General features: G+C 62.6%; 199 protein-coding genes, 2 tRNA genes and 2 pseudogenes (2 of these 203 running past the window's edge). 113 read left to right on the top strand and 90 right to left on the bottom strand.

Annotated elements, in window-relative coordinates; genetic code table 11:
- The 3 genes in view from ACIGJE_RS20295 to ACIGJE_RS20285 are tightly spaced (at most 39 nt apart) and all read left to right on the top strand, a layout consistent with a single transcriptional unit that may run on beyond the window.
- On the top strand, window positions 1–313 hold the 3' portion of the coding sequence (locus ACIGJE_RS20295; protein ID WP_367623430.1) for a TRAP transporter large permease. Its footprint begins 1,031 nt before the window's first position; the window shows 313 of its 1,344 coding nt (coding positions 1,032–1,344); its start codon lies beyond the left edge, outside the window; it ends in the stop codon at window positions 311–313.
- Between the two features lie 39 nt (window positions 314–352).
- The gene (locus ACIGJE_RS20290; protein ID WP_311935356.1) at window positions 353–1,777 is read left to right on the top strand and encodes a malonyl-CoA decarboxylase; all 1,425 of its coding nucleotides are present in this window, start codon (window positions 353–355) and stop codon (window positions 1,775–1,777) included.
- 10 nt (window positions 1,778–1,787) lie between these two features.
- Complete coding sequence (locus tag ACIGJE_RS20285) at window positions 1,788–3,305, top strand: malonate--CoA ligase (RefSeq protein WP_483678617.1); 1,518 nt, start codon at window positions 1,788–1,790, stop codon at window positions 3,303–3,305.
- A gap of 204 nt (window positions 3,306–3,509) precedes the next feature.
- Here ACIGJE_RS20285 and ACIGJE_RS20280 read toward each other — a convergent pair whose 3' ends face one another.
- On the bottom strand, window positions 3,510–5,090 hold the full coding sequence (locus ACIGJE_RS20280) for an alkaline phosphatase D family protein (RefSeq protein WP_483678616.1): 1,581 nt from the start codon (window positions 5,088–5,090) through the stop codon (window positions 3,510–3,512).
- 257 nt (window positions 5,091–5,347) lie between these two features.
- Here ACIGJE_RS20280 and ACIGJE_RS20275 point away from each other — a divergent pair, with 257 nt between their 5' ends.
- Both ACIGJE_RS20275 and ACIGJE_RS20270 read left to right on the top strand, forming a co-directional pair.
- On the top strand, window positions 5,348–6,790 hold the full coding sequence (locus ACIGJE_RS20275; protein ID WP_483678615.1) for a hypothetical protein: 1,443 nt from the start codon (window positions 5,348–5,350) through the stop codon (window positions 6,788–6,790).
- 211 nt (window positions 6,791–7,001) lie between these two features.
- Window positions 7,002–8,489, top strand: coding sequence for a hypothetical protein (locus tag ACIGJE_RS20270; protein WP_483678614.1), 1,488 nt, complete (start codon window positions 7,002–7,004; stop codon window positions 8,487–8,489).
- 78 nt (window positions 8,490–8,567) lie between these two features.
- On the opposite strand, the gene ACIGJE_RS20265 is transcribed toward ACIGJE_RS20270, so the two are convergent.
- A complete protein-coding gene (locus ACIGJE_RS20265; RefSeq protein ID WP_483678613.1) occupies window positions 8,568–9,425 on the bottom strand; it encodes a LysR family transcriptional regulator in 858 nt (285 codons plus the stop codon).
- A gap of 117 nt (window positions 9,426–9,542) precedes the next feature.
- Here ACIGJE_RS20265 and attM point away from each other — a divergent pair, with 117 nt between their 5' ends.
- Window positions 9,543–10,334 carry an AttM family quorum-quenching N-acyl homoserine lactonase gene (gene attM, locus ACIGJE_RS20260; protein WP_483678612.1) on the top strand — a complete coding sequence of 264 codons (792 nt, stop codon included), beginning with the start codon at window positions 9,543–9,545 and terminating at the stop codon, window positions 10,332–10,334.
- A 7-nt stretch (window positions 10,335–10,341) separates the two neighbouring features.
- On the opposite strand, the gene ACIGJE_RS20255 is transcribed toward attM, so the two are convergent.
- The 5 genes from ACIGJE_RS20255 to ACIGJE_RS20235 all read right to left on the bottom strand — a co-directional run bounded on the left by ACIGJE_RS20255 (window position 10,342) and on the right by ACIGJE_RS20235 (window position 15,669).
- Entirely contained in the window at window positions 10,342–11,622 is a 1,281-nt protein-coding gene (locus tag ACIGJE_RS20255; RefSeq protein WP_483678610.1) for a cystathionine gamma-synthase family protein, read from the bottom strand.
- Between the two features lie 243 nt (window positions 11,623–11,865).
- Complete coding sequence (gene fae, locus ACIGJE_RS20250) at window positions 11,866–12,405, bottom strand: formaldehyde-activating enzyme (protein ID WP_068289909.1); 540 nt, start codon at window positions 12,403–12,405, stop codon at window positions 11,866–11,868.
- 204 nt (window positions 12,406–12,609) lie between these two features.
- The gene (locus ACIGJE_RS20245) at window positions 12,610–12,969 is read right to left on the bottom strand and encodes an MmcQ/YjbR family DNA-binding protein (protein ID WP_367623140.1); all 360 of its coding nucleotides are present in this window, start codon (window positions 12,967–12,969) and stop codon (window positions 12,610–12,612) included.
- A gap of 4 nt (window positions 12,970–12,973) precedes the next feature.
- Complete coding sequence (locus tag ACIGJE_RS20240; RefSeq protein ID WP_367623139.1) at window positions 12,974–15,076, bottom strand: molybdopterin-containing oxidoreductase family protein; 2,103 nt, start codon at window positions 15,074–15,076, stop codon at window positions 12,974–12,976.
- 122 nt (window positions 15,077–15,198) lie between these two features.
- Window positions 15,199–15,669, bottom strand: coding sequence for a peroxiredoxin (locus ACIGJE_RS20235; protein ID WP_311935333.1), 471 nt, complete (start codon window positions 15,667–15,669; stop codon window positions 15,199–15,201).
- 319 nt (window positions 15,670–15,988) lie between these two features.
- Here ACIGJE_RS20235 and ACIGJE_RS20230 point away from each other — a divergent pair, with 319 nt between their 5' ends.
- Window positions 15,989–19,387: a YhdP family protein gene (locus tag ACIGJE_RS20230; RefSeq protein ID WP_311935330.1), complete on the top strand. Its 3,399-nt coding sequence runs from the start codon at window positions 15,989–15,991 to the stop codon at window positions 19,385–19,387.
- Window positions 19,388–19,419: 32 nt separating this feature from the next.
- Here ACIGJE_RS20230 and ACIGJE_RS20225 read toward each other — a convergent pair whose 3' ends face one another.
- Window positions 19,420–20,844: an MFS transporter gene (locus ACIGJE_RS20225; protein ID WP_483678606.1), complete on the bottom strand. Its 1,425-nt coding sequence runs from the start codon at window positions 20,842–20,844 to the stop codon at window positions 19,420–19,422.
- A gap of 157 nt (window positions 20,845–21,001) precedes the next feature.
- On the opposite strand from ACIGJE_RS20225, the gene ACIGJE_RS20220 reads away from it, so the two are divergent.
- The gene (locus tag ACIGJE_RS20220) at window positions 21,002–21,919 is read left to right on the top strand and encodes a LysR substrate-binding domain-containing protein (RefSeq protein ID WP_483678605.1); all 918 of its coding nucleotides are present in this window, start codon (window positions 21,002–21,004) and stop codon (window positions 21,917–21,919) included.
- 29 nt (window positions 21,920–21,948) lie between these two features.
- Here ACIGJE_RS20220 and ACIGJE_RS20215 read toward each other — a convergent pair whose 3' ends face one another.
- The 7 genes from ACIGJE_RS20215 to ACIGJE_RS20185 all read right to left on the bottom strand — a co-directional run bounded on the left by ACIGJE_RS20215 (window position 21,949) and on the right by ACIGJE_RS20185 (window position 27,529).
- On the bottom strand, window positions 21,949–22,776 hold the full coding sequence (locus ACIGJE_RS20215) for a class I SAM-dependent methyltransferase (protein ID WP_483678604.1): 828 nt from the start codon (window positions 22,774–22,776) through the stop codon (window positions 21,949–21,951).
- A gap of 67 nt (window positions 22,777–22,843) precedes the next feature.
- Window positions 22,844–23,194, bottom strand: a complete 351-nt coding sequence (locus ACIGJE_RS20210) for a hypothetical protein (protein WP_311935319.1) — start codon at window positions 23,192–23,194, stop codon at window positions 22,844–22,846.
- 112 nt (window positions 23,195–23,306) lie between these two features.
- Window positions 23,307–23,807 (bottom strand): DUF934 domain-containing protein, encoded by a 501-nt coding sequence (locus ACIGJE_RS20205; RefSeq protein ID WP_483678602.1) that lies wholly within the window; start codon window positions 23,805–23,807, stop codon window positions 23,307–23,309.
- A gap of 59 nt (window positions 23,808–23,866) precedes the next feature.
- Window positions 23,867–24,634: a phosphoadenylyl-sulfate reductase gene (locus tag ACIGJE_RS20200; RefSeq protein WP_415082425.1), complete on the bottom strand. Its 768-nt coding sequence runs from the start codon at window positions 24,632–24,634 to the stop codon at window positions 23,867–23,869.
- A complete protein-coding gene (locus ACIGJE_RS20195) occupies window positions 24,618–26,285 on the bottom strand; it encodes a nitrite/sulfite reductase (RefSeq protein WP_415082423.1) in 1,668 nt (555 codons plus the stop codon). The genes ACIGJE_RS20200 and ACIGJE_RS20195 overlap by 17 nt, the downstream gene beginning before the upstream one ends.
- Entirely contained in the window at window positions 26,285–26,587 is a 303-nt protein-coding gene (locus tag ACIGJE_RS20190) for a DUF2849 domain-containing protein (RefSeq protein WP_068289934.1), read from the bottom strand. The genes ACIGJE_RS20195 and ACIGJE_RS20190 overlap by 1 nt, the downstream gene beginning before the upstream one ends.
- 171 nt (window positions 26,588–26,758) lie before the next feature.
- The gene (locus ACIGJE_RS20185) at window positions 26,759–27,529 is read right to left on the bottom strand and encodes a GNAT family N-acetyltransferase (protein WP_394308219.1); all 771 of its coding nucleotides are present in this window, start codon (window positions 27,527–27,529) and stop codon (window positions 26,759–26,761) included.
- A 386-nt stretch (window positions 27,530–27,915) separates the two neighbouring features.
- On the opposite strand from ACIGJE_RS20185, the gene ACIGJE_RS20180 reads away from it, so the two are divergent.
- Window positions 27,916–28,506: a hydrolase gene (locus ACIGJE_RS20180; RefSeq protein ID WP_311935304.1), complete on the top strand. Its 591-nt coding sequence runs from the start codon at window positions 27,916–27,918 to the stop codon at window positions 28,504–28,506.
- Between the two features lie 40 nt (window positions 28,507–28,546).
- Here the strand turns inward: ACIGJE_RS20180 and ACIGJE_RS20175 are convergent, their stop codons facing one another.
- Window positions 28,547–29,146 (bottom strand): hypothetical protein, encoded by a 600-nt coding sequence (locus tag ACIGJE_RS20175; RefSeq protein ID WP_367623131.1) that lies wholly within the window; start codon window positions 29,144–29,146, stop codon window positions 28,547–28,549.
- Complete coding sequence (locus ACIGJE_RS20170) at window positions 29,143–30,114, bottom strand: LysR family transcriptional regulator (RefSeq protein ID WP_483678599.1); 972 nt, start codon at window positions 30,112–30,114, stop codon at window positions 29,143–29,145. The genes ACIGJE_RS20175 and ACIGJE_RS20170 overlap by 4 nt, the downstream gene beginning before the upstream one ends.
- Before the next feature lie 122 nt (window positions 30,115–30,236).
- Between ACIGJE_RS20170 and ACIGJE_RS20165 the strand changes: the two genes are divergently transcribed.
- Both ACIGJE_RS20165 and ACIGJE_RS20160 read left to right on the top strand, forming a co-directional pair.
- Entirely contained in the window at window positions 30,237–30,896 is a 660-nt protein-coding gene (locus ACIGJE_RS20165; RefSeq protein WP_483678597.1) for a nitroreductase family protein, read from the top strand.
- 32 nt (window positions 30,897–30,928) lie between these two features.
- Window positions 30,929–31,797, top strand: a pseudogene (locus ACIGJE_RS20160) (EamA family transporter).
- Window positions 31,798–31,893: 96 nt separating this feature from the next.
- On the opposite strand, the gene ACIGJE_RS20155 reads toward ACIGJE_RS20160, so the two are convergent.
- Both ACIGJE_RS20155 and ACIGJE_RS20150 read right to left on the bottom strand, forming a co-directional pair.
- A complete protein-coding gene (locus ACIGJE_RS20155) occupies window positions 31,894–32,946 on the bottom strand; it encodes an aldo/keto reductase (protein WP_483678596.1) in 1,053 nt (350 codons plus the stop codon).
- Window positions 32,947–32,957: 11 nt separating this feature from the next.
- Window positions 32,958–33,821: a GntR family transcriptional regulator gene (locus tag ACIGJE_RS20150; RefSeq protein WP_311935291.1), complete on the bottom strand. Its 864-nt coding sequence runs from the start codon at window positions 33,819–33,821 to the stop codon at window positions 32,958–32,960.
- Window positions 33,822–33,980: 159 nt separating this feature from the next.
- Here ACIGJE_RS20150 and ACIGJE_RS20145 point away from each other — a divergent pair, with 159 nt between their 5' ends.
- Complete coding sequence (locus tag ACIGJE_RS20145; RefSeq protein WP_483678595.1) at window positions 33,981–35,510, top strand: UxaA family hydrolase; 1,530 nt, start codon at window positions 33,981–33,983, stop codon at window positions 35,508–35,510.
- Between the two features lie 153 nt (window positions 35,511–35,663).
- A complete protein-coding gene (locus tag ACIGJE_RS20140) occupies window positions 35,664–36,464 on the top strand; it encodes an alpha/beta fold hydrolase (RefSeq protein ID WP_483678593.1) in 801 nt (266 codons plus the stop codon).
- A gap of 51 nt (window positions 36,465–36,515) precedes the next feature.
- Here the strand turns inward: ACIGJE_RS20140 and ACIGJE_RS20135 are convergent, their stop codons facing one another.
- Together ACIGJE_RS20135 and ACIGJE_RS20130 are read right to left on the bottom strand one after the other, a co-directional pair.
- Complete coding sequence (locus ACIGJE_RS20135; protein ID WP_483678592.1) at window positions 36,516–37,022, bottom strand: lysozyme inhibitor LprI family protein; 507 nt, start codon at window positions 37,020–37,022, stop codon at window positions 36,516–36,518.
- Window positions 37,023–37,099: 77 nt separating this feature from the next.
- Entirely contained in the window at window positions 37,100–38,335 is a 1,236-nt protein-coding gene (locus ACIGJE_RS20130; protein ID WP_483678591.1) for a TCR/Tet family MFS transporter, read from the bottom strand.
- A gap of 417 nt (window positions 38,336–38,752) precedes the next feature.
- Here ACIGJE_RS20130 and aroA point away from each other — a divergent pair, with 417 nt between their 5' ends.
- The 4 genes from aroA to ACIGJE_RS20110 all read left to right on the top strand — a co-directional run bounded on the left by aroA (window position 38,753) and on the right by ACIGJE_RS20110 (window position 44,256).
- Window positions 38,753–40,039, top strand: a complete 1,287-nt coding sequence (gene aroA / locus ACIGJE_RS20125) for a 3-phosphoshikimate 1-carboxyvinyltransferase (protein WP_483678589.1) — start codon at window positions 38,753–38,755, stop codon at window positions 40,037–40,039.
- 32 nt (window positions 40,040–40,071) lie between these two features.
- Window positions 40,072–41,535, top strand: a complete 1,464-nt coding sequence (locus ACIGJE_RS20120) for a cryptochrome/photolyase family protein (RefSeq protein WP_483678588.1) — start codon at window positions 40,072–40,074, stop codon at window positions 41,533–41,535.
- 107 nt (window positions 41,536–41,642) lie between these two features.
- On the top strand, window positions 41,643–43,037 hold the full coding sequence (locus ACIGJE_RS20115; RefSeq protein WP_415082403.1) for an amidase: 1,395 nt from the start codon (window positions 41,643–41,645) through the stop codon (window positions 43,035–43,037).
- Between the two features lie 43 nt (window positions 43,038–43,080).
- Complete coding sequence (locus ACIGJE_RS20110; protein WP_483678585.1) at window positions 43,081–44,256, top strand: CaiB/BaiF CoA transferase family protein; 1,176 nt, start codon at window positions 43,081–43,083, stop codon at window positions 44,254–44,256.
- Window positions 44,257–44,420: 164 nt separating this feature from the next.
- Here ACIGJE_RS20110 and ACIGJE_RS20105 read toward each other — a convergent pair whose 3' ends face one another.
- From ACIGJE_RS20105 to ACIGJE_RS20095, 3 genes are all read right to left on the bottom strand, one after another.
- The gene (locus tag ACIGJE_RS20105; RefSeq protein ID WP_367623118.1) at window positions 44,421–45,020 is read right to left on the bottom strand and encodes a nitroreductase family protein; all 600 of its coding nucleotides are present in this window, start codon (window positions 45,018–45,020) and stop codon (window positions 44,421–44,423) included.
- A 235-nt stretch (window positions 45,021–45,255) separates the two neighbouring features.
- Window positions 45,256–45,666, bottom strand: coding sequence for a DoxX family protein (locus tag ACIGJE_RS20100; protein ID WP_311935273.1), 411 nt, complete (start codon window positions 45,664–45,666; stop codon window positions 45,256–45,258).
- Between the two features lie 45 nt (window positions 45,667–45,711).
- Entirely contained in the window at window positions 45,712–45,900 is a 189-nt protein-coding gene (locus ACIGJE_RS20095; RefSeq protein ID WP_311935272.1) for a hypothetical protein, read from the bottom strand.
- Between the two features lie 95 nt (window positions 45,901–45,995).
- Between ACIGJE_RS20095 and ACIGJE_RS20090 the strand changes: the two genes are divergently transcribed.
- Window positions 45,996–46,931: a LysR family transcriptional regulator gene (locus tag ACIGJE_RS20090; protein WP_311935270.1), complete on the top strand. Its 936-nt coding sequence runs from the start codon at window positions 45,996–45,998 to the stop codon at window positions 46,929–46,931.
- 54 nt (window positions 46,932–46,985) lie between these two features.
- On the opposite strand, the gene ACIGJE_RS20085 is transcribed toward ACIGJE_RS20090, so the two are convergent.
- Both ACIGJE_RS20085 and ACIGJE_RS20080 read right to left on the bottom strand, forming a co-directional pair.
- Window positions 46,986–47,807 (bottom strand): DeoR/GlpR family DNA-binding transcription regulator, encoded by an 822-nt coding sequence (locus ACIGJE_RS20085; protein ID WP_311935268.1) that lies wholly within the window; start codon window positions 47,805–47,807, stop codon window positions 46,986–46,988.
- A 367-nt stretch (window positions 47,808–48,174) separates the two neighbouring features.
- Window positions 48,175–49,230, bottom strand: a complete 1,056-nt coding sequence (locus ACIGJE_RS20080; RefSeq protein WP_415082395.1) for a hypothetical protein — start codon at window positions 49,228–49,230, stop codon at window positions 48,175–48,177.
- Between the two features lie 267 nt (window positions 49,231–49,497).
- On the opposite strand from ACIGJE_RS20080, the gene ACIGJE_RS20075 reads away from it, so the two are divergent.
- Window positions 49,498–50,037: a GNAT family N-acetyltransferase gene (locus ACIGJE_RS20075; protein ID WP_415082393.1), complete on the top strand. Its 540-nt coding sequence runs from the start codon at window positions 49,498–49,500 to the stop codon at window positions 50,035–50,037.
- An 84-nt stretch (window positions 50,038–50,121) separates the two neighbouring features.
- Here the strand turns inward: ACIGJE_RS20075 and ACIGJE_RS20070 are convergent, their stop codons facing one another.
- On the bottom strand, window positions 50,122–50,649 hold the full coding sequence (locus ACIGJE_RS20070; protein ID WP_311935263.1) for a DUF1269 domain-containing protein: 528 nt from the start codon (window positions 50,647–50,649) through the stop codon (window positions 50,122–50,124).
- 153 nt (window positions 50,650–50,802) lie between these two features.
- Window positions 50,803–51,231 carry a VOC family protein gene (locus ACIGJE_RS20065; protein WP_415082472.1) on the bottom strand — a complete coding sequence of 143 codons (429 nt, stop codon included), beginning with the start codon at window positions 51,229–51,231 and terminating at the stop codon, window positions 50,803–50,805.
- Window positions 51,232–51,299: 68 nt separating this feature from the next.
- Here ACIGJE_RS20065 and ACIGJE_RS20060 point away from each other — a divergent pair, with 68 nt between their 5' ends.
- The 4 genes from ACIGJE_RS20060 to ACIGJE_RS20045 all read left to right on the top strand — a co-directional run bounded on the left by ACIGJE_RS20060 (window position 51,300) and on the right by ACIGJE_RS20045 (window position 55,362).
- Window positions 51,300–51,896 (top strand): TetR/AcrR family transcriptional regulator, encoded by a 597-nt coding sequence (locus tag ACIGJE_RS20060; RefSeq protein ID WP_415082390.1) that lies wholly within the window; start codon window positions 51,300–51,302, stop codon window positions 51,894–51,896.
- Window positions 51,897–51,907: 11 nt separating this feature from the next.
- On the top strand, window positions 51,908–52,921 hold the full coding sequence (locus tag ACIGJE_RS20055) for a phosphotransferase family protein (RefSeq protein ID WP_415082388.1): 1,014 nt from the start codon (window positions 51,908–51,910) through the stop codon (window positions 52,919–52,921).
- Window positions 52,918–54,219, top strand: a complete 1,302-nt coding sequence (gene eno / locus ACIGJE_RS20050) for a phosphopyruvate hydratase (protein WP_311935258.1) — start codon at window positions 52,918–52,920, stop codon at window positions 54,217–54,219. Before ACIGJE_RS20055 ends, eno begins: the two co-directional genes overlap by 4 nt.
- Before the next feature lie 642 nt (window positions 54,220–54,861).
- Entirely contained in the window at window positions 54,862–55,362 is a 501-nt protein-coding gene (locus ACIGJE_RS20045) for a 2-thiouracil desulfurase family protein (protein ID WP_311935256.1), read from the top strand.
- A gap of 16 nt (window positions 55,363–55,378) precedes the next feature.
- Here the strand turns inward: ACIGJE_RS20045 and ACIGJE_RS20040 are convergent, their stop codons facing one another.
- Both ACIGJE_RS20040 and ACIGJE_RS20035 read right to left on the bottom strand, forming a co-directional pair.
- Window positions 55,379–55,831: a GNAT family N-acetyltransferase gene (locus tag ACIGJE_RS20040; protein ID WP_415082385.1), complete on the bottom strand. Its 453-nt coding sequence runs from the start codon at window positions 55,829–55,831 to the stop codon at window positions 55,379–55,381.
- Window positions 55,832–55,897: 66 nt separating this feature from the next.
- The gene (locus tag ACIGJE_RS20035; RefSeq protein WP_415082383.1) at window positions 55,898–56,713 is read right to left on the bottom strand and encodes a phytanoyl-CoA dioxygenase family protein; all 816 of its coding nucleotides are present in this window, start codon (window positions 56,711–56,713) and stop codon (window positions 55,898–55,900) included.
- On the opposite strand from ACIGJE_RS20035, the gene ACIGJE_RS20030 reads away from it, so the two are divergent.
- The 4 genes from ACIGJE_RS20030 to ACIGJE_RS20015 all read left to right on the top strand — a co-directional run bounded on the left by ACIGJE_RS20030 (window position 56,712) and on the right by ACIGJE_RS20015 (window position 58,998).
- Window positions 56,712–56,969: a hypothetical protein gene (locus tag ACIGJE_RS20030; protein ID WP_483678579.1), complete on the top strand. Its 258-nt coding sequence runs from the start codon at window positions 56,712–56,714 to the stop codon at window positions 56,967–56,969. The genes ACIGJE_RS20035 and ACIGJE_RS20030 overlap by 2 nt on opposite strands.
- 51 nt (window positions 56,970–57,020) lie before the next feature.
- Window positions 57,021–58,286 (top strand): AGE family epimerase/isomerase, encoded by a 1,266-nt coding sequence (locus ACIGJE_RS20025; protein ID WP_483678577.1) that lies wholly within the window; start codon window positions 57,021–57,023, stop codon window positions 58,284–58,286.
- 113 nt (window positions 58,287–58,399) lie between these two features.
- Complete coding sequence (locus ACIGJE_RS20020; RefSeq protein ID WP_483678575.1) at window positions 58,400–58,681, top strand: type II toxin-antitoxin system RelE/ParE family toxin; 282 nt, start codon at window positions 58,400–58,402, stop codon at window positions 58,679–58,681.
- A 20-nt stretch (window positions 58,682–58,701) separates the two neighbouring features.
- Window positions 58,702–58,998, top strand: coding sequence for a HigA family addiction module antitoxin (locus ACIGJE_RS20015; protein WP_311935539.1), 297 nt, complete (start codon window positions 58,702–58,704; stop codon window positions 58,996–58,998).
- Between the two features lie 45 nt (window positions 58,999–59,043).
- Here ACIGJE_RS20015 and maiA read toward each other — a convergent pair whose 3' ends face one another.
- Genes maiA through ACIGJE_RS19995 form a run of 4 tightly spaced genes read right to left on the bottom strand, consistent with a single transcriptional unit; the run spans window position 59,044 to window position 63,783 of the window.
- A complete protein-coding gene (maiA, locus tag ACIGJE_RS20010; protein ID WP_483678573.1) occupies window positions 59,044–59,679 on the bottom strand; it encodes a maleylacetoacetate isomerase in 636 nt (211 codons plus the stop codon).
- A 42-nt stretch (window positions 59,680–59,721) separates the two neighbouring features.
- Complete coding sequence (fahA, locus tag ACIGJE_RS20005; RefSeq protein ID WP_483678571.1) at window positions 59,722–61,029, bottom strand: fumarylacetoacetase; 1,308 nt, start codon at window positions 61,027–61,029, stop codon at window positions 59,722–59,724.
- Window positions 61,029–62,387 (bottom strand): homogentisate 1,2-dioxygenase, encoded by a 1,359-nt coding sequence (gene hmgA / locus ACIGJE_RS20000; protein ID WP_483678570.1) that lies wholly within the window; start codon window positions 62,385–62,387, stop codon window positions 61,029–61,031. Before hmgA ends, fahA begins: the two co-directional genes overlap by 1 nt.
- A 52-nt stretch (window positions 62,388–62,439) precedes the next feature.
- Window positions 62,440–63,783, bottom strand: a complete 1,344-nt coding sequence (locus ACIGJE_RS19995) for an MFS transporter (protein ID WP_483678568.1) — start codon at window positions 63,781–63,783, stop codon at window positions 62,440–62,442.
- A 107-nt stretch (window positions 63,784–63,890) separates the two neighbouring features.
- Between ACIGJE_RS19995 and ACIGJE_RS19990 the strand changes: the two genes are divergently transcribed.
- Window positions 63,891–64,325 (top strand): MarR family winged helix-turn-helix transcriptional regulator, encoded by a 435-nt coding sequence (locus ACIGJE_RS19990; RefSeq protein WP_311935236.1) that lies wholly within the window; start codon window positions 63,891–63,893, stop codon window positions 64,323–64,325.
- A gap of 28 nt (window positions 64,326–64,353) precedes the next feature.
- On the opposite strand, the gene ACIGJE_RS19985 is transcribed toward ACIGJE_RS19990, so the two are convergent.
- From ACIGJE_RS19985 to ACIGJE_RS19955, 7 genes are all read right to left on the bottom strand, one after another.
- Window positions 64,354–67,527: an efflux RND transporter permease subunit gene (locus ACIGJE_RS19985; RefSeq protein WP_483678567.1), complete on the bottom strand. Its 3,174-nt coding sequence runs from the start codon at window positions 67,525–67,527 to the stop codon at window positions 64,354–64,356.
- Window positions 67,524–68,963, bottom strand: a complete 1,440-nt coding sequence (locus ACIGJE_RS19980; protein ID WP_483678565.1) for an efflux RND transporter periplasmic adaptor subunit — start codon at window positions 68,961–68,963, stop codon at window positions 67,524–67,526. Before ACIGJE_RS19980 ends, ACIGJE_RS19985 begins: the two co-directional genes overlap by 4 nt.
- On the bottom strand, window positions 68,960–69,364 hold the full coding sequence (locus ACIGJE_RS19975) for a FixH family protein (protein WP_483678564.1): 405 nt from the start codon (window positions 69,362–69,364) through the stop codon (window positions 68,960–68,962). The genes ACIGJE_RS19980 and ACIGJE_RS19975 overlap by 4 nt, the downstream gene beginning before the upstream one ends.
- A gap of 221 nt (window positions 69,365–69,585) precedes the next feature.
- A complete protein-coding gene (locus ACIGJE_RS19970; protein ID WP_483678562.1) occupies window positions 69,586–69,915 on the bottom strand; it encodes a hypothetical protein in 330 nt (109 codons plus the stop codon).
- 133 nt (window positions 69,916–70,048) lie between these two features.
- Entirely contained in the window at window positions 70,049–70,792 is a 744-nt protein-coding gene (locus ACIGJE_RS19965; protein ID WP_311935226.1) for an ATP-binding cassette domain-containing protein, read from the bottom strand.
- The gene (locus ACIGJE_RS19960; protein ID WP_311935224.1) at window positions 70,789–71,826 is read right to left on the bottom strand and encodes an ABC transporter permease subunit; all 1,038 of its coding nucleotides are present in this window, start codon (window positions 71,824–71,826) and stop codon (window positions 70,789–70,791) included. Before ACIGJE_RS19960 ends, ACIGJE_RS19965 begins: the two co-directional genes overlap by 4 nt.
- A gap of 88 nt (window positions 71,827–71,914) precedes the next feature.
- Window positions 71,915–72,892 (bottom strand): ABC transporter substrate-binding protein, encoded by a 978-nt coding sequence (locus tag ACIGJE_RS19955; protein WP_311935222.1) that lies wholly within the window; start codon window positions 72,890–72,892, stop codon window positions 71,915–71,917.
- Between the two features lie 458 nt (window positions 72,893–73,350).
- Between ACIGJE_RS19955 and ACIGJE_RS19950 the strand changes: the two genes are divergently transcribed.
- The 4 genes from ACIGJE_RS19950 to ACIGJE_RS19935 all read left to right on the top strand — a co-directional run bounded on the left by ACIGJE_RS19950 (window position 73,351) and on the right by ACIGJE_RS19935 (window position 76,899).
- Complete coding sequence (locus tag ACIGJE_RS19950; RefSeq protein ID WP_311935217.1) at window positions 73,351–74,355, top strand: LacI family DNA-binding transcriptional regulator; 1,005 nt, start codon at window positions 73,351–73,353, stop codon at window positions 74,353–74,355.
- A gap of 29 nt (window positions 74,356–74,384) precedes the next feature.
- A complete protein-coding gene (locus ACIGJE_RS19945; RefSeq protein WP_415082356.1) occupies window positions 74,385–75,650 on the top strand; it encodes a D-tagatose-bisphosphate aldolase, class II, non-catalytic subunit in 1,266 nt (421 codons plus the stop codon).
- Between the two features lie 71 nt (window positions 75,651–75,721).
- On the top strand, window positions 75,722–76,267 hold the full coding sequence (locus ACIGJE_RS19940) for a sigma-70 family RNA polymerase sigma factor (protein WP_415082468.1): 546 nt from the start codon (window positions 75,722–75,724) through the stop codon (window positions 76,265–76,267).
- A complete protein-coding gene (locus ACIGJE_RS19935; protein ID WP_415082354.1) occupies window positions 76,264–76,899 on the top strand; it encodes an NrsF family protein in 636 nt (211 codons plus the stop codon). The genes ACIGJE_RS19940 and ACIGJE_RS19935 overlap by 4 nt, the downstream gene beginning before the upstream one ends.
- A gap of 230 nt (window positions 76,900–77,129) precedes the next feature.
- On the opposite strand, the gene ACIGJE_RS19930 is transcribed toward ACIGJE_RS19935, so the two are convergent.
- The 10 genes from ACIGJE_RS19930 to ACIGJE_RS19885 form a co-directional block, all read right to left on the bottom strand.
- A complete protein-coding gene (locus ACIGJE_RS19930; RefSeq protein ID WP_415082352.1) occupies window positions 77,130–78,182 on the bottom strand; it encodes a helix-turn-helix transcriptional regulator in 1,053 nt (350 codons plus the stop codon).
- A gap of 237 nt (window positions 78,183–78,419) precedes the next feature.
- Window positions 78,420–79,244, bottom strand: coding sequence for an SDR family NAD(P)-dependent oxidoreductase (locus tag ACIGJE_RS19925; RefSeq protein WP_415082350.1), 825 nt, complete (start codon window positions 79,242–79,244; stop codon window positions 78,420–78,422).
- 9 nt (window positions 79,245–79,253) lie between these two features.
- Window positions 79,254–80,768, bottom strand: coding sequence for a choline-sulfatase (betC, locus tag ACIGJE_RS19920; protein ID WP_311935207.1), 1,515 nt, complete (start codon window positions 80,766–80,768; stop codon window positions 79,254–79,256).
- Window positions 80,765–81,271, bottom strand: a complete 507-nt coding sequence (locus tag ACIGJE_RS19915; protein ID WP_415082347.1) for an acetone carboxylase subunit gamma — start codon at window positions 81,269–81,271, stop codon at window positions 80,765–80,767. The genes betC and ACIGJE_RS19915 overlap by 4 nt, the downstream gene beginning before the upstream one ends.
- A gap of 7 nt (window positions 81,272–81,278) precedes the next feature.
- Complete coding sequence (locus ACIGJE_RS19910) at window positions 81,279–83,474, bottom strand: hydantoinase B/oxoprolinase family protein (protein WP_415082345.1); 2,196 nt, start codon at window positions 83,472–83,474, stop codon at window positions 81,279–81,281.
- Between the two features lie 179 nt (window positions 83,475–83,653).
- Window positions 83,654–85,807, bottom strand: coding sequence for a hydantoinase/oxoprolinase family protein (locus ACIGJE_RS19905; protein WP_415082343.1), 2,154 nt, complete (start codon window positions 85,805–85,807; stop codon window positions 83,654–83,656).
- 111 nt (window positions 85,808–85,918) lie between these two features.
- The gene (gene panE, locus ACIGJE_RS19900) at window positions 85,919–86,830 is read right to left on the bottom strand and encodes a 2-dehydropantoate 2-reductase (RefSeq protein ID WP_483678559.1); all 912 of its coding nucleotides are present in this window, start codon (window positions 86,828–86,830) and stop codon (window positions 85,919–85,921) included.
- 82 nt (window positions 86,831–86,912) lie between these two features.
- On the bottom strand, window positions 86,913–87,386 hold the full coding sequence (locus ACIGJE_RS19895) for a DUF2269 family protein (RefSeq protein WP_394308292.1): 474 nt from the start codon (window positions 87,384–87,386) through the stop codon (window positions 86,913–86,915).
- The gene (locus tag ACIGJE_RS19890; RefSeq protein ID WP_483678557.1) at window positions 87,383–88,675 is read right to left on the bottom strand and encodes an SDR family oxidoreductase; all 1,293 of its coding nucleotides are present in this window, start codon (window positions 88,673–88,675) and stop codon (window positions 87,383–87,385) included. Before ACIGJE_RS19890 ends, ACIGJE_RS19895 begins: the two co-directional genes overlap by 4 nt.
- Before the next feature lie 67 nt (window positions 88,676–88,742).
- Window positions 88,743–89,438, bottom strand: coding sequence for a helix-turn-helix transcriptional regulator (locus tag ACIGJE_RS19885; protein WP_483678556.1), 696 nt, complete (start codon window positions 89,436–89,438; stop codon window positions 88,743–88,745).
- A gap of 135 nt (window positions 89,439–89,573) precedes the next feature.
- On the opposite strand from ACIGJE_RS19885, the gene ACIGJE_RS19880 reads away from it, so the two are divergent.
- The 5 genes from ACIGJE_RS19880 to ACIGJE_RS19860 all read left to right on the top strand — a co-directional run bounded on the left by ACIGJE_RS19880 (window position 89,574) and on the right by ACIGJE_RS19860 (window position 93,975).
- Window positions 89,574–90,029 (top strand): MarR family winged helix-turn-helix transcriptional regulator, encoded by a 456-nt coding sequence (locus ACIGJE_RS19880; protein WP_311935193.1) that lies wholly within the window; start codon window positions 89,574–89,576, stop codon window positions 90,027–90,029.
- On the top strand, window positions 90,026–92,119 hold the full coding sequence (locus ACIGJE_RS19875) for an FUSC family protein (protein ID WP_483678554.1): 2,094 nt from the start codon (window positions 90,026–90,028) through the stop codon (window positions 92,117–92,119). The genes ACIGJE_RS19880 and ACIGJE_RS19875 overlap by 4 nt, the downstream gene beginning before the upstream one ends.
- Window positions 92,116–92,325, top strand: coding sequence for a DUF1656 domain-containing protein (locus ACIGJE_RS19870; protein ID WP_068295920.1), 210 nt, complete (start codon window positions 92,116–92,118; stop codon window positions 92,323–92,325). The genes ACIGJE_RS19875 and ACIGJE_RS19870 overlap by 4 nt, the downstream gene beginning before the upstream one ends.
- Window positions 92,322–93,236, top strand: coding sequence for an efflux RND transporter periplasmic adaptor subunit (locus ACIGJE_RS19865; RefSeq protein WP_483678552.1), 915 nt, complete (start codon window positions 92,322–92,324; stop codon window positions 93,234–93,236). Before ACIGJE_RS19870 ends, ACIGJE_RS19865 begins: the two co-directional genes overlap by 4 nt.
- Before the next feature lie 145 nt (window positions 93,237–93,381).
- Window positions 93,382–93,975 (top strand): hypothetical protein, encoded by a 594-nt coding sequence (locus ACIGJE_RS19860; RefSeq protein ID WP_483678550.1) that lies wholly within the window; start codon window positions 93,382–93,384, stop codon window positions 93,973–93,975.
- Between the two features lie 64 nt (window positions 93,976–94,039).
- On the opposite strand, the gene ACIGJE_RS19855 is transcribed toward ACIGJE_RS19860, so the two are convergent.
- From ACIGJE_RS19855 to ACIGJE_RS19845, 3 genes are all read right to left on the bottom strand, one after another.
- The gene (locus ACIGJE_RS19855; RefSeq protein WP_483678548.1) at window positions 94,040–94,948 is read right to left on the bottom strand and encodes a homocysteine S-methyltransferase family protein; all 909 of its coding nucleotides are present in this window, start codon (window positions 94,946–94,948) and stop codon (window positions 94,040–94,042) included.
- A gap of 170 nt (window positions 94,949–95,118) precedes the next feature.
- Window positions 95,119–95,793 (bottom strand): LuxR C-terminal-related transcriptional regulator, encoded by a 675-nt coding sequence (locus tag ACIGJE_RS19850; RefSeq protein ID WP_483678546.1) that lies wholly within the window; start codon window positions 95,791–95,793, stop codon window positions 95,119–95,121.
- A 786-nt stretch (window positions 95,794–96,579) separates the two neighbouring features.
- Window positions 96,580–96,747 carry a hypothetical protein gene (locus ACIGJE_RS19845; protein ID WP_156771738.1) on the bottom strand — a complete coding sequence of 56 codons (168 nt, stop codon included), beginning with the start codon at window positions 96,745–96,747 and terminating at the stop codon, window positions 96,580–96,582.
- Window positions 96,748–97,093: 346 nt separating this feature from the next.
- On the opposite strand from ACIGJE_RS19845, the gene ACIGJE_RS19840 reads away from it, so the two are divergent.
- Window positions 97,094–97,828, top strand: a complete 735-nt coding sequence (locus ACIGJE_RS19840; protein WP_082980089.1) for a LuxR family transcriptional regulator — start codon at window positions 97,094–97,096, stop codon at window positions 97,826–97,828.
- Window positions 97,829–97,904: 76 nt separating this feature from the next.
- A complete protein-coding gene (locus ACIGJE_RS19835) occupies window positions 97,905–98,543 on the top strand; it encodes an acyl-homoserine-lactone synthase (RefSeq protein ID WP_311935179.1) in 639 nt (212 codons plus the stop codon).
- A gap of 223 nt (window positions 98,544–98,766) precedes the next feature.
- Here ACIGJE_RS19835 and ACIGJE_RS19830 read toward each other — a convergent pair whose 3' ends face one another.
- Window positions 98,767–99,531 carry a 4'-phosphopantetheinyl transferase family protein gene (locus ACIGJE_RS19830; RefSeq protein ID WP_483678543.1) on the bottom strand — a complete coding sequence of 255 codons (765 nt, stop codon included), beginning with the start codon at window positions 99,529–99,531 and terminating at the stop codon, window positions 98,767–98,769.
- 758 nt (window positions 99,532–100,289) lie between these two features.
- Here ACIGJE_RS19830 and ACIGJE_RS19825 point away from each other — a divergent pair.
- From ACIGJE_RS19825 to ACIGJE_RS19805, 5 genes are all read left to right on the top strand, one after another.
- A complete protein-coding gene (locus ACIGJE_RS19825) occupies window positions 100,290–102,182 on the top strand; it encodes an amino acid adenylation domain-containing protein (RefSeq protein WP_483680288.1) in 1,893 nt (630 codons plus the stop codon).
- Complete coding sequence (locus tag ACIGJE_RS19820; RefSeq protein WP_483678541.1) at window positions 102,179–110,233, top strand: amino acid adenylation domain-containing protein; 8,055 nt, start codon at window positions 102,179–102,181, stop codon at window positions 110,231–110,233. The genes ACIGJE_RS19825 and ACIGJE_RS19820 overlap by 4 nt, the downstream gene beginning before the upstream one ends.
- A 5-nt stretch (window positions 110,234–110,238) precedes the next feature.
- Entirely contained in the window at window positions 110,239–112,695 is a 2,457-nt protein-coding gene (locus ACIGJE_RS19815; RefSeq protein WP_415082464.1) for a condensation domain-containing protein, read from the top strand.
- Between the two features lie 62 nt (window positions 112,696–112,757).
- Window positions 112,758–113,810, top strand: coding sequence for an alpha/beta hydrolase (locus ACIGJE_RS19810; protein WP_415082324.1), 1,053 nt, complete (start codon window positions 112,758–112,760; stop codon window positions 113,808–113,810).
- Between the two features lie 873 nt (window positions 113,811–114,683).
- Entirely contained in the window at window positions 114,684–115,388 is a 705-nt protein-coding gene (locus ACIGJE_RS19805; protein ID WP_311935170.1) for a LuxR C-terminal-related transcriptional regulator, read from the top strand.
- A 365-nt stretch (window positions 115,389–115,753) separates the two neighbouring features.
- Here ACIGJE_RS19805 and ACIGJE_RS19800 read toward each other — a convergent pair whose 3' ends face one another.
- Together ACIGJE_RS19800 and ACIGJE_RS19795 are read right to left on the bottom strand one after the other, a co-directional pair.
- Window positions 115,754–117,976: an EAL domain-containing protein gene (locus tag ACIGJE_RS19800; RefSeq protein ID WP_367623084.1), complete on the bottom strand. Its 2,223-nt coding sequence runs from the start codon at window positions 117,974–117,976 to the stop codon at window positions 115,754–115,756.
- Between the two features lie 223 nt (window positions 117,977–118,199).
- The gene (locus ACIGJE_RS19795) at window positions 118,200–118,988 is read right to left on the bottom strand and encodes a LuxR C-terminal-related transcriptional regulator (protein ID WP_311935165.1); all 789 of its coding nucleotides are present in this window, start codon (window positions 118,986–118,988) and stop codon (window positions 118,200–118,202) included.
- A 600-nt stretch (window positions 118,989–119,588) separates the two neighbouring features.
- Between ACIGJE_RS19795 and ACIGJE_RS19790 the strand changes: the two genes are divergently transcribed.
- The 3 genes from ACIGJE_RS19790 to ACIGJE_RS19780 all read left to right on the top strand — a co-directional run bounded on the left by ACIGJE_RS19790 (window position 119,589) and on the right by ACIGJE_RS19780 (window position 127,064).
- On the top strand, window positions 119,589–120,746 hold the full coding sequence (locus ACIGJE_RS19790; RefSeq protein ID WP_415082321.1) for a helix-turn-helix domain-containing protein: 1,158 nt from the start codon (window positions 119,589–119,591) through the stop codon (window positions 120,744–120,746).
- A gap of 193 nt (window positions 120,747–120,939) precedes the next feature.
- Window positions 120,940–126,093, top strand: a complete 5,154-nt coding sequence (locus ACIGJE_RS19785; protein ID WP_483678538.1) for a PAS domain S-box protein — start codon at window positions 120,940–120,942, stop codon at window positions 126,091–126,093.
- Window positions 126,090–127,064 (top strand): diguanylate cyclase domain-containing protein, encoded by a 975-nt coding sequence (locus ACIGJE_RS19780; RefSeq protein WP_311935161.1) that lies wholly within the window; start codon window positions 126,090–126,092, stop codon window positions 127,062–127,064. Before ACIGJE_RS19785 ends, ACIGJE_RS19780 begins: the two co-directional genes overlap by 4 nt.
- Before the next feature lie 158 nt (window positions 127,065–127,222).
- On the opposite strand, the gene ACIGJE_RS19775 is transcribed toward ACIGJE_RS19780, so the two are convergent.
- The 4 genes from ACIGJE_RS19775 to ACIGJE_RS19760 form a co-directional block, all read right to left on the bottom strand.
- Entirely contained in the window at window positions 127,223–127,945 is a 723-nt protein-coding gene (locus ACIGJE_RS19775; protein ID WP_311935158.1) for a LuxR C-terminal-related transcriptional regulator, read from the bottom strand.
- 674 nt (window positions 127,946–128,619) lie between these two features.
- The gene (locus ACIGJE_RS19770; protein WP_483678536.1) at window positions 128,620–130,314 is read right to left on the bottom strand and encodes a CpsD/CapB family tyrosine-protein kinase; all 1,695 of its coding nucleotides are present in this window, start codon (window positions 130,312–130,314) and stop codon (window positions 128,620–128,622) included.
- 341 nt (window positions 130,315–130,655) lie between these two features.
- Entirely contained in the window at window positions 130,656–131,813 is a 1,158-nt protein-coding gene (locus ACIGJE_RS19765) for a glycosyltransferase family 4 protein (protein WP_440727311.1), read from the bottom strand.
- A gap of 164 nt (window positions 131,814–131,977) precedes the next feature.
- Entirely contained in the window at window positions 131,978–132,589 is a 612-nt protein-coding gene (locus ACIGJE_RS19760) for a sugar transferase (RefSeq protein WP_376717656.1), read from the bottom strand.
- Between the two features lie 945 nt (window positions 132,590–133,534).
- Between ACIGJE_RS19760 and ACIGJE_RS19755 the strand changes: the two genes are divergently transcribed.
- A complete protein-coding gene (locus ACIGJE_RS19755) occupies window positions 133,535–134,638 on the top strand; it encodes a glycosyltransferase (RefSeq protein ID WP_311935145.1) in 1,104 nt (367 codons plus the stop codon).
- 192 nt (window positions 134,639–134,830) lie between these two features.
- Window positions 134,831–136,075 (top strand): polysaccharide biosynthesis/export family protein, encoded by a 1,245-nt coding sequence (locus tag ACIGJE_RS19750; protein WP_311935143.1) that lies wholly within the window; start codon window positions 134,831–134,833, stop codon window positions 136,073–136,075.
- Between the two features lie 47 nt (window positions 136,076–136,122).
- Here the strand turns inward: ACIGJE_RS19750 and ACIGJE_RS19745 are convergent, their stop codons facing one another.
- The gene (locus ACIGJE_RS19745) at window positions 136,123–136,878 is read right to left on the bottom strand and encodes a 2OG-Fe(II) oxygenase (protein ID WP_311935141.1); all 756 of its coding nucleotides are present in this window, start codon (window positions 136,876–136,878) and stop codon (window positions 136,123–136,125) included.
- A 173-nt stretch (window positions 136,879–137,051) separates the two neighbouring features.
- Complete coding sequence (locus tag ACIGJE_RS19740; RefSeq protein WP_068295966.1) at window positions 137,052–137,360, bottom strand: hypothetical protein; 309 nt, start codon at window positions 137,358–137,360, stop codon at window positions 137,052–137,054.
- A 498-nt stretch (window positions 137,361–137,858) separates the two neighbouring features.
- On the opposite strand from ACIGJE_RS19740, the gene ACIGJE_RS19735 reads away from it, so the two are divergent.
- Entirely contained in the window at window positions 137,859–138,692 is an 834-nt protein-coding gene (locus tag ACIGJE_RS19735) for an aldo/keto reductase (RefSeq protein WP_311935138.1), read from the top strand.
- A 5-nt stretch (window positions 138,693–138,697) separates the two neighbouring features.
- Here ACIGJE_RS19735 and ACIGJE_RS19730 read toward each other — a convergent pair whose 3' ends face one another.
- Both ACIGJE_RS19730 and ACIGJE_RS19725 read right to left on the bottom strand, forming a co-directional pair.
- Complete coding sequence (locus ACIGJE_RS19730) at window positions 138,698–139,615, bottom strand: carbon-nitrogen hydrolase family protein (protein WP_311935136.1); 918 nt, start codon at window positions 139,613–139,615, stop codon at window positions 138,698–138,700.
- Window positions 139,616–139,636: 21 nt separating this feature from the next.
- Window positions 139,637–140,194: an Lrp/AsnC family transcriptional regulator gene (locus ACIGJE_RS19725; RefSeq protein WP_311935134.1), complete on the bottom strand. Its 558-nt coding sequence runs from the start codon at window positions 140,192–140,194 to the stop codon at window positions 139,637–139,639.
- 257 nt (window positions 140,195–140,451) lie between these two features.
- On the opposite strand from ACIGJE_RS19725, the gene ACIGJE_RS19720 reads away from it, so the two are divergent.
- From ACIGJE_RS19720 to ACIGJE_RS19675, 10 genes are all read left to right on the top strand, one after another.
- Window positions 140,452–141,948: an APC family permease gene (locus ACIGJE_RS19720; protein WP_311935132.1), complete on the top strand. Its 1,497-nt coding sequence runs from the start codon at window positions 140,452–140,454 to the stop codon at window positions 141,946–141,948.
- Window positions 141,945–142,826 (top strand): universal stress protein, encoded by an 882-nt coding sequence (locus tag ACIGJE_RS19715; protein ID WP_483678531.1) that lies wholly within the window; start codon window positions 141,945–141,947, stop codon window positions 142,824–142,826. Before ACIGJE_RS19720 ends, ACIGJE_RS19715 begins: the two co-directional genes overlap by 4 nt.
- 104 nt (window positions 142,827–142,930) lie before the next feature.
- Complete coding sequence (gene speB, locus ACIGJE_RS19710; protein ID WP_367623077.1) at window positions 142,931–143,890, top strand: agmatinase; 960 nt, start codon at window positions 142,931–142,933, stop codon at window positions 143,888–143,890.
- Window positions 143,891–143,999: 109 nt separating this feature from the next.
- A complete protein-coding gene (locus ACIGJE_RS19705; protein WP_483678528.1) occupies window positions 144,000–145,622 on the top strand; it encodes a 5-guanidino-2-oxopentanoate decarboxylase in 1,623 nt (540 codons plus the stop codon).
- 8 nt (window positions 145,623–145,630) lie between these two features.
- Entirely contained in the window at window positions 145,631–147,076 is a 1,446-nt protein-coding gene (locus ACIGJE_RS19700; protein WP_483678526.1) for an aldehyde dehydrogenase family protein, read from the top strand.
- A gap of 90 nt (window positions 147,077–147,166) precedes the next feature.
- Window positions 147,167–148,621 (top strand): biotin carboxylase, encoded by a 1,455-nt coding sequence (locus ACIGJE_RS19695; protein WP_415082298.1) that lies wholly within the window; start codon window positions 147,167–147,169, stop codon window positions 148,619–148,621.
- An 8-nt stretch (window positions 148,622–148,629) separates the two neighbouring features.
- The gene (locus tag ACIGJE_RS19690) at window positions 148,630–149,646 is read left to right on the top strand and encodes a C45 family autoproteolytic acyltransferase/hydrolase (RefSeq protein WP_311935120.1); all 1,017 of its coding nucleotides are present in this window, start codon (window positions 148,630–148,632) and stop codon (window positions 149,644–149,646) included.
- Window positions 149,647–149,735: 89 nt separating this feature from the next.
- Window positions 149,736–150,983 carry a D-amino acid dehydrogenase gene (locus ACIGJE_RS19685; RefSeq protein WP_483678524.1) on the top strand — a complete coding sequence of 416 codons (1,248 nt, stop codon included), beginning with the start codon at window positions 149,736–149,738 and terminating at the stop codon, window positions 150,981–150,983.
- A 4-nt stretch (window positions 150,984–150,987) separates the two neighbouring features.
- A complete protein-coding gene (locus ACIGJE_RS19680; protein WP_483678522.1) occupies window positions 150,988–152,772 on the top strand; it encodes an alanine racemase in 1,785 nt (594 codons plus the stop codon).
- Between the two features lie 25 nt (window positions 152,773–152,797).
- Window positions 152,798–153,142 carry a RidA family protein gene (locus tag ACIGJE_RS19675; RefSeq protein WP_311935112.1) on the top strand — a complete coding sequence of 115 codons (345 nt, stop codon included), beginning with the start codon at window positions 152,798–152,800 and terminating at the stop codon, window positions 153,140–153,142.
- A gap of 66 nt (window positions 153,143–153,208) precedes the next feature.
- On the opposite strand, the gene ACIGJE_RS19670 is transcribed toward ACIGJE_RS19675, so the two are convergent.
- Window positions 153,209–153,691 (bottom strand): Lrp/AsnC family transcriptional regulator, encoded by a 483-nt coding sequence (locus ACIGJE_RS19670; protein WP_311935111.1) that lies wholly within the window; start codon window positions 153,689–153,691, stop codon window positions 153,209–153,211.
- Window positions 153,692–153,819: 128 nt separating this feature from the next.
- Here ACIGJE_RS19670 and ACIGJE_RS19665 point away from each other — a divergent pair, with 128 nt between their 5' ends.
- From ACIGJE_RS19665 to ACIGJE_RS19655, 3 genes are all read left to right on the top strand, one after another.
- Window positions 153,820–154,236 (top strand): DUF2000 domain-containing protein, encoded by a 417-nt coding sequence (locus tag ACIGJE_RS19665; RefSeq protein ID WP_311935109.1) that lies wholly within the window; start codon window positions 153,820–153,822, stop codon window positions 154,234–154,236.
- Window positions 154,237–154,624: 388 nt separating this feature from the next.
- The gene (locus ACIGJE_RS19660; RefSeq protein WP_415082291.1) at window positions 154,625–155,311 is read left to right on the top strand and encodes a class I SAM-dependent methyltransferase; all 687 of its coding nucleotides are present in this window, start codon (window positions 154,625–154,627) and stop codon (window positions 155,309–155,311) included.
- Between the two features lie 71 nt (window positions 155,312–155,382).
- On the top strand, window positions 155,383–156,201 hold the full coding sequence (locus tag ACIGJE_RS19655; protein WP_483678519.1) for an enoyl-CoA hydratase: 819 nt from the start codon (window positions 155,383–155,385) through the stop codon (window positions 156,199–156,201).
- 78 nt (window positions 156,202–156,279) lie between these two features.
- Here ACIGJE_RS19655 and ACIGJE_RS19650 read toward each other — a convergent pair whose 3' ends face one another.
- Window positions 156,280–156,624 (bottom strand): DMT family transporter, encoded by a 345-nt coding sequence (locus ACIGJE_RS19650; RefSeq protein ID WP_311935103.1) that lies wholly within the window; start codon window positions 156,622–156,624, stop codon window positions 156,280–156,282.
- Window positions 156,625–157,362: 738 nt separating this feature from the next.
- On the opposite strand from ACIGJE_RS19650, the gene ACIGJE_RS19645 reads away from it, so the two are divergent.
- Both ACIGJE_RS19645 and ACIGJE_RS19640 read left to right on the top strand, forming a co-directional pair.
- On the top strand, window positions 157,363–158,016 hold the full coding sequence (locus ACIGJE_RS19645; RefSeq protein ID WP_311935101.1) for a glutathione S-transferase family protein: 654 nt from the start codon (window positions 157,363–157,365) through the stop codon (window positions 158,014–158,016).
- 298 nt (window positions 158,017–158,314) lie between these two features.
- Window positions 158,315–159,337: an LLM class flavin-dependent oxidoreductase gene (locus ACIGJE_RS19640; protein WP_311935099.1), complete on the top strand. Its 1,023-nt coding sequence runs from the start codon at window positions 158,315–158,317 to the stop codon at window positions 159,335–159,337.
- Window positions 159,338–159,517: 180 nt separating this feature from the next.
- Here the strand turns inward: ACIGJE_RS19640 and ACIGJE_RS19635 are convergent, their stop codons facing one another.
- Together ACIGJE_RS19635 and ACIGJE_RS19630 are read right to left on the bottom strand one after the other, a co-directional pair.
- Window positions 159,518–163,273, bottom strand: a complete 3,756-nt coding sequence (locus tag ACIGJE_RS19635; protein WP_483678517.1) for a vitamin B12-dependent ribonucleotide reductase — start codon at window positions 163,271–163,273, stop codon at window positions 159,518–159,520.
- Window positions 163,274–163,770: 497 nt separating this feature from the next.
- Window positions 163,771–165,054 carry an NAD(P)/FAD-dependent oxidoreductase gene (locus ACIGJE_RS19630; RefSeq protein ID WP_483678515.1) on the bottom strand — a complete coding sequence of 428 codons (1,284 nt, stop codon included), beginning with the start codon at window positions 165,052–165,054 and terminating at the stop codon, window positions 163,771–163,773.
- A gap of 140 nt (window positions 165,055–165,194) precedes the next feature.
- On the opposite strand from ACIGJE_RS19630, the gene ACIGJE_RS19625 reads away from it, so the two are divergent.
- The 4 genes and pseudogenes from ACIGJE_RS19625 to ACIGJE_RS19610 all read left to right on the top strand — a co-directional run.
- Window positions 165,195–165,701, top strand: a complete 507-nt coding sequence (locus ACIGJE_RS19625) for a DUF1003 domain-containing protein (RefSeq protein ID WP_311935094.1) — start codon at window positions 165,195–165,197, stop codon at window positions 165,699–165,701.
- Between the two features lie 89 nt (window positions 165,702–165,790).
- Entirely contained in the window at window positions 165,791–166,726 is a 936-nt protein-coding gene (locus tag ACIGJE_RS19620) for a nucleoside hydrolase (protein WP_483678513.1), read from the top strand.
- Between the two features lie 115 nt (window positions 166,727–166,841).
- Entirely contained in the window at window positions 166,842–167,249 is a 408-nt protein-coding gene (locus ACIGJE_RS19615; protein WP_068296007.1) for an NADH:ubiquinone oxidoreductase subunit NDUFA12, read from the top strand.
- An 82-nt stretch (window positions 167,250–167,331) separates the two neighbouring features.
- Window positions 167,332–167,784 (top strand): annotated as a pseudogene (locus ACIGJE_RS19610) (DUF2155 domain-containing protein); the annotation flags it as partial.
- 266 nt (window positions 167,785–168,050) lie between these two features.
- Here ACIGJE_RS19610 and aat read toward each other — a convergent pair.
- The 7 genes from aat to ACIGJE_RS19575 form a co-directional block, all read right to left on the bottom strand.
- Window positions 168,051–168,719, bottom strand: a complete 669-nt coding sequence (gene aat / locus ACIGJE_RS19605; protein ID WP_311935087.1) for a leucyl/phenylalanyl-tRNA--protein transferase — start codon at window positions 168,717–168,719, stop codon at window positions 168,051–168,053.
- 11 nt (window positions 168,720–168,730) lie between these two features.
- A complete protein-coding gene (accC, locus tag ACIGJE_RS19600) occupies window positions 168,731–170,089 on the bottom strand; it encodes an acetyl-CoA carboxylase biotin carboxylase subunit (RefSeq protein WP_311935085.1) in 1,359 nt (452 codons plus the stop codon).
- 5 nt (window positions 170,090–170,094) lie between these two features.
- Window positions 170,095–170,565, bottom strand: coding sequence for an acetyl-CoA carboxylase biotin carboxyl carrier protein (accB, locus tag ACIGJE_RS19595; protein WP_311935533.1), 471 nt, complete (start codon window positions 170,563–170,565; stop codon window positions 170,095–170,097).
- 40 nt (window positions 170,566–170,605) lie between these two features.
- Window positions 170,606–171,049, bottom strand: a complete 444-nt coding sequence (gene aroQ / locus ACIGJE_RS19590) for a type II 3-dehydroquinate dehydratase (RefSeq protein ID WP_068296342.1) — start codon at window positions 171,047–171,049, stop codon at window positions 170,606–170,608.
- A 146-nt stretch (window positions 171,050–171,195) separates the two neighbouring features.
- The gene (locus ACIGJE_RS19585; protein ID WP_367623063.1) at window positions 171,196–171,960 is read right to left on the bottom strand and encodes a DsbA family protein; all 765 of its coding nucleotides are present in this window, start codon (window positions 171,958–171,960) and stop codon (window positions 171,196–171,198) included.
- Between the two features lie 259 nt (window positions 171,961–172,219).
- The gene (locus ACIGJE_RS19580; RefSeq protein ID WP_483678509.1) at window positions 172,220–172,750 is read right to left on the bottom strand and encodes a YceD family protein; all 531 of its coding nucleotides are present in this window, start codon (window positions 172,748–172,750) and stop codon (window positions 172,220–172,222) included.
- Window positions 172,747–173,292: a ubiquinol-cytochrome C chaperone family protein gene (locus ACIGJE_RS19575; RefSeq protein WP_311935077.1), complete on the bottom strand. Its 546-nt coding sequence runs from the start codon at window positions 173,290–173,292 to the stop codon at window positions 172,747–172,749. Before ACIGJE_RS19575 ends, ACIGJE_RS19580 begins: the two co-directional genes overlap by 4 nt.
- Window positions 173,293–173,510: 218 nt before the next feature.
- Between ACIGJE_RS19575 and ACIGJE_RS19570 the strand changes: the two genes are divergently transcribed.
- On the top strand, window positions 173,511–173,987 hold the full coding sequence (locus tag ACIGJE_RS19570) for an outer membrane protein assembly factor BamE (RefSeq protein ID WP_311935076.1): 477 nt from the start codon (window positions 173,511–173,513) through the stop codon (window positions 173,985–173,987).
- Between the two features lie 127 nt (window positions 173,988–174,114).
- Here the strand turns inward: ACIGJE_RS19570 and ACIGJE_RS19565 are convergent, their stop codons facing one another.
- Window positions 174,115–174,561: a GtrA family protein gene (locus ACIGJE_RS19565; protein ID WP_415084067.1), complete on the bottom strand. Its 447-nt coding sequence runs from the start codon at window positions 174,559–174,561 to the stop codon at window positions 174,115–174,117.
- Window positions 174,545–175,474: a glycosyltransferase family 2 protein gene (locus ACIGJE_RS19560; RefSeq protein ID WP_483678507.1), complete on the bottom strand. Its 930-nt coding sequence runs from the start codon at window positions 175,472–175,474 to the stop codon at window positions 174,545–174,547. The genes ACIGJE_RS19565 and ACIGJE_RS19560 overlap by 17 nt, the downstream gene beginning before the upstream one ends.
- 549 nt (window positions 175,475–176,023) lie before the next feature.
- Here ACIGJE_RS19560 and ACIGJE_RS19555 point away from each other — a divergent pair.
- Window positions 176,024–176,236, top strand: a complete 213-nt coding sequence (locus ACIGJE_RS19555; protein WP_068296022.1) for a cold-shock protein — start codon at window positions 176,024–176,026, stop codon at window positions 176,234–176,236.
- Window positions 176,237–176,477: 241 nt separating this feature from the next.
- Window positions 176,478–176,657: a hypothetical protein gene (locus ACIGJE_RS19550; RefSeq protein ID WP_311935068.1), complete on the top strand. Its 180-nt coding sequence runs from the start codon at window positions 176,478–176,480 to the stop codon at window positions 176,655–176,657.
- Between the two features lie 238 nt (window positions 176,658–176,895).
- Here the strand turns inward: ACIGJE_RS19550 and ACIGJE_RS19545 are convergent, their stop codons facing one another.
- From ACIGJE_RS19545 to ACIGJE_RS19530, 4 genes are all read right to left on the bottom strand, one after another.
- Window positions 176,896–177,174: a hypothetical protein gene (locus ACIGJE_RS19545; RefSeq protein ID WP_415084063.1), complete on the bottom strand. Its 279-nt coding sequence runs from the start codon at window positions 177,172–177,174 to the stop codon at window positions 176,896–176,898.
- Complete coding sequence (locus ACIGJE_RS19540) at window positions 177,171–177,587, bottom strand: hypothetical protein (RefSeq protein ID WP_415084061.1); 417 nt, start codon at window positions 177,585–177,587, stop codon at window positions 177,171–177,173. Before ACIGJE_RS19540 ends, ACIGJE_RS19545 begins: the two co-directional genes overlap by 4 nt.
- A 122-nt stretch (window positions 177,588–177,709) precedes the next feature.
- Complete coding sequence (locus ACIGJE_RS19535; RefSeq protein ID WP_415084059.1) at window positions 177,710–178,000, bottom strand: putative quinol monooxygenase; 291 nt, start codon at window positions 177,998–178,000, stop codon at window positions 177,710–177,712.
- Between the two features lie 108 nt (window positions 178,001–178,108).
- Window positions 178,109–178,186, bottom strand: a tRNA-Pro gene (locus ACIGJE_RS19530).
- 206 nt (window positions 178,187–178,392) lie between these two features.
- On the opposite strand from ACIGJE_RS19530, the gene ACIGJE_RS19525 reads away from it, so the two are divergent.
- The 7 genes from ACIGJE_RS19525 (at window position 178,393) to ACIGJE_RS19495 (ending at window position 183,454) form a co-directional block, all read left to right on the top strand.
- A complete protein-coding gene (locus tag ACIGJE_RS19525; RefSeq protein ID WP_483678504.1) occupies window positions 178,393–178,641 on the top strand; it encodes a hypothetical protein in 249 nt (82 codons plus the stop codon).
- A gap of 10 nt (window positions 178,642–178,651) precedes the next feature.
- Complete coding sequence (locus ACIGJE_RS19520) at window positions 178,652–178,903, top strand: hypothetical protein (protein WP_483678502.1); 252 nt, start codon at window positions 178,652–178,654, stop codon at window positions 178,901–178,903.
- Entirely contained in the window at window positions 178,884–180,617 is a 1,734-nt protein-coding gene (locus ACIGJE_RS19515; protein ID WP_483678500.1) for a hypothetical protein, read from the top strand. The genes ACIGJE_RS19520 and ACIGJE_RS19515 overlap by 20 nt, the downstream gene beginning before the upstream one ends.
- Window positions 180,618–180,949: 332 nt before the next feature.
- Complete coding sequence (locus ACIGJE_RS19510) at window positions 180,950–181,150, top strand: hypothetical protein (protein WP_483678498.1); 201 nt, start codon at window positions 180,950–180,952, stop codon at window positions 181,148–181,150.
- Window positions 181,143–181,742, top strand: coding sequence for a hypothetical protein (locus tag ACIGJE_RS19505; RefSeq protein WP_483678496.1), 600 nt, complete (start codon window positions 181,143–181,145; stop codon window positions 181,740–181,742). Before ACIGJE_RS19510 ends, ACIGJE_RS19505 begins: the two co-directional genes overlap by 8 nt.
- A 573-nt stretch (window positions 181,743–182,315) precedes the next feature.
- Window positions 182,316–182,840, top strand: a complete 525-nt coding sequence (locus tag ACIGJE_RS19500) for a hypothetical protein (protein ID WP_483678494.1) — start codon at window positions 182,316–182,318, stop codon at window positions 182,838–182,840.
- Between the two features lie 101 nt (window positions 182,841–182,941).
- A complete protein-coding gene (locus tag ACIGJE_RS19495) occupies window positions 182,942–183,454 on the top strand; it encodes a type II toxin-antitoxin system HicB family antitoxin (RefSeq protein WP_483678492.1) in 513 nt (170 codons plus the stop codon).
- A gap of 36 nt (window positions 183,455–183,490) precedes the next feature.
- On the opposite strand, the gene ACIGJE_RS19490 is transcribed toward ACIGJE_RS19495, so the two are convergent.
- Entirely contained in the window at window positions 183,491–183,637 is a 147-nt protein-coding gene (locus tag ACIGJE_RS19490) for a GCG_CRPN prefix-to-repeats domain-containing protein (protein WP_483678490.1), read from the bottom strand.
- Between the two features lie 246 nt (window positions 183,638–183,883).
- Entirely contained in the window at window positions 183,884–184,648 is a 765-nt protein-coding gene (locus tag ACIGJE_RS19485) for an outer membrane protein (protein WP_483678489.1), read from the bottom strand.
- A gap of 300 nt (window positions 184,649–184,948) precedes the next feature.
- On the opposite strand from ACIGJE_RS19485, the gene ACIGJE_RS19480 reads away from it, so the two are divergent.
- The 8 genes from ACIGJE_RS19480 (at window position 184,949) to ACIGJE_RS19445 (ending at window position 193,409) form a co-directional block, all read left to right on the top strand.
- Entirely contained in the window at window positions 184,949–185,782 is an 834-nt protein-coding gene (locus tag ACIGJE_RS19480; RefSeq protein WP_483678487.1) for a hypothetical protein, read from the top strand.
- Window positions 185,783–185,944: 162 nt separating this feature from the next.
- Complete coding sequence (locus tag ACIGJE_RS19475; protein WP_483678486.1) at window positions 185,945–186,460, top strand: hypothetical protein; 516 nt, start codon at window positions 185,945–185,947, stop codon at window positions 186,458–186,460.
- Window positions 186,457–186,690 (top strand): hypothetical protein, encoded by a 234-nt coding sequence (locus ACIGJE_RS19470; RefSeq protein WP_483678484.1) that lies wholly within the window; start codon window positions 186,457–186,459, stop codon window positions 186,688–186,690. The genes ACIGJE_RS19475 and ACIGJE_RS19470 overlap by 4 nt, the downstream gene beginning before the upstream one ends.
- Window positions 186,687–187,589, top strand: coding sequence for a hypothetical protein (locus ACIGJE_RS19465; RefSeq protein ID WP_483678483.1), 903 nt, complete (start codon window positions 186,687–186,689; stop codon window positions 187,587–187,589). The genes ACIGJE_RS19470 and ACIGJE_RS19465 overlap by 4 nt, the downstream gene beginning before the upstream one ends.
- Window positions 187,586–188,359, top strand: a complete 774-nt coding sequence (locus ACIGJE_RS19460; protein WP_483678481.1) for a head maturation protease, ClpP-related — start codon at window positions 187,586–187,588, stop codon at window positions 188,357–188,359. Before ACIGJE_RS19465 ends, ACIGJE_RS19460 begins: the two co-directional genes overlap by 4 nt.
- Window positions 188,359–189,516, top strand: coding sequence for a phage baseplate assembly protein (locus ACIGJE_RS19455; RefSeq protein WP_483678480.1), 1,158 nt, complete (start codon window positions 188,359–188,361; stop codon window positions 189,514–189,516). The genes ACIGJE_RS19460 and ACIGJE_RS19455 overlap by 1 nt, the downstream gene beginning before the upstream one ends.
- Window position 189,517: 1 nt before the next feature.
- Window positions 189,518–191,608 carry a hypothetical protein gene (locus ACIGJE_RS19450; RefSeq protein WP_483678478.1) on the top strand — a complete coding sequence of 697 codons (2,091 nt, stop codon included), beginning with the start codon at window positions 189,518–189,520 and terminating at the stop codon, window positions 191,606–191,608.
- 64 nt (window positions 191,609–191,672) lie between these two features.
- Complete coding sequence (locus ACIGJE_RS19445) at window positions 191,673–193,409, top strand: hypothetical protein (RefSeq protein WP_483678476.1); 1,737 nt, start codon at window positions 191,673–191,675, stop codon at window positions 193,407–193,409.
- A 57-nt stretch (window positions 193,410–193,466) separates the two neighbouring features.
- Here ACIGJE_RS19445 and ACIGJE_RS19440 read toward each other — a convergent pair whose 3' ends face one another.
- Window positions 193,467–193,793, bottom strand: a complete 327-nt coding sequence (locus tag ACIGJE_RS19440) for a DUF3892 domain-containing protein (protein WP_311945207.1) — start codon at window positions 193,791–193,793, stop codon at window positions 193,467–193,469.
- A 659-nt stretch (window positions 193,794–194,452) separates the two neighbouring features.
- On the opposite strand from ACIGJE_RS19440, the gene ACIGJE_RS19435 reads away from it, so the two are divergent.
- A complete protein-coding gene (locus ACIGJE_RS19435; protein WP_311945209.1) occupies window positions 194,453–195,541 on the top strand; it encodes a hypothetical protein in 1,089 nt (362 codons plus the stop codon).
- A 122-nt stretch (window positions 195,542–195,663) separates the two neighbouring features.
- Here ACIGJE_RS19435 and ACIGJE_RS19430 read toward each other — a convergent pair whose 3' ends face one another.
- Window positions 195,664–196,767: a tyrosine-type recombinase/integrase gene (locus ACIGJE_RS19430; protein ID WP_483678474.1), complete on the bottom strand. Its 1,104-nt coding sequence runs from the start codon at window positions 196,765–196,767 to the stop codon at window positions 195,664–195,666.
- Between the two features lie 295 nt (window positions 196,768–197,062).
- Between ACIGJE_RS19430 and ACIGJE_RS19425 the strand changes: the two genes are divergently transcribed.
- From ACIGJE_RS19425 to ACIGJE_RS19415, 3 genes are all read left to right on the top strand, one after another.
- Window positions 197,063–197,371, top strand: a complete 309-nt coding sequence (locus tag ACIGJE_RS19425) for a helix-turn-helix transcriptional regulator (RefSeq protein WP_483678473.1) — start codon at window positions 197,063–197,065, stop codon at window positions 197,369–197,371.
- Window positions 197,372–197,471: 100 nt separating this feature from the next.
- Window positions 197,472–197,747 (top strand): type II toxin-antitoxin system RelE/ParE family toxin, encoded by a 276-nt coding sequence (locus ACIGJE_RS19420; RefSeq protein WP_483678472.1) that lies wholly within the window; start codon window positions 197,472–197,474, stop codon window positions 197,745–197,747.
- A 30-nt stretch (window positions 197,748–197,777) separates the two neighbouring features.
- The gene (locus ACIGJE_RS19415; RefSeq protein WP_483678470.1) at window positions 197,778–198,086 is read left to right on the top strand and encodes a HigA family addiction module antitoxin; all 309 of its coding nucleotides are present in this window, start codon (window positions 197,778–197,780) and stop codon (window positions 198,084–198,086) included.
- 76 nt (window positions 198,087–198,162) lie between these two features.
- Here the strand turns inward: ACIGJE_RS19415 and ACIGJE_RS19410 are convergent, their stop codons facing one another.
- The gene (locus tag ACIGJE_RS19410) at window positions 198,163–198,450 is read right to left on the bottom strand and encodes a helix-turn-helix domain-containing protein (RefSeq protein WP_483678468.1); all 288 of its coding nucleotides are present in this window, start codon (window positions 198,448–198,450) and stop codon (window positions 198,163–198,165) included.
- Window positions 198,451–198,551: 101 nt separating this feature from the next.
- Here ACIGJE_RS19410 and ACIGJE_RS19405 point away from each other — a divergent pair, with 101 nt between their 5' ends.
- The 4 genes from ACIGJE_RS19405 (at window position 198,552) to ACIGJE_RS19390 (ending at window position 200,315) form a co-directional block, all read left to right on the top strand.
- The gene (locus ACIGJE_RS19405; protein WP_483678466.1) at window positions 198,552–198,740 is read left to right on the top strand and encodes a hypothetical protein; all 189 of its coding nucleotides are present in this window, start codon (window positions 198,552–198,554) and stop codon (window positions 198,738–198,740) included.
- A gap of 7 nt (window positions 198,741–198,747) precedes the next feature.
- Window positions 198,748–198,822: transfer RNA gene (locus ACIGJE_RS19400), tRNA-Arg, on the top strand.
- Between the two features lie 153 nt (window positions 198,823–198,975).
- Window positions 198,976–199,374, top strand: coding sequence for a helix-turn-helix domain-containing protein (locus ACIGJE_RS19395; RefSeq protein ID WP_483678464.1), 399 nt, complete (start codon window positions 198,976–198,978; stop codon window positions 199,372–199,374).
- Window positions 199,263–200,315 (top strand): tyrosine-type recombinase/integrase, encoded by a 1,053-nt coding sequence (locus ACIGJE_RS19390; protein WP_483680286.1) that lies wholly within the window; start codon window positions 199,263–199,265, stop codon window positions 200,313–200,315. Before ACIGJE_RS19395 ends, ACIGJE_RS19390 begins: the two co-directional genes overlap by 112 nt.
- An 892-nt stretch (window positions 200,316–201,207) precedes the next feature.
- Here ACIGJE_RS19390 and ACIGJE_RS19385 read toward each other — a convergent pair.
- Together ACIGJE_RS19385 and cysG are read right to left on the bottom strand one after the other, a co-directional pair.
- A complete protein-coding gene (locus tag ACIGJE_RS19385; protein WP_415084031.1) occupies window positions 201,208–201,555 on the bottom strand; it encodes a GCG_CRPN prefix-to-repeats domain-containing protein in 348 nt (115 codons plus the stop codon).
- A 113-nt stretch (window positions 201,556–201,668) separates the two neighbouring features.
- Window positions 201,669–203,096, bottom strand: coding sequence for a siroheme synthase CysG (cysG, locus tag ACIGJE_RS19380; RefSeq protein WP_415084029.1), 1,428 nt, complete (start codon window positions 203,094–203,096; stop codon window positions 201,669–201,671).
- Between the two features lie 924 nt (window positions 203,097–204,020).
- Between cysG and proS the strand changes: the two genes are divergently transcribed.
- From proS to lpxB, 18 genes are all read left to right on the top strand, one after another.
- Window positions 204,021–205,340 (top strand): proline--tRNA ligase, encoded by a 1,320-nt coding sequence (gene proS, locus ACIGJE_RS19375; RefSeq protein WP_311935053.1) that lies wholly within the window; start codon window positions 204,021–204,023, stop codon window positions 205,338–205,340.
- Window positions 205,341–205,605: 265 nt separating this feature from the next.
- Complete coding sequence (locus ACIGJE_RS19370; protein ID WP_311935051.1) at window positions 205,606–206,901, top strand: lipoprotein-releasing ABC transporter permease subunit; 1,296 nt, start codon at window positions 205,606–205,608, stop codon at window positions 206,899–206,901.
- A 3-nt stretch (window positions 206,902–206,904) separates the two neighbouring features.
- A complete protein-coding gene (locus ACIGJE_RS19365) occupies window positions 206,905–207,600 on the top strand; it encodes an ABC transporter ATP-binding protein (protein WP_483678461.1) in 696 nt (231 codons plus the stop codon).
- Between the two features lie 543 nt (window positions 207,601–208,143).
- A complete protein-coding gene (gene dnaE / locus ACIGJE_RS19360) occupies window positions 208,144–211,611 on the top strand; it encodes a DNA polymerase III subunit alpha (RefSeq protein ID WP_311935047.1) in 3,468 nt (1,155 codons plus the stop codon).
- 115 nt (window positions 211,612–211,726) lie between these two features.
- Window positions 211,727–213,580 carry a WD40 repeat domain-containing protein gene (locus ACIGJE_RS19355; RefSeq protein ID WP_483678459.1) on the top strand — a complete coding sequence of 618 codons (1,854 nt, stop codon included), beginning with the start codon at window positions 211,727–211,729 and terminating at the stop codon, window positions 213,578–213,580.
- A gap of 270 nt (window positions 213,581–213,850) precedes the next feature.
- Entirely contained in the window at window positions 213,851–214,864 is a 1,014-nt protein-coding gene (locus ACIGJE_RS19350; protein WP_068296046.1) for a 30S ribosomal protein S2, read from the top strand.
- Window positions 214,865–215,030: 166 nt separating this feature from the next.
- Window positions 215,031–215,960: a translation elongation factor Ts gene (gene tsf, locus ACIGJE_RS19345; protein ID WP_311935043.1), complete on the top strand. Its 930-nt coding sequence runs from the start codon at window positions 215,031–215,033 to the stop codon at window positions 215,958–215,960.
- A 117-nt stretch (window positions 215,961–216,077) separates the two neighbouring features.
- On the top strand, window positions 216,078–216,794 hold the full coding sequence (pyrH, locus tag ACIGJE_RS19340) for a UMP kinase (protein WP_068296050.1): 717 nt from the start codon (window positions 216,078–216,080) through the stop codon (window positions 216,792–216,794).
- A gap of 33 nt (window positions 216,795–216,827) precedes the next feature.
- The gene (gene frr, locus ACIGJE_RS19335; protein ID WP_367623001.1) at window positions 216,828–217,388 is read left to right on the top strand and encodes a ribosome recycling factor; all 561 of its coding nucleotides are present in this window, start codon (window positions 216,828–216,830) and stop codon (window positions 217,386–217,388) included.
- Between the two features lie 133 nt (window positions 217,389–217,521).
- On the top strand, window positions 217,522–218,292 hold the full coding sequence (locus tag ACIGJE_RS19330; RefSeq protein WP_311935039.1) for an isoprenyl transferase: 771 nt from the start codon (window positions 217,522–217,524) through the stop codon (window positions 218,290–218,292).
- A gap of 109 nt (window positions 218,293–218,401) precedes the next feature.
- Window positions 218,402–219,226, top strand: coding sequence for a phosphatidate cytidylyltransferase (locus ACIGJE_RS19325; RefSeq protein WP_311935037.1), 825 nt, complete (start codon window positions 218,402–218,404; stop codon window positions 219,224–219,226).
- A 52-nt stretch (window positions 219,227–219,278) separates the two neighbouring features.
- Window positions 219,279–220,403 (top strand): M50 family metallopeptidase, encoded by a 1,125-nt coding sequence (locus tag ACIGJE_RS19320; RefSeq protein WP_311935035.1) that lies wholly within the window; start codon window positions 219,279–219,281, stop codon window positions 220,401–220,403.
- 173 nt (window positions 220,404–220,576) lie between these two features.
- Window positions 220,577–222,784 (top strand): outer membrane protein assembly factor BamA, encoded by a 2,208-nt coding sequence (gene bamA / locus ACIGJE_RS19315; RefSeq protein ID WP_068296059.1) that lies wholly within the window; start codon window positions 220,577–220,579, stop codon window positions 222,782–222,784.
- Between the two features lie 267 nt (window positions 222,785–223,051).
- Window positions 223,052–224,128: a UDP-3-O-(3-hydroxymyristoyl)glucosamine N-acyltransferase gene (lpxD, locus tag ACIGJE_RS19310; RefSeq protein ID WP_311935033.1), complete on the top strand. Its 1,077-nt coding sequence runs from the start codon at window positions 223,052–223,054 to the stop codon at window positions 224,126–224,128.
- Window positions 224,129–224,197: 69 nt separating this feature from the next.
- Complete coding sequence (fabZ, locus tag ACIGJE_RS19305; RefSeq protein ID WP_068296063.1) at window positions 224,198–224,662, top strand: 3-hydroxyacyl-ACP dehydratase FabZ; 465 nt, start codon at window positions 224,198–224,200, stop codon at window positions 224,660–224,662.
- On the top strand, window positions 224,662–225,498 hold the full coding sequence (lpxA, locus tag ACIGJE_RS19300; RefSeq protein ID WP_440726871.1) for an acyl-ACP--UDP-N-acetylglucosamine O-acyltransferase: 837 nt from the start codon (window positions 224,662–224,664) through the stop codon (window positions 225,496–225,498). The genes fabZ and lpxA overlap by 1 nt, the downstream gene beginning before the upstream one ends.
- The gene (locus tag ACIGJE_RS19295; protein ID WP_367622995.1) at window positions 225,495–226,385 is read left to right on the top strand and encodes an LpxI family protein; all 891 of its coding nucleotides are present in this window, start codon (window positions 225,495–225,497) and stop codon (window positions 226,383–226,385) included. Before lpxA ends, ACIGJE_RS19295 begins: the two co-directional genes overlap by 4 nt.
- A 2-nt stretch (window positions 226,386–226,387) precedes the next feature.
- Window positions 226,388–227,557: a lipid-A-disaccharide synthase gene (gene lpxB / locus ACIGJE_RS19290; protein ID WP_415084014.1), complete on the top strand. Its 1,170-nt coding sequence runs from the start codon at window positions 226,388–226,390 to the stop codon at window positions 227,555–227,557.
- A 170-nt stretch (window positions 227,558–227,727) separates the two neighbouring features.
- Here lpxB and gltA read toward each other — a convergent pair whose 3' ends face one another.
- Window positions 227,728–227,993, bottom strand: partial view of a citrate synthase gene (gltA, locus tag ACIGJE_RS19285; RefSeq protein ID WP_311935025.1) — the 3' end only. Its footprint extends 1,027 nt past the window's final position; the window shows 266 of its 1,293 coding nt (coding positions 1,028–1,293); its start codon lies off the right edge, out of view; it ends in the stop codon at window positions 227,728–227,730.

The raw sequence follows: 227,993 nt of genomic DNA, 5'->3' as shown, positions 1-227,993 counted from the left end.
CGTCCTCGGCTTCTTCCTGCCGCCGGTCTCGATCATCCTGATGACGGCGCCGATCATCCTGCCGCCCTTGAAAGCGGCCGGCTTCGACCTGATCTGGTTCGGTGTGGTGATGACCATCGTCATGGAGATGGGCCTGATCCATCCCCCGGTGGGGCTGAATATCTTCGTGATCAAGAATATCGCGCCGGACATCCCGCTCGGCGATATCATGCGCGGGACGCTGCCTTTTGTCGGATTGATGGCGTTGGCGGTGGTGTTGGCCTGCCTGATCCCAGGCCTCGCCACTTGGCTGCCCGATCTGATCATGGGGTAATCCCAATGACTCGACCTTGACAGGGTATGGTGAACAGCGATGAGCAGAAACTTCCTGCAGGAATTCCTGGAAGCGGTCGCCGAACGGGGAAGGGGCCTCATCGGCCTCGAACGCCCCGCATCCCCGGTGCGATCGGCCGATCTGCTGGCCCTCAGCAATGCGTTGCTGACCGGCCGGGGCGAAGTTTCCGGTGTTGCCCTGGCGCAGCAATGGCTCGACGCCTATGCCGCGGCCGATGAGGAACAAAGGCGGCACCATCTGGCGGCGCTGGCCGACGGTTTCGGCCCCGACCAGCCGCGCCTCGATGCGGCGATCGAGGCCTATCTGCAGGACAAGTCGCCCCGGGCCATGGCCGAGCTCAGCGTTGCCGCCGAGCCGAGGCGCCAGGAGCTCTTCCGCCGGCTCAACCGCCCCGCTGGGGGCACGGCTGCCCTGGTGCGGCTGCGCGAGGACGTACTCGCCGGCCTGCCGGGTAATGAGAAGCTGGAGGCCCTCGATGCGGATCTCGCCCATCTGTTCTCGTCCTGGTTCAATCGGGGCTTCCTGATGCTGAAGCGGATCGACTGGACGACGCCGGCGAACATTCTGGCCAAGATCATCCAGTATGAGGCGGTGCATACCATCCATAGCTGGGACGATCTGCGCAGCCGGCTGGAGCCTTCGGACCGGCGTTGCTTCGCCTTTTTCCATCCGCAGATGGCGGATGAGCCGCTGGTGTTCGTCGAGGTCGCCCTGACGCAGGACATACCGGGGACGATCGCGCCTCTGCTCGATCTCGAACGCAAGCCGATCCGGGCCGAGGATGCGACCACCGCGGTGTTCTACTCGATCTCCAACTGCCAGGTCGGCCTGCGCCGCGTGTCCTTCGGCAATCTCCTGATCAAGCAGGTGGTCGAGGAACTGAGGCGCGACCTGCCGAAGCTGAAGAATTTCGTCACCCTGTCGCCGGTTCCCGGCTTCATGGGCTGGCTTAAGCGCGAACTCGCCAAGGAGGAGCCGCATATTCCTGGCGTGGCCGATCTGACGGTGCTGGAGGGGCTGTTCAGGCCGGCCGAACAGGGTGGCACCGGGCCGACGGAGACCATGCGCGAGGCGCAGCTCGCGGCTGCCGCCCATTATTTCCTCGCTGCAAGAACATCGTCGGGCGCGCCGGTCGATCCGGTGGCGCGCTTCCATCTCGGCAATGGCGCCCGTCTCGAACGCATCAACTGGCGCGGCGACGTTTCGCCGAACGGGCTGCGCCAGGCCGGCGGCCTCATGGTCAACTATCTCTACGATCTCGATGCCATCGAGGCCAATCACGAGGCTTTCGCCAATCAGGGCGTCATCGCCGCGAGCCCGGCCGTGCGCAAGCTCCTGAAAACCGTGGAAGCGAAGCCCGCGCGTCGCAAGCCGGCCGTACCGGCCTTGCCGCCGCCCGCTGCCAACTCCAAAACGGCCGGCCGGCCGTCATCCAATCCCTGAGGAAATTTGCGTGTCGAACCATCTCTTCACCCTGATCCGTTCCCGGATGCCGGAACCGGGGAAACCCTTCCTGACCCTCGCCGACGGCAGCGGCTTCGACTATGGCGCCGTGCTCGCCTGGTCGGGTCGCTATGCCAACGCTCTGCGCGGCTATGGGGTCGAGACTGGCGATCGCGTGGTCGTCCAGGTCGAGAAGAGCCCGCAGGCGGTGTTTCTCTATCTTGCCTGTGTGCGGGCCGGTGCGGTGTTCGTGCCTCTCAACACCGCCTATACCAAGGCCGAGCTCGACTATTTCGTCGGCGATGCCGAACCGCGCCTGCTGGTCTGCGCACCGGAAAAGGCGGGCGAACTCGGCGAGATCGGCACCCGGCTCGGTGCCGCCGTCGCGACGTTGGGAAGCCATGACGACGGGTCGCTCGCCGAGGCGGCGAAAGGCGCACCGGAAAGTTTCGACGACGTCGCGCGCGGCGAGGACGGCCTGGCGGCGCTGCTCTATACCTCCGGCACCACGGGGCGCTCCAAGGGCGCGATGTTGACGCATGGAAACTTGGCGTCCAACGCCGTCACCCTGGCCGACTATTGGCGTTTCAGCCAGGCCGACGTGCTGCTGCACGCTTTGCCGATCTTTCATACGCATGGCCTGTTCGTGGCCATCAACACCACCTTGATGGCGGGCTCCTCGCTGATCTTCCTGCCGCGCTTCGATGCGGCGGAAGTGCTGCGCCACCTGCCCAAGGCAACCTCCATGATGGGCGTGCCGACCTTCTATGTGCGCCTCCTGCAGCAGGAGGGCCTCACGCCCGAGGCGACCGCCCATATGCGGCTGTTCGTGTCGGGATCGGCTCCCTTGCTGTCGGAGACTCATGAGCAATGGAGAGCGCGTACGGGCCATGCCATTCTCGAGCGTTACGGCATGACCGAAACCAACATGATCACCTCCAACCCCTATGACGGCGCGCGCGTGGCCGGCGCCGTCGGCATGCCCTTGCCGGGTATCTCCCTGCGCATCGTGAAGCCCGAGACGGGCGAGCCCTTGCCGCAGGGCGAGATCGGCATGATCGAGGTGAAGGGCCCCAACGTGTTCAAGGGCTATTGGCGCATGCCGGAAAAGACCAGGTCCGAGTTTCGGCCGGATGGTTTCTTCATCACCGGCGATCTCGGCAAGATCGACGCCGATGGTTATGTCCATATCGTCGGGCGCGGCAAGGATCTGGTGATTACAGGTGGCTACAACGTCTATCCCAAGGAAGTGGAGACGGAGATCGACGGCATTCCCGGCGTGTTCGAAAGCGCCGTCATCGGCGTGCCGCATGCCGATTTCGGCGAGGGGGTGACGGCGGTCGTGGTGCGCAAGCCCGGCGCCACGGTGGAGGAGCAGACGATCCTCCAGACCCTGGAGGGGCGTCTCGCCAAGTTCAAGCAGCCCAAGCGCGTGCTCTTCGTCGACGAATTGCCGCGCAACACCATGGGCAAGGTCCAGAAGAACGTGCTGCAGACGACCTACAAGGATCTTTACGTGCGGGGATGAGTATGGTGGCCTTCTCCCCCCGCGGGTATCGTCAACTCTCTTGAGTTGACTAGAGGTCCCGGCAGGGGGATGAGGGGAGAAGCATGACCTTCCAAGACATGCGCCGACACCCCTCATCCGCCCCCACGTTCTTTACTTGAACGCGTGGTCCTTATGGGACCACGCTACGGCACCTTCTCCCGCAAGGGGAGAAGGTTTTCGGCCTCAGCCCAGCTTCGGCTCGAGCTGCGTCGACCACAATGCCGCATCGGCGGCGTCGCGCAGGGTGACGGTCATCACCCGCGTGTTGGCGGCGATGGCGACATGGCCGAAGAATTGCAGGCCGGCCGCGGGCGACAGGTTCTGCTGGCCGCCTTCCGGCGCCTTCACATATTTGAGCTCGGGCCCGAAGGTCATGTCGAGGTCGTTGGGGCCGAACGTGCCCGAGTGGAGCGGACCGGAGACGAATTCCCAGAAGGGGTCGAAATCCTGGAACGCCGCCTTGTCCGGGTTGTAGTAATGGGCGGCGGTGTAGTGGACGTCGGCCGTCAGCCACACCGTGTTCTTGACGCCGGCCGCCTTGATGAAGCGCAGGAGATCGGCGAATTCGAGCTCGCGGCCGAGCGGCTTGCCATTGTCGTTGTTCGAGACGGCCTCAAAGCCCTTCTTCTGGTCGGCCTTGTCCCACACCACCAGAGCCAGCGGCATGTCGGCGGCGATCACCTTCCAGGTCGCCTTGGAATTGGCGAGCTCACGCTTGAGCCAGGCAAGCTGCTCGGCGCCGAGGAAGGCCGCTTCCCCGCCTTCGGTGGTCTGCAGATTGGCGCCGTTCGGGCCGCGATAGGTACGCATGTCGAGCATGAAGACGTCGAGCAGCGGGCCGTATGGGATCTTGCGATAGACCCGGCGCGGCTCGGCCAGCGTGGTGGCGATCGGCATATATTCGTGGAAGGCCTGTGCGGCGCGCGCCGCCAAGGCCGCAATCGACTTTTCCTTGTAGCGATCGTCGCTGAGCAGGTCCTTGGAGGACGACCAGTTGTTGGTCACCTCATGGTCGTCCCACTGGGTGATGACCGGAACCTGCTGGTAGAGAGCGCGGAAGTTCTTGTCCATGAGGTTGTATTTGTACTGTCCGCGATATTCGTCGAGGGTCTCGGCGACCTTGGACTTTTCCGGCGTGACGATGTTCTTCCAGACGGTGCCGTCCGGCAGCTTCACCTCGGGCTTGATCACGCCGTCAGCATAGATGTTGTCGCCCGAATGGATGAAGAAATCCGGATTGTGCTTGAGCATGGCCGAATAGATCTTCATGCCGCCGCGGTCGGCATCGATGCCCCAGCCCTGGCCGGCCGTGTCGCCGGACCAGACGAAGGAGACGTCACGCAGTCCTGCCGGGGCCGAACGCAGGTGCCCAGTGACCACTTCGCTCTCGACGCTGGTATGGGCGAGGTCCTGGAAGCGCACGCGGTAGAAGATCTCCTGATCGGCCGGCAAGCCTTCGGCCAGGATCTTCACGGTGTAGTCGGTCTCGGGCGAGGCGGTCACCGTCGGCAGCCGGTTCACCGTCTTGAAGCTCTCGGTCGTCGACCATTCGAAGATCGCATTGGCCGGGCGGTCCGTGCGCGACCACAGGACGGCCCTGTCGCCGGCGACGTCGCCCGACTGCAGGCCGGCCGTAACTTCGGGGCGGTCGGCGGCGCGGGACAGGCCCGGCATGGCGAACGTACCCGTGGCCCCGAGCAGGCCGGTTGCGGCGGTTGCGGTAAGGAAGCGGCGGCGTGACAGAGGTCTTTCGATGAAGCGCATGGCGACTCTCCAGCTTGAAATGCGCTCCTTCTTGGCCATCGACATGACAGTGGCATGTCAAATGGTTGGAGGAATTATAAAGAGGGTTGTCGGCATCGAACGTTCCCACGCTTTCGCCAGACGGATTCATGAGTCAGGCGGCCGGTGATGTGGCATAGGAAAGGTCGGCATTCGTCCAGTGAATCGGGGAATCGATGGTTGCTTCGAGCTGTTTCGGCGTTTGGCACAAGACCGTTAGAACGACCCTGCTAGCCGGTATGATGCTGGCCATCGGTTTACCGGGGAAGCCGGCCGTCGCCGGGCCTGCGACAGATGGCGGTGCCAGGGAGATCACCGACGCCTTGGGCCGCAATCTCGGCAAGGTCTGGATCGACAAGGGCGTCATCAGCGTGAAGCCTGATGGCGAGGGCTACGATCTCGCACTCGCCATCGGTAGTGCCAAGCTCGGCCTGCCCGGCGATGGGATGACATTCAGCCTGAAGCCTTTCACCCTCCGGCTCACGCCGAAGGGAGAGCGACGCTTTGCCTTCGAACTTCCCAAATCCACACTCGAGCTGACTTACAGGAACCCAGCCTTGTTTTTCAGCGAAGAAGGATCGCGTCGCTTGGTGAACTGTTCCGGCGAAGGCCTGCTCGATCTGGATGCCTTCCTGGTTTCGGAGGGCAATCTTCAATGCGAAAGCAGCACCGCCTCCAACTCCGTCGGTGTCTTTGGAGGGGAGGGCAAGACAGGGCTCATCAGTCTCAAGTTGGCCGGCACGGCGGTGGCGGACGGCAACATCGATGGCCGGATATCCTATGAGGTATCGAGTTTTGTCGAAACCTTCGCCGCCAAGATTGGCGATGCCTTGCCGACGTCGCTGCCGAAACCGGAGATGACCACCAAAGTCGACGGAATTCGTCACGATTTTTCCGTTTCGGGCCTGAGGAAGACTGGATTGACGACAGCCTTTGCTTTTCTATCCGATCGGTTTCTCCGCGGGCCTGGCACTGCAACGCGCGCGGAGATTGAGGCGCTCGCCAAGGGCGTCATGCCGCTTTGGAGCAATGCCTCGCTGAAGTCGCACTACGAGAATCTGAGTTGGGGCACGCCTCGTGGGCCGATCAAGTTCGCCGTCATCGACGCAGCCATGAAGAATGAGGGCCTGGTCGAGCATACCGACCTGGATGGGACCTTAAGTGTTTCCGGCATGCAGGTACCCGGAACCGTGCTACCCAGTTGGGCCGCCATCCTGGTGCCGGAGAAGATCACGCTCGATGCCAGGTTGAAAGATCTCGATCTGGAAAGCCTTGTCGATGGCGCGATCGAGGTGGCTACCAGGGGCGGCTCGCCGGTGCCAGGGGAAATGCATGCTCTTTTGTTGCGTGTCTTCAGCAATAATCGGGCGACACTCGCATTTGATGCGACGGCAACGGCCTCCGACTACGACATCAAGGGGCAGGGGATGACGTCGATGTTCCCCTCGCAAGGAGGGAAGGCTATCATTTCGGCTGCGGGTGTCGATGCCATAGACGCAGTTCTTGCCAAGGCGGCTGTTTCCGATCCCATGTCCCGGCGCGCTGCGTTTGGGGTCGCCTTCCTCAAGGGCCTGGCAAAGACGGGGTCCGATGGCCGGTTGATCTGGAATGTCGAGTTCGAGAGGCAGATGAGCAAGATCACGGTGAACGGCCAGTCCTTTGGGCCCGGGACGCGCCAGTAGCAACGCTGTCTGGTGATTCAAACACATCGCTTGCAGCAAAATTTCACAGGCAGCACGCTTTCACCTGTGGCACAAAGCGTTGGGAGATTTGGCGGAAACGTCAAGAATCGCAAAGACACGCCGAACCAGAGAGCTGGAGCAAAGTAGAGTTTCCGTCCAAATGGCTTTGCTCCAGGGGACGAAATCTTTCACATGGCAGACCGGGTATTTTATGATTTTCCTGAAGAAATCTGAGCGTAAATACGGTGTTCGGAGCCGGGTCATTCTGGCCAGCGTGGCGCTTGTCACGCAGGTCTCCTCACAGGCCCTGGCTGAACCCGCCACCGAGCAAGGCGCCAAGGCGATCCGCGACGAGATCGCCCGCTATCTCGGCCCGAAAGTGTTCGAGAAGGGTATCGTCACGGTCAAACCCAATGGCGAGAGCTATGATCTCACCTATGATGTCAGCAGCAGCAAGCTCGGCCTGCCCGCAGATGGCGCCCAATTCAGCTTCGGCCCGTTTACCGCCCGCCTGATCCCCCAGGGGGGCGGTAAATATGCTTTTGAGCAGAACAGTCCTGCGCTCGATATGGTCTACAAATCGGGCAAGGCCGGACCGCAGAGCGAACTGGTCCAGCGCTTGAAGAATTGTACCGGAAAGGGCGTCTATGATCCCAAGGCCGAGCAATTCACCGAACAGGCCATGCGTTGCGAGTCCGCCGCCCTGACGATGCGTTCGCCGCTCGAGGACATCGACGCCACCGTCGGCAAGATCGATTTCACCATCACCGGCAAAACGGGGGAGGCCGGCACGACGGATCTGAACGTGACGGGCGACCTGCTGGACCTCGTCGAGACGGTTACCGTCAAGGATCCCGCCAATCCGGCGCCGCCGATGGTGCTGCGTGCGGATCGCGTGCACGAGACTTTCGTGGCCAATGGCTCCAGTGGCGCGCAATTCATGCAGGCCCTGGCCTATTTCGCGGCCCGCAAGGTGGGGGACAATGGCAAGGCGGCCCAGGAGCAGGCGCGGGCCAAGCTGAAGGCCGTGCTGCCGCTGTGGAAAACACTGTCCGCGCAGATCCGCTATGACAACATGACGGTGGGGACGCCCAAGGGCATCATCAGGATTGCCACGGTGGATACCAACCTCGCTTCGAACGGTCTGGTGAAGACGGGCAATGTCGGCCTGAATCTGGCCATGAGCGGCCTTGCCCTGCCGGATGGCATGCTGCCCGACTGGGCCAAGTCTCTGGTGCCGGAAAAGGCGACGCTCGATTTCAACCTGACCGGGCTCGATCTCGAGACGATCGCCGGCAAGATGATCGAGGTTGGCACCGACACCAAACCGGCTCAACCGGATGCGCTCAAGGCGGCGCTGATGCCATTGCTTCTGGCGGGCCAGCCCAAGCTCGCTTTCGGCCAGAGCCTGACGGCGCCCGCCTTCGACGTGAAGGGGCAGGGGGAGACGTCGCTGCTGCCAGCGCAGCAGGGCAAGGCGACGGTTTCGGCCTCCAACCTAGATGAGATCGCCGCCGCTCTCGGCAAGGCCGGTGCCTCCGATCCCGGGCCGCAGCGTGCGGCCATGGGCATCGCCTTCCTCAAGGGGCTGGCCAAGACCGGGCCGGACGGCCGGCTGACCTGGGACATCGACTTCGACAGTCTTGCCCGCAAAGTCACGGTGAACGGTCAGTCCTTCGGGCCGGGCGCGCAGAAATAGAGCGCTCCCAAACGGCGGGCAGGATTCCGAGGGCGGCTTTACCGAAAGGCTGCCCTCTTCGCGTCTGGAGCAGCCCGATCAGGCAAGTTCCTTGGCCAGCAAATGGCGGACTTCCGCCACAAGGGCGGATTCGCCGGCCTGGGGCGGCAGGATGGAGAATTCGATGTTCGGCATGGCCGGCAGGCCGAAATCGCCATCGAGAGTGGCCATGCCGGCCGGTATGGCGGAACGGTTGAGGCAGGCCAAGCCCAGGCCGGCGGCGAGCGCCAAATGCAGGCCGGCGACCCCGGCGGCCGAATGGGCGATCTCGTAGTCGATATCGCTTTGGTTGAGCGTGCGGATGATCAGGCGCTGAAGGGAACAGGCCTCGGGAAGCACGACCAGCGGCAGACGCCGGGCCGCATCAAGGGCAAGGGCGGGCGAGGCGATCCAGGACAAGGGCTCGCGGCCGAGCCGGATGCGGCCGTCCTCGTCGGACGCACTGTCGTCGTCGAGAAGGCGCATGGACAGGCCGATGTCGAAGTCGCGGCGGTTTTCGATCATCAGGCTCTGGCGGGTCGCGACATGCAGCTTGAGCTGCGGATAGCGCTCGCGCAGGCGCTTGAGCAGGAGCGTGATCGTCGCCGGGCGGAAATAGTCGGTTATGGCCAGGCGCAGATCGCCGGCGAGCGGCATACCCAGGACATCGCGAAAAGCCTCCTCGCTGAGTGCCAGCAGCCGGCGTGCGTGCACGACCAGGCGTTCGCCGGCGGATGTGAGGCTGGCGCCGAGCTTGCCGCGCACCAGCAAGGTCACGCCGCAATGCTGCTCGAGCTTGCGCATCTGTTCGCTGACAGCCGATTGCGAGCGATGAACCCGTGGCGCTGCTGCCGACAGGCTGCCTGTCTCGGCGATGGCGACGAGGGTCTGCAGGAGATCGAGGTCGAAGGGGCGCATTTATCCATCTGCTTTCCTGATGGATGATATCATATATTCCCGATTTTCCGATTGGAAGCGTGCCGTTATACAATTGCGATCCGCGTTGAAGGAGCCGACGGGCCGTCGGAGTTTCAAATGTCTAGTCTACGATTGTATATGTTCCAGTCCGGCACCCAGCGCTGCAAGCTGCGCCACATCAAGATGAATCAGGGCGAGGGGGAGGATTGCGAGATCCCGGTACCCTGGTTCCTGGTGATGCATCCGAAAGGTGCAGTGCTGATCGACGGTGGCCTGGCGGCGGAGGGCCTTGCCGATCCCAAGGCCTATTGGGGCGGCAGCGTCGAGGTCTTCCGCCCGGTGATGGCACCCGAACAAGGCTGCCTCACCCAGCTTGAAGCGCTCGGCATCCGGCCCGGCGATATCCGCTTCGTGCTGCTTTCGCACCTGCATTCGGATCATACCGGCGCCATCGGGCGCTTTCCCAATGCCACTCACATCGTGCAACGCCGGGAATATGAATATGCCTTCACGCCGGACTGGTTCACGGCGGCGGCCTATGTCCGCCGGGATTTCGACCGGCCGGGTCTTGTCTGGCAGTTCTTGGACGGCGAGGCGACGGATGGCTTCGATCTCTATGGCGATGGCACCATCCGGATCCTGTTCACGCCGGGCCATTCGCCCGGCCATCAATCCGTGATGGTCGATCTTCCGAACAGCGGTCCGTTCCTGCTGGCGATCGATGCCGCCTATACCTGGGACCACTGGAACGAGAAGGCGCTGCCGGGCCTGATGAGTTCGGCCAGCGATGTGGCCCGCACGGTGCGCAAGCTGCGTTTCCTCGCCGATCGGGTGAGCGCGACCGTGGTGCCGGGCCATGATCCCGAAGCCTGGGCCGGCTTCAGGCAGGCGCCCCATTTCTACGATTAACCACCGCTCAGGCCTCCAGCGCCTGGGCGAGATCGGCGATCAGATCCTCGGCATTCTCGATGCCGACACTCAGCCGGATAGTGGCATCGGTCACGCCGAGCTGGGCCCTCAGCTCGGCCGGCACGCCCGAATGGGTGGTCGAGGCGGGATGGCTGGCGAGGGACTCGGTGCCGCCGAGGCTGACAGCGAGCTTGAACACTTTCAGGGCATTGAGCAGCCGGAAGGCCTCGGCCTGGCCGCCCTTGATCTCGATGGAGAAGGTCGAGCCCGCGCCGGTGCATTGCCGCTCGAACACCCGGCGCGCCGGGCTGTCCTCCGGTAGAGCATGCAGGGCATGCACGGCGGTGACGCCGGCATGGGCGGCCAGGAAGTCGGCGACGGCCACGGCATTGCGCGCGGCTGCCTGCATGCGCAGCGACAAGGTTTCGAGCGATCGGCCGAGCATCCAGCAGGTGTGGGGATCGAGCTGGGTGCCGACGGCGCTGCGCAGCGCCCGCACCGGTTTCAACACCGTTTTGCTGCCGATCGCCGCGCCGGCGATGAGGTCGCTGTGGCCGCCGATATATTTGGTGGCCGAATAGACCACGATATCGACGCCATGGCCGAGAGGCCGCTGGAAGAGCGGCCCCAGCAGCGTGTTGTCGCAGATGATCACTGGTCGTGCACCCTGCATGTCGGCAATGCGATCGGCGGCTGCGCCGATGAGGGAGAAGTCGACCAGCGTGTTGATCGGATTGGAGGGCGTCTCGATCAGGATGGTGCTGACCCGGCCTGCCGCCATCGCCTTGTCGGCAGCCTGGTTGATCGAGGCGGCATGAAGGCCGTCCATGAAGCCCGCATGTCCGATGCCGAAATCGGCGAGGGTGCGGGCGAGCAGCGTCTCGGTGCCGCCATAGAGCGGCTGGCTGTGCAGCACGACGTCGCCGGGGCGGGCATAGGCCAGCACGGCCATGGAGATGGCGGCCATGCCCGAGGAGAACAGCAGAGCCGCTTCGCCGCCTTCATAAATGGCGAGGCGATCCTCGACGATCTCGGTGTTGGGGTGGTTGAAGCGCGAATAGACCAGCCCCGCCGCGCTGCCGGCGGGTGGCGTGCGCCGGCCCGAGGTGTAGTCGAAGAAGTCGCGCCCGTCCTCCGCCGATTGGAACACGAAGGTCGAGGTGAGGAATACCGGCGGTTTCACCGAGCCCTCCGAGAGGGCCGGATCGTAGCCATAGCCCAGCATCAAGGTTTCAGGATGCAGGGGATGATTGCCCAGCGTGTGCTTGTGGCTGCGATCGACGGCCATGACCGGCTCCTTTCACGTGCAACCTCGGAAGCGGTGGTGTGGCGCATATGGTGCGGTCGGCCATGACGTCTGTCAAAGGGAAGGAGTCGGTCGCTCGACCGGCCGGCTCCTTCGGAGCCCATGAAGCATGAATGAACCGAAATATTGTCATCCCCTTCCCCTCGCCGCGCTCGGCCGGGAATGACAGCCTGATGATCAGCTAACCGCTCTTTCCGAAGTGCGGCGGGGGCGCCTCATGCCGGCTCAATATTCGACGACGCCGTCGAGCGCATAATGTTTGATGGTCTTCCGGTTGGCGATCAATTCGTCGATGGTGGGCTCGCCGGTCATGGCACGGCGAATGGCGAGCTTGGTCGCCTCATAGTTGGTGCGATAGAGGTCGGCCTTGTCGAGATTGGGATCTGCCGGACAGCGCGGATCGAGCCAGATCGTGATGATGATGCAGATCTTGTCTGTCTGGTCCTTCGGCAGCACGCCCTCGATGACGCAATCGACGATCGCGTCGCCGGTCGCTCCCTGAACGACGCCGCCGAGAAGCTCGACATAGGCGGCATTGTGGATCGTCACCTTTGTCGTCATCATCGTGGCCGGGCGGACGAGCTGGTTGAGGTCGCGCACCACGAACATGCGGGTATGGCCGACCGTCTGGCCGAGCATGGCGGCGAAGCCGTGGCCGACCGGCCCGTCGACGGAGCCGATCAGCACCTCCGGCATGGCGTCCGTGTATTGGCCTTCCTTGGCGAGCACGGTGGCTTCGCCGGTGCGAAAGATGATGTCGGTCAAGTCACTGCTCCTGTTCCAAGCCCATCGGCACGATGAACCCTTTCTGCGGCAGCGGATGATGGGCCGGCGGTCCTCAAAATCGCAAGCCTCGGGGCTTGTGAAAAAAGGACGCATAGTTGACCGGGGGGAGTCGCAAATTTGCCTCAGACCTGCGTTTCGCTGAGCCCTCGCCAGGATTGGTGGTTCCACCGACCCCAAAGCGCCTCAGGCTGGAAGGCCGAGCTCCGCCCGTACCTTTTTCGACAAGCCGCGCGAGACGATGAAATGCGACTGGCGCAGATAGTCGCGCAGTTCCTCGTCGCTCAGGCCGGGCTCGGCGTAGTGCTGGATCCACTTCATGCCGCGCGAAGCGAGATAGGGGGCAGGACGCAGGCCAGGTTGCTCCTTGAGTACCTCATAGGAGATCTCGCTCACCTTGAAGGTGTAGCGCGGCACACCGTCCTGCTGGCCGCCGATGGCGAAAACCTTGCCGCCGACCTTCCAGACATGGGCTCCGCCCCATTGCACCACATGGCTGGTGGCGGGCAGCGCGCCGCAGAAGGCGTTGTACTCTTCGTGTGTCATGTCTCTAGGCGGCGGCCGCCGGCAGCTTGCGGATCGCCACCTTGTTGTCGTGGAAGGCGCCGCCGCCGACCGGCGCGGGCGCGTCGGCTCCCGTCAGGGTGTTGATGCCCTTGCCGTCTTCATAGGCGCTGTTCGGCCAGATCGACTCGGCCACCAGGACGCCGCGGCGCAGGCCCTCGAAGAGCTTGGCATGCAGCCGGACCTTGCCGCGCAGACTTTCGAGTTCGACCTTGTCGCCGTCCTCGATGCCATGGGTGGCGGCATCGTCGGGATGGATCAGCACATCCGGCCGTTCCTCCTTGGCGAGCGAGGTCGGGGTTTCCGTGAAGCTCGAATTGAGAAAGTTGCGCGCCGGGCTGGTGGTCAGGCGGAAGGGGAAGGCATCGTCGGCCAGCTCGATCGCCGTCCAATGGTCGGGGAAGGCGGGCATGTCATGCACGGGCCCGAATTTGGCGGGCGCCGCATAGGGGTTCTTCGGCCAGTCCGCCTTGAAACGGAACTTGCCGTCCGGCCAGCCGAAGCCTTTCAGGAAATGGGCATCCTCGAAGGGCTGCTGCACGTCGAGCCAGCGCTTTTCCTCGAGCTCCGCCAGCGTGCCGCGATTGGAGGCCTGGAGGGTGCGGTCGATCAACTCGCGCGGATCCATGGCGAAGGCGGGATGTTCGGCGCCGACGCGGGCAGCGATGGCGCTGATCACCTCGTGATTGTTGCGGCATTCGCCCGGCGGCTCGATCAGCTTGGGGCCGAGCAGGATGTGCTGCTGCCCGCCGCCCTGGTAGACATCGTCATGTTCGACGAACATGGTCGCCGGCAGGATGATGTCGGCCATGCGCGCTGTATCCGTCATCACCTGCTCATGCACCACGGTGAACAGGTCCTCGCGGGCAAAGCCCTGCTTAACCTTGTCCTGGTCGGGCGCGACCGACATCGGATTGGTGTTCTGGATCAGCAGCATCTTCACCGGGCCGCCGCCGCACAGCGCTTCGGCATCGCCGGTCAGAATGGGACCGATGCGGGACTGGTCGAGCTCGCGCACCTTGGGATCGCGCACGTCCAGGCCCTCGATCAGCGTCTTGCGCCAGCCGAACATGCCCGAATTGGAGTGCAGCGCGCCGCCGCCTTCATGTTGCCAGGCCCCCATCACCACGGGAATGGCGCTGACCGCGTGCATGGAGGCCGCGCCGTTGCGCGAGCGGGCAAAGCCATAGCCGAGGCGGAAGAAGGTCCGGGGCCGCTCGCCCAGCAGCCTGGCCAGGGCCTCGATATCGGCCACCGGCACGCCGGTGATATCCGAAGCCCATTGCGGCGTGCGGCTGGCGAGATGGGCCTCGAATTCGGCCGGATGGTCGGCGAATTTGGCGAGATAGGCCCGATCGGCATGGCCGTCGCGGAACAGCACATGCATGAGGGCGCAGGCCAGCGCCCCGTCCGTGCCGGGCTTGAGGATGATCTTGACGTCCGCCTGCTGCATGGTGGCGTTGTCATAGACGTCGACGGCCACGATCCTGGTGCCGCGCTTCTTGCGGGCGGAGGCGGCGTGGGTCATCACATTGACCTGCGTTACCACGGCATTGGTGCCCCACAGCACGATGCAGTCGGATTGCGCCATCTCGCGTGGGTCGGTGCCGGTCATGCGGCCATGGCCGGCGAGATAGCCCGACCAGGACAGCGAAGTGCAGATGGTGGAGTACTGGCCCGAATAGCGCTTGGCATTGCGCAGACGGTTGATACCGTCGCGCATGACCAGGCCCATGGTGCCGGCATAGTAATAGGGCCAGACGCTTTCGGCTCCGAAATCCCGCTCGGCCGCCAGCATCGCCTCGGCGGTGCGGTCGAGTGCCTCGTCCCAGCTGATGCGCTTATATTGGCCCGATCCCTTCGGCCCGGTACGCATCAGGGGATGGAGCAGACGATCCTTGTGATGCACGCGCTCGGCATAGCGGGCGACCTTGGCGCAGATCACGCCCTTGGTGAAGCTGTTGTCGGCAGCTCCATAGACCCGTCCCATGGTGTTGCGGTCGAGCACCTCGATTTCGAGGGCGCAGGTCGAGGGGCAATCATGCGGGCAGGCGGAGGCTCTGCGGATCGGGCCAAGCGGTTTGTTCATCGGGATCTCGTCATCTGACCGCCGCATCGTAGGGCGAGGGGGGCACAAGAACCAGCCTTACGTGCGGGCATTGCGAGAATTGATCAATCCATTCACGCGGGGAATGGTTCGCATGCGCATCATCAAGCCAAGGTCCGGGCGGCTTCCAGCACCTCGGCGACGTGGTCGGCCACACGCACCTTGGACCAGACGCGAGCGACGATGCCCTTGCCGTCGATCAGCAGCGTGGTGCGTTCGATGCCGAGATAGGTGCGGCCATACATCTGCTTTTCGCCCCAGACGCCATAGGCGTTGAGCATGTCGAGGCTTTCGTCGGAGGCGATAGCCGTGGTCAATCCGTGCTTTGCCACGAATTTCTGCTGCTTGCGCACAGGATCGTGCGAGATGCCGAGCAGGTGTACGCCGGCGGCGGCGAAATCCGCCTTGGCGGCCGAGAACTCCACGGCTTCACGCGTGCAGGCCTGGGTATCTGCCTTGGGATAGAAGAAGATCACGAGTTTATGGCCGCGAAAGTCCTCGAGCCGGACCGTGCCACCATCGGCGAGGGGGAGGGAAAAGGCGGGAGCGACCTCGCCGACCTGCAGGGGATGCATATGCCTTCCTTTCGGCAAAATGGTACGTCACAGCACAATCGTGTATGTTTCGGGACAGGCGCGGTCCAGGCCGTTCTGCATCCGGGCGCCCGTCTTTCGCGACGAGTTGCTTCGATGTGTGTTTGCCCAGCGTATCCGCGGATAAGGCGATCTGGAATTGTCGGCTTATCTCAACAATTTGCATCTTCATCCTACTGCGTCTCCTTAACGGTACGGCAACCTGGGTGAGGCCATCATCTCGCCGGCATTGCCGTGGGGCATGAAGGATTTATCGCAAGGGGCTGGCGAATCGTTGATGGCGAGGGACGCACACAACGCAATGCATGAAGCGACGGCTGCCGCCGATGAGCAGGCGTCCCTGGAGACCGCTGCGGACCAGTTGCCGTACGACTATCCCGCGGAAGAGCCTCCGGCGGATACTTCGCCCCGGCGGCGGCCCGGCAGCGGCCGGGTATTGCTGCGCAGCGCCGTCTCCGTGGCTGCTACGGCGGCGGTGGTGGTCGGGGTTGCCATCGGCATCTTCTACTGGCGGCTCGGCAATGGTCCTCTATCGTTGCCCTTCATCACCCAGACCGTGCACCAAGCCATCGCTGCCAAATTGCCGCCGGGCTATCGCCTCAGCCTGGACGATGTCGCGATCGAGCGGCGCCCGGAAGGGCTGATTGCGATGATCCGCGGTGTGACCGTGAGGGATCATGACGTCGTCATCGCCTCGGCGCCGCGCATCTATGCCGGGTTCGATCTGGCGTCGCTGCTGCTCGGCGACGTCACGGCGCGCTCGATCGTGGTCGAGGGGGCAGCTGCGACCGTGAATGTCAGCATCGACGGCCGGTTCACGCTCCAGGCCGGGGTCGACAGCACGGCCCCGCCTGCGGGGGGAGCCCTGTCGCTTGCGGCGGTTCTGAACGGCTTCGACACCATGATCGCCTCGATCGGCTCCATTGACAGGGTCGAACTGCGTGACGCCGCGCTGGCGGTGCACGACCAGGCGATCGGCCACGACATCGTCCATCGTGGCATCGACCTGACCGTTCGCCGCACCGCCGCGGCCGGTGGCCTGTCGGTGGCTCTCGCCGCAGCGGGAGGCTCCATCAATGCCACCACGGAAGGCGGCGACGGCGAACCGCGCTCGATCGACATCAAGGCCAGCAATATCGGTGTCACCGAACTCGTGGCAGCATTGGCGCCGAGTGTCGAGCAGCCATCGGTCAAGGCCTCCTTCGATGTGCTGGCCCGGGCCAGCATCAACCCCGATGGTTCTGTCGAGATGGCGCAGGTCAACATTGCCAGTGCCGGAGGCAGCTGGAATGTCGAGCCGAAGGAGCCTCCCTTCGTATTCGACGGCGCGCAGATCAGCCTGGACTGGGACAAGACGGCCGGTGTCGTCCAGATCGGCCAGGCGATGGTCAGGTCGGGCGAGGGCGTCCTGGATTTCAAGGGAAAGGTCGTTCCGCCTTCCGATACGACGGGGCCGGTGTGGACTTACGACCTGCAAGCACCGAACGTGCTGCTGGCAAGCCGCCGCGAGCAACGTCCGCCGCTGAAGCTCGACCGCATCGATCTTGCCGGACGTTATGATCCGGCCACCAACCGCCTCAGCCTGGACAAGGGCGAGGTTCTGGGACCGACGGTCGCCATCGATTTCAACGGTGCCGTCGGCTTCGGCGGCAAGACCCCGGCGATCGACCTGACCGCAAAGGCCAAGACCCTGTCGGCGGTGGCCTTGAACCGGGTGTGGCCGGTCTTCTCGGTGCCGGAGGTCAAGATCTGGCTGGAAGACCATATCAAGGCGGGTGTCGTCGATGGAGCGACGCTCAAGCTCGCCATTCCGCAAGGAGCGTTGGCTTCGGTCAATGGCAAGACGCCGCCCCTGCCGGACGAAGCACTTTCAGGCTCGGTGCCGATGTCGAAGGGCATCGTCCAGATCATCGATACGCTGCCGCCGATCAGCGACGTCGAGGGCAGGGTCGATTTCTCCGGGCGCCATCTTAGTGTCAATGTCGACAGCGCGTCGGTCGAGACCGGCGATGCCGGCACCCTCGCGCTTGCGGATGGCACCTATTCGATCAGTGATTTTGCCCAGAAGCCGCCGAACCAGTCCGCGGTTTTCGGGGTGAAGGGCCCGGCGCAGGCCGTGGCCAGGCTGATGACCATGCCGCCGCTGGCCGATGCCGCCAAGGGCTTGGATATCAGGCCCGATGAGGTCAACGGCACTGCCGATCTCAAGGTCAAGCTCGACCTGCCGCTGATCGACCATCCTCGCCCCGAAGACATCAAATATGCGATCACGGGCGGCGTACAGGGAATGTCGATCGACCACGTCGCCGGCAGCAGCCTGCAGAGCGGCACGATGAAGCTCTCGCTCGAGCCGGGGTTGATGCTGCTCACCGGTAAGGGCGTGTTCGATGGCCTGCCCGCCAATTTCGACCTGCGCAAGGCCGAGGGCCAGGAACCGCAGATGGCCCTCAGCGTCATCCTGGACGACGCCACCAGGAAGCGGAAGGGCTTCGATTTCGGCGATGCGCTGACCGGGCCGATCCAGGCCGACATCCATCCGGTCGCCGATCCGCGCGACCCGCGCTACGACGTGGATATCGATCTGGCGGCCGTGCGCATCAAGGACCTTCTGCCGGGCTGGCAGAAGGCGGCCGGCGTTCCGGGGCGGGTCAGCTTCAGTTGGGATCCCGCCGACAAGGGCGGTGGCACGCTCGACAAGCTGACGGTGGAGAGCGGGTCGGTCTCGCTGCGCGGCACGGTGACACTCGGCCCGGACAACAAGCTGCGCAAGGCGATGATGGATGTGATCAGCCTGTCGCCGGGCGATGATTTCCAGGGCGTTTTCGAACCGCTCGGCAGTGGCTGGAAGGTCTTCGTGCGCGGCAACCGGCTCGATGCCCGCCCTCTGCTGTCGATGCTGCAGAAGCGCGCCAAGGGCAGCAGCGCCAGCGCCAGCATCAATGCCGATATCAGGCTCGGCCAGGTGGTCGGCTTCAACGACGAGTCTCTTGCCGATCTCGGCCTGATGCTCGACAGCAAGGGTACGACGATCCGCAAGCTCGATCTCAGCGGCAGGCTGGCCAACGGCCAGGTCACTGCCTCGCTGGGCAATGAGGGGCGCAGCGGCAATTTGGTCACGGTGCAGTCCACCAATGCCGGCGCCGTCATGCGTTTCCTGGATCTCTACACCCGCCTGCGTGGCGGGGCGCTCGGTGCCCGCTTCTCGCCGGTGATCGACAATATGCGCGGCCGCCTGGTGATGCGCAGCTTCTCGGTGGAGAACGAGACGGCCCTGGGGCAATACCGCGACACGCTGAAGAACGCCGGCAAGCTGTCTTCCTACGCCCCCGGCAGCGGCGACTCAGCCCAGTTCACCAGGCTCGAACTCGCCTTCACCCGAACGGCCTCGCGGATCGGCATCCTGGATTCCGTGGTCTGGGGACCGGATGTCGGCGTCAGCCTCTCGGGCGATCTCGACTATGGCACGGACAGGGTCAACCTCACCGGCACCTTCGTGCCCGCTTACGCCCTGAACAACATCTTCTCCAAGATCCCTCTCATCGGAGGACTGCTCAGCGGCGGCCAATATGGCGGCCTGTTCGCCATCAACTTCAAGGTATCGGGACGGGTCAACGCGCCAGTGCTCACGGTCAATCCCCTCTCGGCTATCGCGCCCGGCTTCCTGCGCAAGATCTTCGAGTTTCAGAAACAGACCAATTGAGGAGAACCCGGCTTCACGCTGACCTTGTGGGTTCAGCCGCGCCGAAAGGGCAACTGAACCAGCAGGGTCAGGAAGGCGAAGACCAGGCTGACCACCACGCCGGACGAGAGCATGGCCAATTTCGTTGCCGGCATGATGACCGCCGTGACCACGGCAAGGCCGCAGGCACCGCCGACCTGTAGCGAGCTGTTGAGGAGGCCGGCGGCGACGCCCTGTTCCTCGTCGGCGACGCCGCTGGTGCCGGCCACCATCAAGGCCGAGATGCTGAGGGCAAAGCCGAGGCCCCAGAGCAGCGAGACCGGCAGCAACAGGGTCCACAGGTCCGGCTCGGGGCCGAGGCGAAGCGCCAGCAGATAACAGGGCACGAAGGCGGCGAGGCCGACGACCAGGATGCGCGCGACCCCGAACCTGTCCATCAAGCCGCCGAGTTTGGGACCGATCGCAACCACCATCAACCCTGCCGGCAACAGCACCAGCGCCATCTGCCAGGGTTGCCAGCCGAGGAGGTTCTGCAGGTAAAGGCCGAGCAGGAACTGGAAGCCCATGGCGCCGCCATAGAGCAGGGCGGCGCTCGCGTTCGCGGCCACCAGCCTGCGATTGCGGAACAGGCCAAGGCGGATCAAGGGCGCCTCGACACGGCTCTCGATGGCGGCGAAGGCAGCCAGCAGCAGAGCCGAGACAGCGAGGCCACCGACGGTCCATGGCGACAGCCAACCGATTTCGGCGGCGAAGACGAGTGCGAAGACCAGGGTCAACATGCCGCTGACCAAGGTCAGCGTGCCGCCGAGGTCGAGCCGTATCGGCCGGTCGGAGCGCGGATCGGCGGGTACATAGCGCAGCGCTGCCCACAGGATCAGCAGAGCGATCGGCACCGGCAGGATGAATATGGCCCGCCAGTTCAGCGTGGCGAGCAGGCCGCCGATCAACAGGCCGGAGGAATAGCCGGAGGCCTCGAAGACGTTGAAGATGCCGAACGCCTTGTTGCGCTGGGGACCTTCGGGAAAGGTGGTTGTCAGCAGCGACATCGCCGCCGGTGCGGTGAAGGCTGCCGCCACGCCCTTGATGAAGCGCGACGCGATCAGCAGGACGGGATTGCTGGTGAGGGCTCCGAACACAGAGACGAGGATGAACACGGCCATGGCGGCGACCAGCATGCGACGCCGGCCGAACAGATCGGCACAGCGTCCCCCCAGGAGCAGGAAGCTGCCGAAAGCCAGGATATAGGCGCTAGCCAGCCATTGCGCTGTCGCGGCGCTCAAGCCGAATTCCCGCTGGATCTGCGGTATCGCCACCACGATCATGGAGACGTCGAGGCCATCGAGCAGGATGACTCCGCTGGAGACGAGGAGGACGATCCACAGGCGGGCCGGCCAGCGAAACGCTGTGCCTGGACCTGACGGGGAGGCGCGCGCGAGATCATCCGGGCTGGCCTCGCGGGGGGCGGTGTTGACGGGCATGAGGTCACTCCGAAACGGAGCACGAAAGCGGGTCATCGCCCAGCTCCAGGCTCCCTGATTATCAAGTCTGACTGTCATGCTCGATTGATAAGAGATTGAAAAACGAGTAATTCTCGATAGAACATCAAAATTGGCTTGAAAGTCGATGAAGCGTACGATGCCAGGGACCCGGGCCCTGAAGATCTTCGAGGCGGCCGGCCGGCATCTCAACTTCACCCGTGCGGCCGAGGAGGTCGGCCTGACGCCGGCCGCCGTCAGCTATCAGATCAAGGAGATCGAGGATCAGCTTGGTATCGTGCTCTTTGCGCGGACCAGCCGCAGCATCCGGCTCACACCTGCGGGAGGCGTATTGTTCGAGGCGGTGGGCGAGGCGCTGGATGGTCTACAGCGCGCCGTCAGCCGGGCCAGCAGGTCGCAGCGCGCCTTGGGGCAGCTCTGCGTGTCGCTCGGCGCGCGTTTCGCCACCAACTGGATGCTGCCGAGGCTCTCAGCCTTCCAGGTGGCCCATCCTCGGCTGAAGCTGCGCTTCGACATCACCGACGAGATCCGCGATTTCGAGGTCGACGATATCGACCTGGCCATCCGTTTCGGCGACGGAAACTTTGACGGGCTGAATTCGGTGCGGCTGTTCGATACGGTCATGGTGGCGGTCTGCAGCCCGCGATTGCTCGAGGCCGGCCAGCATTTTACGATGCCGGCTGATCTGATCGGTCATACTTTATGCTATCGCGATTGGCGCCGGGGCGATCTGACCTGGCCGGATTGGCGCATGTGGATGCAGGCTGCCGGTGTCGACACGTTCGACGATAGCGCCTGCGTCGCCTTTGCCGATACCAGCCATGTCGTACAGGCCGTGATCGATAGCGGGGCAATCGGCCTGGCCGATCTTGCCATGATCGCCAATGATATTGCCGAGGGGCGACTGGTGCGCCTATTCAACATCGAGGTCCCGGTGGCAGGGGACCAGACCTATCATCTCGTCTATCCGCACGACCGCAGCGAAGACCCGGCCATCCTGGCCTTTCGAGACTGGATGCTCGCGGCGATCGAAGCGCAGCAGCAGGGCAGCGGTTAAGCAAAACCGGCGAGCGCGTGATGTCCGTTTCAGAAACGATAGCGTAGCAGCCGCCCGATGCGGCCGAGTGCGGGAATGGCCCTGAAGAAGGGAATGACAAGGCGAGCGGACAGGGACATTCTGGCGATCTGGGCGGCATGATAGCCCTGCCGACCGTAGGAGAGCAGTTCCTGCATCAGCTTGAGGCGCGGCACTTGGCGTTCGATCTCATGGGCGTCGTCAAGGCTCCAATGCACCTGCGCACCGGTGACGCGAACCGAATGCTGTTTGCGGATCAGGCGCAGGCCAAGACGATTATAGGCATCGAAGGCGATTTCGCCGCTGGGGAAGTGTCCAGCCAGCCGGGCGAGCAGCGGGATGGCTTCATCGGTCTGCAGATAGGGGAACATGCCTTCGGCGATGATCAGCGCCGGGCGGCCCTCGGGCATGATCGTTGCGAGCCAGGCGGGATCGGTGACGGATGTGCCGATCAATTGGTAACCTGCGCGCTCGGGATAGAGCCGGCGCCGGAGCTCGATGACTTCGGGATAGTCGACATCGAACCAGCGCACGCCGGCGGGTGGATCGATACGGAAAACCCGGGAGTCCAGGCCACAACCCAGATGCAGCACGATCGCCTCGGGGTGGAAAGCGAGGAAGGCGCGGGCCCAGTTGTCGAGGATGTGGGCCCGCATCGCCAGACCGATCATGAGATCGCGGTTGATGCCGAGGCGCGAGAAATCGTAGTCGATCCGATCGAGCGCCGAAGCCGCGAAACGGTCCTGCAGGAGCGAGTCGGGCAGACGGCTTTCCTCGCCCTTGGCGTAGAGGGTGATGAGAAGGGTTGCCTTCTCTTGGCTCAGAGAAACCTTTTCCATGGCCCGCGCACGCTATGAGAGAGCCGGTAAAGCCGCTTGCGGGCTATCCGAGCACCAGCGCATGGCATCAATGCCGCGAGAGGCGTCTGGCATTGGCCCGGACCCGTCGCTGGGCCGGCCGGGCTGCCGCGACGGCGACGGAGATCAGGCCGGAGGCCAGATCATGCGCATCGGCTTTGCCGAAGACGGCACGCAGGCCCAGTTGAGCCATTTCGTCGGTTGCCGCAACCGCTCCCTCCGCAAGCGCCTCGAATTTCTCGGTCACCATGCGGCTGGCTTCGATCAGATTGTCTGGATGGGGCCAGAATGGCAGCGTCGCCAGTATGGGCATACGATGGCCGATGGTTACGGCACTGGCTTGGCTGGTTTCGAAGGCCGAAGACATGGCCCGAATGAACATCACCTGGAATGAGAGCATGCAGCCTCCGATTCCCGGTCAGTTTGGGCCGATATGTCGCCGAGGGCAAGCGCGATGGTTGCGGGCCATCGCTGCGCGAGGGCGATCGAGGCTTCTCGTCGCGTGGCCTTTGCTATCCCAGCCGCCGCCAGGGCTTGAGCTTGTCGGGCTTCGTTCCGTCGCCGCCGGTCGGCTGATAGCGCGTGTGCGAGATCGGTACCTTGCCGGCTTCCAGCGCGGCGATCGTCGGCGCGTTGCTGATGTCGAGAGCGTCGAAACCGCAGCGGATCATATAGGCGATACGGTCGAACAGGATGTCGCCGACGGCCCTGAGCTCACCGGCGAAGCCGTAGCGTTCCCGGGCAATGCGCGCCAGCGAGAAGGCGCGGCCGTCGCCGAATTTGGGGAAGGCGAGGGCCAGCAGCGGCAGGCTCGGCAGCGCGTCAGCCAGCAGCTCGATATCGTCGGCCGGCTGCAGCACCACCCCGACCGGTGCATTGCGGGCGGCGAGACTGTTCTTCTCGGCCAGGAAGCGTTTCAGCGAGACGATGACAGCACCGTCCGGCAGCGTGTCCTCGTCGCCGGCCAGCTTGTAGATGTCTGCCTCGAAACGGCCATTCTTCCAGAGGGGCACAGGTCTCTCCTAGATCCCCGCGCAAAGCGCAGGCTTTTCAACAGTGTGGAAGTTGTCTCTTAGATACCACTTCCGGCCTTTTCAGGCGAAACATGAATGCCGCACTCGACCTTGGACTTGCCGCGCCAGCGGCCGGCCCGGGCATCCTCGCCCTCGGCGACGCGGCTGGTGCAAGGCATGCAGCCGATCGAGGGATAGCCGTCCGCCACCAGGGGATGCGGCGGCAAATCGTGGCGTTCGAGATAATCCGCCACATCCTTGGAGGTCCAGTCCGCCAGCGGATTGACCTTGATGCGCCCGGCATCGGCCTCGAAATATTGCAGGGCTGCACGGGTCGAAGCCTGATGGCGCTTGCGACCGGTGATCCAGGCCGAGAAGGACTCCAGCGCAGTGTCGAGCGGGTCGACCTTGCGGATCCAGCAGCACATGTCCGGATTGCTGTAGGCAAGCAGCCGATCGGGATCTTCCTGCTGTACCAGCACCTGGCGCGGCGAGGCCGTGCGCAGATCGGTAAGGCCGAGCCGGCGGGCGAGTTCGTTGCGATAGAGCAGGGTCTGGCTGAACAGCCGGCCGGTGTCGAGGAAGATCACCGGCGTGGCACGGTCGATTTCCGCCACCATGTGGAGGAGGGCGGCCGACTCGGCACCGAAGCTGGAGACCAGGGCAATGCCGCCCTTGTAGAGCGACAGTGCCGCGCGCAGCACCGTCTGTGCATCGGCATTGTGATACTGCGCCGCCAAAGCGAGCGCCTGTGCTTCCGGATCGATAGCCGGGCTGGCCAAACCAACGTTCACGGGAGCGGCCGAAAAATCAAGCACGCTGTCCATAGAGTGCCTCCTTGAAGGGCGGCAGGCCGACACGGCGCACCGCCTCCAGGAATGTTTCCTGAGGGGAGAGACGCAGGCCCAGATAGGTGTCGACCACCTTCTCGACAGCGTCGACGATGGCCTCGCTGCCGAAGCCGGGGCCGACCAGTTCACCGATCGAACAATCCTCGCGGGCCGAGCCGCCCAATGTGATCTGGTAGTTTTCCACGCCCTTGCGGTCGACGCCGAGAATGCCGATCGCCGCGACGTGATGATGACCGCAGGCATTGATGCAGCCGGAGATCTTGATCGGCAGGCTGCCGATCTCCGCCTGGCGTGCGGGCGAGCCGAAGCGCTCGGACAGGCCCTGCGCGATCGGAATGGCGCGGGCATTGGCGAGCGAACAGTAGTCCAGGCCCGGGCAGGCGATGATGTCGGTGATCAGTCCTTCATTGGCGGTGGCGAGGCCCGCTTCCTGCAGCACCGCGAACAGCGCCGGCAGGTCATCGAGCTTCACATGCGGCAGCACGAGGTTCTGCAGGTGGCTGATGCGGATCTCGCCCAGCGAATAGCGATCGGCGAGATCGGCCACCAGGTCCATCTGGTCGGAGGAGGCGTCGCCTGGAATGCCGCCGATCGGCTTCAGCGAGATGGTGGCGATGCCATAGCCCGGCTGCTTGTGGGCATGCACGTTTACCGACACCCAGTGGGCGAAATCGGCATTGCCGGCCTTTGCCTTGTCGAAGACCGGCGTCTCGCCGATCGTCTCGAACGGGCCTGCGAGGAAATATTGCTGCATCGCCGCCACCGAATCCGGCGTCAGCTTGAGCGCGCCGTCACGGATACGGTCGAACTCGGCTTCCACTTCCTCGCGGATCGGATCGAGGCCCTTCTCATGCACCAGGATCTTGATGCGCGCCTTGTACTTGTTGTCGCGGCGTCCCTCGAGATTGTACACGCGCATGATCGCCTCGGTGTAGGTGAGGAGATCTGCTTCAGGCAGGAAATCGCGCAAGGCCTTGCCGACCATGGGGGTGCGGCCCTGGCCACCGCCGACGAACACACGGAAGCCGACCTCGCCGGCCTCGTTGCGCACGATCTGGTAGCCGATGTCGTGGACCTTGACCGCGGCACGGTCTTCCTCGGCGCCGGTGATGGCGACCTTGAACTTGCGCGGCAGATAGGACAGCTCCGGATGGGCCGTCGACCACTGGCGCATGATTTCGGCATAGACGCGCGGATCGGCGACCTCGTCGGCAGCGGCGCCGGCGAAATGGTCGGCCGTGACGTTGCGCATGCAATTGCCGGAAGTCTGGATGGCATGCATCTCGACGTCAGCCAGGGCCTGCAGCACGTCCGGCACGTCCTTGAGGGCGATCCAGTTGAACTGCAGGTTCTGGCGGGTGGTGAAATGGCCGTAATGACGGTCCCAGCGGCGGCCGATGGTCGCGAGCGTGCGCAACTGCTTGGAGGAAAGCGTGCCATAGGGCACGGCAATCCGAAGCATATAGGCATGCAGCTGGAGATAGACGCCGTTCATCAGCCGAAGGGATTTGAACTCCTCTTCGGTGATGTCGCCCTTGATGCGGCGCTGCACTTGGTCGCGAAACTCAGCGACGCGCGCATTCACGAAGGCGTGGTCGAACTCGTCATAACGGTAGAGGGCACCCATTATTCGGCAGCCTCGGCGAGTTCGGTCTTGGGCAGGTAGGCGATGGTCGGGCCGAGCGCCCGGATGGCCTCGCGCAGCTTGGCGGGACGGGGCTTCTCGCCGCTGACGTCGAGCTCGACGGCATAGATCTCGACCACGTCCTGCTCATTGGCAGCGGCGGTGACGCTGGCAAGGATCGCATTGGCGGTGGCCTGATCGGGTTCGATGGCGCTGTCGGCCACGTCGAGCGACCAGTTGCCGTTGGGGGTGCGGAACACCACACGCCCATCCTTGAGGCGGTTGGCTGTGATAGCGAGCGGCATGACGAAAAACCCCTGATTGGAATTCGTCCACGATATCGGTTCTCGCGCGCAATTTGTCAAATAGATTTCAATACATACAAATAATGTAATTAGAGCTCGTTATGAAAATTCGATATATCGATCAATGTGATGGCTAAAAAGGCATGCATCCTGGGCAACGCTGATCGGCGGTCATGCAACCTTGCGACGATAGGAATAACGGCTGATTTCTGTAGAAAAGGCGAGTGAGCGGTAGAGAGACCGGCCGGCATCGTTGCCGGCCACCACGGGCAGGCAGGCCCCTTTCGCACCCTGATCGTCGCGAGCCCAGGCGAGCAGGGCGCTGACGGCATTGTGGGCATGGCCCTGGCGCCGGAAGGTGGGATCCGTCGCCACCGCGTTGATACAGACGATACCGTCATGCACAGCGCCGAAGGCCAGCGCCGCGGGGCTGCCGTCACTGGCCGGCGACATGGCATATCCGGTCGGCAAGGCGACCGCGCCGAACAGGGCGCGGGCATGGGCGGCGGTCGCAGCGGAGAATTTCTGAAGGCGGGCATGAGCCCCGAACCAGGCATCGTCGAGGTTGGGCCGCACGAAGGCCGCACCGCGCTCGCCTTGGGACGGTGCAGCATCGAGGTCGCGGTAGAGCACGCAAGTCTCGTCTTCGCCCGGGCCGTATCCGGCCTCGTCCAAGGCGCTGCCGATATCCTGCGATGAGACACTCGACAGGCGAAAGATGGTCGGCAGGCCGTGATGGCTGTAAAATGCTTCAGCCGAACGTATCTGCTCGCTTGGCTGCCGCGTGCCGGGCCAGAGCAGGCTGATGGAGTTGGCCCGCCTGGTATGCCCATGTGAGAAGCGCAGCAGCCAGCCGTCTAGCCATATCGTCTTCAGGGCCGGCCAGCCGTTCAGGCACGCCTCTTCAACGCGCCGGGCGAGAACGTCCTCGTTGTCTGCCATGCTTACACTCTACCTGTCTGCCGAGCCCTGCCAACCCGCCATGTAGACCGCCGGCGAGGCGTTTGTCTTCAGGCTCGGCTACTCATCCTTTTGTAGCCCAGGCTTGACCGGTTGGTCGACTTGAGCTTTGCGGCTGGCTGCCTCTACAAGGCTGGCTATCCTGCACGTGTCGTCGGTAATGGACTGTCGAAAAGCCATTCCCGACGACACGTGCCGATGGCGCCCCGCGGCGCCCATGGTGTCTTGCGAGAGGGCGGGTTCGCCGATTATCGCGAGACGCCCCGGCCAATCCGGTGGATTGGCTTGGAAACAAGGAACTGGGGCAGACGAGCGTTCAGTCGCGAACGCGCTTTGCTCCAGTGCATTGACGTTTATCGGAGCTTGCCATGTTGCGTCTGGATCCCCGCCATACCGCCCTCGTGATGATCGATCTGCAGAATTGGATCGTCGGCCGGCCGGTGGCACCGCATTCGGGCGGGGATGTCATCGAGCGATCTTTGCGTATCGGCAAGGCGCTGCGCAAAGCGGGCGGCACGGTCATCCTGGTGCGTGTGGCTTTTTCCGATGGCTATGGGGACGTGGTGAAGGTTCCCGTGGATGCGCCCTTGATCCTCCCCGAGGACAAGATGCCTCCCGAGGCAGTTGCCTTCGACGCGAGGATCAACCCGTCCAAGGCCGATGTGGTGATCACCAAGCGCCAGTGGAGCGCCTTTCACGGCACGGAACTGGATCTGCAATTGCGCCGCCGTGGCATCGATACCGTCATCATCAGCGGTATCGCCACCAATTTCGGCGTCGAGGCGACGGCACGCGATGCCTTTGCCAATAATTATGCCGCGATCGTGGCCGAGGATGCCACCAGCAGCATGACGGCGGAGATGCATCGCTTCTCGATCGATCACGTCCTGCCGCGCGTTGCCCGCATCCGGTCGAGTGCGGTGATCATCGACGCCCTCAAGGAAGCCATGAAGGATTGAGTGGTCAGGTAGTCTGGTTGCGGCGCCGCACTCTGGCCGGTCAAAGTTCTCGCGCACCGGCAAGGCGCGACGTCAGCTCGACCGCCAGACGATCGGCCGCCTCCGGATCGGTGACATCCATCAAGGGAATGTCGTGCCGAATCGCAGCTTCGATGAAGGCCTCGTTTTCGCGGACGGATCGCTCCGCAAATTTGTCGATGGCGGTTTTCAGCCGGCCGTCCCGTCGAGAATAGTGGCTTTCTCGGGCAATGCGCTCCCGCAGAACTTGCGGCTCGACGTGAAGACAGACAGCCACGGCCTCGCCGATTCCCCAGTCGGGAACATACTCCGGCCGGAGGGCAGCGCCTTCAAGGATGAAGCCGCTGCCTGCCTCGCACAGCGCCTTTATCCTGCCCTGAATGATCGGCCGCATATTCTCGTGGTGGACCCGGAGAAACCAGTGAATGGCATCGTCCGTCAGGCGGAGATAGAACTCCGTGACCGGCTCGGGCACACCCGTCCAGGGCCGACCCGGATGGCGTCCCAACTGGTCGGTCGAGACCACGGGCCAGCCGGCGGCGCGGCCGATGCGAGCGGCACAGGTCGATTTGCCGACATGCGAGGTGCCGAGCAGAAGCAAGGCGGACGGTCTTGTCGTCATGGATCCGCTGTCACGTTTGATGGAGGCGATATCTTTATCTCGGGTCCGGCTGTCCTGCCTCCCTCGATATCGAGAAGTGACGGGCGGGCGAACTGCTCGACGATAAAATCCAGGAAAACCCGGACCTTGGGCACGAGATGGCGCTTGGAGGGATAGATGGCGAATATTGCCGTTTCCACCCCGGACCAGTCCGCCAGCGCCTGCTGCAGGCGGCCGGTGCGCAGGTCTTCCTCCACATAGGTGCGGGGAATGAGACTGAGGCCGAAGCCGGCCAGCAGCGCCTCGCGCACCGCCACGCTCGATGTCACCTTGTAGCGCCCCTTGATCGGCACGCCGACGATTTCCTCATTCTTGGCGAAGCTCCAATGATTGACGTGGCCCGACAGGCTGAATTGCACGCAATTGTGCCGGCGCAGATCGTCCGGCACCGACGGCAGGCCCGCTCGCGCGAAATAGGAGGGGGACGCGCAGATGATATGGGGAACGGCCATCAGCTTGCGGGCGACCAGGCTGGAATCCTCCAGCACGTCGCTGCCGCGAATGGCGACGTCATAGCCTTCCCTGATGATGTCGATGCGGCGGTCATCCAGGTTGAGATCCAGCGACAGGCCGGGATTGGCCTCGAGGAAGGCGGGCAGGGCCGGCGTGAGATGCCGAAGAGCCATGGTCATGGGAGCACTGACACGCAGGAGGCCGGTCGGTGCCAGCATGAGCGCGCCGATGGAGGCGCCGGCATCGTCGATATCGTCGAGAATCTGGCGCACCCGCTCGTAATAGAGCGAACCTGCCTCGGTGAGGCTCATGCGGCGGGTGGTGCGGTTGAACAGGCGCACCGAAAGCTGGGCCTCGAGCTCGCCGATATTCTTGCTGATGGCTGCCGGCGACAGGCCGAGGGCACGAGCCGCCTCGGCAAAGCTGCCGCGCTCGACCGCCTGGCGAAAAGCCTTGAAAGCCGTCAGCTGATCCATCTATTGAACACCATTGGTAGTTAATATCGTAATCTCATGGCATATTATCACGTGATGGTGAGCATATAAATTCACTGCATCGATCGCCGCATGCGATCCCCATTCCGTGATGCAGGTACGCCATGACCTTTCTTGCCAGGATCCCCGTTGCCGAGGCCTCGCTGATCGAGGCTCATTGGAAATCCACCATCGAAAGCCGGGTTTCGGCCAATCATTTCGATCCTTCGCATGTCCTGTCGGACGCCGAAATCGGTGAATTGGTGCGGCTGGCGACTCTGGCGCCCTCTGCCTACAATCTGCAGAACTGGCGCTTCATCGTGGTGCGCGAGAGGCCAGCCAAGGAACGCCTGCGCGCAGCCGCCTATGGCCAGGCCAAGGTGAGCGAGGCGGCCGTCACCTTCATCGTCTGCGGCACATTGGCGGGGAGCGTCGATCTCGGCGCAAGGCTGCGTCCGTCGGTCGAGGCGGGTCTGATGCCTGCTGCCATGGCGGAGGGCTGGGTGGAGGCCGTCCGCCGGCAGTTCACCGGCAACGCCCAGGCCGAACGCGACGAGGCGATCCGTTCCGCCAGCCTGGCAGCGGCCATGCTGATCCTGGCCGCTTCGGCTTCCGGTCTCGCCTCGGGGCCGATGACGGGCTTCGATGCCGAGGCGGTCAGGGCGGCGTTCGGCCTCCAGCCGGACGAGGTTCCGGTGATGCTGGTTGCCGTCGGCCGGGCCGCTGACGGCAACGGGCCACAGAAGCCGAGGCGTCCCCTGGAAGAAGTGATGGTGCTGTCATGAGCAATCTCAGCCAGGCCTCCTCGGGCGGCATCATGGGCTATGGCCGTTCTTTCGACGTGCTGCTCACGGCCATCGCGCCAACTGTGTGGGGCAGTACCTATATCGTCACCAGCAGCTTCTGCCTCAGGGCTATCCCATTACCGTGGCGATGCTGAGGGCGCTTCCCGCTGGCCTGCTGCTGATGATGCTGGTCCGGCAATTGCCGGCAGGGCATTGGTGGTGGCGGGTCGTGGTCCTGGGTGCCCTGAATATCGCCTTCTTCCTGACCATGCTGTTCATCGCGGCCTATCGCCTGCCGGGCGGTGTGGCAGCGACCATCGGCGCCATCCAGCCCCTGATCGTGATTTTTCTGACACGCGCCGTGCTGGGCACGCCGGTGCGCTTGGCAGCGATCGCGGCAGCTCTGGCCGGTCTTGCCGGGGTCGCCTTGCTGCTCATCGCGCCCAGGAGCGTGGTGCTGGATCCTATCGGCATCATTGCGGGCCTGGCCGGAGCGGTCTCCCTGGCGCTGGGCACGGTGATGAGCCGGCGCTGGCAACCGCCTGTCTCGACCCTGACCTTCACCGCCTGGCAGCTCACGGCGGGAGGCGTCCTGCTGATACCGGTGGCATTGTGGCTCGAGCCGCCTCTGCCGGCGCTCGGCCTGCAGAACGTGGCGGGCTTTGCCTATCTCACCCTGATCGGCGCGGCGCTGACTTACATGCTCTGGTTTCGCGGCATCGCCCGGCTCGGACCTTCGGCCGTGGCTTCCCTGAGCTTCCTCAGTCCGCTGACGGCCGTGGTGCTGGGCTGGGGCCTGCTCGGCCAGTCACTCACCCTGCTGCAACTTTTCGGCATGGCCGTGGTGGTTGGCAGCGTTTGGCTGAGCCAGATGGTCCAGGCCGGACCTGCGAGGACATGACGGAGTAGCCCTGCAGTATACGGATGTATTCAGTAGCGAAATGGCGGCCGGTGGCCGCCATTTGCCGTCTGCAGATCCGTTGGCGCGACGCGCCGATCAGGCCGGCACGGGCGCATCCTCGCGCAGCAGGCCTTCGCTCTTGAGGTCGTCCCAGAGCGCCGCGGGGATCTCGGCGCCCATGATCTCGGCGTTGCGGGTGACTTCCTGGGGCGACTGGCCGCCGGGGATGACGGAAACCACCTGGGGATGGCCGAGCGGGAATTTCAGCGCGGCCTCGACCAGCTTGACGTGATGGGCAGCGCAGACCTGCTCGATCCGGGCGACCCGGTCGAGGATCGCGGGAGGCGCCGGATCGTAATTGTAGAAGGCGCCCGGGCGCGGGCCCGTTGCCAGGATGCCGGAATTATAGGGGCCACCGAGCACGATGCCGATCTTCTTCTCCACGCAATAGGGCAGGAAGCTGGTGAGGGCATCCTGTTCGAGCAGGGTATAGCGGCCGGCGAGCAGGAAGACGTCGAAATCGCCGGCGCGAGCCAGGGTCTCGGCCACCTGCCATTCGTTGATGCCGGCGCCGATCGCCTTGACCGTACCTTCGCTGCGCAACTGCTCGAGCGCGCGATAGCCGCCCTCCATCAGCTCCTTGATGCGCTGGTCGGAAGCCTCCTTCGAGCCGTGGGTGAAGATGTCGACGTCGTGGGCAAGCAGCACGTCGATGGTGTCGATGCCGAGGCGCTCGAGCGAGAATTCCACCGAACGCATCACCCCATCATAGGAATAGTCGTAGATCTGCTGGCGCGAAGGCGTGTCGAAGAACTTGCCGATGCCGGTGCGCTGATCCGGCGGCACAACCTTGAGCAGGCGTCCGATCTTGGTGGAGAGGACATAGTCCTCGCGCTTGCGCCGGCGCAGCAGGGGATTGAGCCGCGTTTCGGCGAGGCCGAGGCCGTAGAGCGGCGCGGTGTCGAAATAGCGGATGCCGGCATCCCAGGCGGCATTGACGGTGAGCGCGGCGACGTCCTCGTCGAGGGCCCGGTAGAGATTGCCGAGCGGAGCGGTGCCGAAGCCCAGCTCGGTGAAAGGGATCACCGCGCCGGAACGGCTGGTATGCTTGCGGATGGCGAATTTGCTGTCGGGCGATTTACTTGTCATGGCCTCTCTCTTCACAGATCTTCGAACAGGGTGGGATTTTCAGCGGCAAAGGCCACCAGTTCCGTGATGACGGAATCGAGATGCGCCTCCATGGCGCTGGCCGCGGCATCGGCGTCACCGGCACGCAGGGCCGTGACGATGGCCTGATGGTCGACCAAAGTAAGGGCTATGTGCCGGGGCGAGGAGAGCAGGCGGCGGACGCGATCGAGATTGGCGCGGGCCGCCTCGACGGCTGCCTTGACGCGGGCAAAGCCGAGCGCGTCGAGCAGGGTGAGGTGGAATTCGAGGTCGAGCAGATGGAAGCCGCGGCGGTCACCGGCCTCGGCAGCCGCCTGCTGGTAGCGCAGATTGCGCTCGAGGCTTTGGAGCAGCGCATCTTTGTCATTCCCGGCGAGCGGGGCACGAGCTTTGCTCGTGGCCGCGAGGGAAGGGGATCCAAGGGCGCAGGTGATCTCTTTTGGCCCCTGGATCCCCTTCCCGAGGCCTTCGGCTTCGCCGGGGATGACATGACCCACAGGCGTTGCCCGATACCCCAGCGCGAGCGTACGCACTGCCTGCGACTCCAGCGCGCGGCGGATGAACATGCTCTGGCGCACTTCGGCGAGGCGGATACGCGAGACTCGGGTGCCGCGCTGCGGCAGGATCTCCACCAAGCCCTCGCTTTGCAGGCGGGCCAAGGCTTCGGAGACCGGAAAACGCGACACGCCAAGCCTTTCGCAGATGGCAAGCTTGTCGATGTCTTCCCCCGGCGCGAGTTCGAAGCCGATGATGGCTTCCCGCAGAACCGCCAGCACGCGTTCCGTCGTGCCGCCGCGGCCCGTAAGGCCGAGCGGCTCGAGGAAGGCATAAGAGGCTTTGACGGCAACGTCTGGCATGCTAACATGTTAGCAATGCCCATTGGCTTTGCCTAGAGCAAAGCGCGGTTTCTCCGAACCGCACTTTTTCTCTAGCTCTTTGTTTTGACGCGTCTTTGCGATTCTGGGTGACTCCGTCAAATCGCAAAACGCTACAGCTCCTTTCAACTGGATGTCGTCATGCAGATCGTTCCCGAAACCGCCCGGACCTTGCGCCTCAATGCCAAGGACAATGTGCTCGTCGCCATCGATGTGATCGAGCCCGGAGCAGTGGTGGAAAACGTCGCGGCGCTGCAGCGCGTGCCCAAGGGGCACAAGATCGCCGTCGCGCCGATCGGCGAGGGCGAGCCGATCGTCAAGTTCGGCCAGATCATCGGCTTCGCCTCGCAGGCGATTGTGCCGGGCTCCCATGTCCATTCGCATAATTGCGAGTTCCATGCCTTCGAGCGTGACTATGCCTTCGCCGAGGATGCCCGGCAGGAAGCGATCCTGCCGCTCGATCAGCAGGCGACCTTCCAGGGCTATCGCCGCCCCAACGGCAAGGCCGGCACGCGCAATTATGTCGCCATCCTCACCAGCGTGAACTGTTCGGCCTCGGTGGCACGCTTCATGGCGGATGCCTTCAACCAGTCCGGCATGCTGGCCGACTATCCCAACATCGACGGCGTGGTGCCCTTCGTACACGGAACAGGCTGCGGCATGGCCGACAAGGGCGAGGGCTTCGAGATCATGAAGCGCACGCAATGGGGCTATGCCTCCAACCCCAACATCGCTGCCGTGCTGCTGGTGGGCCTGGGCTGCGAAGTCTTCCAGATCGGCCGCATGAAGAGCGAATATGGCATCGTCGAGGGCGACCATTTCCAGACCATGACGATCCAGGACACCGGGGGCACGCGCAAGACCATCGAGCAGGGCATGGAGCGCATCAAGGCGATGCTGCCGCTGGCCAACCAGGCCAGGCGCGAGACGATCCCTGCGTCCGAACTGATCCTGGCGCTGCAATGCGGGGGCTCGGACGGCTATTCCGGTATTTCCGCCAATCCCGCCCTCGGTGCTGCCGCCGACCGCCTGGTGCATCATGGCGGCACGGCCATCCTGTCCGAGACGCCGGAGATCTATGGCGCCGAGCACCTGCTCACCCGCCGCGCCGCCAGCCGCGAGGTCGGCGAGAAGCTGGTCGAGCGCATCAAGTGGTGGGAAGAGTATACGGCCAAGAACAACGGCTCGATGGACAATAATCCGTCCCCCGGCAACAAGGCCGGCGGCCTGACCACCATTCTGGAAAAGTCGCTTGGCGCCGCGGCCAAGGGCGGCACGACGACACTGACCGCCGTCTATGAATATGCCGAGCCGGTGAAGGAGAAGGGCTTCGTCTTCATGGACACGCCCGGCTATGATCCGGTGTCTGCCACCGGGCAGGTTGCGGGTGGCGCCAACGTCCTGTGCTTCACCACCGGCCGCGGCTCGGCCTATGGCTGCAAGCCGACGCCGTCGATCAAGCTCGCCACCAATTCCGACATCTATCGCCGCATGCAGGACGACATGGACATCAATTGCGGCGATGTGCTGGAGGGCATCTCGATCGAGGAGAAGGGCAAGGAGATCTTCGACAAGATCCTGGCCGTCGCCTCGGGCGAAAAGTCGAAGTCGGAAGAACTCGGCTACGGCTCCAACGAGTTCGTGCCTTGGCAGGTCGGCGCGACGATGTGATTTTCGGATCGGGCGGGATTGCACGTGGCTTGTCATTGCCGGGCTCGACCCGGCAATCCAGTGCCTCAGGCTTGCATCTGGTAGCCTCTGGATACCCGGGCCAAGCCCGGGTATGACAAATTCCGCGCCGTTCTCCGCTTAAAGACATCTGCCATGCCTTTCATCGCCCATAATGGTCATCGTACCTTTTACCGGACGGTCGGTTCCGGCCCGCTTGTCGTACTGCTGCACGGGCACCTGCTCGGTTCGCAATGCTGGCTCGATGGCGGCTTTGCCGAGGTGTTCACCCGTGACCACACGGTGGCCTTGATCGACGCACTCGGCCACGGCCAGAGCGACAAGCCGGCAAATCCTGCAGCCTATCGCCTGAAGGAACAGGCGGGCAGGGTCGTCGCCGTCATGGATGCGCTCGGCTTCGAGACAGCCGATGTCATCGGCCACTCGATGGGGGCCTGGACGGGGGCCGGCATCGCACGGCAATTCCCTCATCGGCTGCGATCCCTGACGCTCGGTGGCTGGGACCCGGTCAAGGGTGTTGCCGCCGCCTTTCCGCCCGGCTTCGAGGGACCGCTGCATTTCGACCAGGTACTCGAACTGGCGCAGGCGATGGTGCCTGATCTGGTCTCGTGGGTGAGGCCCGAGGATGAACCGGGTTTGCGGGCGAGCTGGGATGCGCTCGCCGAGTTGGACGGGTTGGCGCAGACGCTGGCGTCGATCCGGATACCATTGCTGCTTTGGTGCGGCAGGGGTGACATTCGGGGCAGCCACATGCAGGCCTTCGCCGATCGCCACGGCTTCGAGATGATCTGGACCGCCGGAAACCATAACAGCGTCGTCTATGAACACGCTCCCGAAGGGGCTCGCGCAATTCGCGCCAGGCTCGATATCGGGGTACGTGGTGAGGGTGGGAGCGAGCCGACGCCGGGGGGTGCTTCAGGCGCGATACGCGCCTGAAGGGAACAGCCCCGCCTTATCGGGCTTGATCTTGATGTTGTCGAAGACCTGTCACTGCGCCGGCGGGATCGCGCAGTCGTCGGAATCCTGTTCACCGGATTGCTTGCCGCAGTTCAGATAAGCCCGGAAATCCTTGACGCGGCTCTGTGTCAGGCCGGCGGCGCAGGTGTTGAAGTTCATCGGGTTGATGCTGCCGCCGGCCGAGCGTACCGTCGACAGGGTGCATTCGGAATCGCGAAACGCGACCCATTTCTTCTGGGCATCGATGAGCAGCTTCTTGGTGTCGTCGTCGCCCTTCAGGCGCGCTTCCATCTGCCTGTAGAGCTTGTTCAGATTATCATCGACCGCTTTGAGATCCTTTGCGGAGCAATCCGTGAGCTCTGCCTGGCTCTGAGCCTTCTTGTAGCAGGCATCATCGGCCTGGGCGGCCGAAAGCGGAATGAAAGCCGCAAGTCCTAGGATGGTCGCAAGCCGCGCAGTGCGTTGGCGCATCGTCTGTCTCCTGCAATTGGCGGCGTAAAACTCGCTCATCGATGCACTTTTTTCAATGCCGTTCATTGCTAAAAACTTGAGAGCCTGCCTCTTTTTCTTTCTCTCTTCTGTCATAGGAGCCTGGCACGGGGGCGACTCCGCGATCACGTCTCACGCTTTTCCGGTACGGCCAGAAAGGCCAGCAAAGCGAGCGCTGCGATGATGGCGGCCGCGAAGAAGGGCGCGCCGGGCAGTTCGATCACCGCCTCCTTGCCGGCGAACACGCCGAAAAGCTGGGTCGCCATGGCCGGGCTCAGAATGGCGGTGATGCCCATCAGGCCGGAGATCGCGCCCTGCAACTCGCCCTGCGCATCGTCGTCGACCTGATGGGACATCATCGCGTTGATGGCAGGCATGGCAATGCCGGCGAGGCTTGAAAAGCCCAGCAGCGCGTAGATCATCCAGCCCCTGTTGGCCAGGCCATAGGCGACCAGCACCACCGCCTCGAGCGCCAGGCAGATCGCGGCGGTGCGCCATTCGCCGAGATGCCGGATGATGGCGCCGACCAGGCCGCCCTGCACGATGCCGGTGATCACGCCGAAGGCAGCCAGCGACAGGCCGACATCAAACTCGCTCCAGCCATAGCGGTAGATCGTGTAGTAGGCCCAGATGGCCGGGTAGACATTGTTGGCCAGGAAATGCAGGAACAGCACCAGGCCGGCACCGAGCAGGAAGGGATGGTGGCGGAAGGCGATCAGGGTGCCGAGCGGGTTGGCGCGGGACAGCGCGAAGGGGCGGCGCTTTTCGGGCGGCAATGTCTCCGGCAGCACGAAATAACCATAGACGAGATTGGCAAGCGACAGGGCTGCCGCAGCGAAGAAGGGGGCACGCGGGCCCAGCCCGGCCAGCAGTCCGCCCAGCGCGGGACCCAGTGCGAAGCCGACACCGAAGGCCGCGCCGATCATGCCGAAGGCCTTGGCGCGCTCCTGGGGCCTGGTGATGTCGGCGATGAAGGCATTCGCCGCGCTGTAGGACGCTCCGCAAATGCCGGCGATCAGCCGTCCGAGGAAGAGCCAGGCGATGGTCGGGGCGAAGGCGGTCAGCAGATAGTCGATGCCGAGGCCCCCGATGGAAAGCAGCAGCACTGGCCGCCGCCCATACGCATCGGAAAGATTGCCGAGGATCGGGCCGAACAGGAACTGCATGGCCGAATAGGCCACGAACAGCCAGCCGCCGATCACCGAAGCCCGGGCAATGTCGACATGGGCGACCCCCTCGATCAGGCGTGGCAGCACGGGAATGATGATGCCAAGGCCGATCATGTCGATCAGCACCGTGATCAGCACGAAGGTGAGGGCGTGGGGGCTGGTCCGGGTTTCGATCGTCTTGGCTTGGCTCATGATGACGCCTATCTCAGCGAGAGCCGCAATTCGGTTTCGCCGGTTGCGACCGAACACGCGGGGAAATCCAAATGCGGCTGTCGTACTCGGCTGTTCCGCCGCATCGTGGAATCGGCAGGGACCCGATCAAGTCGGAACTGACCTTCTACCCGTCGGTGGGCAAACCGCGCAATCGCCGGGGTCGATCGGCCGGGTGTTGGTTCCTACTTGGCGCAACCGCGCAACAATCGTAGAGAGGGCGCGATTGCATCTGTCTGCCCGCTGCGGCGGGGCAAGAGCGTTTTGTGATTTGGCGGAATCGCCAAGGATGGCAAAGACGCTCTGGCCAATCCGTCGGATTGGCTTGGAAACAAAGATCTAGAGCAAAAAGACGTTTCCGTTTAAACGCCCTTTGCGCTTGGAACGAGGGAATAGAGGATGTCGACGGATTGGAGCGGAGATCTGACCACGGTGATTCCGCCGGATCACCCGCTGCGCGGGCGCGTGGTGCCGCCGGGCTCCAAGTCGATCACCAACCGAGCCCTGCTGGTGGCGGCGCTGGCCAAGGGAACCAGCCGCCTGACCGGGGCGCTCAAGAGCGACGACACCCGCTACATGGCCGTGGCGCTGCAGGCCATGGGGGTCACCGTCGAGGAGCCCGATGCAACCAGTTTCACCGTCACGAGCTCCGGCCGTCTGACCAAGCCGGCAGCGCCCCTTTTCCTCGGCAATGCCGGGACGGCCACCCGCTTCCTCGCCGCCGCGGCAGCCCTGGTCGACGGCGATGTCGTGGTGGATGGCGATGCCCATATGCGCAAGCGCCCGATCGCGCCGCTGGTCACGGCCCTCGGTACCCTCGGCATCGCGGCGGAGGCGCCGACAGGCTGCCCGCCGGTCACCGTACATGGCAAGGGCAGTTTCGGGGCGGGGCGGGTCGAGATCGACGCGGGACTGTCGAGCCAATATGTGTCCGCCCTGCTGATGGCCGCCGCCTGCGGCAAGGAGCCGGTCGACATCGTGCTGGCGGGCGGCAAGGAAGGCGAGGAGATCGGCGCCCGTGGCTATATCGACCTGACACTGGCCACCATGCGGGCTTTCGGGGCGGAGATCGAGCGGCCTGATGCCCGGACCTGGCGCGTGTCGCCGACGGGCTATCGCGCCACCGACTATCTGATCGAGCCGGACGCCTCCGCCGCGACCTATCTGTGGGCCGCCGAGGTGTTGACGGGGGGCGCCATCGACCTTGGCGTGCCTGCCGAAGCCTTTACCCAGCCTGACGCCAAGGCCCATGCGCTGATCGCGGCCTACCCGCATCTGCCGCCGGTGATCGACGGCTCGCAGATGCAGGATGCCGTGCCGACGCTGGCCGTTCTGGCCGCCTTCAACCAGACGCCGGTGCGCTTCACCGGCATCGCCAATCTGCGCGTCAAGGAATGCGACCGGGTGGCCGCGCTGGCCGACGGCCTGACCCGCATCCGTCCCAATCTCGCCCGCGAGGAGGGCGACGACCTCATCGTCGCCTCCGATCCTGGGCTCGCGGGCCAGACATTGCCTGCCTCGATCGACAGCTATGCCGATCATCGCATTGCCATGAGCTTCGCCCTGGCGGGGCTGAAGATCCACGGCATTTCCATCCAGGATCCGGGCTGTGTCGCCAAGACCTATCCCGGCTACTGGCAGGCGCTGGCCTCGCTCGGGGTGCAATTGGAGGAAGGCCGCGCGTGAAAGCAGGCTGAAGCGGGGGCAATGGCGTGACGATGACGACTTCCCCCGTGCTCAAGCCCGCCATCGTCTGGTTTCGCGACGATCTTCGCCTGCGCGACAATCCTGCCTTGCATGCCGCCTGCCAGACCGGCGTTCCCGTGATCTGCCTCTATATCCATGAACCAACGGGCGAAGGACGGCGGCCTGGAGGCGCGGCTCTCTGGTGGCTGCACGGCTCGCTTGCGGCGCTGGATGCGGACCTTCGTGCAAGAGGCGGACAGTTGCACGTCCTCGCCGGCACAGCCGGCGAGGTTTTGAAAACGGCTGTAGACAAGATCAATGCCGGCGCCGTCTACTGGAACAGGCGCTATGATCCGGCCGGTCGGGACATCGATACGCAGATCAAAGCGGGCCTGCGGGCTCGCGGCGTCGACGCGCATAGCTTCAATGGTTCGCTCCTGAGCGAACCCTGGACGATTTCCTCTCAATCGGGTGAACCCTATCGCGTCTTCGGGGCCTTTTGGCGGGCTTTCCAACAAAGAGCCGTCGAACCGCCCTTGCCGGCACCGCCCGCATGCGCCTTTGCACCGCTTCCGGAAGAGGCTGCCCAGCACTTCAGCTATCCAACCGGTCTCGAGCCCGATCCCCAGCGCCCCGATTGGGCCGTGGCGATGCGCGCCGACTGGACGCGCGGCGAGGCGGCGGGCCTCGCCTGCCTCCAGGACTTTCTCGACGAGGATCTCGCCGGCTATGCCGACAATCGCGATCGTCTCGACGCCAGGACGACGTCGCGGCTTTCGCCCTATCTGCACGCCGGCAATGTATCCGCGCGGCAACTTTGGCATGCCCTGTCGGCCCGGCAGCATCGTGGCATGGCGGCCGGCGATCGCGATGCCGAGAAGTTCCGGTCGGAACTCGGTTGGCGGGAGTTTTCCTATTCCCTTCTCTACCACTGTCCGTCCTTGCATGAGCGCAATCTGCAGCCGGATTTCGACGCGATGCCCTGGCGTCGGGGCCACGAGGATCTCGGCGCCTGGAAAAAGGGCATGACCGGCTATCCCGTCGTCGACGCCGCCATGCGCCAGTTGTGGGCAACCGGGTGGATGCACAACCGTGCCCGCATGATCGTGGCCTCCTTCCTGGTCAAGCATCTGCTGATCGACTGGCGGGAGGGGGAGCGCTGGTTCTGGGAAACTCTGGTCGATGCCGATCCGGCCAACAATCCGGCGAGCTGGCAATGGGTCGCCGGGTCGGGCGCCGATGCCGCGCCCTATTTCCGCATTTTCAATCCCGTGACCCAGGGCGAGAAGTTCGATCCTGACGGTACCTTCGTGAAGAGGTGGCTGCCGGAACTCGGGCGCCTCGCCGCTCCCTTCATCCATCGGCCCTGGACGGCCTCGTCCACGCAGCTCGCCGCCGCCGGCATTCGCCTCGGCAAGACCTATCCCTTTCCGATCGTCGATCACAAGATCGCTCGCGAAAGGGCGTTGGCGGCATGGCGCTCGCTGCGCAGCTAGGGCTTGTATGACCGAAGCCGGAACCACGATCTGCAGCGACGTCGCAGCCCCTACCGCGACCGCGTTCTTGCCGCTAGGTTGAGGCCGCTGAGTCTGAGGGGGGAGCCATGACGGAGTTGAACAGCGCGGTCGCCTTGGCCGAGGCGATCAGGAACGGCAAGGCATCCGCGCTCGAAGCCGTCGAAGCGAGCCTGGCGCGATCGACCCTGGCGCAGCCGAGGATCAATTGCTTCACCGAGATCTATGCCGATGAGGCACGCGAGCAGGCCGCCCGCATCGATGCTCTGCCCCTAGCCGAACGGGCGGCACTGGCCCTGTGCGGCGTGCCTGTTGGTATCAAGGATTTCACGCCGATCGCCGGCAAGCTGACGACCTTCGGCTCGAAGGTGTTCCGCGACCATGTCGCCGAGCACGATCCGGTGATCGTGCGCCGGCTGAAGGCGGCCGGTGCCGTGATCGTCGGCCATACCACCACGCCGGAATTCGCCTATTCCGGCAATACCCAGAGCCCGCTGTGGGGCATCACCCGCAATCCCTGGAATACCGAACTCAGTGCAGGCGGCTCGTCCGGCGGCTCGGGGGCGGCGGTCGCCGCCGGCTGCGTGATGCTGGCCGAAGGCACCGACATGGGCGGCTCGGTGCGCATTCCCGCTTCTCTGTGCGGCGTAGTCGGGCTGAAGCCGAGCTTCGGCCGCATTCCGATGGATATCCTGCGCACGCAATATGACACGCTCGCCCATTTCGGACCGCTGGCGCGTTGCGTCGACGATGCCGCCCTGTTCCTCGCCGTCAGCGAGGGGCCGGATGACGCGGATGCCCTGTCGCTGCCTGCCCTGCCGCCGGTTTTTCCCGTCGCATCGACGCCGGCCCGGCCGCGTCTTGCCGTGTCGCTCGATCTCGACACCCATGCGATCTCGGATGAGGTCGCCGACCTCTTTCATCGCCTGATCGACGATCTTTCCCGGTCCGGTGCCGAGATCACCTGGGTGAAGACGCCGTTCAGCGTGCAGTCGGTCCTCGATTGGGAGGATCTGTGGGCCTATTGCTTTGCGGGCGATGTCGGCTATCTCCTCGAACAGCATCGCGGCGACCTCGATCCGAACGTGGTCGCGCTGATCGAGGCCGGTCGCAAGCTCGATGCCGTCAAGCTGCGGGCCATCGAGCACCGGCGTACCGCTCTGTGGCGGGCCTTTGCCGATGTGCTCAAGGGGTACGATGCCCTGCTGTGCCCCACCACCTGCACGACTGCACCTTTTGCCGATCCGGCCCGGCGCGAGCGTGACGAAATCCTGCCCGACGGTCGTTTCAAGTCTGTCGACATGACAGGCCATTTCAACCTGACCAGTTCATGCCCCGTCATTTCCGTGCCGATGGGTCTCGGCGCCAGCGGCATGCCGGCCGGCGTGCAGATCGTCGGTCATCGCCATGACGATCGCGGCGTGCTGGCGCTGGCCAAATGGGTCGAGGGGCTCAGGCCTCCGGCTTTCCCGTCCGCCGCCTGACACGTTCCAGAACACATCCTTCAAGAAAGCCCTGCAAGCCATCATGTGGACACCTCTGTCGGACCTTCCCGCCCACAATCCGCCCAAGCCGCTGCATGGCGTGCGCGTGCTCGAACTCGCCCGCATCCTGGCGGGGCCCTGGGCCGGACAGCTGCTCGCCGATCTCGGTGCCGAGGTCATCAAGGTGGAGCGGCCGGGGCAGGGCGACGATACCAGGACCTGGGGACCTCCCTTCATCACCACGGAGGATGGCGAGAACCTGGGCGCTGCCTATTTCCATTCCTGCAATCGCGGCAAGCGCTCGGTCGCCCTCAATTTCGAGACGGCTGAAGGGGCCGATCAGGTCCGGGCGCTCGTGCGCGAGGCCGATGTCGTGCTCGAGAATTTCAAGGTCGGGGGCCTGAAGAAATACGGCCTCGACCATGAAAGCCTGAAGGCGATCAATCCCCGTGTGGTGACCTGTTCGGTCACGGGATTTGGACAGGATGGTCCATATGCCGCCAGGGCGGGTTATGACTTCATGATCCAGGGCATGGGCGGCATCATGGACCTGACGGGCGATCCGAACGGGGAACCGCAGAAGATCGGCGTCGCCTTCGCGGATGTCTTCACGGGAGTCTATGCCGTGGTCGGCGTGCAGGCGGCTTTGCGCCGCCGCGAGATGACGGGGCTGGGCGGGCATGTCGACATGTCGCTGTTCGACGTGCAGCTCGCGGTGCTTGCCAACCAGGCGATGAACTATCTCGCTTCCGGCAAGAGCCCCACGCGCATGGGCAATGCCCATCCCAATATCGTGCCCTATCAGGTCTTTCCCGCCAGCGACGGGCACATCATCATCGCCTGCGGCAATGACAGCCAGTTCGTCAAGCTTTGCGGCGTGCTCAATATCCAGGATATCGCCGCTCATCCCGATTATCTCACCAACAAGGACCGGGTGCGCAACCGCGATACCCTGGCGGCCCTGATCGCCGGATTGACCGGGCGGCGGACGAGGGAGGATCTGCTGACGTCTCTGGAAAAGGTCGGCGTGCCGGCCGGACCTATCAATTCGGTCGCCGACGCCCTGCACGATCCCCAGGCTACCCATCGCGGCATGATCGTCGACCTGCCGCATCCCGGCGTGAAGGGCGGCTCCATTCCGTCCGTACGCACGCCCATCCTGATCGACGGTGAGCCGATGGTGGCGCGGACGGCGAGCCCGGACCTGCCGAAGGCGTGAGGCCCCTTCTGGGATCGCAGGCGTCCTCGCCTGCCTCTTTTTTCCATAGAAGGAACGCTGCCAAGAGCAGGCGGAGACGCCTGCGATCCCAGAAAAAAGGCCGCCATGCGGCGGCCTTCCTTCATGTCATTGACCGAAATTACTTCCGGTCCTCGTTCGTGTCTTCAGGCGTAGACCTTGAAGCGATCATTGTCGTTCATGAAGCTCTTCTCGGGGAAGGGCTGCTCGTTGGAGCCGAAGGGCATCTGGGCGCGCAGCTTCCAGGACTTGGGCACATGCCATTCCTTCTGCACGGCCTCGTCGACCAGCGGGGCATAGTGCTGCAGGCTGGCACCGATGCCGTGCTCGGCCAGGGCCGTCCACACGGCGAACTGCGCCATGCCGCCCGACTGTTCCGACCAGATGGGGAAATTGTCAGCATAGAGCGGGAATTTGTCCTGCAGGCTCTTCACCACGTCCTGATCCTCGAAGAACAGCACGGTGCCGGCGCCGGCGGCGAAAGCATCCATCTTGCCTTCGGTCGAGGCGAAGCTGTCGGCGGGCACGATCTTGCGCAGGATTTCCTTGGTCAGGTGCCAGAACTTGTCGCTCTGCTTGCCGAACAGGATCACGGCGCGCGAACTCTGCGAATTGAAGGAGGACGGGACATGCTTGATCACGTCCTGGATCAATCTGCTGATCTCTTCCTCGCTCTTGGGCAGCGTCTTGCCCAGGGCATATTGCGTGCGGCGGGTCTTGATATGATCGATAAAGGTCTTGGACATGAGGAGTCTTCTCTATCTGTGTGACGTCGAGGAGGGCCGTCGCTTGCGGCACTTCTTATCGCAGCCCTCCATGCCTCGAATGTGACGGGATGGAAATCTGGATAATTTCGATGGTTAGATGCGAAAAGGTTGAGATGTCGTAGCGCTTCGGTCGGTTTTGCCAAAAGGCCAGACGGATCTTTTCGATCCGTCTGGCAGTTGGCGACGCAAGGCCGGGCTGGCCCGGCCTTCCTCCTCAGGCGGTCGCAACGTTTTTCCGGTTGAGGGCGGCGTCGACGCTGAGGCTGCCGGCACCGAAGGCCACGACCTGGAGCAGGCCGCCTGCCATGGCGATGTTCTTGAAGAAATGGATGAACTGGTTCTGGTCGCCCAGATTGTTATGAAAGAAGGCGGCGGCGGCGACGGAGAACACCGCCATGGCGAGGGCGACGAGGCGGGTCTGGTAGCCGACGATCAGCAGGATGCCGCCGACAAGCTCGACCAGGATCGCGAGGATGACGCCGAGATAGGGAAGCGGCAGACCGGCAGCCGCGATATAGCCGGCAGTGGCGGCCGGAGCCGTCAGCTTGCCGAAGCCGCTGAGAAGAAAGATCGCCGCGATCAGCACGCGGCCGAGCAGGGGGGTGTAGCGAACGTCTGAGGACATGGCAGTTTCTCTTTTTGGTTGAGGGCGGTGAGCGGCTTCGTCCGCTCAGGCCTTGATGTCGGTAAAGTGCGCGCTTTCCAGCGCCTTGGCCAACGCATCCGTGGCACCCGAGGGGGCGAGGGCCACGATATGGATTCTCGGCAGCGGCTGAGACTGCTCCTTGAGGAGCAGGGACGCCAAAGCCGGGTTGGCTTTTCGGCCGAGGATGCGATCGAACAGGGTGGTGATGAACATGGCGAGCACCTCATCTGAACTTGATGCCGTTATCTCAAAGATTGATGTTCAAGAAAATATGGATAATATAGACAATTAGGTTCGAGGAAGTTGATATGTCTGATCCGCGCCCCACGCTTGACCAGCTTCAGGTCTTCCTTGCCATCGTCGAGGCCGGCAGCTTCGCCGGCGCGGCCCGTCAGCTCGGGCGCGCGACCTCGGTGGTGAGCTACACCATCGCCAATCTGGAAGCTCAGCTCGGGCTGGAGCTTTTCGATCGCGATTCCACCCGCAAGCCCCAACTCACCGAGGCCGGCAAGGCCATGCTGGCCGAAGCGCGTGTGGTGGCGCGGGGCGTGGGCAGCCTGATCGCCAAGGCCAAGGGTCTGACCTCGGGGCTGGAGGCGGAGGTCACGCTGACGGTCGACGTCATGCTGCCGCCCTGCGCCCTGGTACGGGTACTGAACGCCTTCCAGGCGGAATTTCCCACCGTGTCGTTGCGACTGCATGTCGAGGCGCTCGGCGCCGTCACGCAGCATGTGCTCGACGGCATCGCCGATCTCGGCGTGGGCGGGCCCCTGTCGCGCGACATCATCGGCATCGAGCGGCGGGGCATCGGCTCCATCCGACTCATCCCCGTGGCTGCTCCTTCCCATCCCCTGGCCAGCCTCGGTAGCGAGGAGGCCGATGTCCGGGCGCAGGAACATGTACAACTCGTGCTGACGGACCGTTCCAAATTCACCGAAGGACAGGAATTCGGCGTGCTCAGCTCGAAGACGTGGCGCATCGCCGATCTCGGCGCCAAATTCATGCTGCTGCGCTCCGGCATCGGCTGGGGCAGCATGCCCGAGGACATGGTGAACGACGATATCGCCGCAGGCCGGCTGGTGCGCCTGGCGATGACAGGCTGGGATCGCAATCTCTATCCCCTGCAGAGCATCCGGCGCACGGATACGGCGCTCGGCCCCGCTGCGAGCTGGCTGCTTGCCAGGCTGAAGGCGGCGCTGGACGAGACCGGCGAGGCGCTTGCCGCTGCGCGCAGCGCGGCATAGGCGTCGCCAGGAAGCTGGGCAGGCAAGGGCACCGGGTGCGCGGATGAAGGCGGCCTATCGCTGTGTCGTCCCCTTCATCGGCACCACTGTGACCTTGGTTCCATAGTTGTTCAGCGCTTCCAGATATTCGGGCTTGATGCCGTCATCGGTGATCAGTTCGTCGATGGCGGAGAGCTCGCAGAAGGTCGAGAAGGACGGTGCCGAGAATTTCGAGCTGTCGACCACCACGATGGTGCGACGGGATGATTGGATCATCTTGCGCTTGAGCGAAGCGACTTCGAGGGCGGCATCGGTGAGGACATTGCCGCTGACGGCATAGGCACCGGTGACGCAGACATCGGCGTGCACGGTGTTGAAAAAGCTCTCGCCCGGCTCGCCCCAGAGCGAACGCCAGCCGCCGGGCCGGATGGTGCCGCCCGGCATGATCACCCTCCAACTCGGTACGTCGGAACTGACCTGCGCGATCTCCAGGCTGTTGGTAACCACGGTGAGGGAAAGGTCACGCAGGGCCGCGGCCCGTACCACTTCCATCACGGTGGAACTGGCTTCGAAGATCACGCTCTCGCGATTGTTGATGCGCAGGGCCGCTTCGGCGCCGATGGCGATCTTCTGGGCGCGCTGCATATGCGCATTGATCTGCGATTCACGTTCGAAGGTCGCTTGCAGCGGCGGCACCAGCAATGCGCCGCCATGGGTGCGTTCGAGATAGCCGCCTTCCATCAGATGTTCGAGATCGCGGCGAATGGTCGATTGCGACCCGCCGATCGAGTCGGCCAGTTCCTGGATGGAGGCCGCCCCATTGATGCGCAGATGCTCCAGAATGAGCGCCCGCCTTTTGGCGGGGATGATCTCGACGCGTTTGGTGGGGGCTTCCATATAAGGCGGACTCCTTTGAGCATGCAGATCATCGACGCGGCCCCGAGATGCACAGACCCTCGGTGCCGTCAGACGATACAGGCTCGACTTAGGCACAATCTTGCAGATTCTGCCATTGAAGCGCGTTGCTTCCCAGATGGACAAAAGGCGGATCGAAACGACCCGCCTTGTCTGATCGAATGGCGGAACCGTCAGGCCAATGCAGCTCACTGAAGCGTCTTCGAGTTTGCACGACCTTTGTCATTGCCGGGCTTGACCCGGCAATCCAGCCTTTAGCCCCGTTGCGCGGGGGCTTCTGGATAGCCGGGTCAAGCCCGGCTATGACAATTCGGAGTGTTTCCTCCTTAAGGGAACTGCATTGGAACCGTCAGGCGACCTTCTTCAGGGCCGCCGGCTTGAGCACATCCTCGGTGATCGCGAGGTCATCTTCCAGGCTGCGCTTGGCCTTGAGGCCGCTCTTGGACAATTCGCCATGATAGGCCTTGACGGCTTCGTCCGGTGCGATAGTGCCGTCGGCGACCTGCCGCATCAGCACCAGCAGCGCAAGCGGATCCTCGGCCAGGTTGATCTTGCGGCCGAACAACGCGACGCGGCCGCCATATTTTTCGGCCTGGTGCAGCAATTCGAAGGTGTCACGGGTCGTGCCGGCGCCGCCGCCAAGTACGCCGACCACCAGGTCGGGATCGAAGCTCGACAGTTCTTCGAGCGCCTTGGGTCCATTATAGACGATCTTGAGGAATTGCGGGCGGTCCGCCTTGGTCACGCCGGCCAGGCAGCGCAGGATGCTGTCATTGATGTATTCGCCGATCTGCTGGCGATCGAGGCCGCAGTCGACATTGGGATTGAAGACTTCGAAGAAGTACTTGAAATTGTTGTCGGCGGCCTCTTCGCGGAAGGCGGCGAAGGCGTCGAGTGCTTCATAATCGTGATCGATGTCGTTGAGGAAGGTCACCGAATAGAGGCCGAGATCGGTGCCGGTCACGGGCGCGCCAATCGCCGGCTCGTTGGTGCCGTACATGACGCGCGAAAGGTTGGCGGTCCGGAAATGGCGGGAGGGATGCTTGGTATAGGCCTGGTGGCGCACGCCACCCCAGCAATCGGTGGTGTCATTGGCGCGAATGGAGGGTTTCACCGCCGAAGTGCGGAAGACGCCGCGCTCGTGCAGCAGTTCGAGATTGGAGGCCGACACCAGCATGATGTCGACGATATCCTGCTCGACGATGGCCTGGATCTGGTCAAGAAATTCGGCGCGCGTGCGCACCCGGCCCTGGCCGCCGTCGGTGCTGCGGGCAAAGCCGGTTGCCGCGAGGCCGGAGCCCATGTCGCCGTCCTTGGCATCGGCAATGATGAAGTCGGAACGCTTGTAGTTGCCCGCTCTGATATTGCGCAATTTCTGGTCGAGACGGGTTTGGGGGTAGGCCATCGCACATGCTCCTTGGACTGGCGATGAATGCCGCCGCTTCCTCGCTGCGGCGAGTCGCATTCATTTCAATGACACTCATATACGATCAAAATCTTTCAAACCAGTGCAAAATTTTCCGTTCACAAGGATTATCGCTGGCATCCGCAGGGCAGGAATCCTTGTGGAGGGCGACGCGAATTCGCATGGATGAGATTTGCCATTTGCTGCTGCGTTGCGGGAGAAGGAACGAAGAGTCTGCCAATCGCATCGGTGTGAAGGAGAAATGTCGTGCTGCCGAATTTCGAAACGCAGCGCCTGCTGATACGGCCGCGCACCATGGCCGATTTCGAAGCCTGCCTTGACATGGATCGCGATATCGAGGTCACCAAGCATATTCCGGGGCCCTGGCACGATCCGGAACAGCACGAGGCGTTCGTCAGGCAGCGCATGCAGGCCGACTATGGGCCGGGGCTGGGCTACGGGACTGTCGTCGACAGGTTTCATCCCGATCGCTTCCTGGGGTGGATCCTGCTCATTCCCGCCGACGGAACCGGGCCTGAGATCGAGATCGGCTGGCGGCTGGTGCGGAAGGCCTGGGGCAAGGGCTATGCGACCGAAGCGGCCGTGCCGGTGGTTCGGCATGCCTTTGCCACGCTCGAGGCAGACAGGATCGTAGCCGAGATCGCTCCCCGCAATGCCGCTTCGCTGCGCGTCGCGCAGAAGCTGGGCCTCAGCGATGCCGGCATGCGCGATGATCAAGGCGCGACCTGGAAGCGCTTCCAGATGACGCGAAGCGATTTCGCTTCGCTCGAAGCGACCGGACGCTGAGACACCCAGCCCCGGCTAGGGAGCAGAGGTAAGGGCCTGCAACGGCCGGCTGTCGGCCGGCCGCTACAGGACAGAAAGCGGGACTTAGCCGTTGGTCGGGGCAGGTGCTGCCGACAGGGCTTCCTGCAGCTTCTGCTCTTGTTCCGGCGACAGCGAGGTCTTGATCACCCGTCCCTTGAGGCCGCTGAATTCGGCCAGGACCTTCTCGGGTTGGACCTTGCGGACCAGCACGAACAGGGCGGAGGAATTGTTGGGAATGGTCTGGCCGAGCGACTTGATGAAGTCGTCGTCGATGCCGTAATCGGCGAGCGAACCGGAGAGGGCGCCGACGCCCGCACCGACGGCGCCTCCGATGGCGAAACCGGCCAGCGGGTTGAGGAAGAGCAGGCCGACAAGCCCGCCCCACAACGCACCGGAGAGCAGGCCGGAACTCGCACCGATGCCGGTCAGGTTGATGCTCTGCTTGAGATGAACCTTGCCCTCGGCATTGCGGGTGACCACCACCGCATCCTCGAGATCGACCAGATATTCCTTCTTGAGCGCGTCCAGCTTGAGCAGGACCTTGTCGGCCTCATCGATGGAATCAAAGCCGACGACAATAAGATCGGACATCAAGAACTCCTGTGTTCACCTGTCATGGCGTGTTGCGCCATGAAGGACGTTTATCCAGCAAGCCTATGGAATCCATGTGACCATTGTCGGGCACGGATCGTGCTTCCGGCACGTCGTGAAAACGTCTGCATAGATGCCCATCCGGGCTCGCCTTCACTGCGGCGCGGCATCGGGCGCATAGTTGCCGGCGAATTCCTGAGCGGGTGGAATGGGCGTGATCACGTCGATCAGCACGCCATTGGGATCGGCCGTGATGAAATGACGCTGCCCGAACGCCTCGTCGCGCAATTCCAGCAGGATCGGCAGGCCCACCTGTTTGAGCCTTGCATATTCGGCATCGACGTCGGCGACTTCGAAATTGAGCAGAAGACCGCCGACCTGCCCACCGCGCCCCTGTTCGGGAATGGTGTGGTGACCGCCGTCGAGCACGGCGAGATTGACCGTCTCGTCAGCTGCCGATTGCAGATGCACATACCAGTCCGCCTCGAACAGGATCCGGAAGCCCAGATGCTCGACATAGAAGGCCGCAGTCGCGGCCACTTGCCTAGTCATGATCACGGGATAATAGCTGGTGATCTTCATGGACATTCCTGCGCCTCCCCTATAAACATACAGTCTGAATGTTTTTTGATAACATACAGGCTGTATGCATGCAAGAGGACGGCCGACGCTCCAACCAGGATCGCACGCTCAGAACGCGGGCGGCCTTGATCGCGGCTGGGCGGCGCCTGTTCGTCGCCAAGGGCTATGCCGATACGGGAACGCCCGAATTGGTGGCCGAGGCGGGCGTGACGCGCGGTGCGCTCTATCATCATTTCGTCGACAAGCAGGCGCTGTTCCGTGCTGTCGTCGAGGCAGAGAATGCTGCCCTGGCCGCTGAGATCGAACGGGCGGCACCGGAAGAACTCGGTGCGATGGAGGCGCTGATCGCCGGCGGCGAGGCTTTTCTGGCCGCCATGTCCGAACCCGGGCGTACCCGGCTCTTGCTGATCGAGGCCCCGGCCGTGCTGGGGCGCGAGACGGTGGATGCCATCGACGCCGCCCATGGTGGTCGCACGCTGCGAGAAGGTATCGCCGCAGCGGTCGCAAGCGGGTTGTTACGACCGGTACCCCTCGAAACGGCGGCGCTGCTCCTGTCGGCCGTCTATGACAGGGCGGCACTGTCGATGGCCGCGGGAGCGGCCGGAGAGGAATGGCGGGCGCTCATCCGGCGCGTGCTCGATGGCTTGCGCGTTCCGGCTGGATGAAGGATCAGAGGATGCATTCCAATCACCAATCCGATGATGCCTCGCTGACGATCCCTGCGGCTTTGCGCCGAATGGGGTTGCTCGGACCGGGGGAGACGGCGCGCTTTTCAGCCCTGACGGGTGGGGTTTCTTCCGACATCCATCTGGTCGAAACCGCGAGCCGGCGCTTCTGCGTCAAGCGGGCATTGGCCCGCCTGAAGGTAGCGGCCGTCTGGGAGGCGCCAACGAACCGCAACGCGGCGGAAGCAGCCTGGATTCGCCAGATAGGCCAGTGGTTGCCGGATGGCGTGCCCGCCTTGCTTGGCGAGGACGAGCAACTCGGCCTGTTCGCCATGGCCTTTCTGGCTCCCGAACTCAACCCGGTGTGGAAGGAGCATCTGCTGGAACAGCGGGTCGACAGCGCGTTCGCGGCGCGTGTCGGTGCCGATCTCGGCCTCATTCATGCAGCCAGCGCCCGGGAGGGAGAGCTTGCTCTGCGCTTTGCCAATGACACGACCTTCGGGCCGATCCGCATCGAGCCCTATCTCATGGCCACGGCCCGCGCGCATCCCGATCTGGCCGGCAGGATCGAGGCCATCGCCGCCCGCACGCTTGCCAGCAAGAAGGCGCTGATCCACGGCGACGTCAGCCCGAAGAACATCCTGTGCGGACGGAAGGGGCCTGTCTTTCTCGACGCCGAATGTGCCTGTTTTGGCGACCCGGCCTTCGATCTCGCCTTCTGCCTCAATCATCTCCTGTTGAAAGGGGCGCGGCGAGGCGTGCCACGCGCGGCCTATCGGGATGCCTTCGAAGCCCTTGTCGGCACCTATTTCGCCAGGATCGACTGGGAGGACCGTGCTGCTCTCGAGGCCAGGACGGCTGCCCTGCTGCCGGTGCTGTTCCTGGCGCGTGTGGATGGCAAGTCGCCTGTCGAATATTTGACACAAGAGGACGAACGGGAAGCCGTGCGCCACTTTGCCAGACCGCTGATCGCCGACCCGCAGCAAGACCTGATTGCCATCGCCAATGCCTGGGCCCGCCAATGACCGATATATTCATCCGTAGACTTGATGCGCGCCGCATCTGGGATTCACGCGGCCGTCCCACCGTCGAAGCCGAAATCGAGCTCAGCGACGGCACTATCGCGCGGGGCATTGCTCCGGCTGGCGCCTCCCGGGGCAGCCGCGAGGCGCTCGAGCGCAGGGATGGCGGCGAAAGGCTGGGTGGCCTCGACGTCCAGGGAGCCCTCGCTGGCATGCGTGAGGAGATCGCGCCGCTTTTGATCGGCCGCGACCCGTTCGACCAGGCGGGGCTGGACGCGGCGCTGATCGCGCTGGACGGCACGCCGACCAAGCAAAGGCTCGGCGGCAATGCCACCGTCGCGGTCTCGCTCGCTGTGCTGCATGCGGCAGCCGCCAGTCAGGGCCAGCCGCTGTGGCAATATCTGGCGGGTGAGGGGAGCGTTACCCTTCCCCTTCCGGAAATCCAGATCTTCGGCGGCGGCGCGCATGCCGGCCGCCGCACCGATATCCAGGATTTCATGGTGATGGCGCCCAAGGCGGCGAGCTTTGCCGAGGCGCTCGAGATCACGGCCGAGGTCTATCTGGCGGCTGGAAGGATCATGGCCGAGCGCGGCCTGTTGCAGGGCGTTGCGGATGAAGGAGGCTGGTGGCCTGCATTTGCTTCCAACGAAGAGGCGCTCGACACGCTGGTGCTGGCCATCGAGCGAGCCGGCTTCACACCGGGCGACGACGCCGCGATCTCGCTCGATATCGCCGCCTCCGAATTCGGCCGCGGCGGGCGTTACCGGCTCGGCCTGGAGGGACGCGAGCTCGACCGGGACGGCATGGCGGACTATCTCCTGGGCTGGTGCGAGCGCTATCCCATCCTGTCGATCGAGGACCCTTTCGCCGAGGACGATGCCGAAGGGCTTGCCCGCTTTACTGCGGCCGTGGGCCACCGCATTCAGGTCATCGGCGATGATTTCCTGGTAACCAATGCCGGGCTGGTCGAACAGGCGGCGAGGAACGAAACCGTCAATGCGGTGCTGGTGAAGGTCAACCAGGCCGGCACGGTCAGCGAGGCCAAGGCTGCCTGCGAGGCGGGACGACGCGCCGGTTTCGGCACGATTGTGTCGGCTCGCTCCGGGGAGACAGAGGATGTCGCCATCGTGCATCTCGCGATTGGCTGGCATGCCGGACAGCTTAAGGTCGGTTCCTTCGCCCGTTCCGAACGCATGGCCAAATGGAACGAGGCCCTGCGTATTGAAGAAGCCCTCGGATCCAAGGCCCGCTTTGCGGGTATCGACAGCCTGCCCTTCAAGCGTCGGCAGAGCGTCACTTGAGAGCCGCTGGCAGGGCTTCCCGGGGTCCTGCATGGGTGAGGTCGATGAGCTTGCTTGCCTGCAGGTGCGGGGGGAGGTCGGCTGGTCGGTAGACCTGGCGGGGTATCAAGCAAAGAAAAGCCGGAGGAGGAAGCGCCTGTCTTCCTCCTCCGGCGGGCATTTACTTGCATGACGTTAAGTTATTGCAATCGAAATCTGCGCTTGGATGCTAAATTTAAGCATCTCCTGGCAAATAAGGCGTCTGCGACTTCATAACTTCAGTGCAAGCTTGCGCCATCCCGTAACAAAGCTGGCTACGCTCATCAATACAAAAAATAAGCATGTCCGATGCCATCATCGGATAAATCGATTAACTGCTTGGATGGTCGAAAATTGTCTGACATGAACGCCTCAATATGTGAGAATCTTAAGACAATTCGTGCTCTTCGAGCTCACCTGTATCCGCGAATCCCCACTGCATGCCTGTCAAGAATAGAACCAGAATGCGACTGGACTGATACCAGGACCGTACCAACGGTAACTTATCCGGCTGCAGCGCTGGGGCATTGACAGCCGGTAAGCCGGGAGCCGAAGTCGACGGTTGTCGCAGCCGGCACTTGGTCCTATCACAGCGCTGATGCTCAAGAGCGATACGGGGCGGCAATGACGGCCAAGATCCTGGTGAGCGCCTGTCTCGTCGGGCGGCCTGTTCGCTACGACGGTGCGGCGAAGACGCTCGATCACCCGGCTCTCACGCGCTGGCGCGACGAAGGGCGTCTCGTCGTGGTTTGTCCCGAACTCGCCGGAGGATTCAGCGTACCCCGGGCCCCGGCCGAGATCGCCGGGGGACTGTCGGGCCACGACGTCCTGGCGGGCGCTGCGCGGGTGGTCGATATCACCGGCGCCGATGTCACCGCGCTCTTTCTCGACGGCGCCAGGAACGCCCTGGCTTTGGCGCAGACGGAGGGGTGCCGCTTCGCGCTCCTGATCGATGGCAGCCCATCCTGCGGCGGTGCCTTCATCTATGACGGGGCTTTTGCAGGGCGGAAACATGCCGGTGCCGGCGTCACGGCCGCGCTCCTGCGGGCGGAGGGCCTCGAGGTTTTCACGCCGGCGGAAATCGGAGCTCTCGAGGCCAGGTTGGAAAGCGTCGACGCAGACTGAAGGGGAACGGAGCGCGTCAGCCCAGATCTTTCTCCATATAGACCCTGCGCAGGCCCTTTTCCTCGATGCGATGTGTCTCGGCATAGCCGCAGCGGCTGTAGAGCGCGATATTCTCCGTCATCGCCTCATTGGTGTAGAGCCGGATCCGGCGATAGGCCGCTTCACGGGCGAAGTCTTCGGCCGCCAGGAGCAGGCGGCGACCCAGTCCTCGCCCCTGCGCGGCGGGAGCGACCGCAACATTGTCCAGGAGCATCGCATCCGCTTGCGGGATCAGGACGAGTATGCCCTGGATATCGCCATCAAGGACGAGGACATGCAGATGCCCTGCCTCTACCAGCGCGGCGTAGTTGTCGAGCATGGGCCCGGGCTTGCGCCCGATGCGCACGACATAAGGCCTGTAGGCTGCCTCGACGATGTGCTCTATGGCCGGAAGATCGGCGGCGGTCGCGAGGCGCAGGGCTTGGACCATAATGTCCTCCGGAAGGGGTGAGCGGTGTTCCCGCTCTCCTCGGTTCTCCGGGGAGAGCGGTCATCGTCAGGTTGGCCCAGTCTCCGAGAGGGCACGCCGGATGGCAATCTCCACGGGCGAGTAGTCCCCATCGTCGCGCTGCAGCCGGAAAGGTTCCCTCGGTATCAACGGAGGCTGCGCCAGAAAGCGCGGTGTGGAGCCCCGATGCTTCTGCGCGGCGTGCACCAGGAAGGGGTGGCAAAGATAGACCGTACCGGCCTCGCCCGTTGCCAGCGTCTGTTGGCGCCGAACACCCATCTGTTCCAGCTCCATGCGCGAACGCCCGGCTTCGCCCGCCGGAGCGAGGTAGCGCGCCATGTCGAGGTGCGAGCCGATGCGAATGCGGGTCGGCGCATCGTCCGGTCCCACGTCGGAGAACAGGAACAGCATCAGCAGGGCCCGCCCGCGTGAGGTGACGTTCACGCGCCAGGCCGAAAAGTCGGTGCGCTCATCGGGGTCGCAGTCCTCGCCAGGAAAAGAAAGGTCGACATGCCAGCCGGCGTCGCCGGGATCGTCGGGGTGGGGAAAGCGTATCGGGAAACTGCCGAGGCCGTCCCGTGGATGCCAGCGCCCTTTGCCGACGAGCTGGTCGAAGGCCGATTTGAGCACGGGTGTGTTGGCGGCCTCCCGGAACGGGCCTCCGCCATAGCCGCCGAGTCGGATCACGGGTTTCTTCCAGGTGGCGGAATCGTCGGGATCGCAGGGGATGTCCCGCCACAGGATGGAACGGGCGTGCACCGCCAGGTCGCGGGAAAAGGCGCCATCGATCCTCACGAAGCCGTCTTCGATGAATCGTTCGATCTGCGCGGCATCGAGAGCGCGCTCTTGTGGGAGTGTGGGCATGAGAAATCTCAATCATCGCGCCGTTGCGCCGCCACGGGCGAACGGCAACCGCCGTATGATTCACGGCGACAGGTCCGCCGGAGCGGACCGGCATCCAGTCTTTCCTCGGTTAGCGGACGAGGAAGAAGACGGTGGCGATGTTGAGTGTCTGCATCATCATGATCGCGGCAGCATAGGCCTGCGCAGGGCCGGGTCAACCTTGTCGGACGCTATTTCTTCTGACCAATCGGTGGCGCATGCGCCCGAGCTGTTCTAAGCAGGGAGCGGGCTCGACGCCCCAATCAGTGCCGTACCGAGGAGACTTCAGATGACGTCCGCCGCTTCCGCTCCCACCACGCCGAAATGGGTGACGTTGTCGAGCCACCGAGCCTGGCTCCTGCAGCAGGCGGATACGCTGTTCTCCGTATTCGAACAGAACAGCCTCAATCCCCTGGGCGGCTTCTACGATCTCGACATGGCCTGCAAGCCCTTCGTGCCCGGACAACCGCCCGGCAGCCTGCCGACCCGCCAGATCCACTCGACCACGCGCATGGTGCATTGCTTTGCCATCGCCCATCTGATGGGGCGCCCGGGCGCCGACGTGATGATCGATCACGGCATGGATTTCATCTGGAACGGCCATCGCGACAAGGGCAAGGGCGGCTATTTCTGGGGCGTCGGCTATGAGGGGCCGACCGACGACACCAAGCAGGCCTATGGCCACGCCTTCGTGCTGCTGGCGGCTTCCAGCGCCAAGGTTGCCGGTCACCCCGATGCCGACCGGCTGCTCGCCGACATCTCCACAGTGCTGGAGGAGCATTTCTGGGAGGAGGGGCCCGGTGCCACGGCCGAGGAGTTCACGCGGGACTGGCAGTCCTTCGATACCTATCGTGGCCAGAACTCCAATATGCATCTGACCGAGGCCCTGATGGCTGCCTTCGAGGCAACGGGCGACAGCAGCTATCTCAACAAGGCCGAGCGTATCGCCGACCTGATCGTGCGGCGCCACGCCGCCGAGAATGGCTGGCACCTGCCCGAGCATTTCAGCCAGGATTGGCAGCTCAACAAGGATTATTCCGGCAGCCCGGTCTTCCGTCCCTACGGCACCACGCCGGGCCATTGGCTGGAATGGGCGCGCCTCTTGCTGCAGCTGTGGGAACTGGGCGGGCGCAAGCTGACCTGGCTGCCCGATGCCGCCGCCAACCTGTTCCGCCAGGCCGTCAAGGATGGCTGGGACCATGAAAAAGGCGGCTTCTACTATACGCTCGATTGGACCGGTGCGGCGCGCATTCGCGATCGCTATTGGTGGCCCTGCTGCGAGGGGATCGGCGCGGCGGCCTTTCTCAACGCCACCGACGGCGACGGTTTCTACGAAGAATGGTACCGTAATATCTGGAACTTCAGCGCCGCACGCTTCATCGACAAGGTGCATGGCGGCTGGTTCCCTCAGCTCGGCGATGACCTCAAGCCCAACACCGGCCCGTTCTACGGCAAGGTCGACATCTACCACGCCCTCCAGGCCTGCCTTATTCCGCTGCTGCCTACCACCGGCAGCATCACGCGCGGGCTGATCACCGAGGGGGTGAAGATTTGAAGGTGACGGCAATGATGGCCAGCGCAGAGAGAGGCAGGGACGGCTGTATCGGATAGAGATACATTTCATTGTAAAATGTATCGTGGAATGATACATGTACCGTAGGGTGAGACATGATCCGCTCATTCAAGGATAGGCTGACGGAAGCCGTCTTCAATGGCGGCGTTCCCAAGGGCTTTCCAACGGACATCGTCAGGATTGCCCGCCGTAGATTGGAAGCGCTTCATGCTGCTCATAATCTCGACGACCTGCGCTCGCCACCAGGCAATCGTCTCGAGGTGTTGAGGGGAGATCGCGCCGGCCAGCATTCCATCCGGATTAATGACCAGTTCAGGGTCTGTTTCATCTGGTCGGATGGTGGCGCGGAGCGTGCCGAGATCGTGGATTATCATTGAGGAGGAGTATCGTGGTCGAAATCGTAGCGACCTTGCCGCCTATGCATCCCGGCGAAATATTGCGGGAGGAATTCCTGATTCCTCTCGGCCTGTCCGCTGGCAGGGTTGCAGCCGCAGCCGGCGTTCCTCGCACTCGAATCGAGCGAATTGCCAAGGAGGAGATGGGTATATCTGCCGATACTGCCATCCGTCTTGCCAAGGTGCTGAGCACCACGCCGGAGTTCTGGGTCAACCTGCAGAGCCGGTACGATATTCTGACGACGCGCGCGCGGCTTGGCTCCACTCTCGAAGACGTAAAATCACTGCACGCTGCATAGCAACGTCATGTCTTGCCTCGCTGCCGATCAAGGACGGCTACACTCTTACTCGCTGTCAGGCTGGTTCGCCGGATGCGCCTTGACGAAGGCGGGATGCCCTTCGGCCTCGGCCTCGACGCGGCGGATGCGAGGATAGGCGTCGAGCGGCACGCCGAAGCGGCGGGCGGCGTAGAGCTGCGGGATGAGGTAGACATCGGCCAGCCCCGGTGTTTTGCCGAAGCAATAGGGGCCGTCGCCGATCAGCGCCTCGACCGCCTTCAGCCCCGAGCCGGCCCAGGTCGTGATCCAGGCGTCGACCTCCGGCTCGGCCTGGCCGAGCGTCCGGCGCAGATAGGTCAGCGGGCCGAGATTGTGCAGAGGCTGGATATCGCAGCCGATGATCGCGGCGACCGCCCGCACCTTGGCGCGCTGCGTGCGGTCGGCAGGCAGCAGGGGCGGTACGGGATAGGCTTCTTCGAGATATTCGATGATGGCCGGGGACTGGGTCAGAGCCGTGCCGTCATCGAGCACCAGCGTGGGCACACGCTCCTGCGGATTGAGAGCCCGATAGGCCTCGCCATGCTGTTCGCCGCCATTGCGCACGAGATGGACTGCGGCCTGCTCGACCTTGAGATTCTTGAGGGCAAGCGCGATCCGGACCCGGTAGGAAGAGGTGGAGCGCCAATAGGTATAGAGTTTCATGGTCGTGCTCACTCCCTGCGATGGCGGTCTACCGGGCCAACCTTATGGTGTCGGCCGGATCACTGCACGGCATTCCCCGAAGCCGATGGAAACAAAGCCCTCGCGGCGGCAATGCCCCTTGAGGATAACCTCGTCGCCATCCTCGAGGAAGCGGCGCTCCTCGCCCGTTTCGAGGCGGATGGGATTCTTGCCGCCCTGGCTGGCTTCCAGAAGGCTGCCGCAGGCGTCTTGTCCAGGCCCCGAAATGGTGCCCGTACCGATGAGATCGCCCGGGCGCAGATTGCAGCCATTGGAGCTGTGATGGGCCAGCATCTGCGCCACGGTCCAATACATGTGCCTGGCATTGGAGCGAGCCAGCGAATGGGCTGCGAGCTCCTGGCTGCGCAATTCGGCAGTCGTCAGCAGGACCTCCAATTCGATATCGAAAGCGCCCTGGGCCTGGTCGCCGGCATCGTTGAGATAGGCGAGTGGCGCAGGATCGCCCTCGGGGCGAGGTGGCTGTGCAATGCGGAAGGGGGCGAGCGCTTCGGCTGTGATGATCCAGGGCGAGACGGTGGTGGCGAAGCTCTTGGCCAGGAAGGGCCCGAGAGGCTGATATTCCCAGGCCTGGATGTCGCGGGCCGACCAGTCATTGAGCAGGCAGAGGCCGGCGATCTGGTCGCCTGCGGCCGATATCCCGATCGGGGTGCCGAGATCGTTGCCGGGCCCCACCCAAACGCCGAGTTCGAGCTCGTAATCCAGCCGCGCACTGGGGCCAAAGGTCGGTGTCTCCGCCTCGGGCCGTTTCGACTGGCCGAGCGGCCGGATGATGGGAAGCCCGGAGGGAAGGACGGAAGAGGCACGGCCGTGATAGCCGATCGGCACATATTTGTAGTTGGGCAGGAGCGGATTGTCGGGGCGAAACAGCTTGCCCACGGCCGTGGCGTGGTGGATGCCGACATAGAAGTCGGTGTAGTCGCCGATCCGAGCCGGCAGTTGGAGAAGGCAGTCGGAGGCCTTGTAGAGCAGGGGCTCGACCCGGGGGCGCAGGGAGCTGGCTTCGGCCAGGAGGTTGGAGAGCGCCTGGCGCAGGGCGCGGCGCGGGCCGGCGCCCAGCGCCAGCAGGCCGTTGAGATCGTTCCCCCGCGCCGCTTTCGCGGCTCGTTCGGCGGCACCGCTGAGGAGGCCGCCATCGAGAATGGCGCGCAGGTCGAGAATGGCATCGCCGATGGCGATGCCGGCGCGCGGAGTCGCGCCGCCCGGGCTGAAGATGCCGAAAGGCAGGTTCTGGATCGGAAAATCGGCATGGCCGTTCGCCGAGGCGACCCAACTGGTCAGTTTAGGATCGTGCGTCTGGTCGAGTTCAATCATCAGGGCCTGCTCGGATCGAAATGTTTGGTCATCTTGTGGCCGTAGCCGCCATAGTCCTTCTGCAAGGCGCCGGAGCCGGCTGCGAAGGCGGACACGCGCTGCGGGAAACGGCTCTCGAACATGAAGGCCAGCGTGTTTTCCAGCCGGTGCGGCTTGAGCTCGACCTGGCTGGCTTTCTCGAAAGCGTCGAGATCGGGCCCATGGGGCAGCATCATGTTGTGCAGCGAGGCGCCGCCCGGCACGAAGCCGCCGCCGGTCTTGGCGTCATATTGGCCATAGACCAGGCCCATGAATTCGCTCATCACGTTCATGTGGTACCAGGGCGGACGGAAGGTGTTCTCGGCTACCAGCCAGCGGTCCGGGAAGATCACGAAATCGATGTTGGCGGTGCCCGGCGTTTCCGACGGCGAGGTCAGCACGGTGAAGATCGACGGGTCGGCGTGGTCGTAGAGCACCGGGCCGACCGGCGAATAGCGCCTGAGATCATATTTGTAGGGCGCGTAGTTGCCGTGCCAGGCCACGACATCGAGCGGCGACTGGCCGATGGCAGCAGCCCATAATGTGCCGCCCCATTTGACATAGAGGCGAGAGGGCACCTCCCGGTCCTCATAGGCGGCGACCGGTGTGAGGAAGTCGCGCGGATTGGCCAGGCAATTGGCTCCGATCGGTCCTCGTTCGGGCAGGGTAAGGGCGCCGCCGTAATTCTCGCACAGATAACCGCGGGCCGGGCCATTCTGAAGCTCGACCCGGATCTTCACGCCGCGCGGAATGACGGCGATCTCGCCCGGCTCGATATCGATGATTCCGAACTCGGTCGCGAGGCGCAGCGAACCCTGCTGCGGCACGAAGAGAAGTTCGCCATCGGCATTGTAGAAATACTCATCCACCATCGAGCGGGTGATCAGATAGACATGCGCACCCATGCCGGCATGGGTGGCGGCGTCGCCGGCCGTGGTCAGTGTATGCACGCCGTCGAGAAAGGAAACCGGCTCGGCCGGGATCGGGAGTGGATCCCAGCGCAGCGGCGCGATCGGAACCTCGACCTCGGGAGCGGGGGCCGTGCGCCAGAGCCCGATATCGGCCTTGGCGAACGCACCCCAATGGCTCACCGTCGGCCGGATGCGGTAGAGCCAGGAGCGCTCATTGGTGGTGCGCGGCGCCGTGAAGGGCGAGCCGCTGAGCTGCTCGGCATAGAGCCCATAGGCGCAGCGCTGCGGGGAATTGCGGCCAAGGGGCAGGGCGCCCGGCAGTGCCTCGGTCTCGAAGCCGTTGCCGAAGCCCGACATGTAGCCGGCCTGGATGGCACTGACGGCTTGGCTCTTTTGATCGCCGCCTGGCGTGGGAGACTGGAGATTCATGATCGCCTCCTGCATTCGAACGTTTCAACTGTAATCGTTGCGTTTGTAACCATCAAAGCTGCGGCCTGCGCTGCAGATCCTCCTGCCCGAACGGACCGGCATTGGGTTGGCTGGAGATGTCGTCATCCGCGGTTCTACCACGGGTCTCCGGCGTCAATATGAGCACGAGCAAGGCCGGCACCACCATCAGCGCGGCGTAGATGGCGACCGACATCGGCGTGCCCGTGCGCTCGATCAGGAGGGCGCCGATCAGCGGGGCGACCGAACCGCCGAGCACGGAGGCGGCCTGGTAGGAGGCGGAAAGGGCGGTGTAGCGCACGCGTGTCGGGAACATCTCGGTGACATAGGGGGCAAGGCCGCCGAGGAGGAACCCGTGGGTGCACAAGGCCAGGACGGCTCGAAGGTAGAGAGCCGATGGCGCCGCGCCCTGCACCAGGGTGAACAGGGCAAACGCGGCGATCGTGGCACCGATGAAACCCGCGATCATCACCGGCCGGCGCCCGATACGGTCGCTGAGCCAGCCCGAGCCGAGGATGACGGGCAAAGAGGCGAGCGAGGCGACGAGGACGACATCAATGGCCTGCGCCCGGCTCAGCCCGAGCCGGGTCGTTGCCAGCAGCAGGACGAAGGTTGAGAACAGATAGAGCAGCGTGTTCTCGGCTGCCTTGACGAAAAAGACCTTGGCCATCGAGAGTTTCTGGGTGGCAAAGGCTTCGGCCAGCGGTGCGTGGGCGATTTCGGTTTCGGCCTTGATCTCGAGGAAGGCCGGCGATTCATCGACCTGCCGGCGGGCCCAGAAGCCGAGGGCGATCAGCACGATCGACAGCAGGAAGGGAATGCGCCAGCCCCACGCCAGGAACGCCTCCTCGCCGAGCCAGAGCTGGACGAGGCCGAGAATGCCGAGGGCGAGGACATTGGCGGCCGGGCCGCTCGCCATTGGAAAGCTGGTCCAGAAACCGCGATGCCGGGCCGGCATGGATTCGGCCACGATGGTCAGCGCGCCGGTTGCCTCGCCGCCGACCGCAACGCCCTGGAAGATGCGGATGAGCAGGAGCAACAGGGGAGCGGCGACGCCGATGGTCTCATAAGTCGGCAGGAGGCCGATGGCGACGGTGGCCACACCCATCATCAACAGGCTGACGATCAGCGTGTTCTTGCGTCCGAGCCGGTCGCCGATCACTCCGAAGACGATGCCGCCAAAGGGGCGGGCGAGGAAGCCGGCGGCGAAGGTGCCGAGGCCGAGCAGGGTGCCCACGAAGGGATCGTCGGCTGGAAAGAACACCTTGTTGAAGACGAGCACAGTGCTCGCGGCGAAGATGAAGAAATCATACCATTCCAGTGTCGAGCCCAATGTGGCGGCAAGCATCACCTTCAGGCGGGACGCCATCGAAGCCATCTTCATCCTCCCGGTCGCGGATCTTTGGTTATGCGACCACACGTCGAGAAGCGGCCGCTCGTTTATGAAGTTGCAGTTGTAACTGTCGATAATGTAACTATCAAAGCATGGCCAAGCTCACGCTCGAGAACTTTCTGCCCTACCGGCTCAACCGCATCGGCGCCGCCGTGTCGCGCGATTTTCGCACCGTCTACGGGCCGGAGCACGACCTGACCGTGCCCGAGTGGCGGGTGCTGGCGACATTGGGCGAATTCGACGAGATGGGCGCGAAGGCGATCGGCGCCCATTCTTCCATGCACAAGACCAAGGTCAGCCGCGCCGTGCGAGCGCTGGAGGAACGCCGCTGGCTCAAGCGCCGCGAGAGCGTGGAGGACAGGCGCGAGGAGATCCTCAGCCTCTCGCCGCTGGGGCGGCGGGTCTATGCCGAGATCGTGCCGCGGGCGCTGGCTTTCGAAGCAGCCTTGCTGGCAGCCCTCGGCCCGGAGGCCGAGGCACTGTTGCGGGGCCTCGACAAGCTCGAAGCCAGCATGGATCTGCGCTGAGCGCGCCTGACCGAAGCTTGGCGCGTCCTTATGCAGCCCGATGCTCGACTGCAGGGGCGGGTGTCACGGCATCCGTCTCCTGCTGCCGGCCGGTGGGCAGGCTCCATCCCTTGATAATGCCGTAGATGGCGGGGATGACCACCAGGGTCAGCAGGGTCGAGGACACCATCCCGCCGATCATGGGAACCGCGATGCGCTGCATCACCTCCGATCCGGCGCCCGTGCTCCACAGGATGGGGATGAGCCCGGCCATGATGGCGATGACCGTCATCATCTTGGGGCGAACCCGTTCCACGGCACCCAGCATGATCGCCTGCCGAAGATCCGCCCTGGTGAAAGGCTGGTCCTTGCGGGATCGCTCCGCCTTCACCTCGGCCAGGGCCTGCTGCAGGTAGATCAGCATGACGACGCCTGTCTCCGCAGCCACGCCGGCCAGGGCGATGAAGCCGACGGCAACTGCCACGGACATGTTGAAGCCGAGCCACCACATCAGCCAGATGCCGCCGACCAGGGCGAAGGGCAGCGACAGCATGACGATCAGCGTTTCCGTCAGGCTGCGGAAGTTGAGATAGAGCAGCAGGAAGATGATGAGCAGCGTGACCGGCACCACGATCTTCATCCGGGCTTCGGCCCGCTGAAGATATTCATATTGGCCGCTCCATCCGACCGAATAGCCCGGCGGCAGCACGATTTTCGCAGCCACGGCCTTCTGCGCCTCGGCGACATAGCCGCCGAGATCGCGCCCGTCGATGTCGACGAAGATATAGGTTGCGAGCTGGCCGTTCTCCGTGCGGATGGAGGTCGCACCCCGCGTCAGTTCGACCTTCGCCACCTCGCCCAGCGGGATCGTGCCACCACCCGGGAGGGGAACCTGCACGTCGGCGGCGATGGCCTGGCGGCTGGAGCGCAGATCGCGCGGATAGCGGATGTTCACGCCGTAGCGTTCCCGCCCCTCGACGGTCGTGGTCACGGTCTCGCCGCCGAGTGCCGTGGCGATGACGTCCTGGACATCGCCCACGGCGAGCCCGTAGCGGCCGAGTGCGTCCCGGTCCGGCACGATGTCGAGATAATAGCCGCCGATGACCCGCTCGGCATAGGCGCTGGAGGTGCCCGGCACGGTTTTGAGAATGGCCTCGATCTGGCGGGCGATCTTTTCCATCTCGGCGAGATCCGTGCCGAAGACCTTGACGCCGACCGGTGTGCGGATGCCGGTCGAGAGCATGTCGATGCGGGCGCGGATCGGCATGGTCCAGGCATTCGACACCCCCGGAAATTGCAGCGCCTTGTCCATCTCCGTCTTGAGGCCGTCGAGGGTGACGCCCGGCCGCCATTGTTCCCTGGGCTTGAGGTTGATGATGGTCTCGAACATTTCTGTGGGTGCGGGATCGGTCGCCGTCATGGCGCGACCCGCCTTGCCGTAGACGGAGGCGACCTCGGGGAACGATTTGATGATGCGGTCCTGCATCTGCAGCAATTCACCGGCCTTGGTGATCGAGATGCCCGGCAGGGTGGTCGGCATATACATCAGGGTTCCCTCGTCCAGCGACGGCATGAATTCGGAGCCGAGCTGGCGCGCGGGCCAGATGCTGACGGCCAGCGCCGCCACGGCGAGAATGATGGTGAGAATCTTGGCTTTCAGGACCCCGCGAATGACCGGTCGGTAGAGCCAGATGAGGAGACGGTTGATCGGATTCCTGTGCTCAGGAATGATCCTGCCGCGCACGAACACCACCATCAGTGCCGGCACCAGCGTGACCGACAGGAGGGCGGCGGCGGCCATCGCAAAAGTCTTGGTGAAGGCGAGCGGCCCGAACAGGCGCCCCTCCTGCGATTCCAGCGTGAAGATGGGAAGGAAGGAGACGGTGATGATCAGCAGGCTGAAGAACAGGGCCGGGCCGACCTCACTTGCCGCATCGACGAGGATCTGAACGCGGGACTGGCCGGGCGCAGCACGTTCGAGATGCTTATGCGCGTTCTCGATCATGACGATGGCGGCATCGATCATGGCGCCGACGGCAATGGCGATGCCGCCGAGACTCATGATGTTGGAGCCGAGGCCGATCAGCTTCATGGCGCCGAAGGCCATGAGGATGCCGACGGGCAGCATGAGGATGGCGACCAGGGCGCTGCGCAGGTGAAGCAGGAACACGATGCAGACGAGGGCAACGATCACGCTTTCCTCGAACAGCGTTCCCTTGAGCGTCTCGATTGCCGCCTCGATCAGGTGGGAGCGATCATAGACCGGGACGATCTCGGTTCCCTTGGGCAGGCTTGCCGCGATCTCCGCCAGGCGTTGCTTGGCATTGTCGATGACGGTCAGGGCATTGGCGCCGAAGCGCTGCAGGACGATGCCACCGGCCACTTCTCCCTCGCCGTTGAGTTCGGTGATGCCGCGGCGCTCGTCCGGCCCGATTTCGACGCGGGCGACGTCCTTGAGACGAAGCGGTACGCCGGCGCTGGTCCTGAGCACGATGTTCTCGAGATCGGCCGGTGATTTGACGTAGCCGCGGCCGCGCACCATGAATTCGAATTCGGAAAGTTCCAGCGTGCGCCCGCCTACGTCGCGATTGCTGGCCCGCACGGCGTCGCGCACCGTCGACAGGGAGATGCCCTGGGCTCGCAGCCGCAACGGATCCACCACGATGCTGTATTGCTTGACGAAGCCGCCGACGCCGGCGACCTCGGCCACGCCTTCCGCCTTGGAGGCGGCATAGCGCAGCTTCCAATCCTGCAGCGAGCGCAGTTCGGCAAGCGACATGTCCTTGGAAGTGACGGCATATTGATAGACCCAGCCGACCCCGGTGGCATCGGGACCGAGGCTTGGCGTTACGCCGGCGGGAAGGCGCTGCGCCGCTGCGTTGAGATATTCGAGAACTCGGCTGCGCGCCCAGTAGGGATCGGTACCGTCTTCGAAGATCACATAGACGAAGGAGACGCCGAAGAAGGAGAAGCCGCGCACTACCTTCGACTTCGGGACCGTCAGCATCGCTGTCGTCAGCGGATAGGTGACCTGGTCCTCGACGACCTGCGGGGCCTGGCCGGCATAATCGGTGTAGACGATGACCTGTACGTCGGAGAGATCGGGGATGGCGTCGAGGGGCAGGACCTTCAGCGCGTAGAGGCCGGCCGCCACGGCAAAGGCGGTGCCGACGAAGATCAGCACGAGGTTGCGTGCGGACCAGGCGATGAGCCGGGCGATCATGGCGCGGCCTCCGGACTGGTCATGCCGTTCAGCGCGGCCTTGAGGTTGCTTTCGGCGTCGATGAGGAAGGTTGCGGCCGTCACCACGCGGTCACCGGCCGCAACGCCGTCGCGGATCTCGACGAAGCCGCCGCCCTGGGCGCCGACTTTGACCTCTCGCGGTTCGAAACGCCCGTCTCCCCTGGCAAGGATGACCGTTTGGTGCGTGCCGGTGTCGATCACGGCGCTGTCGGAGACGGTCACGGCCTCCTTCGCGTCGCCGGTTGCGATGTCCACGTCGGCATACATGTCCGGCAGCAGAAGGTCTTCCGGGTTCTGCAACTCGATCCGCACCTTGGCGGTACGCGTCTCCTTGACCACTTCGGGATAGATCAGCGCGATCCGTCCCTCGAAGACGCGGCCGGGCAGGCTGCGGATCCGGACGGTCGCAGGGGCTCCGGGCCTGATGGCGCCGAGCTGATATTCGGGCACATCGGCCAGCACCCACACGGTCGAGATGTCGGCGAGGCGGAAGAGGATGTCGCCGGGCGCGGCCTTCATGCCCTCGGTCGCGTTGCGCTGGAGCACGATGCCGTCTCGCTGGGCTCGCCACGTCATTGCTGGCGGCACCTTCCGGTTTCGTTCGAGTTCGGCGATGGCTTCGGGAGGGACGCCGAGATTTTCCAGCCGCTGCCGTGCGCCGCCGCCCGTTCCGCCACGCCCGCCATTGCCAAGCTCGGTGAGGAACTGGGCGCCGGCAGCAGCGATTTCGGGCGAGTAGAGCTGAAGGAGAGGTTGGCCCCTGGCGATCCGATCGCCCGTCGTCACATCCGAGACCTTGGTGATGAAGGCATCCGAACGCGTGGCGACCACGCCGATGCGACGCTCGTCGAGCTGCACGCTGCCCGGGACCCGCACGGGCCGGACGAGGGCGCGCATTGCCGCGATCTCGGTACGGACGCCCGTCTGCTGCTGCCTGCCTGCTGCGACCTTGACGGTTCCCGTTTCCGGTTCTTCTCCGGCATGCACGGGGATGTAGTCCATGCCCATGGAATCCTTCTTCGGAACCGGTGACGTGTCCGCAAGGCCCATGGGGTTGCGGTAATAAAGGATGGGACGGGGGGCTGCGACGGCGGGTGCCGGGGCCGCGTCGGCAGGCTTGTCGTCGAAGCTTACCTCCTCGCTGGCGTGGACGGCGACGAAGTCGCGGCCATCGGCCGTCTTGGCCGGCGTTGCCGAATAGGCGGGAGACCCATCGGGGGCGCGATAATAGATCACCGGCTCGCCAGGCCCTGCTGCCGCACTCGCCATGGGCGACGAAGGCCCGCCGGTCAGTGTGAGCATTTGCTGCCAGGCCGCAGCGGAAAGGGCCGGGCCATGCCGGCCTGCCCAATAGCCGCCTGTTCCGGCCGCGACGATCGCGATGAGGACGAGACTTGTTCGACCGACACGGCTCATGGCACGGCCTTGAAGACGAGCTTGCTTTCGAGCGTTCCGGTTTCGCCCTGGACCTTGGCGGCGAGCGACAGGCGCCAGCCGCCCTCCATGCTCAGCCTTGCCTTGAATCGATAGATGCCGGGTTCATAGGATGCGATGGCTTCGATCGGGGCCTTCATCGTGGCCATGCCGTCCGGCGCCATGTCGACGCGCTGGGTGAAAATCACCGCGTTGGGGACAGGCTTGCCAGAGCGCCTGTCGACGAGGCGTACGGCGATTTCCGATGTCTCGTTCAGCTTGATCTCGGGCCGGATGAGTTGAAATTCGTAGTCTGCGATATCGGCTTGTGCGGGGGAGGCGGTTGCGCAGGCAAGGCCGATCGCAGCCGCCAGGGCGATGCGGTTGGTGCCAAATGACGTCATGTCTGAAATATTCCCGATTCATCCCTGACCGGCGAGCGTCTCCCAAGCCTTTGCGGTGCGCCGTAATCGACGAAAAACGCAAGGACGCGTCGGAGCGAAAGCCGGGATCGACAGGCGTTACGCCTGGACCCGCTTTGCTCTGGAGGAGGTTCGACGGCTGCTAATGCTGTCCGGCCCCGAAGGCGCCGGACGGACTGCCCCAGTACGGGGCGCGGATGAATTCAGGCGCGGGGAGGACGGTCCGGCGGCGCCGTGATGAAGGGCGTCCTGTCCAGGTCGTTGCCGGGCGGGGCGAGGCGGCTGGTCTCGAAGAGAGGTGCTTGGGCCATTACCGCGATCGGATCACCGGGCGCGCATTTGGCCATGCAGACGATCGCCACTGGGCAGGATTTCTGCCCTCCGGGTAGCGAGGGGTTCTGTTCAGGGCAGCATGGCATGTCGGAAGCCATGGCTGCCTGGTTCACCGCGTGCAATGGCACGGCCGCCATGGCGGCCGAGAAGGGTGCCATCGGAGCGCTCAGCAGGCTTGCGATCATAATGATCGAGAGCATGCGGGAAAGGAGATGCCAGCAGGTCACGCCAGAGTGATGTCACGGGCTGAGGGAAATGAGAAGTCCTGCCGTGTTCACATTTTCGTCGGTGACCCAAGGCGGCAGAGCGGGCGAGGCGCCCGCTCTGCGGTTCTCAGCCGCCAACCATCAGCTTGACGATCTCGTCATGGTTGGTCTCGGCGATCTTGCGCTCGCCCGCCAGGGTGCCGCGGCGCAGGACCACGATGCGGTCGGAAACGGCGAAGATGTCCTGCAGATTATGCGAGATGAAGATGATGCCGCGGCCCTGGGCCTTGAGGGTCTTGATCAGGGAAACGACCTTGCGCTGCTCGGGTACGCCCAGCGCGGCGGTCGGCTCGTCCATGATCAGCACCTGCGCGTTCCAGTAGACGGCCCGGCCGATGGCGACAGCCTGGCGCTGACCGCCCGAGAAGTTGCCGACGGGGGCATCGAGGCGCGTCACGTGGAAGTCGAGCTGCGCCATGGTTTCCTGCGCCGCCTTGGCCATCTTCTTGCGGTCGAGCACGGGCAGGAAGCCGAAGGCCTTGGTCATCGGCTCGCGTCCCAGGAAGATGTTGGCGCCGATGGAGAGATTGTCGGCCAGAGCGAGGTCCTGGTAGATTGTCTCGATGCCGTGGCCGCGCGCGGCTTCGGGCGTGGCGAACTTCACCACGTCGCCTTTCAGGCGGATCTCGCCGCCATCAGCCTGGTAGACGCCGGAGATCGTCTTGATCAGGGTCGACTTGCCGGCGCCATTGTCGCCGGCAAGGGCAACGACTTCGCCGGCATTGAGCTGCAGTGAGACGCCGTTGAGGGCGGTGACGCCGCCGAAATGCTTGGAAACGTCGCGTATGTCGAGGAGGGGCTGGGTGCTCATGAACGGCGGCCTCCGGCGATGGAGCGCTGGGCCTGGTCGACCAGCACGGAAACAATGATGACGACGCCCACCGAGACGAATTGCCAGAAGGGCTCGACATTGATGTAAACGAGGCCGAACTGGATCACGGCGATGACGAGAGCCCCGGCCAGCGTGCCGGAGATCGAGCCCGAGCCGCCGAACAGGCTGGCGCCGCCGATCACCACGGCGGCGATCGAGTCGAGCAGGAGCGGCTCGCCGGCTTGCGCCGCGCCGGCTGTGAAACGGGCGGCATAGAGCACGCCGCCGATGCCGGCGCAGACGGCCGACAAGACATAGAGCTTGCGGGTGTGCCTGGAGACATTGATGCCGGCGCGAAGCGCAGCCTGCTCGCTGGCGCCGATGGCGTAGGTATGCTGGCCGAAGCGCGTCTGCGAAAGCAGATAATGCATGGCGATCAGGAAGAGGGCGGCGACGATGACCACGACGGGCACACCATAGAAGCGGCCATTGCCGAGCGCCGCGAACCAGGCGTTCGAAACCGGAACGGTGGTGCCACCGGCCAGCAGATAGGCGATGCCGCGAGCCACGCCATACATGCCCAGCGTGCCGATGAAGGGAGGGACCCGGAGCTTGGAAATCAGCAGGCCGTTGATATAGCCGGGGATGGTGGCGACGGCGACGCCGGCCACGATGCCGACCAGCATGGCCGGGAAGGGCGGCATGGAGGCGCCCATGAGATTGGCCGTGTGGGCTGCCACCACCGCCGACAGTCCCATGATGAAGCCGATCGACAGGTCGATGCCGCCCGAAATGATCACGAAGGTGGAGCCGAGGGCCAGCAGGAGCGGTGCGACGGCATAGATCGAGATCGATTGCAGCGTCGGGACCGAGAACACGAAGGTCGAGCCATAGGCGATCCGGGCCCAGCATTCGAAGAAAACCAGGAGCAGGACCAGGAAGAGCCAGGCCCTGAGCTCTGCGATGCGCAGAAGGATGGGATGGGGGCCTGCCGCGGGCTGCGCCCGGCTGAGGGAAGATTGGGCTGCCGACATCAGGCGCTCCGTTCAGGGGTCATGGAGAGGCCGCCGGGCCGGAGCGTCCTGCTCCAAGGGCTCCGGCGGCGCAGATGCGGGAAGGGCCTCATTCCTTATAGATGAAGGCGGCAACTTCCGGCTTGTCGACGTTGGACTTGTCCATCACGGTGAAGCCCGTGCCGATCGAAGCAGGGATCGACTGGCCGGTGAGATGGGCATAGGCGGAGAGCACGCCGAAATAGCCGATCTCGGCCGGATGCTGCGCGATGGCGATGTCGACAAGGCCCGACTTGATGTTGTCAACGATCGAAGCCGGGGCGTCGAAGGCGGCGACGCGGACCTTGCCGCTTTGGCCGGCCTGCTGCACGCCATTGGCGGCACCGAGTGCGGAGAACAGATTGGCGCCGAAGACGCCAGCGAGGTCGGGATTGCGCGCGAAGACCGACTGCATCTGCGAGGCGGCCTTGTTGGCGTCGTTGTCGTTGAATTGGGTTTCTAGGACAGTGATGTTGGGGTAGTTCTTCATCTCGTCCTTGAAGCCCTCCTCGCGCTGATCCGTGGTCGAGATGCCCGGCTTCACGTTGGAGACGTAGACCTTGCCCTTCTCATCGATGGCCTTGGCGAGGGCACGGGCCGCGATGCGTCCGCCCAGAATATTGTCCGAGGCGACATAGGAGAGCGGGAAGTCGGCGTCACCCGCGCCGGTCTGGTACTTGCCGGTGCCGATGAAGGTATCGACGGTGATCACCGGAATGCCGGCATCGGCGGCTTTCTTGAGGGGCTGCACGAGCTGCACCTTGTCGGTCGGTGCGATCAGGATGGCGTCGGGCTTGCGCGCGATGACGGCATCGAGCACGGGCGTCTGCGTCACCGGGTTGAAATCGGGCGCACCCTGGAACACCAGCTCGGCTCCCACCACCTTGGCAGCCGCCTCAGCGCCCTTGCGCATGGAGATATAGAAGGCGTCGGTGGTCAGGCCCGGGATGAGGGCGATGGTATATTTCTTGTCCTGGGCTTGCGCCGGGGCGGCAAGCACGCTGGCCCCGATGGCGAGAGCCGCGAGGGCCGTAAGCAATTTCCTCATATCGTTTCCTCGGTTTGACGAAGGGGTCGATCCCTCCGGCGCGGATCCTCCTCTAACGCGAGGTATCCTGCCGGCTACGGCGGACAGGGCCGCCGATCGAGTTGAGGAAAGGATGCCGGGTAACGGCCGGGCACGGCAGGTGCGGTGCGCCTGCGGTGCCATCTCCCTCCCTGAATTTGTTTTTGTCTTTTATGAATTGTCAGACTATGGTTTCGTGCCGTAGGCGTCAATTAAAGATATTGCGCGTGATAAAATTGACGAAATACCGCTTTGTGAATTGGCGGAAATGCAGAATAATATATTGAAAAACAATGATAATTTATAATGTGAAATGAAGCGGTATCGAATTCGATTGTCTCAATTTTACGGCATGTAAAAAACAAAATTGTTTGCTCGTGTAAAGATTTGAGGCAATTCGAGTGGAGGGGAGCGCCAGGACGGTGCGAAAGATCAGGAACATGGCCGAGTTCGCCGAACTCAGCGGGATCTCGCGGCCGACGGTGTCGAAATATTTCAACGACCCGGGCAGCGTCCGCAAATCGATCCGCATCCGTATCGAGAGGGCCCTAGCCAAATATGACTATCGGCCGAATCTGTTCGCGGTGAACCTCAATCGCAAGCGGCCCAAGATCATCGGCGTGATCGTGCCCGATACCTCAGACATGTTCTATTCGGAGATGGTGCGACACATCGAGCGGCGCTGCGCGCAGGACGGTTACTTCGTGCTGGTGCTCTCCTCGCGCGGGGATGCCTTGCATGAGGCCCGCTCGGTGGAGACGCTGCTTTCGCTCAAGATCGCCGGCGCGATCATTGCCCCCCTCGGCGCCTATACCGATGCGACGCGGATGGAGACCCTGCGCGCCCATATTCCCGTGGTCTATCTCGATTCCTCGCTGCAGGACGGCTCGCCCTTCGTCGGCACCGACAATGAGCAGAGCATCGGCCTGATCACCGATTATCTCTGCCGCACGGGGACGCCACCCAGCTTCTTCGAAATGCCGGCGGTCAATCACAATGCTGCCGAGCGCAGCAATGCCTATGTCCAGGCGATGGAGCGGCTTGGCTTCCAGCCGGAGATCGTTACCGTGGCGGGCAAGCCGGATTGGCGTTTCGAGGAAATCGCCTATGCCGAAGCCCTGCGAGTGATCGACGGGGCGGGATTTCCGACCTCGACGGTGCTGTGCGCCAATGACCGCATCGCCGTGGGGGTGATGGCCGCCGCCTTCCAGCGCGGCCTGAAGGTCGGGCGCGAGGCCGATTGCCGGCTGCGAGTCGCCGGCCATGACGACCAGCCCTATAGCCGTTTCGGCTGTCCGCCCTTGACCACAGTGGCGCAGGACTTTTTCCGCCTCGGCAATCTCGGCGTCGAACTGTTGCTCGCCCAGGTCGAGGGCGAAGAACCTTCACAGGGGCAGCAGCAATTGCGGCTCGGTGCCCAATTGATGATGCGGGCCTCGGCCTGATTGCGATCCTCATTTCACGGAGACCCGACATGACCACCCTTCTCGACCTGGCTCCCGCACGGCGCTCCGGAAAGCCACGGGGCATCGCTTCGATCTGTTCGGCTCATCCGGACGTGATCGGGACGACGCTGGCCCATGGCCGCGAGCGCGGACGCGAGGTTCTGATCGAGGCGACCTGCAACCAGGTGAACCAGGAGGGCGGCTATACTGGCATGACGCCGGCCGATTTCAGGCGTTTCGTGTTCGAGAAGGCGAAAGCGGCCGGCTATGATACCGCCAAGCTGATCCTTGGCGGCGATCATCTCGGCCCCAATCCCTGGCGCCAGTTCGAGGCGGAAGAGGCGATGGCCAAGGCCGAGGCGATGATGGCGGCCTATGTCGCGGCGGGCTTCGGCAAGATCCATCTCGATGCCAGCATGGGCTGCAAGGGAGAGCCCGAGGCGCTCGACGACGAAACCACCGCCGGGCGCGCTGCCCGCCTCACACGGGTGGCGGAACAGACCGCGCGCGACAACGGCCTGCCCCCGCCGGTTTATATCATCGGCACCGAAGTGCCGGTGCCGGGCGGCGCCTGGCACGCGCTCGACGGCCTGCAGCCGACCGCCGCGGGCGCGGCGCGCCAGACCATCGAAACCCACCGGACCATCTTTCGCCAGCAAGGCGTCGAGGCGGCGCTCGACCGCGTGATCGGCCTGGTGGTGCAGCCCGGCGTCGAGTTCGGGCATGAGGAGGTGGTGGTCTACCAGCCCGACAAGGCCCGTGACCTCGTTGGCGTGCTGGACAACGAACCTTCCCTCGTGTTCGAAGCCCATTCCACCGACTACCAGCCGCGGGAGAAGCTGACGAGGCTGGTAGCCGACGGCTTCGCCATCCTCAAGGTCGGGCCCGGCCTGACCTTTGCCTGGCGCGAGGCGCTCTATGGCCTCGATCTCATCGCCGGGGAACTCGATGCCTCCTATGGCGAGCGCTCGCTGGCCAAGGCGATGGAAGCCCTGATGCTGGCCGAGCCCGGCTACTGGCAACGTTATTATCCGGGCAATGCCGCCAGCCAGCATGTGCTGCGCCACTACAGCTACAGCGACCGCATCCGCTATTACTGGCCGCATCCGGTCGCGGCCGCCGCTGTGGCACGTTTGTCGCAGGCGCTGGCGGGGCGCGCCTTGCCGCCGACCCTGGTGCATCAGTTCGTGCCAGCCGTGACGGGGCATGAAGGCCCGCTCGACATGGCGACCTGCCTCTCTCTGGCCATACGCGCGGTACTGGATGATTATGCCGAGGCGACAGCGGCACAGTGAGTCGGTGCCGGTATTCGGTAGTAACAAAGCCGTGAGACCGACCGTAGAGAGGATGGCGCGTGCATAATCCCATGCGCGAAGAGGAGTGGGCGACATGGTTGCGGCAGTCGATCGCCGGGGATGCACCGGCCTATCGGCGGTTCCTGCAGGCTGTGACGCCCTATCTACGCGGGACGGCGCGTCGTTATTGCGAGCGCTTCGGCGCGCCGCCGGCGGAAATCGAGGATGTCGTCCAGGAAGTGATGCTCGCCATTCACCTCAAGCGCGGAACCTGGGATTCCTCGCGCCCGCTCGGTCCCTGGTTGTCGGCGATCGTGCGCAACAAGATGATCGATACCATGCGCCGCAGGGGGCGGCAGGTGATGGTGCCGATCGAGGACGTGATCGAGGTTCTCGAGGCGGAGGAGCCGGCATCAGGACTGTCACAGCATGAGGCCGAGAAAATGCTGGCGCATCTGAAACCACCGCAGCGGGACATCGTGGAAGGCATCTCCCTCGGTGGCGTCAGCATCCGGGAGATGGCTGCACGGCTGTCGATGACGGAGGTAGCCGTTCGCGTCGCCCTGCATCGGGGCCTCAAGAAGCTCGCAGCGCTCTATCGGAGTGACCAGTCGTGAAGACCGACGATCTCATCAATGCCATTTCCGAGGATGCGCCGATCAGATGGTCCCTCGGCAGGATTTTTGCGTTGGCGGTGATCGTCGGTACGGCTTTTTCGGCCGTGCTTTTCTTCGTGGGGTTCCGACCCCGTCCCGATATCGCTGCAGCCGCCGAGACGTGGCGCTTTCTGTTCAAATTTGTGGTGACGGCGTCCCTGGCCGTTTCGGCCGGTGGCCTGATCCTGCGCCTGGTCCGGCCGGGTGCCGGATCAGGGGGATGGCGCCTTGCCTTGATCGTTGCGCCCCTGCTCCTGGCCGCCGCAGTCGCTGTGGAATTGATGGTCATGCCGTCCGCGAGCTGGGGAGCGCGCTGGATTGGCGTCAATGCCCGTTACTGCCTGATGCTGATACCCTTGCTGGCGCTCGGGCCGCTGGCCTGCATTCTCTACGCCCTGCGCCAGGGTGCTCCGGAGAATCCCGGCAGGGCCGGGGCGGTAGCGGGTCTTGCTGCGAGCGGCATCGCGGCGACCCTTTATGCCAGCCATTGCGTGGATGACAGCCCGCTTTTCGTCGCCACCTGGTACAGCCTGGCCACCGCCATCGTCACTATCGTCGGATATGTCGCCGGTCGTCGTCTGCTGCGCTGGTAAGCGGGCATCACGCCGTGACATCGGTAGCCGTCGCGGCGATGTGATTCTTCCGAACATTCAAGCAATATATTGATATTGTTGAATTTGGTTCGATTTAAAATCTGTCCTCGACGACGAGGGAGTTCGCCGGAAATCATCGCCGGGTGGCCTCGCCGCCTCATCATGAAGCGGATGATTTGGTTCGAGTTTTACGGTTGTCATGTCGTAAAGACTGGCTTTTTCTGAAGCGTCTAGCCGTTCGCTCGATGCCGCTGCAGCGCCTGGATATAGGTGAGGAAGAGTTCGCGCTCCGAGGTGATGTCCAGTTTTTCGTAGATGCGCAGCCGGTGGTTCTTCACCGTGCCGCGCTGCAGCTTGAGACGCTGGGCGATGGTGGCGGTGGGGTGTCCTTCGAGCACCAGCTTGACGATATCGATCTCCCGAGGCGTGAGGGTCGGATTGAGCTCGGAGATGATCGCCTGGTCGTAATCTGTTGAAGAGGACGCCGATTTCTCCACCGTGAAAAGCCAGCCCTCCGGCGCGGAACTATGGGCCGGCGAGATCCGAGTCCTGTGCAGAACGGTGGCGTCGTCCAGTACAGCCTCGCCGGCATTCTCGGCCGTCAGCCGTTCGACGGCGCGCCGCAGGTTGGTATTCCGGCTCTCCAAGTCCCGCCAGGCCTCGGATGCGTGAATGACGCAGCCTTCGAGATCGCGCAGCATGATGGCCAGCGGCAGCGAGACGCCGCCTGCGCCGCGCCCGATCGCGGCCGCGAGGACGGCATTGACATGCGCGCTCTCCAGCCCGGCGAACAGGGGGTAGAAATCCTCCATCGCCGCTCGCTCGCTCTCGAGGAAACGGCCGATACGGCGTTCGAGAAACAGGGCGACGCTGGCCCGTCCCATCGCAGGCAGGAAGTAGCCGAGTTCGTCGGTGATGCTGGATTCCTGCAGGAATTCGCGGACATAGCGGCTCTGCCGGGTTGCCGTGGCCGGGAACATGTCGAGGCTGACCACGCCCGGCCGTTCGGTTTGCACCCAATAGCGATGGAACGGGTCGAAGACGTGGAAGGTCGTCTCATATTGGCGGGCCAGGGCATCCGAGAAGCCGTGATGCATGAGGAAGCTCGGCCGGCCGACCGCCGAGTAGCGCACCATGGTGGCGATGTCGTGCGAGACCAGGGAACGAAAGGCCGCGAGCAGGGCGGCATAGAAGTCGGATGTTCCCACCAGCCGGGCGGCCTCTCCGATAGCGGCATTGACGGTAGCAAGCGGCAGGCCGGAGGCGATCAGGGTCGATTTCATCCGCAGCCTTCCACGCCGAAGTGACGCTCGGCTATAAGCGTTATCTTACAATAAGTGAGACGCTGCCTTTGTCATGCCCGGGCTTGACCCGGGCATCCAGCGGCCCCGACTTCGATAACCGGAAGGGGGCTGGATTGCCGGGTCAAGCCCGGCAATGACAAAGGCCGAGCCAATTCAATACGTTTATTGACCGGCGAACTCGTAGCCGAAGGGGAGGGTAGCGTTCCCTGAAGCTCTCTACCAGAGCGCGCCTCCGGTGATCTGGATGTTTTCGGCGGTGATGCCCTTCGCAGCCTCGCTGCAGAGAAAGACTGCGAGACCAGCCACTTCGCCGGGTTGGATGATGCGCTGCTGCGGGTTCTGGCCGGCAATCCGCGCCATGGCGCTTTCCAGGCTTTCTCTCTTGCCTTCGCGTTCGGCGACCTGGGCGACGTTGCGGCGCATCAGCTCGGTCTCCACCCAGGTCGGCGAGATCATCACGGCCGTGACACCATGCGGTGCCCCTTCCAGTGCCACGCAGCGCGTCAGGCCCAGCAGGCCGGACTTGGAGGCGCAATAGGCCGGGTTGTCCTTCCAGCCGACACTGGCGGCCGTCGAACCGATATTGATGATGCGCCCCCAGCCACGCGCGATCATGCCCGGCAGGAGGCTGCGTGTGGTGCGAAAGGCCCCGGTGAGGTTGGTGTCGAGGATCTTCTCCCAGAGCGCGTCGGAATGACCGCTGACAGGCTGCTCGGCCGTGGTGCCGGCCGCATTCACCAGGATGTCGATGGGGCCGCAGGCGGCTTGTGCGGCCTGGATGAAGGCGTCGATGACCTCGCTGGAGCGCACGTCGAGATGGCCGGCATGCACCTTGACGCCCTCGGCCTCGAGCATGGCGCGTACGCGCTGCAGCTCGGCCTCAGCGGGATAGGCGGCGGCATCGCCCTGGCGCGCGCCTTCGCCGATATAGGAACCGACCGCGACATTGGCACCGGCTCCAGCTAGAGCCTGGGCGATGGCAAGGCCCTGGCCGGTGAGGCCGCCGGTGATCAGGGCGGCACGCCCTTTCAAGCTGGTCATGGTCTTTCCTTATGGCCGAATGAATTCACGGGCCTCGGCCTCGTGATACGACTTCGTTCCGCGATAATATTGCAACGATGCGTCGCTCCAGGGCTGATAATCCCAGGGCGTGACCTTGCCGGTGGTCAGTGCCTTGTAGACGAGGCGGCGCCGACGCTGGCTGGCGATGATTTCCCGCTTGAGCCTCGGCATGTCCCATCGGCGCTCGACCTCGCCGAGCATGTCTCGCACCACGTCCGCATGACCACTATCTCCCGCAAGGTCATGCATCTCGTCCGGATCGGCTTTCATGTCGAAGAGCTGGGGCGGATCGTGCTCGACATAGGTGAATTTGTAGCGGCCCTTGCGCAGCATCACATAGGGGGCCGCCACGCCTTCCGACATCAATTCGCTGACAGCGATGCGATCGTCTGCATCCTGCCTTAGGAGGGACAGCAGGCTGCGCCCGTCGGGGCGCTCGGGGTAATCGTTCCATTCCGGGCCGGCGGCGATCTCGACCAGGGTCGGCAGGATATCGACGAGCGAAGCATTCGCCTTGATGCGGGCGCCCGCCGGCACGTTAGGACCGGCCACGAGCAGCGGCACGCGCGACGACCAGTCGTAGAAGCTCATCTTGTACCAGAGGCCGCGCTCGCCGAGCATGTCGCCATGATCGGCGAGGAAGATCACGATGGTGTCCCGGCCTTGCCCGGAGCGTTCGAGCGCATCGAGCACCTCGCCCACACGCTCGTCGAGATAGGACACGCTGCCGTAATAGGCATGGCGTGCCGTGCGCACATGTTCGTCGCCGACGCCGAACTCGCCGCGATCATATTGTTCCCACAGGCGCCGGGAATGGGCGTCCCGCTGGGCCGGCGGAATGAAGGGCACGCAGGGCATGTCGATCTTGTCGTGATCGTAGAGGTCCCAGAAGCGCTGCGGCGTCACATAGGGATCGTGCGGATGGGTGAAGGAGGCAACGAGCAGGAAGGGGCGATCGTCGCTATCGCGCGCCTGATCGAACAGCCAGCGCCGGGCATTGTGGGCGACCTCCTCGTCATAGTCCTGCTGCAGGGCCCGTTCGGCGATGCCGGCATCGCTGACGTTCTTCATGTTGTGGAACCAGTCCATGGTCCGCCAGGGATCGTCCCAGTCGGCCGTCCAGTTGAAGTCGGACGGGCAGATATCGGTCGTCACCCGTTCTTCGAAGCCGTGCAACTGATCTGGCCCGATGAAATGCATCTTGCCGGACAGGCAGGTCCGGTAGCCGAGCACGCGCAGGTAGTGGGCAAAGGTGGGAACATCGGACGGGATCTGCGCGGCATTGTCCCAGGCCTGGATGTTCGAGCACAGCCGTCCCGTCATCAGGGCCAAGCGGGCGGGGGCGCAGAGGGGGAAGTTGGAGTAGAAATTGTCAAAGACCGCACCGCCCTTGGCGATGCGGTCGAGGTTGGGGGTCTTGACGATCGGATGGCCGTAGACGCCGAGCGCCGGAGCGCCAAGCTGATCGGCCATCAGAATGAGAATATTGGGCCGCTTGCTCACCGGCTCTCTCCCTCCGGTTCGAGGGGGCGCCTGAGCCAGTCGCGATAGAAGCCTTCCAGATCCGGTTCGAAGTCATGGACGATGGGATAGCCGGGAGCGGCCGCCTCGACCTCGTGAAGGGTGCCGCAAGACTGGCAGAGGAATTCGCGTATTTCCATCCATTCCGGATCGGGGATATCGGAATTGGGATAGATCTCGCGCAGGGCCTCCTTGGTCCGCCGCACGCGGATATGGGCGCCGAGCTTCCAGTTCTTCTTGTAATGCCCGAACTCCTGGCCGCATTCGCATTTGGTGACACGGCCATTCGGCGTGTCGGCGATGAACAGGTGGTCGCCGATCGGCAGCAGGATCGGGTCCTTCCAGGCCATCCGCTCCTGCAGGACCTGGATATAGGTCTGGAAACGGTCATCGTCCTTGTAGGCGCTCATGATCTGCCGGGTCTGGTGCCAGGGCAGGGTACCTGCAACGAGTTCGCGAATGGTTTCCTTGGGATAGCTGGACATGCTGACCTCAGTAGTGAACCGTGAAGGAGGCGTCGAGGCCCCAGAACTTGCGGAAGTCGGCGGCAAAGCGCGGCGAGAGCTTCATCGCATTGGCATGCATCTTGGCGACCTCGGGCGCGAAGTCGCAGGCGGCGACACGCTTGGCCTCCTCGGCGATCCAGGCCGAGACAGGCACTGAAGTCGTGATGCGTTCGGCCCGCATCTTCTCGCGCAAGGCGGCGGTGGCGGTGAGATCGGCCTCCAGCCGATCCGTCTGCGGGACTTCTCGGATGACGATGCCGAATACCTGCTCGGCCGCCTCCGGGGTGAGGAAGCCGTTCTCCACATCCTGTGTGGTCTTGACGGGATCGCGCTCCAGTACGTCCCCGTAACCACCGCCGCCATTATAGGAGTGGGTGAAGATATCGCCGGACTTGTGCGGCGCGGTGATGTAGGGGCCTTCCTCGGTGACGTGCCGGCCCTCGACCAGTTTTTCCAGGTCCGAATGGGCCGGGTCGGTGCCGATGGTATGAGGCAGGGGCCGCTTCTCGGCGATGATCTCGGCGAGATTGGTATCGCGCACGGCCCGGTGCATCTGGCAGGTCGGTGCGGGATAGCCGCCGCACAGCCCGCCATTGTCGAAGACGCGCGAGGAATGCTCGGAGGTGACCAGGCGCAGATGGTTGGACTTGCTCACCAGCCAGGTCGAGATGAAGGCGCAGCCGCCGCGATATTTGCCGGCGCCTCCGGAGTTGGGCAGGATCGAACGGCCGATATAGAGCATCGGCATGTTCTGTTCCCAGATCTCGATATTGCCCATGTCGGATTCGGGGTTCCAGCCGACATAGGCGGTGTCGAGCCCGTCCTTGATGGCGAGAGCGCCGGAGCCGGCGGCGGCGCATTCGAAATGAGCCATGCCGAACAAAGTGCCGTATTGGCTTTCGCCGCCCATCTCGATCATCGGGGAGTTGACCTGACCGACGAACACCTCCTCGATGAAGCCCCGGGCGAGGAAGCCGCGCGAGAGCAGGCGCTGGAACACGCCATAGGCGGGCAGCAGCAGGGCCCAGGACGTCGCCGTCGCCACCATCTCATTGTCGGGATTGGTCCAGGTGCCCTTGGGGATCTTCAGCTCGGTGGCGAGCCAGGCGCCGTCATTCACCAGCCCCTCGAAGTTCATGTGCTGGGTGAGGGTGACGAACATGCCGCCATCCATGCCGGCCGGCGTGCAGTTCATCGAATGATAGCCCCAGGGCTGAGTGCCCTCGAAGTCGAGCTTGATCTTGCCCTCGGTGGTGATCTCCATCTCCACCGGGATGTTGTAGAGCCAGTTGGGGTCGGCCAGCGGCTGGAAGCCCGGCTTGCCCTCGGTGACATGGCCATAGAAGGTGTGGCCGCGATAGATGCCGGGCACGGTGAGCTGGCGCGTGCGGGCCAGCTGCGAAAGCCGGCCTTCCTCGATGAATTCCTTGGAGATCTGCTTCCAGTAGTCGAGGCCGATCTCGTCGACGAGGGCGATGAGGTTCTCGCGCATGTCGATGCAGGAAGCGACCTTGGCCTTCTCGTCCAGCACCCAGTAGATCGGCATGCGCAGATTGCGCTCGCAGCGGATGACGTAGTCGCGCCGGATCTCGTCATTCTCGCCGATCTTTTCGGCGCAGACGAACAGGCCTTCCGTGAAGCGCTCCTGCGCGAGGCAGACGTCGCCGCCGGGGGTGATGCCGCCGGCTTCAAGCTCGTGGCAGACGGCGCCAGCCCAGCCGATCAGTTCGCCGGAATGGAAGATCGGCACTACGTCCATCACGTCGGGCACCTGCACCGTGCCGATGAAGGCGTCATTGTTGGCGAAGATGTCGCCCGGGCGGATGCCGGGATTGGCCTCGTAACCCTCGCGGATCATCCATTTGATGAAGCGGCTCATGGTGTGGACATGCACCATGATGCCGTTGGAGAGTGCGATGGCATCACCCTCCGGCGTGTAGATGGCAACCACCATCTCGCCGACCTCACGCACGCCGGGCGAGGCGGAGATGCGGCGCGCCATTTCACGGGCGGAGACACAGAAGGCGCGCAGCTTGGTGTGGAGGGTCTCGAATTTCAGCGGATCCTGCCTGCGCAGCTGCAGTGCGGTGATGCCGTCATAGCAGCCGGTCTCCTCCATCAGACGCTCGGATTCGAGCATCCTTTCGCGAAGCGGCATGTGGGCTTTCACGTGGTCCAGCATGGTGTCCTCATCTTCCACCCTCCCCCTGGAGGGGGAGGGTCGAGGCGAAGCCTCGGGGTGGGGTGGCGGGGCGACATATCCAAGATGCCGCATGGATCTTGCTTGCTCGACGGGTGGAGGTTCTCACCCCACCCCGGACCTTCGGTCCGACCCTCCCCCTCCAGGGGAGGGTAGAGACGTCAGCCGTGGCGGTAATGCAGGAGGGTCCATTCGTCGACGAAGACGCTGTCGCCGGGGTGGACCACCAGGGTGGTGGCGGGGTGTTCGATGATTGCCGGGCCCTTCACTTCGTGGCCGGGCTGCAGATCGTCCATCTCGTAGAGATCCGCCTTGTGCCAGCGTCCGCCCAGATAGGCTTCGCGGCGGCCCTTATGCGCGGCAGCGGGATAGGTGCCGCCGAGCAGGCGCTTGACCAGCACCGGCTTGACCTTGTCGGCGGTGGCGATCAGGCCGAGCTCCATCACCGAATAGCCGACGGCGCCGTAGCGCGAGACCCGGTGGTTGATCTTGCCGTAGACGGTTTCGAAGGCCTCGATGATCCGGCGCATGTCGTCGGCGGTCTGGGCCTGGTCGAGCGGGGCGGCGACCTCGACGTCTTCGAGCTGGCCGGTATAGCGCATCATCAGGAAGGGAACGGTGCGGACCTTCTCGCGCGGATGGCCATCGGCCACCATCTCTGCGATCGCGGCTTCCCGCAGTTCCTTCCAGACGCCTGAGATGCGTGCGGCATGAGCGGCCAGTTCGTCCTCGCCGGCGGCACTGGGAATGTCGATCTGGGTGGAGATCGAGTGGCGGCGCATATAGTCGGCCGTGGTGCAGCCAAAGGCCGAGAAGGCGGCGGCGAACTGGAAGGTGATGATGTCGCGAAAGCCGATACCGCGGCTGCAACCGGCCAGGTGCAGTGGCCCCGAGCCGCCATAGGAGAGCAAAGTGAATTCGGAAGGGTGGATGCCCTGGCCGGAGATCACGCGCCGCAAGGCGTTGTTGGCGTCGTCCTCCAGCATGTGGATCATGCCCTCGGCGGCTTCATGCAGGGGCACGCCGAGGACGTCGGCGCATTGCTCCTTGAAGGCCTTGGTCGCCTTCTCGACGTCGAGCTTCACCTTGCCGCCGAGGAAATAGTCGGGGTTGAGACGGCCGAGGATGGCGTCGCAATCGGCAATGGTCGGGCGGGTACCGCCCCGATTGAAGCAGATCGGCCCGGGATCGGAACCGGCGCTCTCGGGACCGAGGCTGATCTTCCGGGTCAGCGGGTCGACCTTGAGGATCATGCCGGCCCCGGCGCCGATGGTATCGAGATGCAGCGTCGGCACGTTGAGCTTGAACCGATCCATGATCGGCTCGTTCTCGATGCGGGTCTGGCCGCGGGTGATCACCCCCATGTCGAAAGAGGTGCCGCCCATGTCCGAGCAGATCAGCGAGTCGTTGCCGATCAACTTGCCGACATAGGCGGCACCGAGAATGCCGCCGATCGGGCCGGAGATCATGGTCTCGTGCAGGCGGGGATGATCGATCGAGGTGAGGCCGCCGAAGGAGAGCAGGGTCTGCACGCGATAGCGGTAACCGTGCTTCTTCGAGATGTCCTCGATACCTTTCAACTGCTTGCGCCCGCGCGAGGTGGCATAGGCCTCGATCAGCACCGAGTTGAGACGGGACTGCTCGCGGATGACGGGGCGCACCTCATGGCTGGTATAGACCAGGATCTCGGCGCCCGCTTTGGCGATCTCCTCTCGGGCGATCTCGGCGATGCGCTTTTCGTGCGTGGGATTGACGTGGGAGAACACCGTCATGATGCAGATGGCGTCGACCTTGTCGGCGATCAGCTTGCGTACGGACGCCACGACTTCGTGCTCGTAGAGCGGGATGATGATATCGCCGAACTGGTCGACACGCTCGGTCACGCCATGGGTGCGCCGGCGCGGCACCAGGGGATCCGGGTGGTGGTGGGTGATCGCATGCAGGCGATCGGCATAGGAATAGTCGGCCCAGGCCTGCAGGCCGCGGCCCATCAGGATCATATCCTCCAGGCCCTTGGTGGTAATCAGGCCGAGCTTGCGTCCCGTGCGCGAAAGCAGGGTGTTGAGCATGCCGGTGCCGGAGTAGAGCACCACGTCGATGCCGGAGAACAGATCGTCCAGCGAGATGCCCCAGGCCTCGGCCGCATCGGCGGCTGAGATAATGAAGCCTTCCGATTCATCGCGCGGCGTGGTCGCCGCCTTGCCGATCTTGAAGTGGCCGTTGCCGTCGACCAGGATGGTGTCGGTCATGGTGCCGCCGGCATCGATGCCGATGACGATGGGATTGCCGATTGTCTGCGCGCCTGCCGTTGTCATCGCTGTTCCCGTCCCAGATGAGGTTGGGAACAGGCTAGGCGGGGGACGGCGCGATCCGCCATGTGCCTGCGGTCACTATTCGGGCGGACGTCGGCCGATATTCGCTCTCGGCTACCTGTTCTGACAGATCGCCAGATTTGTATAAGCCGCTGACAGCAATGGGGTTTCCATTCCAGCCTTCTGCGCGCGCGCCAGCAGATCCCCGATGATCTGGTCCGCCTCGATCGGCGCGCCCTTCTGCAGGTCGCGATACATGGAGGAAGCCATGGCCGAGCCCTTCTGGGTCAGCATCGAGCGTGCCATGTTCAGGATGGGCTCGCCCGGCAGCTTACCCACGGCTTTCACCACGCTCACCACCTCGTCGAAGAAGCGCAGCACGAAGGCCAGGCCGCCGGGTGCCGCCTCGATCTCGCCAACCGAGCCGCGCATCAGGCAGCAGATGCCGCCCAGGCTGGCGAGCGTGATCCACTTGCCCCACATGTCGCGCTCGATATCCTCGGAAAGCCTGGCGTTGAAGCCGGCCCCCTGCATGGTCGCATCGACCGTCTCGATGCGTTTGGACCGTTCGCCGCTCATCTCGCCATAGATGAGGTTGTGCATGGGCGTGAGCTGTACGATGCGATCCTCGTCGTCGATGGTGGCGGCGATCAGGCAGACGCCACCGAGCAGCGCCTTTTCGCCGAAGCGGGCCTTGATGACATCGACGTGGCGCATGCCGTTGAGAACCGGCAGGATCATCGTTTCGGAAGCGATGGCGGGTGCGATGTCATCGAGCGCGGCCTCCAGCCCGTAGGCCTTCACGGTAAGCAGCACGAGGTCGTAGGGCTCGGCGATACCGCCGCTGGTAACCAGCTTTGGTGCCAGCTCGGCATTGCCGAAGGGGCTGACGATCCTGAGGCCCTCCGTCCGCAACTTTTCCGCCCGCGCGGGGCGAACCAGGAAGGTGACGTCACGGCCCGCTTGCATTAGCCGGCCGCCAAAATAGCCGCCTGTCGCTCCGGCACCGACAACCAGGATGCGCATGGTCACTCCGCCATTGGTGGCCGTATTCGTGCCTGAGGGTATAGGTCCCCGCGGGTTCGCAGACAAGCAAGCCAGGCTTGTACTATCCGAATTGCGGCTTGGTCAGCATCAGCCAGAGAATGGCGAGCACGGCGATGAAGGCCGGAAAGCCGCAGGCAAACCAGATGCGGAAAAGCCTGTAATAGTCTGGCGGCAGAGAGGAATTCTCTTGCACGGCTTTTCTGGCAAGATTCCGCATTTTGACCTGGATGACCACAACCGGAAGCCAGAACAGCCCTGTGAAGACGTAGAGCCCCAGGGACAGCACGATCCAGGGCGAGCTCAACGGCCAGCCGATCTCCTGGGCCAACAGGGCGCCGGTGAGGGGCTGCAGCACGACGGCAGTGGCGGTGAACAGAAGGTCCGCCGTAACCACGGTGCCGGCAACATGGGCGATCAGCCGGGCATCGTCGGTGCGATGGGCGACGAGCATGAAGAAGGCGATGCCCGCGCCGGTGCCCAGAAGCACGGTGGCACCGATGACATGGAGCCAGAGGAGCAGGTCGGCATAGGTCATCGCGCATCCTTGATGGCGAGCGCGACCAGAGCGAGAACGGCTGCCGGCAGCGTCTTGAGGAAGGGGCCGAGCGGGTCGAGCCAGAGATCGGGCGTGAACAGGCTGCCGGCGAGGAGATAGGCCAGGGTGACGCCGATCATGCCCGTCGCGGCGGCCGGCATGGTTCGTCGCCAGAATATGCCGGCGCCGAGAAGAATGTCGACGATGGCGCCGCCAAGCACGAAGAGAGCCGCCATCGCGGGCGAAAAGCCCCGTATCGTCAACACGACTTCGGCCTGATCTGCCGCAAAGAGGCCGATCAGGCCCGAAAGCAGCCAAAACAAGCCCAGTGTCGCGATGATCACCGGCTTGAGCAGGAAGAGGCGGGCGAACCAGCGTTCGCGCACGGTGCCGCCGACGGCTTCGAGGATTTCCGGCAGGGCCTTGAGCGAGCGGCCGTTTGCCGCTCCAAGGGGTGTCGGATCGCCGTCGATGCCGGACAGGATCTGGTCAAGCGAGGTCGAACGCATCGGCGGACGCCAGCCGAGCAGGCCCGCCAGATCGCCGAGGCGAAAGCCGAGCCTGAAGATCCACAGGGGCCAGCGGGCAAAACGGGTGGGAGGCAGGCCGAGCCTGGCCCGCAGCGCGGCGACGATTTCCTGGAGGCTATGAGCCCTGTCCTCGACGAGATCGTAGATGCGCCGATGCGGCAGACGTGCTTCCACCGCGGCCAGCGCCGTTGCGGCGACGTCATCGAGCGCCACACTGCGGATCGATGGCGCCGGAGGCAGCGGAATGAAGCCGGGCAGGCTGGCCAGGGCGTGGAGCAGGGCGCTGCCGCCATAGGCCGACGAGCCCAGCACCAGGCCGGGCCGCAGGATGGTCCAGTCGAGCGACGAGCCTTCCAACGCCTCGTCGGCAATGCCCTTGCTGCGCATGAACACGGTGGCGGCATCGGGCGAGGCGCCGACGGCGGAGATCTGGACGAAGCGTTTCACACCGGCCTGCTCGCAGGCCTCGAAAAGGGCGACCATGGCGAGCGATTGGGTCACCATGACATCGTCGCCGGGGCCGTCTTGCAGCACGCCCGCTGCATTGATCACGGCATCGACATCGTCAAGGAGAGGACGCCAGGCCTCGGCGCTGACGAGGTCCTGGAGATCGTGCTGAAGCCACCGCGCGCGGGGTTCGCGCAGGCGCGCTTGGCCGACGGAACGACCAAGACCCGTGACCTCGTGGCCGGCCGCGAGCAGGGCCGAAACGATGGCCGAGCCGATCAAGCCGTAGCCGCCTGGAACGAGAATGCGCATGAGGGCCGTTTGCCCGGTTTGCCGGAGCGAGGCAAGGAAGAAGAAGAGCCGGTACCGGCCAGCGAGGCTAGCGCCTGGCGATTTGGTCCATCACGGCCCGCCAGGCCTTCACCAGCTGGCTGCGTCGCCCCGGATAGCGCTCGCCGATCTCGCTGGCTGCGGCGATGCGATCGGTACGGAAATGGCGAAAGTCTTCACGCAACTCGCACCAGGCGGCCAGCATGCGCGCCTCGTTCATGAAGCCGATGGCGATCGGCCAGATCACGCGGGTGGTCGCCTGGCCATTGAGATCGCCATAGTCGATGCGAAGCTTGGCCTGGGCGCGGATGGCACTGCGAAATACCTCGATAGCGACCTTGTTGTCGGGAAAGGCATTCCGGCTGGGGCCCGGCAGGGCGACGGGGTTGCGGGCGATTTCCTGCGCAGCGGGCGGCAACACCGCCTCGATCTTGGAAAGTGCCTCGCGCGCCGCCTTGCCGAGCGTGTCGTCGCCGCGCTGTTCGACATAGCGCAGGCCGAGCACGATGGCCTCGGTCTCGTCTTCCGATAGCATCAGCGGCGGTAGGAACAGGCCGGGGCGCAGAATGTAGCCGATGCCGGCTTCGCCCTGGATGGGAGCGCCCTGCGCGACCAGTTCGGCGATGTCACGATAGAGCGTTCGTTCTGAGACGGCGAGTTCCTCGGCCAGGGAAGCCGCCGTCACCGGACGGCGCTTGCCGCGCAGGATCTGCAGGAGCGAGAGGAGGCGGCTCGTTCTGGCCATGGCGTCTCATCTGACGTGGAGCCATCATTCTATACGCCTGACTGACAGATGATGTCAGGAGGCTTTCTCTTTGGCGGCGATATCTGTTGCAATAAATAATTTGCATGCTTTTAATTAGGATGCTAATTATTAGACATGGAAAAGATTGACGCCTTGCGCTTCGCATTGACCGGCAAAACCCAACAGATCGGCCGCCATTGGCGCCGCCTGGTGCATGACATCGTCGCGACCCATGGCGTCTCGGACGCCGCGGCGGTGCCGCTCATCCAGATCGAGCGCATGGGCGGCGGCGTAAATCAGACCGAGGTCGCCGATGCGATCGGCATCGAAGGAGCTTCCCTGGTGCGCCTGCTCGACCAGCTTTGCGCCAGCGGCCTGATCGAGAGGCGCGAAGGTGCGGATCGCCGGGCCAAGACACTCTGGCTCACGGCCGAGGGCGAACGAGTGACAAGCGTGATCGAGCAGGAACTCGTCGGCTTGCGCACCCGCATTCTCGGTCATCTTTCGCAGGACGACATCGAGGCAACGCTCCGGGTGTTCCGCGCCATCGAGGAGGCGTCGGCCCGCCAACAGGCGGAGGCGGCGACATGACCGCCGGCTTCACCCTGCCAACCGTTCGGGACTGGATCTTCTCGCTCAAGGCTTTTTCGGCCTCGATGCTGGCACTCTATATCGCGTTGGCTGCCGGGCTGGAGCGCCCCTACTGGGCGATGGCGGCTGTTTATGTCGTTGCCAACCCCCTGGCTGGCGCCACGACGTCGAAAGCGCTCTATCGGGCCCTCGGCACCTTCATCGGCGCCTCCGGATCGATCCTGCTGCTGCCCATTTTCTCGTCGGCGCCGGAATTGTTCGTCATCGTGGTCGGCCTGTGGACCGGTGTCTTCCTGTTCGTCTCCCTGCTGGACCGTACGCCGCGCAGCTATGTCTTCATGCTCGCAGGCTATACGCTTCCCCTGATTGCGTTGCCGGCCGTCAGCGCGCCCGAGACCATCTTCGACGTCGCTGTTTCGCGCGCCGAAGAGATCACGCTCGGTATCGTCTGTGCCGCCCTGGTGAATTCCCTGTTCTTCCCGGCCCGGATCGGGCCGGTGCTCGGGCAGCAGATCAAGGGGTGGCTGCGCGATGCGGGAGCCTGGGCAAGCGCCGTACTGACCGACGACAATGGAGCCGGCGCGACGCTCGAACGCCAGCGCCTGGCCAGCGACATCCGCGCCATGGACATGCTGATCAGCCAGCTCAGCTACGACACCGCGAACCAGGCCACCGTGCGCGTCGCCCATGAGCTACGGGGGCGCATGGCGTTGCTGCTGCCTCTGCTGTCTTCCCTGGACGACCGCTTGGCTGCCTTGCGTGAGGCGGGCGGCGAGATCGTCGGCATCGAGGCCTTGCGTGCCCGCCTGCTCGACTGGATGCGCTCGGGCGAGGGCAATGAACGCGGTGAGGCCGATCAATTGCTCGCCGCGATTGCCGCACTGGAGCCGAAGGTCGACCCGGATGATGCCCAGGAGGCGCAATGGCCGGCCCTGGTGCTGTCGAGCACTCTGGAGCGCATGAAGGAACTGGTCGATCTATGGGAAGATTGCCGCCAGTTGCAGCGGCAGATCGAACTCGGCGACCGTATCAGCCGCTGGCGCCCGACCTTCCGCATGCGTCGGACCGTCGGCAAGGTCAGCCACTATGATTATGCACTGCTGGCCTTCCAGGTCGGCTCCGTGGCGCTCGCCACCATCCTGTCCGGCCTGATGTGGATATGGACCGGCTGGAGCGAGGGTTCGGGCTGCGTGATCATGACGGCGGTCGGCTGCTCCTTCTTTGCCGCTATCGACAATCCCGTCAGCCAGATCCGCAGCTTCACGATATGGATGACCATCAGCGTCGGCTTGTCGGCGGTGTACCTCTTCGCCCTGCTGCCGCTGGCCCATGATTATGTCGGGTTGGTGGTGATGTTTGCCATACCCTTCATCCTTGTCGGGACGCTGGTGTCGCGCCCGCAGTTCAACATGATCGCCATGCTGCTCGCGGTGAACACGGCGTCCTTCGTCGGGCTGCAGGCCAATTACAGTGCCGAGTTCGCGGCATTCATGAACTCGTCCGTCGCCTCGATCCTCGGCGGCGCCTTCGCCCTGGTCTGGACCCTGGCCACCAGGCCCTTCGGGGCGGCCATGGTCGCCAAGCGCCTGGTCAAGGCCGGCTGGGCGGATATTGCCGCGACCTCGCGCGGTGGGCGCAACGCCGATGCCGAGGCCTTCGCCGGCCGGGTCTTCGATCGGCTCGGTCAATTGGTGCCGCGGCTGGCACAGGGTGTCAGCGAGGACGTTGCGGCGGCCGATCTCCTGGTGGAACTGCGGGTTGGCATCAACGTGCTCGACCTGCAGAGGCTGCGCGGCAAGCTGTCATCGGCGCAACGTCGGCGCCTGCAGCAAGTGCTCGATGCCATTGCCCGCTTCTATGGCACGCGGGCGGCGACGGGCAGGGCGGTCGATCCGCCGCCTTCGTTGCTGGGTGCCATCGACGAGGCCCTCTCTGATTTCGCCCAGGGCGTCGAGCCGAGCGTGCGTCGGAACGCGGTGCAGGCGCTCGTCGGTTTGCGGCGCGCCCTCTTTCCCGCCGCACCGGCGCCCGTAAACCTGGCTGCCCCCGTGGCCATGCCCGTCCTTCCCAGACTGGAGCTCGCATCGTGAACGCCGACATCGATATCTTTGGCGTCTATGTACCGAGCCTGATGATCCTCGCGCTCGTCGCCATCATCGCCAATCTTCTGCTTCGTTCTGTATTGGCCAGGGCTGGCGTCTATCGCCTGGTCTGGCACCGCTCCTTGTTCGATCTCGCACTGTTCGTGATCGTGCTCAGCGGGTTGTTTTCCATTTTTCAACGGTTCGTGTCGTGAAACGCTTTTTTGCCTCGCTGGGGCGAGTCCTCATCACCCTGATCGTCGTCGTCATCGCTGCCGGCTTCGGCTGGCGGTTGTGGGACTATTACATGAACGACCCGTGGACCCGGGACGGCCATGTCCGGGCCGATATCGTCGGTATCACGCCGGACGTGTCCGGGCTGGTCAGTGAAGTGCTGGTCCGCGACAATCAGGAAGTCCATCGCGGCGACGTCCTGATCCGCATCGATCCCAAACGCTTCGAACTCGCCCTGCAGCAGGCCGATGCGGCCGTCTCCGGCACCAAGGCCACGCTGGAACAGGCAAGGCGCGACTATGTCCGCTACAGCGAACTGGGCAAGGACGTGGCCTCCGCCCAGAAGATCGAGCAGGCACTGGCAAGCCAGGACGTCGCGAGCGCCAATTACCAGCAGGCTCTCGCCAATCAGGCCGTAGCCAAGCTCAATCTCGAACGCTCGGAGATCAAGGCGCCGGTCAATGGCGTGATCACCAATTTCAACCTCAATCCCGGCGACTATGTCGCGGCCGGCAAGGCGGTGACGGCGCTGCTCGACACGGATTCATTGCGGGTCGAAGGTTATTTCGAAGAAACCAAGCTGCCCCGGATCGCGGTGGGAGACCCTGTCGACATCCATCTGATGGGGCAGCCGGCAATCATCACGGGCCATGTCGAGAGCATTGCCGGCGGTATCGAGGATCGCGAACGCAGCGATGGTTCGAACCTCCTGGCCAACATCAACCCGACCTTTTCCTGGGTGCGCCTGGCCCAGCGCGTGCCGATCCGCGTGGCACTCGACAAGTTGCCGGATGGCTTCCGCCTGGTCGCGGGCCAGACGGCGACCGTCACCGTCAAGTCGAAGCCGTCGCAGGCCAGTGCCGGGGGGGTAGCCGGAACGCGTAAGTCCTGAGGAAAAATGGGACAGCATCTCCTCGTTGAGGCGGTGCCGCACCGATCCTTCGAGCAACCAAATTCTGGGCAAACAAGCGTTCAGCCGTGAACGGGTTTTGCTCCCGGTCTATAGAGGTGTGTGCCTTTCGCGCAGAGGACTCTTTATGACCGCCCTTCTGACAGCCGAACTTGCCTGGTACGCCACCGGACGCTTCTACCGCACGCATGACGGCGCGCTGGTGGATTACGGCTACTTCCTGCATTTGCCGTTTGCCGACGCGCCGCTGTTCGTCGGCGAGCCGGCCGAGACGAGTGCTCATTTCACCTTCGCCGCCACGCCGTTCAAGGCGGATGGGATCGACAATGGTGCGCTTTCGCTCGGGCTCGATCCGGTCGGCGAATTCTCCCTGTATCTGCAGCGCGCCCCTGCGGCGAGCTTTGCCGATCCGGCCTCCTTCGCGAAGGGCGAATGCATCGCCACCTTCCGCCGCACCAGCCTGGTGGTCGGCACCACGGTCGCCACTTCCCTTGCGGCAGCAAGCGCAGCCATCATTGGCACCAACGTATTCTCGGCGCGCCTGATCGCAAGCCATCCATTCGAATTCGCAGGAAAGCGCTACGATCTCGCCGAAGCAGTCGGAGCCGGCATCACCCAGTTCGGTACCGCGGCGACCGTGCCGATCTCGCCGCCGCCAGAGGGGTACGATCTCGTCCTGCCTTTTACCGGATCGGCCATTGCCTTGGGTCGAGCCGGGTAAGCCGGGGATTTTGCGGCGGACCTTTCCGCCGGGGACCTGCGAGCCGTCGCTCCCGGCGCCAGGTTCAGCGCCCCAACGCCGCTGCGAGATCGTGAATATGCCTGGCGCCGATGCCGCAACAGCCGCCGATCAGGGTGGCGCCAGCTTCAGCCCAGTCGCAGGCAAAGCGGGAATAGGCCGTTGCCGTCAGATCCTCGCGCGTGCCGTGCAGGGTTTCGTTGGCGGCGGCGTCCTCCTCCTGCTCTTCGAAGGCATTGGCATAGACGCCGATTTCGAGATCGGACTGCCGCTCGCGCAGGACATCCCTAGCCACGCGCACGGCCTTGCCCATCACCTCAGGGCGGCTGCAATTGAAGAGCAGCGCTTCGGCCCCTGATCCGGCCGCCCAGGCAGCGGCATCGGCCACGCTTTCGCCGGAGCGCAACTGCGGCTCGCCGTCCTCGGCGCCCACTTCGTCGGCCAGGGTGAAGGAGACCCAGAATGGCTTGCCGGTGGCGGCCACGGCCTGGCGCACGGCCTCGCCTTCGGCGATCAGGCTAAGGGTTTCGCCGAGCCAGACATCGGCGTGGGGAGCGAGGCCGGCGACCAGCACTTCCAGATAGCCCTGGACGCGGGAAGGATCGAAACGTTCGGGTTCATAGGAGCCGAAGATCGGCGGCAGCGATCCTGCCACCAGCACCTTGCGGCCGGAATTGCTGTCGGCGGCCTGCCGGGCGAGGCGGCCGGCGAGATCGATCAGGGCCGGTCCCTGCTCGCGGAAGCGCTGCTCGCCGATATGGAAGGGGACCAGGGCGTAGCTGTTGGTGGTGATCACCTCGGCTCCAGCCTCGATGAACTCGGCATGAACCCGGCGGACGATGTCGGGAGCCTCCATCAAAGCGAGCGCGGACCATTCGGGTTGGCGCAGCTCGGCGCCGAGGCGAAGCAGTTCCCGGCTCATGCCGCCGTCGAGAATCCGGATGGTTCCGGGCATGTCACGTCCTCCAACGATGATGGACAAGCCAGTAGCCATCCTCGATCAGGAGAACAAGACGTCGCTGAAGGAGCAGGGCCGGAGAGTTGCGTTTGCAAGACAAGGTGCCGGCACCGCCAGGAAGCGATCCTGTTCCAGCCCATTCCATATCCGCTGCTGCGGCGTCTGTCTCAGTCGTTCGAAGTTTCGTTGGGAAGCAGCAACTCGTTGGTCAGAAACGCAACTTCGGTGCGGTTCTTGGCCTTGATCTTGCGCATGATGTTGCGGATGTGAACCTTGACCGTGCTTTCGGTCATATTGAGCTTATGGGCGATGATCTTGTTCGGCTCGCCCTTGCGTACGCAGGCGATGATTGCCAGCTGCCGTTCGGTGAAATGCGGCCGCCCCTCCACAGCGGGCGGTTGGCCATCGAGCTGGGCTGTAAAGCCCTGGCGTGCCGACAACAGGCCACTGGCCGGAACGAAGGTGCCGCCGACATTCACGATGCGGATTGCCTCGATCGCCACTTCCAGGCTGAGGCTCATGGTTACGAAGCCGCGTGCCCCGCGTTCCAAGGCGGAGACCATCGTCGCCGGATTGTCGATATCGGACAGGAGGACCACGCGCGCGCCCGGCACGCTGGAGAGAATGCGATCGAGCCCGGACTGTATGGCTCGGGCCGTGCCTTCCTCGCTGGTGGCGCATAGCAGGATGATCGTCGAAGGGGCATGCGTAGAGGCTGTCAGCCAATCATCGATGGTGTCATAGCCGACGGCAGCAAGGTTTGCGGAAGAGGCCGTCAAGCACATCGTCAGACAATCGCGCCAGAAGGCTCGCTTGTCGATTACACAAACGGGGATCTTCAAGTAACGCTCTCCCTCGTGTGTCAGGCCACTTTCACCGATCGATCTCACCTGCTTCCCCTCCTTCAATCGCGAAATAGGCAAGGACTTTCAGCGAAATGTCAAACTTCCATATTCTCGCAATCCAAGGCGAAGACAGTTTCCTTTTTGGGGAAATATTCAATACGCCGGCGTCGTGGCGCGTGGAATTGGCGCGGCATGACTTGGATTCGACACTCTTCCTCAACACGATGGGTGGACACCCATCCTCTCAGTGAGAAACACCATGGCGCAGGGCTGCGATGTGCGATTTCGCACATTGCCTTCAGGCCATGCGGCCCATGCGCGCGATCGGCAAGTCGGCGCAGCCATGCCGGGCGCGCCTCTAGGCACTGCAAGCGTGGTGGTGCCGTATCCGCAACATGGAAGCCATGAGATTGCTATCTGTCGATAGCATTGCGCCTATGCGGGTATGTGACAGCGCTTGGGGTAGTAGCAATAGAGCGCGATGAGCCAAGCCCAGAAGCTCGGTTTGGGGTGTCCTCGTGGATAGAGTGCCGGCGGGATTGGATGTTTGCGGAAAGACGATGGCGTCGCGCTGCCCTTGGAAATCATCGAGGAGCGACGCTGGCCACACATATCCGCGCATGGCGGCCTTGCCGATGACCATAGGAGGGACCTGCCACGTGGGCATCCTTGGCGGTGCCCTGCAGATCAAGACATGACGGAAACCCGCGGCAGCATGACCGCCCGGGCTTCATGTCATTCAGCAGAGTGTGTCGATCTCAGCCAGGTTTCCGGCGGCGACTTTCAGGCCCGCTTGGGAAGCTCGTTGCCAAAACTCGTCCAATGAGCCGTGTTCAGGATGCTGCGTCCCTCGACCTCGATGTCGCCATCGGCCGTCATCACGATTCGCACCGGCCCATAAGCCACCAGATCGATGGTGATCGTGCCGGTGTCGTCATCGATGGTGACCATCGATTGACCTTGTTGAACTTTAGGCATTGCGTCGTGACCCTTGTTTATCATCGGTTCGACCCCACCGTTCGCGGGAATGGCGAAACATCGTCGTATCGAAGGTTGAAACGGTTGTCGTTTCTTGACGGATATTCAACCGATCAACCTTGGTTGGTTGGTTACTAACTGGCATCGGACTGAAATGAACTCAGAGTGCTGCCATTCTTCTTTCGAGATTTAAAGAGACATCGAAGTATATAATCCAAGTCTTCATTCTATCCCGCCGGGCACCCAAGAAGTAATCTAGGAACTAGCATCCCGCTACGTTTTGCACTATCATACCGCCCCGAGGTTTAGGGGGCGGCATATGAGAGCGCTCGACAAGATATATTATGATATTGTCGATGAAATTGGCAGTGTACCGACGTCTCGTGACGTAAAAGGGATGCTGAATCGTGTTGTTCAGAGTTACGGGCTGCGTACTGCGGCCTATTTTGCTGTAAATATTCCTAGCTCTAATGGTGACGATCCCTATTTGGCCGTTACTTACTCCGATGATTGGGTTGAACACTATAAGAGCGAGAATTACGTTAGAATAGATCCGGTTCTAAGGGAGGGGTTTTCGGCCGTCCTGCCCATTGACTGGCGCAAATTCGACCTGAAGGGGTCGAAGCTCCGAGCCTTTTTCGGCGAGGCCGCCGAATTCGGGCTGGGGCGTCAGGGCCTGACCTTCCCTATCCGCGGCCGCCATGGCGAGCGCGCCCTCTTCACCATCACCAGCGACGTCTCCGATCAGGAATGGGATCAGACGTTGGGGGCTTTCCAGCGCGACTTCCAGGTCTTGGCCTACCATATCCACAATGCCATCCTGCGTACGGAGGCGGTTGAAGAAGAGGAAGTCCATCTTTCTCCGCGTGAGATCGAATGCCTGAAATGGGTTGCCCGCGGCAAGACGGTCTCGGAAACTGCGACGATACTCTCCCTTTCGGATCGGACGGTGCGGTTTTACCTCGACCTGGCTCGAGCAAAACTGAATGCAACTAACGTTACTCATGCCGTCGCCAAGGCAATGAATATGAGCATTTTTTTCGGATCGAGGTAACCCGTCAAATACGCCGTATTTCTAAGGGAATAAGTGACCAATAAATTCGAGCAGATTCCGACGGAGGGTCTGTTCGATGATTGAAGTCATTCAAAGTTACGAACGTCATTTACATACCGAAACCCTGGATGCACTTTACGAGATGCGTGCGAGGGTCTTTAAAGACAGGCTTGATTGGGACGTTAATGTTTCAAACGGTCGCGAGATAGACTATTTCGACGATTGTGATCCTGTCTACTTGATATCGCGAAATCAATACACGGGTCGTGTGGAAGGTGGTCTGCGCCTGTTGCCGACGACCGGCCCGAATATGCTGCGCGATGTCTTCTCAGTACTGTTGCCGGATGGCGAAATTGTGGAGAGCCCGCTCATTTGGGAAAGCTCCCGCTTCGCGATCGACCCCGACCTAGCCAATGACGGCAACCGTCGCCTGCATTCGGTGACGACGGAGCTGCTGTGCGGCATCGTCGAGGTCGGCATGCTTGCTGGCATCGATTTCGTGGTGTCCGTCTACGATGCCCGCATGGCCCGCATCTTCAAGCTGGCCAACTGCCCGGCGGACGTCATTGGTGTGCCGACCAGAATCGGCCGCGTGATGACCTATGCCGGTCTCTTCGAGATCAGCGAGGAGATGCGCGCCGGGATCGCTGCAGCCGGCCAGATCACAGGTTCGGTCCTGCGTTCCGAAACGCAAGTCCACGCGGTTGCAGCTTAAGCCGCAATCGTTGAGTTTGCGAGCCAATTGGCTGGAGCGGCGCAAATTTCGATGCCCGAGGCCAGGAAGGCTCCGGGCTCATCCCAGTCGCCTTGGGAATGTGGGCTGGATGCCGTCGCCAGGAGCCGGCGCCACATTCCGAGGTGTCATAGGGCGTCCAAGGGCCGCAAGCCCTCGGCATGCTGCTTGTCTGGCGTATCGGCAGAGAGGCTGATGCTGTCCGTCAAGCCATTTCGACGATCGACCAATCGAGGCGCCGTGCTGCCACCGAGCCAGTGCGGTTCATAGCGGATCTCAGAGCGTGAATACGCCAACATTTCGCTTCGTCGGAATCGCCACCGACGAAGCGGGGTGCCGTGTCGCCCCGGATGGCAAGATCGAATTCGAAATGGGTTGGCGGGTGAGCAAAGCCCGTGCCGAGCGCCTTCAGGCACGCTTCCTTGCGCGCCCAATTCTCGAAGAAGACGCCTTGCCGCACGCCGGCTGGCAGTGCCTCGAATTGTGTGTGCTCGGCAGGTGAAAATACCTGCGATGCGATGCTGTCCTCGATCGGGCGGATATGCTCGATGTCGATGCCGATTTCGCAGTCGTTCGCGACGGCGAGGGCAGCCGTGTTTTCGCTATGGCTCAGATTGAAGCAGATCCGCCATTCCGAAGGCTGGGTCGTGCAGAAGGGCTTGCCTTCGGCGCCATAGCCGAAACCAACCGCTTGCGGCGATACCGCGAGATAGTCGGCAAGAATTTGCCTAAGCCTTCCGCGCGCCGCCACGAAGCGGCGACGATGCCGCTCGAAGCGGAATTTGTCAGCGCGACCGCGCTCCTCCCCCGACAAGACCTGCCAGTTGCGCTCGAAGTCGTCTTCGTCGGCGTCAAGGCCCCATTGCCAGACATGAACGTCGTGGGGAGTAGGGGGGGGGAGCAGGGGAAGCGGCATCGAAAGCTTGGATTCAACTGGCGTGGCGGTTGACTGATTCCACTCGATCAGCATCGAGGCCGGCGCGCAACCTCTCCCGGGTCGAGCGATGGCGGAGGCGTTTGAGCCGTCACTCCCACCTTCAGCCCTGTGCCTTACGGCTATCGGGGTAGGGGCGTGAGTCTCCGGGATCGATGGAGCCTACTCCTTTTGGTCCGATTTTGCCTATCGGGTGGGGGGAGGGCATTCAATTTCCCGAATTGAGGCCGTGATCTTCAAACTCTACAATAATCGCAGTGTTTCGCTGGATGGGTTCTTTGGGTCTGCATTGAGCTTCAACTGTTTTCTTGGTTTCCGCAAAGGTCATTTTGGTTTTTCGGCGTCAAGAGAGCGAAAGAGGTATACCACCTCAATAATTCCTTCGTAGAATGTAGTGTGCTTTGTAGTTTTTGAAATCTACGTGCGAAGATTTTTTCGTTTCACGGTAAATTCACGCATGTTTTCGAAACATATGTTTATGTCGATATTGAAGTATTTCTCACGCATATCTGGAATGAGAAAGGCAATAGCTGATCTGGGAATGTTCGGCGCAATTATGGGACTGGTTTGCTGGGGAATGTGTGAAAACGCACACGAAGCGTCCGAAAGCCGGGATATTCCGGTTCGCGCGCAATCGTAAGCTCGGCACCTCTGGCCGTCCCGACGGGCCGAAGGAAAGCAATGGATATCACATCGGTGCTGCAGGCGTCGGCAACGGCGGCTTGGCGGCACGGCCTGCGGCGGAACGATCCTCCGGGGCACTATACACGATTTTGCATGGGGGCTCCGTGAGTATGTTTCAAACCAACCTTTCCGTCCATCAATTGATCAGCGAGCAGGCCGCGCTTCGCCCCGACAGCCTTGCGGTGACCTGTGACGGCGTTTCGATCACCTTCGGTGAGTTGAACGCGCGCGCCAACCAGCTCGCTCATCGCCTGCTCAAGATGGGTGTGAAGCCCAACACGTTGGTCGCCATCGGCCTGGAGCGGTCGATCGACATGGTCGTGGGCATGCTGGGCATCATGAAATCGGGTGCTGCCTATTTGCCACTCGATCCGAGCTATCCGCGCGAGCGCCTGTCCTTCACGCTGGAGGATGCCCGGCCCCTGGCATTCGTGACCACGGCCAGCGGCCGCCCGACGCTGCCGCCGAGCGATCTGCCGATGATTCTGCTGGATCAGGACGCCGATAGCCTCGGCACTGAACCGGTCACGAATCCGGACATCGCCATCGATCCCCAATCGCTCATCTACGTCATCTATACGTCGGGCTCCACCGGCCGCCCGAAGGGATGCCGGCTGACCCACCACAACGTCGTGCGGCTGTTCCACGCAACCGATCACTGGTTCGGCTTCGGCCCGCAGGATGTGTGGACCTTCTTCCATTCGCATGCCTTCGACTTCTCCGTGTGGGAGATCTGGGGAGCGCTGGTCTATGGCGGGCGCGTGGTGGTGGTGCCCCATCGCGTCAGCCGCTCGCCCGAGGATTTCCTCGACCTGCTCGTTCGAGAGCAGGTGACCGTGCTCAACCAGACGCCATCCGCTTTCCGCACTTTGATCGAGGTGGAGCGCCGCCGCCCAGAGGCCTCGGCCCTGGCCCTGCGCTACGTGATCCTCGGCGGCGAAGCCCTCGAGTTCCAGATGCTGCGGCCGTGGTTCAACCGCTACGGCGATGCCAAGCCACGCATCATCAACATGTACGGCATCACGGAAACCACCGTGTTCGTTACCTATCGTCCCGTGTCTGCAGCCGAGCTCGACAGCAACCGGGCAAGCCTGATCGGCGTGCCGATCCCCGATCTGACCATCCATGTGCTCGACGAGAACCGCAGGCCTGTCCCGGTGGGCGAGGAAGGCGAGATCTATGTCGGCGGGGAGGGGGTGTGCCTGGGCTATCTGAACCGTCCCGAGCTGACGGCGGAGCGTTTCATCGACTGGCAGCCCTCGGAAGGTCAGGCAGCCGAGAAGCTGTACAAGACCGGCGATCTCGTCCGGCGTACGGCGGACGGTGACCTCGAATATCTCGGGCGCAGCGATCACCAGGTGAAGATCCGCGGCTTCCGCATCGAGACGGGTGAAATCGAAAACCAGCTCATGCGCCATCCTGCCGTAACGGCTTGTGCCGTGATCGCTCGCACGGATGGCCCCGGGGAGGCGAAGCTGGTCGCCTATATCGTGCCTTCGGCCACGTCGGCCGATGCCGCCACCCTGAAGGCACATCTGGCCCAGACCTTGCCGGACTACATGCTTCCCTTCGCCTTCGTCGACCTCGGCGAATTGCCGATGACCGAGAATGGCAAGCTCGACCGCAAAGCGCTGCCCAGCCCGACTTTCGCGGCCAGCCCGATCGTGCCGGAGGCGCGCGACGAGATTGAACAGAAGATTGCGGCCATCTGGTCGCGGGTTCTGTCCGTGCCCGACGTCAGCACCAAGATCAATTTCTTCGATCAGGGTGGAAGTTCGCTGCAGATCCTGACTGTTCTCAACGAAATCCAGGAGAGTATCCATCCTGAGCTTCGTTTGAGCGACGTGTTCGAGCGTCCCACCATCACGGCTCTCGCCAATTTCATCCGCTCGAGTTCCGCGCCTGCCGCGAGCCCGGCCGCCAGGCCGGAGAATCTGCGCGCCCGCCAGCAGGCCGAGGCGCTCCAGCGCATGCGCCAGCGCCAGATGGGAGCGGCAAGGTGAGCTCCATCCCCGACCCTCCACTCAACGCCATTGCGGTGATCGGCATGGCGGGCCGCTTTCCCGGTGCCCGCTCCGTCGGTGAATTCTGGCAGAATCTGCGCAACGGCGTGGAATCGATCACCCGTTTCGAGGACAGTGAGCTCGAAGATACGTACGGGCCCGACATTCGGCGGGCGCCCAATTTCGTGCGGGCGCGGCCGATCCTGCCCGATGTCGAGTTTTTCGACGCCGAGTTCTTCGGCATGTATCCGCGCGAGGCAGAACTGACTGACCCGCAGCATCGCATCTTCCTCGAATGCGCCTGGGAAGCGCTCGAGGACGGTGGCTACGATCCGGCGAGCTATCCCGGCAGCATCGGCGTCATCGCCGGTTGCAGCATGAACACCTATTTCCTCCATCACGTTGTCGGCAATCGCAACGTGTCGGAGGATTTCACCAATGCCTTCCAGGTCGGGCAATATCCGATGCTGCTCGGCGCCGGTCGTGAATTTCTGGCGACGCGAGTGTCCTACAAATTCAACCTGAACGGACCGAGCTTCAGCTTGAACACGGCTTGCTCGACCTCGCTGATGGCGATCGCGCAGGCTTGCCAGCAATTGCTGCTGTTCCAGAGCGACATGGTCATTGCCGGCGGCGTTTCGATCACCTTCCCGCAGAAGCGCGGCTATCTGACCCAGGAAGGCGGCATGGTGTCGGAGGATGGCCATTGCCGCACCTTCGACGCCGACGCCAGAGGTACCGTCTTCGGTAGCGGCGCCGGCGCCGTGCTGCTGAAGCGGCTCGAGGACGCGCTTGCCGACGGCGATCATATCTATGCCGTGGTGCGCGGCAGCGGCGTCAACAATGACGGTTCGGCCAAAGTCGGCTACACCGCGCCGAGCTCCGATGGCCAGGCGGCCGCCATCATGATGGCGCATGCCAATGCCGGGGTCGATCCCCGCTCGATCAGCTATGTCGAATGCCATGGTACCGCAACGCCGCTCGGGGACCCGATCGAGATTGCGGGCCTGACCAAGGCTTTCCGCGCCACGGGCGACGCGGGCAGGCAGTATTGCGCAATCGGGTCGGTCAAGAGCAATGTCGGCCACCTCGACGCGGCTGCTGGCGTGGTCGGTTTCATCAAGACGGCGCTCAGCCTCGAAAACCGCCAGTTGCCGGCGACCCTGCACTTCAAGAAGCCCAATCCGCGTCTCGACATCGAAAACAGCCCATTCTTCGTCAATGCGGCGCTGAGGGACTGGCAGGAGGGGCCGGAGCCGCGCCGGGCGGGCGTCAGCGCCTTCGGCGTCGGTGGCACCAATGTGCATGTGGTGCTGGAAGAGGCGCCGATGCCGACGCCGCGTCCAGCGGCAAAGGGCGTCGAGATCCTCACTGTGTCGGCCCGCAGCGAAGCAGCTTTGGGCAAGGCCCGCTCGGCGCTGGCCGGATACCTGTCTGCCAATCCCGGGCTGGAACTCTCGGATGTCGCGCACACGCTGCAGCTCGGACGCAAGGCTTTCGACTATCGCTGGTCCGCCGCTGCCAGTGATATCCCGGCAGCCGTCGCGGCCCTGAACGACCCGGCGGCGCGTGTCTTCAAGGCCGCCAGCGATCCTGGCGTCGTGTTCATGTTCCCCGGACAGGGATCGCAATATCCCGACATGGGGCGTAGTCTCTACGAGGCCGAACCAGGCTTCCGGGCCGACATCGACCGTTGTGCGGCGATCCTGCGGCCGCATCTGGAGCGCGATCTCAAGGACCTGCTCTATCCCGGCAGGCGCGAGGCCGATGATCACAAGCAGCTGGCTGCCACCTGCTATGCCCAGCCTGCGATCTTCGCGGTCGAGTATGCATTGGCCCGTTTGTGGATCGCCCGGGGGATCGTGCCGCGCGCGATGATCGGGCACAGCGTCGGCGAATTCGTCGCAGCCTGCCTGGCCGGGGTTTTTACGCTCGAAGAGGTGCTGCCGCTCGTCGCCGCCCGTGGTCGCCTGATGCAGGACCTTCCGCCGGGAGGGATGCTGGCGGTGAGGCTGCCCGAGGCGGAGCTTGTGCCTTTGCTCGGCGCCGATCTTGCCATCGCTGCCATCAACGGCCCAGCCTTGTGTGTCGCATCCGGGCCGGACGACGCCATCGATGCGCTGGAAGCGCAGCTGAAGGCACGCGGTGTCGTCAGTCGCCGACTCCACACCTCGCATGCCTTCCATTCCCCCATGATGGACCCGATCCTCGCCCCCTTCACCGAGGAGGTGCGCAAGATCGGACTGAGGGCGCCCGCCATTCCTTATGTCTCCGGCGTCACGGGCCAATGGATCACGGCTGAGGCTGCAACATCGCCCGACTATTGGGCGCGGCATTTCCGCGAGCCGGTACGCTTTGCCGACGGCCTGTCGCTTCTGCTCGGCGATACGGCGGCGATCCTGCTTGAAGTCGGTGCCGGCAACACCTTGACCACGCTGTCGCTGCAGGGTGCGGCGCGGGGCCGGACCGTGGTTTCCTGCCTGCCCGACTCGGCACGCGAGCGGCCCGACCAGGATACCGTAGCGGAGGCTGTGGGCCGGTTGTGGACCGCCGGCGTGGCCGTCGACTGGGCCTTGCAGTCGAGCGAGGCGACGCGGCGCAGAGTGCCTCTGCCGACCTATCCCTTCGAGCGCACGCGCCACTGGATAGAGCCGCCCACGCGCCAGCCTGCTTCCGCGGCTGTGGCCAGTCCGCCGGTCGCTCCGCGATCCGAACCGGCGCTTCCTGCCAATACGCCGCCTGCCGAAATCCTCGCAATGCCGCTCCCCGCGCAAACCGTGATGTCCGATATGACCGCCCGCACCGACACCATCAAGGCCGCCATTATCTCGATCTTCGCCGACCTGTCCGGCGAGGACGTGGCCTCTGCCGAACCCGGCACGACCTTCCTGGAAATGGGCTTCGACTCCCTGTTCCTGACCCAGGCTGCCCAGGAGCTCCTGAACAAGTTCGGCCTCAAGATCACCTTCCGCGCCCTGTTGGGGGATCTCGGCAGCATCGAGGCCCTGACGGAACATGTCGCAGCGGCGTTGCCGCCCGAAAAATTCGCACCTGCACCGGCGCCGGTTTCGGTTGCAGTGGCTCCGGTCGCCGCACCGGCTCCCAATGTTGTTTCGCCGGTTGGCCAATCTGCGCCTCTCCTTTCGACTGCGTTGCCGCTTGCCGGTACGGGAGCTGGCGTGGAGGGCTTGATGCGCGACCAGCTTCAGGTCATGGCGCATCTGATGCAGCAGCAACTCGAAGTGCTGCGTGGTGGGGCGGTATTGCAGGCTCCGGCTGTCCAGGCCGTGATGGCATCCCCCGTGGTTCCTTCCCCGACGCCTGCGCTTCAGGCCACGGCCGCCCCGCAGCCTGCCGCAGCACCCCAGGCAGATGCGGCCCCGGTCAAGGAATTGCCGTCGCGCTTCGCCGTCTACAAGAACAGCCAGAAGTCGCAGGATCAGGGGCTCGATGCCCGCCAGCGCAGCCATATCGAGGCGCTTACCTCGCTCTGGAATGCCCGCAGCCCCGGCTCCAAGCAGCTGACGCAGGATTATCGCAACGTCCTGGCCGACCCACGCGCAGCCTCCGGCTTCAATCCCGACTGGAAGGAGATGGTCTATCCCGTGATCGCGGCCCGCTCGAAGGGTTCGCGGATCTGGGACGTCGACGGCAACGAATATATCGATCTGGTCAATGGCTATGGCCAGACGATGTTCGGCCATGCCCCGGATTTCGTGGTCGAGGCGGTCGACAGACAGTTGCAGGAAGGCTTCGCCATCGGCCCGCAATCCGCAAGGGCGGGCAAGGTTGCGGCTCTCTTCTGCGAGATGACCGGCAATGAGCGCGCCACCTTCTGCAACACCGGCTCGGAAGCGGTGATGGCAGCCATGCGGGTGGCGCGTACGGTCACTGGGCGCAAGCGCGTCGTCATGTTCGCCGGCGACTATCACGGCCAGTTCGACGAAGTGCTGGTCAGGGGGCAGGTCCGTCAGGGCGAACATCGCACTTTGCCGGTGGCACCGGGTATTCCGCCGCAGTCGGTCGAGAACGTCACCGTGCTGGAATACGGCTCCGAGGAGGCTCTGGCCTGGATCCGCGAGCATGCGGAAGAACTCGCCGCCGTGGTGGTCGAGCCGGTACAGAGCCGCCGCCCGGACCTGCGCCCGGTCGAATTCCTCAAGCAGGTTCGCGCCGTGACCGAAGCGTCCGGCACTGCGCTGGTGTTCGACGAGGTGGTCACGGGCTTCCGCATGCACCCAGCGGGCATGCAGCACCTGTTCGACATCAAGGCCGATCTCGCCTGCTACGGCAAGGTGGTCGGCGGCGGGCTGCCCGTGGGCGTGCTGGCCGGTAAGGCCAGCTTCATGGACGCGCTCGACGGCGGCGACTGGCGCTATGGCGACGAGTCCTATCCGGAAGTCGGGGTCACCTTCTTTGCCGGCACCTTCGTGCGCCATCCGCTGGTCCTGGCCGCGCTCGAGGCGGTGCTCGAGCATCTGAAGGCCAGGGGGCCGGCCTTGCAGGAGGAGGTTTCGGCCCGCATGGGGCGCCTGGCCGAACAGCTGTCTGGTTGTTTCGCCGCGTGCGGCCTGTCCCTGCCGGTCCCGAGCTTTGGCAGCCTATTCTACATCAATCCGAGCCATGACTACCGCTTTGGCAGCCTGCTCTACTATCATCTGCGCGCCCGCGGCATCTATGTGCATGAGGGCTTCCCCTGCTTCCTGACCACCGAGCATACGGACGAGGATGTCGCTCGGATCGTGCACGCTTTCCGCGAGAGCATCGAAGCCATGCAGGCCGACGGCATGCTGCCCGGTGGCCCTCCGCTTGCGGGCGGCGACGGCAAGACCGGAGCGGCAGCCAAAATGGCCTCACCGACCGGTCCCATTGCACCGACCGCTTCCCAAACCGAGGTCTGGCTCTCGGCGCAGCTCGGCGACGAGGCCTCCTGTGCCTTCAACGAATCCATCAGCCTGAGTTTCGAGGGAGCCCTCGACACGCAAGCCCTGCGCGCATCGCTCAACGACGTCATTGCGCGACACGATGCGCTGCGTATCCATTTCGATACGACCGGCACCCGCATGAGCTTTGCACCTGAGCTTCGTCTGGAGCTGCCGCTGGTGGATGTTTCCGGGGAGGCCTCGCCGCAACAGGCGCTGAAGATGCGGATCGAACAGGATGCCAGGAGAGCTTTCGACCTGGTCGGCGGCCCGCTGGTGCGCGGCGAACTGGTTCGGCTCTCGCCGGATCGGCACGTCCTCGTCTTTACCGCCCATCACATCATCTGCGACGGCTGGTCGATCAATGTGCTGATCGGCGAACTCTCGGAATTCTATCGAGCCAAAGTCGAGAACAGCCAGCCCGTACTGGCCGAACCGCTCCCCTTCAGCAGCTACGCCCAGACCGTGCAGGAAGTGGCTGATGACGAAGCCTATTGGGTCGGGCAGTTCCGCACCGCGCCGCCGCCTCTCGAGCTGCCCTGTGATCGCGCGCGGCCGCCGATCAAGACCTTCAACGGTGGATCGGTCCAGTTCGCCATCGAAAGGCCGCTCTATGAGGCGGTCCGCAAGGCCGGAGCCAAACGCGGCAGCACCTTGTTTGCTACCTTGCTCGCTGCCTTCGAGATCCTGATGGGCCGTCTTGCCGGCCAGAATGAAGTGGTGGTCGGCATACCGGCCGCTGGCCAATCGCTGATCGAGGACGACAGGGCACTGGTCGGCCATTGCGTCAATCTGCTGCCGCTGCATGCGAGCTGGCAGGACGGCATGAGCTTTGCCGATTTTCTGGCCGTCACCAAGCAGAGCGTGCTGGAGGCCTATGACCATCGCAGCTGCACGCTCGGCACGATCCTGCGCAAGCTGACGCTCCCGCGCGATGCCAGCCGGCTGCCGCTCGCCGAAGTCCAGTTCAACGTGGAGCGCCTGGGCGGAGACTTGGCGTTTCCGGGGCTGACGACCGAAGTCGTTCCCAACCCCAAGCGCTTCTCCACCTTCGATCTCTTTGCGAATGTGACGGAATCCGCCAACGGCTTGCGCATCGATTGCGACTACAATGCCGATCTCTTCGACGAGGCGACGGTCCGCCGCTGGCTGGGGCATTACCGTGCCTTGCTGCAGGCGATCGCCGATGACGTGACCACGCCGATCGAGCGTTTGCCATTGCTGGCCGCCGGCGATGTGCCGGCCACCCTGGCCGGACCGTCCTTGCCTGCGCCTTCCGATCCGAACCTGCTCACCATTCATGGTCTGATCGAAGCCCAGTCAGTGGCCAATCCGGGGGGCATCGCCGCGCTCTTCGAGGATCAGCAACTCACCTATGGCGAACTCGACCGGCGCGCCGGCCAGCTCGCTGCGCATTTGCATGATCGCGGTCTTGGCAAGGGCGCACGCATTGCCGTGCTGGTCGATCGCTCGCTGGACATGCTCGTCTCACTGCTGGCCGTGCTGAAGGCAGGCTGTGCCTATGTTCCGCTCGCGACCAATCACCCGACAGCCCGGCTCAATGGCATTCTGGCTGAAGCTGAAGTCGCCGCCGTGGTGACCCAGGCAGCCTATGAAGACATTGCTTCGGCTGCGGCGGCCGTGACGGTCCTGGTCGATCGCGACCGTGACGCGATTGCTGCACGCCAGCCCTTGCCCGCATCGGTGGCCAGGGCGACCGGCGAGGATCTCGCCTATGTCATCTTCACTTCCGGCTCGACGGGCAAGCCCAAAGGAGTCGAAGTGACGCATGGCTGCGTCGCCAATTTCCTGGCCTCGATGCGCCAGGTGCCGGGCTTCACCGCCGAAGACCGGCTGCTGGCCGTCACCACGATCTCCTTCGACATCGCAGCGCTCGAGCTCTATCTGCCGCTGGCTTGCGGGGGCAGCGTGGTCATCGCACCCCAGAGCGAGACGGCCGATGGCCAGGCCCTGCTCAAGCGTCTGGAAGGCTGCGGCGCCACCGTGATGCAGGCAACGCCGATCACCTGGGTGATCCTGCTGGAATCCGGTTTCAAGCCTTCGCCGAAGCTGAAGATGCTCTGCGGCGGCGAAGCGATGCCGCGCAGCCTGGCGGATCAATTGGTCCAGAATGATGGCGAGCTGTGGAACATGTATGGACCGACCGAGACGACGATCTGGTCGTCGGTCGCCCATATCCGTCCGGGCCCGGATCCGATCACGGTCGGCCACCCCATCGCCAACACGCAGTTCCACGTGCTCGACAAGTTCGATCGCGTGCAGCCGCTCGGCGTGGTGGGCGAACTCCATATCGGCGGCGACGGCGTCGCCCGCGGCTATTTCCACCGGCCCGACCTGACTGCCGAAAAGTTCATTGCGGACAGTGTTTCGGGCACGCCCGGCGCGCGGCTCTATCGTACGGGAGATCTCGCCCGCCTCATGCCGGGTGGCCGCCTTCAGCTTCTGGGGCGCAACGACCATCAGGTGAAGCTGCGAGGCTTTCGCATCGAGCTCGGCGAGATCGAGGCCGCGCTCGGCAAGGCTGGCCTCGACGTCAATGCGGTGATCCTGCGCGAAGACAATCCAGGGGATCCCAGGCTCGTGGCCTATTACGAGGCGCCTGCCTCCAGCGCACCCAGCATCGAGGCTCTTCGCAATGCCCTCGGCCGGGACCTGCCTGATTATATGATACCCAGCCAGTGGGTCCGCCTTGACGCCATGCCGCGTGGGTCGAGTGGCAAGCTCGACCGCCGTTCCCTGCCCAAGCCGAGCGAGACATCCGCGAACGAGTTGTCGGGCACTTATGTCGCGCCCGGCAATCAAGCCGAAACGATCCTGGCGGACATTTGTGCCGAGGTTCTTGGACAGGGGAGAATCAGTGTGGCGGACGATCTGCTCATGCTTGGCGCGGATTCGATCCATATCTTCCAGATCGTGGCGCGTGCGAACCAGGCCGGGCTGAACCTGTCGGCCAAGACCCTGCTGCAGCAGCGCAGTATCGCCAAGGCGGCAGCCACGCTCGCGGGGGTGTCGCCGGCCGCGGAACCTTCCGAGCTCCCGCAGCTCGTTCGTGTTGCCAGGAGCAGCCGCCGTGTTGCCGCCAGCGCTCTGCAGTCTCCGGAACGGTGAAGCCGATGGCAGGTTCTGAAACAGGCAACGACATCGGTATCGGCGCCCAGGAGGCCGACACGGACCTCTATGCCTTTCCTTGTTCGCTGGCCCAGGCCCGCTTCTGGATCCTGGACCAGATCACCCCGGAAGACCCGGCGCTGAACGTTGCAGTGCGTTGGCGCTTGCGCGGCCGGCTCGACGTCGCCGTGCTCCAGCAGGCGCTGAATGCGGTGATCGACCGTCACGAGATCTTGCGCACCAGCTATCGCGACGTCGATGGAGAGCCCGAGCAACTCGTTCATCCCGACGCATCGATCCAGCTTCCGGTCATCGATCTGACCTTGCTGCCGGAAGCGAGCCGTCACGAGGAAAGAGAGCGCATCAGCCAGATCGAGGCACGCAAGCCTTTCGACCTTACGCGGGTGCCCAATCTTCGTGCGACCCTGCTGAAAGTCGGGGCCGAGGAGCACATCATCCTGGTTACCGTCCACCACATCGCCTGTGACGGCTGGTCGGTGGGGATCATCGCGCGTGACATGATGGAGTTCTACCAGGCCCGGCTGCGGCAGCGCGCGCCCAAACTGGCCGATCTTCCTCTGCAATATGCCGACTTCGCGGCGTGGCAGAGCGAATGGATGAAAGCGGACGCGCTCAAAAACGAGCGGGCTTATTGGACCTCGCAACTGGCCGGATTCAAGCGCTTCGATCTTTTTTCCGACAAGCCGCGCGGGGGAACGGGGGCTGCGCCGGCGCTCATTGTGGGGCGTCAGTTGCCCCGCACATTGACCGATGCGATGTCCGCCCTGGCAACGGTGGAGGGCTGCACGTTCTTCATGGTCGGGGCAGCCGCGTTGATGTGTCTCCTGCATCGCCACAGCGGCTCCGAGGACATTACGGTCGGCACGCAAATCGCCGGGCGAGATCGGGTCGAGCTCAACAACATTGTCGGCCCCTTCATCAATACCGTGCCCCTGCGCAGCAGGATCACTGGAAATCCGAGCTTCCGGCAATTGCTGGCCCATATGCATGACGTCATCGAGGGCGCGCTGCTCAACCAGCATATGCCGATCGAAGACATCATCGCTATTGCCAAACCGGTGCGCGAGCCCGGTCGCAATCCGCTATTCTCCGTCAACCTGATCTGCCAGCGTTCGTTCATACCCACCGATGAGCGCCCGGAACTCAGCCTGATCGACATGCCGTCCGTTTCGCCGGGCGCGCTTTATGATCTGAACTTCTTCTTCGTCGAGCGCCCCGATGGCTGGCGCATGTCCTGCGAATACGACACCTCGCTCTATAACAAGGAGACGGTGGAGGGGTATCTCGCCCAGTTGCAGGACCTGATCGACGGCCTCGTTGCCGATCTGGACCGGCCGGTGGGCGAGGGGGCCAGCCCGGCGCCCGTTCGCGCGCCTGCCCCGCAGCTGGCATCTGCGCGCGCACCCGGGCTTCCCGATGGTCATGTGCGCGTGGAAGCCGAGCTTGCGGACATCTGGGTCAACATCCTCAAGGTACCGATCCTCAATTTGAAGGACAATTTCTTCGCGCTTGGCGGGCATTCACTCTCGGCGTTCCGCATGCTTTCGCGGGTCGAGAAGGTCTTCGGCAAACGCATTTCCTTTGACGAATTGCACAGCCACCCCACCATCGGCGAGTTGGCCAAACTTCTGGGCGGGCCCGTTATCACGGAGGCGAAGGGGGCCGTGGTCATGCAGCCGCATGGCGCGAGCACGCCCATCTTCGCTTTGCACGACACCTTCATTTACCAGGAGCTGGTCAACCATCTGGGGGAGGATCAGCCCTTCATTTCGGTCCCGTTGCCGGCCTTCGTCGAGGGAGGCGCGGAAACCAGCCGGGCGGAGATGGTGGAACACTGCGTGCGCATCATCGAAGAAGTGCGCCCGCACGGCCCCTACATCCTGCTCGGCTTTTGCGCCGCGGCTCGGCTCAATGTCGCCGTCGCCCGGCGTTTGATCGAGAGGGGGCACACAATCGAACTGTTCGTGACGCTCGATGCCTGGGCTCCCGGCTATTCGAAGCGTCAGTCGCGGCTGAAGGGAATGCTGGGACGATACTCCTATCAGATCCAGTCAGGGCTCTACTATGCTCGTTGCCTCGTCGGTGGTGCGGAACAGCGCCGACACGCCTTGAGGCGCATTCGCCTCTTCCTGAAAGCGGTGTTCGGCCGGAAATCGTTCGAGGATGGGCCGGATGACGATGCACGGATCGGCCATTGGGTGGTCGAGGCCGGCAGAGACGAAGGCGGCACGCCGCTTCCCATGCCGATCCTCGCCTTCCACAACGAGAACATGCCGCTCGGCTATTTCCTCGACAGGACCATGGGTTGGAATGCCCTGACATCGAAGGGCGTCACCATGGTTTCGGTGGCAGCGACCCATGAGGAGCTTATTCGCCGCACGGCCTCCAGGACGATCGGCGACGTCATCAACGCAACACTCAAACAGTTCTCAGGCCGCTGAGGATCTCCATGCCAGCCTCTCTCATCCGATCGCCGGTATGGTCGAGCAGAAGAAAGGGGCTCGTGGGAGTGCTTTGCCTTGGGGCGGTATTGCTCGCGGTCGGTCTCGGTGTCGCAAGCCTCGCGCGGGCCGGCGATCCCGAGGTTGCAGTTACGCTGGTGCCATTGTCGGGGTTGTGTGGCGACAAATCCGCCGCTCTGCCGAGCGGTGTCGCCGGTCGCCTTGCTGTCAGAGCCTGGTATGCCAAGCAGGTCGCCGGCGCCGGCGCCGGGGCTATGCCTCTATCGCCCGTCATATTCTTCAATGCCGGCTGGGGGGGCAGTGTCGAGGGCCATATGAACCAGATCGACGCCCTGGTTCACCGCGGCTATGTGGTGATCGGAGTCGATCAGAAAGATCCCGAAGCCTACAGGCAGTTCGTCGATTTTTCGGGCGAGGAGGCATTCGTGCGCACCCGGGCGGCCGTCAACCTCAAAGCCGGTGCCTTTGCCAAGGACAATAGCATCGTCCTCGACATCCTGCGGGCAGCTGCCCCCTGTGCTGAGGACGGCGATGTCGCCTCCGTGCTGAGGAGGCTCGATTTCGAGCGGATCGGCATCATGGGCTATTCGTTTGGTGGTGCGGTCGCCGCGGAAACCAGCAGGCAGGACCCGCGTTTCAAGGCGGCAGTCAATCTCGATGGCTGGTTGTTCGGGGATGTCGGCAGGCTCGGCTTGAGCCGGCCTTTTCTCGAAATCAGTGACGATAGCCCGTTGCCGACGGCAGCCGACCTCAATTCGAGCGATACCGTGCTGCGCATGACGTCCAAATTGACGGACGAAGACTACACGCATGTTCTGGCCAATATGGAACGATATGGCGGATATTTCCTCGTCATGGCGGGGAGTCGGCACCAGAGCTTCGTCGACGTCTCCCAACGGTCGTTCCTGGCGCGGATGGCGTCCCTGTTGCCGAGCGCCAGAAACACGGTTGCGGCCGTGAACACTTATGCCGGCGCCTTTCTGGACCAGTATGTCGCCGGTGAAAATTCCGATCTCGGCAAGCTCATCGCTTCACGGGATAGTCGCGTCAAGATTGTATTCGCCAAGGCACCGGTGATGGAGGTGACGCAATGAGAGAGCGGCCAGCCATACCTCGCCGGGGCCACGATCGATGCGCGGATGTGATTCGCAGTTCGCGTTCGCGGGTCACGAAATCGCCACGAAGCGACATATTCCGGTCCGAGGGCGCCTCTGCTGTCGACGGCAGGCGCGCCGATGTCGGAAATGGAGGATATCATATTCCCCAAAGTCTGTGGTTGGCGGGGGCAATCAAACGAGCAAAGCCTGGAAGCTCCTGCGGCGATTCTGGAAGGTTTTTCTTCTAACCTGTTGAAAGGAAAGAGCGTTTCTCAATGGTGTGCGACGCGGCTCCGTAGATCGAGCCCGTTCGTATGCTTGGTGCTGTGCCTTCGACAAGCAGGAATCTGTTGTTGGTGAGGAGTGCAATTATACCTGTTCGATAGGTAACACAGTGCTTCCCTAACGGCATAAGGCGAGCTAATACGTCGACGCCGTACTTTGGACGGATTGGCCTCCTAAAAGTATCACGTCGGTGTCACGGAGCCTGGGGTCTAACGTAACGCATCATACAAAACTCCATGTGCTACTTGGCATTCTTATGGAGTTTACAAAGAGGCCGATACATAGTAGTAAGTAGCTTGAAAAACTATGCTTGACTGTTGCTGCGTTGATTGGCGGCATATGGTTATTCTAATCCAAGCATAGAATAAAAATGCTCAGAATTGAGTGCGCTGGTTGCCAGAATATTGACTGCCATGGTGCTGCTTTTTCAAGCACGCGCGTGGTATTTGTCGGATGACTTGTTTGGAGATTGAGACTGTGACTGATTATTCCGCGAGTAGCCAAGCTTTGATGCCATTTGCGGTAGGTTCAGTGCTGCCGTTGAAGTCATCTTCCTCTGTAGTTGAGCTTAGGAGGGAGGGATGTATGGAAGACAGCCTTCAAGATGACTCCGCTTCTGGCAAACTCGACCAGGATTTGCAAACCCGGATCGTCATCATTGATGAGAATGCTCTGTCGCGCAGCTGTCTGATGCGTTGTCTTGCTGCGAGTGAGGGAAATTTCGTTACGGAAGGATATTCGCGTATCGCGGATTGGGAAGCAGCCGGCGCGGCTGTGACCATGCCGATCGTCCTTCTCTGCGCGACGGGACGGAAGGCCACGGACACGGCCATACGGCGCGATCTGGATCTAGTCATCCAGACGGCGCCGGAAGCCCGGGTCATCCTTGTTTCCGACTATGAGGAACCGACGGAGATTGTGGCTGCTTTGGAACGGGGCGCGAAAGGCTATATCGCGATGAGCTCCAATCTCGATGTTGCGATTGCCGCCATTCGACTGGTGCGTGCTGGCGGTACTTTTGTTCCGGCTAGTGGCCTGCTGTCGTCGCGGTCTCAAAGCGTCCAGGCGAATGAGGAAGGCGAGACCAGCGGTCGTTCCCGTCAGACCGTCTTTACGCAAAGGCAGCTCGAGGTGATCGATCGCTTGCGCCAAGGCGAGTCGAACAAGCTCATTGCCTACAAGCTCAATATGGGAGAGTGCACCGTCAAGGTGCATGTCCGTAACATCATGCGTAAAATCAAGGCACGCAATCGCACCGAGATTGCTTTCTTGACCAATGAGCTGTTCTGAGATGCGGCGCCTATCGTGTTTTGTGATTTGATGGAGTCGTCAAGAATCGTAAGGACGCGTCAAACCAAAGAGCTGGAGCAAATTCGCGTTCGGTCATGAGCGCGCTTTGTTCCAGGCGCCGACGTCGATACACCGCCCCGATGCCGTAAAGGCATCGGGGCGGATTTGTTTTGATGTACGGGTTACCAGCCCTGATAAGAAGCGTGCGCGGTGCACCAACTCGGATCGGGAAGGCTTGCGGCGGGAGGGGACGGCATCTCGGTGGCCGAGCAGTTCCGCATCAGTCGCCGGTCTGAAGGTTCGACTTCTCACGGCCGGACAACTCGGACCGGCCAAGTTATGCGGTCCAAGTTATGCGGGCGAAGTTATGCGGGCAGGGTCTCTGTTTTCATCCGTCGCGAAGCGGGCGGCGCACCGCCTTGCCTGTCCTGCAGCCAGACTTCGAGATCGGCGGCTTTCAAGGGATGACTTAGCAAATATCCCTGGGCGATTTCGCAACCCAGTTCCTGCAGCATTTGCTGCTGCATTTCGGTTTCCACGCCTTCCGCGACGACCGCGATGTTGAGGCTCTGGCCAATGCTGTTGATTGCCGTCACCACGGCAAGCGCACTGGGGTCGGTTACCATTCCCTCGATGAAGCTACGATCGATCTTCAGCTCGGAGAAAGGGATATGCGTCAAGCGGCTCAGGCTTGAATAGCCTGTACCGAAATCATCCATCGACAACCCGACGCCGAGCGCCTGGATGGCGGCGATGGTTGCCAGGGTGGTCGGATGATCGTCCATCATCACGCCCTCGGTGATCTCGAGCATCAAAGTATGCTTGGGAATATCGTATTGGCGCATCAGATGGGCCACCACGTCCGGCAGATTTCGGTTGCGGAAATGCAAGGGGGACAGATTGACCGAAATCGCCGGGATGTGGTGGCCGGCAGCGCGCCAGACAGCCATCTGGCGGCAGGCCTCGCTGAGAGCCCAGATCCCGATTTCATCGATCAGGCCGATCTGCTCGGCAATCATGATGAAACGGCTGGTGGAAATGTCGCCCAGGACGGGATGTGCCCAACGGATGAGAGCTTCGACACCGTGTAGAGTGCCGTCCGCGAGATTGACTTGGGGCTGATAGAGCAAGCGTAGTTGCTCCTGCGAGACTGCTTCGCGCAAGGCCGCACCGAGGATCACCCGCTCCTGCGCGCCGTCGACAACCTCATGCTCATACAGGAAAACGGCTTCGTGCCCGGCTGCCTTGCCCTTGCAGGCGGCGGAATCGGCTCGTTTCAACAGCGTTTCGACATCGGTGCCGTTGTCGGGATAAAGGCTGATGCCGATGCTGATGGAGATCGGCAGCAGCAGATCCGCAATCGCAAAGGGTTTGGCGACAGCGTCAACGAGCTTCCTGGCGACCATTGTGGCATAGGCGCTGTCGGCGTCGGGCAGGATGATCACGAAGACATCGCCACCGAAGCGCCCGACAATGTCGATGGGCCGAAGCTGGTTCTGCAGGCGGGTGGCGATCTGGCCGAGGATCTGGTCGGCCGTGGAATGGCCGAAGGTATCGTTGATGTCCTTGAAGCGCTTGATGTCGAGGCGCAGCAGCGCCATCTTGCCTTGCTTCTCGCTGGCTTCTGCGATCGTCTGGCCGGCCTTTTGGTAGATCTGCCGGCGATTGGGCAGGCCCGTCAGCATGTCGAAATAGGCAAGGCGATTGATGTGCTCCTTGGCCTCATGTTGCTCGATCGCCAGGGCGCAGAGATGGACACAGGCCGAGACGATCTCCTCGTGCAGATAGCTGGGGCCTCGCTTTTCGCGGAAGTAGAAGGCGAAAGTGCCGGCAACCCGACCATCCCGCAGCTTGATGGGAACGGACCAGCAGGCACGCAGGCCCAAGGGCAGCGCCAGGCCCTTGTAGGGCGCCCAAAGCGGATTGGTCTCGATATCGTCGACGAGCACGGGTTCGCCGAAATAGGCCGCCGTCCCGCACGAGCCGACGCTGGGACCGATTGCGATCCCGTCCAGAGCGTCCGAATAATATTGGGGCAGGCTCGGGGCGGCGAGGGGATGCAGCAGGCCGTTCTGATCCACCCTCAGAATGGTCGAGATGACGTCCCGCGTGATGAACTCCGCTTTCTTGCAGATGAATTCCGATACGTTCTCCAGCGAAGCGCCGGATACCAGTTCCTCCAGCACCGTGTTCTGGAGTGTCTGGATCATGCGTGCAGGGGTATTGCTGTGAATGGTGACGATCGTCTCCGTGACGTTCTCATCGATGTCGCGAATATGATCGGTATAGATCAGCAGCGTGATTTCATTGCCGAACTTGTCGTGACCGTTGATTTCCTCCAGGCCGCCTCGCTTGGCATTGACGAGGCGCTCGAGGCTGAGACGAGTCGCCGAAGGGGTGGCCTTGCTGACGAGCACTGAAACCAGCGGACGGCCGATCACGTCCTCGGATTGATATCCGAGCATCTTTTTGAAGCTGGGGTTGATCCAAACGATTTCGCGCCTGGCATTGAGGACCGCTACCGCCTTATCGCTCTCCTGAACAGAGCGTCCGAGGAGGTGAATACCTCTGTCACGCGTAAGTGGCATGCTTGTTCCCAATGTGCCCTTGTCATGCCTGACGATCATTGGAGCATCTCGGTGCAGCAGACAACGAAATCCAGGTAGCCAATAATGCTATAGCACTCCAGCGGTCTTGTTAAGACTTCATCGGTGATTGGCATTGGGCGTATCAGAATCCGAGGTCAGAGCAGTGTTTGTCAGGCTATTCGAGACTTTCAATGTCGGCAGTTGTCAGGTCTTGATCGCGTTTTCATGACTGAAAGAGCTCGCTGGTCATGCAGACGAGTTCGGTTCTGTTGCGAGCCTGTATCTTTTTCATCATGTTTCGAACGTGAACTTTCACCGTGCATTCGCTCATGTTGAGTTTGTGAGCGATGACTTTGTTCGGATCACCCTTGCGAAGATTTTCGAGCACGGTCAGCTGCCGTTCGGTCAGCAAAGCAGAGGCACGCCTCTGCGGTTTGGTTTCCGCAGCAGGCGAACTGGCGCTCCGCGCGGAAAGCAGGCTGCTGGCGGGAATGAACGTGCCGCCGACATTGACGAGATTGACGGCGCCGATGGTCACGTCGAGATCCAGGCTCATCGGGACATAGCCCTTGGCGCCCCGTTCCAACGCAGCGACCATGCCGGAGGGATCCTCGACATCGGAGATCACGATCACCCTGGCGTCGGCTGCCGCCTGCAGAATGCTATCCAGGCCCTGGTGAAGCGCGGCTTCGGTTGCCTGGCGCCCAGTGGCGCACAGCAGGATGATCGGTGCAGCGGTTTTGGCCGCTGCATCCTGCCATTCGCGGATGCTCCCATAGGCACGGACTTCAAATTCGCTGACGGCATCGCCCAGGCAGCGGGTCAAGCAGTCGCGCGTGAAGGTGTTGTCGTTGATAATGCTGATCGTGGCTTTTTCTGCCGCGACGTCCTTGTCCTTGCGGACGGAAGGAGCTTCGACACCGCGCTCGTCGAAGACCCGCCTGTCGCGCTGGTACTGCAGGGGCCGCCGCCTGTCGAGGATGGTGGAAGCGTCTGTGAGGGCGATGTTCATGTTCAATCCGCAACGTGTTGGTACTATGCTGACTAAGGGGCAAGTTATGCGAGATCGATGATTTGGTCGTTAGCTTGGAGTCCGCAGACATAGCAGTGAGTACAAATTCCGAGGCAATCAGGCTCGGACTTGGTAGAGAAGTGACTCCAACGGCGTAGGAGCCCCCTACGCCTTGCCAGTGCTGGTGCGGAATAGGAGATCGAGGATTCGAGCTCTTTTGCCGTATATCTACCTCCCGTTCGCCTGCACCATCAGTGACTGCGGCGAGGGGGCGGGCGGAGTTTGCGACGGATTTGCGCTTCCGTATAATCGATAAGAATTTCTATGATCTGTCAGTCAGAGCGGTATGATTTTATGAAATATCCCTTGGGCAAGACGCAACCTTACCGTGCGACATGCAGCCTCGGGCAACAGGCTGGATGCGGCAATTCACTTGTGCATAAGGTAAAGGAGGGTGGGCGAAGCGTGCTGAAAAGTCTCTTTTGAAGATTTCCGTTGTTGTTCATAATAACAAGTGCGGCCGCCACCTCGAGGCGCCGTCGGCAAAGTATGTGAGCTCCCGCTTTTGGGTGAGCCTGCCGCGAAAGCGAGGAAAGCAGAATGGACGATGGCGCGTCCCGCAACGATCAGCAGCCGGCTTCAGGAGCCCAGGCGTCGCGTTCCGGCAGGGAGCGCCGTCGTTGGTCGCGGCAGCCCAGTTCATCGCAAAGTGACGGTCCACCGCCACCTCCCGCGCTGACGCCCCTGATTTTTTCGACCGAGGAATTGCCACCTGGCGAGCAGTTCGATGCCTGGCAGGTGCTCAATGCGCCGCTTGCCGATCTGACGTTGCCCGACGGCGTAACGGTGCAGGAGGGGTTTGCCGCACGTCAGGTCGCCTGGAATCTCGGTGGCATGTTGGTTGTGCAGCAGAAGGCGGCTGCCCACAGCTACCATCGTTCCGCGGCCAAGCTTCGTTCCAGTCTCGTCGACCACTGGGTGATCATCTTCCGGCGCGAGGGAAAAGCCTGGACCGAAGTCGGTGGGCGTGTCGCCGAGAGCCAGCCGGGAACGGTCGAGATCCGTTCCCTGGGCCACGCTTTCCGGGGCAGGATGCTCGAATCGCAGAGCCTGGCGCTGTATTTGCCTCGTGATCTTTTTGCCGATTCCACTGCGGTGCTCGATGCCAACAACAACCGGATTTTGTCGCGCAACCTTGCTGGCCTGCTGGTCAGTCATGTTGACAGCGTGGAGGCACGGCTGAGCGAGTTCAGCAAGGATGACCTGCTCGGCGTAGTCAATGCCACCAGGGATATGATCCTGGCTTGCGTGGCTTCCACCGAAGAGCGGGCGATGGTGGCCACCAAGCAGGGAACGGTGGCACCCATGGAACGTGCCCGGCGCTTCATCCGCAGCAATCTGCAGACGACCGCCATTACCCCTGAGCTGCTGTGCCGGGAACTCGGCATATCACGGACCCATCTCTACCAATTGTTCGAGCCGAGCGGCGGTGTGGTTCACTATATCCAGAAGCAACGCCTGCTTGCTGCCCATGCTGCCCTCAGCGATCCCTCGGACCGTCGCCTGATTGCTGAGATTGCCGAGAGTTTCGGATTTGCCTCCGCAGCCGATTTCAGCCGCGCTTTCAGCCGGGAGTTCAGCTACAGTCCTCGCCAAGCCCGCAGCGCGCCCGCGCCGAGCCGTCTGATGAAGGAGGGAACCCGGGACGCAGACGGCCTGCCGTCGTTCGAGCGTTGGCTCAGGGCCTTGGGAAGCTGAAACATTTTGCGATTTGATGCAGCCGCCTGGAAAAGGATGCGTCCACACAGGGGAGTTGGAGCAAGGCGCATTCAGGCTTGAAGGCGTTTTGCTCCGGATGGCGATGGCTCGATGTCGTAATCGGTTGGCCCTGACGCCGTGCCTCGCGTGATGGGCAGCTTCTCTGCGCAGTGCGTTTCAAAGGGAAGCAGGCATGTCTTCGAACAGGCGAAGCAACGATCGGCAAGGAGATGGCGCGGACGAGAGCAAGCTGGCCATTCCTGCCGCTGTTCTCGAAGGATGGGCCGCTACCGCCGATATCTTGGTTGGTCTCCTGGAGCATGCGGCTGCCTTTGTCATGCGAGGGATCGGCGAAGGTGGCGAGATCATCGCTGTCAGCCACGGGCCGGGCCAGGCATATCGAGCCGGTTCGACGGCAAGCCAGATTGCTCTGCAGCGTTTCAGCATCGCGGTTGCACGCGAAGCCGGCGAACACGCACCAGACGGTTCCGATCGGGAAAGCCGACGAGCAGGGACCGTCATCGACATAGCGGCAGGGCAGGCTTTCCTCGGCGCGTCGATCCGTGGACCGAAGGGAGAGGTCTTCGGCACGCTGATGGTTCAAAAGCAAGGTGAGGCGGGGTTCTCGTCAGCCTACCAGCGCCTGCTCATCCGTTTCCGGAACGAGATCGAGCATGATGTGAAGCTGCTCTTCCTCAGCGGGAGCGAGATGCAGCGCGACGGCAAGCGGATCGAAACCGAAAAGCGCCTTGGCGACAATCGTTTCAGCTTGCTGCTGGAACATGTGGCTGACGATTTCTTCGTCCATGACGATCAGGGAAGATTCCTCGACGTCAACCATCACGTAACCCTCAGCACCGGTTTCACCAGGGAAGAGCTCCTGCGGATGTCGGTGCCCGACATCGTCGAGGATTTCGACCTGGCATGGGCGAGGAGCGTGTGGGCCGAGGCCGAGCCGGGCGTCGCGACGACACTCTATGCCAGGCATCGCCGCAAGGATGGTTCGGTTTTTCCGGTCGAGGTTCGGCTTTCGTGCCATCTCTATCAGGCCCGGAAGACCTTCTTTGCCACCGTGCGCGACATCAGCGAGCGGGTCGAGGCCGAGAATGCCAACCGCAGGCACAACGCCGAGCTCGAGATCAGGGTTGCGGAGCGCACGGCCGAACTGCGCAAGACCACCGATCTGCTGCAGACGGTTTTCGATGGCACCACGGATGCCATTTTCCTGAAGGATCTAGAAGGCCGCTTCGTGATGCTCAACCAGGCGACGGCCCGTTTCCTGGGACGGCCTGCGTCCGAAATTCTGGAGCGGGATCTTACGGCCGTGATCGATCCGGAAAATGCAACCCGTATCCTGCGGACCGATCGGGAGATCATGGCGCGCGGCAAGGTCGTGACCATGGAGGAAACCTTCGTCGTCAACGGCACCAGGCGCCATTTCTTCGTGACCAAGGTTCCAAGGCGCGACGAGAAGGGCGACGTGATCGGCTTGATCGGCGTTTCCCGTGACATGACGGATGTCCGCGCCACCGAGACGGCTTTGCGCCATAGCGAGGCGCGCTGGGAATTCGCGCTCAATGGTGCAGGCGACGGATTGTGGGATTGGGACCTGCGCACCGGGAATGTCTTCTACTCCCGGCAATGGAAGGCAATGCTGGGGCATGCCGAGAACGAAATCGGGCCTACACTCAAAGAATTCATCGATCGCATCCATCCGGATGACCTGCAGGCGAGCTGGGCAGCGGTGGAACGGCACATAAGCGGCGAGGCTCCGGACTTCGTCATTGAGCTGCGCATGCGGGCCAAGGACGGATCCTGGCGCACGATTCTCGATCGCGGCAAGGCCATCGAGCGCGATGAGGATGGTTCGCCTCTGCGCATCATCGGAACCCACACCGACATTACGGCGCGCAAGCAGATCGAAATGGAATTGTCGGCGCGTGTTCGGTGGTTGTCCGAGATGATGGAAAACCTGCCGATCGGAGCCGCTTTCGTGACCGATGACCGGATCCTGGTCAACCGTGCTGCCGAAGAACTCACCGGGTACGATAGGCAAGAACTGTCGATTCCCGATGCGTGGTCGCGGCTTTTCGGTCGCGATCTATTTGAGGCTCTTGTCTCCGATTCGAGCACTGATCGGGCCGGCCGGACCTATCGCACCGGGCAGTACGGCTTTTTTCGCAGGGGCGGAGCGCCGCGCCTGGCGGAAGTGGCTGCAACCCAGGTTGGCGATCACGCCATCTGGCTCATGCGCGACATCACGGAGAGCAAGGAGCTGGAAGCCCAGCTCAGCTCCCTTGTCGACAACCTGCCGCATGGGGCCGTCTATCGCCTGGTGCAGACGCCCGATGGAAAATTGTCGTTGCCCTATGTGAGCGCCGGCATCCTGGCACTGACCGGCGTGCCGGCCAGCGAGATCATGGAACGGCGAGGGGCCTTCGTTCAAACGATCCATGAAGACGATCTGCCTCGCTACAACGCATTGCTCGAAGATTCGCTCTCGCGCGGCAGCGTCTTCGACTGCCAGTTCAGATCTCGCACGCGGGACGGCCGGATTCTCTGGCTCCATTGCCGTTCCGCTCCCCGCTACCAGGCCGATGGCACGGTGATCTGGGACGGTGTCATGCAGGATATCACCGCCCGCAAACAGGCCGAGGATCTCATCGTCGCCCTCAAGGAGCGTATGGAGCTTGCGATCAAGGTCGGCGGCGTCGGCATATGGGACATGAACGCCCAGGACCAGAAATATATCTGGGATGACCAGATGTATGTCCTCTACGGGCTGGAGCACGACGCTTTCGACGGTAGCCTCGAGCGCTGGCTTTCGTTGCTCCATCCCGACGACGTCGACCGCGTGCTGACACAATGGCAGGAGGCCATCGCCAGGACGGGAACGTTCGAAAGCGAATTCAGAATCGTGCACCCCGATGGCGCCATCCGGCATATTCGAGGCCAGGCCGAGGTCTTTCGTGCCGATGACGGCTCGGTACTGCGCGCTCTGGGCATCAACCAGGATGTCACCGAGGAGCGGCGCACGGCCCAGGCTCTGATCCAGGCTCGCAAGGCCGCAGAAGCCGCCCAGGCGGCCAAGGGCGAGTTCCTGGCAGTGATGAGCCACGAAATCCGCACGCCCATGAATACGGTGCTCGGCATGACCCGGCTGGCACTGCAGGCCGAGCGGGACCCCAAGCAGCGCAACTATCTCGATAAGATCAGCGCATCGGCGCAAACGCTGACCTCCATCCTCAACGATATTCTCGACTACTCGAAGATCGAAGCCGGCAAGCTCGAGTTGGAGGAAAGCGAATTCAGGCTGGAGGCCGTGCTTGAATCAGTCTCCGCCGTGACGGCCATGAAAGCCGAGGAGAAGGGCATCGAGATCATCTATGCGGTGGCGCCGGATGTGCCATCGCGCCTCGTCGGTGACTCGCTCCGGCTCGGCCAGGTGCTGATCAATCTGGTGAACAATGCCGTCAAATTCACCCACAAGGGCGAGATCGTGGTGTCGGTCGACGCCAAGCAGGCGGCTGCCTCAAACGCCGTCCGGCTGCAATTTGCCGTGCAGGATACGGGGATCGGCCTCGGCGCCGATCAGGTCGCCGGCCTGTTCCAGGCTTTCGCCCAGGCGGAGAGGCACGTCTCGCGTAAATATGGCGGAACCGGCCTGGGACTGGCCATCTGCAAGCGCCTCGTCGAAGGCATGGATGGGCAGATCTGGGTATCGAGCACGCTGGGCAAGGGCAGCACCTTCTATTTCACGGTCGAGCTCAGGTCACCGCGGCGCGCTGCCTCCCATGATGGGACCCTGCGTTCGGGGGAATTGAAGGGCAAAAGGGTCCTGATCGTCGATGACAATGCCAGTGCCCGCGAAACATTGGCAGGGATGGTGCATGATTTCGGCATGGAGAGCCATGTCGTCGATTCCGGCAAGGCCGCGTTGGCGGCGCTGAGCCAGGCCCGCGAAGAGGGACGGTCCTTCGAAGTCGTTCTGATGGATTGGCGCATGCCCGGCATGGACGGCCTGGAAACCGCAGCGCGGATCAAGACCGATGCAAGGCTCAAGAGCACGCCGGCCGTTCTGATGGTGACGGCCTATGGTCGTGAAGAGGTGCTTCGACGAGCCGAGCAGCTCGGTCTGCACGGTGTGCTCGTCAAGCCGGTCACCGTGTCGGTGATGTTCAACACCATCGTCGGGGTCTTTCACGATGCCGCGAATGGGCCCCCTGTCGTTCTTGGCGAGGAAGCGGGCGAGATCTTGCCGCCGCAGGCGCAGGACGAGATCCTGGCGGCACTCGCGGGCCGGCGTATTCTGGTCGTGGACGACAATGCCTTCAATCGGGAGGTCGTCGGCGACTTCCTGCAATTGGCCGGCATGCATGTGGACACGGCGGTGAATGGCCGGGACGCTCTGGACAAGCTGGAAGCGGCGGCCTACGACGCTGTCCTGATGGACGTCCACATGCCTGAAATGGATGGTCTGACGGCCACACGCAGGATTCGCGCACAAGAGCGCTGGGCTTCCCTGCCCCTGATTGCCCTGACCGCTCAGGCCCTTACCAAGGATCGTGAAGCCAGTCTCGCGGCAGGCATGAACGCGCATCTGACCAAGCCGATCGACGAATTGGCTCTCTATAGGACATTGATGGAATTGCTCCCTGCGCCCTCCCTCGCACAGGATGCCGAAAACGAGACGCCAGACATGGCGGAAGGGCGTGTTTCGGGGGATATTTTCGCGTCAATGAGCGGGGTGGATCTATCCGCGGCCCAGAAACGCCTGGGCAATAGCCGCGAGCGATTGCAGCGCCTGCTCCAAGGGTTCGTTCGCGATTTCAGGGAGGCTCCCGCGCAGCTTGATCAGGCGGCACTGCGAGGGGATGCCGCAGCCGTTGCAGCGCTCGCGCATGCCGTCAGGGGGGCTGCTTCCTATCTGGATGCCCATGAGTTGTGCGCGGCAGCAGCTGGTATCGAGGAGATTTCTCGCGGTGGGGACGTCGATGAGGTCCGGCTTCTCCTTCCCGCGTTCCGGGATGACCTCGCATTGCTGCTCAGCCAGCTCGATCGTGTTGCCGCACAAGCTACGGCTGGAGGGGCAGGGCCAGTGAGGGGCGGTCTGCGCAAGGTTCTTGACCTCATCGCAGCCGCAAAACCCTTGTTGCAAAGCGGTGACTATGCCGCTTATGCCATTCTTGGTGATGTTGTCGCCGAGCTCTCCGGAACTGTCGAAGCCGAAAGAGCAAGAGCGATCCTGGGCCATTTCGAGGAACTTGAACTGGTCGAGGCAGAAACCCTATTGCAGCAATTGAACGCCGATCTGGAACAACGGGTGTTTGAAAGATCTCAAGAGTGAGCGATGCTTTTCCGCAGACGGTGCTGATCGTCGACGATGACCGGATCAATCGGACGATACTGGCGGAGCTGCTGCAGCGTGAATGTCGAATACTCCTGGCGAAGGATGGGCCGAGCGCTCTGCAGCGTGCACAGGACGAACGAAGCATCGACTTGATCCTGCTCGATGTCTCAATGCCGGGTATGGACGGCTACGAGGTTTTGCGTCGACTGCGTTCCGAGCCCCAGACCGCCAATATCGCAGTGATCTTCATCACTGCCCTTACGGATGAACAGGACGAAGAACGCGGGCTTTCGCTGGGCGCTGCCGACTATGTCTTCAAACCGATCAGTCCCGCCATCGTCAGGGCCCGCGTGCGCAACCATCTCAAATTGGTGGCGCAACGCAATGAACTGGAGCGCCTGTCGGAAAAGGACGGCCTGACCGGAATCGCGAACCGGCGCTATTTCGACAAGGCGTTCGAGCTGGCCTGGCGGCATGCCGTCCGCTCCGGCGATCCGCTCAGCGTGGCCATGATCGATGTCGATCATTTCAAGGAATATAACGACCATTACGGTCATGGCGCCGGCGACGAAGCGCTGAGGCAGGTTGCGCAGGCCCTCGCGCGGGCCGCCGGCCGCCCCTATGACGTCGTCGCCCGGTATGGCGGCGAGGAATTCGTGATGCTGCTGCCGGGACTGCATGAATTGGAGCCACTGCTGGAGAGACTGAGGCAGGCGGTGCTCGATCTCGATCTGCCGCATGCCAGGTCACGTACTGCCGAAGCGGTAACCATCAGCTGCGGCGGGGTGGTGGCGTTCGTGTCGCAGACGGACAAGCCTGCCGCATTGCTGGGCTGGGCCGACAAGTTGCTGTATCGGGCCAAGCAGCAGGGCCGCAACCGGGTGCTGGTCTGGCAGGGGCAGAAGGAAGGCCTCTTCCTTCCCGTGGGACAGGGTGGAACAAGCAAGCCACCAGGAAAGCCGCTGTGAGGCAGTACCGGGTAACCGGTACCACCAGCACGGCGAGAGTAGGGGAGAGCCCGCCGCCAAAAGCCTGCGGCTCTGATGGCGGACGGAACAGTGATCATCGAGTTCCGCCGCCGGATGCCCCTCTCTGGCCCGACGGGGCGAAGAAAGGCGGCTGCCTGTCAGGAAGACCGCGCGATGTCCAAGGTGAGGCGCTGCATGTCCGATGCACTATTGAGCTCATAGCCTTCAGCGCGCAGAATATCACGCGATTTGTGGGCAATTGCCGTCCGGCTCTTCACCTTTAGTTTCTTCATGATGTTGCGGATGTGAACCTTGACCGTGCTTTCGCGCAGATTGAGCTCCGTCGCAATGGCGGCATTGGACTTGCCGCGACTGACCGCGGCAATGATCGACAATTGCCGGGGGGAGATGCGCGGGTAGTTCCGGCCGGGCTGCTCCTGGCGGACGAGGGCAGGTTCGGTCGCCGCCCGGATCAGACTGGCGGCGGGCACAAAGACGCCGCCCGCGATGACCAGGCGTGTTGCCTCGATGGCCACCTCTGCACCGAGCGTGCTGGGAATGTAGCCTTTCACACCGAGGTCGAGAGCCCGGAAAATACTGGCTGGATCCTCGGAGTCCGATAGAATGATGATTGCGGCTGAGGGCATATGCCCGGTTGCTGCGGCCAGCAAGGTCAGATCACTCGGATCGTCACCCTCGCAGATGATGACGAGCGAGACTTCCTCATGCTCATCGGCAACAGCATTCCATTCGTCCAGACGGGCGAATGGCAAAATTTTTCGTTCAGGAAACTCTACCGCCAGGACACGGCTGATGCAGTCGCGCTGTAATGTCCTATGGTTTATAAGGGCGATTTGTCCTGGTGGACTGTTTACTACCATGGTGGGGCCATATGATTGACCAAGCTGCCTCAAGGGCACCGAGGGAGATAGATCTGTAGATTGCAATTCGGACACTTCACACAACATATAAACGGATAAGGTAAGACTGAATTCCGGCCAGGAAACAGACAGCTACTGTCAGGGATGACAGAATGAAGAACGCGTCCCCTGGATCATGAATTCGACCGATGTCCGTTGGTCATGCCTGACAAAACCAGGATGTTCCGCGAAGGAAAGACTTGTGAATTGCCGCCACCTCGACGATTCACTCTGGTATTTCCTTGGTCTAGAGCACTGCAATGCCATCATGAGCATCTGCAGAATGTTGCAAGCTCTGCTCTGATTCAATCTAGCAATGTTGATAGGAAGCGAGTGAAAGTCGGGACCGATTTAGGTACTCTCTAACTCAAAGGCGGTACCCCGAAATGAACCGAGGCGAACGTTGGGGTAAATGGGAAAGCCGATTGGCTCGGTTGCGATGGCAAATGGCGTCGCAACCAGCAGCCATCGGCCAAACGGCGAGCGGGTTGGTTTCCTGCTGCCTCGGTCGTACGAGCAGGCTCCCCCGAGAGGGAAGCTGGCCTGAATCGTAAGGACGGCGAAGCAGCATCCCTGAATTGATGAAAGGCGAACGCTGAGGGAGCGGCCCCGATAGATAGACCCAGTGTGCCAGGTCAGGCGCGCGGGCGGCGTAGGAGCACCGGCCAGTCGCGCCTCGGCACCTTGTTGAGCACGGCGCCCATCACCTTGCCATTGGCCTGCTGCAAGGTATCGAGCGCCTCGGTCACGTCGTCGCTGGTGGTGCGGCCCGCCTCGATGACGAAGATCATCGTATCAAGGAGCGGTGCCACTGCCTTGACGTCGGAAGACAGGCTCATGGCAGGCAGATCGACGATGACGCAATCATAGGCGTTCAGCGCGTTGAGCTGTTCCTGCATGACGGATGAACCGATGAAGAGATCGATATCGACCGAGCCGCCAGCCCTGTTCGCAGGAATGAAGTCGAGACGAGGAACCAGATTGATCGCGGAGGCGGTGATCTGCTTGCCACGCTGTTGCAAAACTTCGCTCAGGCCATAACGGGCATCCGGAGCGTAGTGACGGCTTAGTGCATCGTCGCGCAGATCGCAGTCGATCAGCATGGTGTGGCGGCCGCTCGCGGCGAACAGATGGGCCAGGTTGGCGGCGATGGTGGACTTGCCTTCATGGGGCAGACACGATGCAATGCCGATGACTCGCGCGCCGGAACTCTGCTCCTTGCCCATGATCGCCGTGCGCACGGCTCTGAGACTTTCGGCGAAGGGGGAGAGCATGCCCGCCTTCGAGGTGGCATAGGCGAAGTAGTTGTCATCCGAATCGGTTCGGCGCCGCCTGAATAGCCGCAGCGATTTAATCGCGGCAACCAGCGTTTTCGGCAGCTTGGCGAGATCACTGCGGAGGTCTGCAAGGGTGTGCGGCAGGCCGGAGCCGCGCTCGTCGGTCGCAAAGGGGATGATGCCGATGCAATTGAGACCGAGCTCGCGCTGCACATGCCGCTTGGCGCGCAGCGTGCGGTTGAGCGTGTGAAAAATACTGACCGCACCGAGACCCGTCAGCAGGGAGAAGGAAGCCGCCAGCAGCAGAATCAGTTTCGTCTGCGGATAGGCTTTCGAAAGGGGCTCGGCGGCAGAACTGATGATACGGGCGTCGGAGGCGGAGAACTGGCGATCAGGCAGGACACCCTTGCGTACCGCTTCCTCGATGGCCTGTTGCTGTCCCTTGATCTCGTCGATGCGCCCTTGCAGCCATTCATTGTTGCGCTGCATGGACAGAGACCTGGCATCGATCTGGTCGCGGATGAAGGCGGCGGTGATCGAATTGGCGATCGAGGCGGCCTTGGCGGCGGATTTCGAGCGATAGCCGATCTCGAGCACCAGGGATTGCCCGATTCGACGTACCGTGACGCGGTCGCTGAAAGTGGTGAAGGCCGCTGCATCATGGCGTTTGACCAGATCCGGCGTCACGCCCTGGGCCGGCAGCGGGCCGACGAATTCGGGATCGTTCTGCAGATTCAGCGTTTGGAACACCAGGCGCAGAACCCGTTCGGATTTCACGATCTGAATCTGGCTCTCGATCTGCGAATTGTCGAGATTGGTCTGCAGAAGGCCGGGATCCACCCCCTGGGAACTTGAGAAGGAGCTTCTGGGCTCCAGAATCACGAAGGAGGCTGCGTAATATTCCGGCGGGGTGCTGACGATGTAGATGATCGCGGCGAAGACGCAGAGGATGAACCACAGCACCAGGCCGCGGGCATAGCGCATGATCTCGACGAGAATGTCGCGCAAGCCGAAACTCGTGGGCTGATCATTCAGCGGCCTGAGATAGAGCATGTCAGCGGCCTCGAACCTTCAACAAAATCCATGAACAGGGCGACATTGGAACGACGGGATCGCGGGCAATCCCAACGATCCGGTTCGAGCGCGCTCGAACATGTCACATTGCGGAAAGCCTGGAGGCAGTGCGCTGCCGCGCGGCTGGTTCCGCGCAGGCAATGCAGAGTTCAGGTCGAATATCGCGCTTATAGAGTTAGGGAAGGCAAGTCGCAATGCTTGGCTCGCAATACTATTGGTCATGATGGTGGAAGGTTTGGCTCACGCCCGTTCGCGGCAAGCCAAGCTCAAATCATACGGTGGAAACATGTTGTGGCGACGGCATGACTTCCAGGAATACGTCATGCTTTTCCGGACCGCCTCTCGCGGATGAGGTCGAGATAACCTTGGGCCGATTTCCGCCATGAATAGGCCTCGACGCGCTTGCGCCCTCGTTCGGAGAACGTGGAACGCAAGGTATCTGAGCCGGCCAGACTCTCGATATGGCGGAGCCAAGCAGCAGGTTGGTCGGGCGGCGCCAGCAATGCCGCATCGCCGCACACCTCCGGCATGCTGGCCTGATCGGATGAGATCACGGGACAGCCGAGCGCCATTGCCTCGACGATCGGCAGGCCGAAACCCTCGGTGAAGGAGGGAAACAGCAGGCACAACGCGCCCTGCAGCAGGGCTGCCAGGTCGTCATCATCGACGAAGCCCATGAAACGTACGTTCGGCGCGGGGGCCCGGTGTTCTTCCGCGGCAAAAATGCTGGATTGGCCGCCAGTCACGACAATGTCGATGCCGCGCTCGTCGAGGGCTTGGGCGAGATCGAGCACCATCGCGACATTCTTGTGGCGGGCGCGGCTGCCGATGATGAAGACATAGGGCCGTTCGAACCGGTGCTTGGTGCGAATCGAGGAGCGGGATGCGTTCCAGCGAAAGACATGCTCGTGGCCATTGGGCAGAACGACGATATCTTCGCGGGCGATCGGCAGATGACGGGCAAGCTCTCCCGCCGAGAAATGCGAGACGGTGGTAATCGCGGCGGCGCGCCGAACCAGCAGGGGCAGGAGCGTCCCGTAAACGGCACGAAAGGCCCGGCTGTAGCTCGTCGGCATGTTGGCGACATTGGCATCATGGATGCAGACGACCTGCCTGCTGCGGGCGACCGGTCCCAGATTGCATAAATTCAGCAGGAAGCGGCGATCGAGCAGGGGCAGTTCCATCTGCTCCCAAAAATGCCCGCGCAAGCGTTGGGACCGTCTGGCCTGGATGGCCCGGTAGGCGGGAACGTCACCGCTGTCCGGCAGATAGAGGCTGGCCTGCCCTCCTTGCTGATGCAGGAGTTCGTCGAGATGGGCAGTGATTTCCCGCGCATAGCGCTGCACGCCGGTGACCGGTTGGGTGAGGAAGCGCCCGTTGATCGCAAAGGAAAGCGGATCGATCATGGTTGCCGAAAGAGCTCGTGAGGCGGGAGCCGGGTCAATCGCGCTCGATTGCGGCAATGTGTCGACGTTCATCGCAGGCCTTCCCTTTCGATGCAAGCGACCTGAGGACCAGCGTGCGAGGCGTCGGCTGAACAAGCCACAGCGGTCAAAAAAAGACGCCCGAAGTCGGTGGTGCTTCGGGCGCAAGGCTGACAGTTACTCGATCGCTTGAACTGCGGCCGACTCTTGAACCAAGCTCAATAGGAGCCGGAGGGACGCAACACGGCCGGGATCGTCTTCAAGATGATGACGATGTCGCTCCACAGGCTCCATTCGCGCACATAGCGGACATCGAGGCTGACACGATGCTGATAGGACACATCGCTGCGGCCGCTGACCTGCCACAGGCCGGTGAGACCGGGCCGCACCTTGAGATAGTCCTCGATATGGGCGCCATAGCGCACCATTTCGTCGCGGACGATCGGCCGGGGACCAACGAGGCTCATGTCACCACGGATGACGTTGAGGAGCTGGGGCAGCTCATCGATGCTGGACTTTCGCAGGAACTGGCCGAGCGGGGTGATGCGCGGATCGTTCTTGAGCTTGTGGGTCTCTTCCCATTCTTGGCGGGCCGCACTATTGGCGGCCAGATGCTCGCGCAGCACCTCGTCCGAGTTCGTCACCATCGAGCGGAACTTGAGGCACGGAAAGAGTGCGCCGCCACGACCAACGCGGTTGTGCCGAATGAAGATCGGCCGGCCCTGAAGGACGAGCAGCACGCCGAGCAGCAGCATGAAAAGTGGCAGCAGGAAGACGAGTGCGGCCGAGGCAGTGACAATGTCGAGCACGCGCTTGCCTCCCTTTGCCATTTCAAGGGATAGGCCGCTTCTTTGCTTGTTTGATTTGAACAAGGAAGCATCGTCTTTGCCGGGTATACGGCTAAGACTGTTCGAGCTAGCCAAGTTTTCCATCTCTCGCCTCGGTCAGAGTGCTGCGTTACGCTATGTTATTCATCCCGGGTGGAGTTGCCGTTCAGCATGTTGCGCTGCGGCAACCAAAACAAAATCGGGCTTGGTGCGGCGTTTGGAAGTTTTTGCCGGCGTTTGTAAACACAAGCCGAAGCGTGTTTTGATTTGGATGAATTTATTGATCCTGAATTGCTGAATTTCGTGTTGGAAATCAAGGATTAGGGCTGTTGGAATTTGGGGGGGTTAGTACCTACCGTTGCGTTGAGTTAGAGGCATACCCCTATCCAAAAAGGATAGAGTTTGATTAAATCCATACCGTTTAGGAGGTAGGTGAAGGGGGATGCTGCATCGCAGAAACGGGTTAGGTCTATCTCTTTGGAAGGTTGGCTGGCTTAATTTTCTGCTTCTCCGCCGTATTTTTCCCTATGCTCGGGGAGTGTATGGGTAGCCTATCCTAGACTCTCGAATAGGATCGCCCCGCTTTCGGCACCGCCGGGAGAGCATCATCGTCATGGGAGGCGCCTTCAAAGGGAGAGAAAGGATAGTATCGAAAGCGCAATCTCGCGGGGACTCGCTAGGAATTTGGCGGGTTTCAGGCCAAAAATGGCCGAATAGCCCACCCAGGCGGGATGTGTGCTAGAACGCACATCGTGGCCGGCCCGCATGTGCTAATCCGCAAAGCTTGCGGTCACCCCGTCGCAGTTTGCCGGGCGTTTCGCGCTCCGGCGGGATGGGGCGGATTACCCCCTTCGTCGTACGCCCGAATGCTTTGGTGCGAGCTGCGAAAACTGTATTTGTGCTTTGAATTGGGCATTCGACTTGGGGCCCGCAGGAAGAATTGGTGCAATGCGAGTTGCAATCGTACATTACTGGTTCGTCGGCATGCGCGGCGGCGAAAAGGTCATCGAGGCGCTTTGCGAGCTTTTCCCTCAGGCCGACATCTTCACGCATGTCTATCGGCCCGACGCCGTGTCGCCGGTGATCCGACGCCATAAGGTATCGACGTCCTTCATCAGCCGCTTGCCAGCCGCCCATCGCCTCTACAAGTCCTATTTGCCCCTGATGCCGATGGCCCTCGAGAATCTCGACCTTCGCGGCTACGATCTGGTGATCAGCAGCGAATCCGGGCCTGCGAAGGGCATCGTTCCGCCGGCGGATGCAGTTCATATCTGCTATTGCCATTCGCCCATGCGCTATATCTGGAACATGTTCCACGACTACCGCGAGCGTAGTGGCTTCCTGACTCGCATGATGATGCCCCCGATCGCGCATTATATTCGCAACTGGGATGCAGCCTCTGCGTCACGCGTTGATCATTTCGTCTCGAATTCGAAGACCGTGGCTCGCCGCGTCCAGTCTTATTATCGACGCGATTCAGATGTCATATTCCCGCCCGTCGATACGGCGGCGTTTCGCCCCGTCGAGACGTCCGAACTCGAAGACTATTATCTGATGGTGGGTGAACTGGTCAGCTACAAGCGGCCGGACCTGGCGGTGGAGGCCTTCAACCGAACCGGCAGGAAACTCGTCATCATCGGCGGCGGCGAGATGTTCGCCAAGGTCAAGGCCATGGCGGGGCCGACCGTCTCGGTCCTGGGGCCGCAGCCCTTCAGCGCGCTGCAGCATCATTATGCCCGTTGCCGGGCTCTGGTGTTCCCGGGCGAGGAGGATTTCGGCATCGTGCCGGTGGAGGCCATGGCCAGCGGGCGTCCTGTGATCGCCTATGGGCGGGGAGGGGCGACGGAAACCGTGATTGCCGACAGGACCGGGGTGTTCTTTCAAACCCAGAGCGTGGAAGCCATCATTGATGCGATCGAGCGCCTGGAAAAGACGGATATCGACCCCTCGGCGATTACGGCCCATGCGGCGGGTTTCGGCAAGGAAGTCTTCACCGAGAAAATGCGCGCCTATGTCGAGCGGCGCGTGCATGAAAAAAGCACGCAGGCATAGTCGATGTGAGAGCATCACTGCGTTATTTCAAAGCAGACCGGATCAGGCCTTCCCGTAAGGCTCGTTCATTGAAGGACGGTATTGAACCCCATGAGTTTCTCAGCATTTCACAGGGCCTCGTTTTGCCGCAAATCACGACGTGCAAGCCTGCGTCGCCTGGTGACAGGCCTGCTGACCGCAGTGGTTGCCACGATGGGGATCGCGACGACGGCGCTGGCCGAGCCCTATCTGCTCGGGCCGGAAGACAAGCTCAAGATCAGGGTCTATGACTGGCGCGCTTCCTCGAGCGAGGTGCATGAATGGGCTGCGTTGACAGGCGAATTCGTCGTGGGCGCGTCCGGCAACGTATCCCTGCCGCTCATCGGCGAGGTTCCGGCGGCCGGCAAGAGCACGGGCGACCTGTCTGTCCTGATCGGCGAGAAGCTGCAGGCCAGCATCGGCCTTTCCAATCGGCCGGATGCCTCGGTGGAAGTGTCGACCTACCGGCCTTTCTACATCTTGGGCATGGTGACCACGCCCGGCCAGTATCCCTATAAGCCCGGCCTCACCGTGCTCCAGGCCATCAGTACGGCGGGGGGGGTGCTGCGTGTCTCCGATTTCGGGCTTCTCAGCTTCCAGCGTGAGAGCCTGGTCAATCGCGGCGATCTGCGGACCCTGGCGGTGGAACGGCTGGGGCTGCTGGCGCGCGAGGCGCGCCTCGATGCCGAATTGCGGGATAGCGACACCATAACCTTCCCCAAGGAGCTGATGAGCCAGGCCGACACGCCGCAGATCGCCCAGATGATGAAGGAGGAGCAACTCCTGTTTGAGGCACGCAAGCAGGCATTGCGCTCACAGGAGGATGCGATCAACCAGACCAAGAAGCTGCTCGGCTCGGAGGTCGAATCTCTCAAGGCCAAGAGCCAGTCCCTGGAGCGCCAGCTCGACTTGGCCAAGCAGGAACTGGATAACGTCAACGGCCTGGTGTCCAAGGGTTTGGCTGTCGCCTCGCGCAAACTGGCGCTGGATCAGAACGTCTCGCAATTCGAAAGCAACCGCCTGGATATCGATCTGCTGATCTTGCGTGCGCAGCAGGATATCTCGAAGGCCGAACGCGATGTCGTCGACCTGCACAACAAGCGGCGCAACGACATTCTGACCGAGATCTCGGACGTCCGCAGCAAGATCTCGGTGAATGCCGAGAAGACGACGACGACGCAGGGGCTCATCTACAACGCCGAGGTGCAGGCGCCGCAGGCTGTCGTCTCCCAGATCGGCAACATCAACAGCAAGCTGACCTTTGCCATCATCCGGCGGGTCGGAGACAAGACGCAGACGATCGAGGCGAATGAAGCCGACCCGGTCTATCCCGGCGACGTGGTGAGAGTGGATCGCATCGGCGCAGCACCCAACGGCCAGGAGATCGTGCCGCGCTCTTCCGCTTCGGCGCAACCTTGATTGCCAGGCACCGGGAAGGCGGAGCATGCCGCCTTCCCGGTGCCGTCTTATCGGGCATCGTGGAAGATGAGGCCCAATGTGTGCCTCTGTCCCGAGCGAACGCGGCTGACGCCGTGGCGCAGATTGACGCGATAGGACCCTCTGCTGCCCTGGACCGGCCGGTTATGCACGGCGAAGGCGACGGCATCGCCCTGGCGCAGGGGCACGACCTCGACCCGGCTCTGCATGCGAGGCCGCTGTTCGGTGAGGACGAATTCGCCACCGGTGAAATCGCGGCCGGGCTCAGAGAGGAGAATGGCAACCTGGATCGGAAAGGCCAGGTCGCCATACAGATCCTGGTGGAGACAATTGAAGTCTCCGGGCCCATATTGCAGCAGCAACGGGGTCGGGCGGTTCTGACCGGCTGCGTGGCAGGCCTTTAGAAAATCGGCATGTGCGGCCGGATAGCCTGCCTCAATTCCCATGCGCCGGTTCCAGGCGTTGGCGGTTGCGGCAAGATGCGGATAGAGTGCGGTTCTGAGCTCGCCGATCAGCGCCGGTAGAGGATAGGCGAAATAGCGGTATTCGCCGCGGCCGAAGCCGTGCCTCGCCATATGGACATGGCTGCGGAAATGCGTCTCCCGCGCATAGAGATCGGCGATGCCCCGGCATTCCTCCGGCGAAAGCAGGCCATCCAGCACGGTGCAGCCGTAATCATCGAGTTCGCGGGTCAGCCCCTGCCAATCATAGGCCGCGACCCGGTCGACACCATAGGCGTTGGGAACAGGCAGGGAAGCAGGCTGGGGGCGTGGCAGGCCGGACATGGGCTTGTCCTTTCGTCATCATGATGGGTTCACGATGACTTTAGGCCGGCCCGGCCGAACCGACATTCCGATCTCTGCTGCCTGCCTCTATACTCCACCATAGGTCATCAAACGTGACGACACCGCGTGCAAGGGCGCGCGGTGCGGTTCGGAGGCGTTCGGACGTATCGGGATCAGTGCTTGGTCTGTGTCTTGGCGAAGCGGCACTCGGCTGCCATGGCGGCCGCATCCAGGCGCACCATGGCATCGGTGATGATCCTGCGGGCCTCGATCGGAATCTTGCCACGCATGGCCAGGAAATCGCCGGCGCGGCGATGGTCGGATTCGGGTAGGGCTTCGAGTTGCAACAGGGCGTCGGCCCAGCGGAGGCAGGCCTTGACCTTTGCCGGGGATCTACGGTCCCTGAGATTGGCCATCGCGTCATGCGTCGCGAACTCATATTCGAGTGCCGCTGCGATGGCCGGGTCTTTCGGCTCTTTCATGGATGCCTAGCTCACTGGGGTCGTTCAAATGGAAGGTAGATTGCTCCCGGACAACTTAATGAAATCGATCTCAAAATGCAGACCGGCAAATTTGCGGGGTATTTTTGGGGTGGTGCGGGAAAAACGTTTTTCGCCTCGGCCGAAAGTAGCAATCCATTCCACCATGCGGCTAGGAGACGTAGCTGTCATGCTGCCGTCACAGTGCCGGATGACGTAAGGAGAGGCCGGCAGGAGTTTAACGGCTGTCTTAGCCTGTCGGTTCCTATCTCCGGCATGGCCTTTCCGTCACCCCTTTTTTCCTCCTCATCTACCGCAAAGAGGTATGGGAAACCGGCGGTGTCGAGGCGAGATGGGAGGGTAGGCGCCGATTTTTACATCGATTTTCCTATCTTGGACGGTGATCGGCGGGCAAGGGTCGAAATCCGGCGGAGCGGACGATAGGATCGTCGCTGCGGCAGGGACCGCAGTGTTCCTGGTGCCGCTACGAGGAGTAAGACCATGACGATTTCCACCACCAGGCTGCCGGATGGTTCCGCCATGCCCGTATTCGGGCTCGGCACCTGGGGCATGGGCGAGGCGAGGCGGGAGGCCGGAGCCGAGGTCGCCGCCTTGCGTGCCGGGCTCGATCTCGGCATCGGCCTGATCGATACCGCCGAAATGTATGGTAGCGGCGGTGCCGAACAGGTGGTCGGACAGGCAATCGCGGGACGGCGCGATCAGACCTATCTCGTCTCCAAGGTCCTGCCTTCGAATGCTGGCCGCCGCCAGGCGGTTCGCGCCTGCGAGGAGAGCCTCAAGCGGCTGGGCACCGACCGCATCGATCTCTATCTCCTGCATTGGCGCAGCTCGACGCCGCTCGAAGAGACGATTGCCGCCTTCGAGGACCTGAAGCAGGCCGGCAAGATCCTGCGCTGGGGCGTTTCCAATTTCGACGTCGACGATATGCAGGAGATCGAAGCGATCAGCCCGGACTGCCAGGCCAACCAGGTGCTCTATAATCTGACGCGGCGCGGAATCGAATATGACCTGACGGGCTATTGCCGCGAGCGGTCCATGCCGATCATGGCCTATTCTCCCATCGAGCAGGGAGCACTGGCCAGGCACCGGGTGCTGGACGCGATCGCGCGCGACCATGGCGCCACCCCCGCACAGATCGCGCTCGCCTGGGTACTCGACAAACCCGGGATCGTCGCCATTCCCAAGAGCCGTCATCCCGAACGGGTGAAGGAGAATCTAGGATCGCTGGCGATCAAGCTGAGCGATGCCGATCGCGCCAGCCTCGATGCGGCCTTCCCGCCACCACGCCGCAAGCAGGGTCTGGAGATGCTCTGAGCCGGTCAGGACCAGTCGCGCTTGCGCATCGGAACCAGGGGACCGAGGCTGTCGAGATAGGCCGAGCTTCCATTGTCGGCATAGGTCGACAGCACGACATTCTTGTCGCGGAAGGACTTCAGGACCTGCCCGAGACCATTGGCCCCCTCGGCCCGGACCTGCCTGACCAGGCCGAGATCGATATTGATCGGGAAGATCTCGGTGGCCTGGCCGCATTGATGCAGCACCACACCGGTCGGATCGACGACGAGCGAGCGGCCGACACCGCCGCCATCCAGGCCGTTCACGTCGAAGACGTAGCAGGAGAACATCACCGCGGTAGCCTGGACGATGGCAAGCTCGGCCTGGCGATCGGTGGTACCGGTCAGCACCGGGTGGATCAGCACCTCGACGCCCGCCGAGGTCAAGGTGCGCGTGGTCTCCGGGAACCAGATATCGTAGCAGATCGACAGGCCGAAACGACCGACCTCGGGCACGTCGAAGACCAGGAACTCGCTGCCCCCGGTGACACCGGCCTCGAACGGCATGAAGGGAAACATCTTGTCGTAGCGCCCGACGATCTCGCCGGCAGGATTGATCACCACGGCATGGTTGAAGGTCTTGCCGTCGCGCTCGACGAAGACGCTGCCCGGAATGATCCAGATGCGATGCTTGGCAGCCAGCGCCTGGAAGATGGCCTCGTCGGCCAGGGGATCGGCTGAAGCGCAGGCATGCAGCGGTCCATGCGCGGCAAGCTCGCTGAACACCACCATGTCGACGCCGGGATAGAGCGCGACCGCCTTTTCCAGCTGCGCGGCCATCGCCGCGATGTTCTGGCCGGTGACCGGCACAGGCATCTGGATGCCGGCGATCAGGAAACGGGAATTGTCCCGCCGCGGCAGCGGGGCCGATGCGTCGTTCACCTCGGGGTGAAGGCCTGACATGTTTTTCCGGTTCTCATAGGTTCACTCCACTTGCCGGGTAGCCGTTTTCGCGGCGGAATCCAAGCGGAGCATGGAACGCGGCTGTGGAGCGACGAGATCGTCGAGGGCCACGCCTTTGAAGGGTTTGGTCGATTTCAGCACGATATAGCTCGACAGATTGCCGATCTTGGGCCCGAGCTTCAGCAATTCATCGGACAGCATCTGGTAGGAGCCGATATCGGGGCAGACGAAGCGTACCAGATAGTCGATCGGGCCGCTCACCTTGGTGCATTCCACCACATAGCGCATGCCCATCACCATCTTTTCGAAGGTGAGAAAGTCATCGAGGCCATGACTGTTCAAGGTCACGGCGGCGATGACGTCGACATGCCGGCAGACTTTGGCGATGTCGATGCTGGCATGGTAGCTCGAGATCACACCGGCCTTTTCGAGGCGTTTGACACGCTGGAGGCACGGGCTGGGCGACAGGCCCACCGCATCGGCCAGTTCCTGGTTGGTGGCGCGGGCATCCGCCTGCAGACGCGCCAGGATGCGCAGGTCGACCTGGTCGAGCCGGATCGAGCCATCATCGTCTTTCATATGCTTCGCTCCCTGCCGCTCGACCTCCCGCCGCGATTCCGGCGGGCCCGCTTTCAAGGCGGCATGAGGATACCTTGCGGGTGATCTCGTCAAGACGGAGCGCGGGCCCCGAGCGGCACAAACTTGCGTGTCGCCATGCTCCGGCAGCAGCAAGTGTTGAAATGTGACGGAAATTTGGCAGCACTTTTGCTGGGCCGGGAGCTACACTGGCGCACAATAAGAAGGCACCGCAAGGGCAATCCAGGGGAAGTGAAAGCATGGCGTCATCCCTCATCGAGCGGCTCACCCGCAAGAAGCCAGTCAGTCGATTGGTCGCCGATACCGCCGACAGCGGCGATGGCCACGGTCATCTCGGCCGTTCCATTACTTTGTTCCAACTCACCATGTTCGGCGTGGGTGCCACGATCGGTACCGGCATTTTCTTCGTGCTGAGCGAGCAGGTGCCCGTGGCCGGCCCGGCGGTGGTGATCTCCTTCGTCATCGCAGCCGTCACGGCGGGGCTGTCGGCGCTGTGCTACGCCGAGATGAGCTCGATGATCCCGGTCTCCGGCTCCTCCTATTCCTACGCCTACGCCACGCTGGGCGAGGGCGTTGCCTTCTTCGTGGCGGCTTGCCTGGTGCTGGAGTATGGCATCTCCGCCGCAGCGGTGGCGGTCGGCTGGGCCGAATATGTCGAAAAGCTCCTGAGCAACCTGACCGGCATCGTGCTGCCGGGTTGGATGACCAAGGGACCGATCACCCTTCCCGATAGCGACAACCCGTTCGCCATGGCCTTCTTCGGTGATGGTTCAGGCCTGATCAACCTGCCGGCCGTGATCCTGGTGGCTCTGTGCTGCCTGCTGCTGCTGCGCGGTTCCAAGGAATCGGCGCGCACCAACGCCATCATGGTGCTGATCAAGCTGGCGGTGCTGACGCTGTTCATCGTGATTGCCGGCAGTGCCTTCAACGCCGCCAATTTCACGCCCTTCTTCGGGGAGAAGGGCTTCAACGGCGTGCAGGCGGCTGCGGCCTCGATCTTCTTCACCTTCGTGGGCCTCGACGCGGTGTCGACGGCGGGCGAGGAAGTGGTCAATCCCAAGCGCAACCTGCCGCTCGCCATCATTTCGGCCCTGGTGATCGTCACCAGCTTCTATGTGCTGGTGGCCGTTGCCGCCCTCGGCGTGCAGCCTGCCAGCCAGTTCGGCGGGCAGGAGGCGGGCCTTGCCACCATCCTCCAGAACATCACCGGTGCAGCCTGGCCCGCCAATCTCCTGGCGGCCGGCGCGGTGATCTCGATCTTCTCGGTCACGCTGATCGTGCTCTATGGCCAGTCGCGCATCCTGTTCGCGGTGTCTCGCGACGGCATGCTGCCGGCCATCTTTCATGACGTGAACCCGCGCACCATGACCCCGGTCGCCTGCACCATCATCGTCTCGGTCTTCGTTGCGCTGATCGCCGCCTTCGTCCCGGCCGGCCTGCTATGGGATCTCACCAGCATGGGCACGCTGGTCGCCTTCACCGTGGTCTCGGCGGGCGTGCTCATCCTGCGCTATACCCAGCCCGACATGCAGCGCGGCTACCGGGTTCCGTTCGGTCCGGTCCTGCCGATCCTCTCGATCATCGCCTGCATCTATCTCATCCTGAGGCTGAGCGGCATCGTCTTCGCCATTACCGGCGTCTGGATCGCCATCGCCGCGCTGCTATACTTCACCTATTCGGCCCGCCATTCGCGGCTGGAGGCTCCTGACAACGCAGTCGGCGAGGCAGCCCAATGAAATATCTGGTTGGCCTTTCCGCCGATCAGGGCGGGCGCGAGGCGCTCGCCCTCGGTGCGGTGCTGTCGCGTTCCTGCGGCGCCTCCCTGGTCGTATGTACCGTCACGCCCGACACCTGGGGTCCGCCGTCGCCGGCCCGCGTGGATGGCGAATACGGCAGTTTCCTGCACCAGCATGCTACCAAGGCGCAGGAGAAAGCCAGAGCGAGCCTGCCTCCCGACGTGCAGGCCGAATTCGTCATCGTCTCTGCCCCGTCGGCGCGTGAAGGCCTGTTGCAGGTCGCTTCCGACATCGATGCCGATTGCCTGGTGCTGGGGTCGACCCGTGCCGCCCCGTTGGGGCGTTTCGGGGAAGGACATGTGACCACCGATGTGCTGCGCTCGGCCCATCTGCCGGTCGCCGTGGCGCCGAGGGGCTATTCGGCCGATGCGAGAACACAGGTTCGGCGGCTGAGCTGCGCCTTTGCCGGCAGCACCACCTCGCCGGGGCTGGCGCGGCGCAGTGCCGACCTGGCCCAATTGCTCAGCGTTCCCCTGCGCCTGGTGACGTTGGTGGTGCGTGACAAGCAGATGTATCCGACCGGAGCGGGCTATGATGCCGAGAACATCGTCTCCAACACCCTGCGCGAACAGGCGAGCGCCGCACAGGCCGCCGTTCTCGATCATTGGGACGGTCCCGTCGCGATTTCGGGGGAGATCGGCGACGGCAAGAACTGGAAGGCCGCCTTCGATTCGCTGCTTTGGGCGAATGCCGAATTGCTGGTCGTGGGGTCGAGCAGCCTCGGGCCCGTGATGCGGGTGTTCCTCGGCTCAAATTCCAGCAAGATCGCGCATAATTCGCCGGTGCCCTGCCTCATCCTGCCGCGCGTGGACGAGTAGGGGATTACCGGCTACCAGAAACTGGGGCCGTCGCCCCAGTTACTCGAAGTTCAGGATGCAGGCGGTCGCGGGAGTGGCGAACGCCGGCTCCATCGGAGGAAGTCATGACAGCCAGATCCTTCAACCAGCCGCTCGGTGGAAACGAGATGCCGCGCTTCGGCGGCCCCGCCACCATGATGCGGCTGCCGACCCAGCCGACCACCGAGGGGCTCGATGCCTGTTTCGTCGGTATCCCCATGGATATCGGGACCTCGAACCGGCCGGGCACGCGCTTCGGGCCGCGGCAGATCCGTACCGAATCCTGCATGATCCGCCCCTACAACATGGCGACCCGGGCCGCCCCGTTCGACAGCCTGCAGGTGGCCGACATCGGCGACGTCGCCATCGACACCTTCAACCTGCCCAAATGCGTCGACATCATCACCGATGCCTATCGGGGGATCATCAAGAATGGCTGTCGGCCGCTCACCTTGGGCGGTGACCACACGCTGAGCTATCCGATCCTTAGGGCCATGGCCGAGAAATACGGCCCCGTCGGCCTGATCCATGTCGATGCCCATGCCGACATCAACGAACATATGTTCGGCGAGCCGATCGCCCATGGCACGCCCTTCCGGCGGGCGGTCGAGGCAGGCGTGCTCGATACCAAGCGTTGCGTGCAGATCGGCGTGCGCGGCACCGGTTATGCCGCCGACGATTTCGACTGGCCGCGCGAGCAGGGCTTCCGCGTGGTACAGGCCGAGGAGTGCTGGCACAAGTCGCTGACGCCGCTGATGGAGGAAGTCCGCGCCCAGGTCGGGAACGGCCCGGTCTACCTGACCTACGACATCGACAGCCTCGATCCCTCGATCGCTCCTGGCACGGGAACGCCGGAAATCGGCGGCCTCACCACCATCCAGGCGCTCGAGATCATCCGCGGCTGCTGGGGCCTCAACCTGGTCGGCTGCGACCTCGTCGAAGTGTCGCCACCCTATGATCCGGCTGGCAACACCGCGATCACCGCGGCCAATCTCCTGTTCGAAATGCTCTGCGTGCTTCCGGGCGTACAGAGGCGCAACGCCTAGGGGCGAATTGCGAGTTCGCAATTCTTCCTAGCTCCCTGTCTTGACGCATTTTCTCGATCGTAAAGTCTGCCGACTTTTCTGGAAAATGCTTTTGCAAACGGTACATCACATGTCAGGCCAGTCCCTCACCACGGGCGAATACCTTGTCAGGCTGCTGGAGTCCTATGGCGTCGATCTGATCTTCGGCATACCCGGCGTGCATACGGTGGAACTCTATCGCGGCCTGCCGGCCACGAAGATCCGCCACGTCACGCCGCGCCACGAGCAGGGCGCCGGCTTCATGGCTGACGGCTATGCCCGGGTGACGGGCAAACCTGGCGTGTGTTTCATCGTCACCGGTCCGGGCATGACCAATATCGCCACCGCCATGGGCCAGGCCTATGCCGATTCGGTGCCGATGCTGGTCATCTCGGCGGTTAATGCCCGCGACCAGCTCGCGATGGGGCAGGGGCGGTTGCATGAACTGCCTTCCCAGCGCAACCTGGTGGCCGGGGTCGCCGCCTTCAGCCATACGCTGCTCGATCCCGACCAACTTCCCGAGGTGATGGCACGCGCCTTTACCGTGTTCAATTCGCAGCGCCCGCGCCCCGTGCATATCGAGATCCCTCTCGACGTCATCGTCGCACCCGCCGATCATCTGTCGAGTGAGGCCTGGCCCCTGCCGGCCAAGGCTGCCGCCAGCGGCGCCGCCATCGAGAAGGCGGCCGGCATTCTCAAGGCCGCCAAGCGGCCGCTGATCGTGGCGGGCGGTGGGGCCGCCGATGCGGCAACTGAAATCGCGGCGATCGCCGGCAAGCTCGACGCGCCCGTCTTCACCACCATCAATGGTCGTGGCATCCTCGAGCCCGGCCACCCGCTAGCCCTCAACGGCAATCTCGGCATGGCTCCGCTCCTGGCCGAACTCGCAGCCAGCGATGCGATCCTGGCCATCGGCACCGAGTTCGGCGAGACGGAAATGTATCCCGAACCCCAGCCGCTCAAATTCGGCGGGCCGCTGATCCGCATCGACATCGATCCGCTGCAGCTCGCCGCCGGACTGCGTTGCGACCTGCCCATCGCCGCCGATGCCAAGCTGGCAGCTGCGGCCTTGCTCGCGGCGCTCGGCGAGGCACGGCCGGCCGGCGAGGGCAAGGCGCGTGCCAGCGCGGTGCGTGCCAAGGTCGAGGAGGGGCTGTGGCCGGCCTGCCGGACCCATGGCAGGCTGATGGACATCGTGACGCGCACCCTGCCGCAAGCCGTGGTCGCCGGCGACCAGACCGAGCCGGTCTATGCCGTCAACCAGTTCTACCAGGCACCGCAGCCGCGCTCCTATTTCAACTCCTCCACCGGCTATGGCACGCTCGGCTACGGCCTGCCTGCCGCGTTCGGTGCCAAGCTCGGTGTGCCCGACCGGCCCTCAGTCTGCCTGATCGGCGATGGCGGCCTGCAATTCTCGCTGCAGGAAATGGCGAGCGCCGTGGAGGCGAAGATCGCCACGGTGGTGATCATCTGGAACAATACCTCCTATGGCGAGATCAAGGCCTTCATGGCCGACAGGGACATCCCGCAGATCGGCGTCGACATCTTCACGCCCGATTTCGTCGGGCTGTCCCGCGCGCTCGGCTGCGCCGCGGCTTTGCCTGAAACCATCGAGGAACTGACGCGCGAACTGGCCGCCTCCTCGGGCCGCCAGGTGCCGACGGTGATCGAGATCCGGGCCGGCTCGCCGCTCGCCCTTGCCTTGGCCCAGTGAGGCCGGCCATGCAGCACCAGCTCTTCATCGACGGTCGCTGGCAGGATCCGGTCGAGCCCGGGCAGATCCCGGTCTTCGATCCCTATCGGGGGGCCGCTTATCACCAGGTCGCGGCTGCCGGCCCGGCCGATGTCGCCAAGGCGGTCGAAGCAGCGAAGGCAGCTTTCCCGGCCTGGCGTGCCGCTGGGGGGCGTGAACGGGGACGCTATCTCAAGGCCATTGCCGGCAGGCTGACCGAAAGGGCGGAAGAGCTTGCGCGCATCTCCTCGCTCAACAATGGCAAGCCGCTCGGCGAGGCGCGCATCGACATGGCGGATGCGGCCGCGTCCTTTGCCTATTATGCTGAGCTGGCTGCCGATCTCGAGGCCAGCCAGAACCGAACCGTACCGGTGCCGGATGCGGCCTTCGGCGCGCGCCTGCGCCGCGAGCCGGCCGGCATCGCCAGCCTGATCGTGCCTTGGAATTTCCCGCTGGTAACGACCTCCTGGAAGGTGGCGCCCGCGCTGGCAGCCGGTTGCACCGTGGTGCTGAAGCCGTCCGAGATCACGCCGGTGGTCGAGCTCGAGCTTGGCGTCATCGCCGCCGAGATCGGCCTGCCGCCCGGCGTGCTCAACATCATCACGGGCACCGGCGAGCGGGTAGGGGCACCGATGACGGTGCATCCCGACGTGGCGAAGATTTCCTTCACCGGTTCCAACGCTGTGGGGGCCCGGGTGATGGCGGCCGGGGCGCCCGGCACCAAATCGGTCAGCCTGGAACTTGGGGGCAAGTCGCCGATCGTGGTCTTCGACGATGCCGATTTCGACCAGGCGGTGGAGTGCGTGCTGGGCGGCATCTTCTTCAATGCCGGCCAGATGTGCTCGGCGACTTCGCGCCTGCTGGTCGAGCGCTCGATCGCGCCCAGGCTGATCGAGGCGGTGGTGGCGGCCGCGCGTGCCCTCAAGCCGGGCGATCCGCTTGACGAGGGGACGCAGATCGGCCCGATCACCATGAAGGCCCAGCATGACAAGGTGCTGTCCTATATCGAGCGTGGCAAGGCGGATGGATTGAAGCTGCTCACGGGTGGCGGCAAGCCGGCAGGATTGGATCAGGGCTGGTTCGTCGAGCCGACCATCTTCGGGGACGTTCCCGTCGACAGTCCGCTTTGGCGGGAGGAGATCTTCGGTCCCGTCTTGTGCATGCGCAGCTTCGACAGTGAAAGTGAAGCCATTGCACTCGCCAATGACAGCGATTTCGGCCTGGTCGCCACCGTGGTCAGCGAAGACCTCGACAAGGCCAACCGCGTCGCCGATGCGATCGAGTCCGGGCATGTCTGGATCAACAGTCCGCAGGCGATCTTCGTGCAGACCTCCTGGGGCGGCTTCAAGGCCAGCGGCATCGGGCGCGAGCTCGGGCCCTGGGGAATGTCGTCCTATCTGGAGGTGAAGCACGTCACGACGCGCTTGACACGATAGCGAGCAAGTTTGCTAGGTTCTGACTGTATGCCGAAGAAAAAGCATAAGAAGAAGCACAAGATAAGATCAGGAAAGCATAAGGGGTTCGCAATGAAGACCATTCGGAATGTCGCCGATCTGCGCGTTGTCATGCATCGCAACGAGCAGCCGATCTATTTCATATCGGCGACGAATTTCAACCTGATCGGCATTGATGAATGGGTCAGAAACTTCAAATTCATCAGCTATATCGACTGTTTCGACGGACGCCACCCCAATGTCTTCGTTCCCAGCGAGATCCCTCACGCTGAATTCGAAAGTATCGAGGACATCAACAACTATCTTCTTCAGCACAAGGAAGTGATCGACTACATCAAGCGCCGCGGCGGGCGCGCGGTTGCAACCTTCCTGATGTTCGACGAGACGACCGAGGAGATCTGCAACGACCTCGGCATCGAGGTTTGGTTCCCCAAGGCGTCGCTGCGCCAGCGCTGCGACAACAAGATGGAGACCGTGCGCATTGGCAACAAGGCCAAGGTGCCGTCCGTGCCCAATACGCTGGCCGGCGCCAAGAGCTATGAAGAACTGCTGGCTGCCGCCAAGAAAGCCGGTATTGGCACCGATCTCGTCGTGCAGACCGCTTTCGGCGATAGTGGCCACACCACCTTCTTCATCGCCAGCGAGGACGACTACAACAAGCATGCCAAGGAGATCTCGGCCGAGGACGAGGTCAAGATCATGAAGCGGATCAAGTGCCGCGGCGCCACCATGGAAGCCTGCGCCACCAAGTCCGGCACGCTGGTCGGCCCGCTGCTCACCGAAGTCGTCGGCCAACCCGAGCTGACGCCTTACAAGGGCGGCTGGTGCGGCAACGAGATCTTCCCCGGCGCCTTTTCCGAGACCATCCGCGCCAAGGCGCGCGACATGGCCTATCGCTTCGGCAACCAGCTGGTGAAGGAAGGCTATCGCGGCTATTTCGACCTCGATTTCCTGATCGACATCAAGGACAACGAGGTCTATCTGGGCGAGCTCAATCCGCGCATCTGCGGCGCCTCTTCGATGACCAATCACGCGGCCTTCGCCTATGCCGACGCGCCGCTGTTCATGTTCCACCTGATGGAATTCTCCGGCATCAAATACAAGATCGATGTCGAGGAACTGAACAATCGCTGGGCCCAGAAGGAGTTCATCGATAGTTGGTCGCAGGTGGTGATCAAGGCGACCGACAACATCGTCGATATCGTCACCCATGCGCCTTCGTCGGGCATCTATCGCATGGCGCCCGACGGCAGCGTCTCCTATGACCGCTTCGACTATCACCGCCAGGCGATCGAGAACGAGCAGGAGGCCTTCTTCCTGCGCATCACCGGACCCGGCGATTACCGCTATGAGGGCGCCGATCTCGGCATCCTCATCACGCGTGGTAGGGTGATGAACGACGAGTTCGACCTGAACGAGCGGGCACTGAACTGGATCAAGGGCATCAAGCGGCTTTATGCCACCAAGCCCCTGACGGAAGTCCAGCGCGACGACACCCCGTCGGCCGGCTCCTTCAAGATCCTGTAAGCGCGATCATGGATCTCCTGTTCGAAGCCGTGGACGAGGACCAGCCGGGTGCCAAATGGCGCCAGCTGTTCGATCGTCATTGGCACGCCTATAGCCGCTGGTTCATGCGGGACGGCATCAGGGCTCGCCCGACCTATCTGGCAAGCCTGAAGGCGATGCGTGCCCATATGCCTGAGCTTCTGCCGGCCTATGAGGCGATCGTGTCTGCGGCAGGCGACGGCGACCTGGAAGCCCGCTTCCTGTCGATGTGGTGCCCGCCTGTTTATGTCGGCGGTTGCTCCCAAGCGATCATCACCGATCCCGAACCGGCACTCATCCGCAATTACGACTACAGCCCGCGCCTGCTGGAGGGCTCGTGGCTCGCCACCCGCCTCAACGGCAAGCGGGTGGTGGCGGTGGTCGATTGCCTGTGGGGCGTGCTCGACGGCATCAACGAGGATGGTCTTGCCGTCTCGCTCTCCTTCGGTGGGCGGACCGCGGCAGGACCGGGCTTCGGTATTCCGATCGTGCTGCGCTATGTGCTGGAATTCGCCTCTGATACCGCAGAGGCGATCGAGATGCTGCGGCGCATCCCGGTGCACATGTCCTATTCGGTGGCGCTGATCGATCGCGAAGGTCATCACGCCACCGTCTATGTCAATCCCGACCGTCCGGCCGAGGTGGTGGCCAAGCGCGTCAGCACCAACCACCAGCATGGCGTGGAATGGGCGCGCCATGCCCAGACCACCAAATCGGTGGAACGGGAGGCGGCGCTGGAGAAGGCGCTGGCCATACACCAGAGCACCGAGAACGTCCTGGCCGGCTTCCTGCGCCCGCCCGTCTACCAGACCTCGTATGGCAGAGGCTACGGCACGCTCTATACGGCGCTCTATCGGCCGCAGGACGCCTCGGTCGAACTGGTCTGGCCCGGTGTGATCTGGCGGCAGTCCTGTGCCGAGTTCCAGGAGGAAGCGCGCGTCATTCGCTTCAACGACGGCGATTCCGGTGGTTTTGCGCCGACCTTCAAGCAGGGGACGGTGAGCTGACCGCCTCTCCTGCCAAGGATAAGGAAGAAGATCCACCTGGTGCGATAATAAGTTGATAATACGGAGGAAAACTCCGTAGGGGAGGCGTAATGAGGGTTGTCGTTCTGGGGGGTGGTGTCGTCGGTACGGCTGCGGCCTGGTATCTGGCAAAGGACGGCCACCAAGTCACGCTGATCGAGCGGCATGCCGATGTCGCCTGCGGGACCAGCCAGAGCAATGCCGGTCTTGTATCGCCGGGCGACTCGACCGCCTGGGCGTCGCCGGCCGCGCTCGTGACCTTCATCAAGTCGCTCTACAAGCCCGACATGGGCATCAAGGTCCGTTTCAACCTCGATCCGAATTTCCTGGCCTGGACCTGGCGCTTCCTGCTGCAATGCACGCAGGCTCGTGCCAATGCGAACACGGAAGTGAAGCTCAGGCTCGCTTTCTACGCCCGCGAATGCATCAACGCGCTGCAGGACGAAACGGGCCTTGCCTATGACGACAAGCGCAAGGGCATTCTCTACTTCTATCGCTCGCAGCAGAGCCTTGAGGCCGGCGCCAAGCATATGGGCTACATCGCCGAACGCGGTCTGAAGATCGAGATCGTCGATAGGGAGCGCCTGGTCGCGCTGGAGCCGGGCCTCGCCGCCGTCAAGCACCAGATCGCCGGCGGCGTCTATTCGCCGATGGACCAGACCGGCGATTCCTGCCTGTTCACCCGCGGCCTTGCCGAACTTGCGCGTGAGCGGCATGGCGTGCAATTCCGCTTCAACACCACGGTGACCGGCCTCGATGTCGAGGGCGACCGGGTGAAGGCCGTGCTGACCGACCAGGGGCCGGTGGCCTGCGATGCCGTGGTGGTGTCGCTCGGGCCCGAAAGCTCGCTGCTTGCCCGCAGGATCGGTATCGACGTGCCCGTCTATCCGGTGAAGGGCTATACCGCCACCATCCCGGTCGACGACGACAAGGGACCGACCATGGGCGGGGTCGACGAGGACCGGCTGATCGCCTATTCGCGCCTCGGCAACCGGCTGCGCATCGCCTCCACCGCCGAATTCGCCGGCTATGACCGAAGCCACAAGCCGGCTGACTTCACCACCATGTTCAAGACGGCGCACGATCTTTTTCCCGGCGCGATCGACGAGAGCAAGGCCGTGCTCTGGGCTGGCCTCAGGCCGATGATGCCGGGTTCGGTGCCGGTGCATGGCCGGGCGCGCTATGCCAATCTCTATCTCGATACCGGCCACGGCCATGTCGGCTGGACCATGGCCTGCGGGTCGGGAAAGCTCACCGCCGACCTTGTCGCCGGGCGCCGCCCGGAGATCGACACCACAGGCCTGCTCTACCGGAACTGAAGCGATGCCGGATCCCCAGATTGCCATCGATCTCGCCAGGATCGAACACAATGCCCGCACCATTGTCGAGAGCTGCGCCAAAGCGGGCATCACGCCGTTCGGCGTGACCAAGGGCACCTGCGGCATGCCGCAGGTGGCGCGTGCCATGCTGCGCGGCGGCGTGGCCGGCATTGCAGAGTCGCGCTTCGAGAATATTCGCCGCCTGCGCGATGCCGGCATCGATTGCCCGATCATGCTGCTGCGCAGTCCGCCATCCTCGCGGGTCGAGGAATTGGTGCGCACGGTCGACATCAGCCTGCAATCGGAACTCCAGCTGATGCGCGAGATTTCGCGCGTGGCCGAGCGGCTGGGGCGGGTGCACGACGTCATCCTGATGGTGGATCTCGGCGATCTCCGGGAAGGGATCTGGCCGAGCGACCTGATCCCGACGGTGGAAGCAGTGATGGAATTGCCGGGCATACGCATTGCCGGCGTCGGCACCAATCTCACCTGTTTCGGCGCCATCATTCCGACCAAAGAGAATCTCGACCAGCTGGTGGCCCATGCCTACAAGGTCGAAAGCGTAACCGGGCGGCATCTCGACTGGGTGTCGGGCGGCAACTCCTCCTCATTGCCTTTGCTGCTGGCGGGCGGCATGCCGGCGGGCGTCAACAATCTGAGGATCGGCGAGGCCATCCTGCAGGGCGGCCGCGACACTTTCCTGGAACGGCCCTGGGAGGCGCTCGATCGCGATGCCTTCGAACTCACCGGCGAATTGCTGGAAGTGAAAGTGAAGCCATCCATGCCGATCGGCAAATCCGGCATCGACGCCTTCGGCAACGTGCCCGTCTTCATCGACGAGGGCGACCGCCTGAGGGGCATCGCCAATATCGGGCGCGAGGATGTCATCGCCGAGGGCCTGATGCCGACTAGGGCCGGCGTGAGGGTGCTGGGGGCCTCCAGCGACCATCTGGTGCTCGACCTCACCGAGGCCGATCCGCCGCTCAAGGTGGGCGAGGATGTCAGCTTCCGGCTGAATTACGGGGCGCTGCTGACGGTGATGACGTCGGAATATGTGGAGAAGGTTCCGATGCGGGACGTGATGGAGCAGGGGCAGAGCCGGAGTTATGCGGTCGAAACGGATGAGGTCGGCGGCGCGGTGCTTTCTGCCCATAATGTCGCCGCACGCATCGAGCGGCTCGGTTTCGAGGCAGGTGGAGCGCAGGCATCTATCGTGCTGTCCACCGGCGCAAGGCGAGCCGACATCATGCCCTTCGTCGAGACGGCCGGACGCCGCTACGATGCGCTGGGGCTGATCTGGATCGATTCCGACGCGGCGATGATGCCGGACGTGGGGGAGGCAAAGCCTGCGGAGAACGCGGTGCTGCGGCATCTGCTCGCCCGTCTGCCGCCTCATATCACGGCGGAAAACGTGGTTCTTCTCGGCCTGCGCGAAGCCGATCCGCTGGAGGTTGAGGCGCTGAAGGCCTCGCGTATGCGCATCTTCACGATGGCAGAGATAGACGCGGTTGGTCTGCGCCATGCCATGCGCGAGGCGATCGCCATCGCCTGTGCCGGCACGCGAGGCTTTCACCTGTGCTACTCGCCGACCGCCACCGACATGTCGGATTGGAGTGGCGGCATCGGCGGCATCACTGTACGCGAGACCCATTCGGCCATGGAGATGGCGGCGCTCAGCGCTCGGCTGCGCTCGCTCAGCGTCTCGGGCATCGATAGCGATCTGCCCCCCACCATCGGTGCCGAATGCGCCAATTTCATCCTCTCGGCTTTCGGCAAGACCATTCTCTGAACGCTCATCCCAACAGGAGACTTCCATGATCAGGCGTCTGCACCCCGGCAAGCGGTTCTGCGAGGCCGTCATCGTCAACGGCATCATCACCACCGCCGGCATCACCGGCCGCGATGAGACCGCCGATACGGTCGGCCAGACCAGCGACATTCTTGCCCAGATCGACGCGCTGCTGGCCGAGGCCGGCACCTCCAAGTCCAAATTGATCAGCGCCAGCATCTGGCTGCGGGACATTGCCCATTTCGACCAGATGAACGAAGTCTGGGACCAATGGGTCGACAAGGACAATTTGCCGGTGCGCGCCACGGTGGAAGCGCGCCTGGCCGCGCCCGAACTGCTCGTCGAGATTCAGGTCAGTGCAGTCGTCTAAAGCAGCTCCTCCCGCCCTTGCCCGGCATCGGCGGGAGGCTTGCAAACCGGATGAGACAAGCAGGCTTCAAGGTGCCGCCAGCCCGACCGGCAGGGAACGGAGCGGCTTGATTTCCTTGAGCACGAAGGTCGTCTGCATTTCCTTGATGCGGGGCAGGCGGCGTACGGTGGCCATGGCGAATTGCGCATAGGCGTCGAGATCCGTCGCTACGACCTGCAGCAGGAAGTCTGCGTCGCCGGCGATCGAATAGCAGGCTATGACCTCCTCAAGCCGCAGGACCTCGTTGGAGAAGGCCTCGGCTTCCGCCTCGCTGTGGCTGTCGATCTTGACGCGAATAAAGGCGAGCACGCCGAGCCCAAGCCTGCGGCGGTCCAGCACGGCCTTGTAGCCCTGGATGACGCCGTCCTCTTCCAATTTTCGTACGCGTCGCCAGCAGGGCGAGGTCGAGAGTCCGACCTTGTCGGCCAGGTCCTGATTGGTGAGACGCCCGTCCTCCTGCAAGGCTATCAGGATTCGGGTATCGGCGGGTTCAAGGTCAGGATGAGGCATGATCTACCTGGTGATATAGAAAATGGGGTACGAGCTACCAAAATTATCAAAAATATAGAACAGAAAGGTGAAATTGGTCGGCGGAATTGCGCTATCCCTGCCTCTTCGAGATCAGCGAGGAGACTTCCGTGAGCGACGACATTCGCCTGGCCATCATCGTCAACCCCGCTCTGCCGATTGGCCTGGTTGCCAATACTGTCGGCGCTGTCTGTGTTGGTCTCGGAGCCCGGATGCCGGTGCTGGGGGCGACCCAGCTCGCCGACCGTCAGGCGCGGCGCATCGACGTCAGCGCCAATCGGCCCGTGCCCGTGCTGCAGGCGGATGGTGAAACCATCCGCGCGATCATGCTCAAGGCATTGCCCGCCGCCGATGAACGGGCAGTGGTGCCCTTTCCCGCCTTTGCCCGCAGTCTGCATGTCTTCGCCGACTATGGCATCTCCATGCCCGCGCGAGATCTCGCCGAGGAGGAGGTCGATGGCCTCGGCCTTGCGGGTCCCACGAAATGGATCCGCTCACTGACCGGATCGCTGAAGCTCCTGCGCTGAGCCGGGCGGCGGCAGTCTCGACAGGGAACTGCAGATGACTCCGCGAGTTTTCCAATAATCGGCCGGGCTGCGACATTGGATCGGCAGGGCGAGCATTCGAATCCTTGACTCTCCGCGGCATATTTTGAAAAGAAAGGGGCGTAAACAGACTAGGTGCCATGCCGTCGTGCAGGAGGCGCCATTCGGATGCCTCGGAAATCGGCATTCGGCTCGGGAGGCGGGCGCCGGACGGAACCGGTCATCACCCGCGAAAGCGTCTTGCGATTTGGCTTAATCGGTGAGACGTCGAAACAAGGGGGCGGCAAGGCGTCGTTTTCAACGAAGCACGTTTTGCGCCAAAGATCATGAACACCTTTCGGCTGGGCCGGGTGGTGCCGTGGTCGGCAAGGTGAAAGGGCTTTTCCCGATGGAATGGGCTGGGAGAGACAGCAATACGGCTGCGGAGCCGTCCTACGCACGCACCTATTATCGTTGGGCTCGTTTCTACGACCTCTTCTTCGATTGGCCGTTCCATCCCGGGCGCCTGGCGGCGGCGCGGGCCGTCGCCCAGGCCGCCGGCAACAATGGCGAGGTGCTGGTCACGGGTGTCGGCACGGGCCTCGAGCTTGCGCTGATGCCGGATAATCTGCGCATCCTCGGCATCGATCTCGCCCGCCCCATGCTCGACATCGCCCGCGAACGGGTCAAGCGCAAGGGGCTCGACCAGGTCAAGGCCCTCAGGGTGATGGACGCGCAGGCCCTGGAATTCCAGGAAGGCCGCTTCGACGTGGTGCTGGCGCCCTATCTTCTCAGCGTGGCGCCTTCGCCCCAGCAAGTGCTCGAGGAAATGTGGCGGGTAACCCGGCCGGGCGGCGAGATGATCATTCTCAACCATTTCTCGGCCGAGGACGGCTGGCGCGTACGGGCGGAGAAGGCGCTGATCGGCGCGGGCGGCTGGCTCGGCTGGCGGCCTTATTTCCCCTATGCGGTGATGACCGACTGGCTGGCCAGCCGCCCCGAGGCGCAGCTGCTCGAGCGCCGTGAAGTGGCGCCCGCGCGCCTGTTCACCGTTCTGCGTATCCGCAAGCCGGCCTGAGAAAACCAGTCTGACATTGCGGGCGTGGCGGCCGAGCGCGTAGACTGGCCGCCCTGTTGCGGAGTGTTGCCATGACTGTCGCCGCCTCGATCCAGAACGCGCCGTTGGAGCGTCCCTCGGAGCCGATCCTGCTGCGGGAGGACAAAGGTGGGGTGACGACTCTCACCCTCAATCGGCCGCAGCAGTTCAATGCGCTCTCCGAGGGTATGCTGGAGGCGCTGCAGCAGGCACTCGACGCGATCGCTGGTGAGCGCACCATACGCTGCGTCGTCCTGGCGGCGAACGGCAAGGCCTTCTGTGCCGGGCATGATCTGCGCCAGATGCATGCCAACCGTCGGCTCGATTATTATCAGGCCCTGTTCGCGCAATGCAGCCGGGTGATGCAGGCAATCCAGGCGCTGCCTGTGCCGGTGATCGCCCGCGTGCATGGCATTGCCACGGCGGCGGGATGCCAGCTGGTGGCGAGTTGCGATCTCGCCATCGCTTCGCAGGCGGCGCGCTTTGCTGTTTCCGGCATCAATGTCGGGCTGTTCTGCTCGACGCCGGCGGTTGCCCTCTCGCGCAATGTCTCGGCCAAGCGCGCCTTCGACATGCTGGTGACCGGCCGCTTCATCGATGCTGAAACGGCGGCAGATTGGGGCCTGATCAACCAGGCGGTGGCCGAAGCAGACCTCGATGCCGCCATTGCGGCCAAGACGGCGGATATCCTGGCCAAGAGCCCCACAGCGGTGCGCTATGGCAAGCAGATGTTCTACCGCCAGCGCCAGATGGCGCTTGGCGAGGCCTACGGCTTTGCCGGCGAGGTGATGGCGCGGAACATGATGGAGGAGGATGCTGCCGAGGGCGTCGAGGCCTTCCTGGAGAAGCGGCCTGCACGGTGGGGCGCTTGAGCTCGCCGGGAGCAGAGCGCGTCGTCTAGACGGAAACGCATTGCGATTCTTGGTGATTCCGCCAAATCTCAAAACGCCCTAGTGGCTGATCGATTTCGACATCAGGTTGATGATCACCACACCGGCGAGAATCAGGCCGATGCCGATGATGGCCGGCAAGTCGAGCGACTGGTTGAAGGCGACGAAGCCGACCAGCGAGATCAGCACGATGCCGATGCCGCTCCATAGCGCGTAGGCGATGCCGACCGGCATGGTGCGCAGCGTATAGGAGAGGAAATAGAAGGCGGCCATATAGCACAGCCCCATCATCACCGTCGGCCACAACCGGGTGAACTGCTCCGAGGCCTTGAGGAGCGAGGTGGCGATGATTTCGAGAACCACGGCGATCACCAGGGCTGCGTAGGTCGTGACGGCTGGGCTCAATGGGAGGTCCTCGGAAAGGTGCGTCGCCGACGCTGCGTTGGGGAGCGCGGGGCAGGGCCGCGAGACCTGCGATAGCCAAGGCGCCTTCTTCTGTAAAGGATCGGCCCTGCCGTGGAACCGTTCTGCGACCATGCGTCCGAGAGAGTGCCGTTCGAGAGGCGGAGGAGGGCGTGAGCTCGTCGTCTCGGCGAACAAGATGCTTCGAGGTGGCGGCAGCATGCCCGCGCTCTCAAAGAAGGCCGCATCGATCTTGCCCTGGGGTTGTCAGCGAGGGGAGCAACGAGGCTCTAAAACGGCACCGGCGCGCGAATTTCTTCGCGCGCCGGCCGGTTCTTGCGGATGACGGGAGCACCGAAGCGCTCACCCTTTCATCCGGGGATGATCCAGATTTTCGGTAGCTGGAACGTCAAGTGGCGGAGACCACCTTGGCTGAGCCAGCGCAAATTTCCAGGATCTTCGTAAGGTTAGACACTGGATCACCTCCTTTCGTGGGTTGCGAACCCTTTGAGCATGGCGGCGATGGCCGGGGATGTAAAGAGCTCGAGGTCAGAAGGGCAGAAACTGGCCCGGAAATGCCCCTTTTTTGAGCTTACAACCCAGAATATCTTCCGTTGGAGCCCAAGATATTGGCAAATCCTCTCAATGAAGGCACTCCGGAGTCCATGAACCCTGAGTCTTGATTCGGGCCATGTGAGTTTGTTGGCCGGCGCTTGGGCGTGTCCTGGGAGGAGAACAGCGGTGACCGAGGCATTCGTCGTCTATGGAGCAGCCGGCTCAGGATCCGTTCCGATCGAGGCGGCTCTCGACCTACTCGAATTGCCTTATCGCGTGCAGGAATGTTCTCCCTGGGAAGGGCAAGAGGAGGCAGACAAACTCGCCCCTATCAATCCCATGCTGCAGGTGCCGGCCCTGGCACTGCCGACGGGGGAGGTGATAAGCGAAAGCGCCGCGATCCTGATCTGGTTGGCCGATCGCTATCCCGACGCACGGCTAGCGCCGGCATTGACCGAGCCGGCGCGGCCGACGTTCCTGCGTTGGATGACCTTCGTGTCTTCGGCCATCTATGCCCTCTATTGGGTCGCCGATAATCCTTCTCGCATCCTCGACCACGCCGAGCACCACACCGGCCTCAAGGCTCGTTTGTTCGACCGCATCGCCCGCTGCTGGGAATTGATGGGGGCGCAATTGCGTCCGGGAAAGTATCTCCTCGGCGAGGATCTATCGGTTCTCGACCTCTATGTGGCAACGGCCTCACGCTGGTCGCCCGGGCGGCGGCGCTTCTATGAGGCCGCACCCGGTCTGGCGGAGACAATACGCCGGGTGGATGCAGATCCCCGGCTGACGGCCCTCTGGGCGGAGCGTTTCCCGTTCAATCAGGGGTGGGAGCGTTAGAGCAAAACGCGTTCAGACGGAAACGCCGTTTGCTCTCACTCTTTGGTTCGACGCGTCTTTGCGATTCTCGGCGATTCCGCCAAATCGCAAAAAGCGTCAGCGCGCAAAGCCGGTTCGAGATCGCCGGATGAGGTCTGTCTTCTTGATGAGGCCCATTTGCCGTTACGGGTCTCCGACTGGTCATCCGGTTCGGGTAGGGGGCTGCTGAAATGGATCTGGAGTCCCTATATCTGAAACGCGCCGGCCCCTTTTTCCCGCTGCCGGACGCATCTGGGCATTCAGCAGGCAGACATTTCGCATGAAGAAGATCGGTTTTCTTTCGTTCGGGCACTGGACACCATCAAGTCAATCGCAAACGCGATCTGCTGCCGATACGTTGCTGCAGTCGATCGACTTGGCCGTCGCGGCGGAGGAATTGGGGGCGGATGGCGCCTATTTTCGCGTCCATCACTTCGCGCGCCAGCTCGCTTCGCCTTTCCCCTTGCTGGCGGCCGTCGGTGCCCGGACCAAGCGCATCGAGATCGGCACCGCCGTGATCGACATGCGCTACGAGAACCCGTTCTACATGGTCGAGGATGCCGGTTCCGCCGATCTCATCGCAGGAGGGCGCCTGCAGCTCGGCATCAGCCGCGGCTCGCCCGAGCAGGTGATCGATGGCTGGCGCTATTTCGGCTACCAGCCCGCGGAGGGCAAGAGCGATGCCGACATGGGCCGCCAGCATGCCGAGGTCTTTCTGAACCTGCTGCGTGGAGAAGGATTCGCGCAGCCCAATCCACGGCCGATGTTTCCCAATCCGCCGGGCCTGCTGCGCCTCGAGCCGCATTCGGAAGGCTTGCGCGAGCGGATCTGGTGGGGCGCCTCATCGGATGCAACCGCGGTCTGGGCCGCCAGGCTCGGGATGAACCTGCAGAGTTCGACTCTGAAGAACGACGAGACGGGCGAGGCCTTCCATATCCAGCAGGCCAAGCAGATTCGCGCCTATCGGGCGGCGTGGAAGGAGGCCGGCCATGCGCGCGAGCCCCGGGTCTCCGTCAGCCGCAGCATCTTCGCGCTGATGAATGACGAGGACCGGATGTATTTTGGCCGGGGAGGCGATGGAGAGGACCAGATCGGCTTCATCGACGAGCGGACGCGCGCGATCTTCGGACGCAGCTATGCCGCGGAGCCCGAGGTGCTCATCGAGCAGCTCAAGCAGGACGAGGCGATCGCCGAGGCCGATACGCTGCTCCTCACCGTCCCCAACCAGCTCGGCGTCGCCTACAATGCCCATGTCATCGAGACGATCTTGACCGAGGTCGCGCCTGCGCTCGGCTGGCGGTGAGCAGGACAGGCCGTTGTTGTAAGGGCCACAATCGGGCGTTGTTCCAAAAAAGCACCCGCTAAACAGGTTTGGCGGGTGCATTATCCGAATTGCTCAAGGCTTTGAAATTACGCCATCTTCGTCAGCGGCGATGGATGTTCAAGGACATCCATCGCACCGTGGCACACTCTCCATCCATCCTCAGCTGCAGCCGGTGGTGCCGCCGCAGGTGTCGCATTTCAGGCAGGTGCCGTTACGGACCAGCGTGAAGTTGGCGCATTCGGGGCAGGCTTCGCCTTCATAACCGCGCAGCTTGGCTTCCTTGCGCCGCTCGGAGGCCGGCTTGACCGCGGGGGCGGCCGGTGCTTCCCAGGCGAGGGCGTCGAGCGCGGGCTCTTCCTTCAGCGCCGTGGCGCCGATGGTCTGGGCTCCCGGTCCCGCCACGACACCGCGACCGGTGTTGACGGCGCTCGACAACGCCGTGATGGCGCCGCGGGCATCGCTGGAGACCGGGGCGAGCGTGTTCGAAGCCGCCGTGGCACCGCCGGGCATCACCACGAAGCGCTCGGTCTTGGAGCGGACCAGGCCGCGCGAGACCGGCACGGTCACCGGCTGGGCCGGGGCCTTGCTCTCGCCGTCACCGCGGCCGAGCGTGGCATGGCCATCCTCGTCCGGCACGACATGGGCGAGGTCGTAGCGGCCGACATAGGAAATGGCGAGCTCGCGGAACACATAGTCCAGGATGGAGGTGGCGTTCTTGATCGAGTCGTTGCCCTGCACGAAGCCCGAGGGCTCGAAGCGCGTGAAGGTGAAGGCCTCGACATATTCCTCCAGCGGCACGCCATATTGCAGGCCGAGCGAGATGGCGATGGCGAAATTGTTCATCATCGCGCGGAAGGAGGCCCCTTCCTTGTGCATGTCGATGAAGATCTCGCCGAGGCGACCATCGTCATATTCGCCGGTACGCAGATAGATCTTGTGGCCGCCCACCACCGCCTTCTGGGTGTAGCCCTTGCGACGATCGGGCATCTTTTCGCGCTCGCGCGCCACTTCCACCCGCTCGATGATGCGCTCGACGATCTTCTCGGCCACCTGGGCCGCGCGGGCGGGCACCGGACGCTCGAGATGTTCCTCCACCGCATCGGCCTCGTCCTCGTCGGCCAGAAGCTGCGAGTTCAGTGGCTGGGAGAGCTTGGAGCCGTCGCGATAGAGGGCGTTGGCCTTCAGCGCCAGGCGCCAGGACAGCATGTAGGAGGCCTTGCAGTCCTCGACCGTGGCGTCGTTGGGCATGTTGATGGTCTTGGAGATCGCACCCGAGATGAAGGGCTGCGCCGCCGCCATCATGCGGATGTGGCTTTCGACCGAGAGGAAGCGTTTGCCGAGGCGACCGCAGGGATTGGCGCAATCGAACACCGGCAGGTGCTCGTCCCTAAGATGCGGTGCGCCTTCGAGGGTCATGGCGCCGCAGACATGGATGTTGGCCTTCTCGATATCCGCCTTGGCGAAGCCGAGATGGACGAGGAGGTCGAAGGACGGCTCGTTGAGCTTCTCGGCCGGCACGCCGAGCTTGCCGGTGATGAAGTCCTCGCCCAGCGTCCACTTGTTGAAGACGAACTTGATGTCGAAGGCCGAAGCGAGGGCCTTCTCGACCACGGCAAGCTTCTCCTCGGTGAAGCCCTTGGCGGCCAGCGAGGTGTGGTTGATCGCCGGTGCCTGGCGCAGCGAGGCATGGCCGACGGCATAGGCCTCGATCTCGGCGATGTCCGCTTCCGAATAGCCGAGGGTACGCAAGGCCGCAGGCACGGCGCGGTTGATGATCTTGAAGTAGCCGCCGCCGGCCAGCTTCTTGAACTTCACCAGAGCGAAATCGGGCTCGATGCCGGTGGTGTCGCAATCCATCACCAGGCCGATCGTGCCGGTCGGCGCGATCACGGTTGCCTGGGCGTTGCGGTAGCCATGGGCCTCGCCAAGGGCGAGCGCGTTGTCCCAGGCGGCCTTGGCGTGTTCGACGATGGCCTTGCCATTGTCACCGAGCGCGGCAAGGGAGGCGTGGTCGAGGGCGACCGGCGCGGTGGACAGCGCCTCATAGCCGCCACTCTCGCCGTGAGCGGCGCGGCGATGGTTGCGGATGACGCGCAGCATGGCTTCGCGGTTCGGCTCGAAACCGGGGAAGGAGCCGAGTTCCTTGGCCATCTCGGCCGAGGTCGCATAGGCAACGCCGGTCATGATCGCCGAGAAGGCACCGCCGAGTGCGCGACCGGCATCGGAATCATAGGGGATGCCGGAGGTCATCAGGAGGCCGCCGATATTGGCATAGCCCAGGCCGAGCGTGCGGTAGCGATAGGACAGTTCCGCGATCGCCTTGGACGGGAACTGCGCCATCATCACCGAGATTTCGAGCACGATCGTCCACAGGCGGACGGCATGTTCGTAGGACGCCAGGTTGAAAGTGCCGTCGGCGTTGCGGAACTGCAGGAGGTTCAGCGAAGCCAGGTTGCAGGCCGTGTCGTCGAGGAACATGTATTCCGAGCACGGATTGGAGGCGCGGATCGGCCCCGAGACCGAGCAGGTGTGCCAGTCATTGATGGTGGTGTGGAACTGGATGCCGGGATCGGCGGAAGCCCAGGCGGCGTGGCCGATCTTCTCCCACAGGTCGCGCGCCTTCAGCGTCTTCACCGTCTTGCCGGTGATGCGGGCCTTCAGCTCCCAGTCGCCATCCTTCTCGACAGCATTGAGGAAGTCATCGTCCACGCGCACCGAATTGTTGGAATTCTGGCCGGAGACGGTGAGATAGGCCTCCGAATCCCAATCGGTGTCATAGGTGTCGAAGGCGATGTCCTTGTAGCCCTGCTTGGCGAACTGGATGACGCGCTTGATGTAGTTGTCGGACACCAAGGCGCGGCGGGCAGCCTTGATCTCACGCTTGAGGGCCGGGTTGCGCTCGGGGTCGAAGCAATCTTCGCCCGGGCCTTCGCACTGCACGCAGGCGCGCATCACCGCCTTGAGGTGCTTCTGCACGATCTTGGAACCGGTGACGAGCGCGGCGACCTTCTGTTCTTCGCGCACCTTCCAGTCGATATAGGTCTCGATGTCGGGATGGTCGGCATCGACCACCACCATCTTGGCCGCACGGCGGGTGGTGCCGCCCGACTTGATGGCGCCGGCGGCGCGATCGCCGATCTTCAGGAAGGACATCAGGCCGGAAGAGCGGCCGCCGCCCGACAGCCTCTCGCCCTCGCTGCGCAGGGCCGAGAAGTTGGAGCCGGTGCCCGAACCATATTTGAACAGGCGCGCCTCGCGCACCCACAAATCCATGATGCCGCCCTCGTTGACGAGGTCGTCGGCAACCGACTGGATGAAGCAGGCATGCGGCTGGGGATGCTCGTAGGCCGAGGTCGAGGAGGTCAGCTTGCCGGTCTTGTAGTCGACATAGAAATGGCCCTGGCCGGGGCCGTCGATGCCATAGGCCCAATGCAGGCCGGTGTTGAACCATTGCGGCGAGTTGGGCGCGACCATCTGCATGGCGAGCATGTAGCGGTGCTCGTCGAAGAAGGCCTGGGCATCGTCCTCGCTATCGAAATAGCCACCCTTCCAGCCCCAATAGGTCCAGGTGCCGGCGAGGCGATCGAAGACCTGGCGCGAATCCGTCTCGCCAACAGTGCGCTCGGCCTCGGGGAGGGCGGCCAGAGCCTTCTTGTCGGGGACGGTGCGCCAGAGCCAGGACGGCACGGCGTTTTCTTCCACGCGCTTGGTTCGGGCGGGCACGCCCGCCTTGCGGAAATATTTCTGCGCCAGAATGTCGGCGGCGACCTGGCTCCAGGCCTCCGGCACGGCGATGCCTTCCAGCCGGAAGACGATCGAGCCATCCGGGTTCCGGATCTCGCTCGTCGCCGTCCGGAACGCGATGGACGCGTAGGGGGACTGCCCCTTCTTGGTGTAAAGCCGTTCAATCCGCATTGCGTTCTGCCCCGAAAATTAGACGCAAAAATCCGCGCCGTGCCATCGTTACGGCTCGGTTCGAAAACTGTCTGACATCCTGTTTACTTGTCGGTGAGTACATGGCCCTGCCAACGTTCGAATGCCGGGGCTCGTGCCCCGCAATTCCGCGAGGTCACCCCCGCCGCCGACGTTTCCGACTATGACTCAATAGGTATGACTCGCGGGCAGGGGCGTCAAGATTTAGTGCCGGCAAAATGAGTGGCTATCTACATATAGTAGAGGCTGTGGAAATCGGGGACAAGCTTGAGCGGGAGCCCTCAAGGTTCCGGAATCCCTGGCAAAATTGCCGCCTTCAACCTGTCTTTGAATTGCCATGTTCCGGTCATGTTTCATTTACCATCCCCGGTGGATGACCCAAAATGGCACACAAGCCCTTGTGGAGAGGTCGCTGAAGGCTTGCCGTAAGGGCAAGCGTGAGGAGCCGGAAGGGGCGAATCGAGGGCGCCGTGATTCCCTCACACCTTTTGAGCGTGCGAATCGTCCTCGTCGCCACCCTGCGTGATCAGGCGGGCGCTACGCTGGTTGCGGGTGTGGATCCACAGCCAGCTCAGGGCGACGCTGAGGCGGGAGCGCACGCTGATCAGGAAATAGATGTGGGCGATGCCCCAGATCCACCAGGCGAGCGCGCCACGCAGCTTGATCCAGCCGAAATCGATCACTGCGCGCTTCTTGCCGATCTGCGCCAGGCTGCCCTGATGCTTGTAGTGGAAAGGGGGCGGGGCGGGGGCATCCGCCAGGCGCGCTCGAATCACACGGGCGACATAGACACCAGCCTGCTTGGCAGCCGGGGCGATGCCGGGGACCGGCTTGCCGTTGGGCCCGGCAAGGCTGACGGTGTCGCCGATGGCGAAGATCTCGGGATGACCGGGCACGGTCAGGTTCGGCTCGACGATGATTCGGCCGTTGCGGTCCACCGGGACGCCGAGCCATTCGGCGGCCGGGGAAGCGCGCACGCCCGCGGCCCAGACGATGGTGCGCGCTGGCAGCAGCTTGCCGCCATAGACGACGCCGTCGGCCGTGCATTCGGTGACTGCGGCGCCGAGAACTACCTCGACACCAAGGCTTTCGAGCGATTGTTTCGTGTAGTCGGACAGATCGTCGGGATAGCCCGCGAGCACGCGAGGGCCCGCCTCCACCAGCACGACCCGTGCCTTATGGGTGTCGATGCGGCGAAAATCCGGAGCCAGCGTGTCACGCGCCAGCTCGGCGATGGTGCCGGCAAGCTCCACGCCGGTCGGTCCGGCGCCGACGATCACGAAGGTGAGCAAGGCGTCCTGCACCTCGGGGTCCGTTTCGCGTTCCGCCTTCTCGAAGGCAAGAAGGATGCGTCGGCGAATGGTGGTGGCGTCCTCGATCGCCTTCAGGCCGGGGGCGTGAGGCTCCCATTCGTCATGGCCAAAATAGGCATGGCGGGCGCCCGTCGCCAGGATGAGCGTGTCGTAGGCAAGCCGCGCCCCGTCCTTCAGGAGCACCTGGCGCGCCAATGCGTCGATGCCGGTGACTTCGCCGAGCAGCGTGGTCACCTCCGGCCGCCCGCGCATGAGATGGCGAATCGGCCAGGCGATCTCGGAGGTGGATAGCGAGGCGGTGGCGACCTGATAGAGCAGGGGCTGGAAGATATGGTGGTTGCGCCGGTCCACCAGGGTGATCTCGACGGGCGCGCCTTTGAGATGGTGGATGGCCTCCAGCCCTCCGAAGCCCGCCCCGACGACCACGATGCGGTGGGGTTCGCCCGCCATGGCATAGCCTCCTGCTCGACAGTCCCGAATCGCGACGTTCTCGTGCCATGGCATGGAATCATGCCCGACAAGATCCTGCGTCCACGCACAGAAGCTTGTAGCATTCCATTCCCGCAAGCAGAGTCGGAAAGAACGGGAAGATGAGCCTCATCGCCAAAGCCCATCAACTCCATGACGAGGAACGCACGCTCCTGCATCGATTGCGCCAGGAGCGACGTGCCCATCGGCGGCCGGATCCGGCCGCCTTGCCCGCCGGAGCCCGCATCGCCGATGCCGTCGCCGCAACCATGGGAAGCTGGCCCTTCATCATCGTGCAATCGGCCGTGCTCGCGGCCTGGGTGGTGCTCAATGTCGTCGCCTTCATGCAGCACTGGGATCCCTATCCCTTCATCCTGCTCAATCTGGCGCTGTCGTTCCAGGCAGCCTATGCCGCTCCCTTCATCATGATGAGCCAGAACCGGCAGGCTGCCATCGATCGCGCCGCTGCCACGCATGACTATGACGTCAATACCAAGGCGGAACTGGAGATCGAACTGCTGCACGAGAAGATCGACTTCCTGCGCGAGACCCAGGTCGCGGAGCTGATGCAGCTGGTTAAGCGGCTGGAGGAGAAGCTCGATGCCGCCGGCCAGGCGCCACCGGCCTGAAACCGGCGACGAGCGTGCGGCTGCGGCGCCTTGCGTGCCGGCTGCCGCCGGTCCATGGTCCCGCCTTCTTCAATGCTCCCGAGTCAGCCATGTCCCGCTCCATCATCATCGACACCGATCCCGGCCAGGATGACGCCCTGGCGCTGCTGCTGGCGCTGGGAAGTCCTGAGCTCGAGGTGCTGGGCATCACCACGGTGGCGGGCAATGTGCCGCTGGCCCTGACGAGCCGAAACGCGCGCGTGGTCTGCGAACTGGCGGGGCGATCGGACATCACGGTGTGCGCCGGCGCGGACCGGCCGCTGCTGCGTCCGCTCGTCACCGCGGAACATGTGCATGGCAAGACGGGCCTCGATGGCGCGGACCTGCCCGAGCCCACCGTGCCGATCAGCCCGCGCCATGGTGTCGACTTCATCGTCGAAACCCTGATGACGCGCCCCTCCGGCACCATCACGATGTGCCCGCTCGGTCCTCTCACCAATATCGCGCTGGCGCTCCTGCGCGAACCGCGCATTGCCCCGCGCATCAAGGAAATCGTGCTGATGGGGGGCGGTTGCTTCGAGGGCGGCAACATGACGCCGGCAGCCGAGTTCAACATTTTTGTCGATCCCCATGCCGCCAAAGCGGTTTTCGCCTCCGGGGTTCCGATCACCATGGCGCCGCTCGATGTGACTCACAAGGCGCTCACCACGCGCCCGCGCGTCGACAGGATCCGGAAGATCGGTACCAAAGTTTCCGATGCCGCGGTGGGTTGGCTCGATTTCTTCGAGCGCTTCGACGTGCAGAAATATGGCTCGGAAGGCGGACCGCTGCATGATCCTTGCGTGATCGCCTGGTTGCTCAAGCCCGAACTCTTCACCGGCCGTTCCTGCAATGTCGAGATCGAGACTGAATCTCAGCTCACCCAGGGCATGACGGTGATCGACTGGTGGGGTGTCACCGATCGTCCGAAGAATGCCTTCGTCCTGGGGGGCATCGATGCCGAGGGCTATTTCGACCTGATCGCGCAGGCGATTGCGCGGCTCTAGGGCCGTCGGCAGGTGCTTTGCGTTAGAAATCACCGATGAGGCTATGCGCAATGGTGGACATCCCCGTCGCGCTTGGCCATAAGACTTGCAACGGAATACGAAACGGCAGCCCTCGATGAAAACGCTCCTGCAGATCTTCACGTGGTGGAACGGCTCCACGATCGGAACCCGCTTCTGGACCTCGCGGAAGGGCGAGCGCGTGGGCGAGGACGAGTTCGGCAATGTCTATTACCGCACCAAGGGCGGCGCCGTGGATCCGACCATCGGCGTGCAGCGTCGCTGGGTGCAGTACAATGGCTACGCCGAGGCCACGGCGATTCCGCCGGGCTGGTGGGGCTGGATGCACCATCAGATCGACACCCCGCCGAGCGAGACCGAATACAAGCCGCGCGAATGGCAAAAGCCGCATCGCCCGAACCAGACCGGTACGGTGAACGCTTATCATCCGAAGGGCTCGATGCTCTCCCATGGCCATCGCCAGTCGGCGACCGGCGATTACCAGGCCTGGTCGCCGGGAGACTGACGCACCGCATGGCCGGGGCGCGGCCATGTCAGTGGCCGTCTTTTTGCCCCGATGGGGCGCTATCGCTTCTCGACTCGTCCAGATACGGATCCATTTGCTTTTGCGTCCGCTTGCCTTCCTTCCTCCGACCGGCCGCTCGCGCTGCCTTGCCATGGCAAGCGCGGCTTGTTTCGGCTTGATCCTGGGCAGCACCGCCGCCCGGGCCGAACGCATCGCCAATCCCACCGCGGTGTTCACCGGCCTCGACAAGATCTCGGGTGAAATCAGCACCTTCGAGGCGCCGGTTGGACAGACGGTGAAGTTCGGCGCGCTCAGCGTGACACCGCGCGTGTGCTACAGCCGCTCGGCTAGCGAAGATCCGCAAACCACGAGTTTCGTCGAGATCGACGAACTGACCCTCAGCAAGAAGGTCGAGCGCCTGTTCAATGGCTGGATGTTCGCGTCCAGCCCGGGCCTCAATGGCGTCGAACATCCTGTCTATGACGTCTGGCTCAAGGACTGCAAGGGCGGCAAGACCAGCGATCCGCCGCCTCCGCCCGTCGTCACGGCGCAGCCGGGCACCAAACCCGCCAAGGGCAAGAAGGGACAGGCCGCGGCGCCCGAGCCGGATGTCGCTCCGCCGCCCGAGACCGGTGACGGCAACACCGATTTCTTCGACCAGCCGGTGGATCCCAACGCGCCGCAGGATTAAGCGGACGGTCTTTCGCTGCCTCTGCACCGCTTTGTCGAGGGGGAGGGAGGCAGAACTGGCGCCGTCGCCTATGTTGCCAGCTTCCGACAAGCTCTTCCTGACCGGCTAGCTCAGTCGGCAAGGGCGGCCAGGATGTCCGCGCCCGACCGGGCTTCGCGCTTGGGCCACGCAAGAAAATCGCCGTCTTCGGCCAGGGCGTCGTCCAGCAAACGATGATAGAGCGTGCGCGGCAACTCGATGGCGCCCAGACTCATCAGATGATCGGTGACGAATTGGGTGTCGAGCAACTGGTAGCCGCCATGGCGCAGCCGTGCCACCAGATGGGCCAGGGCCACCTTGGATGCGTCGCTCTCCAGATGGAACATGCTTTCGCCGAAGAAGGCGCCGCCGAGATCGACGCCGTAGAGGCCGCCGACCAGCCGGCCATTGCGATAGGCCTCGACGGTGTGGCAATGGCCCAATCGGAACAACTCGCCATAGAGCCGACGGATCGACGAGTTGATCCAGGTGGTGCGGCGTCCCGGTCCGGATCGGGCGCAGCCCTCGATCACCGCCTCGAAATCATGATCGACCACGATATCGAAACGATCGGAGCGGATGGTACGGGCGAGACGATGGGAGATCACCAGCCCGTCGAGCGGGATGATGCCGCGAAATTCCGGCTCGACCCAGTAGAGGCCGGGATCGTCGGCGCTTTCGGCCATCGGGAAGATGCCGCAGGCATAGGCCTTGAGCAGGACCTGCGGCGTGATCTCCAGATTGAGCTCGGCGCCCGACATGGCAGAGCCGCCTAGGCGCTGTCGCTCATGCCGCCGGCTTCGAGGAATTTCTCGAGCCAGTGAATGTCGTAGAGACCGTTCTGGATATCCGCGTTGCGCACCAGAGTGCGGAATAGCGGCAGGGTGGTCTCCACGCCATCGACCACGAATTCGTCGATGGCCCGGCGCAGGCGCATCAGGCATTCGGTGCGCGTGCGGCCGTGCACGATCAGCTTGCCGATCAGCGAATCGTAATAGGGCGGGATCTTATAGCCCTGGTAGACGGCCGAATCGACGCGAACGCCAAGGCCACCCGGCGGATGAAAATAGCTGATCGTGCCGGGCGAAGGCCGGAAGGTCGCGGCATTCTCGGCATTGATGCGGCATTCGATGGCATGGCCTTCGATCTGCACGTCCGACTGCTTGATCGACAGCGGCGAGCCGGCCGCGATCTTGATCTGCTCGTTGACCAGATCGATGCCGGTGATCATCTCGGTGACCGGATGTTCCACCTGGATGCGCGTGTTCATCTCGATGAAATAGAACTCGCCATTTTCATAGAGGAACTCGATGGTGCCGGCGCCGACATAGCCGAGCTCGATCATCGCCTTGGCGACGATATCACCGATCTTGTTGCGCTGGGCAGCGTTGAGGGCCGGCGAGGGGCCCTCCTCCCACACCTTCTGGTGGCGACGCTGCAGAGAGCAATCGCGTTCGCCCAGATGGATGGCGTGGCCCTGGCCGTCGCCGAGCACCTGCAATTCGATATGGCGAGGCTTCTGCAGATATTTCTCCAGATAGACCGCATCGTCGCCAAAGGCAGCCAGCGCTTCCGCGCGGGCGGTGGCGAGAGCATCGGGCAGGTCTTCCGCCGTCAGAGCCACCTTCATGCCGCGGCCACCGCCGCCGGCAGCGGCCTTGACCAGCACCGGATAGCCGATCTCCTCGGCGATGCGGGCAGCATCGGTGTCATTGGTGACGCCGCCATCCGAGCCGGGCACGCAGGGAATGCCGAGGCGCTTGGCAGTGCGCTTGGCCTCGATCTTGTCGCCCATCATGCGGATATGCTCCGCCTTGGGGCCGATGAAGGCGATGTTGTGCTGATCGAGGATGTCGGCGAAGCGGGCGTTTTCCGACAGGAAGCCATAGCCTGGATGCACGGCCTCGGCGCCGGTGATCTCGCAAGCCGCGATCAGAGCGGGAATGTTGAGATAGCTTTCGCGAGCCGGCGGCGGGCCGATGCATACGCTTTCGTCCGCCAGCTTGACGTGCATGGCATCGGCATCGGCGGTGGAATGGACAGCCACCGTCTTGATGCCGAGCTCCTTGCAGGCGCGCAGCACGCGCAGGGCGATCTCACCGCGGTTCGCGATCAGGATCTTGTCAAACATTCACGTCACTCGATGATCATCAGCGGCTGGCCATATTCGACCGGTTGCTTGTCCTCGATGAACAGCGCGCTCACCGTTCCCGAACGCGGCGCGATGATGTCGTTGAAGGTCTTCATCGCCTCGACGATCAGCACGCGGTCGCCCTGATTGACCTTGCTGCCGATCTCGACGAAGGCCTTGGCGCCCGGTGCGGCGCCGAGATAGGCGGTGCCCACCATCGGCGATTTCAAGACGCCGGGATGATTGGCCGGATCGGCAGCGGCCGGAGCGGCTGCAGCGGCCGCAACAGCAGCCGGAGCAGCGACGGCGACGGCCGGCGCGCTGACCGGCACGGTTGCCGTCACATTGATCTGCCGCGCCACCCGGATGCGCAGGTCGGCCTGCTGCACCTCGATTTCGGTGAGATCCGTCTCCGTCAGGAGATTGGCGAGTTCCCGGATAATCTCGGGGTCAATCCCCGATTTGGTTCGCGACATCGTCATGCCTTGCGTTTCCGCGGGGCCGAGGCCCCGTCATTCATTGAGCCGATACGCTCGAAGCCAATGCTTCGAGGGCAAGTTCATAGCCCTTGGGGCCAAATCCGCAGATCACGCCCTTGGCTGCCGGCGAGACCCAGGAATGGTGCCGGAAACTTTCGCGCGCGAACACGTTGGATAGATGCAATTCGATTACCGGCAGGCTAACGGCCTTGATCGCATCGTGGAGAGCGATCGAGGTATGGGTGAGGGCGCCGGGATTGATGATCAATCCGACCGCACCCTTGTGATAGGCCTCGTGCACCCAGTCGAGCAGTACGCCCTCATGGTTGGTCTGCCGGAATTCGATGGTAAGACCCAATTGCTCGGCGCGCGCCCGGGCCAGTTTCTCGATGCCGTTGAGGTCGAGCGTGCCGTAGACGGACGTTTCACGCACCCCCAGCATGTTGAGATTGGGGCCATTCAGAATGTAGACGAGCGCCATGCTTGCCATCAGGACCATAAATTGAAAGCCCGAAGCTTGCTGCAACGGGCCTTTTGCTGCGAACGCCCCTTATAGGGCGCCCGATCCAGGAAGGCAAAGCCGACGGCGAAAAACCGCCGGCTTTGTTGGAGAAGGGCCTGTCCGGCTCAACCGCAGGCGGTTTGGCCGCATTTGCGCAGCGAATCGATCTTGGACTTCAGGGCATCGTAGCCGACGGCACCGGGGGTGATCTCGCTGCCGAGCACGTAAGAGGGCGTGCCGTTGATGCCCAATGCCTCGCCCAGCTGCATCGTGCTGGTCAGTCCCTTGAGCAGAGCCGGATCTTTCATGTCGGCCTGGAGCTTGGTCATGTCGACGCCGGAATCCTGGGCGACCTGCAGGGCGCGGTCCTTGCCCACGGCGCCGCGCGTGCCGAGCAGGACTTGGTGGAACTCCAGGAACTTGTCGCCCTGCAACTGCTTCTTGACGGCAAGGGCAACAATGGCTGCTTCCTTGGAGCCTTCGCTCAGGATCGGGTAGTCGCGCAACACCACCTTGAGCTTCTTGTCGGTATCGAGCAGCTTGACCATGTCGGCCAGTCCGCGCTTGCAGTAGCCGCAATTGTAGTCGAAGAACTCGACCAGGGTGACATCGCCTTCGGGATTGCCGAGCACGGCGTTCTGCGACCCGTTGAGGATAGTGTCCATGCTGTCGGAGAGCAGCTTCTTCTGGCGCTCGGCCGTCGCCGCTTCCTGCTTGGCCTGCATGGCGTTGATGGCGTCGACGATGACCTCGGGATGCTCCATCAGGTAATTCTTGACGATTGCCTCGACCGCGGGCTTGTCCAGTGGCTCGGCAGCGAGGGCAGGCTGGCCGGATGCGAGCAAGCCAATGCCGAGTGCAACCCCGGCCATCAGACGCTTCAACGACATATACTTCTCCAAAAGGCAGAAATCCCAGGAGCCAATCGCGTTTTGGCGAAACGCGCCTTGCTCTCACTCTTTGGTTCGGCGCGTCCTTGCGATTTGATGTCCTTCGTTCAAACCACAAAACGCTTTGGGACGTGGATAGGTCCAGGCCCGTAACGGATCAATGAATCGCAGCTCAGGGACGTGCGATCTCACACAATCGTGTTCGATCGAAGGCATTCGCGGAGGCTTTTGCCGGTTCTCGGCAGAATTAGCCTTGCCTTCAGGAATCCTTGTCCTTCAGCCTGTTGAGCGCGGCGAAGGGGGAAAGGCCCGCCTCGTCTCCGTCGCCCTCGAAGGTGGCGCCCGGCTTGCGGGGATAGGGATCGAGCGCCAGAGCGAGGAATTCGCTGACGACGGCGCCGAGATCGATGGTGTCGCCGACCAGCAGGTCTGGCGGATCTTCGGCTTCCGGATCGTTCAATTCGGCCAGATCGAATTCGGCATTGGGATCCTGCCCATCCGGCGAGAAGCGGATGTCGACGGGAGCCTCGACCTTGCTCTCGAACGGTTCTGCCGTGACGACGCAGATCTGGGTTATCTGGGCAAGAACGGTTCCCTCGACCGCCAGCCCATCCTTGCGGAAGGGCGTGACGTGGAGCTTGGCCGTCAGGGCCGCGACATCCGGAAGGCCAAGCTGGCGGGCGACGGCCCTGCGCTCGTCTTCGTTCGTCTCGATCATGAAATGGCGGCCCGTGGCCGGAATCTCGCGCAGATGGACCGGACGCGAGAAGTGGGGCGTTGGATTGGTCATGCGCTCTCACCTAGGGCTGGAGTGGGGAAGGGTAGGGAGCCGCTGGCAAGGCTCGCCAGGGAAGCGTCGGCAAGGGCCCTGGAAGCGCGCCGGACATAGCCTGCGAGGGCCCGCGCCTGAGGCAACCTCTCTTCGTCGCGGGCATAGACGTTGCGCAGGAGGACCTGGGTGAGTTCCTCGTCATCCGGCCTATGCAGGGCATTGCCATAGGACGAGGAGCATCCCGTATAGATGTCGGCGATCTTGCGCATCTTCTTGGGGACGGCGAGGTCGCCGACGCCCATTTCCCGCATGGCTCGGTCGAGCTCGGCGAAGAAGCGGTCGCAAACGCCCTGGGCAATCTCGCGGATCTCGCCCTGCTCATCGTTGAGCCGATGCATGAGCAGGAACAGATGCAGCAGCATCATGTCCATACGCCCTTCCACCGTGTCGGGGACGCGACCCTCGACGAACAGGGCGGGATCGCGGCCCTGGGCCACGATCTGGTCGTAGAGGCGGGCAATCTGCGCGTCGCGCGCTCTATTGCGAAACAGGCCGAACATGAGCTCCTTCACCAGCAGGGGTATTCGACCGGTGTTCCGCGGGGCGGCACCGTGGCGGTGCCCTGGTACGATCCGGTCGAAGACCGCACTCTATAACGGATGCTCCATATAAGTGGATGCTCTCTGAGCGCCAAGGTTGAATTTCGTGCGCGAGCGGGTTACGCCAGAACCCACGCGACGATGTGGCGAACGAGCCTGTGTGCCCGATGGAGGCCAAAGTGAGTATAGTTGTGTTGCCCCCCCGTTTCCGGTCTCCCGCGCTGGCGGCCGCTGTCGTCATCTCCCTGGCCGGGCTGCTGCAGAGCTGCGGTTCGATCGGCGAGACCAATGTGCACGGCATCGTGGTGACGGAGAGTACCTTGTCGGCGATCAAGCCCGGCACGTCCCAGGCCCAGGTGCTCGATGCACTCGGCACGCCCTCCACCCAGTCCACGCTGGACGGCCAGGCCTGGTACTATGTGTCTCAGACCACGTCCCGCCCGGTGGCCTTCCTGTCTCCGCATGTGACCGACCGTAACGTGCTGGCCGTCTACTTCACCAATGGCCGGGTGTCGCGCGTCGCCAATTACGGCCTGAAGGACGGCGTGGTATTCGATTCGATCACCCGTACGACGCCGACGGCCGGCGGCGACCTCAACTTCGTCACGCAGCTCGCACGCGGCATGACGGCGGGTATTCCGGGCTTCGGTCGATAACGAGTTCAACGGCAGAGTGGGAAGCGCCTGGTCCCAGGCTCTTCCTTGCCGTGAGTCTTCGTTTTCAATTGACTTTGCAAACAGCGATGATTGCGTCAGGCCGTATGGCCTGGCGTGGGAGCCGGCTTCATGCCGCTTGGTCCGGCCCGCGGGCCTTCGGCGTGAAGACCGCCTTGAAATAACTCCAGAAATTCAGGGTCATCGACAGCGCGACGGCAATTGCCACCGCCAGCACCGGCCAGCGTGCAAAAGGCCCGCCGAGCGTGACCAGCGCCATGAAGGTACCGAGATTGACCAAAGCGGCCAGCGCGCTCGCGGACAGGTAGCGCAGGAACTCGGCCGCGATGTCGGAGCCGGCGCGGTCGCCGAAGGCCAGCGAGCGGTTGATCAGCCAGGTCACCACCACGGCACCGGCAAACGAGGCCAGGCGCGCCAGACGAGCATCGAGGCCGAGATTGACCAGAATGGTCAGGATGCCGGCATCGAAGGCGAAGCCGACGAAACCGGCCAGGGCAAAACAGCATAGCCGCCAACGCAGAGACCTGCCGGGAGGTGGTTCAGTGGACGGGCGCATAGCGCAAATAATGCAGCCGCTTGAGCTCCCTTCGCCCACGCGTGACCGTATCGAGGATCATGCCGGAAAAGAAGGCGATGATGGCCGACAGCATCAAGCCGGTGGCGAGCAAGGCCGTGGGCAGGCGCGGCACGGAGCCGTATTCGAGATATTCCACCACCACCGGGGTGGCGGCGACAAGGGACAACAGAGCCAGCACGCCGGCGAGCAGGCTGAAGAAGAGCAGCGGCCTTTCCTCCTTCACCAGCTTGGCGATGAGCTTGAGAATGCGCATGCCGTCCTGCACGGTGCGCAGTTTGCTCTGCGAGCCCGCCGGCCGCTCCCCATAGACCGTCTCGATCTCGCCCAGAGGAAGCGACATTTCGAGAGCATGCACGAGCAGTTCGGTTTCGATCTCGAAACCGGTCGAGAGGGCGGGGAACGTCTTGACGAAGCGCCGGGACATCGCCTTGTAGCCCGACAGCATGTCACGTGAGGACGAGCCGAAGAATCGCGTGACCAGGCGGGTGAGCATCCGGTTGCCGAAACGATGTCCGGGGCGGTAGGCTGTTTCGCCATTGGCCACGCGCACCCCGTTGACGAGATCGAGGGGCCCGGCGCGCAGGGCCGCGACCAGCGCCGGAGCGCTGGCGGGATCGTAGGTGTTGTCACCGTCGACGATGATATAGATGTCGGCCTCGATATCCGCGAACATGCGGCGGATCACGTGCCCCTTGCCCTGGCGGGCTTCATGGCGCACCACGGCCCCGGCTTCCTGTGCCAGGCGCGCGGTATCGTCGCTGGAATTGTTGTCATAGACATAGATGACGGCTGACGGCAGCTGCGCGCGAAACCGCTGGATGACGGCCTGGATGGAGACCGCCTCATTGTAGCAGGGCACCAAAATCGCGATCGTCGGATCCGCCCCCTGCATCGTTTCCTCGATCCTTCGCCTGCCTTTACGGTCCCGTCCTTATAGACGTAAGCGGGATCAGGACGCCAACCGCACCGCGTCATGGTTAAGGCCATTTGCCGCGCTTGGGCGGGGGAAGGGTGTGACGTGGGTAGTCTCAGCGGCGATTTTGGGGCGGAGCGAATGCTCTTCCAGCGAAAAGTCAGAGGATTGTGTGGCAGGAAAGTGATTTGAAGCGTAGTGAATCCATAAGAATAGGATCATGTGTGTGCTGCGGAATTACCGCTTCGATGTTCTGCTCGGAAGATTTCGGCTGAATTGGCACTATATTGTTATTGGCGTTTCAGAAAAGCGAAGCAGATCGCAAAAACGTCCATTTTGTCGCAGGTTTGTCTTGACCGCTGGTTTCCAATCGGGCAGCCTACGGCATCGATTTTCGGCCGAACGACTTGGCCTCGCGTCGCGGCGCTCGCTGGATGCGTGCTGACAAGCTCTCACCAAAATTCGACACTCGCTGGGTCCGCGTCATCGCGGGCTTTGGCTTTCACTACGTTGAAGGAATAGCTCACGATGAGCACAGGTACCGTGAAGTGGTTCAACGCCCAGAAGGGCTACGGTTTCATTCAGCCCGATGATGGCTCCAAGGACGTGTTCGTCCACATCAGCGCGGTTGAACGGGCCGGCCTGTATGAGCTGCGCGAAGGCCAGAAGATCAGCTATGAGCTGGTCCAGGATCGCCGCTCGGGCAAGTTGGCCGCTGACCAGCTCCAGGCCGCGGCCTAAGCGACCCATAGAGTCTTTCGGTATACCGTCAGATTTTCAGGAAAAGCCGGCGCGGCAGCAGCCGGCTTTTCTTTTGGTTGCAATGCAGCAACATGTGTGCATTGCAAGATGGCGCTGAGTTCCGGCAGCCGACAGCGATTTAAACTTGAAGGATAGTAGGAACAAGCGCAGAATTCAGGCGTTCAAGTCAAGGGCTGAGTCCCTCATGGCCGGATCGGACACCGGCTGATGGAGGTTCGTCATGGATCTGAGTGAAATGATCACGGGTTTTCTGGTTGTCCTGGTGATCGCAATTTTGATTATCGATACGGTGATTGATTGGCGTTCGCCGGCCAAGGCCGCGAAGCAAGCGAGACAGATTGCTGCTCCGGGCAAGCACAGCCTCGATCCGAAGATCGGCTGCGACATCGTCTGGTGCTGAACGCCTACGCACTGTGACGCGACGACCGTGACGTGAGCCGTCCGGCGGACGGGGAGCTTTGTGTGTCGCGCGACCCGGTGATTGCACTACAGGCGCAGCACAATCCTTTTGATAGCTGCTGCGGCAGGAGTGCCGCACGGAGGCGAGGCCACCGTGCGTTTTCACGCATGGCGGCTGACAATCTCGCTGACGATAAGGGATTGCGCTGGCCGGGCGCGGAGACTTGCAAGGCCGGTCCTCACTCAACCGGCTTGCGAAGCACCTTGTCCCTCGCGCCAGGCGGAGGCCGGTCGCCAAAACCACGCGCATAGCCGCGTGATACGCTGGCTGTCAGCGCTGCGATCGCATCGTCCCGCTCGGCGAGTTCGGCCTTGAGATGATCGACCATCGCGACCAAGGCCTGAACGGCGACGCGTGCATCGCCTCCGCAAGTGGCGATTGCTTGGTCGGCATCGCGCTGCACTATTTCGGCCTCCTGGGACAGGAAAGGCTCCAGGCCTGCGGGCCGCCCGTTCATGGCTTGCCGGAGAGGCTGAGAGGATTGCCTGCCGCCTCCAGCAGGCTCGCCAGACGGTCGAGTTCGTCGTCGAGCCGGACATTGCGGCGAATGGCCCTGCGCAATGCCGTGACGGCATTGCCATCGGTCCGCTTCAATTCGCGGCTGACGATCCAGTCGATCGACACGCCTTGGGCATCGCCATCCACTCTTTCGTGAAGGTCTTCGTCCTCTAGCCGATCGGATTGGCGTTTCAATTCCTCGATCAGCCGGTCCCGGTTGATCAGCGAGGTCTGGGCTTGCCTGGCATAACGGTAGAGTGCCAGTAGGGCTGCGCCGCCGCTGCCCGCCTTTTCGACCAAACGGGCGATCTCCGCGACTTCCTCCGGCCGGGCGGCCAGCCTATGCGTGCCGTCGAAATAACCGTCGAGCATGTCGATTACCTTCGGTTGAGGGCAGGACCTTATGCCCCGAAGGGGTGCTTGTCCAGTATTTTGTTCTCTTTTTGTTCCTGACGAGGAAGGGCGGAAATCGATGCGGAGAGGGAGCGCCTTGCTCAGGCCTCGAACGAGTCCATTAGAATATAGCTGCCCGGTTGGCGCTGATATGCATCGATCTGCGGAACCAGTCGCTTGAAATGTTCGGTACTGCAATGGGCGTCGAGGGAGGCGCGATCCGGCCATGCCTCGATGAAAACGAAATGCCCAGGGTCTTTCTGGTCGATGAAAAGGTCATAGGCGATGCAATGTTCTTCCTGGCGCGTCTTGGCGACCAGTTCCCTGTAGAGGGGAAGCACGGCATCCACATGTTCGGGCTTTATGAAATCCTGAGCGATGACTTTCAGCATCGGGAACCTAAGGGGCGGCCCTTTGTGCCCGCAGGGCAGGGGACCCTACGCGCTTGCGCTCCTTCGCTCCAGGCGAAGGGCTGGCATATTCAAGATATTCAGGAAAAATGGTCGGAGCGAGAGGATTCGAACCTCCGACCCCTAGTCCCCCAGACTAGTGCGCTAACCGGGCTGCGCTACGCTCCGACGCTCATTGAGCGTGGGCTGAATAGGGTTTTTCGCTCCGATGCGCAAGCCCCGATTTCAGTTTCTCGGAACATAAAAGACACGAAGTGCACAGTCCGGGACACAGAATCCCGGAAAAGTCCCGAACCATGTTCGGGGAGCGTTCTCATTCCCACCATCACCTCATCCCACCGCCTCTTTCGGGGCGGCTTGTCCATGGAGACACCTTGCGCGTCACCTCATTCTCACCCCACCCCGCCCGGCCTGGCGACATTGCCCGGTTCGATGTCGAAATCTCGCCGGATCTGACACTTCAGAACATCAGGCTTCGGCTGAACCCGGCCGGTGTCTGGCGCACCTACCCACAGTCAAGCGGCTCCGGCCGGTGCTCGGCCAGATTCTCGGACGCCCTGTCCGATGCGCTCGCCGAACTCGGCCTCGCCGCAGCTCGCGAGCACGGCATTCCCCTCGACTAGGAAACAACACATGGAAGTTCGCCACGTACGCCGGCCGGATCCCGGCTACCTCCCCAACGTCGAGTGGCTTGTCGATCTCCAACTCGACTGCGGCATCATCCTGTTTGGCCTGGCCATCACCAGAACGGACAAGGGTCTTCGCCTTCGCGCTCCCCAGAGCAAGCGCCACCACACGACCGCGTATTTCACCGCCGACACCGGCAAACGCATCATTGATCTCACGAACAAGGCCATTGCCCAGCATGACCTCGCAGCAGCTTGAACCAACCGAAGACGACTTCGGTTTCGTTCCCGACAACCGACCCGTCCATGACGACCACGATCCGGCAGTAGAGGCGCTGGAAGAAAAATACTGGGCCATCGTCTCGAAATTCGAGGGATATGGCTACGGCGCGAAGATCGTGGAGCCTCACGACGAGTGGCTTCACATCGCTGTCCGCGTTCCTGATGACGGTCGTTACCCTGGCCCCGAGGTTCACCACTGGGCCGCCCATGTATACGACTACCACGGTGGTGCCGAGGCGCTGATCACGATTGATGGCGACGGCAAGCCAGTCGTTAGCCAGATCGCGCCCAACCCTTGGCCCGAATACTGGGCCGTCGGCACGTTCCTCGATCCAGAGCCGAATGAGACAACAGCGCGGACTGCCCTCAAGATCGCCGAGAGGGCGATCAATCCGCCGCCTGTGCCTGACCACACCCAGCCGCCCAGCGTAAATCCCTTCGCCCCGCACAAGGCTGGCGGGCTGCTGGAAGCCGTCGCACGTTGGGTATCGCTGACTAACCGCCGACCCTCGCCTGAATTTGCCATGCTCGCCGCCATAGGCTTCGTGTCTGCCCTGTTCAGCCGACGTGCTGTCGGGCCGACTCATGCCGGTCTGAATATGTATCTGGCCGGATTGGCAACTACCGGCTTCGGTAAGGAACATCCGCTCGCAGCGCTGCAGTGTCTCGCCTATGACTGCAAAATGCCCTGGCTTATTGGACCTGGCGATATCACCTCCGGCGCGGCAATCGAAAAGATTGTGCGCCGTCGGCCGGCGTTTATCATGCCCATGGACGAACTCGGCGCCCTCCTGGAATCGGTTAACGGCCGCGGCGCTGCCACCTGGGCCAAAACCATCCGCAAGGTGCTGCTGGAGCTGTATTCGAAATCAACGGGATCGTGGACTGGCCGGGAATACGCAGACCCCGACAAAGACAGTAGCGCGGACCCGATCTTCGCGCCGACAGTTAGCTTCATGGGCATGTCCACGCCAGAGACGTTCTACGCCGGCCTGACCGAGGAATCCCTGTCAGACGGCTTCCTGAACCGTCTCACTATCGTCTCTGCCAGCGAGCGCCCCAAGAAGCAGGAGGCGGGACCGCTTGCCGCGCCAGCCTCGCTAATTGAGATGGTGAAGGACTACGCCAAGGCCCTGCCGCAGTCGGATTTGGCGGCTGCGGGCTCGCGTACCGCTAACATGCGCCCCAGCATGGTGACGGTTCCATGGGCAGACGAAAGCGTGAGAGAGCATTGGGATGCCATTGAGGATTGGCAGGTTAGCCAAATCACCGACCACGGCCGTCTGGAAGGGGTCATGGGCCGCTTTGCCCTCCAGGTGCTCAAGCTGGCGACGTTACGGGCTCTATCGATGAGCCCGGCCGAGCCGCAGGTCACCATGTCTGACATCGAATGGGGGCGAGCCATCGTCTGGAAGAGCGTCACCTACATTGAGCAGGGCATTGAGACGCATATGGCTGGCTCGGCTTTCGAAGAGCTTGTGAATGCGATCCTGAACGCTTTGCGGGCATCGCCGACGGGCTACCTCTCAATGGCCGTTCTGGTGAAGAAGAAGGGCGTGTCGAAAGCCGACCACAAAATGGTCAAGGCAGCTCTCGATCGCCTATTTGAACGGGGCGACATCTATATGCCCTCGATCGTCGGGACCGGCATGCGCGTCACCCTGGCAGGCCGGGAGGTGCCCGACGAGTAGCTTTGCGGCTGCTTTGCAAGCCAAGATGCAATTTGCAAGGCAGTGGCAAAATTGTGGCGACTGCTTTGCAAAGCCCTAAAATTTTTGCAAAGCGATTTGTAAGCGAAATCAATGCTTTAGTATAGATATGTACTTTGCATTTTTTTATCGTTTACAACGGAAATACCTCCGTCGCTTCCCGGTATCTGCCGATTTCCTGGGTAAATAGTAAATACCTGCAAAGCTGCAAAGCGCTGCCAGAAGCCATTTTCGACGGCGCGTAATCCGCCCTTCCACATCGCTAACTCACCACCCCAGCCATCAGGGCTGGCTAACCCCCTATGGAGATTTTCATGACCATCATTCCCGTCCCGCCGTATCCCGCCAATCTGGCGGACGGCACCACCGTCCACGTCGTCGGCATCACCCTCGACGGCACGGTTCCTCAATTCATCATCATGCGCCCCGGCGAGAACGGCAGCGTACGGCCCGATACAACCTATGAGGTGTTTGGCGTTTCGCTCGACGACGAACCGGAGTCCATCGATGGCTGACGAAATTCTGAAATTCGACTTTTCGGCTTTTCAGAAGATGGCAAAGAAGCTGGAAGTGGCAAAGCAACAGTTGCCGTTCGCATTGTCTCGCGCCCTCAACGAGTCAGCCTTCGTCGCGCGCTCCACCATGGTCGACGATTGGCCCGGCCGGGTGCAGGCCAAGAACAGCAGGTTTTTGGGCTGGGCGTTGAGCGTAAAGAAGGCGACCAAAAATGACCTTACGGTTACGATCAGCGACGAGCGAGCCGGCGGGCGCACACTCTTGAAGCAACTCGCCGACGGCGGCCAGCACACCGGCCAGGGGCGCCTGGCTGTGCCTGTCGCGGGGCAGCGGCGCGGTGCTCGCGGTATCGTCCCCAGCCAGAGGCCACGCAATCTCAAGAATGCGTTCCGAAAGGGTGACGCGGTCTACCAGATCGTTGGCAAAGGGCGGCGGAAGAGACTGAAACTCGCTTACGTGCTGAAGCCGTCTGTGGTCGTGCCGAAGCGCGTGCCGTTTCGGGAGACGTTCAAGGAGGTGATGACGCGGGAAATGCACCAACGAGCACCGCGGCTCATGCTTGAGGCGATGAAGACGGCCATTCGGCGTTAGGCGTGGTGGTTTATGAACCAGTTGTATCCCTCTGGCTCCTTGGCCCTCGCGCACGCAACGATATCCTTGCTGCCTCTGGACAGAGCGATATCGCCGCATCGTCTAGATGCCTCGAAATACCGGAGAGACATTGCCGTACACCGATCAACAAGATTTGGTGTTACCCCTGAGTCGATACACATGTTCCGCATGACTAGCTTTCTGGCTTGCTCCTCCACGCAGCCGTCTCGGGCGGGCACTCTAGGGGAAGACGGATCTCCTCCGCAAAGCTCAACGAGATGTCTAGCTTCAGCATCAGATATGGGCAGCGACGTATGATCTGCCCTGCACCCACCGAAAGCCAGCGCGAAAAGCACTATAAGAATTCGACCTATCATGCGCCCCCCGGCAGTTTCCGTTTGATTGCTATCAGCGGCCTGTCGGAACAGCAACCCGGCCGTCGCTCTACCAAAAATCGCCGGGTCCTTCCTCCGGTAAATACCTGACGGTTTCGCCCCACCTCGATCTATCTCTTGGTGTGAACCTCGCAGGGTGTGGCCAGTGGCCACCGGCGAGTGCACAGAAAGAAGCAACATGAAATCAGGAATAAGTCAGCGCGAGTTCGCGAAACGCGAAGGCTGCGCGCGTTCATTAGTGCAACGCAAGATCCAAAGCGGACACCTCAAGGTGCTCCCAGATGGCACGATCGATCCGGCTCTTGTCGGCACGACCTGGCGCCGCGGAAATGAACCGCAGCAAGCGCTCGCGTCCGATTCGGAGAGCATCCCGGCCCGCTGGGAGTCGGAGGCCCGCAAGGCCTATTTCGATGCCTTGCTCAAGAAGCTGGAGTGGGAGAGGGCTGTGGAGCAGGTTGTTCTGATCGAGGACGTGGCGACGGTCGTCATGCAGCAGTTCGTCGAGGTGCGCGCACGCTTTCGAGCCATCAGCGGCGCTGTCGTCAAGAAGCTGACGGTGACGACGAATGCGCCCGAGGCGCAGGCCATCCTCCATGAAGCATGCTGCAGCGCCTTGCGTGACTTAAGTGTGGCTGGGCATCAACGTGTTGTCGTGGAGGACCTGCCGGCCTCGCTGCGCCAGCGCTTCCTTGGAGCGCAATAATGCGGTCCTCCCTCTACGAAAATCTTATATCTAAAAATAGGTCGAGGTGAGGCGATACCCTCGTGTGTAAAAGTTAAAGGAGGACCCAGCGATTTTTTGGCGTGGGCGCACAACTCCACACCTCTGTGGAACACGGCGTCATAGAAGCGTGCAAGAATGTCGCCGACGACAAGCACCTTGGGCGATCACCAATGCAGTATCGAATCGAACTCTCCCCAGACGACAACGATACGTTGCTCGTCACATATCCGGCGCTGCCCGAGGTCGTGACCTTTGGTGAAGACAGGGCCGATGCCGCACGGCACGCCAGGGATGCGATCGAGGAGGCATTGGCTTCCCGCATAGCCGACGGCGAAGATATCCCAGCCGGCGACCGTGAGACGCCCCGTTGTGTCATGGTTCGCCCCTATCTGGGGACACAGCTGAAGGCGCAACTTTATACCGCCCTGCGCGGCGCCGGCATAACCCGAGCCGAGCTAATGCGTCGCCTTGGCTGGCACCGAGAGTCAGTGGATCGTCTGTTCCGCCTCGATCACGCATCAAAGTTGGATCAGATAGAGGCGGCATTTGCAGCACTGGGGCTGATCGTGGAAATAAAGGTACGAGCGGAGTGACGCGGCCGCCAAACGCAGACGACCGGGCCGTGTGTCTTACCAGGCGTATCGACGATACGGCCGATATCCGCCATATCCTGGATAGACCGGCCGTCTGTACGTATAATAGACCGGCGCATTGGGCACGCAGCGGCCCCAGATATTCGGGCGCCAGCCCGGGCCGCACCCTACTGGAACGCCCACAACTACCGTTCGCGCGACTGGCGGCGCACAACTCGTCAGCAAAAGACCGCCAAGGAAGGCGGCAGATATGGCTATCGATCGGATCAACGCAACACTCCATGATCGGACACACGTGAGGGCGGCGGTTCGCCCCCTCAATCGTGTTCAACGTGGCACGCGCTCGAATCCGTCGTTGTCTCGTGAAATTTATGTTCGACGGGGGCGGTCTGCCGGCCCAGACATCAGCAGGCGCACTCAGCTACGCGATCAGAACTTGTAGTTGACGCCGAGGCGCACAATCTGCCCGGTGACATCCTGCGAGTACCGCTGAGAAAATGGCGGGTTCAGGGGAGTAGACAGGGCGCTACTCTTCACCTTGCCGAGGTCAAAATAGAGGTATTCGGCCTTCACGGTCCAAGCGTCGGTAATAGCATATTCGAGGCCCGCTCCGAGTGTCCAGCCGACCTTGGTGGCGCTATCGGAACTGCCGTAGAAATTGCCAGTGAATTGTTCATTGTGCGCGACGTCAACTTTGCCATACGCCAAACCGCCTGTGACATAAGGCAGAAAGCGGTCGAACGCATACCCCACACGTGGACGGACGGTTCCAAACCACTTGATGGAGGATGACTGGCGATAGGTGAATGGGTCGAAGTATCCGGCCGGGGACCGCGTCGTGGATTTATCTTTCATATCAGAATAGTTGAAGTCGGCCTCGATGCCGACAACAAACTGGCCGATCTGATGATTGTATCCAACTTGAGCGCCGCCAACAAAGCCGTCGACCGACAGGTCCTTCTTGCCGAGCGCGACCGGGTAATAAGGATCCCAGGCGGGGCCGCCGAGGCCATCTAGGGTAGCATCATCGTTGTTCCAGCCATACCCGGCGTTCACACCAACGTAAAAGCCAGTCCACGAGAACGGGGCGGCCATAGGTGCAACGGGCTCAACAGGAGCCGGAGCAAGGTCTGCGGCCATAGCCGCGCCGGAGAGGCACACAAGAGCAGAAGAGGCGATGAGGAGCTTGCGCATGGCTACAATCCAAATGCAGTTCACCATCCATAACTTCGAAAGCAGACGAAATCCGTTGCCAATTAGCAACATTTCGAAAAAATTCTCTGTATTAAAACTTGAACAACGAGATATTGTAGCGAAAAATGTACTGAATGTTAGAATATCGATAACTAAAACCCTAAATAAGCCGCAATCGAACAATATAATTTTAGAATGTCTCGCCGCGCTCAAGAGGAGCGCCTGCCCGACCAAAAGTGAAGAGCCCGGCTAGGGCCAGTGTTTGTTTTTCTTCCAACATCCAGAAAGGAATTCGCCCGCATGGCGGATGATTTTTCTATTCTCGTTGCCGCTAACGACAACGAACCAGGCGAGTGGACGCTCCCAGCTCTCCAGCGAGCGGCCCATGGAAAGCTCATGGCTGCGGTAGAAGATAATGAGCGAGCGGCCCGCACACTCGGCAGGATCTACAAGATCTTCCAGGGTGACTTTGTCGTGCCAGAACAATCCCTGCCAAAGGCACCCAAGCGCGTTTCCAACAAAGAGAAGCCTGAGCCCGACTATGCCACGACGCCCAGCCTGTGGCCGCGTGACAGTCGTCTCCGCGACATGATCGAGTTCGCGAGAGAAGATGATCCCGATCGAGATGAGAAGGACCGGGCCAAGATCGCTTCCATTGATATGAAAGTGGTGAAGCGAGAGTGGCGCGACCCACATACCGGACAGGTCTCCGAGATCTACGTCGGCCTTTATCGCAAGGGGAAGAAGTGGCTCGAATACGGTGATTTCTGGGGCGATGTGCGCAAGTCAGAGGCAGAACCGAAATTCCGTAACGCTCGTGTGACTGCGAGCAGAATGGATCTTGCGGACATGGACAATATAGACCGTGGCATCTTCGCCGCCATGTTGGGCAGCGACCATTTGGACACGGTTGAGCGCTTCATGCGCAGCGAGACCATGGGCGACATCGGCACCGCGGCCGGCTTTTGCGGCAAACAGGCGGAAGCGGTCGGCAAGGATCGGATCAGGACTATGGTTCGGCGAGCACAGGAAGTCTTCGCCTCGATCGAGAAGGCAAGGAAAACCGATTACCCCTGGCAGGTGGATCCAGTTGTTGCGATGCATTTCCCCAAGGACAGGCGTCGCGCCGCATGAGGTGAACCTAAATCGACGTTTTTTCGGCATTTATAGAGGAAGGCAGTTCTTCGTCGTCCTGCCTTCCGTCCTTATGGATGGGGCAAACCTTCAGGACCGCCTGGCGAAAGCCGGGCGGTTTCTTTTTGGTCCCTAAAATCTTCAAACGGGGGAAAATAGCTGATGGCCAGCGTTGGACGTCTGGTCGAGATCATCGACACAACACTGAATTTGAGAGGATCGGCGCTGTACCAACGTAAGCGCCTGGTCGAGGCCGGCGTCATTCAGGGCAAGCAAGGCCCAGGCGGTGACACGCCACTTACCGACACAGCCATGGTGTTGGCTGCCGTTCTTGTCGGCACGACCGCCACGACGCGCCCGGACATCATGCGCAGCTATATGGCACTGCATGCCCCTGACGGCCAACGCTTCGGCGACGCTCTTGCCGCCTACCTGGCCGCTCCGCACGACCTCCTTGAGCTAGCCATTGACGCCATCGCTCCAGCCGCCGCGATCCGACACAGGGACGCGACCGGCAACGTGACCGAGACGCTTTTTCTGTCCGAAGAGGACACCCCACGGCCAGGCTTCACCCGCATGGCTGTCCTGACTGCCAACACCTTCACTGAGCTTGCCGAAGCTATCCGGCAGGCGCCCCCAGCCAGAAAGCGCCGCAGACGGCGCCGGAGATCCGTATGAACGACACACCCACCACCACCGACATCGTCGATGATGACGCCACCCTCGCCATCGTCGCCGTCAGCGCGGCCATGGTAGCGTACGCCGAGGCAACTCCCGCGGAGAAGCGGGTGATGCTGAAAGGCGCAAAGGCCATTCTCTCTATCTATGGCGCCCATCAGGATCTCGACGCCCACGCCGCGAAATGGCGCGGCGCCGTTGCCAAGACCACGGCGGAGAACGTGCAATGAAAATCCTGAACATTATTTCGGACGTTCTGCGCGCCAAGAAGGCGCCCGACTCCACCAAACTGGCCGAGTTGCTGGCGCAGACCGAAGCCGAGACCGCCTCGGCTCGCCAGCGCCTGGGAGAGCTTGAGGCAAAGCGGCCTGACATGGCCATTGCCGATGAAGCCGACCGTCGCCGATATCGTGGCGACTTAACCTCGACCCGCGATGATGTCGCGGACGGCGAGGCTGCTATCGAGGCCCTGCGCACCCGGCACGCCGCCGCAGTGGAAGCCGAAGCCGAGGACGGTAGGAAGGCTGCTTTCAAGGCCGCGAAGACCGAGGCCGACAAGCTGCCGGGGTTGATTGGCGAGTACGACAAAGCTGCCCAGGCCGTACGCGACGTCATCAGGCGCATTGCCGCGATCGACGTTGTAGTGCGGGCCGCCAACGAGGATCTTCCCGCCGATACCGCCCGCATCGCAGACTCTGGCACGCTCCGCGGAATCCCCGCTGAGCGCGAAGAGGTGATCTCCGAAAAGCTCGTTGAGCTTTGGGCACGACCGGGCGCAACAGAACCCATGGGGGAGGCCTACCAAAAGAACGTCATCGTTGACCGGGACGGCCGGGGCTACGTCAGCCATACCGGGGGCGCGGTGAATCTCACCAAGATGCGTTGTGCGCGCCGCGAGGTGAAGAAATCGACCACGGGCGTGGGCGCCACTGGATTCCACGAGGTGAATTTGCCGGCCGCTTATGCGGACGCGACCGCAATCTTCGTGATGCGCAACACCCAGGGTGTCGTTGCCCCCAATGCCATTGTCGCCGCTGCTGACGCTGCCATCGAAGCAGGCCGGGCGGGGCGCAAGAAGTCCGATCGCCCTGTTGTCGTTGAAATCGTGCCTATGAGGAATGCCGCGTGAACGAAATCTGTATTTTCGAGGGGATCGGCATCGACCCCGAAACCGGTCAGGGGCTGACGGCCAAACAATTCGATTCTTCCTTGAAGGCGCTGGGATCACCCAGCGCCTTCTTGCTGCGTATCAACAGCCCCGGCGGCAGCGTCTTCGACGGCATGGCGATGTATTCCATGCTCAAGGCCAGCCGAGCCAAGATTACGGCCCGGATTGAAGGAATCGCGGCGAGTGCCGCGAGCCTTATCGCGATGGCGGCGGATCGTATCGAGATCGCCGAGAATGCATTCATGCTGATCCATCAGCCGTACACCACGGCGACGGGCAGTGCGGATGACCTCGCCACCGCTGCCGATGACCTTGAGAAGATGAGCGCGCAATACGCTGCCATCTACGCCGCCCGGTCCGGCCAGCCGATCAAGGCGGTGCGCGCCCTGATGGATCAGGATCGTCTTATGGACGCTGCCGAGGCCGTGGCGTGTGGCTACGCCGATGCCCTGGCCAGCGACACCGGCGCCCCCCCGAACATGTCGGCATTGCCGCGCAAGCATAGGGCGACCATCCAGGCCGCTCGCCGTGATCGTTCGCACGGATGGGATACCGCCATCGCTTTGGCGTATGGCAAACGCAAGCCAGTGTTGCAGCGAGATAGGGCCGTCGGCGCCTCTTGGGAAAGGGCCATTGCCAAGGTAGCCGGCGAGCGTGGCTTCAGTACCAGCAGCGAGGCTGTTGGCGACGGTTGGGATCGAGCGATCTCCAAAGCATTCGGGAAATGCTGATGCCGAAACCGCAAGAAACCTGCACGGTCACGATCAACGGCCGGGAATTTCGGGATTGGGAATCGGTGCAGTGTTCGATTGCCCATGGAACGGCGACGAGGGTTGCCGTTCTCACCGTCACTGAAGCACCCGGTGCCAACGGTGCGATAGGGCAAGCACTCCAGATCAAACCCGGGGACCAAGCGACAATTACCCTTGCCGGGCAGTTATTCCTGTCGGGCCGGGTTTACGAGCGCCAGGCGGCGATCGACGCGAACAATCATTCGGTACGCGTTGCCGTTGCCTCGAACGTACAGCCCACCACCCGCGCGTGTGTCCCTCTCAAGGACGGCAACTTCCGCAACTATAGTTTTCAGGCCATCGCCAACAAGGTGTTGTCCCCCCTCGGCATTACCCTCAAGACGAAAAATCCACCCACGGGCTGGGACAAGCCGTTCAAGAACATCAATACCGAGCCCGGGGAGACGGTCTGGAACCTGCTGGAACGGCTGTCGCGATACCGAGGCATTCGGCTCATCGACGACGAGAATGGCAACTTGGTTGCGCATGGCTCGGCGTCCAAGGAGTCAAAAGGCGGCCTGGTAGAGGGGCAGAACATCCTTTCGGCATCTGGTGCCATTCAATACCCCATCGACACCAGCGCAGACGTGGTTGGCAATCAGCCCGGCAGCGACACAGTTTCAGGTGACCAGGCGCGCAGCAGCGCGGGCAAATACGAAATGACTGGCGGATCGTACAAGGTTCACTCGGTAGTTCGTGCCGATATCCCGGTTGAGGGAGACGATGCGCGCCGGCTCGCCGAGTGGCACCAGACGTTGAGTGGTGCGCAGCAAGCTACGGTTCAAGTGGTGAGCCAGGGATGGCTTCTGTCAAACGGTGAGCTTCCCAAGATCTACGATTCAATCGATCTCGATATTCCGTCATTGATGATCAAGACGAGCGAATTGCCGGTCGCTGAGCTGCTTTTCTCGCAAGATCAGGGCGGCACAAAGACGACCTGGCTCTTCCAGAAAGTCTTGTCGAAGAATCCCGACGTTAACGGCTCGCCACCGCCCCAGACGCCGGCACAGGAAGCCACGCAAACCAACATCCAGCCCGGAACCCCGACCGTCGTCACGGACGGGCAGAAGGGCAATGAAACCGTGACGGTGAATTAATATGGCAGAGGAACTTGTTCTTCCAGCTTCGGTGACCGATCGCTTCAGCAAGCCCTTGCAGGACCTTCAGAAGAGACTGAAAGACTTTCGACCGTCCGACGGCATGCGCGCCGTCGAGCGGAACTTTCGGACTTTGCGAGATCAGATCAATCAGGCCACCCGCGCCATCAAAGACGCGGGCAACGGCCTTGCCGGCGGCATGGGACTGCCCGGGCTCTCGATCGGGGCACTTGGCGCGGCCGGTGCCATTGCGGCGCTGTCGGCGAATGTCCGGTCGTTCGCTACCCAGACCGTCGCTATGAAGAATTTCGCCCGCGACACTGGCATCGCTACGGGCAAGCTGAAGGAGTTGCAGGCGGTAGCGGCCGGTCTCGGCCTTGATTCAGACCAGATGAAAAATGCCGTGACGTTCGCGGCGCAGAACGCCGACGCCATGCGAAGGCACCAGGGCAACTTTCAGCAGTTGTCGGCGCTGGGTCCCGGCGGGCGCTCAATTGCGAACGACCTTGCCGGCACAAAATCGAACGACGAAGCGCTGGAAAAGATCTTCAAATACCTACAACAGCAGAAAGATCCCGCTCAGCGGCGCACCCTCGGCGAACTCCTGCTCGGTGATGCCGCTGCCGGCGCTGCCATTGGTAACGAGTCCTCTGCCGAGTTCACCTCACGCCGATCGGCGGCCCGCGCCTCGATCAGCCAACAGTCAAAGGACGACGAGGAAAAGGCGAAGGCGTTCTTGGATTCCACGGAGCGCGTCAGTGCTGCGTTGGATAAGATCAAGCTGAGCGTAGGCGGCGCTCTCGCGCCCAACCTGACGGCGGTTGCCGACGCCATGGCGGCCTTTGCCAACAATCACAGCGGTGACGCGGCGAAATTCTTCAACGGCGTTAGCGAAGCCTTGAAGGGCCACAATTGGTCGGAAGACGCTGCCGCTATCGCGGTGGTATTTGAAAAGACCAAGGCGTTTATCGACTATATGACGGGCCTGTCGCCCAAGATGGAGCAGTTCAAGAAGGACCGCGGATCGGCGGCAGACGGCGAGAATTATTCGCTATTTGGCAATACCCTCGGCGCTCGCAAAGGATCAATGTTTGATTGGCTCCTTCAGCACGCGCCGAAGTGGGACCAACTCGACGGCAAGCCCTTCATTGGCGTAACGCCGAAGTCGAGCGCGCCCGAGTCGACAAAGCCCGACTCATCGGCCCGCGACGATTACAGCCCGATCGCTTATAGGCCGGGTGCTCGCGCCGTCTTTAGCAATATGGCGCGCGCGCAGGATACCGTTGCTACCATCGCTGCCGGCGTCACGAAGGGTATGCAAGACTTCGCGCAGTCGCTGCAGGCTGGCGACGGTGGTGCGCCTGGCGCGGGCGGCGGCGGTGGAGGTGGCTTCATGAAGGCCAGCTATACACCGCCCACAGCCGCCAAGGCGGCCATCAACGGTATGCGCGCGGTCCGACAGTCCGTGGGCGTCACCACGCCGCAATACGATGCCGGTGCTCCCGACAATGGCGAGAAGCGTTTCGGCGGCTCTCGATCCTGGCGCAACCGCAACCCGGGCAATATCGAATATGGGCCGTTTGCTCGTTCGCATGGCGCCATCGGCTCGGACGGCAGGTTTGCGATCTTCCCTAGCGAGGATGTAGGCACCAAAGCGCAGGAAGCCCTGTTGTTCGACTCCAAGGGGTATCGCGACCTAACCCTCGGCCAGGCCATCGGTCGGTGGGCACCGGCTAGTGAAAACGACGTTGGCGCCTATTTGAAAGCCATGGGTGCCGATCCGAACACGCGCATGCGTGATTTCTCGCCAGCGCAGCGTCAGCAACTGCTTGCAGCCATGCGACGGCATGAGGGCTGGAAGGTCGGGCGCACTAACAGCCTGCCGCCCGCTCCGACGGCTAGCGCCGCTCCCAGGCCGTCGGCCTCCAAGTCCAAGGCCAAAGCGGATGCGGCCGCAGCTGGCAAGGACGGCCTGCATGGGCGTGTTTCGATCGACGTGAAGTCCAAAGACCACCCTGTCGATGCGAAGACCGACGGCTCGCCGCTGTTCCAGGAGTTGAGCATCAAGCGCGGGAATTTGATGAGCATCTGATGCCCAACCACTTCAATCTCAACACACAGCCCCGCTTCGGCGGGGCTTTTTTCATGGAGCGCCAATGACCGGCGTCGTTACCAACTTCGTTCCTAATACACTGGCGGCCGCGGCGAATATCAACGCAGCCTTTTTGCAGTGCTTCCCGGCGTCGAGCGTTACGGCTTTTTCCGAGACGCTGACCCTCAAGACCACGGCAGCGCAGTGGCGTACCGCGCTTGGCGTTGTTGCCGCCCCGGCCGCCGCCAATGACAATGAGGTGGCGCTGTTCGACACGGGCGCTGGCGCCGTGAAATCGAGCGGTGCCGTCTGGAGTCTCGTGGCCAAGACGAACGTGGCGCAGACTTGGACGGCGGCACAGACGTTTAATGCGGACACATTTGTTCCCAATCAGGTGGTCGGCGCCGGAGACGGAAAAGCCGCGAACACCAAATATGTCTTTGATTTCTTCAACAGCGTCTACAATGTTACGGTCCCGCCGTTGGCGTCTCCCAACTTCACCGGAGACCCGAAAGCCCCAACGCCGACCAGCGATGACAACGACACCAGTATCGCCACCACCGCCTTCGTCAAGGCCACCAACGGCAACTACGCTGGCATAAAGGCCGTCACCACAACATCGACGCTTGTGGCGGCCGACTACGGCAAGGCCATTCAGGCGTTTGCGGCAACGGCGATCAATATCACCCTACCGGCAAGCAACCCGTGGGCGGGCGCGGCGGGGCCGGCTCTCCACATATTCAACCACGGTACAGCGGCGTGCTCCGTACTGCGCCAGGGCAGCGACTTCCTGTATTGCCCGCCCGCCGGCCTTAACAGCGCTACGTCGCTGACATTGCAGCCCGGCCAGGACGTTATCCTGGTCAACCGCGGCACGACCGAATGGGACGTGGCCGGCGGCACATGGCTCGTCGCCAATACGGCCGTCGTGCCGTCTACGTCGATCACGGGGCTGGGCACGGCGGCGACCAAGAACGTTGGGACCGCGGCAAACAATGTCGTGCAGCTCAATGGCTCGGCGCAGTTGCCGGCTATTGACGGTAGCTTGCTGACCAACATTGCCGCTGTCTGGGCGCCGGGCACATTGTATGGCCTGACGCTCTCGCGTTCTGGAACGGCAACCGTCGGAATCGCTGCCGGCAACTGCCGCAACGAGGATTCAGGCACGGCGTTCAATATGACGCTGGCCGCGGCCACCACCAAGACGACAAGCGCCTGGGTGGCCGGCAACGGCAACGGCGGCCTGGACACCGGCACGATCGCCGCGAACACGTGGTACCACGTCCACCTGATCCGCAAGACCAGCGACGGGTCTATCGACGCCCTGCTGTCCTTGTCGGCCACGGCTCCGACCATGCCGTCTGGCTATGTTGCTCGGCGGCGGCTGGGGTCGGTGCGGACGGATGGGAGTTCGGGGATTGTCGACTTCATTCAAGATGAAGACGATTTTGCATGGGCTGCGCCGGTTACCGACAATTCGAGTGCGGCGTCATCTACGGCCGCACAGCTGGTCACGATGTCTGTGCCTCCGGTTGCCGGCATTGAAGCTGATTTCGAATTCAGCGGCGTCAGCAACACGTTTGGGCATATTCTGGTATCGCCCACGAACGTTCCAGATCTGGCTCCGTCCACCACTGGCGCACCCTATTTCACGGTCATCGCGGCGTCTGGCGACGGACGTGGCTATGCCAGGCTGCGCATGAAGACCGGCACAAGCGCCCAGATCCGGTACCGGAACGACACGGCTGCATCGACGACGGTCTATGTCACCACTTACGGCTGGCGTGACAAGCGCAGGTAGGCGGTGGGAGCGAGCGGTAGACAGGTGGGGAATACCCCACCTGTCGCTTATTCCGACTTACATGCGCAGGGCGTCCGACAACAACGAGACACGCGCATCGAACCGCGGCAAGCTGAGCAGGTTGTCCGGAATCAGACCGTTGGCCTGGCTCCGGATGCACCAGTGACCGTTGATGTATTCGGTATGAACGGGCGGCGGATACAGACCGCCACCCGAAACGAACCTCTCGCCACGGTTGATCCGTTCGGCGATCTTTTCTTTCGTCTCTACGTGGGAAACGCCATAGGCATCGACATACTTCACGAGGTAGATCGCCTCGATGTGATTGCGATTTTCGCGCGTCGCGATTTCAATGATGCGGTTTGGGGGTGCGAAAGGATCCATATTCGTAGTTCCTTAGGTTGCTGTTTAAGCCCTTTGGAGCTACTTTCCAGGTGCTTAGACTGTGTCGAGCCCTCGCGGGCAAGACGCAACACCAAAGGGCAGGTCGCGGGTCATCCGCTTCCTGCCTTTTTGTATCAACAATTTTTTGATTCGTAAGCTGAGGGTGCAACATTTGCATACCTCTCAACAGCTTCTTGATAACCGCGGTTGTTGGCTATGTCAAGCGGATATTACGCAGATAAGTCAGGCGGACAATACGAAGGCTGGTACGGCGCCAATTACGGCGTGCTCTGGGTCTGCACGATGCCGGAAGGCCGGTGTTGCAATAGCCCGGCAGTTCGATGTCGGCGTGAATGCCCTGCAGTGGCTCGCGGGTCAGAGCGCCCCAACGAGGAGGAGTGCCAACTCGTTTCCGAACCTCAATATAACGTACGCGTCACGTTAAAGTTGCATCCATGAACTTGAGCAAGCAAAAGGAGCATTCCGATTGCCCGCGCCTGCTTGCTCAGGAGGTGTCAGATTGAGCAGGTTCGTTTGGCGAATATATTCCGGGCGCGAACTACGATTGCTAATTGCCCCACATAACAATCGTAACGGATTGATCTGCTAGATTGGTTGACACGCCTCTCCACCAATGAATTCCTAGCACGGAGGGTGAAATGAAATTCTTGTTGCAGCGTGTTGTCGCGCTCTTAAGTGGCGCGACCATCTTGGGCCTATCTATTCCATACGCGTGGGCAGATACAGAGTGCGATGCAGTATATCAGAACGCTACCAGAGATTTAATTATAGATAATCAGGACCGATCATCACTTTTCAGCGTCTACGACAAATATTGTGACTCCAAGGGTAGTGTAAATAACACTTCAGTTGGAATAGGTATCGATGTAGTTGTCAAAAATTTGCCTATAAATTTTACAGGGAATTACGGCAACTCAAGTGAGGCAATATCCAATTTTTGTAAAAATTATAAAGAAGTAAGATTCTCAAATGAAAATAGCCAAGTCACAAAAAACACGGTTGTTGTCGCTGCGCTAGAAAATTATAATGAATGCAAAAAAATAATCTCTCAAGGCGTCAGTATAACCCACACGGCGGTAGGTCCCGGTGATATTATTTTTTCATTTCAACTAAAAAATGCTGTAACTGCATTCGAAATACAGGGTGTTTCTTTGGGGCCGAATATAACATGCGGAAGCACAACGTTATCTTCTGATAAAAAATGGCATTCTGTAGACGAAAAAACGCGAGCCTCTGTCAAATCAAACGCAAGTATTTCTTGCAAGAGATCTTCTACGGGTAGCGAAGAAAAGGTATATCCACTGTCTTGGGTTGGAATAAGTACAAATATTGGATCATATACTATTAACATGCTGGCGGATAGCATTGTAGGCGGAACTCTCGCTTCGGAATTAAACAATAAAATCGATACTTTAAAACAAAAGAATGATTCGAACGAAAGTCTTATTGTTAGTCAGCAAACGCAAATTACATCACTTCAGCAGGCTATTGATAAGATCCGAAACGGTACGAAATTTTCTACTTTTAAATTCTGGACGGGGGAATATGGTGGGACGACTGTGGAAGGTGGTGATAGGTACGACCCTCGCGATAATCCCGACCCTCAGGCAATTGGTCGCCGCTATTGTCCCGCACCGGCGGCCATGAATATCCAATTGATCCGCAATATCTCAGGAGGGTGCTGCGGGTATGCGTGGTATACTGGCACCTGCATATCTTATCAGTAGTTTCCAGATGCGGTCGCCACTATATCGCGAACGCGATATATGACGTGGAATTCGTCGTGACATCTTGCAGGTCAGCGAGACAGCACCCGGCCGCCCCAACACGGCCGGGGTTTTTGGGGGGCTCACTTCTTGAGATCAGTCCTCTTGCCCGTCCCCTTCGCCAGTTTCTTGGTCGCCTTAATGGGGTCTTCCCACCACTCCAGCGCTCGCCAGGAATCTGGCACCGGCAGCGTGTTGATGGCCTCGATCAGCGGCTTCTGCGGAACGTTCGTATAATGCCGACTCATGTCGTCAACCGCGTGGCCCAGGATCTGGTCCTTAATGTGCGGATGTACGCCGTTAACGACTAGCTGCGTCGAGACCGTATGGCGAGCCGTGTACGGCGAGATGCCCGGCACCTTGGAGCGCCTACGGGCTCCCAGGATAGCCGACTTCATCTGGCCGCCGCCTTCGTCCTTCTCTTCGTATGGAAGGCCTCGTTGCGTCCTGAAAACGCGGCCGCCGCGGCTCGTGAGAGCCTCCAGTAGCGGCGCGATAAACTCGTGCATCGGCACGCCGCGGGGCTCTCCTGTCTTGGTGTGCGACAACGAGATCCAGCGCCCAGGCACGTTAACGTCGGTGGCCTCCAGCATGAACGCCTCGATCGGCCGCATGCCAGTGTAGAACATAAAGGTCATAAGCATGCCAGCGGCTGGCGACATGGCTTCCACAAACTTGGCGGCCTGGTCGTAGGTCGTGGGCTTGCTGCCCGCCCTGGTGGGCTGAGCACGGATAACCCGTGGGCCCTTGGGCTTGCGTGGTCGCAACCACTTGCGGGCTGGCACCCACTGATTGACGGCAGCGTATCCCCATACAGCGATAAACGGCGTAAAGACCTGCCTGTTCACGGTCTCCGGGCTGCAGCTCGGATAGAGCGCTCGTCCTGCGGCTTCAAGGTCGACCTGCCGGATAGATGACAGGTCACGTTTGCCGAAGTGCTTCGATATCCGATCGACGAATCTAAGAGAGCCGCCGCGCTCGCCGTACGCCTTGGCGGCATCTGCAAAGGTGCGTGGTCCTTCCAGCAAGGAGTTGACTATTTCAGCCTCTCGAATGCGGCGATACCGGTTGGCCAGCTTCTTATCTCGCAGCCTTGTGGTCTCATAGACGGCTCGGCTCTCTTTGCCGGCGCCCACGGTGCCGCGGATGTACCAGACTTCGCCGCGTTGGATGAGCTTGAGGGGCATGGAAGCGCTCGTGGCAGACGTTGATCCGCAAAAACTGACATGAGTACTGACAGCACTCCTTCCCGAGGCGGGTCGCTAGATGCTGCATAGTTGACGTATAATTGAAATGATTCGCAATGATTCTGTTAAATAATTGAATCTATTTCTAGCAAAAAAGCGATTTTCGCATATTAATTATGCGATAGTCGACGCCAACACGATTCATGATACGTATCAACACGATTTATGATGCTGCGATTTCATAATTGAATTTGGGATTCTTTTTTAGAATTATTACTTTCATTTGGAGGTGAGCATGGCCGACGAAAACAAACTCATCCCGCGCCTACTGACCCGTAGACAGGCAGCGGCGTACTGCGGCGCGTCGATTCCAACGTTCAACAAGTGGGTTCTGGCCGGCGTTCTGCCGCAGTCAGTGTCGATTACGAACCGATGGGACCGGCTCGCACTCGACGCTGAGCTGAACAAGTGCAGCGGCATAGGCGACAATAGTCCGAAGGAAAGCGCCTTCGATAGGTGGGAAAGGCAAGAGCGTGAAAAAAAGGCGGCTAGGCCCCAACTGAGAACGTCGGACGGCGAGGTGTTCAGGCCGAAGTGGCGGTAGGCGGTCGGACGATCGCTAGTCCCGCTCACTGTGCCCACTCGCACAGGTCGTGTAAGCTAGCACTTGACATGTGTCAGCTATCGGCTTACATCTAGCTCACATGATCGAGACGTTCAAAAACAAAGAGTTACATGCACTTTGGGCCGGTGAACGATCGAGAATAGACACCAGAATGCACAATCGAATTCTTGTCAGGCTCGACCGCTTGGACGCTTCGACAGTCCCAGAAGATATGAATAATCCGGGATACAATTTTCATGCCTTACAGGGGTTCGTTCCGACCCGATACAGCGTCCATGTGAATGGACCTTGGTGCATTACTTTTGAGTTTAACGGAGGAAATGCCTCCGCTGTGGATTTCGAGCAATACCACTAAAATCATAAATCTTAGATAGGAGGTGTGTTCATGGCCATTCTTGCGGCCGTTAGGAACCCCAACCGTTGTCCGTCGCACCCCGGCGCGGCCATGGTTGATATTTTGAGTGATATCCCCATCAGCAGGGCAGAAGTTGCCCGAGGCATGGAGATCTCGCGCCAGCATTTGTATGATTTGTTGAATGGGGAGAAGCCGCTAACTCCGCCCGTCGCGGCGAAGGTTAGCGCAGCCTTTGGAGGCAGCATTGAATCGTGGTTGAGGATGCAGGCGGCATACGACGCTTGGCATGCCCAGCGAGATATTGATGTAAGCGGCGTCAGGCAACTTGTGCACGCTTAGTCGGCGTTTTTAAACTGAGCAAGGGGCCATCTTCGGATGGCCCCTTTTACTTTAGGAGTATGCGACGCTTCTGCCGTCACACTTCATTGGCAGAGGGATCTCCAAACTGCGTCGTGTCGTCTGTTCCGGTCTTGAGTGTCACACCGACGCCGGCCGATACCGTGCCGCCCTCTAGAAACTGAATGCCAGCTGACTCCAACGCAGAGCGGATAGCGGCAAGGTTGTTGGGCAGAGCCGCAGCTGGGCCAGCAGTACCTTCGATTCTTTTAATTGTGGGGACTGAGATGTTGGACGATCTAGCAAGCTCGCCCTGCGACATTCCAAGCAGCGCTCTGGCAGCAGCGATCTGTCTTCCAGTGATCATGAATGATACCTTTAGATAAAAATTAACCAAAGGGATTGACAGCCCCTCACGCTTATACGAAGGTATCACCACGATACTTTTGTCGCAAGAAGGCAGCCGCCATGACCGCACGCAAGGTTAACGAATCCACCGCACAGCCGATCGCCGCCAACGGCACAGCGCCTGTCACCTGGGCCGAACTCGCCAAGATCTTCCTGTATCTCAAGCTCATGTGGGACGACGAAAAAAAGCCCAGCCGGCTGTTCGGACACCTCGCGCAGGCCTGTCAGGAGATCGCGGAAGGTAAGTGATCCTATTGGCCACGTAGCTCAAGGGATAGAGCACCAGCCTTCTAAGCTGTAGATCCCGGTTCGATTCCGGGCGTGGCTGCCACCTTCCAGACTTTCCGTTCCTCGTCCGGCGCTCGATTGTGGCCGAATTGGGATTTTTAAGGGCGCGTCTCAGGCGACTGGCACGAAAGACTCGCGGAACTAGCGCGGAGTCCTACGCTGATCCTAGATTGAGTGGAGTTCATGAGAATGAGCAATGACCGCATTGCGAGCCCGCCTAATGCGCGCCGCCAATGACAATTCTGGCGGCCTCTTGGAGCTGCCTGCAGCCGCCGAGGCGCTGGGGATTTGCGTCCGCACGCTTCGCCGACACATCCAGGCGGGTGAACTCGCCTGCATCATTGTGGGGACCGGCCGGGTGCGTCTGAGGCGCATGATAGACCCCGCCGACCTCGAAGCGTTCAAGGACAGCCGCCGAAGGTACGAAGTGCCATGTCAGTCTATCAGCCCCGCAAGAGCCCCTTCTATCACTACGATTTCCAAATCCGTGGAGTTCGGTTCACCGGGTCTACAGGCTGCACTGCAAAGCGTGATGCTGAGCGGTTCGAGCGGGACGAGAAGGACAAGCGGCGAGCCGAAGCCAAAGCGGCATTAGCCGTCCAAAACGCTCCCATGACCTTTGCCGTGGCAGGGGCTCGCTATTATGTCGAGCACGGCCAGTACCTGAAGGGCGACGGTGCTAAGAACTGTAAATGGGCGATCGAGTGGCTGGATAGGGAGATCGGTTCACACACGCTCATTGCTCGCATCGACAACAACACGGTGGCGAAGCTTGTCGCGATCAGGCGAGGGCAGGGCGTTGCGCCAGCCACCGTCAACCGCAGCATGACCGAACAGCTTCAGAAGATCCTGAACCGCGCCCGCGACATGTGGGGGCAGACGGTGGCGCGCATTGACTGGAAGCGCCATAAGCTCAAGGAACCTAAGGAACGGGTGCGAGTCCTGTCAGGGTCAGAAGAGGTTCGTCTCTTCGAAGCGGTGAGAGAGGATTATCATCCGGTTATTCTCTTCGCGCTGCTGTCCGGCTGTCGCATGTGCGAGATCGTGCCGGGCAAGGAATTTCCTGGCCTGCAATGGAAAGACATTGATTGGGGCGCAAAGAGAATCACCGTGCTCGGCAAGGGCAGGGCGGTTGCCACCATTCCGATATCAACGGCACTTCGCGAATTGCTCTTTCCGATGCAAGGCCACCACGACGAATTCGTGTTCACCTATGTGGCGCAGCGGCGCGTCATGGGCCACACGAAGGGCGAGCGATACCCGATGACTCGTGAGGGCCTGAAATCTGAGTGGCGACGAGCCAAGCTCGACGCCGCTATCTTGGACTATCGCTTTCACGACAACAGGCACACCGCGGCAACCAACCTTCTGCGCGCAAGCAATTTGAAGGTGGTGCAGCGTCTACTTCGCCACTCCGACATCAGTACCACGGCGAAGTATGCCCATGCCCTGGACGACGATGTGCGCGCTGCGATGGATGGCGCCGCGGAGTCCCGGACAAAATCCCGAACCAAGCAAAAAGGAGGATCTAAGTAATTGATTTCTGGGCGTAATTTTCTGGTAGGCTCTGTGCCCCCCAGACTAGTGCGCTAACCGGGCTGCGCTACGCTCCGACGCTCATTGAGCGTGGGCTGAATAGGGTTTTTCGCTCTGATGCGCAAGCCCCGATTTCAGTTTCTCGTCATATGAGAGACATGAAATGCACAGGCCTGGCAGGCGGAAGCGCGCGCACCAGAAATATGAGGAAGAATTTCCCGCTATCTATGAATGCTCCGGCTGCCGCCATAGATTGCGGGAGGGGATCGCCTCTGGCGTGGAACGAACGTTTCCCGCGCTGCGTTTATACCGCGCTGGATTCGATCGAGGAGCGTGTGATGAGACAATGGGTTATTGCCGCTTATGCAGCAGCCATGGGCCTTGCTTCAGCGGGCCTTGCTGCTGCACCTGCTGCCGCCATGCCGTTGACGCCTGCGGCTGGCGCAGAAAATCCCTTGTTGCAAACGGTGGCGGATGGCTGCCCGCGTAACTATTATCGCAGCTATGGACGCTGTGTCCCCAACAGTCGAGGGTATCGGGGGCCGCGTTACGGCGACGCGCCGCGATATTATGTGCGTCCCTATTATGACAGTCCGGGCTACTTCGATGGCCCCGGCTATTACGATGGCCCGCGCTATTGGGCTGCTCCGCGCCGCTGCCCGCCCGGCAGGTATCCGGGTTTGTACGGCCGCTGCGTGTCCGGCTGGTGATCTCGGTTCGACAGGCCATCCGTAAGATCGTCCGCAGATGGACTTCCCCGGCGTGAGAGCACGGGTTTTCCTTGAAGCGGATGTCCCTGGTGGCCCCCAAAAAACCGGCAAGGACAGACCTTGCCGGGTTCGGTGAGACGGTGAAATCTCGTGCCGCCTGCTGGCTCGATGGGGCAGGTGGCTCAATAGGCCGGATGACAGGCGGCGCCACGGGGGCCGAGGCGCGTGCCCGGCGGACAGACGCGACCATAGCCGCTGCGATTAGCCGGGACCGACCCGCGGCGATAGACCGGTGGGCGGCCGTAATTGGGGGCAGGACGATAGGCCGGGGCAGGGCGGATACCGTAATTATTGGGTACGCAGCGACCCCAACGGTTGGGCGCATAGCCACGTCCACAACCATAGGCAACATTCTCGACGAGGCCGCTATCCGCACCGACGGCAGGGTTGGCCGGCATCGCCGAGGCACCGCTCGAGAAACCCGCAAAACCGATCGTGGCCAGGGCGGCCGCGAGAATCAATTTCTTCATCAAATGCTCCTGTCGTTCATTCGCCCGGCGGGCGCGCGAATCTGCGGCTCACCATTGGACCATGGTCGCAAACGTTTCCTTAACGGAAGCTGTACCGCGCAGACCGCTGCCGTTCAGCTTGGGCGGTCGGGTCTCGCCTCGGACATGGCCTGGCCGAACAGGATGATGCAGGGGCCGTCGAGCTGATTGGTGGCAAAAACGCCGGCCATTTCACCGATCGTGGTGTGAAAGCGGCGCTCGCGCACGTGGGTGGCATATTCCACGATGATGGCCGGCGTATCGACGGCCATGCCGGCCTCGAGCAGGCGCGTGGCGACCTCGGCGACGACAAGCTTGCCCATATAGATGGCGGTGGTGGCGGCCGGGTCGGCAAGCGACTTCCAATCGAGATCGTCCGGCAGCTTGCCGTTCTTGGCATGGGCAGTGATGTATTGCAGGCGTCGGGCATGGTCCCGATGGGTGAGGGAGACTTCAAGGCTCGCGGCAGCGCCGGACGCTGCGGTGATGCCAGGAATGACCTCGACGGCGACGCCAGCCGCGCGGCAGGCTGCGATTTCCTCGCCGGCCCGTCCGAATATCAAGGGGTCGCCGCCTTTCAGCCGTACCACGCGCTTGCCGTCCCTGGCCAGGGAGACCATGAGCGCATTGATATCGTCCTGCTTGCAGGACGGGCGATGCCCGCGCTTGCCGGTGATGATGCGCTCAGCCTCGCGGCGAGCGAAATCGAGCACTTCCTGCGAGACCAGGTCGTCGTGCAGGATGACATCCGCCGATTGCAGGGCGCGCACCGCTTTCAAGGTCAGCAGTTCCGGATCTCCAGGGCCTGCTCCCACCAGGGCGACACTGCCCAGTGCCGGATTTCTTTCCTGCTGTTCGATGCCGGCCAATAGGTCGGCGCGTTCGGCTTCGCCTGGCGTGCGGTCGGGATGCCGGAAGGCCGCATTGACGAAACGCTCCCAGATCGTCCTGCGGGCCTGCAGGGAGAGATCCCGCGCCTGCACCAGAGGGCGCCAGTTGCGGGCGGCCTCCGCCCATTTCTGGAAACCCGTTGGCAGCAGCATCTCGATTCGGCTGCGGATTGCCTGGGCGAAGACGGGAACGGCGCCGTCGGTCGAAATGCCCACCACCAGCGGCGAGCGATTGACCACCGCACCGAACTGAAAATCGCAGAAGGCCGGCCGGTCGACGATGTTTACCGGCGTTCCCACCCGGCGCGCGGCGGCGGCAAGGTCGGCGGCCTGCTCGTCGCCCTCGACGTCCGCGACGACGAGGGCGATGCCATCGAGGTCGGCTTCGTGCCAGGAGCGGGCGAGGTGGCGGACACTCGCGTCGTCGCGGGCGCATAACTGCGCCAGGGCATCGTTCGCTTCAGGTGCCGCGATGCGAACTTCGGCGCCGGTTGACGCCAGAAGCTCGGCCTTCCACAAAGCCGCCTGGCTCGCGCCGATGACAAGCACGGGTTTGCCGGTCAGGCGATAGAATACCGGCAATACCGCCAGCGGCGCGATGCGCGCGGGTTGCGAGACAGGGCTACGGCTCATCGATCTACAGGCTCAACGTGCTCAATACAGTCTGGGAGGCGCTGATAACTGCCGGCCTTCGCCTCAGTTCTGCCGCACGTCACACAGCCGTCAAAGGCTAAAGTAAATCGGTCGGGCAGACAATGCGAAGCGAAGCGGAGTTTGAGATCCGGCAGGTTCCTCCTGACCAAAACCGCCGTTCGATCCGGAGAAGTCTCTTTCGGAAAACCCGATTCCTCTCTGTGGCGCTGTCGCCATTGCGACGGAGGTTCGACCTATCCGACATTGTCACGCGGTTGTCATGGCAAGCCCGCATGATGCAACATGCCGTTACGCAAACGTCAGTGAAAAAAGGCGAGGCTCTCGCGAGCCTCGCCTTATTCTAGACCTCGTCCTAACCCATCTTCCTGAGACTTCCTTCACGCATCTTTGTGCTGTTTGAAGTGTCAGGACGGCTGCTCGACAACGGTTTGTTCACCGGCGGCGCCTGCGGGCTTCCTCCCAAGACTTGGACCCTGACTTCCTTCTACTCATCGCTGAGTTCGGATGCCCTGTCGTTGACGGGACGGACGCTAGACGAAGTTTTTTTGCTTGTCACGTCTTTGTGCAGCGATCGGCACAAAATTAATATCTTTGCTTAAAATTTGTGCGCGTCATTTCGCTAGGCTGCGCTGTTCGTGGGCAGGTTGATGAGCAGGCAGGTTGTATCGCACGGGGCATGTCGGGCGCGAAAACCGCCAAATAATGGCGCTTTTGCTGGTCTTACCCTTGTGTTTTTGCGAGGGATCGGGTCAAGCTGGCACGGACTGGCGATCGGAAGCGATTTGCCGGAGAGGCGTGCCGAGGTTTCGATCAGGCGCGCCTTTTTATCCTGAATCGCGATTTCGCCACATGTGTTACCCGGCGCAGCCAAGGTTCGCCGGCAGCTTGGAGAAGGTCTGTCCTATGCGTTTGAGCCGTTATTTCCTGCCTATTCTGCGCGAGACGCCGAAGGAAGCAGAAATTGTTTCCCATCGTCTGATGCTGCGTGCAGGCATGATCCGTCAGGAAGCGGCTGGAATCTACGCATTGCTGCCACTCGGCCTGCGCGTGGTGAACAAGATCAATACGATCATCCGCGAAGAACAGAATCGCGCCGGCGCCATCGAACTGCTGATGCCGACCATCCAATCGGCCGACCTGTGGCGCGAAAGCGGGCGCTATGACGATTACGGCAAGGAGATGCTGCGCATCAAGGACCGCCAGGAGCGGGAGATGCTCTACGGGCCGACCAATGAGGAGATGATCACCGAGATCTTCCGCGCCTATGTACGCAGCTACAAGGATCTGCCGCTCAACCTCTACCATATACAATGGAAATTCCGGGACGAGATCCGTCCCCGCTTCGGCCTGATGCGCGGGCGTGAATTCCTGATGAAGGACGCCTATTCCTTCGACCTCGACCAGGCCGGTGCGCAGCATTCCTACAACAAGATGTTCGTGGCCTATCTGCGCACCTTCGCGCGGCTCGGCCTGACGGCCATCCCCATGGTGGCCGACACCGGCCCGATCGGCGGCAATCTCAGCCATGAGTTCATCATCCTGGCCTCGACCGGGGAGAGCGAAGTGTTCTGCCATCGTGACTATTTGTCGATGGCGCCGCCTTCCGCCGGCACGGATTTCGACGACAAGGCCGGGCTGCAGGCGATCGTCGACCAGTGGACCTCGCTCTATGCGGCAACCGAGGAGAAGCACGACAAGGCTGCCTTCGACGCCCTGCCGGCCGACAAGCAGGTTTCGGCGCGCGGCATCGAGGTCGGGCATATCTTCTATTTCGGCACGAAATATTCGACGCCGATGAAGGCCGTCGTCGCCGGTCCGGACGGCTCCCTCATCCCCGTGCATGGCGGCTCCTACGGCATCGGGCCGACCCGCGTGGCCGGTGCGGCAATCGAGGCGAGCCATGACGAAGCCGGCATCATCTGGCCGGAGGCAATCGCGCCGTTCAAGGTCGGCCTGATCAACCTCAAGCCGGGAGACAGCGCGGTGGATGCAGCCTGCGGCGATCTCTACCTCCAGCTCGGCGCCAAGGGCGTCGATGTGCTGCTCGACGATACCGATGAGAGGCCCGGCGGCAAATTCGCCAAGATGGATCTGATCGGCCTGCCCTGGCAGATCATCGTCGGTCCCAAGAGCCTGGCGGAAGGCAAGGTCGAGGTGAAGAACCGCCGCACAGGCGAACGCCAGTTGCTGACGCCATCGGACGCACTCGTGCTGGTGAGCTGATCCTGTTTTGCCGCGGCCTGCCGGCCGGTATTATCGACGCCGCGAATGCCCAGGGTATTCGCGGCGTTTTTTCTTCTTATCAAGAAATCGACGTATTTACTTGAATTATAAAACTTAATCTCGATGTGTTTGTTGTGGCTGGGGTGGCTTTGCCGTGATTGGAGCGTCAAAAAAGCCGTGGCAAAGCGAGACATCGCTGAATTTTTGCCGTGCAAACGCCGCGATTCTCGCGGAGTAAGGGGCCTCGCGCCCCACCTGGAATGTCATGAACGCGTCTGCTTCAGCCACGACATCGTCGGAACCGACCGGAACGCCGCCCTTCTCCGCCTTCGAGTGGATGGTGGCGCTGCGCTATCTCATGCCGCACCGCAAGGGGGGGGTGGCTTCGCTGATTGCCGTCCTGTCCTTTCTCAGCTTCCTTATCGGCGTCGCTGCCCTCATCATCGTGATGTCGGTGATGAACGGCTTTCGCGTCGAACTGCAGTCCAAGATCCTCGGATTCAACGGCCATATCGTCGTCTCTCCCTATGAGACGCCGTTGACCGACTATGACGCGGTCACCAGTCGCATCGCCAAGGTGCCTGGTGTGACCCTGGCGGTCCCCTTCGTGGAAGGCCAGGTGCTGGTATCGTCGCCCTTCTCGGCGAGCGGCGCCCTGGTGCGCGGCATGAAGCTCGATGATCTCAAGCGCCTGCCCGGCCTTGCCAACAATATCAAGGACGGCACGCTGGACAATTTCGACCAGGGGCAGGGCGTGGTGATCGGTGCCAAACTGGCATCCTCGCTCGGGTTGCAGATCGGCGACGGCATCACTCTGATCTCGCCCAAGGGCGACCAGACCGCCTTTGGCACCACGCCGCGCATGAAGGTCTATCCGGTGGTCGCCACCTTCGAGGTCGGCATGTCCGATATCGACAGCGGCTTCGTGATCATGCCGCTGCAGGAATCGCAGGCTTATTTCAATCGCGACGGCGATACGACGGCGATCGAGGTCTATATCGAGGACCCTGACCACGTGCAGTCGGAGAGCGAGGCGATCAAGACGGCGGCCGGACGTCCCGTCTCGCTGGTCGACTGGCGCCAGCGCAATTCGGCCTTCTTCACGGCGCTCCAGGTCGAGCGCAACGTCATGTTCATGATCCTGCTGATTCTGGTGATCATGGCGGCGCTCGGGGTCGTTTCGAGCATGGTGATGCTGGTGCAGTCCAAGCAGACCGATATCGCCATCATGCGGACCATGGGCGCGACGCGTGGGGCGATGCTACGCATCTTCTTCATCACCGGCATGGCTATCGGTTTGCTCGGTACGATATTCGGCCTGCTGCTGGGGCTGCTGGTGTGCCGCTATATCGAGAACATCCAGGAGTTCATTTCCTGGCTATCCAACACGCAATTGTTCGCGTCCGAGATCTATTTCCTCTCGCGCCTGCCAGCCAAGACCGATCCGACAGAGGTGACCGTGGTGGTCATCACCACCTTGGTCCTGTGCTTCCTGGCCACGCTCTATCCCGCCTGGCGAGCTGCCAAGCTCGACCCGGTGGAAGCGTTGAGAGGAGGCTGAGCCATGAGCATGTCGGGTGAAATTCCGGCCCTCGAACTGCGAGGGGTCGAGCGCAGCTACCAGCAAGGTCCTACGGAACTGCATATTCTGCGGGGCGTCGACCTTATGGTGATGCCGGGGCAGTCGGTGGCGCTGATCGCGCCCTCCGGAGCAGGCAAGTCGACGCTGCTCCACACGGCCGGCCTGCTCGAGAGACCGGATGGCGGCGACGTGCTGATCTCCGGCTATTCAACCGCCGATCTGAACGATACGGGACGAACCCGCCTGCGTCGCAACTCGATCGGTTTCGTCTACCAGTTCCACCATCTCCAGCCGGAGTTCTCGGCCTTGGAGAATGTGATCCTGCCGCAGATGATCCGCGGCCTCTCGCGCCGAGAGGCGCGCCAGCGGGGGGAGGAGTTGCTGACCTTCCTCGGCCTTGGCCAGCGCTTCGGTCACCGGCCGAACGAATTATCGGGCGGTGAGCAGCAGCGAGTTGCCATCGCCCGTGCCGTCGCCAATGCGCCGCATCTCATCCTGGCCGACGAGCCGACCGGCAATCTGGATCCCGGTACGGCAGACCATGTCTTCGGCACGCTGACGGCGCTGGTACGCGCGTCCGGCCTGGCGGCCCTGATCGCGACCCATAATCTCGATCTGGCGGCGCGCATGGACCGTCGCGTTACCCTGCGCGACGGTCATATCGTCGAACTCGACTGACGATTGTGACAGCGGGAGCCCCGGTGCCACGGCAGCCTCGCAGTATGGTAAACGCTACCGAGGCAAAGCCAGGCGCAGCGCAGGCGTCTCCTTAAGTCTTTGAATAATCATGAGAATGTAGCGTTTCCAGTACTCTGGACGGAGACAGGCTGCGCCATGCGGGCGGAACATAAGAGCGACATAAGATGGCGGTTCGACGACGCCGTGCTTGACTCGGAACAAAACGTGAACAAGATGTCCTTATCGAAGAGAGGAGAACATCATGTTTACGCGTTTCGCCGAAGATTTCGCCGCCATTGCTTCGATGAGCCTGTTCCTGGTCATGCTCGCCATGTGGACGAGCTTCCTGAGCGGTGTTTAAGCCAGATTTGTCCACACTTGTCCACAGGCTCTCAACAAGCAGCGGTGGCGAAGATGTGACGCCGATGTGGCCATCGCCGGCCCGAGTACAAAGTCGGCTTTGGTGTCGGGCCGGATTGCCATACACCAAGGTGAGGGGCAGGCCGCGAGTCGCGCTGCCCGCCAGCGCGGAGCGGAGGTGTCATGGCGGAGGGAAAGGTGAACGGTCCGGGATTCGTGCATTTGAATGTCCGTTCGGCCTATTCCTTGCTCGAGGGGGCGATGAAGGTCCCTAAACTCGCCGATCTCGCCAAGGCCGACGGCATGCCGGCCCTCGCATTGACGGACACCAACAATCTGTTCGGAGCGCTGGAGTTTTCCGAAAAGCTGGCGGGCAGCGGCATCCAACCGATCATGGGCATCTCGCTGGCGATCAATTTTGCCGACCGCGAGGATGCCTCGGACCGGCGTCCTCTGCACCAGCGGCGCTTGCCGCGCATGATCCTGCTGGCCCAGAGCGAAACAGGCTACGGCCATCTGATGGCACTGTCCTCCCATTGCTACATGGATCCCGCCAGCGGCGAGGAAGCCCATATCTCGATCGGGCGCCTGGCCGAATTCCAGGAAGGCCTGATCGCGCTGACCGGCGGTCCCGCCGGCCCGCTGGACATGGCCCTGCGCGAGGGGCTCGATGATCTCGCGCGAACCCGGCTGCAGCGTCTGCAGGCGATGTTCGCCGATCGGCTCTATGTCGAAGTGCAGCGCCATGACAGCGCGGAGGAGCAGCAGGTCGAGGCACCGCTTCTGGAGCTTGCCTATGCCGCCGAGGTGCCGCTGGTCGCGACGAACGAGGTCTATTTCGCCGCGCGCGCCGACAACGAACCGCATGATGCGTTGCTTGCCATCGCCGAGGGTCGCATCCTCGCAGAGACGGACCGGCGGCGAATGACGCCGAACCATTACTTCAAGAGCCGTTCGGAAATGATGTCCTTGTTCAGGGATATCCCAGAGGCAATTGAGAATACGATCGAAATTGCCAAACGTTGTGCCTTTCGCGTACGCACGCGAAAGCCGATCCTGCCGCGCTTTTCCACGGGCCTCGACGAGACGGGGGCCCCTGTCGACGAGGCCGTCGAGCTGCGCCGCCAGGCCGAGGATGGCCTCAGGGCCAGGCTGGCCGCGCATGGTCCGGCTCCTGGCCATACTGAAGAGAGCTATGCCAAGCGGCTTGAGTTCGAGCTTTCGATCATCGAGCGCATGAAGTTTCCCGGCTACTTCCTGATCGTGTCGGACTTCATCAAGCATGCCAAGGCGAAGGGCATCCCAGTCGGTCCGGGGCGCGGATCCGGCGCTGGCTCCCTGGTTGCCTACGCCCTTACCATCACCGATCTCGATCCACTCCGCTTCAGCCTGCTGTTCGAGCGCTTCCTCAATCCCGAACGTATCTCGATGCCGGACTTCGACATCGACTTCTGCCAGGAGCGGCGTGACGAGGTCATCCGCTATGTGCAGGAGAAATACGGGGAGGATCGCGTCGCCCAGATTATCACCTTCGGTTCCCTCCAGGCGCGCGGCGTGCTGCGCGACGTCGGGCGCACGCTGGAGATGGGATATGGCCAGGTCGACAAGCTGTGCAAGCTTGTGCCGCAGAACCCGGCCAATCCGGTCACCTTGGCCAAGGCGATCGAGGACGAGCCGAAACTGCGCGAATCCGCCAAGGACGATCCCACCGTCGAGCGCCTGCTCAGCATCGCCCAGAAGCTCGAAGGGCTCTATCGCCACGCCTCGACCCATGCCGCCGGCGTGGTGATCGGGGATCGTCCGCTGGTGGAGCTGGTGCCGCTCTATCACGATCCCAAGACCTCGATGCCGATGCCGGCCACCCAGTTCAACATGAAATGGGTGGAGCAGGCGGGCCTGGTGAAGTTCGACTTCCTCGGTCTCAAGACGCTCACCGTGCTCGAGCGCGCTTTGATGTTCCTAAAGCAGCGCGGCATCGCTCTCGACCTTGCCGCCCTGCCGCTCGACGACAGGAAGAGCTATGAAATGCTCGGCCGCGGCGAGACGGTGGGCGTGTTCCAGGTGGAAAGTGCGGGCATGCGCAAGGCATTGCTCGACATGAATGCCGACCGTTTCGAGGACATCATCGCGCTGGTGGCGCTCTACCGCCCGGGCCCGATGGCCAATATTCCAGTCTACAATGCCCGAAAGAAGGGGTTGGAAGAGCCGGACTACATGCTCGACCAGCTCAAGCCCGCCCTGGAAGAGACCTATGGCGTCATCATCTACCAGGAACAGGTGATGCAGATCGCGCAGATCCTTTCCGGCTACACGCTGGGCGAGGCCGACATGCTGCGCCGCGCCATGGGCAAGAAGATCAAGGCGGAGATGGACGCCCAGCGTGCGCGCTTCGTCAAGGGCGCGGTCGAAGGGGGCATTCAGAAGGCCAAGGCCGACGAGATCTTCGATTATCTCGCCAAATTCGCCGATTACGGCTTCAACAAGAGCCATGCGGCAGCCTATGCGCTGGTCTCCTACCAGACCGCCTACTTGAAGGCGAATTATCCGGTCGAGTTCATGGCGGCCTCGATGTCGCTGGATATGTCGAACACCGACAAGCTCGCCGAATTCCGTCTGGAGGCGCGTCGGCTGGGCATCAAGGTCGAGGCGCCTTCCATCAACCGTTCGGGACCGGACTTCGAGGTCCATGACGGCGCGATCCGCTATGCGCTCGGCGCGGTCAAGGGCGTCGGCCTCGCGGCGATGGAGCGCCTGGTCGAGATCCGCGGTGACCAGCCCTTCTTCGACCTTGGCGACTTCGCCCGGCGCATCGATCCCAAGGCCATCAACAAGCGCATTCTCGAAAACCTGGCGGCGGCGGGAGCCTTTGACGAATTCGACCGTGACAGGGCTCGCGTCACCGCCTCCATCGATGCCATCATGGCCCAGGCGCAACGCTCCCACGCCGAGAAGAGCGACGGGCAGGCCGATATGTTTGGTTCTGCTTCGACCCCGGAGCCGCTCAAGGGGACGGTCGTAGAACCCTGGGAACCCGCCGACCGTCTGCAGCGCGAGTTCGACGCGATCGGTTTCTTCCTTTCAGGCCATCCGCTCGATGCCTATGCCACGGCCCTGGAGCGCCTGCAGGTGCCGTCCTGGGCGCAGTTCACCCAGAAGGTGAAGCAGGGCGCCACGGCAGGGCGCCTGGCAGCGACCGTGCTGTCGCGCTCCGAGCGCAAGACCCGAACCGGTTCCAAGATGGGCGTGATCATGCTCTCCGATGCCTCGGGCCAGTTCGAGGCGGTGCTCTTCTCCGAAGGCCTGGCGCAATATCGCGACCTGCTCGAGCCGGGCACGGCTGTGCTGGTCGGCGTGCAGGCCGCACATGAAGGCGATGACGTCCGCATCCGCATCGTGACGGCCGAGAGGCTCGACAACGCCACCGCCAAGACCCAGCGCGGCATCAAGGTCTTCCTGCAGGGCGAGCAGGCGCTCGAATCCGTTGCCAAGCGGCTGGGCCAGCGCGGGGAGGGGGAGGTCTTCCTGATTCTCCAGCTCGATGGCGGCATGCGGGAGGTCGAGCTGAAGCTGCCCGGCAAGTTCCTGGTCACGCCCCAGGTCGCGGGCGCGATCAAGGCGATACCGGGCGTGGCGACCGTCATGCAGATGTAAGGCTGCATGGCGGTTCGCCGCGCGGTCCGTGCATGGCCATGGTTTCGAAGGGCACAGATCGGCAAAGCACATGGGTGCTAGCCTGTCCGGGACAACCTTCGATGAGAGGCGCGCATTGAACGATATGGGCCAGGTTGTTCGGTCTCGACGTCATTTGCTTGGCGTCCTGCTGGTTCTCGGTGTGCTCGCGGCCTCGGTGGTCTATTATTGGTTCAGGCAGCACCAGCATGCCGAATTGCTGCGCCTCAACGGCGAGGCAGCGCAGATGGTGGCGCGAAACCTGGCCTTCGAGGCAGCCGGCGTCGGTGGAGGGAGCCCGAGGTCAGGTGCCGCGGATCCGCCCGGCGAAAGCGAGCCGCGTCTCGTGGTGCAGGCCGGCAATGCCTTTGGCAATGGCTGGACGGCGATGTCGCGCGACGGGCGCCTCCTGCTGATCGCCAATCAATTCGACGATCTCAGACTATGGGATGTTGCCACGGCGACATTGCTGCGCCGATTTCCCGACACAGGCGAACAGAACTACAAGGTCATCAAGGGATTGGACTTCCTCCGCGACGCTGATGCCTTCCTCGTCTGGTACCGAAACAAGGCACGCTCGCAAGACGATCTGACGTTGTTTGATACGCGCGACGGAAAGGTGATCCGGACGTTCGTGCCCTGCGAGGCGTCGCAGATTTCGACAATGGCATTGAGTCGGGATGGACGGCGCGCCGTCATCGCCTGCAGCAAGGGCGGCATCGTCTTGTGGGACGTCCAAACCGGCGCTCTGGTGCGATCCCTTCTTGCTGGCGACCCCGGCCGCGCCGCGCCGGCCGACGTCGTCGCCATCTCTCCGGATGGGCGCGCAATTCTGGCCTCCTGGGAGGATCCGGTGTCGTCGCGGTGGGAAACCGCGTCCTTTGACGCAGAGAGCGGCGGCAAGACCTGCGCCATGCCGGATCAACGCCCTGCGCTTTCCTGCCTCGTCGAGGGCGATCGACGCTATTGCCAGATTCAGGCGGCGCGGCAGGAGGCCGGCAGGGTTTTCTCGCTCGACGGGCGCAGCGTACTGCTCCTGGACGCGGGCAGCGGCGATGCCGTGGCGTGGGAGGTCGGGCGCTGCGTTGCGACGGCGCGAAGCGCTCCGCCGGGCCCGGTTGTCGCCGCATCCGCCCGCAATCCACGCGCCTTGTCGCGGATGCCCGATTCCTCGCTGGTCCTTTGGGATGTCGCGACCGGCATCCGCCTTGCCGCGTGGCCCGGGAGTGATTCCACTAACCGGCCGCAGGCTCTCGATTTCTCGGCCGATGGTGGCCTGATTGCCGTCAAGGCCGATGGAGGCGACGTCTATCTTTGGTCCACCATCGACGGAACATCGCGCTTTATCCCTCAAAGCAGCTTCAAGCGGAATTTCCAGTTTGCGCCCGATGGGCAGAGCGTACTGTCCGCGGAATTCGACTATCCGGTGTGGCTCTGGCAAGAGGTGGATCAGAAGGCCGGTCAGGAAGCCAAGAACGCCTGGCGGGAGATTTCGCTGGCCGGAAACCCGAGTATCACCCGATTGAGTTTTGGGCCCAACAGCCAGTTCTTGCAAGTTGCCTCAGGTAGCAGCCTGGTCCAGTGGGACCTGGATACGGGGCAGGGTACGCTCGGTTATGTCGGCTCGTCACCGGCCGATGGCGCGGTCGTCTCGCGGGATGGGCGCTGGAAGGCCATCAAGTCCCGAGATCAAAATGGCGGCGTCGAACTGCGCGACGGCCGTAGCGGAGCATTGCTGGTGACGCTCCATGCCAACCAGTCTCCCACCAGCAGCAGGGCCGAAACACTGGCGTTGGCACCGGACGGCCGCTTCGTCACCAATACGGACCCGCGCAGGGTATTGGCGCTGGTCCGCGGGACGAGCATCCTTCGCCTCGACGATTACATCCGGCAGAATCAGCGCGCCAGCCTGACGGAACTGCTTGGCGAGCAGGCGACTACCGGGCCTTGAGGTCGATGGAAGGCCGCCTCCGCCGATCGAAAGACACAGCGGAGGCATAGCCCGTGGCGGTGGAGCGAGCGCAGGATCGGACTTCATCATGATGGCGGATGTCTGGGGGCTTGCCTAATCGGCCGCATCCGCTTATAGAGCGCGCCATTCCACACGCGGACGAAGCGGCCCTGCCGCTCCGGTGCCGTGTTTTGTTTCGTCCGCAATGGCGCGGCGAGGCAGGCACGGTAGATGTCCGCGGAGGCCTTATCAAACCGGAGTTACAACTCTATGGCACTGCCAGATTTCTCTATGCGTCAGCTGCTCGAAGCTGGAGCCCATTTCGGCCATCAGTCGCACCGCTGGAACCCCAAGATGGGGCCCTATCTCTTCGGCGTGCGTAACGGCATCCACATCATCGACCTCGCCCAGACGGTTCCCGCGTTCCATCGCGCCCTGCAGGCCGTGTCGGACACGGTCGCCCGTGGCGGTCGCGTGCTGTTCGTCGGCACCAAGCGCCAGGCCCAGGACGCGGTTGCCGATGCGGCCCGCCGTTCGGCCCAGTATTACGTCAATTCGCGTTGGCTCGGCGGCACGCTGACCAATTGGAAGACCATCTCCAACTCGATCCAGCGCCTGCGCAAGCTCGACGAGTTGCTCTCCGGTGGTGCTCAGCAGGGCTACACCAAGAAGGAGCGCCTCGACCTCACCCGCGAGCGCGACAAGCTTGAGCGCGCCCTCGGCGGTATCAAGGACATGGGCGGCACCCCCGACCTGATCTTCATCATCGATACCAACAAGGAAGACATCGCGATCAAGGAAGCCCGCCGCCTCAACATCCCGGTGGCTGCTGTCCTCGATTCGAATTCCGATCCGGATGGCATCACCTTCCCGATTCCGGCCAATGACGACGCCGGCCGCGCTCTGTCGCTCTATTGCGATCTCGTCGCCCGCGCCGCTCTCGACGGCATCTCCCGCGCCCATGGCGACATGGGTCTCGACATCGGCGCCGAAGAAGCTCCGCTGGTCGAGGAACTGCCGGTCGCCGACGAGGCTGCCCCCGCTGGCGAGCTCTTCGAGCTGCTGTCTGCTCCGCGCGGTGCGCCCGACGACCTGACCAAGCTGACCGGCGTCGGCCCGCAGCTCGAGAAGAAGCTCAACGAGGGCGGCATCTGGCACTATTGGCAGGTCGCTGCCATGACCCCGGAAGACGTCGCCAAGGTCGATGCCGAGCTCAAGCTCAACGGCCGTATCGATCGCGACGGCTGGGTGGAACTGGCTCGCAATCTGGTTGCCGGCGCCTGATCTTCCAGGGTCTGTGGTTTTTTGGGCTGCAATCTGATTGCAGCCTTCCTATCTATTCCTGAACACGGCCCGGCTGCTCGCCTTCCAATTGTGATGTTGGAGTGGTAAGCGCCGGGCCGCTTCCCATCACCGGACCTGTTCCGGTTTCCCAAAGAGGTATCCTGCGATGTCGAACATTACCGCCGCCATGGTGAAAGAGCTGCGCGAACAGACCGGCGCGGGCATGATGGATTGCAAGGCAGCGCTCACCGAGACCGCCGGCGATCTGGAAGCCGCCGTTGACTGGTTGCGCAAGAAGGGCCTGTCCAAGGCCGCCAAGAAGGCCGGCCGTGTCGCTGCTGAAGGGCTCGTCGCCGTTCTGGTCGATGGCAATCAGGGCGTTGCCGTAGAGGTCAACTCCGAGACCGACTTCGTTGCCCGCAATCCTGAATTCCAGGACCTGGTTTCGGGCATCGCCGAAGTCGCCCTGAAGACGGGTGAGGATGTCGAGGCCATCAAGGCAGCCGGTTTCCCCGGTGGCGGCAGCGTCGATGAGAAGATCGCCAACACGGTGGCCAAGATCGGCGAGAACATGTCGCTGCGCCGCGCCAAGATCGTCTCGGTCGGCCAGGGCGTGCTGGCGACCTATGTCCACAATCCCGTGGTGGCCAACAAGGGCCGCATCGGCGTGATCGTTGCGCTCGAATCGACCGGCAATGCCGAGAAGCTGGCCGAGCTCGGCCGTCAGATCGCCATGCATGTCGCTTCCTCGAACCCGGTCGCGGTCGATGCCGCCGGCGTCGATGCAGCAACCATCGAGCGCGAGAAGACCATTCTCGCCGACAAGTATCGCGAGCAGGGCAAGCCGGAAGCGGCGATCGCCAAGATCGTCGAAAGCGGCATCAAGACCTATTTCAAGGAAGTGACCTTGCTGGAGCAGGGCTTCATCTTCGATCCCTCCAAGTCGGTCGGCCAGGCCGTCAAGGAGAGCGAAGGGGCTGCCGGCGCGCCGATCAAGGTGGCGGGCTTCGTGCGCTACGCTCTCGGTGACGGCATCGAGAAGCAGGAGAACGATTTCGCCGCTGAGGTCGCCGCCCAGGCCGGCCACGCCGCCTGAGCGTTCTGTTTCAGGAAATGCCGCTGGCCGCATTTCGGCCATGTGGATGACGGAGATCGACAACAGGCGGCCATGGGCCGCCTGTTGTATAAGTGGCCAGCGAATCGGAGAGCAATCATGGCGGTACTTCCCTATAAACGCGTCCTGGTGAAGCTTTCCGGCGAGGCATTGATGGGAGGCGAGGCCTTCGGCATCGACCGGGCCACGGTCCGCCGTATCGCCGAGGATGTGATCGAAGCCGTCAAGCTCGGCGTCGAAGTCGCCGTGGTGGTGGGCGGCGGCAATATCTTCCGCGGCTCGCAGATCGCGGGCATGGGTCTGTCGCGGCCTGCAGCCGACTCGATGGGCATGCTCGCCACCGTGATGAACGTCATCGCGCTCGAAGCCCAGCTCGCATCGCTCGGCCAGTCCGCCCGCGCCATGTCCGGCGTCGCCATGCCGTCGGTGGTCGAGACCTATACGCGCCAGCAGGCGATGGAGCATCTGGCCAAGGACCGCGTCGTGCTGCTGGCGGGTGGTACCGGCAATCCCTTCTTCACCACCGATACCGGCGGCGCGCTGCGCGCTGCGGAGCTGGAATGCAATGTCCTGATGAAGGGCACGCAGGTCGACGGCATCTATTCCGCCGATCCCAAGAAGGATCCGGCCGCGACCCGTTATGATCACATCACCCATGACGAGGTCATCCGCAAAGACCTCAAGATCATGGATACGGCAGCGTTTGCGCTTGCCCGCGAGGCGCGCTTGCCGATAATTGTTTTTTCGATTCAACAACCCGGATCCCTGGCAGCCGTGCTGCGCGGGGAGGGGCGTTGCACCCTGGTCACTCCCTGACCGCTTCCGTCAAGAAATTTCGAGGGCAGGAACATGGCTGCATCATTCGATCTCGCCGAAGTCAAGCGTCGCATGGAAGGCGCACTCAATGCGCTGAAACATGAACTGGGCGGCTTGCGCACCGGCCGTGCCTCTTCTTCCTTGCTCGAGCCCGTGCATGTTGAGGCTTATGGCGCCAGCATGTCGCTGTCGCAGGTTGCCACCGTTTCCGTGCCCGAGCCGCGCCTGATCAGCGTGCAGGTCTGGGACCGCGGTATGGTCGGCGCCGTCGAGAAGGCGATCTTGAACTCCAATCTCGGTCTCAATCCGCAGACCGAGGGCCAGGTGATCCGCTTGCGCATTCCCGAGATGACCCAGGATCGCCGCAAGGAGCTGGTCAAGGTGGCCCACAAATACGCCGAGTCCGCGCGTGTGGCTGTCCGCCATGTCCGCCGCGACGGCCTCGACATCCTGAAGAAGACGGAGAAGGACGGTGCCATCGGCGAGGACGAAGAAAAGCGTCTGGCCGATCAGGTGCAGAAGGCGACCGATGCGATGATCGCCGAAATCGACAAGACGCTCGTCTCCAAGGAGAAGGAAATCATGCAGGTGTGACGGAAGAGGGTTGCAGACTATCCGCAAGGACTATTCTACTTCCCCAATTCGACACCAATTATCCACTGTCTATCCGATGATCGTTCGATAGAATTCGTGCCAGCCGGTTCGGCGGAGAAGCTTCGAGGCACCAATGTTTGGCAGGGACGAAATCGACGATACCACCGTGGCGGCCCCGCCGACTCATGTCGCCATCATCATGGATGGCAATGGCCGCTGGGCCTCCAAGCGCCTGATGCCCCGTTTCGAGGGGCATCGCCGGGGCGTCGAAGCACTCAGGCGGACCGTCCGCGCCGCCGCGGAACTGGGCATCCGCTATCTTACGCTCTACTCCTTCTCCTCGGAAAATTGGTCGAGACCTCGAACCGAGGTCGACTATCTCATGGGATTGGTGAAGCGTTTCGTTCGCAACGATCTGGCGGACCTGCATGCCAACAATGTTCGGGTGCGCATCATCGGCGAACGCGAGGGGCTTGACGCCGAGCTTGCCGAACTCCTGGTGGAGGTCGAAAACCTCACAGCTGCCAATACGGGGCTGACCCTTGTTGTGGCGTTCAACTATGGCGCCCGGCAGGAGATCGTCGCTGCCGCACGGCGCCTGGCCGAGAAGGTCGCGGAGGGGACGCTCAAGCCGCAGGACATCACGGCTGATGCCCTTGCCGCCAATCTTCATACGCATGATATTCCGGATCCGGATTTGGTCATCCGGACCTCTGGCGAACAGAGGCTTTCCAATTTCCTGCTTTGGCAGGCGGCCTATGCCGAATTCGTCTTCGTCCCCCTGCTCTGGCCAGATTTCGATCGACGTGCCCTGGAGGCTGCGCTGGCCGAATACCATGCGCGTGATCGTCGTTTCGGGGGGCTCGGCGAAGCCAATCCGCCCCGTCAGGCCAATTCCGGCTAGGGCAATATCGTCGGCGTGCCTGTGGGGGATGATGTGAGAGCAGTTTTGTGTCGGGGGATAGCGGCTGGCCGTCCGCGGGGGACGGTTTCATCCGCCCGTGGTCTCTGACATGGCGGGCGTATCCAAGGCCAACTGGTCCGATCTTTCCATCCGTATCGCCTCGGCCCTGGTCATGGCCGGGCTGGCGTTGGCCACCGCCTGGTGGGGCGGGCCGCTTTTCGCGTTGTTCTGGTTTCTCGCAGCCGCAGCCGTCCTGTGCGAATGGCTGTTCCTGATCGCCGGCGGCCGACGGGATTGGTTGATCGTTGCGCTTGGTGTCGGCTTGCTCGCGGTATCGACCGTGCTCGCCCAGGGCGGGCAGGGAGGCGCAGCCCTGCTGACAGTCCTGGGAGGCGCGGCGGTGATGGGGGGGCTGGCCTGGGGGAGAGGGGCGATGCAGCCTTTGCTGGTCGCGGCCGCCTTGCCCTATGCGGCCTGCGTGGTCTTGCCGGCTACCCTGCTAAGGTTGGACGAGCCCTATGGCATGCGTGCCATTTTCGTGCTGTTCGCCATTGTCTGGGGCTCTGACGTGCTGGCCTACTTTACCGGCCGCACCTTTGGCGGGCCGAAGCTGTGGCCGAGGGTCAGCCCAAAGAAAACCTGGTCGGGTTTCATCGGTGGTACGGTGTTTGCCGCCTTGGCGGCCGGCCTGGTTGGCGGCTCCCTTGTTCTGGTTCCCATAGGCGCGGTGCTGGCAGCGATCTCTCAGGGGGGCGATCTCCTTGAATCCGCCTTGAAGCGCCGCTTTGATGCCAAGGATGCGAGCCATCTGATCCCCGGCCACGGCGGCGTCATGGACAGGCTCGACGGTTTCCTGGCGGCGGCATTGGCCGCCTTGCTGATCGGACTTGTGCATGCCGGCTTGCACCCGGCCCAGGGATTCATTGTGTGGTAGTGCCAAAAGGCAGAGCCGGTCTGGCTTGGTTTGCGGCGCGTGAGAGGAATGGATGATGGGCCTTCTGGATAGTTTCGGTCTCGGTGCTCTCGGCTTCGTGCCGTTCATCGTGATCATTTCCATCCTGATCTTCTTTCACGAGCTTGGGCATTTCCTCGTTGGGCGCTGGTGCGGCGTGAAGGTCGTGACCTTCTCGATCGGCTTCGGACCGGAATTGTTCGGCTATGACGACCGGCACGGTACTCATTGGCGCATCGCGGCAATCCCCCTCGGGGGCTATGTACGCTTCTTTGGCGATGCGAATGCCGCTTCCCTGCCCGATGAAGAGCGCAATCAGCTGATGACGCCGGAGGAGCGGGCGGTCAGCCTGTTCCACAAACCGGTCTGGCAGCGCATCGCCATCGTGGCGGCCGGTCCTTTGGCCAATTTCATCCTGGCCGCCTTCGTCTTCGCGGCGGCATTCTCGATTTATGGTTACCCGAATTCTGACGCCATTATCGGGCCGATCAAGGCCGATGGACCGGCGGCCAAGGCGGGCCTGCGCAAGGGCGACCGGATCGTCGAGGTCAATGGCACCAAGGTCACACTGTTCGACCAGCTTCCGGAACTGATTTCGGCGGAGCCCGGGCGCCCCGTGAAGCTCACCGTCGAACGCGGGGAGGAGAGTTTCGACGTCAGCGTCACGCCGGAAATGCGCACGTTCACTGCGCCGGATGGCAAGACTGTTTCACGGGCGATCATCGGCATCGGTCCCGGCGGCATGTCGCGTCTCGATCCGGCATCGGCGCTGTGGCAGGGTACCAAGGAAACTGTCCAAGGCATTGGTGCGTCAGCGAAATTTATCTACGATCTTTTTGCGGGGCGTGGTGATCCCAAGCAGGTGACCGGCATTGTCGGCATTGCGGTAGCCTCCAAGACGATCACGGAAACCATCGGGCTCGCCGGCTTGATCCTGCTCACGGCGGGGCTGTCTATTTCGGTCGGCTTCATCAATCTGTTGCCGATACCGGTTCTAGATGGCGGCCATCTGGTCTTCTACGCCATCGAAGCGATCCGGGGGCGGCCGGTTGGAGCGCGCGCGCAGGAGTTGTCCTTCGGCATCGGGCTCATGTTGATAATTACAATCACCGTTTTGGTGTTGGGCCATGATCTGTCACAGCAATTATCGGGTGGCTGAGAGGGCGTGGCGGATTCGCAACGGTCTCCCAAAAAAGGACGGATGGCAGCCGGGGGTCGGTTTGCATGCGTCCGGAAACCCTGTAGAAGCATTTCCAATGAGAGCAATGCGGGCTGGCGAGGTTTGGCGTTGAACTCGACTTGGTTTGGTAAAAAGAGTGGGATTTAGACCCGATGGCAACAGCAATGTACAAGTTGAAGCTGGGCGTTGCCCTCGCGGCCGTCGCGGTTCCGTCGTTGTTCGGGGCCTTCGTGGCATCTCCCTTGGTGGGCACGGCTGAAGCCGCTCCGAGGAAGCATGTTGCGTCGCGCTCGGCGCCGATCGTCAACCGCATCGTGTTCGAGAAGAACAAGAAGGTCACCGCGGATCAGCTGTCTTCCATCATGGAGACCAAGCCTGGTAGCCAGGTGAACCAGGCTACCCTCAACGCCGATATCGATCGTATGCGTGAGGCCTATAACCGGACCGGTCGCTCGACGGTGCAGATTACCTACCGCGAAGTCCCGCTGCCGAACAATCGCGTCGACCTCGTCTTCACCGTGGCTGAAGGCTCGAAGGTCGGCATCGACTCGATCAACTTCGTCGGCAACAACAATTTCTCCGCCTGGCGCCTGAAGCGCCAGATGGCGACGGTCGAGAGCGGCTATCTCGGCTGGCTGCGCACCACCGACACCTATGATCCCGATCGCCTCGCTGGCGACGAGGAGCGTCTGCGCCAGTTCTACGTGAACCACGGCTATCCCGACTTCCGTGTCGTTTCGATCGTGCCGTCGCTGAACGAGAAGCAGGATGCCTATGTCCTGACCGTTACGGTCGATGAGGGCCAGTACTATAAATTCGGTCCCTCGCAGGTCGAATCCAGCATTTCGGACGTCAACCCGGCCGATCTCCAGGGCGACGTTCAGTCCTGGAACAACTGGACCTACCGTGGCGAGGACGTGGACAAGACCGTCGAGGACATGACGGTCAAGCTGGCTGCTTCCGGCCATCCGTTTGCTCAGGTTCGTCCTCGTGCGGTCCGCGATGCCGGCGGCAACATCATCAGTGTCAACTACGTCGTGGAAGAGGGCGCGAAGGTCTATATCGAGCGCATCAATATCCGCGGCAACACCCGCACGCGTGACTATGTGATCCGTCGCGAGTTCGATATCGGTGAAGGCGACCCCTATAACAAGGCCTTGATCGAGCGGGCCACCCGCCGGCTGCGGAATCTGGGTTACTTCAAGAACATCCGCGTCACCAACGAGCCGGGCTCGGAGCCCGATCGCGTGGTCGTCAACGTCGAGGTCGAAGACCAGTCCACCGGCGAATTCTCGCTGGGCGGCGGCTACTCCACCTCGGACGGCTTCCTCGGCGAAGTTTCGCTCACCGAGCGCAACTTCCTCGGCCGCGGCCAGTATGTGAAGGCTTCGGTGCAGTATGGCCAGCGCACGCAGGGCTACAGCCTGTCCTTCACCGAGCCCTATTTCCTCGGTCAGCGCATCGCTGCCGGCTTCGACATCTTCTCGAAGACGACCGATGACAGCGACTACAGCTACTACAAGGACCAGACTACGGGTGGCACGTTGCGCGCCGCCTTCCCGATCACCGAGAATTTCACCGTCGGCGTGAACTACACGATCTATTCGGAGAAGGTGACTATTCCGGATGGGCGTTACACCGATGGCGACTTTGATAACGGTGAAGCGTCGTGGGCCATCAAGGAGTTGGCTGCGGACGGTCGCCGCCTTGTCTCGATGGTAGGTTACACGCTGACCTACAACACGCTGGACGATCTCAAGCAGCCGAGCTCGGGTGTCTATGTTCAGTTCAAGCAGGATATTGCCGGCTTGGGCGGCGACGCCAAGTTCATCAAGCAGTCGATCGATGGCCGCTATTACTATTCGCTGACCGACGACCTTACCTTGATGGTCCGCGGCCAGGGCGGCTATATGCGCGGCTTCGGTGACAAGGACAGTCTGGCGATCGTCGACCAGTTCAACCCCGGCCCCGATCTGGTGCGTGGCTTTGCTCCGGGCGGTATTGGTGCGCGTGATATTGCCGGCGGTGCCAAGGGCAACGGCCTGGGCGGCACCACCTACTTCGGCGGCACGGTGGAACTGCAGTTCCCGATCTTCGGCCTGCCGCGTGAAGTCGGTCTGCGCGGCGCCGTATTCGCAGACGCCGGTACGCTCTATGGCTATGGTGGCAAGAATTTCGCCATCCAGCATCCCGGCGAGTTCGATCTCGTCGACAGCCACAAGATCCGCTCTTCGGTCGGCGCCAGCTTGCTGTGGGCCTCGCCGCTCGGCCCGTTGCGCTTCGACTACGCTTATGTCTTGACCAAGGACAAGCATGACGACACGCAGGCCTTCCGCTTCGGCACGATCGTCAACTATTGATGATCTGACCTGTCGTTTTCGCCGGCCGGTCCCTTCGGGGCCGGCCGGTTTTTTGTTCGCAAAGTGCCATCGCCTGGATGTCGCAACGAACGGACATATTCGGTGTTTTGCATCGCGGCCCCTTCATCGTGTATGGGCTGGCGCATGAATGTTCAGGCCGGTAACGCTTTTGCAAAGGGACTGGTCTATTCATGATGGAAAAGATCGCCGGTTTCGAAGCAGCCACTCGAAGCCGGATTTGGAGGGGCTGACCGCAGCGTGGACTTGATGACGGATCCGGTATTCTTTCACGCGCGCAACCGTCTCACCGTTGCCGATATCGTCGAGCTCACCGGCGCTGAACCCGTGGCCGGTCTGTCGCTGGACCTGACGGTGGAACGCGTCGCGCCGCTCGATCAGGCCGGGGAAGGCGATCTGAGCTTCCTCGAAAATCCGCATTACCTGCCGATGCTGGAAACGTCTAAGGCAGCGGTCATCCTGATCTCTCCCAAATTCGTCGATCGCGCCCCGAAGCAGGCCCCCCTGCTGGTGGCGCGCGAGCCCTACCGCGCCTTCGCGCAGATCGGCATGGCCCTGTTCCCGGATGCGGCACGCCCTCAATCCTTCTTCGGGGCCAAGGGGATTTCACCGGGCGCCGTCGTGCATCCCGAAGCGAGGCTCGAGATCGGCGTGACGGTCGATCCTGGTGCCGTGATCGGGCCTCGTGCGGAAATCGGGGCGGGAACCATCGTCGGCGCCAATGCGGTGATCGGCCCGGATGTGCGGATCGGGCGTGACTGCTCGATCAGTCCCAATGTCGTGATCCAGCATTCGCTGATCGGCAATCGCGTCATCATCCACGCCGGGGCATGCCTTGGCCAGGATGGTTTCGGCTTTTCGATGGGGCCGCGTGGCCATCTCAAAGTGCCGCAGGTCGGCCGTGTCGTCGTGCAGGATGATGTCGAGATCGGTGCCTGCACCACGATAGACCGAGGTGCCAATCGGGACACCATCATCGGTGAGGGTACCAAGATCGATAATCAGGTGCAGATCGCCCACAACGTGATGGTCGGCCGGCACTGCGTGCTGGTGTCCAAGGTCGGGATCTCCGGTTCGACCGTTCTGGAAGATTTCGTGGTGATGGGCGGCGCCTCTGCCACGGTCGGCCATATCCGCATCGGCATGGGTGCACAGATCGCCGGCGCCGCCAATGTCAAGGATGATGTGCCGCCGGGCGCACGCATGGGCGGCACGCCGGCTCAGCCGCTGGGCGATTATGCCCGCGAACTGGCTTTGCTCAAGAAGCTGGTCAAGAATTCGCGGGTTCGGTCGGGGCAGGGAACGGATGAGGGATCCGCTCCCTGAGGGGGCGAAATGGAGTTTGGCTTAAGCGCTCTGGCCGAAGGCCGAGCCGGTTCAGGAAACGAGACCTATATGAGTGAAGCAACCCCTGGAACGCTGGAAACTGCAGATATCGGCAAGCTCCTGACGTTGCTGCCGCATCGCTATCCCTTCCTGCTCGTGGATCGCATTGTCGAAATCGATGGCGACAATTCCGCCGTCGGCATCAAGAACGTCACCTTCAACGAGCCGCATTTCACCGGCCATTTTCCCGAACAGCCGGTGATGCCGGGCGTGTTGGTGATCGAAGCGATGGCCCAGACGGCCGGCGCGATTTGTGTGCTCAGCACGGAAGGCAAGGCCAAGCCGAAGGTCGTCTATTTCATGACCATCGACGAGTGCCGTTTCCGCAAGCCGGTCACGCCGGGCGACCAGATGCGCCTGCACCTGACCAAGCTGAAGAATCGCCGCAATATGTGGTGGTACAAGGGTGAGGCCAAGGTTGACGGCGTCACGGTAGCCGAGGCTGTGGTTTCCGCCATGCTGGTTACCGAATAATGGTCGGGGGGGCTCAACAGACCATTCATCCCACCGCCGTCATCGAGGCGGGAGCGAAGCTCGGCGAGGGCGTCAGTATCGGCCCGTTCTGCGTCGTCGGGCCTGAAGTGACGCTGGCGGACGGTGTCACGTTGCATTCGCATGTCGTGGTCACAGGGCGTACGAGCATCGGTGCGCGTACCAAGGTGTTCCCCTTCGCCTCGCTGGGGCACCAGCCGCAGGATCTCAAATATGCGGGCGAACCCTCGGATCTCACCATCGGCAGTGATTGCCTGATCCGCGAAGGGGTGACGATGAACCCCGGCACCAGCGGTGGCGGCATGCACACCGTGGTCGGCGACCGCTGCGCCTTTCTTGCCAATTCCCATGTCGGGCACGACTGCAGGCTCGGCAACAACATCATTCTCTCCAATGGCGTCTTGCTGGCTGGCCATGTTTCTGTCGGCGACTACGCCATTCTCGGCGGCGCGGCGGCGGTGATTCAGTTCGCACGGGTCGGCGCGCATGCTTTCGTCGGTGGGCTGTCCGGCGTCGAGAACGATCTGATTCCCTTCGGCATGGCCCTGGGCGATCGTGCCAGCCTGGCTGGCCTCAATATCGTCGGCCTGAAGCGCCGCGGCTTCGGGCGGGAACAGATCCATGCTTTGCGCCACGCCTATCGCATGCTGTTCGCTTCCGCTGGAACCTTGAAGGAGCGGGTCGAGCGGGTTGCCGAGACTTTCGCCGATCAGGCGGCGGTCATAGAGATCGTCGATTTTGTGAGAGCCGGGGGCCATCGTGCCCTGGTGACGCCGCGCGATGCGGCGGCGCGCGATCTCGCAGGCAGCGAGGCGTGAGCACACCGCCTGTTGCCGGAGTGGTTTCGGCCTTGCCTGCCTTGGCGGTCATCGCCGGGGCAGGGCGTTTGCCGGCCGAGATCGCGGCAGAGGCTGCAAAACGGGGTGAGACTGTCGCGATCTTGCCTTTGAAGGGCTTCGCCGACGCCGATTTTGCGGGCTACGCCCAATATCCCGTCAGCCTGATCGATCCGAAGGGGGTTCTGCAGGAATTGGCCCGGGCGGGCGCCGGCCGCGTGGTCCTGGCCGGCGCCGTGCATCGGCCGGGGCTTGGCATGGTACGCTCAGGTATCCAGGCTGTCCGGCATCTCGATGAAATCCGCAACGTGCTCGAGGGCGGGGACGACAATCTCCTGCGGGGCGTGATCGTGTTCCTGGAAAAGCACGGCTATGCGGTCGTCGGCGTTCGTGACGTCGCGCCGGCGTTGATGGCGCCCGTGGGGCCGCTTGGCCGCTTGTCGCCGAGTTCAGCCGAACTAGAGGGGATCACCATCGGCCGGCGTGCTCTTGTCGCCATGGGCGCCGATGATATCGGCCAGGGTGTGGTCGTGGCCCAAAAGCGCGTGCTGGCCGTCGAGGCGGCCGAAGGTACCGACAATATGATCCGGAGGGTGGCTCTTTTGCGCCGGCCTGGCTTGCTCGGACGCCTGTTGCGCCATGGCCGACCGCCCGTGGCCGAGCAGGATGGTGGCGTGCTGGTAAAGGCAGCCAAGCCAGAGCAGGATTTCAGGGCCGATCTTCCGGGCATCGGCCCGCGTACCGTGCGTCTCGCCAAGAAAGCCGGTCTCGCCGGTATCGCCATCGAAGCGGGCAATGTGCTCGTGCTGGAGCGTGATGCCACCATCGCGGCGGCCGACGCGGCCAGCCTATTCCTTGTCGGGGTGTGACGATGACCGATCGGCCCTTGAAGATCGCTATCGTCGTGGGCGAACATTCCGGCGACCAGCTCGGTTTCAAGCTGATGCAGGCCCTTCGGGCCCAGGCGGGTATGCCTGTCGTGTTCAAGGGCACTGCCGGTCCCGCCATGACGCGCGAGGGCATGGAGAGCCTGTTTCCTCTCGACGACATTGCGGTGATGGGCTTTGCTGCCGTGATCGGCCGCTTCCCCACGATCTACCGACGGGCCTGGCAGGTGATCGATGCCATCGTTGCCGATCCGCCCGATGGCCTGGTGATCATCGACAGCCCGGATTTCACCCATGCCGTCGCCAAGCGCGTGCGCCGGCGTCTGCCGCATCTGCCGATCATCAACTATGTTTCGCCCAGCGTGTGGGCCTGGCGCCCCGGCCGGGCCGTGTCGATGCGGGCCTATGTCGACCATGTGCTCGCTCTGCTGCCGTTCGAACCCGAAGCCTATCGCCGGTTGAACGGTCCGCCCTGTTCCTATGTCGGCCATCCCCTGATGGAGCGCCTGGGCGAATTGCGGCCCGATGCCGCGGAGGAGGCGATCCGGCAGGGAACGCAACCGGTGGTGCTGGTGCTTCCCGGCAGTCGCTCGAGTGAAGTAGGATTGCTGACCGAGGATTTCGGCAGGACGATCGAGCTCTTGTCGACCAGGATCGGACCTTTCGATGCCGTGCTGCCGACGGTGTCGCGCCATGCCGAACGTTTGCGACAGGCGACCGCCGGCTGGGCTGTGAAGCCGCGCGTCATCACCGACTCCGATGAGAAATACGCGGCCTTCCGCCGGGCGCGGGCAGCGCTGGCGGCATCGGGCACCGTGACGCTCGAACTGGCCCTGGCGCAGGTGCCGATGATCGGCACCTATCGCTTTCCTGCCTGGGAGGCCTTCCTGGCAAGGCGTCTGGTCAAGGGCCGTTTCTTCCTGCTGCCCAATCTGATTCTCGATCGGCGGGCGGTACCCGAACTTTTCCAGGAAGAAGTCGTGCCGGAACACCTGGCCGACCTGATGACTGGATTGCTGGGGGATACGGACGAGCGGCACGCCCAGATGCAAGCGTTCGACGAGATCGATCAGCGCATGCAGGTCGTGGGGGAAACACCCTCGCAACGAGCGGCCCGCATCGTCCTGGAAACCATCGCCGGCAAGACGAAGTGAACGCTTCGAGCATACGAAACAGAGGCTGGAAACCAAAAGGGCGGATCTGAGGATCCGCCCTTTGTTCTTCTAGAGAAAAGGGCGATTTCGCTGAATCGCACTTTTCTCTAACCTTTTGTTTTGACGCGTTTTCTTAATCGAAAAGTCTATCAACTTTTCTGGAAAACGCTCTAGCGGCGCTGGGCTGGTGAAACGTAGTCGCGACGGGCTGCGCCGGTATAGAGCTGGCGCGGGCGGCCGATCTTCTGGGACGGATCCTCGATCATTTCCTTCCACTGGGCGATCCAGCCGACCGTGCGGGCAAGGGCGAACAGCACGGTGAACATCGAGGTCGGGAAGCCCATCGCCTTGAGGGTGATGCCCGAATAGAAGTCGATGTTGGGATAGAGCTTCTTTTCGATGAAGTACTCGTCGTGCAAGGCGATGCGCTCGAGCT

Source organism: Labrys sp. E2SS-1L, from assembly GCF_057073705.1.
Note: the sequence above shows the minus strand (reverse complement) of the source record. Positions and strands in the feature narration are given on the sequence as shown.

What these genes read in the sequence shown, in the direction of transcription:
- ACIGJE_RS20290 (WP_311935356.1), top strand. Translation starts at nt 353, where the DNA reads ATGAGCAGAAACTTCCTGCAGGAATTCCTGGAAGCGGTCGCCGAACGG.
- ACIGJE_RS20280 (WP_483678616.1), bottom strand. Translation starts at nt 5,090, where the DNA reads ATGCGCTTCATCGAAAGACCTCTGTCACGCCGCCGCTTCCTTACCGCA.
- ACIGJE_RS20275 (WP_483678615.1), top strand. Translation starts at nt 5,348, where the DNA reads ATGATGCTGGCCATCGGTTTACCGGGGAAGCCGGCCGTCGCCGGGCCT.
- ACIGJE_RS20270 (WP_483678614.1), top strand. Translation starts at nt 7,002, where the DNA reads ATGATTTTCCTGAAGAAATCTGAGCGTAAATACGGTGTTCGGAGCCGG.
- ACIGJE_RS20265 (WP_483678613.1), bottom strand. Translation starts at nt 9,425, where the DNA reads ATGCGCCCCTTCGACCTCGATCTCCTGCAGACCCTCGTCGCCATCGCC.
- attM (WP_483678612.1), top strand. Translation starts at nt 9,543, where the DNA reads ATGTCTAGTCTACGATTGTATATGTTCCAGTCCGGCACCCAGCGCTGC.
- ACIGJE_RS20255 (WP_483678610.1), bottom strand. Translation starts at nt 11,622, where the DNA reads ATGGCCGTCGATCGCAGCCACAAGCACACGCTGGGCAATCATCCCCTG.
- ACIGJE_RS20245 (WP_367623140.1), bottom strand. Translation starts at nt 12,969, where the DNA reads ATGACACACGAAGAGTACAACGCCTTCTGCGGCGCGCTGCCCGCCACC.
- ACIGJE_RS20240 (WP_367623139.1), bottom strand. Translation starts at nt 15,076, where the DNA reads ATGAACAAACCGCTTGGCCCGATCCGCAGAGCCTCCGCCTGCCCGCAT.
- ACIGJE_RS20235 (WP_311935333.1), bottom strand. Translation starts at nt 15,669, where the DNA reads ATGCATCCCCTGCAGGTCGGCGAGGTCGCTCCCGCCTTTTCCCTCCCC.
- ACIGJE_RS20230 (WP_311935330.1), top strand. Translation starts at nt 15,989, where the DNA reads ATGCATGAAGCGACGGCTGCCGCCGATGAGCAGGCGTCCCTGGAGACC.
- ACIGJE_RS20225 (WP_483678606.1), bottom strand. Translation starts at nt 20,844, where the DNA reads ATGCCCGTCAACACCGCCCCCCGCGAGGCCAGCCCGGATGATCTCGCG.
- ACIGJE_RS20220 (WP_483678605.1), top strand. Translation starts at nt 21,002, where the DNA reads ATGCCAGGGACCCGGGCCCTGAAGATCTTCGAGGCGGCCGGCCGGCAT.
- ACIGJE_RS20215 (WP_483678604.1), bottom strand. Translation starts at nt 22,776, where the DNA reads ATGGAAAAGGTTTCTCTGAGCCAAGAGAAGGCAACCCTTCTCATCACC.
- ACIGJE_RS20210 (WP_311935319.1), bottom strand. Translation starts at nt 23,194, where the DNA reads ATGCTCTCATTCCAGGTGATGTTCATTCGGGCCATGTCTTCGGCCTTC.
- ACIGJE_RS20200 (WP_415082425.1), bottom strand. Translation starts at nt 24,634, where the DNA reads ATGGACAGCGTGCTTGATTTTTCGGCCGCTCCCGTGAACGTTGGTTTG.
- ACIGJE_RS20195 (WP_415082423.1), bottom strand. Translation starts at nt 26,285, where the DNA reads ATGGGTGCCCTCTACCGTTATGACGAGTTCGACCACGCCTTCGTGAAT.
- ACIGJE_RS20190 (WP_068289934.1), bottom strand. Translation starts at nt 26,587, where the DNA reads ATGCCGCTCGCTATCACAGCCAACCGCCTCAAGGATGGGCGTGTGGTG.
- ACIGJE_RS20185 (WP_394308219.1), bottom strand. Translation starts at nt 27,529, where the DNA reads ATGGCAGACAACGAGGACGTTCTCGCCCGGCGCGTTGAAGAGGCGTGC.
- ACIGJE_RS20180 (WP_311935304.1), top strand. Translation starts at nt 27,916, where the DNA reads ATGTTGCGTCTGGATCCCCGCCATACCGCCCTCGTGATGATCGATCTG.
- ACIGJE_RS20175 (WP_367623131.1), bottom strand. Translation starts at nt 29,146, where the DNA reads ATGACGACAAGACCGTCCGCCTTGCTTCTGCTCGGCACCTCGCATGTC.
- ACIGJE_RS20170 (WP_483678599.1), bottom strand. Translation starts at nt 30,114, where the DNA reads ATGGATCAGCTGACGGCTTTCAAGGCTTTTCGCCAGGCGGTCGAGCGC.
- ACIGJE_RS20165 (WP_483678597.1), top strand. Translation starts at nt 30,237, where the DNA reads ATGACCTTTCTTGCCAGGATCCCCGTTGCCGAGGCCTCGCTGATCGAG.
- ACIGJE_RS20155 (WP_483678596.1), bottom strand. Translation starts at nt 32,946, where the DNA reads ATGACAAGTAAATCGCCCGACAGCAAATTCGCCATCCGCAAGCATACC.
- ACIGJE_RS20150 (WP_311935291.1), bottom strand. Translation starts at nt 33,821, where the DNA reads ATGCCAGACGTTGCCGTCAAAGCCTCTTATGCCTTCCTCGAGCCGCTC.
- ACIGJE_RS20145 (WP_483678595.1), top strand. Translation starts at nt 33,981, where the DNA reads ATGCAGATCGTTCCCGAAACCGCCCGGACCTTGCGCCTCAATGCCAAG.
- ACIGJE_RS20140 (WP_483678593.1), top strand. Translation starts at nt 35,664, where the DNA reads ATGCCTTTCATCGCCCATAATGGTCATCGTACCTTTTACCGGACGGTC.
- ACIGJE_RS20135 (WP_483678592.1), bottom strand. Translation starts at nt 37,022, where the DNA reads ATGAACGGCATTGAAAAAAGTGCATCGATGAGCGAGTTTTACGCCGCC.
- ACIGJE_RS20130 (WP_483678591.1), bottom strand. Translation starts at nt 38,335, where the DNA reads ATGAGCCAAGCCAAGACGATCGAAACCCGGACCAGCCCCCACGCCCTC.
- aroA (WP_483678589.1), top strand. Translation starts at nt 38,753, where the DNA reads ATGTCGACGGATTGGAGCGGAGATCTGACCACGGTGATTCCGCCGGAT.
- ACIGJE_RS20120 (WP_483678588.1), top strand. Translation starts at nt 40,072, where the DNA reads ATGACGACTTCCCCCGTGCTCAAGCCCGCCATCGTCTGGTTTCGCGAC.
- ACIGJE_RS20115 (WP_415082403.1), top strand. Translation starts at nt 41,643, where the DNA reads ATGACGGAGTTGAACAGCGCGGTCGCCTTGGCCGAGGCGATCAGGAAC.
- ACIGJE_RS20110 (WP_483678585.1), top strand. Translation starts at nt 43,081, where the DNA reads ATGTGGACACCTCTGTCGGACCTTCCCGCCCACAATCCGCCCAAGCCG.
- ACIGJE_RS20105 (WP_367623118.1), bottom strand. Translation starts at nt 45,020, where the DNA reads ATGTCCAAGACCTTTATCGATCATATCAAGACCCGCCGCACGCAATAT.
- ACIGJE_RS20100 (WP_311935273.1), bottom strand. Translation starts at nt 45,666, where the DNA reads ATGTCCTCAGACGTTCGCTACACCCCCCTGCTCGGCCGCGTGCTGATC.
- ACIGJE_RS20095 (WP_311935272.1), bottom strand. Translation starts at nt 45,900, where the DNA reads ATGTTCATCACCACCCTGTTCGATCGCATCCTCGGCCGAAAAGCCAAC.
- ACIGJE_RS20090 (WP_311935270.1), top strand. Translation starts at nt 45,996, where the DNA reads ATGTCTGATCCGCGCCCCACGCTTGACCAGCTTCAGGTCTTCCTTGCC.
- ACIGJE_RS20085 (WP_311935268.1), bottom strand. Translation starts at nt 47,807, where the DNA reads ATGGAAGCCCCCACCAAACGCGTCGAGATCATCCCCGCCAAAAGGCGG.
- ACIGJE_RS20080 (WP_415082395.1), bottom strand. Translation starts at nt 49,230, where the DNA reads ATGGCCTACCCCCAAACCCGTCTCGACCAGAAATTGCGCAATATCAGA.
- ACIGJE_RS20070 (WP_311935263.1), bottom strand. Translation starts at nt 50,649, where the DNA reads ATGTCCGATCTTATTGTCGTCGGCTTTGATTCCATCGATGAGGCCGAC.
- ACIGJE_RS20065 (WP_415082472.1), bottom strand. Translation starts at nt 51,231, where the DNA reads ATGAAGATCACCAGCTATTATCCCGTGATCATGACTAGGCAAGTGGCC.
- ACIGJE_RS20060 (WP_415082390.1), top strand. Translation starts at nt 51,300, where the DNA reads ATGCAAGAGGACGGCCGACGCTCCAACCAGGATCGCACGCTCAGAACG.
- ACIGJE_RS20055 (WP_415082388.1), top strand. Translation starts at nt 51,908, where the DNA reads ATGCATTCCAATCACCAATCCGATGATGCCTCGCTGACGATCCCTGCG.
- eno (WP_311935258.1), top strand. Translation starts at nt 52,918, where the DNA reads ATGACCGATATATTCATCCGTAGACTTGATGCGCGCCGCATCTGGGAT.
- ACIGJE_RS20045 (WP_311935256.1), top strand. Translation starts at nt 54,862, where the DNA reads ATGACGGCCAAGATCCTGGTGAGCGCCTGTCTCGTCGGGCGGCCTGTT.
- ACIGJE_RS20040 (WP_415082385.1), bottom strand. Translation starts at nt 55,831, where the DNA reads ATGGTCCAAGCCCTGCGCCTCGCGACCGCCGCCGATCTTCCGGCCATA.
- ACIGJE_RS20030 (WP_483678579.1), top strand. Translation starts at nt 56,712, where the DNA reads ATGAGAAATCTCAATCATCGCGCCGTTGCGCCGCCACGGGCGAACGGC.
- ACIGJE_RS20035 (WP_415082383.1), bottom strand. Translation starts at nt 56,713, where the DNA reads ATGCCCACACTCCCACAAGAGCGCGCTCTCGATGCCGCGCAGATCGAA.
- ACIGJE_RS20025 (WP_483678577.1), top strand. Translation starts at nt 57,021, where the DNA reads ATGACGTCCGCCGCTTCCGCTCCCACCACGCCGAAATGGGTGACGTTG.
- ACIGJE_RS20020 (WP_483678575.1), top strand. Translation starts at nt 58,400, where the DNA reads ATGATCCGCTCATTCAAGGATAGGCTGACGGAAGCCGTCTTCAATGGC.
- maiA (WP_483678573.1), bottom strand. Translation starts at nt 59,679, where the DNA reads ATGAAACTCTATACCTATTGGCGCTCCACCTCTTCCTACCGGGTCCGG.
- fahA (WP_483678571.1), bottom strand. Translation starts at nt 61,029, where the DNA reads ATGATTGAACTCGACCAGACGCACGATCCTAAACTGACCAGTTGGGTC.
- hmgA (WP_483678570.1), bottom strand. Translation starts at nt 62,387, where the DNA reads ATGAATCTCCAGTCTCCCACGCCAGGCGGCGATCAAAAGAGCCAAGCC.
- ACIGJE_RS19995 (WP_483678568.1), bottom strand. Translation starts at nt 63,783, where the DNA reads ATGGCTTCGATGGCGTCCCGCCTGAAGGTGATGCTTGCCGCCACATTG.
- ACIGJE_RS19990 (WP_311935236.1), top strand. Translation starts at nt 63,891, where the DNA reads ATGGCCAAGCTCACGCTCGAGAACTTTCTGCCCTACCGGCTCAACCGC.
- ACIGJE_RS19985 (WP_483678567.1), bottom strand. Translation starts at nt 67,527, where the DNA reads ATGATCGCCCGGCTCATCGCCTGGTCCGCACGCAACCTCGTGCTGATC.
- ACIGJE_RS19980 (WP_483678565.1), bottom strand. Translation starts at nt 68,963, where the DNA reads ATGAGCCGTGTCGGTCGAACAAGTCTCGTCCTCATCGCGATCGTCGCG.
- ACIGJE_RS19975 (WP_483678564.1), bottom strand. Translation starts at nt 69,364, where the DNA reads ATGACGTCATTTGGCACCAACCGCATCGCCCTGGCGGCTGCGATCGGC.
- ACIGJE_RS19970 (WP_483678562.1), bottom strand. Translation starts at nt 69,915, where the DNA reads ATGCTCTCGATCATTATGATCGCAAGCCTGCTGAGCGCTCCGATGGCA.
- ACIGJE_RS19965 (WP_311935226.1), bottom strand. Translation starts at nt 70,792, where the DNA reads ATGAGCACCCAGCCCCTCCTCGACATACGCGACGTTTCCAAGCATTTC.
- ACIGJE_RS19960 (WP_311935224.1), bottom strand. Translation starts at nt 71,826, where the DNA reads ATGTCGGCAGCCCAATCTTCCCTCAGCCGGGCGCAGCCCGCGGCAGGC.
- ACIGJE_RS19955 (WP_311935222.1), bottom strand. Translation starts at nt 72,892, where the DNA reads ATGAGGAAATTGCTTACGGCCCTCGCGGCTCTCGCCATCGGGGCCAGC.
- ACIGJE_RS19950 (WP_311935217.1), top strand. Translation starts at nt 73,351, where the DNA reads ATGGCCGAGTTCGCCGAACTCAGCGGGATCTCGCGGCCGACGGTGTCG.
- ACIGJE_RS19945 (WP_415082356.1), top strand. Translation starts at nt 74,385, where the DNA reads ATGACCACCCTTCTCGACCTGGCTCCCGCACGGCGCTCCGGAAAGCCA.
- ACIGJE_RS19940 (WP_415082468.1), top strand. Translation starts at nt 75,722, where the DNA reads ATGCGCGAAGAGGAGTGGGCGACATGGTTGCGGCAGTCGATCGCCGGG.
- ACIGJE_RS19930 (WP_415082352.1), bottom strand. Translation starts at nt 78,182, where the DNA reads ATGAAATCGACCCTGATCGCCTCCGGCCTGCCGCTTGCTACCGTCAAT.
- ACIGJE_RS19925 (WP_415082350.1), bottom strand. Translation starts at nt 79,244, where the DNA reads ATGACCAGCTTGAAAGGGCGTGCCGCCCTGATCACCGGCGGCCTCACC.
- ACIGJE_RS19915 (WP_415082347.1), bottom strand. Translation starts at nt 81,271, where the DNA reads ATGTCCAGCTATCCCAAGGAAACCATTCGCGAACTCGTTGCAGGTACC.
- ACIGJE_RS19910 (WP_415082345.1), bottom strand. Translation starts at nt 83,474, where the DNA reads ATGCTGGACCACGTGAAAGCCCACATGCCGCTTCGCGAAAGGATGCTC.
- ACIGJE_RS19905 (WP_415082343.1), bottom strand. Translation starts at nt 85,807, where the DNA reads ATGACAACGGCAGGCGCGCAGACAATCGGCAATCCCATCGTCATCGGC.
- panE (WP_483678559.1), bottom strand. Translation starts at nt 86,830, where the DNA reads ATGCGCATCCTGGTTGTCGGTGCCGGAGCGACAGGCGGCTATTTTGGC.
- ACIGJE_RS19895 (WP_394308292.1), bottom strand. Translation starts at nt 87,386, where the DNA reads ATGACCTATGCCGACCTGCTCCTCTGGCTCCATGTCATCGGTGCCACC.
- ACIGJE_RS19890 (WP_483678557.1), bottom strand. Translation starts at nt 88,675, where the DNA reads ATGCGCATTCTCGTTCCAGGCGGCTACGGCTTGATCGGCTCGGCCATC.
- ACIGJE_RS19885 (WP_483678556.1), bottom strand. Translation starts at nt 89,438, where the DNA reads ATGGCCAGAACGAGCCGCCTCCTCTCGCTCCTGCAGATCCTGCGCGGC.
- ACIGJE_RS19880 (WP_311935193.1), top strand. Translation starts at nt 89,574, where the DNA reads ATGGAAAAGATTGACGCCTTGCGCTTCGCATTGACCGGCAAAACCCAA.
- ACIGJE_RS19875 (WP_483678554.1), top strand. Translation starts at nt 90,026, where the DNA reads ATGACCGCCGGCTTCACCCTGCCAACCGTTCGGGACTGGATCTTCTCG.
- ACIGJE_RS19860 (WP_483678550.1), top strand. Translation starts at nt 93,382, where the DNA reads ATGACCGCCCTTCTGACAGCCGAACTTGCCTGGTACGCCACCGGACGC.
- ACIGJE_RS19855 (WP_483678548.1), bottom strand. Translation starts at nt 94,948, where the DNA reads ATGCCCGGAACCATCCGGATTCTCGACGGCGGCATGAGCCGGGAACTG.
- ACIGJE_RS19845 (WP_156771738.1), bottom strand. Translation starts at nt 96,747, where the DNA reads ATGGTCACCATCGATGACGACACCGGCACGATCACCATCGATCTGGTG.
- ACIGJE_RS19840 (WP_082980089.1), top strand. Translation starts at nt 97,094, where the DNA reads ATGAGAGCGCTCGACAAGATATATTATGATATTGTCGATGAAATTGGC.
- ACIGJE_RS19835 (WP_311935179.1), top strand. Translation starts at nt 97,905, where the DNA reads ATGATTGAAGTCATTCAAAGTTACGAACGTCATTTACATACCGAAACC.
- ACIGJE_RS19830 (WP_483678543.1), bottom strand. Translation starts at nt 99,531, where the DNA reads ATGCTGATCGAGTGGAATCAGTCAACCGCCACGCCAGTTGAATCCAAG.
- ACIGJE_RS19825 (WP_483680288.1), top strand. Translation starts at nt 100,290, where the DNA reads ATGTTTCAAACCAACCTTTCCGTCCATCAATTGATCAGCGAGCAGGCC.
- ACIGJE_RS19815 (WP_415082464.1), top strand. Translation starts at nt 110,239, where the DNA reads ATGGCAGGTTCTGAAACAGGCAACGACATCGGTATCGGCGCCCAGGAG.
- ACIGJE_RS19805 (WP_311935170.1), top strand. Translation starts at nt 114,684, where the DNA reads ATGGAAGACAGCCTTCAAGATGACTCCGCTTCTGGCAAACTCGACCAG.
- ACIGJE_RS19800 (WP_367623084.1), bottom strand. Translation starts at nt 117,976, where the DNA reads ATGCCACTTACGCGTGACAGAGGTATTCACCTCCTCGGACGCTCTGTT.
- ACIGJE_RS19795 (WP_311935165.1), bottom strand. Translation starts at nt 118,988, where the DNA reads ATGAACATCGCCCTCACAGACGCTTCCACCATCCTCGACAGGCGGCGG.
- ACIGJE_RS19790 (WP_415082321.1), top strand. Translation starts at nt 119,589, where the DNA reads ATGGACGATGGCGCGTCCCGCAACGATCAGCAGCCGGCTTCAGGAGCC.
- ACIGJE_RS19785 (WP_483678538.1), top strand. Translation starts at nt 120,940, where the DNA reads ATGTCTTCGAACAGGCGAAGCAACGATCGGCAAGGAGATGGCGCGGAC.
- ACIGJE_RS19775 (WP_311935158.1), bottom strand. Translation starts at nt 127,945, where the DNA reads ATGGTAGTAAACAGTCCACCAGGACAAATCGCCCTTATAAACCATAGG.
- ACIGJE_RS19770 (WP_483678536.1), bottom strand. Translation starts at nt 130,314, where the DNA reads ATGCTCTATCTCAGGCCGCTGAATGATCAGCCCACGAGTTTCGGCTTG.
- ACIGJE_RS19765 (WP_440727311.1), bottom strand. Translation starts at nt 131,813, where the DNA reads ATGAACGTCGACACATTGCCGCAATCGAGCGCGATTGACCCGGCTCCC.
- ACIGJE_RS19760 (WP_376717656.1), bottom strand. Translation starts at nt 132,589, where the DNA reads ATGGCAAAGGGAGGCAAGCGCGTGCTCGACATTGTCACTGCCTCGGCC.
- ACIGJE_RS19755 (WP_311935145.1), top strand. Translation starts at nt 133,535, where the DNA reads ATGCGAGTTGCAATCGTACATTACTGGTTCGTCGGCATGCGCGGCGGC.
- ACIGJE_RS19750 (WP_311935143.1), top strand. Translation starts at nt 134,831, where the DNA reads ATGGGGATCGCGACGACGGCGCTGGCCGAGCCCTATCTGCTCGGGCCG.
- ACIGJE_RS19745 (WP_311935141.1), bottom strand. Translation starts at nt 136,878, where the DNA reads ATGTCCGGCCTGCCACGCCCCCAGCCTGCTTCCCTGCCTGTTCCCAAC.
- ACIGJE_RS19740 (WP_068295966.1), bottom strand. Translation starts at nt 137,360, where the DNA reads ATGAAAGAGCCGAAAGACCCGGCCATCGCAGCGGCACTCGAATATGAG.
- ACIGJE_RS19735 (WP_311935138.1), top strand. Translation starts at nt 137,859, where the DNA reads ATGACGATTTCCACCACCAGGCTGCCGGATGGTTCCGCCATGCCCGTA.
- ACIGJE_RS19730 (WP_311935136.1), bottom strand. Translation starts at nt 139,615, where the DNA reads ATGTCAGGCCTTCACCCCGAGGTGAACGACGCATCGGCCCCGCTGCCG.
- ACIGJE_RS19725 (WP_311935134.1), bottom strand. Translation starts at nt 140,194, where the DNA reads ATGAAAGACGATGATGGCTCGATCCGGCTCGACCAGGTCGACCTGCGC.
- ACIGJE_RS19720 (WP_311935132.1), top strand. Translation starts at nt 140,452, where the DNA reads ATGGCGTCATCCCTCATCGAGCGGCTCACCCGCAAGAAGCCAGTCAGT.
- ACIGJE_RS19715 (WP_483678531.1), top strand. Translation starts at nt 141,945, where the DNA reads ATGAAATATCTGGTTGGCCTTTCCGCCGATCAGGGCGGGCGCGAGGCG.
- speB (WP_367623077.1), top strand. Translation starts at nt 142,931, where the DNA reads ATGACAGCCAGATCCTTCAACCAGCCGCTCGGTGGAAACGAGATGCCG.
- ACIGJE_RS19705 (WP_483678528.1), top strand. Translation starts at nt 144,000, where the DNA reads ATGTCAGGCCAGTCCCTCACCACGGGCGAATACCTTGTCAGGCTGCTG.
- ACIGJE_RS19700 (WP_483678526.1), top strand. Translation starts at nt 145,631, where the DNA reads ATGCAGCACCAGCTCTTCATCGACGGTCGCTGGCAGGATCCGGTCGAG.
- ACIGJE_RS19695 (WP_415082298.1), top strand. Translation starts at nt 147,167, where the DNA reads ATGAAGACCATTCGGAATGTCGCCGATCTGCGCGTTGTCATGCATCGC.
- ACIGJE_RS19690 (WP_311935120.1), top strand. Translation starts at nt 148,630, where the DNA reads ATGGATCTCCTGTTCGAAGCCGTGGACGAGGACCAGCCGGGTGCCAAA.
- ACIGJE_RS19685 (WP_483678524.1), top strand. Translation starts at nt 149,736, where the DNA reads ATGAGGGTTGTCGTTCTGGGGGGTGGTGTCGTCGGTACGGCTGCGGCC.
- ACIGJE_RS19680 (WP_483678522.1), top strand. Translation starts at nt 150,988, where the DNA reads ATGCCGGATCCCCAGATTGCCATCGATCTCGCCAGGATCGAACACAAT.
- ACIGJE_RS19675 (WP_311935112.1), top strand. Translation starts at nt 152,798, where the DNA reads ATGATCAGGCGTCTGCACCCCGGCAAGCGGTTCTGCGAGGCCGTCATC.
- ACIGJE_RS19670 (WP_311935111.1), bottom strand. Translation starts at nt 153,691, where the DNA reads ATGCCTCATCCTGACCTTGAACCCGCCGATACCCGAATCCTGATAGCC.
- ACIGJE_RS19655 (WP_483678519.1), top strand. Translation starts at nt 155,383, where the DNA reads ATGACTGTCGCCGCCTCGATCCAGAACGCGCCGTTGGAGCGTCCCTCG.
- ACIGJE_RS19640 (WP_311935099.1), top strand. Translation starts at nt 158,315, where the DNA reads ATGAAGAAGATCGGTTTTCTTTCGTTCGGGCACTGGACACCATCAAGT.
- ACIGJE_RS19635 (WP_483678517.1), bottom strand. Translation starts at nt 163,273, where the DNA reads ATGCGGATTGAACGGCTTTACACCAAGAAGGGGCAGTCCCCCTACGCG.
- ACIGJE_RS19630 (WP_483678515.1), bottom strand. Translation starts at nt 165,054, where the DNA reads ATGGCGGGCGAACCCCACCGCATCGTGGTCGTCGGGGCGGGCTTCGGA.
- ACIGJE_RS19625 (WP_311935094.1), top strand. Translation starts at nt 165,195, where the DNA reads ATGAGCCTCATCGCCAAAGCCCATCAACTCCATGACGAGGAACGCACG.
- ACIGJE_RS19620 (WP_483678513.1), top strand. Translation starts at nt 165,791, where the DNA reads ATGTCCCGCTCCATCATCATCGACACCGATCCCGGCCAGGATGACGCC.
- ACIGJE_RS19615 (WP_068296007.1), top strand. Translation starts at nt 166,842, where the DNA reads ATGAAAACGCTCCTGCAGATCTTCACGTGGTGGAACGGCTCCACGATC.
- aat (WP_311935087.1), bottom strand. Translation starts at nt 168,719, where the DNA reads ATGTCGGGCGCCGAGCTCAATCTGGAGATCACGCCGCAGGTCCTGCTC.
- accC (WP_311935085.1), bottom strand. Translation starts at nt 170,089, where the DNA reads ATGTTTGACAAGATCCTGATCGCGAACCGCGGTGAGATCGCCCTGCGC.
- accB (WP_311935533.1), bottom strand. Translation starts at nt 170,565, where the DNA reads ATGTCGCGAACCAAATCGGGGATTGACCCCGAGATTATCCGGGAACTC.
- aroQ (WP_068296342.1), bottom strand. Translation starts at nt 171,049, where the DNA reads ATGGCGCTCGTCTACATTCTGAATGGCCCCAATCTCAACATGCTGGGG.
- ACIGJE_RS19585 (WP_367623063.1), bottom strand. Translation starts at nt 171,960, where the DNA reads ATGTCGTTGAAGCGTCTGATGGCCGGGGTTGCACTCGGCATTGGCTTG.
- ACIGJE_RS19580 (WP_483678509.1), bottom strand. Translation starts at nt 172,750, where the DNA reads ATGACCAATCCAACGCCCCACTTCTCGCGTCCGGTCCATCTGCGCGAG.
- ACIGJE_RS19575 (WP_311935077.1), bottom strand. Translation starts at nt 173,292, where the DNA reads ATGTTCGGCCTGTTTCGCAATAGAGCGCGCGACGCGCAGATTGCCCGC.
- ACIGJE_RS19565 (WP_415084067.1), bottom strand. Translation starts at nt 174,561, where the DNA reads ATGCGCCCGTCCACTGAACCACCTCCCGGCAGGTCTCTGCGTTGGCGG.
- ACIGJE_RS19560 (WP_483678507.1), bottom strand. Translation starts at nt 175,474, where the DNA reads ATGCAGGGGGCGGATCCGACGATCGCGATTTTGGTGCCCTGCTACAAT.
- ACIGJE_RS19555 (WP_068296022.1), top strand. Translation starts at nt 176,024, where the DNA reads ATGAGCACAGGTACCGTGAAGTGGTTCAACGCCCAGAAGGGCTACGGT.
- ACIGJE_RS19550 (WP_311935068.1), top strand. Translation starts at nt 176,478, where the DNA reads ATGGATCTGAGTGAAATGATCACGGGTTTTCTGGTTGTCCTGGTGATC.
- ACIGJE_RS19545 (WP_415084063.1), bottom strand. Translation starts at nt 177,174, where the DNA reads ATGAACGGGCGGCCCGCAGGCCTGGAGCCTTTCCTGTCCCAGGAGGCC.
- ACIGJE_RS19540 (WP_415084061.1), bottom strand. Translation starts at nt 177,587, where the DNA reads ATGCTCGACGGTTATTTCGACGGCACGCATAGGCTGGCCGCCCGGCCG.
- ACIGJE_RS19535 (WP_415084059.1), bottom strand. Translation starts at nt 178,000, where the DNA reads ATGCTGAAAGTCATCGCTCAGGATTTCATAAAGCCCGAACATGTGGAT.
- ACIGJE_RS19520 (WP_483678502.1), top strand. Translation starts at nt 178,652, where the DNA reads ATGGAAGTTCGCCACGTACGCCGGCCGGATCCCGGCTACCTCCCCAAC.
- ACIGJE_RS19515 (WP_483678500.1), top strand. Translation starts at nt 178,884, where the DNA reads ATGACCTCGCAGCAGCTTGAACCAACCGAAGACGACTTCGGTTTCGTT.
- ACIGJE_RS19510 (WP_483678498.1), top strand. Translation starts at nt 180,950, where the DNA reads ATGACCATCATTCCCGTCCCGCCGTATCCCGCCAATCTGGCGGACGGC.
- ACIGJE_RS19505 (WP_483678496.1), top strand. Translation starts at nt 181,143, where the DNA reads ATGGCTGACGAAATTCTGAAATTCGACTTTTCGGCTTTTCAGAAGATG.
- ACIGJE_RS19500 (WP_483678494.1), top strand. Translation starts at nt 182,316, where the DNA reads ATGAAATCAGGAATAAGTCAGCGCGAGTTCGCGAAACGCGAAGGCTGC.
- ACIGJE_RS19485 (WP_483678489.1), bottom strand. Translation starts at nt 184,648, where the DNA reads ATGCGCAAGCTCCTCATCGCCTCTTCTGCTCTTGTGTGCCTCTCCGGC.
- ACIGJE_RS19480 (WP_483678487.1), top strand. Translation starts at nt 184,949, where the DNA reads ATGGCGGATGATTTTTCTATTCTCGTTGCCGCTAACGACAACGAACCA.
- ACIGJE_RS19475 (WP_483678486.1), top strand. Translation starts at nt 185,945, where the DNA reads ATGGCCAGCGTTGGACGTCTGGTCGAGATCATCGACACAACACTGAAT.
- ACIGJE_RS19470 (WP_483678484.1), top strand. Translation starts at nt 186,457, where the DNA reads ATGAACGACACACCCACCACCACCGACATCGTCGATGATGACGCCACC.
- ACIGJE_RS19465 (WP_483678483.1), top strand. Translation starts at nt 186,687, where the DNA reads ATGAAAATCCTGAACATTATTTCGGACGTTCTGCGCGCCAAGAAGGCG.
- ACIGJE_RS19455 (WP_483678480.1), top strand. Translation starts at nt 188,359, where the DNA reads ATGCCGAAACCGCAAGAAACCTGCACGGTCACGATCAACGGCCGGGAA.
- ACIGJE_RS19450 (WP_483678478.1), top strand. Translation starts at nt 189,518, where the DNA reads ATGGCAGAGGAACTTGTTCTTCCAGCTTCGGTGACCGATCGCTTCAGC.
- ACIGJE_RS19445 (WP_483678476.1), top strand. Translation starts at nt 191,673, where the DNA reads ATGACCGGCGTCGTTACCAACTTCGTTCCTAATACACTGGCGGCCGCG.
- ACIGJE_RS19440 (WP_311945207.1), bottom strand. Translation starts at nt 193,793, where the DNA reads ATGGATCCTTTCGCACCCCCAAACCGCATCATTGAAATCGCGACGCGC.
- ACIGJE_RS19435 (WP_311945209.1), top strand. Translation starts at nt 194,453, where the DNA reads ATGAAATTCTTGTTGCAGCGTGTTGTCGCGCTCTTAAGTGGCGCGACC.
- ACIGJE_RS19430 (WP_483678474.1), bottom strand. Translation starts at nt 196,767, where the DNA reads ATGCCCCTCAAGCTCATCCAACGCGGCGAAGTCTGGTACATCCGCGGC.
- ACIGJE_RS19425 (WP_483678473.1), top strand. Translation starts at nt 197,063, where the DNA reads ATGGCCGACGAAAACAAACTCATCCCGCGCCTACTGACCCGTAGACAG.
- ACIGJE_RS19420 (WP_483678472.1), top strand. Translation starts at nt 197,472, where the DNA reads ATGATCGAGACGTTCAAAAACAAAGAGTTACATGCACTTTGGGCCGGT.
- ACIGJE_RS19415 (WP_483678470.1), top strand. Translation starts at nt 197,778, where the DNA reads ATGGCCATTCTTGCGGCCGTTAGGAACCCCAACCGTTGTCCGTCGCAC.
- ACIGJE_RS19410 (WP_483678468.1), bottom strand. Translation starts at nt 198,450, where the DNA reads ATGATCACTGGAAGACAGATCGCTGCTGCCAGAGCGCTGCTTGGAATG.
- ACIGJE_RS19405 (WP_483678466.1), top strand. Translation starts at nt 198,552, where the DNA reads ATGACCGCACGCAAGGTTAACGAATCCACCGCACAGCCGATCGCCGCC.
- ACIGJE_RS19395 (WP_483678464.1), top strand. Translation starts at nt 198,976, where the DNA reads ATGACCGCATTGCGAGCCCGCCTAATGCGCGCCGCCAATGACAATTCT.
- ACIGJE_RS19385 (WP_415084031.1), bottom strand. Translation starts at nt 201,555, where the DNA reads ATGAAGAAATTGATTCTCGCGGCCGCCCTGGCCACGATCGGTTTTGCG.
- cysG (WP_415084029.1), bottom strand. Translation starts at nt 203,096, where the DNA reads ATGAGCCGTAGCCCTGTCTCGCAACCCGCGCGCATCGCGCCGCTGGCG.
- proS (WP_311935053.1), top strand. Translation starts at nt 204,021, where the DNA reads ATGCGTTTGAGCCGTTATTTCCTGCCTATTCTGCGCGAGACGCCGAAG.
- ACIGJE_RS19370 (WP_311935051.1), top strand. Translation starts at nt 205,606, where the DNA reads ATGAACGCGTCTGCTTCAGCCACGACATCGTCGGAACCGACCGGAACG.
- ACIGJE_RS19365 (WP_483678461.1), top strand. Translation starts at nt 206,905, where the DNA reads ATGAGCATGTCGGGTGAAATTCCGGCCCTCGAACTGCGAGGGGTCGAG.
- dnaE (WP_311935047.1), top strand. Translation starts at nt 208,144, where the DNA reads ATGGCGGAGGGAAAGGTGAACGGTCCGGGATTCGTGCATTTGAATGTC.
- ACIGJE_RS19350 (WP_068296046.1), top strand. Translation starts at nt 213,851, where the DNA reads ATGGCACTGCCAGATTTCTCTATGCGTCAGCTGCTCGAAGCTGGAGCC.
- tsf (WP_311935043.1), top strand. Translation starts at nt 215,031, where the DNA reads ATGTCGAACATTACCGCCGCCATGGTGAAAGAGCTGCGCGAACAGACC.
- pyrH (WP_068296050.1), top strand. Translation starts at nt 216,078, where the DNA reads ATGGCGGTACTTCCCTATAAACGCGTCCTGGTGAAGCTTTCCGGCGAG.
- frr (WP_367623001.1), top strand. Translation starts at nt 216,828, where the DNA reads ATGGCTGCATCATTCGATCTCGCCGAAGTCAAGCGTCGCATGGAAGGC.
- ACIGJE_RS19330 (WP_311935039.1), top strand. Translation starts at nt 217,522, where the DNA reads ATGTTTGGCAGGGACGAAATCGACGATACCACCGTGGCGGCCCCGCCG.
- ACIGJE_RS19325 (WP_311935037.1), top strand. Translation starts at nt 218,402, where the DNA reads ATGGCGGGCGTATCCAAGGCCAACTGGTCCGATCTTTCCATCCGTATC.
- ACIGJE_RS19320 (WP_311935035.1), top strand. Translation starts at nt 219,279, where the DNA reads ATGATGGGCCTTCTGGATAGTTTCGGTCTCGGTGCTCTCGGCTTCGTG.
- bamA (WP_068296059.1), top strand. Translation starts at nt 220,577, where the DNA reads ATGGCAACAGCAATGTACAAGTTGAAGCTGGGCGTTGCCCTCGCGGCC.
- lpxD (WP_311935033.1), top strand. Translation starts at nt 223,052, where the DNA reads ATGACGGATCCGGTATTCTTTCACGCGCGCAACCGTCTCACCGTTGCC.
- fabZ (WP_068296063.1), top strand. Translation starts at nt 224,198, where the DNA reads ATGAGTGAAGCAACCCCTGGAACGCTGGAAACTGCAGATATCGGCAAG.
- lpxA (WP_440726871.1), top strand. Translation starts at nt 224,662, where the DNA reads ATGGTCGGGGGGGCTCAACAGACCATTCATCCCACCGCCGTCATCGAG.
- lpxB (WP_415084014.1), top strand. Translation starts at nt 226,388, where the DNA reads ATGACCGATCGGCCCTTGAAGATCGCTATCGTCGTGGGCGAACATTCC.